The organism is Amycolatopsis sp. NPDC045836 (assembly GCF_056431745.1).
The window spans coordinates 160571-381861 of sequence record NZ_JBWKKF010000005.1 but is presented as its reverse complement, the minus strand read 5'-3'; the positions used below and the strand labels follow the sequence as shown (position 1 = coordinate 381861).

Genomic DNA, 221291 nt, shown 5'->3' with positions numbered 1-221291 from the left:
TCCGAGCCACCTTCCCGCTGGAGCCCACATGACCATCCGGGTGGTGCTGGCCGACGACCAGCCGCTGCTGCGCGCCGCCTTCGCGGCCCTGCTGAACTCCGAGGCCGACATCGAGGTGGTCGGAGAAGCCGCCGACGGCACCCGGGCCGCCGAACTGGCCGAACGGCTGCGGCCCGACGTCGTGCTGATGGACGTCCAGATGCCCGGTACCGACGGCATCGAAGCCACCCACCGCATCGCCAGCCACCCCGCCCTCACCCAGGTGCACGTGGTGATCCTGACCAACTACGCCCTCGACGCCTACGTGTTCGAGGCGCTGCGCGCCGGTGCCTGCGGTTTCCTGCTCAAGGACACCGACCCGGCCGAACTGCTGCGCTCGGTCCGCGTCGCGGTCGGCGGCCAGGCCCTGCTCTCCCCGGAGATCACCCGCCGCCTCATCGCCGAGTACGTGGCCCGCCCGCCGACACCGGCGAGCCTGCCCTCGCTGGCCGGGCTCACCCCGCGTGAACGGGAGGTGCTGGCGCTGGCGGGCACCGGCCTGTCCAACGCGGACATCGCGCGGCGGCTGGTCATCTCGCCCACCACGGCCAAGACCCACGTCAGCCGCATCATGGGCAAGCTCGGGGCCCGCGACCGGGCGCAGCTCGTGGTGTTCGCCTACGAGACCGGGCTGGTCACCCCGCGCTCCGGCTGAGCGGACAGGCCGGCCACCAGCTCGTCCCGGCCGGTGACCCCGGTCTTGCGGTAGATCGCCTTGAAGTGGTCGTGGACGGTGTACGAGGACAGGCCGAGGCGCCGGGCGATCTGCTTGGCCGGGAGCCCGCGCAACGCCTGTTCGAGCACCGACCGCTCCTCCGCGGTGATCCCGTACCAGCCGTAGAGCGCGGGCAGGGCACCGGCCGAAGCGGCTCAGCGCCCGCGCACCCGGCCGTCGCGCGATCAGGGTGATGCTGAGCAGGTCGTGGGGCAGTTGCGCGCCGGGTGGCCGGGCGAAGTCGGCGGAGGTGCTCAGCCAGGCGCGCCCGGCGGGCGTGGCGTCGACGACGTTGTGGTGCCGGTCGACGATGACGACACCCGGCGGCAGCGGGCAGTTGCCGGGGCGGAGCGGCTTCGCCGAGACGAACCCGCGCAGCGCTTCGGTGAGCGGTGCGGCGAGCCGTTCCGCGTGCCGCGCTTCGCGCTCGGAGAACGGCCTGCTCCCCGCTCCCGCAACAACGCCGGCCAGCCCAGCGGAACACCGCGATGACGCAGGGCCAGCCGCAGTTCCCCGCCGGTGAACAGCCGCCCGAGCAGGTAGGGCGGCCGGTCGCCGAACTCCTCGAGCTCCAGCCGGTGCCGGAGCCCCGCGCTGTAGGCGTTGTACCGGTCGACCAGGCACCCGGCACCGGTCACCGGGTCCAGGCCGACCAGCACGTACCCGTCGTGGGGCACGAACACGCCGATCCGGCGCGAGAGCCCGGTACCCAGCTCCCGCGCCGTGACCGCCTCCCCCGCCGCCGGAACGACGTCACCGACCACGTCCATCTCCCGAGCATGACCCCGTTTCGCCGCGGAGGAAAAGGTTCGGGCCCGGCCACCCCAACGGGTGACCAGCTGTACCGATGTGCCGGCCCCGCCTGCCCGCGGGCGTCGCGAAGGCTTCGTTGCCACCGAGGCCCACGGCGGTGATCGCGCCGAGCACGGTCAGGAAACGCTTGGTGGAATCCATCTGGCTCCCCTCGTCGGAGTTCTTCCGGTGGTTGTCAACGCGGCCGCGCGACTTGCCGTTCAGCTTCGCCGCGGGGCCGCGCCGCGCGTATCCCCAAACTCGGGGGTTCCCGATCGGTGAAGATTCGCCGAGCCGTCAGATCGTCTCGAAGTTGGCCATCATGCCCATGTCCTCGTGCTCGGCGTTGTGGCAGTGGAACAGGTACCGGCCGCGGTAGCCGTCGAAGCGCGCGATCACCTCGACCGCCTCGCCGGGCCGCAGGTCGACGGTGTCCTTGCGACCGGCGTCGAACGGACCCGGCGCGCGGCCACCGCGGGAGAGCACGTGGAAGTGCACCAGGTGCAGGTGGATCGGGTGGTGCAGATCGGCGACGAACCGCCAGACCTCCACGTCCCCGAGCCGGGGCCGGGCGTCGATCCGGATCGGGGAGAACGGCTCGCCGCCGATCGTCCAGCCGTGCCTGCCGCCGACCAGCCCGCCGCGGAACGAGAAGTCCCTGGTGACCACGGCCTGCGCCCGGTCGAGCGGTTCGAGTTCGCCGAGCCGCGCGGGGAGGTGGCTGTCCTCGGTGGCCCGCCGGGCGATCCGGAAGCGCATCACCCGCGCGGTCGGCCCGGTGCCGAGGCGGTTGACCAGGGTGACCTCGGTGCCCACCGGGTACCGGCCGAAGTCGACCACCAGGTCGTACCGCTCGGCCGGGGCGATCGGCAGGTGCTCGTGCACCAGCGGCGCGGCGAGCAGGCCCTGGTCCGAACCGATCTGCGTGAACGGGCTGCCGCCGGGTGGGGGCGGGTCGAGCGCGAGGTCGTAGCGGCGGGCGTTGGAGCCGTTGAGCACCCGCAGCCGGTGCCGGGTCGCGGACACCTCGGCCACCGGCCACGGTGCGCCGTTGACCAGGATGACGTCCCCCAGCACCCCCTCCACGTAGGCTTCCTCGACGCCGGGCACCGCGGTCAGGGTCCGGTCGGCGGACGGGTAGCGCATCGAACCGTCCTCGGCGAACGCCCGGTCGGCGATCATCAGCGGCAGTTCCCGTTCCCCGCGCGGCAACGGCAGCGCGTCCTCCTCGTCGTCCCGGACGAAGTGGAACCCGGCGAGGCCGCGGTAGACCGCCGGGCCGGTGAAGTCCATCCGGTGGTCGTGGTACCAGAGCGCGGCCGCCTTCTGCCGCAGCGGGTAGACGTAGTCGCGCTCGCCCGTGGTGATCCCGGCGTCCGGGTCGTGCATTTCCGGGTGCGCGTGCGCGGGCCGCCAGCCGGTGACGGGCAGCACCAGGTCGGTGGCGTAACCGTCGTGCTCCGGCGGGGTGCGGCCGCCGTGCAGGTGGACCACCGTCGGCACCGGGAGTTCGTTGCGGTGCCGGACGATGGTGGTCCGCCCGCTGCGGGATTCCAGCGTCGGCCCGGGAAAGGTGCCTTCGTAACCCCAGATCGGCGTGCGCAGCCCGGGAATGATTTCCACTGTGGACGGTCGCTGGACGATCTGGTACCGGTCGGCTCCCGCGTCACGGGCGACCGGCCGCAGCACGGGCGGGATCGGCAGCGGGACCTGGAACGGCGGCGGCAGCGGCACCTCACTGGTGAGGAGTTCACCGGTGGCCGCCGCCGACCGGAACAACCGCGGTCCGGCCAGCCCGGCGGCGAGCAGCCCGCCCGCCCCACCGGCCAGACCGAGGAACCGGCGCCGGGACAGCCCGTTCACCGCCGCACCCCCGTCGTCCGCCAGCTCGCCACCGCCGTGGCGAACGCGCCGGTGACCAGCGCGGCACCCAGCGGCAGGTGCAGGTCCAGCGCCCCGGCCAGCCCGGCGGCGTACTGCCCGGTCTCACCGAGCAGCAGCAGCACGCTCGCCGCGAACGGCCAGCGCACCCCGCCGCGCCACCACAGCAGCGCGGCGGGCACCAGCTGCGCCAGGCCGACGTAGAAGACCAGATCCGCGCCGAGCGCGTGCAGCGCCAGCATGTCGTAGTCACCGGCCAGATAGCTGCCGGCGAACACCGGCTGCCCGAAGATCGCCACGGCGTGCGCGGTGACGAACCCGCGCAGCACCCCCAGTACCGCCTTCATCCCCCGGCCTTCCTTCTCTCGCTTGCTTCGAAGCTAGGACGGAAGACCTATGCTGTCCAAGACCAAGATCGGCATGAACTCATGACGCTGGGGCTATCAATATGGACCTGCTGCAACTGCGTTACTTCCAGGCGGTCGCCCACCGCGAACACCTCAGCCGGGCGGCCGCCGAACTGCACGTGGCCCAGCCGTCGCTCAGCCGCGCGATCGCCCGGCTGGAAGCCGATCTCGGGGTGCCGTTGTTCGACCGGGCCGGGCGCGGGCTGCGGCTCAACCGGTTCGGCGCCGGCTTCCTCCGCCGCGTCGACCGCGTCCTGCGCGAACTGGACGACGCCCGGCGCGAACTGGCCGACGCCGCCGGTCTCGACCACGGCAGCGTCGCCATCGCCGCGGAGACCCTGCTCACCATCACCGGCATGGTCACCGACTTCCGCGCCGCCCACCCCGGCGTGGACATCCGGCTCCACCAGTCGTCCGCCACGGTCATGGCCAAGCAGTTGCGCGACGGCGAAGTCGACCTGTGCTTCGCCTCCCAGCCGCTGCCGGGGCCGGACCTGTGCACGCGGGAGCTGATGCGCGAGGAGGTCCTGCTGGCCGTACCACCGGGCCACCGGCTCGCCGGCCGGGAACGCGTCCGGCCGGCGGAGCTCGCGGGCGAATCGTTCGTCACCACGCGGCCCGGTTACTGGCCGCGTGAACTGGCCGACCGGTTGTTCGCCGAGGCGGGGCTGCGGCCCGACTACACCTGTGAAAGCGACGAACCGGGGGCCACCGGTGTGCTGATCGCGGAGGGCCTCGGCATCGGCCTGGTGCCGGGCATGTCCCGCCGGTACGTCGCCCACGCCCCGGTCGCCCACGTGCGGCTGGACGCCCCGGGGTGCCACCGCAGCCTCACCGCGGTGTGGCGCGCGGAAACCTACTTCTCCCTGGCGGCCCGGCGACTGGCCGACTTCGCCGCGGACCACTTCCGGCAGGCGGCCCGCCGGGAGTAGGCCGGAAATTCCTCCCCCACCCGGGTGGGTTCCCGGGTACGATCTCCCGTCAAGATCTCCGAGTCGCGGCGAAGGGATCACCCGATGACGAGGCAGCACAACGACGTGACCGCCCGTTTCCCGGCGAGCAGGCACCTGCCGCCGCCCGAACTCCGGCCGTTGCCGGAAGCCCCGGCCTCCACCTGGCGGATCATCGGCCCCGGCGTGATCGCCGCCGGGGTGGGGCTCGCCTCCGGCGAGTTCATCCTGTTCCCCTACATCGCCTCCCAGATCGGCCTCGGCTTCGTCTGGGCGGCGCTGATCGGCCTGGCCACCCAGTTCTTCCTCAACATGGAGATCGAGCGGTACACCCTCGCCACCGGCGAAACCGCGCTCACCGGTTTCAGCCGCTACTGGCGGCACTGGGGCCTGGTCTTCGCCGTGCTGACCATGCTGGCGAACCTGTGGCCCGGCTGGGCGACCAGCTCGGCCACCCTGATCACCTACCTCTGGGGCGGGGACGTCGGCTGGATCTCGGTCGGGCTGCTGCTCGCCATCGGCCTGATCCTCACCCTCGCGCCGGTGGTCTACGTGGCGCTGGAGAAGGCCGAGATGCTCAAGGTCGCCGCGGTGCTGGTGCTGCTGGCGGTCGGCGCGGTGGTGGCGATCTCCGCCGACGCCTGGGCGGACGTGCCGAAGATCGTCACCGAGGCGAGCGTGCCGATCGACCTCGGCCTGGCCTTCCTGATGGGCGCGCTCGCCTTCGCCGGGGCCGGTGGCGGGCAGAACCTGGTGCAGAGCAACTGGATCCGCGACAAGGGCTTCGGCATGGGCCGGTACGTGCCGCGGATCAAGAGCCCGGTCACCGGCAAGCCGGAGGCCGCGCCGAGCACCGGGTTCATCTTCGAACCGACCGAAGAGCACCTTTCGCGGTGGCGCGCGTGGTGGCGCTTCGCCAACCGCGAGCAGCTCTACACCTTCGTGCTGATCACCTTCCTGTCCATCACGTTCACCTCGCTGCTGGCCTATTCGACCGTCCACGGCCGGTCCGACCTGCCGAACAACATCGGCTTCCTGCGCATCGAGGGCCAGGTGCTCTCCGACACCGTCGGCGTCTGGTTCGGCACGCTGTTCTGGGTGGTCGGCGCGCTGGCGCTGTTCGCCGCCGCACTGGGCATCGTGGACTATTCGAGCAGGCTCACCGCGGACGTGCTCAAGACCGCGTATGCGAAGGACGCCAAGGAAAGCACGCTGTACTTCGTCGTGGTCTGGGTGCTGGTGCTGGCCGGCTGCGTGATCGTGCTGGCCGGGTTCGCCCAGCCGCTGATCCTGCTGGTGATCTCCGCCTGCGTCGGCGGGCTGATGATGTTCCTCTACTCCGGGCTGCTGATCGTGCTGAACCGCAAGGTGCTGCCGGAGCCCATCCGCATCCGCGGGGGGCGCACGGCGGTGCTCGGCTGGTCGGTCGCCCTGTTCGGGGTGCTCAGCGTGCTGACCATCATCGAACAGGCGGGCAAGCTCTTCGGCGGCTGAGCGGCGGAGTCCACCCGGCGTCCGCCATTGTCCACGTGGTTCTTCCTACGCTGCTCCCGTGCGAAAGAAACTGACAGCGCTCTTCACGGGCGCGCTCCTGACCAGCGGCCTGCTGTGGTGGCCGTCGACCGCATCGGCGGCGCCCGTGCCCGCCTGGCCGACGCCGACCGGGCAGGTCAGCGTGAACGGCACGGTTTCGGTCCCGGCGAGCGGCCTGGACGGCGGCATGAAGCGGTACTGCTGCATCGGCGACGGCGGCCAGGAGGAGGACCAGGACCCGATGTTCCTGCTCGCTCCCGGGGCCACGCTGCAGAACGTGATCATCGGCGGCCCGGCGGGGGACGGGGTGCACTGCTCCGGCCCCTGCACCCTGCGCAACGTGTGGTGGGAGGACGTCGGCGAGGACGCGGCGACCTTCCGCGGCAGCGGCGAACCCGCCTTCCTGGTCGACGGCGGCGGCGCCCGGTCGGCCGGCGACAAGGTGTTCCAGCACAACGGCGCCGGAACGCTGACCGTGCAGGGCTTCCAGGCGAGCGGGTTCGGTGCGTTCTACCGCTCGTGCGGCAACTGCTCCACCCAGTACCAGCGGGACGTGGTGCTGCGGGACGTCACGCTGACGCGGCCGGGCAACCGGGTGGCCGGGATCAACACCAACTACGGCGACACGTTCCGGGCCAGCGGCCTCACCATCGTCAACGATCCCAGCCGGAAGATGGTGATCTGCCAGAAGTACATCGGCAACGACGACGGGGACGAACCCGAGCAGAACGGCTCCGGCCCCGACAGCACCCACTGCCGCTACTCCCCGGGCGACATCAAGTACCAGTAGCCAGGCGGGCCCGCCAGTCCTCGAAAGCGGGGACCAGCTCACCCGTCAAGCGCGGCACCACGTCGTCGAGGTAGTGCCGGTAGAGCGGGACCAGCTCCGCCGCCAGCCGGGGCCCGGCTTCGGCCGGGTCCAACGGCTGCCCGGCGCGCACCCGCTCCGCCAGCCGGACCAGTTCCTTCGCCGGTGCCTGCGGCCGGGCCAGGTACCAGGCGATCGCCTCGTCGTTGCGTGCCGCCCGCCCGGTGGTTTCCGTGTTGGTGTAGAGGAATCTGACCGGGAACAACACGGCTTTGGTGAACCACACCGGATCCGCCAGCAGCCGGCGCGGCTGGTGGAACTCCGCGACCACCTCGTCGGTGGCCAGCACCCCGACGGCGAACCGCGCGCCCTCCAGCCGCGCTTCCGCCCCGGAGGGACGCGCCACCTGCCCGGCCACGTCCTCACCGAACAGCAGCTCGCCGTGCTCGGCCAGTTCGAGGCGGTCGATGGCGGGGAACCGCCCATCGTCCCGCCCCTGGCTCAACGCCGGCAGCGAAGCCCAGAACACCGAAACCTTGCGGTGCAGTTCTCCCTTGTCCCGCAAGGCTTCGCTGGTGCTCGCCACCGCGTCCGCGTCACCTTCGCGGCGATCGGTGAGCACCAGCGCGAGGTCGATATCGCTGACCGCCTGGGAAAAACCGCCGTACGCCAGGCTGCCGAGTAGGTAGGCGGCGGCCAAGCGGCCGGACAGAGCTTCTTCGCAGGCCCGGGCACTCTCCAGCGCGACGGCGCGCGCCGGTTCGAGCCCGGTTCTCACGCGGCGACCAGGCCGGTGTCCTGCCGGGCGCATTCGGCGATGCGGTCGGACACCACGTTGATCACCTGCCACGCGCGGTCGAGCACGGCGATCAGGTCTTCGGCGTTCCAGTCGCCGCGCTGCCGCAGCACGCGGTACCCCATTTCGAGGTGCTCGACGTCGGCCTCGTCGTGCAGTTCGAAGTACGGGTCGTCGGGGAAGGCACGGGTGCCCGCCTGGCTGAGCACCAGGCTGCCCGCTTCCAGCGCGAGGTGCGCGAGCACGGTGCGGCCGATGCTCGGGAGCACGGCGAACTGGTCGACGAACCAGGAGGCACCCGCTTCGATGACCGGGTCCCAGACCAGCCGGGTGTCCTCCGCGCGGGTCCTGGCCAGGATCGCGTCGTGGCCGACCTCTTCCTGCTGGTGCTCCAGGGCCAGCGCCCGCTGCTCCGGGTCGGTTTCGTACATCACCCGGGCGCTGATCATCCGCTGGAAGGCGTTCGACCAGGGCTGCAGGTAGGTCAGCACGGCACGCTTGGTGGCTTCGGGGGTGTTCTCGTCGGACAGCAGGCGGATCAGTTCCGACGAGGCGTATTCCTGTTGCCGCTGCTCGTTGTAACGGGCGATGCGCTCGACATCCTGGCTCACGGTCGGCTCCTTCTTGTGGCGGTGCGCGGAGATCATCTTTACCGGGAACTCACTCGGAATCAACAGGTGTGAGCAGATCGGCGGTCCGCCTGGGGTAGACGGGAAGGCGGAAGTAGGTGGTGACGTCGGCCTGCCTGCCCGCGGCCCGGTAGCTGACCAGTTCCAGCAGCCCCCGGCTGTGCTCCAGCGGTTCTCCGGCCAGCGCGAACGCCAGCGCCCGCAACCCGGCCGGGTCCACGCCTTCGCGCCGCAGCAACGCGGCGGTCCGCTCCACGGCTTCGGCGTCGTCGGCGGCCAGGTCGGCCAGCCGGAGGTAGGTCGAGCACTCCGCGGCCTGGTCCAAACCGGACCGGAAGGCCAGGCAGCTCAGCGCCGCTTCGCCCGCGTCGGACCGGTTTCCCGCCAGTGCGCGGAAAGCGGTCAGCGCGCTCGCGGCGTCGTGGTCGCGCGCCACCGAAGCGATCCGGTTGACCTCGTCGAGGTCCGCGTCGTGGTTGCGGTAGTAGATCTTCACCCTGGCATCGGCGTGCTCGGCCAGGTCCACCGCGAAGAACTCGATTTCCCGTTGCCCGGCAACGCTTTCGATGCTCGTGCGAGCCCGGTCCCACGCCTGCGCCATGCCCAGCTGCGACATGGCCGCCGCCACCGCGGCGTGGCGGTCGGCGAACGGCCAGGTGTACAAGCCGAAGTACGTCTTGTGCACCGGCCGCGACGGCGGCCGCCAGGCCACCGAATGCCACAGCGGCGCGTCCGACGGGCGCCCCGCGTCGGGGGTGAACAACTGGTGGATCTCCCCCCAGCGCCGGGTCAGCGCGGCCCGGCCGAACCGCGGATCGCCCGGCTCCGCAACGGAAATCGGGCCGGGTTCGTCCGAAGTGTCCCCCAGGCAGTCGAACAGCACCCGGAGTTCGGGCCGCGTTCCCGACCAGTTCACCGACATCTCCGCCGGGAACCCGTCCCCGGCGACGTAGGACGGGCGGACGGGTGTGGTCCCGATCCACTCCCCGGCCCACGACGGCAGCGCCGCCCGCAGCACCCTGCTGCTCCGGACGGCCTCGGCGGTCGGTACCCCGAGTGTCGTGCACGCGGTCATCCACAGTCCACAAAGGAACTCGTCGAAGCGCAGGTCGTGCGGGGGAAAGCTGTCGATTTTCCTTGCCCCGACTGACAACCGCGGCGAGCTGGAGATCACGCGGCCGATGCTAGCACTTAGGTGAGAGTTCAACTGTCTCCCTGAACCCGGGTGGCCTAGTCAATTGGGCCATGTGGGTTGATCAGCGCTTGCCACGGCGCACTCGGGTACCCACGGTTACCACGACCGGGCGAAGATCGCTTCGCCGCAGGTCAGACGGTCGCCGGCAGCACCGCGGTCATCGCGTGCTTGACCAGCCGGATCAGCGCGAGCTTGCTGGAATCGCGATCGCGTGCGTCGCACATCACAATCGGCACGTGGTCCGGCACGACCACCGCTTCCCTGATCTCGTCGGCGGTGTAGCGCGGTGCGCCCTCGAAGCAGTTCACCGCGACGATGAACGGGATCTTCCGCCGCTCGAAGAAGTCGATGGCGGCGAAGCTGGTCTCCAGCCGGCGGGTGTCGACGAGCACGATGGTGCCGATGGCACCACGCGCCAGGTCGTCCCACATGAACCAGAAGCGCGACTGCCCCGGCGTGCCGAACAGGTACAGCACGTGCCGCGGCGAAATGCTGATCCGGCCGAAGTCGAGCGCGACCGTGGTGGTCTTCTTGCGCTCCACCCCGGACAGGTCGTCCACCCCGGCGCTCGCCTCGGTGAGCACCTCCTCGGTGGTCAGCGGCGGGATTTCGCTGACCGAGCCGACCATGGTGGTCTTCCCCGCCCCGAAGCCGCCGGCGATGATGATCTTGACCGGCGTCGGGACGTTGTCCCCCGCGTTGTCAGTATTTGATGAGGCCATCGAGAACCGCCTGAAGAGTTTCGAGGTTCGGCGCCTGCGCCGCGTTGTGGTTGGGGGCCCGCATGATCACCAGGCCGCGTTCGATCAGGTCACCGCAGAGCACGCGGACGACCCCGAGCGGGACCTTGACGTACACCGCGATCTCGGCCAGCGACACCGGGTTGCGGCACAACCGCAGGATCGCCGCGTGCTCCGGGCCCAGCCCGGCCGGCTCCTGCTCCGTGCGCAGGGTCATCACCTGGGTGGACAGGTCGAGCTTCGCGGTTTCGTCGGGGGTCCGGCCGCTGGTGATGGTGTAGGGCCGCACCAGCGGCCCGGCGGCGTCGTCGAGCCAGTTGTAGCCCCCGCTCACGTGACTTCCCGCAGGGTGGCCGCGGCCTCCCGGGGAGCGGCGGTGAGGTAGTCGCCGACGCGCTTGACCAAGCGGTTCATCTCGTAGGCGATCATTTCCACGTCCACGTTCTCCCCGGCCAGCACGGCGAGGCAGGCGCCCTGGCCCGCCGCCGAGACGAAGAGGTAACCCAGCTCCATCTCGATCATGTTCTGCAGCACCGCGCCGCGGGCGAACTGCCTGCTCACCCCCTTGGCGAGGCTCTGCAGGCTGGACGCGATGGCGGAGAGCTGGTCCGAGTCGTCCTTGCTCATCCCGGCCGACTTGCCGAGCAACAGCCCGTCGGCGGAGAGCACGATGGCGTTCTGCGCGCCGACCACGCGGTGGACCACGTCGTCGAGCAGCCAGTTGAGATCGGGTTTGCCGTTCCCGTACTCGTTCATGCGGTTTGACCTTGACTTTCCTGTGTGGACGTTGCCGGGTGTGCGGCCGGCTATTGCTGGTCGGCCACGTCACGACCGCGGCGGGTTCCCTTGTGGAACGCCGCCAGCGAGCGCGCGGTGCTCTCCCCCGGAACCACGTCGTTCCGGCTGTCCTCGCCGGGCTCCTGCTCGAGCTGGGCGGCGAGGTGCTGCTGGGGTTCGCGCCGGGGCAGCCGCGGCCGGTCGTCGGGCCGCTCCGGCGGTGGCGGGGGTTCGGCCGGTGCCGGGGCAGCGGCGTACGGGGGTTCCACCGGTGGCGCGGTGAACAAGGAGTCAGCCGGGGTGGCGGTGCGGGCCGGGTACGGCCGCGGTTTGGTGTCTCGCTTCATGGGGATCTGACCGGTGAACGAGCTGGGTGGATCCGCGACCGGGGCGGAGTTCTCCCTGACCCGCTGCGCCGGGGCACCCGCGTGCGCGAGCACCGGGGCCTGCTCCGGCTGGGCTTCGGCCGCTTCACCGCCCGCCTCGGCGCCCTCGGTGTTCTCCGTGTTCTCCGTGCTGTTCTGGCCCTGCTTGCCCGCCACGTACTGGTTCGGGATCAGCACGGTGGCCCGGAGACCGCCGTAGCGCGACGGGTCGAAGGTGACGGTGATGCCGAGCTTGGCGGCCAGGCGCGCGACCACGAACAGGCCGAGGCTGGAGTCCGCCCGCAGGGCCATCGCGTCGAATTCGGGCGCTTCGGCCATCATCTCGTTGGCCCACTGGCGCACGCTCTCCTTCATGCCGAGACCCTGGTCCGAAACGTCGACCACCACCCCGCGGGCGACCACGCGGCCGGTCAGCTCCACCGGCGAACCCGGCGGCGAGAACGAAGCCGCGTTGTCGACCAGCTCGGCCACCAGGTGGATGACGTCGGCGACCACGGCACCGATGAGCGCCACGTCGGGCACCTGCTCGACCTGGACCCGGGAGTACTGCTCGGTTTCCGAGACCGCCGAACGCAGCACGTCCATCAGCGCGATCGGCTTGCGCCAGCGGCGGCCGGGCTGCTTGCCCCCGAGGATGATCAGGTTCTCGGTGGTGCGGCGGGCGCGGGCGGCGAGGTGGTCGAGCTGGAACAGCGACGCCAGCTGCCTCGAGTTCTCCTCGCGTGCTTCCATCTCGTCGAGGATCTGCAGCTGCTGGTGCACCAGGACCTGGTTGCGGTGCGCGATGCCGAGGAAGACGTTGTGCACACCGCTGCGGGCCTTCGCCTCGCTCGCCGCGGCGTTGACCGCGGTCAGCTGCGCGAGGTTGAACGCTTCGGCCACCTGCCCGATCTCGTCCCGGCCGTGGTCGAGCTGCGGCAGCTCTTCCTTGACGTCGACGGGTTCGCCGTTCTTCAGCCGGTTCACGATGCGGGGCAGGCGGTTGCGGGCGAGGTCGAGCGAGTCGTTGCGCAGGCGGGCCAGGCGCGTCATCAGCGCGCGGTCGACCAGCGAGCGGGACACCCGGACGGCGACGATGATCGCCGCGAGCGAAGCGAGCAGCGCCAGGATGCTGCCGATGACGGCGTTGCGCAGCTGGGCGTCACCGGAGTCGATGGCCGCCGCGGAAACCTTGTCGGCCTGTTCGATGGACAGGTCGTTGAGGCTCTGCGCGACCTGCTCGCTAGCGCTCTGCCAGTCCGCTTCGGTCACCGGCACGGTGTTCTGCCCGGAACCGGCCCACGGGCCGCGCTTGACCAGCGCGTCCTCGGCGGCCACCAGCTGCTTCCACGCCGGGCCGGCGATCAGCGCCTGGTACTTCGCCCGCACCTCGGGGTCGAGGAACGGCTCGACCTGGTGCAGCTGCGTCCGGTAGGAACCGGACAGCCGGGTGAACTCGACGAAGTCGTCCGGGGCGAAGGCACCGGCGGCGAACGCGGCCGAGACCAGCGAGGTTTCGCGGGACATCAGGTCGCCGGCGCGGAACACCGTGGTCGCGGTGACGCCGCCGTGCGCGGCTTCGGCGTCCGGCACGATGCGGGCCTGGGTGTCGAACAGGTTCGACGCCGAGTCCAGCACGCCGTTGTAGTAGTCGTTGACCTGGGCGCGGTCGATGCTGCGGAAGTTGATCTGCGAGCGCAGCACCGGCAGCTGGTCGAACTGGCCCTTGAGCGCGTTGACCTTGGCCGCGACCTCGTCGGGGGCGCTGGAGATGGTCGAGGCGAACGCGGCCTGCAGCACGCTGAGCCGCTCGTCGGTGGCCTTCTGCTGCTCCTGCAACCGGCTCTGGCCCACCGCCGGGTCGTCCAGGAACTGCAGTGCGATCTGGCGTTCCTTCTGCACCGCGGCCAGCGCGGTGGCCGCCGGGATGGACACCTCGCGCACCGAGGCCGCGACCAGCCGGACGTAGAGACCGTTGATGAAGAAGTACGAGGACACCGCGGTCCACAGGACCAGCAGGGTCACGCTCGGAATGAGAACGGTCCTGGTCAGCCTTTTGCGGATCGACTTGTCATACGGTTTGTCGGACTCTTCTTTGCTCGGCACGGGGATTCACGAACTCCTGAAATGACAGTCGACTACCGCGGATCAGATCAGGGCGTTTTTTACCACGAAACACCCCGCCGTGTTCGCGCGCCCACACCCAGTCCGGGGGTGCATCGCCGCCGGGAGACGGTGATCACCTTCCGCAGCGGGGCGGCTACCGGCGTTTGCCGAGGTACCGGCGTCGAGGAGCAGTCGACTACGCCGAACGGGTGAAGGTCAAAAACCTTCCGTAATTCACGTTTGACGGCCAGGCGTCCACCCCGTGAGACCCGAGCAACCTTCGCATGTCGACGCCGACCAGGCCAGGAACCGGGTGCGGCGAGCCCCGACGGCTCGCGCTCCCCGTCCCCGCGACTCCGGCGGCACACCTACCCGGAGTTGCCTCGAACGAGACCACCTGTCCGATGGACCAGTCCGCCGGCGGGCGGCCGGGCGCTGCCCGCGAGTAGCACGGATCCCGCTCAGCGCAAGATCATCATCGTCACACCGGCGCCCTTGCCGGGCACCGCTGTTGAACATTGCGCAAATCCGCGCTTGTCGAAGTTCCAACCGGCTGGTGAATTGCGCATTACCCCGCCGAACCTCGTAATTGCGGCCTGGATCCGCAATTTACGGTCGTACGCCGCCCCTGCCACCCGAGCTCGCGGCGGCGCCGGAACAGGCCGCTGGCCAGAAGCAGCACACGCCGAGCCCGGCCGACGGCCAGCGGCAGCCCTCGAACGCGCCATCACAAGCCGGACCGGGCGCAGTGCGGGCAGACCGAAGCACTCGCCGCGGCGCTGCTCAACTCGGATCCACAGGTCCAGCTTGTCGGTGCCGCCGGAAAACCCATTCCGCAGTTGACGCTGAGCCCAGCCAGCAGCCAGCGACAGCCATCGAACGCACCGTCACAAGCCGAGCCGGGCGCAGCACGGGCAGACCGAAACACTCGCCGCAGTGCTGCTGCTCGGCCCGGGTTAGCAAGTCCAGCTCATCGGCGCCACCGAACACCCCATGCCACAGCCGACACCGAGCACAGCCAGCAACCAACCCAGCCAGCGACAGCCCTCGAGCGCGCTGTCACCGACCTGGGCCGAGCGCAGCGCAGGCAGACCGAAGCACTCGCCACGGCGCTGATCGACTCAAGTCGATAGGCCCAGCTCATCGGCGCCACCGAAGAACCCCACCCCACCGCTGACACCGAGCCCACCGCGGCGACACCAAGCACCCCAGCAGGAGAAGCCGGATGGCCGCGAAGCCTACTCAGGAGGCGAACTCCACCTCCTTCGCCGGAACGGCCGCCGCGGTGCGCCCCGGAGCGGTGTGGTAACCCCAGTACAGGTTCGTGTGCGCGATGACCTGCTCCGGCGGCGGGGCGCCGTAGGCGCTCAGGTCCTCGGTGGTGTGGGCGTCGCTGACCAGCGTGGCGTCATAACCGCGGACGACGGCGCCGTGCAGGGTCGAGCGGATGCAGACGTCGGTCGACGCGCCGGTCACCACCAGCCGCCCGGCGCCGAGCCCGGCGAGCACCGCCTCCAGTTCGGTCTCCTCGAACGAATCGGGGTAGTTCTTGGGCACCAGCGGCTCGCCTTCCCCCGGCACCAGCTCGGGCACGATCCGCCAGCCCTCACTGCCCCGTTCGAGCTGTTCGTCGGAGTGCTGCACCCAGACCACGGGCACCCCCTCCGCCCGCGCCCGGTCGACCAGCGCGCGGATGTTCGCGACCACGGCATCACGCTGATGTGCGTTGGCCACCACGGAATTCTGCACGTCGATCACCACGAGCGCGGTGTTCGGCCGGTTGTCCAATGTGCTCATGGGGCGACTCTAACCCCCGCCACCGACAGTTTCGGGACCGAAGGCGACCGCCCGCGGCAGGACACCGGCGGCACGCGGGTCCTCCGGCACGCCGAGCACGGGCGCGAGGCGCCGCCACGCCCGCGGGTGGCGGGCCCGGTAGTCCACCAGCAACCGCCGCGTCTCGTCCGGCTCGAGGTACCGGTGCCGCGGCGCCGGCCAGCGCGTCCGCCCGCTTTCCACGAAGTAGGCCGGAGCCGCGGCCAGGTTGCGGTACCAGTCGGCCTCGGCACCCCAGCCGGCCACCACCACGATCTCCCGCGGCGAGTACCGCACCACCTCCAGCACCACCTCCCGCAACCGGCCCGACTTCCGTCCGATGTGGACCAGCCGGACCAGGCGGTGGCCGAACAGGAAACCCAGGTGCGCCCGGTAAACCAGGATCGGTGCCCGGAGCAGGGCACGCAGGGGGCCACGAGGTGGCCGGGCGGTCAGCGGCATACCGCCACCGTACCCGGTCGCCGGTTCAGTACGCGACGGTGAAATGCCGTTCCCCACCGGGTTCTTCGACCTCGTCGAGCACCGCGACGGCGAGGTCTTCGGCCGAAATCCGCGACGTCCCGTCCGGCGCGGTGAGCAGCACGGTGCCCCCTCGGCGGTACGCGCCGAGCCGCTCGCCCGGTTCCAGCACCGCCGGCGGGCTCAGGTAGACCCAGTCCGCCGGATGCGCTTCACAGGCCCGCAGTTGCGCGACGCTCGCCGTGGCGATGGTCCGCCACCGCGCCGGAACGTACCTGGGGTCGTCGAGCACCAACCGGTCCCCGTCTGTCCTCAGTGGACCAGCGCCGCCGATGAACAGGATGCGCCTGCCCGCGGCACCGGCGGCGTCGAGCAACGCGGTGGTGGTCGCGCCGACCCCGTCCTCGTCGCCCACCCGCGGCCGCGTCGCCCCGACGACCACGTCCACCCCGCGGAACAAGGCGGTGGTGCGGTCGCGATCGGTGGCGTCCGCACGCACCGCCCGAACCCCGTCCGGCAGTGGCGGGACCGCGCCCCGGTGGACGGCGGTGACTTCGTGACCGCGGCGCACGGCCTCGCCGACCACCCGCGAACCGGCCATGCCTGCCGCACCGACAACGGCGATCTTCATCGGAGAACCCTTTCCCTGCTACTGGTTTGAGGAAGTTGACCCGCCACCATCGCGGCGAGCGCCAGCGCGAAGCCGGCGAGCTGGACCGGACCGAGGTCCTGGCCGAGGACGAGCACGCCGAGCAGCGCGGCGACCATCGGGGAGAGCAGCACCAGCACAGCGACCGAGGTGACCGGCAGCAAGCCGATCCCGCGGAACCACAACGCGTACGCCAGCAGCGCGCCCACCAGGCCGAGCCAGAGGTAACCGGCCGCGGCGGGCAGGTCGATCGACGGAGGCGCGCCTTCGGCGGCGAAGGTGAGCGGCACCAGGAACAACCCGCCCGCGGTCAGCTGCCAGCCGGCGATCGCGAGCGGGCCCACCCCGGCGGGCCTGCCCCAGCGCTTGGCCAGCGTGACGCCCAGCGCCATGCCCGCCGAGCCGCCGAGCCCGGCGAGCACGCCCACCAGGTCGAACCCGGCGGCCGGGCCGAGCACCACCATGCCGATGCCGGCCACCCCGGCCAGCCCCCAGGCGAGCCGGGCCACCGACGGCCGTTCGTGCAGCACCCCGGCCGCCAGCACGGCGACCACCAGCGGCTGCCCGGCGCCGAGGGTGGCCGCCACCCCGCCGGGCAGCCGTTCCGCGGCGACGAACAGCAGCGGGAAGAACAGGCCCATGTTGAGCACGCCCAGCACCGCCGCCCGCCACCACCACCCGCCCCGGGGCAGCGTCCTGGCGATGGCCAGCGCGAGCAGCCCGGCGGGCAGCGCGCGCAGCAGGCTGGCGAACAGCGGGTGCCCGGCGGGCAGCAGTTCCGTGGTGACGACGTAGGTGGTGCCCCAGACCGCGGGCGCCACCGCCGTCAGCGCGGTGGTCGTCACTGGGGAAGAGGAGGTGTTCACCGGTTCAGTGTCGGCTGACCAGCATTGATGAGTCCAATACATGTTTGTCAACGGATCCATCGTGGTCCAAGATGGATCCGTGGAACTCCAGCACCTGCGGTACGTGCTCGCCGTGGCCGAGACGAACAGCTTCACCCGCGGCGCCGAACGCTGCTTCGTCGCCCAGTCCGCGCTCAGCCACCAGATCGCCCGGCTGGAACGGGAACTGGGGGCGAAGCTGTTCGACCGCACCAGCCGCCGGGTGCGGCTGACCGCCGCGGGCGCGGCGTTCCTGCCCGCCGCGAGGCAGTGCCTCGACGCCGCCGAGCGCGCGGTCGCGGAGGTCGCGGCGGCCGTCGGCGAGGTGCGGGGCAGCCTCACCGTCGGGGCCATCCCGACCGTCGCGGCGGTGGACCTGCCCTTGGCGCTGCACGAGTTCCACCGGCGTCACCCGCAGGTGCGGGTGGGCCTGCGGTCCGGGGCCAGCGAGGAACTGGTCGAGCGGGTCAAGGAGGGCGTGGTCGAGGTCGCCTTCCTCGGCCTGCCCACCACCGCCCGGCCGCAGGGGGTGGACTACCGCGAGCTGGGCCGCGACCACCTCGTCGCGGTGACCGCGCCGGACCACCCGCTGGCCGGTGCACCGGAGGTCGACCTGCGCCGGCTGGTCGAAGAGACCTTCGTGGACTTCCCGGCCGGGACCGCCGGGCGGCTGCAGTCGGACCAGGCGTTCGCGGCGGCGGGCCTGACGCGCGAGGTCGCCTTCGAGGTGACGGCCGCACCGGACTTCATGGCCAAGCTGATCCGGCAGGGCCTCGCGGTGGGCATGCTGCCGCCCGCCTACGCCGCGCAGCTCCCCGGGGTGGTGACCGTCCCGGTGCGCGACGCCCCCGCTCGCGTGGAATACCTGGCGTGGAGCCGATCCGGGCTCGGCCCGGCGGCGAAGGCGTTCCTCGAAGCGCTGCCCGGGTAACGGTGCTCCCGCCCCGCACGACAGTTCATTCGACGTGGGGTGGCCCCCGTCCGGAAAGGGTGGGGATGCACGACTCGACCCAGCACCTCGTCACGCAGAACCGGATCGCGAAGTGGGCGCTCTTCGTCTCCGTGCTGGCCCTGCTCGCGACGGGCGGCAACTACTACTGGAGCCAGCGGCAACTCGAGGAGGCCAAGGCGCAGTTCACGCTGGCCGGGCCGCAGTTGTCGCTGACCAGCGGGGTCAACCTGAACTCACCGGACGCCACCGAGGGCGGCAGGGCCTCGTACGACGCCAAGGACGCCCCGGCGCTCAGCAAGGCGGTTTTCGAGCAGTACGAACAGGTGTGGCTGCGGCTCACCGTGCAGAACACCGGGCGCATGGACACCACCCTCACCGGCGCGCGCCTGCGGCTGGGCCCGGAAACCTGGCTCGCCCACGACGACACCGGCACGGCGCTCACCTGGTGCACCGCCAGGAAGGGCACGATGACCAAGTGCGCGGACGCCCTGCCGACCACCCTGGTCCCCGGCCTCAGCTACGACATCTACTTCCCCCTGCACGACGTCCGCGACCGGCTGCGGGAGGTGCCGGGCCCGGAACCCAGCCTGGTGGCCGAAGTCAGCGCCACCGGCCTGCGCACCCCCACCCTCACCGAACCCACCGGCATCGTCCTCACCCGCTGACCCGCGCCGTCACGCGGCCGGACCACGCACGCGAACCTTCGCGCACGCGCAACCCGGTTCCCTGAACGCGGCCCGCCGGGAGCTCGCTATCGCGGCAACTTCACCACGGTGACGAAGAAGTCGTCGATCTGGCGGACCACTTCGACGAAGCGCTCGAAATCGACCGGTTTGGTGACGTAGGCGTTGGCGTGCAGGTCGTAGCTGCGCAGGATGTCCTCTTCGGCCTCCGACGTGGTCAGCACCACCACGGGGATGCTGCGCAGGTGCGGCTCGGCCTTGATCTCGGCGAGCACCTCCCGGCCGTCCTTCTTCGGCAGGTTGAGGTCGAGCAGGATCAGGCCGGGACGCGGGGCGTCCGGGTAGGTGCCGGTGCGGCGCAGGAAGTCCAGCGCCTCCACCCCGTCGCTGACCACGTGCAGCGAGTTGCGGATCTTGTGGTGCTCGAACGCCTCCTGCGTCATCAGCACGTCACCCGGGTCGTCCTCGACCAGCAGGATGTCGATCGGCGCCAGTGATTCGGTCACGGGTTCTCACTTTCCGCTGCTTGCGCTGGGTTGGCCGGGGATTCCCCGGAAACGGGCAGGGTGAACCGGAAACGGGTCCGCCCCTCGGGGGCCTCGGTGTCCAGCCAGATGCGGCCACCGTGGTACTCGACGATCTTGCGGCACATGGCCAGGCCGATCCCGGTGCCGGGATAGGCGCTCTTCGGGTGCAGCCGCTGGAAGATCGCGAAGATGCGGTCGGCGTACTCCGCCTCGATGCCGATGCCGTTGTCCGTGACCGAGAACACCCACTCGTCCCCGGCGCGGTCCGCCTCGACGTGGATTTCCGGTGGCTGCTCGCCGCGGAACTTCAGCGCGTTGCTGAGCAGGTTCTGGAACACCCCGGTGAGCAGGCTGGCTTCACCGTGCACGACCGGCAGTTCGCCGTAGGTGATGGTGGCACCGGCTTCCTCGGCCACCGCTTCGACGTTGCGCGCCGCCTGCCTGGCCAGCTTCCCGGTGTCCACTTCGGCGCTTTCGCCGGTTTTGCGGCCCACCCGGGAGAACGCCAGCAGGTCGTTGATCAGCGCCTGCATCCGGCGGGCACCGTCCACCGCGAACTCGATGTACTGGTCACCGCGTTCGTCCAGCTTCCCCTGGTACCGCCGTTGCAGCAGCTGGCAGAAGCTGGCCACCTTGCGCAGCGGCTCCTGCAGGTCGTGCGAGGCGACGTAGGCGAACTGCTCCAGGTCCGAATTGGACCGCTGCAGCTCGTCCTGCGCCCGCTGCAACTGGGCGACCTCGGCGACGATCCGGCGGCGCATGTCCTCCACGTCGGCGCCCAGCTCGACCAGCTCACGCGGCCCGCTGACGCTGACCTGGCGGTGCAGGTCGTCCTCGGTGACCGATCTGACCTCGGCCGCCAGGGTCAGCAGCGGCCGCGCGATGGCCCGGCGGAACCCGAGGTAGAGCGCGGCGAACAGGGCGATCAGCAGGACGGCGACCGCGACCAGCATCGACTGCAGGAAGCCGGCCGTGTCGTCCAGGTCGGCCCGCGCCTCGATGCGCGCGTTGGTGTAGTTGGTGCGCTGCACGTCGAGCACCTGGCGGACGCCGTCGAAGGCGGCCTTGCTCTGCTCGACCTGTGCCGGGCCGATCGGCGGGGCGCCGGGTGCGGTCCAGCTGTCGGCCAGCCGCTGCCACTGCCCCGCCCGCTCCAGCACGGCGTCGAGGTCCGCGCCGTGCGCCGTGCCGGGCTGGGCTCCGGCGTCACGCAGGGTGGCCACCGCCTTCGCCTGCTCGGCCAGGCCCTGCGGGTACGGCGCGAGGAAGCGGCGGTCACCGGTGAGCAGGTAACCGCGGACACCGGTCTCCTGGTTGAGCAGGGCCGCGGTGAGCGTCTGCACCCCGGTCAGCCCGGGGTCGATCTGGTCGACCAGGCGGATGCGGGCGCCGTCCAGGCTCTCCACCGCCACCACCCCGGCCACGATCACCCCGATCAGGAGCGCGGCGGTGATGCTGGCGAGCAGGGTGAGCCAGCGGCGGATCGGCCAGCTCCGCGCGGCCCGGCTGCGCTGCTGGCCGGGCGTTTCGGTGGCCTCGGCAGAAACCTCGTTCACGCGGCCTCCTGGTGGCTGAGCAGGACCACCGCGACGTCGTCGTCGAGCGGGCCGCCGTTGTGGAGCTCGACCTCGGCGATCAGGTCGTCGAGCACCTGGGCGGGGGCTTCCCGCCAGCCGGGCCGGGTACGCAGCAACCCGAGGAACAGTCCGGTCATGTCCTCCTGCCCCAGCAGTCCGGCGCCGCGCCCACCGCGGCCTTCGAAGATCCCGTCGGTGCACAGCAGCAGCGTCCAGCCCGGTTCGAGGGCGACCTCGACGGGTTCCCAGCGGGCGTCGGGCAGCACGCCCAGCGGCACGCCGAGGCGGTCGACCGGCAGCAGCCGCGAACCGGTGCCGGTGATCAGCAGCGGTGGCGGGTGCCCGGCCAGCCGCATGCGCAGCGACCGCCGGTCCGGGGCCACCGACACCACGCACGCGGTGGCGAAGTGGTTGTGGATGCGCTCGTGGGTGAGCACCTGCTGGACGGTGGCGAGCACCTGGTCCGGCGGCAGCCCGGCGAGCACCAGCGAGCGCCAGGCGATGCGCAGGGCGACCCCGAGCGCCGCCTCGTCGGGCCCGTGGCCGGAGACGTCGCCGATGATCACGTGCAGGGTGCCGTCGGCGGTCTCGACCGCGTCGTAGAAGTCGCCGCCGAGCAGCGCGCCGTCCCGGCCGGGCCGGTACCTGGCGGCCAGCGACAGCTCGGCCGAGGCCAGCAGCGGCGTGGGCAGCAGCCCGCGTTCCAGCCGGTTGTACTCGCTGGCGAGCAGCTGCTGCTCGCGCAGGGACTGCTCGACCTGCTCGGCGCGCTTGCGCTCCCAGGCGTACCGCAGCGCCTTGCTCAGCAGCGGCCCGTCGACCTGGCTCTTGACCAGGTAGTCCTGGGCTCCGGCGGCGACCGCGGCCTGGCCGGTGCGCTCGTCGGCGCGGCCGGTGAGCACCACCACCGCGGTGGCGGGCGCGGCCCGGCGCAGGCGGGCCACCGAGTCGATGCCCATCGCGTCGGGCAGGGCCAGGTCGAGCAGCACGCAGTCGGCGGTGATCGGGGCCGACAGCGCTTCGGCCAGCGTGCCCACCCGGTCCAGGGTGGTCGGCTCGAGCACGTCGGCGAGCATCTCCTCGACCAGCAGCGCGTCGCCGTCGTCGTCCTCGACCAGCAGCACGCTCATCCGGTAGCCGGCCGACAACCGCGGCAGCGGACCTGCCTGTTCAGGCGAGTGAGCCGGGCCCATCCACCCTCCGAATCCACCGAGTCCGCCATTTGCCGCCATACCCGGACGGCCGTCCCGGGAAGGCTACACACCCCCGCCGGCGGGGTTCGCGTAAGCTCGCCGCGTCGCCGGAGAGGTTTACGCTGGGGTACTCACCGATCAGCTATCCGAGGGGACAGCGTCTTCCGATCGGGGGAAAGGGCAGCGACCGTGGTGGACAGCGATCCAGGACAACACGCGCTGGATCTTTCCGGTGACCCGGCGGAACTGGGCCGGGTCCGCGCCTGGGTGCGGGCCGCGCTGGCCGGGGTGCCCGGCATCGACGCCGAGGACCTGGCCGACATCGTCGGCGCGCTGGACGAACTGGCTTCGAACGCGGTCCGGCACGGCGCGGCGCCGCGCCGGGTCGTGCTGCGGCACACGGCCGGGTCGCTGCGGGCCGAGGTGAGCGACGGGTCGCCGGTGCGGGCCGAGTACCGGGCGCCGAGCACCGACGGTGGCCGCGGGCTGCGCATGGTCGACGCCTACGTCACGGCCTGGGGGCAGACCGAGCACGAGGGCGGGAAAACGGTGTGGGCGGAGTTCGCCCTGCCCGCCGCCGAGCCGACCGCCGCCGACGTCGGCAGCAGGCAGGCGGGCGACGGCACGGCCGAGCCCGGCTGAAACCGGGCAGCGGAACGCGGCGGCGCCGCGTGGTGCGCGAAGCCGCCGCGGGGTACCCGCCGGTGCCTACTGGTTGGTGCCGGGCATGAGCACCTTGTCGACGACGAAGACGGTGGCGTTCTTGGTGGGGATGTTGCCGCACAGCACCTTCGCGCCGTTCACGGTCAGGTTCTCGCCGCTGCCCTCGATCTTGAGCGGGCCACCGGCGGTGTTCAAGCTCTCCAGCGAACCACCGGCGGCTTCGAGGCCCTTGGCGTCGTAGCGCTTGGCCACCACGTGGTACTGCAGGATCGGCGCCAGCTCGGCGGGCTTGCCCGCCAGTTCGTTGAACTTGGCGTCGCCCAGCTCGGCGAACGCCGGGTCGGCCGGGGCGAACACGGTGATCGCCTGCTGGCTGTTCAGGGTGTCCACCAGGTCGGTGGCCTTGACCGCGGCGACCAGCTTGGTCAGCAGCGGATTGGTCGAGGCCGCGCTGGCCACCGGCTGCGGGCCCATCGAGTCCAGCGAACCCGGCTCGCTGCCCTGGGGCAGCTGGGAACAGGCGGGACCGAACACGTCGGCGTTGGTGGTCACACCCTCGCCCATCGCGGCGGGAGCCGTCATCGGCGGCGCCATCTCACTCGACGGCGCCGGGGCCGGGGCGGCGTTGTTGGCGGGAGCAGCCGCATCGTCGGTGCCGCACGCGGACAGCGACAGCGCGGCCACCGCGGCGAAACCGATTCCGGCGGCACGAAGGTTCTTCACGGGAGATCACTCCAATTTCGGCGGGAACTGCGTCTTGACTGGCATTCGGAACCGCGGCGGGAGCGGATTGCCCATCCCGTCATTTCGCGGAAAAAGAAATCGTGTGCCTGCCGGTGGCGCCGTCGGGCACGGTGCCGCGGCGCTCCTCGGTCTGGGTGTACCCGGAGCTGTCGGTGGCCCGGCAGGAGAACTGGTGGGTACCGGCGGGCACCTCGAACTCGTGCCACCACATCCGCCAGGTGTCGCGGTTGACTTCCTTCAACAGCAAGGCTTCCTGCCACGGACCGCGTCGAGGCGGACCTCCACCCGGTCGATCCCGGTGTGCTGCGCCCAGGCCGTGCCGCCGACGCGCACCCTTCCCGCGGGAACCGTTTCGAACCCCTTGGGGAAATCGATGCGGGACTGCGTTTTGATCGGCGCCCGCTCGGCCCAGCCCCGTTCGAGCCAGTACGCGCGCCGGGCCGCCCAGGTGGTCAGTTCCAGGTCGGTCACCCATTTGGTGGCCGACACGTAACCGTAGAGGCCGGGGACCACCAGCCGGGCCGGGAAACCGTGTTCGACCGGCAGCGGTTCGCCGTTCATCCCGATCGCCAGCAGGCCCCGGTCCAGTGCGTCGGCCACCGGTGTCCCGGCGGTCCAACCGTCCACACTGGTCGAGAACAGCTGCTCGGCGCCCGGTCGCACCCCGGCTTCGGCGAGCAGTTCGCCCAGTTCCACGCCGACGAAGTCGGCCGTGGACACGTAGGGGCCACCGACCTCATTGGACACACAGGTCATCGTGATGGTGCGTTCCACCAGCGGCCGGTCGCGGATGTCGGCGTAGGTGCAGGTCCGTTCCCGGTCGACCAGGCCGTGGATGCGCAGGCTCCAGTCGCCGGTGCGCACCTGCGGCACCGTCAACGCGGTGTCCACCCGGTAGAAGTCCTTGTTGGGCGTGAGGAACGGCGGGGTGCCGAGTTTGGCGAAGTCGGCGTCGGCGGGGATCGCGGGCGCGGGGCGCACGGGCACCAGCGCGCCGACGTCCGCCCGTGAGGCAGCGGCGTCGCGGGTACCGGCGAGCAACTGCCCCGCGGCACCCGCCACCCCCGCACCGGCGACCACCCCGGCCCCGGCGGCCAGCACCGCCCGCCGCGACGGTCCCCCGCTGCCCGCTTCCCGGCCGCCCCGGAGGAACCGGTGCAGGACGAGGAAAACGCCGACTCCGGCGAGCAGGCCGGCCACCGGGGCGAGCAGCGCCACCCCGGTCAGGTCCGGGCGGGCGGCCACCGCGACGACGCCGACCACGCCGAACACCCCCGATCACCACCACCCCGGGCACCGCCGACCGCCGGGACGCCAGCCCCGCGGCCACCGAGCCGAGCAGCAGCACCACGGCCATGCCGAGCAGCAGCACGAGCTTGTCGTGGGTGCCGAAGGTGCGGACCGCGAAGTCCTTCAACCCGACCGGCGTGAGGTCGATCGCGCCGTTGCCCACGGCGAGGTAGGGCGAAGCCCCGTTACCGGCGAACCCGGCGACCAGGTGCCCGGTGGCCAGCGCCGCGAGCAACGCGAGCACCCCCGCCAGCGCCGAGCGGAGCACCGGCAGCCGCGATCTTTCGTCCAACCTGCTCATGCGGTCATTCGGCACCGGCGGGTCCCCGGATTGGCGGCTCATTCACCGGAGCTGGATTTCGCCCTGGTTCAGCACACGCGGGTGGAAGTAGCCCGCCTGGATCTCGGCGTTGGTGTTGTTGCCGAGCAGTTGTTCCGACCAGACCGTGAAGTAGCTCCACCGGGGCTGGCCGTCCAGCACGGCCGCGTCCGGGACCTTGCCCAGTTCGGCCACGGCCACCGGTTTCTACCCGGCTGGTAGTCGGCCTGGGTCGGGCGGCCCTTGTACCAGACGTCCAGCGAAACCACGTCGACGTAGTCGTGGCCGTGGTAGTACCGGGCCCAGCCGCCCGCCGGGTTGTCCTGCACGTTCCACACCCAGATCAGGTTGTCCAGTCCCTTGCCCGCGAGGTGGTCCCTGGTGATCCGGTACAACTTCGCGCCGCCGTCCGGACCCGGCCGGTTCCCCACCAGTTCCACGTCTCGTCCATCTCGTGCAGCGGCCGGAACAACAACGGGACCCCGGCGGCCTCCAACTGCTGCAGGTACGGCACGAACTCGTCCAGCCGCCGCTTCCACGCCTGGTTCAGCCCGGTGCCGCCGGTGACGATCTCGCGGAACTGCGGCTCGGAGATCGAGGTCTTCACGCCACGCCACCGTCGAATTCGCAGGTGCTCGGCCCGGCCGGCGTACACGCGTGCCAGGTCAGCGCCACCAGCGAACCGTTGGCCCATTCGGTTTCGCCTGGTCGACCACGCGTTGCCGGTTGGCGACGTCGGGGCGCGGAACATCAGGTCACCACCCCAGAGCCCGGGGTACTGCCCGGTGACCGCGTGCACCTGCGCGGTGTACTGCGACGGCAGCGAAGCCGGTTCCTTGTTGTGCTGCCCGGAAACCACCCCGGAACCGGCGGTCGCCCGCAGGTGGTCGGGCAGCTGCTGCTTCGCGGTGGGCGGGAACGCGTGCGCCACCGGGACGAGCAGAGCGGCGGCGAGCACGGCGGTGGTGAGCGTGCCGAACGGGCGAGAACGCATGGTGTCCACCTTTCAACGGCGAAGCACCGAAGCTGGCCAGCCGGGCTCGGAGCGGTCCACATTGTTCAGTAAAACCGAGCTTGACCAGGCACTCCCGCCTTCCCTACCGTTGGTAAGGTGACCACTGCCGAGACGATCAAGCCGGTCGTGCGCTGGGGGCTCGGCCACGCGCTCCCCCGCACCGCGTTGCGTGCCGCGGCCCGGCGCGGTGATCTGCAGGCTCGCCTGTTCGTCGAGGCGAGCGCGGCACCGACGGCCGAACTGGCCGAGGTGTTCGACGGCATCCGCGCCCGCGGGCCGCTGCTCAGGTCGCGGTTCGTCCACGCCACGGCCACCCACGCCACGGTGAAGGAAGTGCTGACCGGCAACGACTTCCGCAGCGGGGTCGGCGCGGCCGGGGACGGCGTGCTGGCGCGGCTGACCGAGTGGTCGGCCAGCGGCCTGCTGCACCCGGTGGCCCCGCCGTCCCTGCTGGCCACCGAACCGCCGGACCACACGCGTTACCGCAAGCTCGTCACCAGGGTGTTCACCGTGCGGGCGGTGGAGAACCTGCGGGCGCGCACCGAGCAGATCGCCCACGACCTGCTCGACCGGCTCGACCCGGCCGATCCGGTCGACCTGGCCGCCACCTACTGCGGTCAGCTCCCGGTCACCGTGATCGCCGAGATCCTCGGGGTACCGGCCCGCGAACGGCAGCGGGTGCTGGAACTGGGCACCGCCGCCGCGCCCAGCCTGGACATGGGCCTGCCGTGGCGGCAGTTCCGCGCGGTGGAGGCGGCGCTGGCGGCGTTCGACGACTGGCTGGGCAGGCACCTGGACCACCTGCGGGAGCACCCCGGTGACAACCTGCTGAGCAAGCTCATCGCGGCCCGCGAGGACGGGGTCGGCCTGACCGACCGCGAACTGCGGGCCACCGCCGGACTGGTGCTGGCGGCCGGGTTCGAGACCACGGTGAACCTGCTCGGCAACGGCATCGCGCTGCTGCACGAGCACCCGGGCCAGCGCGAGGCGCTGCAGGCCGATCCCGGTGGCTGGCCGAACGCGGTCGACGAGATCCTGCGCGTCGACCCGCCCGTGCTGCTCACCGGGCGGACCTGCCTGCGGGACACCGAGGTCTCGGGGGTGCGGGTGCCGGAAGGGGCCGTGGTCACCACGATCCTGGCCGGGGCGAACCGCGATCCGGCGGTGTTCACCGATCCGGCGAGGTTCGACGTCACCAGGGAGAACGCACGCGAGCACCTGTCGTTCTCGGCCGGCAGGCACTACTGCCTCGGTGCCGCGCTCGCCCGGATGGAGGGCGAGGTCGGCCTGAAGGTGTTGTTCGACCGCTTCCCGCGGCTGCGGCTCCTGCCGGGGGCGCGGCGGCGCGCCACCCGGATCCTGCGCGGTTACGAGCACCTGCCGGCGCGGCTGACCACCTGAATCACTCCCGGCCGAGCACGATCGTCGGCTCCAGGTCGGTTTCGGAGAACTCGTCGGTGCGCTCGGTCTGCACCGGGATCTCGATCGAGGTGGCCGGCTCCGGTTCCGTGGTCTCCCGCTCCCGCGTGCTCGTCATGTGTCTCACCTTCGTGCTCCGTGCTTTTGCGCTCCTTCCGAGATACCCGCCCGCGGCGGCCGAAACCCGACGAACGGGTGAAGTCAGGCGAAGGAGAGCCCGCGCGCGGCGAGTTCCTCTTCGAGGATGCGGATCGCCTTCGGGCCGACGCCGTGGATCTTCAGCAGTTCCGCCGCGGTCACCGTGGTCAGCTGTTCGAACCTGGTGTAGCCGTGGTTGGCCAGTTCGCGTGGCGCCACCTTGCCCATCCGGCGCGGGAATTCGGTCGGCGCCACCACTTCTTCGGTCGACATGCCGGAATCCTAGGCGGTTCGCCGGTGGCGAAAGCAGGATCACCGGCGCCCTCCGCGTGACTACGGTGGCAGCACACCGACCTCTGGGGGACACATGGAGAAGATCACCGGTACCGCCGCCGGGGTGCCGTTCACCGCCCTGCCACCAGCCGGCGCCGGGGACGGGCCCGCGCCGCTGCTCGTCACCTGGCACATGCTGGACGCCCCGCGCACGGACGCGGCGTTCGCCGCCGCGCTGCCGATGGCCGGGGTGCCCGCCTGGCGGGTGCACCTCGGCATGCCGATGTGCGGGGCGCGCATGGTCGACGGCCGGCTCGACGCCGCCATCGCGCTCGCCCGCGAGGACGTGCTGCTGAAGTTCCTGGCCCCGTTCGCGCACCAGGCCGCCGGGGAGTTCCCGGCCGCGCTCGCCGCGGTGCGCGAACAACTCCCGGTCGACGACGGGCCGATCGGCGTCCTCGGTGCTTCGCTCGGCGGGGCCGTGGCGCTGCGGGTGCTGAGTTCGCGGGTGCCGATCCGCGCGGCGGCGCTGGTCAACCCGGCCGTGCGGGTGGGCTCCGCGGTGGGGCTCGCCGAAGGTCTCACCGGGAAGCCGTACCACTGGACCGAGGAAGCCGAAAAGGCCGCCGCCGAACTGGATTTTGTCGCCCGTGCCGGGGAAATCACCGGTCAGCCGCCGCTGCTGCTGGTCAGCGGCGAGCGGGACCACCCCCGGTTGCGCGCGGACGCGGCCGAGCTGATCGGGGTGCTGCGCGAGCGGTACGCCCAGCCGGAGCAACTGGAACTGGTCGAGGTGCCCGGCCTGGCGCACCCGCTGGCGGAGGAACCCGGGCTGGAGCCGGCTCCGCAGCTGCCCGCGACCAAGGCGGTCGACGAGGTCCTGACGCGGTGGTTCACCCGGCAGTTCTCGGCCTAGGGTCGTTTCGTCACCCGATCGAGGGGTATTCCCCGGGTATGGCCGCTTGCCGGATCGGGTTTGTCGGAGCGGGCGGGGTCGCCCGGCGTCATGCGGAAACACTCAGCGGGTTCACGGACGTGGAACTGGTCGCGGTCACCGACGTCGACCGAGATCGGGCGGCCGAGTTCGCGGCGCTGCACGGCGCCCGCGCGGTGCCCGGCGTCGCGGAACTGATCGACTCGGGCCTGGACGCGGTCTACGTCTGCGTGCCGCCGTGGTGCCACGGCGCACCGGAGGAGGCCGTGGCCGCCGCCGGTCTGGGGCTGTTCGTGGAAAAACCGGTCGGCCTCGGCGCCGAGGACGCGGCACGCACCGCGCGCCTGATCGCCGACGCCGGGCTGGTCACCGCGGTCGGCCACCACTGGCGGTACTCCCAGGGCGTGCAGCTGGCGCAGCAGGTGCTGCGGGACCGGCCGGTGCGGCTGGCCGTTGGTGCCTGGCTGGACAAGGTGCCGCCGGTGCCGTGGTGGGCGCGGCGCGCCCAGTCCGGTGGCCAGGTCATCGAGCAGGCCATCCACGTGCTGGACCTGGCCCGGCTGCTGATCGGTGAGGTGACCGCGGTGCACGCGCTCGCCGACGCCGATCCGCCGGGGGTGCCGGGCGCCGACATCGACGGGGCCACGGTGGCGAACCTGCGCTTCGCCGGTGGCGCGGTCGGCACGCTCGCGGCGACCTGCCTGCTCGGCTGGAAGCACCGGGCCGGGCTGGAGGTCTACGCCGGCGACCTGGCGATCTCGGTCACCGAAGGCGAACTGCTGCTGCGCGACGGGGCGAACGAGCCGGAGACCCGGTTGCTCGACCCCGACGCGGCGAAGCGGGCCGCCGACCGCGCCTTCATCGACGCCGTGCTGGGCCTCGGTGACGACATCCGCACCCCGTACGAAGACGCCCTGCGCACGCACCGGCTCGCCTGCGCGATCGCCGATTCGGCCGCCAGGGGCGTGCCGGTGGAACTGGAGGCGCCCAACCATGCCTGCTGAGCGGATGCTGGTGGTGGACCAGCCGGGCCGGGTCCAGCTGTGCCCGGTGGAGCACCCGGATCGACCGGCGGAGGGCACCTTCGACCTGGAAACCGTCTACAGCGGACTTTCCGCGGGCACCGAACTGGCCTTCGTCAAGGGCACCCACCCGAACCTCCGCCACGGCTGGGACGCCGAGCTGGGCCTGTTCGGCGGCGACCCCGCGCCCGCCGCCTTCCCGGTGCGGCAATGGGGCTACATGCAGGTCGGCCGGATCACGGCGAGCCGCGTCCCGGCGTTCGAGCCGGACACGCTGGTGGCGATGACCTACGGCCACCGCTCGCACCACCGGGCCGATCCGCTGGCCGAGCGCGTGGTGCCGCTGCCGCCGGACCTGGACCCGCTGCTCGGCATCTACGTCGCGCACATGGGTCCCATCTGCGCCAACGGCCTGCTCCACGCGGCCGCCGAACTGCACGGCACCGGCGTCCGCTCCCTCGGCGACGGGGTGGCCGGGTTGCGCGTCGCGGTCACCGGCGCCGGTGTGGTCGGCTTGCTGACCGCGTTGTTCGCCCGGCACCACGGCGCCGCCGAGGTGGTGGTCGTCGATCCGACCCCGGAACGACGGCAGGCCGCGGAAGAGCTCGGCCTGGAAACCCTCGACCCCGGCACCGGGGACGTGCCGGTGCGGCTGAAGACCCGGTGGCGGCACCGGCCCGGCGACCGGGGTGCCGATCTGGTGTTCCAGTGCCGTGGTCAGGCGGACACCCTCGGCCTCGCGCTGCGCCTGCTGCGGCCGCAGGGCACCGTCATCGACCTCGCGTTCTACCAGAGCGGGGCGGAGGCGCTGCGGCTCGGCGAGGAGTTCCACCACAACGGTCTCGGCCTGCGCTGCGCCCAGATCGGGCGGATGCCGCGCGGGCTGGCGCACTCGTGGGACCGCGAACGCCTGTCCGCCGAGACGATCGCGTTGCTGCGGGCGGAAGGCACGGCGATCCGCGAGCACCTGATCACCGACCTGGTGCCGTTCGGCCAGGCCCCGGCGTTGTTCGCCGAGCTGGCCGAACGGCGACGGCACGTGCTTCAGGCGGTGTTCACGTTTTCAACGCCGGAGTGAGCCCGTTCCTGCGGTGCGCCACCGACTCCAGGCCCAGCACGGTTTCGTAGAGCGCCAGGTACCGCTCGGCCATCACCGCCGGGGTGAACCGGGTGGCGGCGGCCCGGCGGCAGGCCGCGGGGTCGAGTTCGCCCGCCCGGTTCAGCGCGTCGGCCAGCCCGTCCTCGTCACCGCGGTCGACGAGCAGTCCCGTGCTGCCTTCGTCGACGAGTTCGGGCAGGCAGCCGCGCCGGTAGCCGATCACCGGCGTGCCCAGCGCGAGTGACTCCACCACCGCGGTCCCGCCGGGTTCTTCCCAGTGCAACGGGAAAACGCAGGCACGTGCCCTGGCCACGAGCGCGTCGCGCTCGGTGGCGCGCAGCGAGCCGATCCAGCGGACCCGCCGCCCGTCCACGTGCGGGCGCACCTCGTCGCACCAGTAGCGGACGTCGGGGTTGCGGGCGGTTTCCGGATCGCCCGCCAGCGCCCGCTCCAGCGCCGCCACCGAGTGGAACGGCCCGATCGGCCCGGCCAGCACCACTTCGGCGTCGATCCGGTCCGCCAGCCGCGCGGCCACGTGCTGGCCCTTGCCCGGGGTGACGCGCCCGAGCACCACCACGTAGTTCTCCTTCGGCGGGGTTTCCCGGCGATCGGCGCGCTCGGCCAGCGGGGTGGACAGGTGGACGTGGCCGAGGCTGTGCGCCCGCAACGCCGGTGGCGCACCGGCCAGCTGGGCCGCGGACACCCCGTTGACGTGGATCCGGCCGTACCCGTTGAACTCCCCGTAGAAGCTCGGGTGCTTGGCGAGGTCCCAGTGCAGCGTGTGCAGCACCGGCGGCCCGGCCTCGCCCAGCGAACCCAGCATCGCCGGGCCGACCACCTCGACGTGGTCGTGCACCAGGTCGAGGTCGTCTCGGCCACGCAGTTCCTCGACCACCCGGCGCATGTGCGTCATGCCGGTGCCCATCGCCCGGTTGTACGGCCGGAGCAGCTGGCCGAACTGGGGCTCGTCGTAGGCGGTGACGCGTTCGTCGGTCTCCAGCGTGCTCGCGCCGATGGAGGCGAGCACCACGTGCACCCCGCGCCGCCGCAGTTCCGGTACCAGTGCGGCGACGATGTTCTCGATCCCGCCGTAGCCGTCCGGCGGCACCGGGAGCCACGGGCCGGCGTTGATCAGCACCCGGATGCTCATGCCCGGCTCCAGCTGGTTCCGGCGCGGAGCGTGGCCAGCGGTGGCCGTTCCGGCAGGGTGATCTCGGTGGCCACCACCTCGCGGACGTCGCCGTGCGGCCCGGCGCGGTGCCGGAACTGGTTGAGCCGCGCGGGCGGGGTGACCGGGGCCACCCCGCGCCCGGCGCGTTCCAGCCGGTCGAACACGGTCAGCATGATCTGCGCCGACATCCGGCCCAGCGCCTCGATGTCCTGGTGGCGGTGGCGCCGCTGGCCGAGGTCGACCTGCGCCATCGCGCCGAGCCCGAGCACCTCGAACAGGTCGATCAGCAGCGCGATGTCCACGCCGTAGTGGGAGACGAACGGCACCGCCTCGAGCGCGGACCGCCGTCCGGCGTACTCACCCGCCAGCGGTTGCACGAAGCCGGACAGCTCCGGCCAGCAGAGGTTGAGCAGCGGGCGGGCGACCAGTTCGGTGACCCGGCCGCCGCCGTCCGGTTCGCTCCGGTTGCCGTGCACCAGCGGGCGGCGGTAGAAGCCCTTGACGAAGGCGGTCGCCGGTTCGGTCAGCAGCGGGCCGAGCAGGCCGGTGACGAACTCCGGCGGGCAGCCGACGAGGTCGGCGTCGATGAACGCCACCAGCTCGCCTTCGGTGGCGTAGAGCCCCTTCCACATGGCCTCGCCCTTGCCGGTCAGCGGTGGCAGGTGGCCGAGCACCTCGGCCTGGTGCACCACCCGCGCCCCGGCCGCCGCGGCGACCTCGGCGGTGGCGTCGGCCGAACAGGAGTCCACCACCACGACCTCGTCGACCAGTTCGTGGCGGCGCACCATCGACACGATGGCACCGACCGTGGCCGCCTCGTTGCAGGCGGGCAGCACCACGCTGACCGTGGTGCTGCCCTTGGCGGCTCTCAGTTGCCGCATCGGCCAATCGCCCGCTCTCGCCGTGGTACCGACCGGCTCCGACTGTGGGATCGACAACATCGAGACCACCCTCCCGGGGCTGATGTGGGTTTATCGTCCTCTGTGGACAGCTATGGCGCAGGCGGCGGCGTCGTCGTGACCGGCCTCGTCCCGCACGCGCAGCAGTTCGGCGGCCGTGGTCGCGGCGAGCGCGGTGCGGACCGCGGCCGAGGCGCGGCACACCACCAGTTCCCCGTGCTGTTCGGCGCAGAGCAGTTCGCGGATGCCCGCCGGGTCGAGCGCGGCCGCCCCGGCCAGGTCCAGCAGCACCAGGCGCGGGACCGGGGCCGACCACGCCGCCTCGATCGACGCGCGCAGCCCGGCCGTGCTGCCTTCGGTCAGCGGCCCGGTGACCACCACCGTTTTCAGGGTGTCCTCGACCCCCGCGGTGTGCACGCGCAGGGCGACGGCGAAGTCGGGGTTCACGGGGGATTCCCTTCGAAGCGACGGGACCCTCTCGATTACCCCACCTGAACCGGTTCAACCACCGCTGGTGGACGAAAGAAATAGTCCCGCTTCGCCTCAAGGATCGGGGGGCTCCGAAGCGAAGCGGGAGTCGAAGGCCGGCCCGGGGGTCGCCTCGCGGCGAGTGGCACGACGCGGCTCCAGCCCATCCTGGTATTCCGCGAAGGCGAGGGGTGAGGCCCGGGGACTCCACTCGGACCGGCACCCAGTACAACGTTCCGCCGCTCCCGGTGTTCCGGACGGCGGGGTGACCTGCGCCTCAGCGCCGGAACAACGCGGAGAGCCGGGTCAGGCGCTTCGCCGGGCGCCGGTGACGATGGCCACCGCCAAGTCGAGGGGTACCAGTTCCGGCACCGGCACGCTGTCGATGTCCGCGCGCCACTGCGCCAGCAGCCGCTCCACCACGGTGTCTGCCTGCATCACCCACACGCCTCGCACTAGTCGTCTCGGTGCGGTAAGTCGCCGGGACGGGCGCGCGCGTTAACACCGATTCGCCGGCCGGTGAGCACGGTCACCGCCCGAACAGCCGCCCGGGGTAACCCGTTCGGGCGGGGTCCATTCGCACCACGACGGAGCCCGATCGGCGGGCTAGGCTGCAACCGCGTCGTCAGTGTCGCAAATGGACTGCCGCCGGGAGTGGATGCCTGATGACACCGCGGAACACCACGATGCTCTCGGCCTGCCTCGACCGGGAGATCCCCTATCCGGAGGCGGTGGCCATCGCCCGCCGGATGCACGGGGCCGAGCTGATCGCCATCGCCGTGCGCGGCAGCCTGCTCGGCATCGCCAACCACACCCGGCTCACCCCGTACCCCGCGCTGGAGGTGGCCGGGGAGGCCTTTGTGGATGGGCTGGCCGAGGCCGGTTACACGGTGCGCTCGTGGCACTCGATCGAATGGCTCTCCGGCCTCGAAGCCGAACTGCGCCGGACGGGTGACCAGTACCTGGACTGGCACCCGATGGCCGCCTGAGCAGCTCAGAAGCCGCCGGCGCGGAACCTGTCCAGGACGCGGCGTTCGCGTTTGGTGGGGCGCCCGGCACCGCGGTCGCGGCGGGCCACCGGGATGGCGGCTTCCGGTGGTGGGGCGGGGGTGCGGTCGATGAAGCAGGTGGCGGCGTCCGCGGCCCCGACGCGCTTCTGGATCACCCGCACCACCTCGACGATGCGCGTCCGGTCACCGACGCGGGCCCGGACCTCGTCCCCCGGTGACACCGTGGTGGCCGGCTTGGCCGGTTTGTCGTTCACGCGCACGTGCCCGCCCCGGCAGGCCGCCGCGGCGTCCGGGCGGGTCTTGGTCAGCCGGACCGCCCACAGCCAGCGGTCCACTCGGGTGGACTCCACCGCCTCATTCTGCCCTACCGTTCAGCCCGTCCAGGAACGCCTGTTCGAAGCGCACCGGGTCGGCGCCGAAGGCGGCCACCAGCCGGTCGCCCCCGGCCCGCGGCGCGGTGCGGCCGGACTGCTCGCCGTGCCGCACCACCACGACCGCGGTCTTCCGCACGTCGGTGACCACTCCCCGGTCGCCGAACCCCCACACCGCGGCCAGCGCGTCCCACCAGTAGAAGTACCCCAGCGCGATGCCGTCCCGCATGATCGGCTGGGTCATGATCGAGTGCACGATCCGCGCGCTCGGCGTCGCGGCTTCGGCCCCGAGCCGGTCCACGTACGCCTGGGTGATCGGCACGTCGTTCGTCGCGTCGAGCGGGGTGAGCCGGACCGGCAGGGTACCGAAGACCGAACTCGCCGATGGCGGGTCCAGCCAGATGTTGAGCTCCTGGCTGTTGTCGAAGCCGGGCAGCGCCTCGCCGAAGAGGTTGCCGGGCACGTGCACCGCCCCGCCCATCACGTGCGTGACCGAGACCTTCCCGGCGAGCGGGCTGCCCGGCGGCACGGCCTTCGCCAGATTGCTCAGCGGGCCGGTGACCAGCACGGACACCTTGCCGCGGGCCTCGGCAAGCGTTTGCGCGATCAGCTGCGCGGCGGTCAGCCGCGCCGGTGGCGGGGTGAGCCCGGCGTCACCGAGCGCGCCGGTGAGCACCTCCTCCATGTCGCGCACGGTGGACGCGGGCGCGGGGTGCACGCCGGTGTCCGAGCCGTCGGCCACCGGGACACCGGGCAGCCCGCACCGGCCGAGCACGCTCAGCGCGTGCTGCCGGGCCCGTCCCGGGGTGCCGAACCCGTTGTTGGTGACGGTGACCGCCCGCAGCTCGATCCGCTTCCGCTGGTGCTGCACGCACAGGTAGGCCAGCGTCGAGGCGTCGTCGACGTCGAGATCGCTGTCGTAGACGACCGGCGTCGGCCGTGGTGGCGCAGCCGCGTGGGCGGGCGGGATCAGCAGCGCGGTGGCGGCGAGGACGGAGGCGAGGGCGAGCAGGGCGTTGCGCATCGAAGTCTCCCCGGGAGAGCCGATCAGGCCACGACCACCAGCCTAGGGCTCCGGACACAGAAACGCCGACGGCCCGTGGCCGCCGGCGTTCCCTCTCCGCAGACAAGTTCCCGGTCCGCCCCAGCCGGACCTGGTGATCAATTACCCGGCTACCGCCCCGTCAAACCATCGTGTCACCAAACTGTGACCTAGGTCACATGGATGAGCGGCGCGGGCGCAGCACGTGCACCTCGGCGTTGCGCTCTTCTTCGGTGACCGGGATCCGGAGCCGGACGTTGGCCCAGAAGGTGGTGCGCTCGCCGTCGCGGCTGATGCCCCACGCGAGGGTGCAGCTGTTGAGCACCTTCCAGCTCTCCGGGCTGGGCGCGGTGCCCGGCGGGATCCCCTCCCGCCCGGTGCGCACCTCCACCCGCAGCTGCGGCTCGGCCGCGGCGAACGGGCTGATCACCGCGTGCACCTCACCGGGGAGCCGTCCGTTGCCGAGCGCGATCACCGCGAGTTCGTCGGCCACCAGCATGGTGTCGATCACCGAATCACGGCCGTAGGGGCGGACCAGTTCCCGGATCGCGCCACGCACCCCGGCCAGATCGTTGACGTCGGTCAGCAAGTGCGAGGACTGCAGCTCGTTCCCGTCGGGGACCGCCATGAACGTCACCTCCGCTAGGGGTCAACGTCGGTGACGCGGTGTTACCCCGATCAGGGGATGAGCAAACCCCCGGACCCGTCCTCGACCACCTTGACCACATCTACCCGGTCATTCTGCGGCACGCGGCCCGGTTTCTCCCCGGTCCGGCGGGGATCAACACCGGATCGAGGTGCCGACTGCGCTTAGATGGCAGCATGAGCGAAGAAATCGTGCTGGGTCCGCTGCCCAAGGGGATCACCCTGGCGGGCGAAGCCATGGGCAGCCGGGTGTGGAACGTGCTGGGCCACCGGTACGCGATGAAGTCGGCCGCCGAGTCCAGCTTCGCCTTCGAGACCTTCGACCCGCCGGGCACCGGGGTGCCGCCGCACGTGCACCCCACCCAGGACGAGCACATCTACGTCCTGGAGGGCGTGTTCACCCTCTACCTGGACGGCGAGTGGCTGACCGCGGGCCCCGGCGACACCGTGCGGATGCCGAAGAACCTGCCGCACGCCTACTACAACCGGAGCGAGGCGCCGACGCGCGGGTTGTTCTGGGTGAGCCCCGCCGGACGGCTGGCGCAGCTGTTCGAGCGGCTGCACGACCTCACCGAGCTGGCCGAGGCGGTCCGGGTCTCGGCGGAGCACGACGTGCACTTCCTGCCGCCCGGTGAAGTCGGCGATCCGCCTGCCTGAGCCGGTCCGCCTCCGGCATTCGGTCGCGCCGCCTGGTCCGTTCGGCCGCGTGTTCGACGAATTCGTTCAGTAATTCCCCGGACACAATTCGCGACGCCGAACCGAGATCATCCGATCGGGTTTATCGATGGCGGGTGCGGGTTACCCCGAACCAGCCCGCGCCACCGCAGGGCGGCGCAGATTTACCCACCTGGAGGCCAGTTAGATGATCGTTCTCGGCGTTATCCTGATTGTCATCGGTATCATCGCGAGCATTCCCGTGCTTTATTCGATCGGTATCGCGCTGGTGATCATCGGCGTGGTGCTGGCGGTACTCGGGCGCGCCGGCACCAAGGTCGGCGGCCGCAGCCACTGGTTCTAGGCAGAGCGTTGCCCGCGCCCCCGCCGCACGTTCACGTGCGGCGGGGGCGCAATGCGTAGGCGGGCACCAATTGATCCGGCAATTGCAGTTTGTCCCTGCGCCCATCGGCGTAGGCGAGGTCGAAATTGACCACGCCAAGCCAATCCCCCTTCACCGTCGGGAACCAGCCGTGCAACCGGCCGGGTACCTCCCCGCTGGTGTCCAGCCCGGTTTCCACCACGTGCTCCGGAGCGCCGGGAACGCGGACGTAGAGCGCGTCCAGGCGCACCCACACCGGGGTGAGCACCGGCACGCGGCCGTGCAGGTCATCACCCCGCCACCGGGTGTGCGGACTGACGATCACGGCAGCTCGGGGGCAGTCGGCTGTTCCATGTCCGGCAACATACTTCGCACGTACGTTCGATGTCCACTGTGGCCCCGGCGACACGCGGGCCGGGTCAGTTCCCCCCGGCCGCCCCGGTGGCGTCACCACGCGGGAACACCTGCGGCACCAGGTCGAGGGTGCGTTCCCGCTCGGCCGGGCTGCCCGCCGGGTTGACCACCAGATCGGTCACCCCGGCGTCGGCGAACCGCCGCAGTTCGGCGGCCACCGCCTCCTCGTCCCCGGCGACGACCGTGTCGGCCACGCCGGCCAGCCCGCCGCGGTCGAGCACGGCGCGGTAGGCGGGCAGTTCGTGGACGATCGCGAGTTCCTCGGCGTAGCTTTCCCGGACGCCGTCCGGATCGCTGGTGACCGAGACCGGCACCATCAGCACCACCCGCGCGCCGTCACCGAGGCGGGGCACCAGGTAGTCGGCGACCAGGCTCGGCCGCGCCCACAGCGCGATGGTGCCGTCGGCCAGCTCGCGGGTCACCTCCAGCATGCGGGGCCCGAGCGCGGCGACCAGCACCGGCGGTTCGGGCGCGGTGACCGCCAGCTGCGTGTCGACGGTGAAGAACCGCCCGCGGTGCTTGACGTGCTCACCGCGCAGCAGCGGCCGCAGCACTTCGAGGTATTCACGGGTGTGGCGCGCGGGCGCGTCGTAGGGCAGGCCCAACTGTCCGGTCATCACCAGTTCGTGGCTGGGGCCGATGCCCAGGGTGAACTTGCCGCCGGTGAGCGCCTGCGCGGTCAGCGCTTCGGTGGCCATCACCACCGGGTGGCGCGGGTAGGTCGGCACCACGGCGGTGCCCAGTTCCGGTGGCGAGTCCGCCACCGCGCCCAGCACGGCGATGGGGTCCCAGCCGCCGGGTGCCTGGTTGGTCCACCCGCTGTGGTACCCGCGTTTCCCGGCCTTCGCGGCTTCCGCGGGAACCGCCAGCGCGCCGAGGGTGGGGAGGTGTTGTCCGATCCGCATGCCCCCAGTCCAGCGCGGATCGGCCCGCGGATCGAGGGCCGGTTCACCCGTGCAGCGATAACATGGGGTGATCGATCGGAGGGTGGATGGAACTGCGGGCGTTGCGGTACTTCGTCACCGTCGCCGAGGAACTGCACTTCGGGCGCGCGGCCGAGCGGTTGAACATCGTGCAGCCCGCGGTCAGCCAGCAGATCGCCCGGCTGGAACGGGAACTGGGCACGCGGCTGCTCGACCGCACGTCGCGCTCGGTCCGGCTGACCGACGCCGGGCGCCGCGTGCTGTCCGCCGCGCGGGAGACCTTGAGCGCCGCCGACCGGGTGCGCGCGGTGGTGCACGAACCGAGCGACCTGGTGCGGATCGGGACCGCGGCCGGCCTCACCGCCCGGCTCGAACGCGGCATCGACGCGTTGCGCGAGCTGAACCCCGGTTTCGAACTGGTGCTCATCGACCTGCCGGTGACCGAGCGCGTGCGGGCCCTGCGGCGGGGTGAGCTGGACCTGGCGCTGGTGCGGGGCCCGGTTTCCGCGCCGGGGGTGCGGGCGCTGCCGGTGTGGTCGGAACCGTTGCACGCGGTGGTGTCCACCCGGCACCCGGCGGCGGAGCGGTCGAGCGTGTCCGTCGCGGAACTGGCCGAGCACGTGCTGCGGGCGCCGTCCGATCCCCCGCTGCACGCCGCGGTCACCGCGGCGCTGGGCACCGGCGTCCGGTTCGGCAGACCGGCGGGCACCGCGCAGGACACCGTCGTCGAGGTCGGCTCGGACCCGGGGAGCTGGGCGCTGATGCCGGCCACCGAAGTCGCCGCGATCGGCTCGACGCGCGTGCGCTTCCTCCCGCTCACCCCGCCGATCACCATCACCGGCCACCTCCTCACCCCGGACGACGAAGTCCCCCGGCAGTGCACGCACGCCATCATCTCCGCGTTCGAAGACGCGCGTTGAGCGCTTCGGCCTGTTCGAAGTGCTTCGCGGCGTCATCGGGGCGTCCCAATGCCTGAGCCAGTTCCCCGAGGTAACGCGCGACCGGGCCAAGGGTGAGCAGGCCGCTGCCCGCACCGGCGAGTTCCCCGGCGGCGGGCAGCAGTTCGGCGTAGAGCCGCGCCGTGACCGCCGTCTGCCCGCTTTGGCTGGCGTGCCGGGCGTGCAGGCAGGTGCGCGCCTCGAACAGCAGGTCCCGTGGTGAGTCCGGAGTGGACTGCCCGGAAACCCAGGGGTCGTACGGGCCGTAGTCGTCCACCGCTTCGCCGACGCCGAGCAGGGCCAACGCCAGGATGCCCGGTTCCAGCCCGGACATCCCGGTGCCGCCGAGCCGCGCCGCCGCCGCGCGGTAGGCCGTTCGCGCTTCGCCCGTGTGGCCGGTGATGGCCAGGCGCAGCGCGGCGTACCACTCGGTGAACACGCCGACCAGCGGGAGTTCGTAGCGCTCGGCGAGCCGGTCGGCCGCGGCGGCGTGCCGGTCGGCGGCGTCGAGGTCGGCCAGTGCCGCGCTGGCCTGGAGCTGGATGAGGTGCCCGAGCACCTCGAAGGTGACCAGGTCGTTCGCCGCGGACAGCTCGGCCAGTTCGGCACCGATGCGTGCCCGTTCCGGCGCGAGCCCGGCGCGGTGGAACGCCTGCAGGAAGCTCCCGTTGAGCGCCAAGGCCAGCAGGGCCGGGTCCCCCTGCGCACGAGCGATCCGCACGGCCTCCGCCGCGGCCTGCCCGCCCCGTCCGCCGGTGTCCGCGCGCCGTTCCATCGCGATGGTGATCAGCAGGCGGGCGCGTTCGGCGGCGAACTCCGCGGGCAGTCCGGCCAGCGCACGTTCCGCGGCTGCGACGAGCCGGGCCGAAAGCGCCTCGTCGTCGTTCGCCGTCCAGATCGCGGGGACGTCGAACGAGCCGAGCACCCGCGCGGTCAGCAGCGGGTCGCCGATCGCCTCGGCGTCGGTGACCGCCTCCGCCCGGAGTTGCCGCGCCCGCACCAGGTCCCCGGTCACGGCCAGTGCCCGGACCAGGCCCATCACCGCTTCCAGCCGGGCGCGGCCGCCGGTGCGGGCGGCCACCGCACGCCACCACCGCGCCGCCTCGTGCGGGGCCGGGCGGCGTTCGGCGAGTTCGGCCGCGGCACGGGCGTAGTGCGCGGCGCGGGCCGCGGTGGCCGCGCTGTCCGCGCGCACGAAGTGGTGGGCGATCGCGGCGACGTCGTCCGGGCGGCGTTGCTCCAGGATTTCGGCCACGGCGGCGTGCCAGCGCGAGCGACGGGCCCGCGAGGTGTCCTCGTACAGCGTTTCCCGCACCAGGGCGTGTTCGAACCGCACCCGGTCGGCGTCCGGCTCGACCAGGAATCCGGCGACCAGGGCCGCCTCGATCGACGCCAGCACCGCGTCCTCGTCCCCGGCCAGCGCGATCAGCACGTCGAGGTCGACCGTTTCGCCGAGCACCGCGGCCTGCCGGAGGTGCGTGGTGCCGGGCAGGCCGGACAGGCGGTGCCGGATGACGTCGCGGACACCGGCGGGCACGGTGTGCAGCCCGGCTTCGCCCTCGGCGTCCCAGAGCCGGACGAGTTCGCGGACGAAGAACGGGTTCCCGGCACTGCGCCGGTGGATCACCCGTGTGCTCTCCGCCGTCGGCGCACGACGGCCGACCGCCCGCACCAGCGCATCGACCTGCGGTTCGGTCAGCCCGCCGAGGTAGACGCGCACCGGCTCGGCGCGGGCCGCGCGCCCCAGCGCGTCGGTCAGCTCCGGGGCGATTTCGGTGGCGCGGTAGGTGCCGACGAGCAGTACCGGCCCGGCCTCCGGATCGGTGGCCAGCCCGGTGCACAACGCGAGCGTTTCCTCGTCGGCCCAGTGCAGGTCGTCGAAGACCAGCAGGGCCGGGGCCCGGCCCTGCTGGTTCTCGAGCTTCGCCAGGTACTCCCCGATCGCGCGCTGGCGGCGGAACCTCGCCACGGCGAGGTCGCCCGGCCCGGCCGGGAGGTCGGGGCTGGCACCCCACGCGGTGGTCCAGCCCATCGCGGCGAGCCGCCGGGTCAACGCCGTGGCCAGCGTGGTCTTGCCGGCTCCGGCGGCCCCCGAGAGCAGCACCAGCCGCGGCCGTCCCGCCGCCGCCGTGGCCACCGCGGTGCGCACCAGTTCGGCGAGTTCGCCGTCCCGGCCGACGAACGGCTCCGCCTCGACCGGCAGCACGGGTTCGTCCAGGTGCGGTGCCTGCGCGAGGACGTCGGCTTCGAGCTGCCGCAGTCCTTCACCGGGGTCCACGCCGAGTTCGGTGCGCAGGACTTCACGGGCCTGCCGCAACGCGGTCAGCGCGTCGCCCTGCCGCCCGGACCGGTAGAGCGCCAGGGCGAGCAGCCGCCAGCCGGGCTCACGCAACGGGTGCTCGGCGACGTGGGCACGCAGGTCGGGCACCGACGCGGCGGCCTGCCCGGAGGCGATCGCGGCTTCGGCACGGCGTTCGACGGCGAGCAACCGCAGTTCGGTCAGCCGGTCGGCCTCGGCTCGCGCCCAGCCCTGCTCGGCGAATTCCGCGTACGCGGGCCCGCGCCAGAGCGCGAGCGCGTCGTCGAGAACGACGCGTGCCCGCTCGGCCTGTCCGTCAGCGAGCAGCCGGGCGGATTCGCCGACCGCCGCCTCGAACCGCCACGCGTCCACCGCACCGGGCTCGGCGCGCAACGCGTAACCGGGTGACGCGGTCACCAGCAGCCGGGACGGGGTGCGTGGCGGCCGGTCCGGTTCCAGTGCCTTCCGCAGGGCGCCGACGAAGGTCTGCACCGCGCCGAGGGCCCCGTCCGGCGGTTCGTCCCACAAATCGCCGATCAGCCGGTCGACCGGCACGACCCGGCCCTTCGCGATCAGCAACCGGGCCAGCACGGCCTGGTGCCGCGGGCCCTTCAGGTCCAGCGGCCCGGCCGCGGTCTCGGCCGCCAGCGGGCCCAGCACCCGGAACCCCACCACAGCGACAACCTAACCGCCGCGCTGATCCGGCGCTGATCCGGTGCTGATCGGCCGCGCCCACGATCGGATGCATGATCCCTTCCTTCACCACCCACCGCGTCCCCGTCGCCGACGGCGTGGCGCTGCACACCGCGATCGGCGGTTCGGGCCGCCCCATCGTGCTGCTGCACGGCTTTCCCCAGACCCACCTGATGTGGCGGCACGTGGCCGCCGACCTCGCCGCCGACCACACGGTCATCTGCCCCGACCTGCGCGGGTACGGCGACAGCGACAAACCGGAGGGCGACTACGCCAAGCGCACCATGGCCGCCGACGTCGTCGCGCTGGCCGGGGCGCTGGGGCACGAGCGGTTCGCGCTGGCCGGGCACGACCGGGGTGCGCTGGTGGCCATCCGGGCCGGGCTCGACCACCCGGCGGCGATCACCCACCTGGCGTCCCTGGACGTGCTGCCCACGCTGGACACGTGGGAGGTCATGCGGGGCCGGTCGGCCGCGGTCGGCTTCCACCTGTACCTGATGGCGCAGCCGCCGGGACTGGCCGAGCAGCTGATCGGCAATTCGGCCGACGCCTTCTTCGGCCATTTCCTCGACCTGTGGGCGAACGACCCGTCGGCGATCCCGCCGGAGGTCCGCGCCGAGTACCTGCGGGCGAGCCGGGAAGCGGTGCCGTCGATCGTCGCCGACTACCGGGCCTCGGCCACCGTCGACGTCGAGCACGACGAAGCCGACCGGCAGGCCGGGCGACGGCTGACGATGCCGGTGACCGTGTTGCAGCAGGACTGGGGTGCCGCGCTCGGTTTCGACGCCGCCGCCCGCTGGCGGGCGTGGGCGCCGGACCTCGAACACCGGACGGTGTCGAGCGGGCACTTCATGGCCGAGGAGGATCCGTCGACCGTGGTCAAGGAGCTGCGGGCGCTGCTGGCGCGCTAGCGACGCTGGTCGGGCAGCGAGTATTCGGCCCCGGGCTCGCGGAAGAGGTTTTCGTGGGTGGCGCCGGGCGTGTCGGCGGCGAAGCCGTCGGTGGCCTGGTCGGCTTGCGGATGGCTGAACAGCGGATAACCCGCCGTGGTGGTGTTGACGGTGAAACTCCTTCGAATGCGCCGCGGGCTTCCGGGCCGGTCAGTTGCCGGGCGAATTCGGGAAGCGCTCTGCGAAGTGCGGCTGCCCCCACGGTAGCACGGCGTTAGGGTCGGGCCATGCCACACGACGTCACGCTGAAGCTGGTGAACCGCATCCACCGGGGTCTGCTGAAGGTCAGCGGCGGCCGGGTGGGCAGGCGGGTGGCCGGCATGCCGGTGCTGGAACTGATCACCGTCGGCCGCAGGTCCGGGCAGAAGCGGTCGGTGATGCTGACCGCTCCGGTGCACGACGGCGGCAAGTTCGTGGTGGTCGCCTCCCGCGGTGGCGACCACCGGCACCCGGCGTGGTTCCTGAACCTGCGTGACCACCCCGAGGTGGAGGTGGCCCTGCGCGGCGGACCGGCGAAACCGATGCGCGCCAGGGTCGCCACCGCCGGGGAACGCGCCGAACTCTGGCCGCGCATCACCGCCGGCTTCCGGAACTACCGCGCCTACCAGGACAAGACCTCGCGGGAGATTCCGCTGGTGCTGCTGGAGCCGCGGTAGTCCCGGCGGCGGTGCGCAGCCGCACCTCCGGCGACGTTGGTCACCGCGCTGCCGACCGCGTGCACCCAGCCGGCGTTCTCGTGCAGGGCAGCACCACACCGGCGCGTCGGCCTCAGGTCAGCACGGCCGCGACCAGGGTCCGCTTGAGCCAGTCCTCGTAGTCGTCCGCCGACCAGCCAGCCGCGCCGACCAGGCTGTCGTGCACCCCGGCGCTCATCAGGGCGACGGCGATGTCGGCGGCGCGCGGCTCGACGTGCTGCCCCGTGCCGCGGATGCGCTCGATCACCATTTCGACGCCCAGCCGGTTGCGGCGGGCGCCCTCGGCCTCGGTGGCCGCGATGTCCGGGTCGACGGCGGCCCCCGAGCTCAGGATCGCCACGATGTCGCCGCAGCGTTCACGAACCTGACGACTCGCCTTGGCCAGCAGGCCGAGCAGCTCGGCCGGCTCGGTCAGCCCTTCGACCGAAGCCACCAGATCCGGCAGCCCCGCCTCGTCGTCGAGCAAATCGACGAGCCCGCCCAGCACCCCCGCCTTCGAGCCGAAGTGCGCGTAGATCGTCTGCGGGGCGACGCCCGCCTCCTGCGCGATCAGCCGGATCGGGGTCCGGGCGTAACCGCGTTCGGCGAACAGCCGCCGTGCCGCGGTGAGGATCGTGCGCAAGGTCAGCGCTTCACGCCGATCTCGCAGCCGGACGATGCCCGGCAGGTCCGCTGCCATGTATGCTCCGAATTAGAACATCGTTCCAAGTTTTAGATCATCGATCCAAGTAAGGATACCCCGATGACCATCGACCAGCTCATCAGCGGAATGCAGGCAGCGTGGAACGCGGGCGACGGCACCGCGTGGGGCGCGCACTTCGCCGAGGACGCCGACTTCGTCGACGCCGTCGGCCGGATCCAGCGCGGCCGGGCGGTGATCGCCGCCGAGCACCAGAAGATCTTCGACACCGTCTACCGGGGCAGCGCGCTGGAGATCCGGCAGATCGGCACCCGTCCGATCGGCGACGGCCTGCTGTTGCTGCACACCGAGTCGACGCTCCGGGTCCCGGCGGGCCCGCGCGAAGGCACGGTGGGCGGCGTCCAGACGAAGCTGGTCCGCGACGGCCTGATCCACGCCTTCCACAACACCTTGCGCGGCGACCTGGCCACCTTCACCAAGCACGACCCGGAACTGGCTGCCCGGTCGCCGCTGGACTGGAAGTCGTGACCCTCACAGGTCCGGCAGGCCGAAGTCCAGGTTGGGCGCCTGCAAACCGCCGTCGACCTCCAGCACCTTGCCGGTGACGTAGGCGGCGGCAGGCGAGACCAGGTACAGCACCGCGGCCGCGATGTCCTCGGGTTCGCCGAGCCGGCGCAACGGCGTGCCCTGCTCCATCTTCTCGCGGAGTCCCGGATTGGCGGCGACCACGTCGAGCGCGGAGGTCAGCACCGAACCCACCGAGATCGCGTTCACCCGGATCTTCGGCGCCAGGTCCGCGGCGGCGAGCCGGGTGTAGTGGGCGACCGCGGCCTTCGCCGTCCCGTAGGCGAGGTACCCGCGACCGGCGACCCGGCCCAGCACCGAGGAGATGTTGACGACCGCACCACCACCGGCCGTCAGCATCGCCGGGGCGGCGGCGCGGGTCAGCGCGTGCGCCGTCGAAACGTTGAACCGGAACGCCTCCTCGAGGAAGCGCGGTGAGGTCTCCAGCAGTGGCCGCGGCATCGTGCCGCCGACGTTGTTGACCACGATGTCGAGCCTGCCGAACGCCCCGTTCGCGGCCTCGGCCAGCGCCGCGGCGGCCGGTGGATCGGCGAGGTCGGCGGGCACCACCTCGGCCCGGCGGCCCGCGGCTTCGACCTTCGCCGCGACCTCGCGCAACTGCTCCTCGGTGCGGGCGGCGAGCACCACGTCGGCACCGGCTTCGGCCAGTGCCACCGCCGTCGCGGCACCGAGCCCGCGGCCCGCGCCGGTCACCACGGCGACCCGTCCGTCCAGCCGGAAGCGGTCGAAGATCATGCGCGAAACTGTAACACGTTCTACCTGTTGATTTTGGAATCTCACGTTCCGCGGCGCCCGGACGTCTACCGGACATGGACAAGTACGCGAAGCGCGTGGCGGCCGCCGACTGGGCCGCGGTGGCCGCCGAACTGGACGCCCACGGCTGCGCCCTGCTGCCGCCGCTGCTCACCCCGGCCGAATGCCGCCGGATCGCCGGACTGTGGTCGGAGACCGGCCGGTTCCGGTCGACGATCAACCTGCGGCGGCACCGGTTCGGCGACCACGGCGACTACCGCTACTTCGCCGAACCGTTCCCCGAACCGGTGGCCGCGCTGCGTGAAGCGCTGTACCCGCGGCTGCTGCCGATCGCCCGTGACTGGTACACCAAGCTCGGCCGGGACGCCGAATGGCCGGACACCCTGAGCGACTGGCTGCGGGTCTGCCACGACGCCGGCCAGACCCGCCCGACGCCGATCCTGTTGCGCTACGAAACCGGCGGGTGGAACGCGTTGCACCGCGACCTCTACGGCGAGAAGGTGTTCCCGCTGCAGGTCGTCGTCAATCTCGACGAGCCGGGCACCGACCACACCGGCGGCGAGTTCCTGCTGGTCGAGCAGCGGCCGCGGGCGCAGTCACGCGGCCTGGCCACGCTCATCCCGCAGGGGCACGGCCTGGTGTTCACCACCCGCGACCGCCCGGTGGCCTCGGCCCGCGGCTGGTCGGCGGCCCCGGTCCGGCACGGCGTGTCACCGGTGCGCAGCGGCCGGCGCCACACCCTCGGCCTGGTCTTCCACGACGCCACCTAGGCCAGCCGCGGCGGCAGGCCGAACCGGTCGAAGCCGGCGTCGAGGAACGAGACCACCTCGGCGATCCGATCGCCGCGCACGGTGAGCACGTCCAGCCCGGAGGGCAGGTAGGCGCCGCGTTCCTCGTTCCACCGGTAGGTGCCGAAGGCGAGCTGGCCATTGGCGTGCGCGGGCAGGAAGCGCCAGCGCCGGGTGAGCGGCCCGGCGGCCAGGAAACCGCTGATGGCCTCGTGCCCGGTGTAGCACTCGGGCAGCGGCGGCATGGCGTACCTGGCGTCCTCGGTCAGCATGTCCACAATGGCCCGCAGGTCACCGCGCTGCCACGCGTCGGCGTAGGCCCCGGCCAGCTTCCGAACCCCGTCGTCCCCGAGCGCGGCCAGCTCCGCCTGCTGGCTGGTCCGGTGTGGATCGATCGCCTTCCTGGCGCGCTGCAGCGCGCTGTTGACCGAGGCGACGGTGGTCTCCAGCAGGTCGGCGACCTCGTTCGCGGAGAACTCCAGCACCTCGCGCAGCAGGAGCACCGCCCGCTGCCGGGCCCCGAGGTGCTGCAACGCGGCGACGAAGGCGAGTTCCACGCTCTCCTTGGCCGCGTACCGCGCCTCCGGGCCGAGCCGATCGTCCGGATAGGGCTCCAGCCAGGACACTCCGGTCTCCGGGGTGCCGGGACCGAGGTCGGCGGGCAGCTCGCGGCGGCCACGGCGCTCGATCGTGGTCAGGCAGCGGTTCGTGGCGATCTTGTACAACCAGGACCGCAGCGAACCGCGCTCCTGGTCGAACTTCGGCAGCGCCCGCCAGGCCCGCACCAGGGTTTCCTGCAGCGCGTCCTCGGCGTCGTGCACCGAACCGAGCATCCGGTAACAATGCGCTTGCAGCTCGTCACGAAATGGGTCGACAAGCGCACCGAAAGCGTTCGGATCTCCGGCGCGTGCCGCCGCGGTCAGCTGTGCGACGCTCTCCCCCGGCATGACCGAATCCTACGGCACGGCCGAATTACCGCCGCCATTCGCACCATTACCGGTGTTGTTCACGGCGCGGCGAGCGGGGCGGGCAGCCACTCGGCGAAATCCCCGGTCTGCTCGCGCAACCGCGCCTCGGCAGCGGAAAGCCACTCGACCGACTCCCACGACCGCACCGTGAACCCGGCTTCGGCCAGCACCTCGACGAACGCCTGACCAGCCACTTCGAGTGCCGGATAGGGGTTGTCGTCGGTCCGGGAGGCGACGCCGAAGCGGTGCTCACGCACCGCGACCGCGATCAGGTCCGCGCCGTACATGCGCTCGGCCAGCGCCACGGCTTCGGGCTCACCGAGTGGCCGATCCAGCCTGCCGAAGAGCCTTGTGACATTCCGTGAACCCATGCTCGAAAGAATACCGATGAATTCACCTTCTCTCGACGATTCACTCCGATGCCGAATTGGTGAACTGCTCCGTTCGGCTCAGCACCAGATCGGCCGCCAGCGCGTCCAGTCCCGGACAGGCCAGCGCCGCACGCGAAAAAGCTGACGCACGGTGCCGGTAAACGTTGTCTCCGAGCACCCGCGCACACGTTTCCGTGAGCACCGCCGGATCGAGGCCCGCCGGATCGAGGCGGTGGCCGAGGCCGAGCGCGGTCACGCGGTCGGCGTTGGCCGGCTGGTCCGAGAACAACGGCAGCACCACCATCGGCGTGCCGGTGCGCACGGCTTCGGCGACGCCGCCGAAACCACCGTGGGAGACGAACAACTCCGCCGACTCCAGCAGCAGCCGCTGCGGCGTGAACTCCATCAACCGGACGTTCTCCGGGCACGGCCCCGGCCACCGCGCCGGGTCGCCGCCCACCGCGACCACGGCCGTGCCGGGCAACCGGCCGAGCGCGGTGATCACCAGTTCCAGCAGCTCCCCGCTCTCCGGCACCACGGTGGCCGCGACGCTGCCGAGCCCGGCGAGCACGAGTGGACGGTCGGCCGGCAGTTCGAGCAGCGACGCATCCAGCACTTCGGACGGTTCGTCCAGCCGGTAGCACGACGGTGCCCCGTCCGGGTACCACCCGGGCGGCACGAACCCGGCGACGAAGCACCGGCTCGGATACCACGGGTCGTCGACCTGGTCGAGCCCGAGTTCGGCGCGCTGGCCGTTCAACGCGTCCCGGACCGACGGCAGCGTCGACGACGAGCCCGGCGCGATGTCCAGCACGGCCTGCCGCACCCCGAGCCACTCGGCCGCCAGGTGCCCGCCGAACTCGTTGCACTCCCGCACGATCAGGTCCGGCTGCCAGCTCTCGCACGCCCGGATCAGGTCACGGGCGAACACACCGGCCAGCGGTCCGGCGAAGGCGGCGGCCAGCGGCCCGGACTCCGCCCTGGCCGACGCCGCCCGCGCGCTGCCCGCCGGATCACCCGGCATACCGGGGCTGGTGGCGACCTCGGGTCGTTCGAGCAACTGCGCCAGGGTCCGGACGTTCGGCAGCGCCAGGTGGCCGATCCCGGCACGCGCCAATTCGGCGGCCATCGCGGGCGCGGTCGCCACCGCCACCCGGTGACCGGCCCGCCGCAGCGCGCGGGCCACCGGCAGCACCACCGGCACCAGGTGCGAGTAGAACGGCAGGCAGGTCAGCACCACGCGCACCTCAGCACCGCCGCCCGGTGAGCGTCGTCGTGCCGAGCAGGGCGAGCGGCCCGCGGGGCTCGCGCTCGGTGACCTCGAACCCGCGCCGCTTCAGCAGGGTCCGCACGGGACCGGGGTCCTCGGCTTCGACCACCAGCTGGCGGATGCGGGCCCAGTCCCCATCGGCGATCCCGGCGAGCACGTCCAGTTCGGCGCCTTCGACGTCGATCTTGACCAGGTCGATCGTCTGGGCCGGGGCGAGGCCGGGCAGGAGGTCGGACAGCCGTTCCACCGCGACGGTCAGCGAACGGCTGTCCGCGAGCAGCCGCCCGGCGGTGGGCACCAGCTCGCGCGTGCGTGCCTTCGACTCCGGGTAACGCGTCGAGTTGCCGGGCAGGTCGCGGTAGTAGGTGAACGGCACGCCCGCCTCGCGCCACGCGCCCAGCGCCACCTCCCGCGTGAGCACGTCCTCGAACCCGTGGTGCGCCAGGTTCGCGCGCAACGCCTGGTACGTGCTGGGCACGGGCTCTACCGCGAGCACGCGCGCGAGCGGGATCCGCGTTTTGAGGAAAATGCTGAACAAACCGACGTTCGCTCCCGCGTCCACCACCACCGGGGCCGCCGGCAAACGAACACCGGCACCGAGATAGCAGTTGTCGCGGAATATCTCCTGGTACATGAATCCGATCTCGGCGGTGTCGCCGGAATCGTTCACCGGGACGTAACACCCGAATTCGCCGGACAGCCGGACGTAACGAAGATCTGCTGGCACGGTTCGAGCACACTACCGCAAGCAACCAGCCGACTACTCCGTCCGAAGGTCTTCCCAGCCTGCGCAGGCCCAGGTAACAGCCGGGAAACGCCGCACAATAGCCAGCCGGGGCACCCCACGTCCAGCCAACCACGGGAATTGCTCCGTTCACCACGGAAAAACTGGCGGAACCACCAGTTTCCCGAGTGCGCCGGACAAAGCAGGACAAGCGCGGGTGAATCCTTGACAGCCGCGCCGGACGGCACGGAGCCTGTCGACGGCTGTTCGGTTGGAAATCGCACCGGGAGGGCCGGGAAAATGGTCCCGATCATTCACCAGCTGGCTTTGAACGAAAACCAGGCACCGGTGCTGCCCGGGGTCCGGGAGGCGATCGGAGAAGGCGCGAACCGGGTCAACCTGACCCAGGACGCACTCGCCACCGGACTGGCCGCGGAACTGGCGCGGCGGCTGGGCGCCGAGGCCGCCCGGGTGGTGCCCGGTGCCGGTTCGGGCGCGCTGCTCCAGCAGTTCCTCAACGCCCACGCCGGACCGGGTGCCGAAGTGGTGCACAGCTGGCCGTCGTTCGAGCTGTACCCGCTGCTCATCCGCAACGCCGGTGGCACCCCGGTCGCGGTGCCCGGCGAGCCGCAGAATCTGCGGGCGCTGGCCGCCGCGGTGACCCCGCGGACCCGCGTGGTGCTGCTGTGCAATCCGAACAACCCGACCGGCGAAGTGCTCGGGCAGGCCGCGTTGGCCGAGTTCGTGCGCTCGCTGCCACCCGGCGTGCTGGTGCTGATCGACGAGGCGTACCGCGAATTCGCCGAACCGGGCGCGCTCGCCGACGGCCTGGCGCTGGCGGCCGCCGACGACCGCGTTTCGGTGGTCCGGACCTTCTCCAAGTCCCACGGCCTGCTCGGCCTGCGGGTCGGCTACCTGGTCGCGAGCGAGCCGGTGGCCGATGCGCTGCGCCCGACGCTGCCGTTCTTCCGCGTGGGCACCCTCGCGCAAGCCGCCGCCTTCGCCGCACTCGACGCCGAGGCACGCATGCGCGAGCAGTGCGCCGAAGTGGCGTCGGAACGGGACCGCGTGCGGGCCGGCCTGCTGGACCTCGGCTGGGACGTACCGCCGAGCGGCGGCAACTTCCTGTGGCTGCGGCTGGGCGAACGGAACCAATCCTTTGTGGACCACCTGGCGGCAGGCGGGGTCGCGGTGCGCGAAATCGCCGGCGCCGGGGTGCGGGTGAGCACCGGCACCCCCGAGGCCAACGACCTGGTGCTGGCGCTGGCGAAGGAGTTCGCCGCATGACCGCCATCCACGAGGTCACCTCCTCCCCCGCTGTCGAGGACGTGCGGCGGGCACTCAACGAACGCTGGTCGGCCGGCGGGCACCGGGTGGCCGAAATCTCCGGTTACGCCCTGCTCGCCCCGGGAAAGCTGCTGCGTCCGCTGTTGCTGGTGACCGCCGCCGAAGCCGTCGGCGGAACGCGCGAGCAGGTGCTGCCCGCCGCGCTGGCGGTCGAATACCTGCACGTGGCGTCGCTGATCCACGACGACATCATCGACGGTGACGACCTGCGGCGAGGACGTCCGTCGGTGCACGCGCGCTTCGGCACCCCGGACGCCATCGTCACCGGCGACGCACTGCTCCTCGGCCTCTTCTCGGCCGTCGCCGAATGCGCCGCACTGGGCGTGCCGGAACCCGCGGTGCTCGCCGCGGTCCGCGTGCTGGCGGGCGCCGGTGAGGACCTGTGCCGCGGCCAGGTGCAGGAAGCTCTGCTGGACAAGGAACTGCTCGCCGCCGGTGCCGATCACTGCCTCGCCGCGTACCTGGAGATGGCCGCGCTCAAAACCGGCGCGTTGTTCCGCGGTGCCTGCCGGGCGGGCGCCCTGCTCGGCGGCGGCTCCCCCGCCGAGGTCGCCGCGATCACCGGTTTCGCCGAGCACGCCGGGCTGGCCTTCCAGATGTACGACGACCTGCTGCCGTTCCTCGGCGACCCGGCGGTCACCGGCAAACCCGGCACCAGTGACGCGGCCAACCTGCGGCTGACCTTCCCGGTGCTGCTCGCCGTCCGCGAAGCCGGACCGCAACCGCTCGAACGCATCCTCGGCGGCGGCCTGTCCCCGGAACGAACGCTGGCCGAACTCCGCGAACTGGTCACCACCACCGGCGCCCTCGACGCCGCTCGCGCCCGTGCCGAGGAGGAGGTCGCGGTGGCCCGAGCCGAACTCGGCACGCTGCCGTCCAGCGAAGCGATCGGCCTGCTCGGCGCGATCGCCGGGGCAGCCGTCCGGCGGGACCGGTGACCAGCTCACGCGGCCGGTGGCGGGCAGCCGCGGTGGCCCACGTGCAGACCTGGCGCCCCTACACGCTCTGCTACCCGGCGCTGCTCGGCCTCGCCGGCGCGGCGGCGGCCGGCGACGCGGTGACGCCGCTTCTCCTGGTCGCCGCGCTCGTGCCCGCGCTCGGCTGGCTCTCGGGGCACTACCTCGGCGACTATTTCGACCGCGGGCTCGATGCCATCGGCAAACCGCACCGGCCGATCCCGTCCGGGCGCCTGTCCGCCGAAGCCGCCCTGGTCGGCGGAATCGCCTGCGCCGCGTTGTCGGCGTCGCTCGCGGTGCTGGTCAACTGGCGCATCCTGCCCGCGTTCGTGCTGGCCATGCTCGGCATCGTCGGCTACAGCAAGGTGTTCAAGAAGCGCGGCGCCGCGGGCAACGTGGTGCGCGGGGCGCTGAGCGCACTCGCCGTGGTGATCGGCGCGATGCTGGTGGTGCCGTGGCCACCGGCCGTGGTGCTGCCGGTGGCCCTCGGGTTCCTGGTGCACGACACCGCGTCCAATCTGGTCGGCACCGTCCGCGATGTCGACGGCGACCGGGCGGGCGGGTACCGCTCGGTGCCCGTGCGCCACGGCGTCCGGCACGCGGTACGGCTCGCCGTCGGCCTCTACTTCATCGGCTTGCTCCTCCTCACCTCGGCTGCCCTGGGTACCCCTGATCCGGCCGCGCACCTCGCGCTCACCGCTCTCGCCGCGGTCGCGGGCGCGTTCGCGTTCACGCCACTGGTGCGAGCCGGCGCGATCGTCAGCCGCCAGACCGCGTTGCGGGCGCACGAGGTGCTCGTCGGCGAACGGCTCGTGCTCGCCACGGCCGTCGTCGCCGGAAACGCCGGGCCCGCGTTCGCGCTCGCCGTGCTGGTCCCCGTGCTCGTGCTGTCCCTGGTCACGCAGGCGGTCATGCGGGCCCGGCACGAAATCCCACCCGCCCCGGCCCTGCTCCGACGAAAGGACACCGTCGCATGACCTCACTGCGCGCCGACGAGATCTCCGAAGCCATCGCCACCGGGGCCGAGGCGTTGTTCTCGGCGCAGCGGCCGGATGGCGTGTTCGATTACGGCGAGCACGCCCTCACCTCGACGCTCGGCACGGTCGGCGCGGTGAGCGCCCTGCACTTCGCCGACCCCGTCGGTTCGGCCGACCTCATCACGCGCGGCGCGACCTGGCTCGTGCGCACCCAGGCCGACGACGGCGGCTGGAGCATGGTGCCCGGGGAGGCCTCCGAAGCGGGCCCGACCGCCGTCGCCACCGCCACCCTGCACCTGCTCGGCGAGCACGCGATCGCCGTCCACAGGGGACAGGAATGGCTGCGGGACTACGGCGGCCTGGAGGCCATCCCCCATGCCGAAGTGGTCGCCTGGTGCCGACAGTACTACGGATTCGCCGGTTGGCTGGCACCCCGGGAAATGCGGCGTTTCCCACTGGAACTGGCGTTGTTCCCCGGCCTCTACCGGAAGTTGTTCGACCTGCGCGCACCCATGGTCTCCGCGCTCGGGCTCGCCCAAACCCGGCACAAACCACTCGGCCGGATGCACCGAGCACTCGCGAAGCTGGCCGAACCCAAGGCGCTCGACGTCATCCGGCAGGTCTACGAACACGAGGGCAGCACCGGCGGCTGGTGCGAGGACGCCTGGGTGACCGGCCTGGTCGTCGCCGGGCTCGCCCGCGCCGGCCTCGGGCACGACATGGTGGCCCGCGCGGTGCACTGGTTCCGGGAGAACGCCAACGACGACGGTTCGTGGAACAGCGGCCCGCTCGACCTGACGTGGTCGATGTACGCGGCGGGCGGCCTGCTCGAAGCCGGCTACCGCGAGGACCCCCGCCTCGGCCTGACCAAGGACCTCTTCCTGCGGCTGCAGCAGGACCAGCCGTTCGTCGCGTTCGGCTGCCCACCTGGCTTCTGGGGCTGGTCGGGCACCCGCGGCTGGCCCGCCACGCTGGAGACCGGCGAGATCGTCTCGGCGTTGTGCCACCTGCCCGGCGACGACCAGGCCGAAAGCGTGCGCCGCGGCGTCACCTGGCTGACGTTGCAGCAGGACACCCGCGGTTCGTGGGGACTGTGCGTGCGCAACACCAAGGTGGCGAACAGCGGGCCGTGCCCGCACATGACCGCGCAGGCGCTCGACGGCCTGCTCGACTCCGGTGTGCCCGCCGACGACCGGCGCGTGCACCGCGGACTGCGCTGGCTGACGTCGGCGCAGCAACCGGACGGCAGCTTCGAATCGGTGTGGTACCGGATGCACACCGCGGGCACGTCGGCCGTGCTGCAGACCTTCGCCAAAGCCGGGCTGCCCGGAGAACCGGCGGCCGTGCGAGCCCGGGCGTGGCTCGAACGCACCCAGCGCGAAGACGGTTCCTGGGGCACCGGCGATCCGGCCGACACGGGCACCGTCGAAGAAACCGCCTGGGCGATCAGCGCACTGCTCGCCGCCGGCGCACCAGCCCACTCCGTGCTGCCGGGCGTGCGCTGGCTGCTGGCGTCCCGGGAACCCGGCGGCGGCTGGCCCGCGGCTCGGGTCAACGAATACGTCCGGCACGTATCGCGCTACGCGAACCCGGCGCTGGCGAACGGACTCGCCCTGCGGGCGCTGGCGCGCTACCGGAAGGCCGCCCGATGAGCACCGACGTCGTGGTGTGCGGCGCGGGGGTCGGCGGTCTCTCGGTGGCGTGCGCGCTGGGCCAACTCGGCTTGCGGGTGACGCTGGTCGAAAAACAGGACGCCCCGAAACCGGTCGCGAAGGGCGAGGTCTTACAGCCCGGTTCCCTGCGGATCCTGCGGTCCTGGGGCGTGGCGCAACGGCTGGAGTCGGCGGGCGCACTGCGGCTGGCGCGCCTGGTCGCGCGGGACGCGGCCGGAAACCCGCAGATGGCGCTGGACTACAGCACCCTGCCCGGCGACAACCGCTGGCTGCTCGCCCACGACTACCCCGCCATCCTCACCGCGCTCACCGACTCGCTGCCCGCCACCGTGGAATTCCGGCGTGGCGTGCTCGTCAAGGGTCTCCTGCGCGACTCGGCCGGGCAGGTCACCGGCGTTCGTTTGGCCGACGACACCATCGAGGCACCGCTGGTGGTCGCCGCCGACGGCATCTCCTCACGGTTGCGCAAGGAAGCCGGGATCGAGATCGAGCGCGCCGAGTACCCGCACCGCCTGGTCGCCCTGGAACTCCACGACGTGGCCGAGGTCGAAGCCGACTTCTCCGCCTACGTCACCGAACGCGGCCTGCGCCTGCGGTACCCGCTGCCCGGCAACCGGGTCCGGCTGTACGCGCAGATCGCACCCGACGAACTGCGTGGCGGCGATCTGCTGGCCTGGGGACGCCGGCTGGCCCAGGAAACGCCCGCCCTGCGGCCACTGGAAGACGCCATCCTGACGAGCCTGCCGCGACGGCAGGTGCTGCCGGTCGCCCGGTTCCTCGCGCCCCGCCTGTGGCTCCCCGGCCTGGCGCTGGCCGGCGAAGCCGGGCACGCCGTGCACCCGATGGCCGCGCAGGGCATGAACAGCGCGATCGCCGACGCCGACTGCCTGGCGGCCGTTCTCGCCGAGTCCGGCGACCTGGCCGAATACGGCAGGCGCCGGGCGGCCGACCTGACGCAGATCGGCCGCACCAGCCACAACGCCGCCCGGATGATCACCGACCTGTCGTGGGCGGGCCGCACGCTCGGCCGCCGCGCGCTGCGGCACACCGGCGCGAACCACCGGCTGCGCTACACCGTCATGCACAACATGTCCGGCCTCGGCACGCACCCGCTGACGCCGCTGGACCGGCTGCACCAGATCGGGTTGCTGCCGGACCCGAAGGCCCGGCGGCTCCCGGCCTGGGCATGAGCGGTTCAGCCCACCCCGCATTCGATCAGCACCAGGCCACCCGGTGCGGTCCGCTCGCTGCGCACGGTCAGCCCGGCGGACGCGGCCAGCGCGTGGAAGTCCGCGATGGACCGTTCACGGCCGCCGAGCAGGGTCAGCGACTGCAGGTCGAAGGAGGAGTTGTTCTTCGCGTGCTCCTCGCCGGCGAGCACTTCGACGATGAGCACCGTGCTGGCCGCCTCGGCGCAGCGGCGCAGGATACGGGTGGCGTCCTCGTCTCCCCAGTCGGTCAGCACCCGCGACACCATCAGCACGTCGTAGCCGCCGGGCAGCGGGTCGAAAAAACTGCCGCCGACGAACTCGGCTCGCCCGGCGAGCCCGGCGTCGGCCAGCGCCTGCTTCGCCTCCGGCTCGACCGGGGGCAGGTCGAGCACCGCGCCCTCGAGGTGCGGGTGCTGCCGCAGCACCTCCGACAGCAGCGCGCCGATGCCACCACCGACGTCGAGCACCCGGCGAACCGGCGCCCAGTCGTACTCGGCGGCCACCGCCGGTCCGGTCTGCCAGGCGTGGGCGGCCATGATGGCGCCGAAGAACAACCGCAGCGTTTCGTCGCGCTGGTAGTCCTCCCAGAACGGAACGCCGTGCACGGCCCCGTACGCGGATTCGCCGGTGCGCAGCGAATGCAGCATGCCGCTGTAGGCGAGGTCCATTCGCGCACCGGGACCGTCGAGGTCGAGCCAGCCACGCTGCCAGCGGTGGTCCTCCCCGAGCAGCTGCCGCGAAACCGGCGTCAGCCCGTAGGTTCCCGGCGCGGTCTCGTCGAACAAACCGACGGCGACCAGGTGCCGGAGCAGCCTGCCGAGCGAATCCTCGTGCGCCCCCGCCGCTTCGGCGAGTTCGACGAGCCCGGTGGTGCCGTCCGCGACCAGCTCCGGCAGGCGCAGCGTGACCGCCGCGCGAACGGCGAAGGGGGTCACGAGGTCGACCAGGCCGGCCAGGGCGGCGGCGGGGTCGGTGCGGTCGGTCCGGTCGGCGGGGTCGGCGGGGGCCATCCAGCTCCTCCAGTCGGCAGGGCACCGCCGGTCGCGGTGCTCGGTCGGATCCGAGAATCGCATTCACCGGCAATTCCGGTCAAGCATTTCCCCATTTCGTCAAATACGTTCCCGTCATGCCCGAAAGGTGATTCCTTCATGCCCGAATCATTCACGGTGAGCCCCATTTCCGGCGCCCTCGGCGCCGAAGTCCGCGGGGTGCCGCTCGCCGACCTCTCCGACTCGGACTTCGCGACCGTCCGGGACCTTCTGCTGGAGTACCTGGTGCTGTTCTTCCCGGACGCCGCCGGACTGGCCCCCGAGGCGCACAAGGCTTTCGGGCGCCGGTTCGGCGACTTGGAGGTCCACCCCTTCTTGTCGAAGCTCGACGGCCACGACGAACTCGTCGTACTCGATTCCGACCAGGGCGCAAAAGCCGACGTGTGGCACACCGACGTCACGTTCAGCCCGTCACCGCCGATCGCCTCGATCCTGCAACTGGTGCAATGCCCACCCGCCGGGGGCGACACGATGTGGAGCAACCAGTACCTGGCCTACGACGCCCTTTCCGCGCCACTGCGGGAACTGCTCGACGGCCTCACCGCGATCCACGCCTTCGAGCACCCCAACGGCTCGTTCCGCAGCGAAGCCGAGCACCCGGTGGTGCGCGTCCACCCGGAAACCGGCCGCCGCTCGCTGTACGTGAACCGCATGTTCACGCGGCGCATCCCGCAACTCACGCCCGGTGAGAGCGACGCACTGCTGGCCCACCTGTTCGGCGTTTCCGAAAGCCCGCAGCGGGTCTGCCGGTACCGCTGGCTGCCGGGCGCGATCGCGCTGTGGGACAACCGCGCCACCCAGCACTACGCGGTCAACGACTACACCGGCCGCCGCGTCGGGCAGCGGGTGACCGTGCTCGGCGACAAGCCGGAGGGTGAAGCGCCGCGCTGGCCGCACCACGAGGGCGCCGGTCTGAGCGCGGCCACGAGCCGCTGAGGCATTCCTCGAGTGGCCTGGGGAACCCGGCGGGCTCCGCCGGCGTCGATGGGGCATGGCAGGTGAGACCTTCGGGCCGTACCGCATCGAGGAACTGCTCGGGCGCGGCGGCATGGGCGAGGTGCATCGCGCCTACGACACCGCGCACGACCGCGTCGTCGCGCTGAAACGACTGTCCACGTCGGCCGGTGACGATTCCGCCTTCCGCGCCCGGTTCCGGCGCGAGGCGCGGATCGTCGCCCGGCTGCGCGAACCCCACGTGATCCCGATCCACGCCTACGGCGAGATCGACGGGCAGCTCTACCTGGACATGCGACTCGTCGAAGGACCGGACCTGAAGCAGCTCACCGACGCCGGGCCGCTGGCGCCGGACCGGGCGGTGCGGATCGTCGAGCAGGTGGCGAGCGCGCTGGACGCCGCCCACGCCGACGGCCTGGTGCACCGCGACGTCAAACCGTCGAACATCCTGGTCGCCTCGGGTGACTTCGTCTACCTGGCCGACTTCGGAATCGCCCGCAGCTCGTCCCCCGCGGAAACCTCCATCACCGCCTCCGGCGCCGTGCTCGGCACGCTCGACTACATGGCGCCCGAACGGTTCGGCAAGGGCGCGGTCGACGGCCGCGCCGACGTCTACGCCCTCGCGTGCGTGCTCTACACCAGCCTGACCGGGCGCCGCCCGTTCAGCGCCGACGGCACCGCGGCGCAGATCTGGGCACACCTGCAGGAGCCGCCACCCCGCCCCTCGCAGTGGAACTCCGCGGTCCCGCCGGCTTTCGACGAGGTGATCGCCCGCGGCATGGCCAAGGACCCGCAGCAGCGGTTCCCCACCGCAGGCGCCCTCGCCACCGCGGCGAAGGCGGCGCTGGCTCCACCCGTTGTCGTGCCGCCACCCCGCCGCCGCCTCCCGGCCTCGGCCTTGCCGGTCGGCCTCGTCGTTCTGGTGATCGCCGCGCTCGTGGCCACCGTCGTGCTGTTCCGGAGCAACAACGCAACGGTCTCCGGCGCACCGATCACCGGTGCGACGCCGTCCTCCGCCACCCCCAGCAGCCCGCGCCCACCCACGCCGACGGGGGAGTCCCCGCCGTCAACGCCGTCCACGGAACCAATGCCGTCCACCGACGAACTCGCCCCGCTGCTGCCCACCGTCTACCGAGGCAACGCCTCCTGCCGTGGCAACGAACCGGTCGACGGCGCGGTGTCGAGCATGTCCTGCACCAAGGCGAACGAGACGGACCCGGACTTCCCCACCCCGGCCGTCGCCGTCTTCCACCTGTTCGCCGATCGAGCGAGCCAGGACGCCTTCTTCCAGAAACTGGTCACCGGCCGGAACATCCCCCGCCGCGACGAATTCGGCGGCTGCCGCCCCAAAACGCAGGACACGCACTACGCGCTGTACTACCGGAGCACCAGCGGCCCGGTCCCCGGCGAGTTCACCACCTGCTTCACCGAGGAGGGCACCGGGCAGCTGTGGTGGGTGGACACCCGCACGCTGACCATCGGCGCCCTCATCTCCCCGGGCGCGACCAGCCCCGACGCCTTGGAGCGGCTGGACACCTGGTGGAACACCATGATCTTGGTGACACTGAACTGACCCGCCCGGCGGTGCCCGGAGCGACATCTCCACAATGGGGACATATCCCCCACCGAAGGGAGAGCTTCGTGCTCACCAGCCCCGCCGGACGCTTCCGCCTGCTCGCCTTGGCCGAGGCGGTGTCCTGGGCCGGTCTGCTGATCGGCATGTTCTTCAAGTACGTGGTGGTCGGCGACGAGATCGGCGTAAAGATCTTCGGCCCGATCCACGGCTTCGTCTTCGTCGCCTACGTCATCGCCGCCCTGCTGGTGCGCGGGCCGCTGCGCTGGGACGGGCGCACCACCGTGCTCGCGCTGATCGCCAGCATCCCGCCGTTCGGCACCGTGCTGTTCGAACGCTGGGCCACCCGCACCGGCCGCCTCAACCGGTCAACCGAGTCCGTCACGAGCCAGTAGCGCCGCCTGTACCCGGTTCGTGCAGTCCAGTTTGGCCAGGATGCGGCTGACGTAGGTCTTGATGGTCGCCTCGCTCATGTGCACCCGTGCGCCGATCTCGGCGTTCGACAGGCCTTCGGCGAGCAGCCGGAGCACGTCCGCCTCCCGCGGCGACAGCACTGCCAGCCGCGCGGCGGCGGTCTCCCGCCGATCGGTGTCAGCGGGACTGACCATGCCCATCACCAGCCGCGTCACCTGGGGTGACAGGTAGGCCTCCCCCGCGTGCGCGGCACGGACGGCGCGGATCAGCTCGTCGGGCGTGCAGTTCTTCAACACGAACCCGGCGACCTGCTGGTGGATCGCCCGCCGAACGTTCGGTTCCACGCCGAAAGCGGTCAGGATGACCACCGGCACGCCGGGCAGCTCCCGCACGGCTGCCAGCCCGTCCAACTCGGGCATGTTGAGGTCGAGCACTGCGACGTCAACCCGGTGCGCGAGCGCGAGTTCGACTGCAGTCCGCCCATCAGCGGCCTCGGCGACCACCTCGATGCCGGGGTCGGACTCGAGCACGGTCCGGATACCGGCCGTGATCAACGGTTCGTCGTCGGCGATCAGCACCCGGATCACCCCGCACCACCGAACGTGCTCGCTGGGCCCACCAACATCACCATCGACACCACGACGAGCACCAACGCGGCCACCCGCACCCGGTCAAGGGACCGCGGTTCCGACTCCGGCCGCGCAGTGGCCGGCAACATCGCCGTCAGCCGGAACTCCGACGCCGATCGGTCGTGGTGCATGAGCCCACCGGCCAGCGCAACCCGCTCAGCCAGCCCGGCGAGTCCGTGCCCGCCGTTCGCTTCCGCCGGCCCCGGCAGATCGTTGCGCACGGCCACCAACAATGTGTCATCCTCCCAGCGCAACGACACCCGCACCTCCGCGACCGGTGCGTGCTTGGCCGCGTTGGTGAGCCCTTCCTCGACCACCCGGTACGCGGCCTGCTCGACCTCCGGTTCAACCTGCCGCAGCTCGCCTTCGTTACACAGTTCGACGCTCATCCCGGCGACCCGGAACTCGTCAACGAGCGCATCGATCTCCGCGAGCCTCGGTTCACGGGCCTCGACCTCGCCCGGACGACGCAACGTGCCGACCAGCTCATGCAGCTCAGCCGTAGCCTGGCGGGCGGTCCCGGCCAGCCTCCGCACAGCCTCACGATCCGGTGCATCACCGACCTCCAGGGCAGCGGCCTGCACCGACAGCAGCCCCAGGCGATGACCCAGTGAATCGTGCATGTCCCGGGCGATCCGCAGACGCTCGGTCAGCCGTTCCCGTTCGGCCAGCAGATCCCGCTCGGCACGCAACCGGCGATTGTGCTCGTCGAGTGCGGCGACGAGCTGCCGATGCTGTGCGATGTACCGGCCGACGACCATCGGCATAGCCACCAGGACCAGCACCTTCGGCACCAGATGCGGACCTCCCACGAACTGGGCGCCCAGGTAAGACACGGCCGCGAGTCCGGCAACCAGGTAGTCACGCCGGGACTCGACTCGCTGACCAGCCCGATAGCTCGTGCACACCATGAGCGCGTACCCGCCACCCGTGACGCACGTGAGCGCTGCCGCCACCGCGAATCCCGGCACCGCCCGCCGCCACAGCAAAATCAACGCGATCACCGCGGCGAACACCGGTGCGGCCCACCATCCAACGTCGACCACCCGGTCCGGCGCCAGCCAGACGACATCCACCAGCACCGCGATCACGGCTACCAAGACTCGGCCCATGCGCCGAGGCTAGCGACTTTGGTGAACAACACGAACGACCTTCGAGAACAGCGCCGTCGGCAGCACTGTTCCTAGCCTGCAACCCGTGATCGAAGTGCGCGAACTGAGCAAACGCTACGGCCGGTCGACCGCGGTCGACCGGCTGTCCTTCACCGTGCGGCCGGGCGGAGTCACCGGCTTCCTCGGTCCAAACGGTGCCGGCAAGTCCACCACCATGCGGATCGTGCTGGGCCTGGACGCCCCCGACGCCGGTGAAGCGCTCGTAGGCGGGCGCCGGTACACCACCATCCAGCGACCGATGCACGAAGTCGGCGCCCTGCTCGACGCGAACGCGGTGCACCCGGGACGCAATGCTCATGACCACCTCCTGTCGCTCGCGTTGACGAACGGCATCGGCCGCTCGCGGGTACGGGAGGTCCTCGACCAGGTCGGCTTGGCGGATGTGGCACGCAAGCGGGTGGGCAAGTTCTCCCTCGGTATGAAGCAACGCCTGGGTCTCGCCGGAGCCCTGCTCGGGGATCCCGCCATCTTCCTGCTCGACGAGCCAGTGAACGGCCTGGACCCGGACGGAGTGCGCTGGATCCGCGAACTGCTGCGCTCCCTGGCAGCTGAAGGCCGAACGGTGCTGGTATCCAGCCACCTGATGAGCGAGATGGCCCTCACCGCGGACCGCCTCATCGTGATCGGCCGGGGACGACTGATTGCCGACACCTCCGTCCGTGAACTGGAAGAACGCTTCCAACGAGGTGTCTTCGTGCGATCGCCACGAGCCGTTGAACTGTCCGACGCCCTCCGGCGCGCCGGCGCCGAGGTTATCGGAGAAAACGACGAAGCGTTGTCGGTGCACGGAATGGGTGTCGACGGCATCGGTGAGCTAGCGGCTGCACGCGGCATTCCCGTATACGAGGTCATTCCGCGAAGCGCTTCCCTCGAAGAGGCCTACCTGGAGCTGACTGCGGGCAGCATCGACTACCGGGCGGTGCGATGACCGCCGCGCTGGCTGCCGAATGGCACAAACTTCGTTCAGTGCGATCGACCCAGTACGTGCTGGGCATGGTGTTGCTCAGCGTGGTCGTCGGCGCCGCCCTCGCATGGGCGTGGGGCCAGACGTGGGACTCGATGCCAGCCGAACGTCGCAACTCCCTCTCGGACGGCTCCATAGAGGAAGTCCTGTTGCCGGTTCTCCAGTTGTGTATGGGAATTCTTGGTGCGCTCACGATCACCGGCGAATACGCGACCGGCCTGATCCGAACCAGTCTCACCGTCCTGCCCCGGCGGCCGATTGTCCTGGTCGCGAAAGCGGCCACGGTTGGGGCACTCGCCCTCGTCGCCGGAACCGCCGCGACTTTCGCCATCCACCTGTTCAGCAAAGCTATCTTCGGCGACCGGGACTTCCCTGGGTACACCGACCTGGCCGGCGAGGCTCCGGGGCTGCTCGGCGCGGGTGTGACAGTAGCGTTGGTGGCCTTGATCGGTTTCGGAGCAGGGTCGGTACTGCGATCGACCGCGGGTGCGGTCTCCGTGCTCGCCATCCTCCTGTTCGCCCTTCCCATGATCAGTGGCTTCCTTCCGGCGGCGTGGCGGGAGCGAATAGGTTCAGTGTTGCTGACGAACCCAGTCAGCGCTCTCATTCTCGCTGCTGTAGCACTGATCGCCGCAGTCATCCTCATTCGGCGGAGGGATGTCGGATGACCGGGATTCTGCGTTCGGAGTGGGTGAAACTCCGTTCGGTACGTTCCACCTATGTCGTACTCGCGCTGGTACCGGTCATCTTTGGGCTCGTCGCACTGCTGACCAAGACGGCGGTGGACTTCTGGGACGACACACCTGCCCGTCGTGACACCGTGATCCTTTCGTCGTTCACCGGGTTCACTTCTTGGCTGTCCGGCATCGGGCTGGCGATCCTGGGCGTCATCACGGTCACCAGCGAACACTCCAGCGGCCTGATTCGCACGAGCTTCACGGTGGTACCGCAACGAACGAAGGTGCTGTTGGCGAAGGCGCTGCTACTCGCCGGCGTCGCGTTCGCAGTAGGTCAGATCGTCGAGTTCGGTTCGTACTTCCTCAGCCGCGCGATGATCGGCGACCGCGAACTCGTCGGGCACACGAGTCCCCTCGCGGAAGAAGCTCCGAACATGCTGGGGTCGGGAACAGTAGTGGTCGTCTATGCAATGCTCGGCTTGAGCCTCGGCGTGCTGCTGCGTTCAACTGCCGGTGCGGTCTCTGCACTCGTCGCTTACTGGTACGTCGCACCGCTGGTCACGCAGAAGCTGCCCGGCGAATGGGGCTCGTGGACGGCCTCGCTGGTGCTCACTCACCTGCCGGCGCAGTTGACCGGGTCGAACCCCTTCGGTGTTGGAATCGAACTGAGGCTATCGCAAGCGGGCGCAGCCGCCGTCATGGCGGCGTACGTGATCGTGGCTCTCGGCGCCGCATCGTTCCTGTTGCGACGGCGCGACGTCTGATAGGACCGGCACAGCAGGCGGGCCAGTGAGAGCACGTTCCGGCAACGGTCATTGGCCCGCACAGCGAGTTCGCCGCCACCTCCAGTCCGTCGAGTCCAGGGGTCTTCCTGCTCAGGCTGCATCAGCTTGCTTGACTGGTGGGAAGAGTGGAGTTGGCGTGGTGCTCTTGGTGCGGCCGGTCGGCGTCGTGATGGTCAGCTCACCCGTCTTACGGTCGAGGACGAACTTCCATCCGGGCGCGTCCTTGAGGCGATGGTGCGAGCGGCACAGCACGCAGAGGTTCTGGCAACTGGTGTCGCCGCCCTTCGCCCGTGCACGGTGGTGATCAAGATCGGCGCACTGGGCTGGTTGGTGGCATCCCGGCATCCGGCACACCCGATCGCGCACCCGCACGTAGTCGGACAGGTGAGCAGGTGGGCGGTACCGCGACCGTCCCACATCCAGCGGTGCGCCACTGGACGGATCCGTGATCACCTTGCGCCAGACGCTGTTCGGCTGCTTCATGATGTCGCGGGCGATCGAAGCCGGAATAGGGCCGTGTCCGACGAGTTCGGCGGCGCGGTTGGTGACACCGAGCGCCGCGTCCGCCGGCACATGGATGAACACTTCCGCACGCGGTTTTCCGACGCGTTCGCCCAGCAACATCTCGGCGAACACATCTGCCCGCAGTTGGTCCATCGTGCGTTTCTCCTTATGAGAACGCAAGGTCCGGGCGATACGGTTGACACGCCCGTAGATCGAAGACGCGACCTCGGCAGGCAACTCAGCGGCCAACTGCGCCATTGCGTCGTCCCGGTGCCGGATTTCGACCTTCCGCTCCGCTCGCCGAGCACGCGCCCTGGCCTCAGCACCTTGAGGATCGATCTTGTGCACGAGATCACGGGTGATCCGCCGGATTTGGCCAGCGTTCTTCTCGGCCGTCCTGCCGACAACAGCGACGTCCACCTTCTCGGCCAGGTCGTCCGACAATGGCGCTACCACGTCGGAGATCTTGGCGGCTGACAACCGGCTCAACGTACCCGCCTCCATCGCCGCTAAGACGTTCGGCAGGCGGCTCATCACGTCACGAGCCAATTTGACCAGGTTCTCCGCTGCCCGTCTGGACAGGCACAGCGCGAAAGCCACCTCGTCGACGACCGATCGCGTGTCACCACGTAGTTGGGTCAGCCGATGCACCACGCGCAGTTCGGTCGCTTCCAACTGGGCGCTCAACCGCCTCGCGGCGAACAGGGCATCGACTACGGAGCTGTCGTCGAAACCTGCGACAACAGCTGATGTCAGGGAAAGGAGTTCTGATTGCCTCACGCCAGCCAGAATACGCTAGCATCGAACACATGTTCCCAACACGATTGGGTGTTTTACTTCAAGACCCCGCAGGACTCACATAACCCAAGCCTCGCAGCAAAAACTCGACAAGTTCATCTTCATATCCAGGCTGCAGCGCAACTTTCCGCACGCTCAGCCGCCAATACAGTGGCCCCGCAAGGAAATCCAGCGCCAGTTCCAGGTGCAAGTCTTCGGGTAGCTCACCCCGCGTGATCGCCCTCCGGAGCATCGTCGCTCCGTGTTCGCGCCGCGGCTCGCCTATGGTCGCCTGAATGGCGGCTGCGAGAGCTTCGTTACGTCCGGCTTCAGCGGTCAGGTCGGGCAGGATCGCCGAGAAACGCGGATGCGTGAGCCAGTCGCGCAACGCCTGCACCAGGGCGAGCAGGTCGCCACGCAGCGAACCGGTATCGCCCACGTCCGCCAGCGGCACACTGAATTCGGACAACACCGCGATCACCATGTCCTGCTTCGACGGCCAACGCCGGTACAGTGCGCTCTTCCCGACACCGGCCCGCTTGGCGACCGCTTCCATCGAGAGGCGGCCATACCCGTGAGCGGCGAGTTCGCCGAAAACGGCTTCGGTGATGGCTGCCGTGATCCGCGGTTGGAGCACGGCAGCGCCGGTAGGCGTGCGACGGGAAGTCATGCCGCTCAGCATACGACTGGACGGGACGGCTCCGTCCCGCGTACCTTAGACGTCGGGACGGTCCCGTATCGTCCATTCGCCGACCCATCGGAGGAGTAGTGCCCAAAACTGCATTCGATCTGGTAGAAGAGGCGCTCGACCGGCTTCTTGCCAAGGACATGACCGGCTTCGCCGAGCTGTGGGCAATCGACGGAGTCCTGGAGTTCCCGTTCGCCTCGGCCGGCTATCCGGAGCGTATCGAGGGCCGGAACGCCGTGCGCGAGTACCTGCGCGACTACAACGACCACGTCACACCCGAGCGAATAGCGGCTCGAGAGGTACACAAAACCGCCGACACCGATCGGGTCGTGGTGGAGTTCGAAGTCGCAGGCACGGTCGTCGCCAGCGGACAGCCGTATCGCATGCGCTACATCGCGGTCGTCATCACGAAGAACGGTGAAATCGTCCACTACCGTGATTACTGGAGCCCGCTGGCCGCCGCTGAGGCCATGGGCGGGGCCGAGGCGCTCCTGTCGTTCGGGAACTCGGCGGCGAAGGCGTGAAAACCCTGGTCATCGGCGGTACCGGTACGACGGGTAGCCGGGTGGCCGCCCTGCTCGGCGAGCAGGCACGAGTCGCCACGCGGAAGCCCGCAGCGGCGGGGCAGGTCCGCTTCGACTGGGCGGATCCGGCGACCCACGGTCCGGCACTGGCCGGCGTCGATCGGATCTACCTGGTCGCACCCGTCGCGGTGGCCGATCCGGCACCCGTCGTCGAGCCCTTCTTGACCGAGGCTCGGCAGCGGGGTGTTCAGCGGGTTGTGTTGCTGAGTTCTTCCGCGGTCACCGAAGACGATCCTCGGCTGGGCCGGTTACAGCGGCTGGTGCGTGAGCAGGTACCCGAGTGGACCGTGCTGCGGCCGTCCTGGTTCATGCAGAACTTCAGCGGCGAACATCCGGTGGCGCAAGGCATTCGGTCGACGGGCGAGATCGTCACTGCCACCGGCTCGGGTCGTGTCGCTTTTGTCGACGCCGACGACATCGCCGCCGTCGCCGCCCGCGCCCTGCTCGATCCGGTTCCGCACAACACCGGCCACGTGATCACCGGCCCGCAGGCGCTCAGCTACACCGACGCGGCCGCCGTCCTCACCGACGTCATCGGCCTGCCCGTGCGCCACCGTTCGCTCAGCACCGACGAGTTCAGCAACATGCTGGTCGCGACAGGGCAGCCAGCCGAGTACGCAGCTCTCCTCGCCGGTCTCGATGAAGACATCCGGCACGGATCGGAAGACCGTGTCACGACAACGGTTGCCGACGTAACTGGTCGTCCGCCCCGCTCCTTCGCCGAATACGTCGAAGCGCATCTGGACTGTTGGCGATAACCCGGAGGAAGTTGGCGATTCAGCCGGTGTTGGCTGGTCGTCCGCCGGATTAACGTCCGGTAGGTGCTGTACATCGCCCCGATCCTGGTGGGGATCGTCTACGTCTGCCTCAACTCCTTCATCCGTGAACCGAACCGGCGCCGTTTCAACGCGGTGATGGTCGCCGGGGCCGGCGCTGCCTACCTCAGCAGCGGCGGTTTCGGCCCGTGGGAACTCGCGTTCACCGCCGTGGTCACCTACGTCGCCTATCGCGGGCTCGACTCGTGGGCCTTCATCGGCGTCGGCTGGTTGCTCCACACCGCATGGGACGCCCTGCACCACTGGAAGGGCGCTCCGATCCTGCCGTTCGCCGAGCACTCGTCGCTGGGCTGCGCCATCTGCGATCCGGTGATCGCCGTCTGGTGCCTGCTTGGTGGGCCGTCGGTGCGCGAATTCATCTCCTCTCCGCTCGGTGCCGTGCGACAGGCGCGAACCAAGTAATCCGCAGGCGGCGTTGCCCTTTCCGAGGCAACGCCGCCTGCATCGTCACGTCAGCGGAGAACTCGCTTCCTGACACCCTGCGACACCACAGCAACCACCAGCGCCATCGCCACCAGTGCCGCACTGACCCACAGTGGCGCGCGGAACCCGGCTCCGGTGCCGATGACGACGCCACCGAGCCAGGGGCCCAGCGCGGCGCCGACGTTGAACGCCGCGGTGGCTAGGCCACCGGCCAGCGTCGGCGCCTTGTCCGCCACGTAGAACACCCGCGAGATCAAGGTGGAGCCGGTGGCGAACGCCAGCGTGCCCTGGACCAGTACGAGCACGATGGTGGCGAAGGTGTTGCCCGCCGTCATCGCGAACAACGACCAGCCCGCGATCAAGGCCACCATGCCGATCCCCAGCAGCGGTATCGGGTGCGCATCCCCCACCCGGCCACCGATCGTCACGCCGAGAAAGGAACCCACGCCGAAGAGCGCCAGCAGAGCCGGTACCCAGCCTTCGCCGAGTCCGGTCTCCGTGCTGAACACCGGGGCGAGGTAGGTGAAGGCGCAGAACGTGGCCCCGTTCACCAACGCGGCGACCAGCAGGATGACCAGCAGCCGAGCGTCACGCAACGACCGCAGCTCACCGCGGACGCCCACATCGGCGTTCTCCGGCCGGCCGGACGGGATTGCTCGCAGAATCGCGATCAACGGCGGCAGCGAAATCAACGCGACCGCCCAGAAGGCCGCACGCCAGCCCCATTGCTGACCGAGCCACGCTCCCGCGGGGACCCCGGCAACACAGGCGACGGTGACCCCGCCGACCACGATGGACGTGGCGCGAGCTTTGGCATTGGGCGCGACCATGGCGTTGGCGGTGGCCAGGGCGGTAGCCCAGAAGCCGGCATTGGCGATCGCACCGGCGACGCGTGTAGCCAGCAGGATTTCATAGCTGGTGGTCAGTGCACCGAGCACGTGCACCACCACGAAGGTGGCCAGGAAGATCGTCAGCGTGCGACGGCGTGGCCAGCGCAGGCTCAGCACCGCCATCAGCGGCGCGCCGACGATCATGCCCACCGCGAAACCCGAGGTGAGCAGGCCCGCGGCGGGTACGGACACCTGCAGGTCGGCGGCGATGTCCGGTAGGAGCCCGGACAGCATGAATTCGGATGTGCCCTGGGCGAAAACGGCGAGCCCGAGCAGGTAAACGGCAAAAGGCATGGATGTACCCCATGGAAGACGTCGGGAAAACGGCAGCGTTCAGCGATGTCCGAACAGGACAAATCGCGAGTGACTACCGTCTGGACGCCTCGGGGCTGGACATGCTCGCAGGCTAGTCAGTCCCGGTGAGCGGTGTCCACGCCTTTTCCGTGGCTCGAACCACTCAGCAGCCGCAGGTGATCCCGGCCAGCGGCGAGGTGAGGGGGTCGGCGGGACGTCGCACGATGCCGTCGTCGGTCTCGACGCCGAACCCTTCTCGGATCCAGTACTCGATACCGCCGATCATCTCCTTGACCTGGTAGCCGAGCTTCGCCACGGCCAGCGCGGCCCGTGTCGCCCCGTCACAACCGGGACCCCAGCAGTAGGTGACCACGGGCTGATCAGGTTCCAGCAGTTCCCTGCCTCGCCGGGCGATGTCGGCGGTGGGCAGGTGCAGCGCACCCGGAATGCGGCCTTGCGCCCAGGCCAGGTCACCACGGGAGTCCAGCAACGTGAAGCCGGGCGCACCGGTCTCCATCGCGGTGTGCACTTCGGCGACGTCGGTCCGGAACTCCAACTGGGCGGTGAAGTAAGCAACGGCGCCCGTGAACGTGCTTGTCATGGGTAGAACGGTAGGGCGCAGGACGAAATCGGTGAACTACCGTTCCACGGGGTTCGGACAGTTACGCCGTGGTTCTCGTAGTATCTGTGGCCGATGACCGTTGAATCACTGGACGACACCGACTGGCGCATCCTGGAGGCGCTCCAGCTCGATGGTCGCGCAAGTTATGCGGAGCTCGCCAGGACCGTCTCGATGTCGCCGAGTGCGGTGACCGAACGGGTGCGGCGCCTGGAGGAGGCCGGGGTGATCACCGGCTACTCCGCGGTGATCGATCCGGAGCGGCTCGGCCTGTCCATCACCGCGCTGGTACGGCTGCGCTACCCGACCGGCAACTACCAGCCGTTCCGGAGTCTGCTCGCGAGCACGCCGGAGATTCTTGAAGCCCACCACGTGACCGGCGAGGACTGCTTCGTGCTGAAGGTCCTCGCCCGCTCGATGCGGCACCTCGAAGCAGTCACCGGGCGGATCGCCGGACTGGGCTCGGTGACCACGAGCGTCGTTTATTCGAGCCCACTGCCTCGTCGCGATCTCGGGCGCGGGCTCACGACTGATCCGCAATAGATACCGCAGTGCGGGTTTTCTTCCGCGATCGCGCAGCTACACTGCCGTTTATGCCGAACTTGCGGATCCCCACCACGCTGGTGGTGGCAGCCCTGGCCCTTGCCGCCTGCGGCAGCGAGGTGTCTTCCGGCAACCCCGATGGCATCGGCGGGACGGTGACCGTGTTCGCCGCGGCGTCGCTCACCGAGTCGTTCACCGAACTCGGCCAGGAGTTCGAGGCCGCGAACCGGGGCACGAAGGTCACCTTCAACTTCGCCGGCAGTTCCGCGCTCGCGCAGCAAATCAACCAGGGTGCGCCCGCCGACGTGTTCGCCTCCGCTGCTCCGGCCAATATGCAGCAGGTCAGCGACACCGGCGCGACCAGCGGTGAGCCGGTCACCTTCGTCCGCAACCGGCTCGAAATCGCGGTGCCCACGGGCAACCCCGCTGGGATCAAGGGACTCGGCGATTTTGCCGACGCCGGTCGCAAGATCGCGCTCTGCGACGAGAAGGTGCCTTGTGGCGCGGCGGCCAAGAAGGTCTTCCAGGCAGCCGGGCTCACGGCCGCGCCGGACACCCTCGAGCAGGACGTCAAGGCCGCGCTCACCAAGGTCCGGCTCGGCGAGGTCGATGCCGCGCTCGTTTACCGGACCGACGTCAAGGCTGCAGGCGGAGACGTCGAAGGCATCGCGTTCCCGGAGGCCGCCCAGGCGATCAACGACTACCCGATCGCCACCCTGGCGAAGGCACCCAACGCCGCCACTGCCGGAGCTTTCGTGCAGTTCGTGCTTTCGGAACGCGGGCGAGCCGTGCTCGGCGAGGCGGGTTTCGACGCTCCATGATCACACGCCGCAGGGCCCGCGGCCGTCTTCCGCTCATCCTCCTCGTTCCGGCGCTGCTCAGCCTGGCGTTCCTGGTGGTGCCGCTCGCCGGGTTGATCATCCGGGCGCCGTGGAGCACGTTACCCAATCAGCTGTTCAGCCCGGCGGTCGGTGAGGCGCTGCGGTTGTCGCTGGCGTGCGCGAGTCTCGCGACGGTCATCTGCCTGGTGCTCGGTGTGCCGCTGGCGTGGGTGCTGGCTCGCGGCGACCTACCCGGCCGAGGTGTGCTGCGTGCGCTGGTGACGGTGCCGCTCGTGCTGCCGCCAGTCGTCGGCGGGGTCGCCCTGCTGCTCGTGCTCGGGAGGCGTGGGCCGATCGGCCAGTACCTCGACTCGTGGTTCGGCATCTCCCTGCCGTTCACGACGACCGGAGTGGTGATCGCCGAAGCGTTCGTCGCGATGCCGTTCCTGGTGATCTCTGTCGAAGGAGCGCTTCGCGCCGCGGATCCCCGGTACGAGGAGGCCGCGGCGACGCTGGGGGCGTCGCGCTGGCTGACGTTCCGCCGGGTGACCCTGCCGTCGATCGCGCCCGGGATCGTGGCGGGCACGGTGTTGTGCTGGGCGCGTGCGCTGGGCGAATTCGGTGCCACCATCACCTTCGCCGGCAACTTCCCCGGTGAGACGACCACGATGCCGCTCGCGGTGTACCTGGCGCTGGAGTCCGATCCTGATGCCGCGATCGTGCTGAGCATGGTGCTGCTGATCGTGTCCGTCGTGGTACTGGCCAGCCTGCGCGACCGCTGGATCCGGGGTGTGTCGTGACGCTGCACGCCGATTTCCGGGTCGATCGGGACAATGGGTTCCGCCTCGCGCTGCGGTTGACCGTCGCACCTGGCGAGGTGGTCGCCTTGCTCGGGCCGAACGGCGCCGGTAAGACCACCGCGCTGCGTGCGTTCGCCGGTTTGCTGCCGATCAGCGAAGGCTCGTTGCGGTTGGACGAACAGACCTGGGACGCCCCGCCGCGGGAGTTCCTGCTCGCCGAGCGACGGCCGATCGGCGTCGTTTTCCAGGACTACCTGCTGTTCAACCACCTGTCCGCGCTGGAGAATGTCGCGTTCGGACTGCGCGCTCGCGGCGCCGACCGCACGTCGGCGCGGCGCCTCGCCGCGGGCTGGCTGGACAAGGTCGGTTTGAACGCCCACCACAACACCAAGCCGCGCTCGTTGTCGGGTGGGCAGGCGCAGCGGGTGGCGCTCGCCCGGGCGCTGGTCACCGACCCTGAACTGCTGTTGCTGGACGAACCGCTCGCCGCGCTCGACGCGGGAACCCGGTTGCACATTCGCGCCGAACTCGGCCGTCACCTCGCCGACTACCCGGGGCGCACGCTGCTCGTCACGCACGACCCGCTCGACGCGATGGTGCTCGCCGACCGGCTGGTGATCGTCGAAAACGGCGACGTGGTGCAGGAAGGTGCTCCTGCCGAGGTCGCGGGGCGTCCACGCACCGACTACATCGCCCAGTTGGTGGGGCTCAACCTGCACCGCGGCAAGGCCGCCGGGACCACCGTCGCACTGGACGACGGTGGCGAGCTGATCGTGGCCGAGCCCGCCACCGGCGCGGTGCACGTGGCCTTCCCGCCCTCCGCCATCAGCCTGCACCCCGACCAGCCGACCGGCAGTCCTCGGAACACGTGGCCGGTCACCGTGCTCGGGCTGGAGCAGCACGCGCACACGATCCGCGTCCATCTGGACGGCAACCCCGCGGTGCACGCCGACATCACTCCCGCGGTGGTCGCCGAACTGCGGATCGTGCCCGGTGCCCGGCTGTGGGCGGCGTTGAAAGCGACGGAAATCCAGACTTACTACGCTGAGGGCGCCGCCGGGCTTGCGTGAGCGGCACAGCAGTCACGAGGGCGCAGCCAGACTACAGCTTGGGCAGGCGCTGCTGGACACCGAGCAGCGCGGCGAACGGGTCGCCGACGTCCTTCAAGCGGTCGAACAGGTTGCGCACGGTCCAGCGGTCCGGGGCCAGCTCGGGGTCGTCCAGCTCGTCCCACTCGATCGGCACCGAGACCGGGGCACCCGGCCGGGGCCGCACGCTGTACGGCGAGACCAGTGTCTTGTTGATCACGTTCTGCGTGTAGTCGAGTCGCGCGAGCCCCTTGCGCTTGTCCTTGGTCCACTTCCAGCTGACCAGGTCGGGTACGGTTCGGCCGATCGTCTTCGACACGGTTTCGGTCCAGGCCCGCGTCTCGGCGAAGGTGTAGCGGGGCTCGATCGGCACCCAGACCTGGATGCCGCGCTGACCGGTGACCTTCGCGCGGCCTTCGAGGCCGAGGTGGTCCAGCGCGGTCCGGTGCAGGCGGGCGAGCACCAGCAGGTCGTCGAACGAAGTTTCCGGGCCGGGATCGATGTCGAACAACGCCCAGGTCGGTTTTTCGACGTCGGGCACGCGCGAGGTCCAGGCGTGCAGTTCGATCGCACCGTAGTTCGCCAGCCAGGCCATCGTGGGCAGGCTGTCCGGTACCAGGTAGCACTGCACGTCGCCGGCCTCGGCTTGCTCGTGGTGCCAGCGCTTGAGCCACTTCGGGGCGTGACCGGGGACTTCCTTGTGCCAGAAGCCGGGCTTGTCGATGCCGTCGGGGAAGCGGTGCGTGTTCAGCGGGCGGCCGGCGAGGTAGGGCAGCATTACGGGGGCGATCAGGGTGTAGTACCGGATCAGATCGCGTTTGGTCAGCGGGTCCTCGCCCTTGCGGCCGGGTACCAGCACCTTGTCCAGGTTGGTCAGGTTGACGGTGCGCCCGGCGAGTTCCCAGGTGCCCTTCGCGCCCAGTTCCTCCAGCGCGGCCATCTCGTCTTCGGTCGGCGGCTCCCACTGCTGGGTGCCCATCCGCACTTCGGCTTCGGCAGCGGGCAGGTCGCTGCGCCAAAGGGCGTCGGGATTGGCGGCCACCTCGTCGTTCGTGCGGCCGGTCTTCACCGACTTCGGGTAGTCCTCGGCGTCCCAGCCGGGCTCCGCGTACTCGTCCTGCTTGTGCAGCAGGAACCACTGGTCCTTCTGTGACTCCGCCCGACGCGGCCGGACGAGCACGAACAGCCCGTGCAGTTTTTCGCCGTAGAGGTTGAAGTGGAGGTTGCCGTTCTCGATGGCTTTCAGCGGATCGTCGGTGTCCACCGGCTCCCAGGTGCCACGGTCCCAGACGATCACGTCACCGCCGCCGTACTCCCCCGCCGGGATCACGCCCTCGAAGTCGGCGTACTCGATCGGATGGTCTTCGACGTGCACGGCCATCCGGCGCGGCTTGGGATCGAGCGTCGGGCCCTTCGGCACCGCCCAGCTGACCAGCACACCGTCGAGCTCCAGGCGGAAGTCGTAGTGCCGACGGCGCGCGCGATGCCGCTGCACGACGAATCGGTTGCCCGCCGGTTGGGCCTTGCCGTCGCCGGCGGGCTCGGCGGTACGCGTGAAGTCACGCATGGACTGGTATTTGGCCAGCCGGTCGTTCTTCTTCGCGCGTTTGTTCACATCTATCGATATACCCACCCGGCGTCCGCGGGAAAAGCCCGCGCGGTGTCGGATGTTAGCGTCATCTGCACGGTGGCTGCTGGAGGGAAGCGATGGTCCGGCTCAGCAGGGCGGAGCTGCAGGAACGGAATCGGGCGAAGGTGCTTGAAGCCGCTCGCGAGGAGTTCACCGAACGCGGCTTCCGGGACGCGAAGGTCGATGCGATCGCCGAACGCGCGGAGCTGACCCGGGGCGCGGTCTATTCGAACTTCCCCGGCAAGCGCGCTCTGTACTTCGAGGTGCTGGCGGAGTTGGCCGAGCGGACGACCGCTCCGCCCCATGCCGAACCCGGGCGTGATCTGCGGGGGGCGCTGGGAGCGTTCGCCCGTACGTGGGTGACCATGCTCGTCGATGAAACGCACGTCGGCCGGGACCTGGTGGCCGAGGTCAGCTCGGACGATCGGTTGCGCAAGGCGTTCGCGCAGTTGATGAAGCTCGACGCGTTGTTGCTCGGCTTGGCGATGGAGCGGTTGCAGCCGCCGGAGCGTCCGCCGGGCGCACCGCCGCGCCGCCTGGTGCGCACCGCCGAGTCGATCTGGACGACGTTGCAGGGTGCGAGTCGGCTGGCCGCGTCGGCGCCGGGGTTCGTCGAACCGTTCGACGTGGTGAGCGCGTGCGAGCGGCTGGCGGGGCTCGAACTCAACGACTGGTGGGCGGGGCCGTCGACGATCCCGGCGAGTCGGAAGGTCGATGAGCCGTGGACGGCGCCGCCGGTTGTCGATCTTGTGCATCGTGAGAACGTTTCGCTGGATAGCGACGGGCTCGTGGTGGTTCTCGGACTGCATCGGCTGGCCGCTGTGGAGCAGGCCGTTCGATTGGGCGGCGAGGTCACCGCTGTGCTGGTGAGCAGCTCGCCTGAGGAGCTGTTGCCGCTTGCCCGGGTCGTCGTTGCCGAGCTCGCCAACTGCTTGCGCTCCGCATTCCCGGCTTCAGCCTGGCCAGGACTGCACATCGTATGCGATACACAGGGGGCGCTGGCTGCGGCGATGGGGGTAGGTGGAGTCAGCGATGAGACCGAGTGTGCGGTTCGCATCAGGGGCGGGCGGATTGTCGCGCGAGCCGACGGCTCCGGCGCCGGTCACGCCGTTGCCGCGACACCGAGCCAGATTGCGAATTGAAACACGTTCTAATAACGTGCGACGGGTGAGACACGGGATCGTGCTGTTCACCAGCGACCGGGGCATCACGCCCGCCGCCGCAGCCCAAGCCGCCGAAGCAGCCGGTTTCGACACGTTCTACGTGCCGGAGCACACGCACATCCCGGTCAAGCGCGAAGCGCCGCATCCGCGCACCGGCGGTGCCGCGTTGCCGGACGACCGCTATCTGCGCACGCTCGACCCGTGGGTGGCGCTGGCGACCGCCGCTTCGGTGACCACGCGCATCCGGCTGGCGACCGCGGTGGCGCTGCCGGTGGAGAGCGATCCGATCACGCTGGCGAAGACCATCGCCAGCCTGGATCACCTGTCCGGCGGGCGGGTCACCATCGGGGCCGGGTTCGGCTGGAACGTCGACGAACTCGCCGACCACGGGGTGCCAGGGGCGAAACGGCGGGCGGTGCTGCGTGAGTACCTCGAAGCGATGCGTGCACTGTGGACCGACGACGAGGCCAGCTACGCCGGGGAATACGTCTCGTTCGGGGCGAGTTGGGCCTGGCCGAAGCCGGTTCAGCCGCGCATTCCGGTGCTGATCGGCGCCGGGGGCACCGAGAAGACGTTCCGGTGGATCGCGAAGTCGGCCGACGGCTGGCTCACCACGCCGTCCGATGCGAGCACCGCGGACATCGACGACCAGGTCGTGCTGCTGCACCGGATCTGGCGGGAGTCCGGGCGAGCCGGTGTGCCGGAGGTCGCCGCGTTGAGCGGCAAGCCCCATCCGGACCGGATCGCGCACCTCGCGTCGATCGGGGTGACCGAATTGATCTTCGGCCTGCCCGATCGCGAACCCGCCGAGGTCACCGCGTGGATCGGCAGGCTCGCCGGGAAGCTGGGTCTCGGCTGACGGGGCGCGTTCGAATAGACCCCGGGCGGGTGGGTACTCGATCATCGCCGAAAGCGACGAACGGAGGCGAGTATGCCGTCCCTCGACGATGAATTGTGGAACGAGTTCCACCGGGTGGTGAACATGACCTCCCGCGAGCTGGACGAATGGCTGCGCACCGACGACTCCGGGCCCGAAGGCGAGGCGTTGCCGGATCAGGCGGGCCGTGACCTGGGCAGGAAGGTGCTCGCCGTGTTGCGCAAGCGGCGGGTGGACGTCGACAACGAGGACGAACGCGTCATGCGCAAGGTGGTCGACCGGGTGCACGCCGAGCGGCGCGACGACCTGGAGCCGACCCAGGGTCAGGCCGCCTGGCGGCACAAGCTGATGTCGATCGGGCACGACCCGCTCAAGCCCGCCCGTACTTAGTCTCGGCAGCTGAACCGCAGGTCGCCCCAGTCGGCGTGGTCGGCGAAGTTGCCGTCGCCGCCGCTGTGGTTGACCAGCTTCAGTTCCCGCACGCCACGGGTGTCGAGCGTCGCTTGCTTCGCCGGTTCACCGGCCTTGAGCAGACCGGTTTCGAAGACCGGCCGGCCGTCGGCATAAACGACGAACTCGGCGGTGCCCTTGACGTTGTGCGCGCCCGGCCAATCCATGGTCAGCACCTCGCGGTCGATGCCGGCGGCGAGTGCGACGCTGTCGCACGATTCGCCGAGGTAGTAGCTGACCTGCGCGGAGGCGTAGGTGCCGAGGCCGGTTTCGAAGGTCTGGTCGCCGATGGTCAGCGGGCCGCCGGGGCAGTCACCGCAGAAGTCGTCGGGACCGAACGACCGGTTGATCTTCATCGGCAGGTACCAGCCGTTGTCGGTCTCGAGGCGGGGGTGGTTCGACAAGGCGCCGACGCCCTTCGGCGGTGCGGGCGGCACGATCACGGTGTGTTCGATTTGCTGACGACCGGCACGCAACCGCAGGCCGGCTGGGCCGGTTGGCGCGTCGGCCGGGGCGGTGACTTCGAACCGGGTGCCCGACAAGCGGTGCACCTGCCAGCCTTCCGGTGCGTCGAGCGTGGCGCCGGGTGACACCCGGACCGTGGTGGGGCGGCCGGGTTCGAGGTAGTCGGCGTCGGCGGAGGGGGTCGACCAAGCGGGCCCGTGCGCGTTCGGCTTCACCCGGAACATCGCGGCGCCGTGGGGTGGTACGTCGGCTGAGATGCCGCCGGTCGTGGCGCCTTCCCGGCCGGTCCAGAGGTCGCGCAGCTGGTAACCCCAGGCCGGGCGTAGGCCGACCTCGCGGGCGGTGGTCCGGATTTCCGCCGAGTGCGGGCCTCGGTTGAACAGCACGACGGCGACGTCGCCGCCCGCGAGCGGGCGTGCCCAGACCTCTTCGCCGCCGTTGGTCCGCAACCGCTCCCCCGGCACGCCGAGCGGGTCCTGGTCGACGGCGATGACCTCGCGATTGGCGAGGGTGCTCAGCGTCTCGGGATCCATCTGCCGCAGGTCGTTGCCCATCAGCAGCGGCGCGGCGAGCACGGCCCACAGGCTGAAGTGCGCGCGGTACTCGGTCGCGCTCATCTTCCCGTTGCCGATCTGCAGCATGTCCGGGTCGTTCCAGCCCTTGCCCGCGCCGGCGGCGCCGGACAGGCCGGCTTCCTCTTCGGCGTTGCGGAGCATGCTGTGCCACTCGTCGTCGATGTCGGCCGAGGTGCGCCACAGGTCAGCCGGGCGGTCCGGCCACAACCACGGGGAGCCGTGACGCGAGATGCCGAGCGCCATGGACCGCCCCGTCGCGTCCAGCGCGGCACGGAACTCGCTGGTCAGCGCGTGGGGGTCACCGGTCGCGCCGCACCAGTCGAGCTTCACGTAGTCGACGCCCCATGCGGCGAAGGTGGCCGCGTCCCCGGTGTAGTGGCCACCGCTGGCCGGGCGGCCTTCGCACGATTTTTCGCCGACAGCGGTGTAGATGCCGAACTTGAGGCCGCGGGCATGGACGTAGTCGGCGAGGGCGGCCATGCCGCTGGGGAAGGTGACCGGGTCCGAGGTCAGCCGGCCGCCGGCGTCACGGGCGGTGGCCTGCCAGCAGTCGTCCACGTTGACGTACTGGTAACCGGCGTCGCGCAAGCCGGTCGACACCATGGCGTCGGCGATTTCACGGACGATGCGCTCGTCGATCTGACAACGGAACTTGTTCCAGTGGTTCCAGCCCATCGGCGGGGTGGCGAGCCGCAACGACGCCGGGGCGGCCGGTCCCGGTTCCTGGGCCTGGGCCGCCGGGGTGACGAGGCCGGTCGCGGTGAGCAGTGCGGCGGTCAGCAGCGAGGTGATCCGATACCTGAGCACCGCGACATGGTTCACCATCCACGCACGCGACGCCACCGTTCGCCGTGGTCCAAGTGGTACTCGTCGTGCTGGGCGGCGGTCGCGCAGGCGTGGTTCGGCAGGATGCGGACCCGGGTGCCGATCGGCAGGTCCGGCAGGGTTTCGGTGCTGCCCGGCCGGAGGGCGAGGATGCCGTGTTCCTGGCTGGCGTCGGTCATCAGGAGATCCGGGTAGAGGCCGCCGTCGATTTCCGCGACGAGGCCGTAGCGCTGGTCGACGCGCTGGCGGGCGGTGCCGCGGTCGCGTGAGGTCGCCATCCAGCCGCCGTCGGTGAGGATCCAGCCCTTGTCGCGGCGGTGGCCGATCACCGTGGTGACCACGCTCAACGCGAGGTCGTCGATTTCGCAGACGCCGATGCCGGCCATCACCAGGTCGAAGAAGACGAAGTTGCCCGCGCGGACTTCGGTGACGCCGGTGAGGTCCTCGGCGAAGTGCGCGGTCGGGGTGGAGCCGACGCTGACCACCGGAACCTCGTGCCCGGCGCGCCGGAGTTCGTCGGCGACGGTCACCGCGGCCAGTCGCTCCTGTTCCGCGGCGGCGGCGAGGGCAGCCGGGCTGTCGGCGAAGTAGGACTCGCCGGCGTGGGTCAGCACACCGCGCAGTTCGGCACCGAGGGCCTGCGCGATCTCCAGGGCGACGGGGTCGCCGGGCAGGATGCCGCCGCGGTGGCCGTCGCAGTCGACCTCGATCAGGGCGGGGATGCCGGGCACGACCTGGTCCACGCTGTCGAGCAGGACGACGAGGTCCACGCCGCGGTTGCGCAACGCCCGCACGCGGTCGAGCTTGTCGGGTGAGAAGCCGACCGCGTAGACGATGTCGGTGAAGCCGGCGTCGGCGAACGCTTCTGCTTCGGCGAGGGTGGAGACGGTGATCGGGCCCGGACCGCCGTCGAACAGCAGGCGCGCGACCTCGATCGACTTCGCGGTTTTCACGTGTGGCCGCAGCGTGGTGCTGCCGAGCCGGGTGCGCAGGCGGTGGATGTTCGCTTCGAGCTTGGCCCGGTCGAGCGCGAGGTACGGAGTGCCCATGGGTCTCACTATAGACAAAGTGTCCAGGGCGTGGACGTTGAGTCCAGGCGCTGGCGGCATTCGGGTCAAATCCGCGCGGCCGATGATGACAAGCGAGCGGAGGTCATCGACGGTAGAAGAATGACGTCGCATCCGCTCTCCGCGCTCACTGCTGACGAAATCAACGTCGTCCGGCGCGTGCTCACCGATGGCGGGCACGTCGGCACGGGCACGCGCTTCGCCTACGTCGGCTTGGAGGAACCCGACAAACGCGACCGCGCACCGGACCGGCGTGCTCGGGTGCTGCTGCTCGACCTCGGAACCGGCGCCGCGAGCGACGCGCGCGTTTCGTTGACGAGCGAGACCGCCGAGGTGACGCCGGTGGACGCCGCGCTCGGTCAACTGCCGATCCTCGACGAGGAATTCGGCATCATCGGGCCGATCCTCAACGAGTCGCCGGAATGGCTGGACGCACTGGAGAAGCGTGGCGTCGACCCGGGCTCGGTGATTTTCGCGCCGTTGTCGGCGGGCAACTACGGTTATCCGGACGAGGAGGGCAAGCGCCTGCTGCGTGTGCTCGTTTTTCGGCAGGACCACCCGAAGGACCACTGCTGGGCGCATCCGGTCGACGGGCTCTGCGCCTATGTCGACCTGATCGAGCGCAAACTGCACAAGCTGATCGACCACCGCGTTTTCGACGTGCCCGCCGAATCCGGCAACTACCAGGAACCCGAACTCGCCGGGCCGCCGCTCGAAGGGCTCAAGCCGATCGAGATCCGGCAGCCGGAGGGGCCGTCGTTCCGGTTCGACGGCGACGAACTGCACTGGGCGAACTGGTCGTTGCGCGTCGGGTTCGACACCCGTGAAGGGCTAATCCTGCGGCAGCTCGCGTTCGCCGGGCGGCCGATCGCGCACCGGGCGTCGATCGCGGAAATGGTCGTGCCGTACGCCGATCCGTCGCCGGTGCGCTTCTGGCAGAACTACTTCGACACCGGCGAGTACCTGTTCGGCCGTTACGCGAACTCGCTGAAGCTGGGGTGCGACTGCCTCGGCGAGATCACCTATCTCGACGTCACCGTGGCCGACGAACTGGGCGGTCCCCGGACCATCGAGAACGCGATCTGCGTGCACGAGGAGGATTTCGGCACGCTGTGGAAGCACACCGACCTGTTCACCGAGATCGCCGACACCCGCAGGCAGCGCCGCCTGGTGATCAGCTTCTTCACCACCGTCGGAAATTACGACTACGGCTTCTACTGGTACCTCTACCTCGACGGCACCATCGAATGCGAGGTCAAGCTCACCGGGATCCTGTTCACCTCGGCCTATCCCGAAGAAGGTTCGGAATTCGCCACCCAGGTCGCGCCGGGACTCGGCGCGCCCTACCACCAGCACCTGTTCTGCGCGCGCCTCGACCTGACGATCGACGGTGACGCGAACGCCGTCGACGAAATCGACGTGGTGGCGCGGCCGATGGACGAGGCCAATCCGCACGGCAACGCGTTCAGCACCCGCACGACGCGGCTGACCAGCGAGACGGCCCGCGAGGCCGCGCCGAACCGGGTCTGGCGCATCGTCAACCCCGGCAAGCTGAACCGGATGGGTGAGCCCGTCGGGTACACGCTCAAGGTGCAGCAGTCACCGGCGCTGCTCGCGCACCCCGATTCGATGATCGCCTCGCGGGCGGCGTTCGCCACCAAGCACCTGTGGGTCACCAGGTACGACCCCGGCGAGCGGTACGCGGCAGGCGATTTCGTGAACCAGAGCCCGGGCGGTGCAGGGTTGCCCGCGTACACCGCCGCCGGTCGCGACATCGACGGCCAGGACATCGTGCTGTGGCACACCTTCGGCCCGACGCACGTGCCGCGGCTGGAGGACTGGCCGATCATGCCGGTCGACCACGCGAAGTTCACCCTGAAGCCGACCGGTTTCTTCGACCGGAACCCGGCGCTGAACGTGCCCTAGCCGAAGTAGCCGTCGAACAGGATCTGGTTGATGCGGGTGGTGGTTTCGACGCCGGTTTCGAAGCCGCCCTCGACGACCTGGGTGTTGTTCATGACGGCCACCGTGTAGCGCTCGCCGGGGCCGACGAAGCCGACGGTGTTCACCAGCCACGAGCCGTCGTCGTTGTCGTCGGACCAGCCGTTCTTGTTGCCAGGTTCCGCGGCCGGGCCGGCGCCCCACACACCCCACTGCTGGTTGGCGTCCACCGCGCGCAGTTCACCGACGAGGTATTCGCGGTGCCGCTCGGGCAGCTCCTCCAGCACGAAGTTCATCAGGCGGTCGAGGTCGTTGGCGGTGGTCAGGATCCAGCCCCAGTGGTGCGGGTGCTCGTCGGTGAACCGCATGTCGGTCATGCCGTAGAACGGGAAGCGCGTGGCGAAGTCTTCGCCGCCGTAGCGGTTCCACAGGGTGTGGGCGGCGTCGTTGTCGCTGGTGTTCAGCATCGCGTGCATCAGCGCGCGGTCCTCGTCGGTCAGTTCGACGGCCCCCGAGTCGTCCCGCAGCAGCAGGTCGACCGCCATCGCCAGCTTCGGCGTGGAGCAGGCCCAGATCAGCGTGTCCGAGTGGGCGTTGCGCCAGGCGGCGCCGGTCTTCCGGTCGTGCACCACCAGCCCGGCGAAGCCCGGGCGGCCGCGGGCGTACAGCTCGGCGCGGGCGATGCGCTGGCTCAGGCCGCGGTCGAAGCCGGTGGCCTCCGCCGCGACCGGCACCGGCCGCGCCTGGGCGACCGGGCTGGTCACCAGTGCGCCCAGCAGCAACGTGGACAGCAAACTGGAAACAACACGGCGGTGGGCGGCTTTCACAACCGCGACCTTAGCGTTCCGCTCCCGTCATGCGAGCCGCCCACTGGCCGAGGTCGTCCCGCCGGATGGCGGCGGCCATCAGCTCCGGGAACAGGTCGGGCGTGCAGGCGAACGCGGGCACCCCGAGCTCGGCCAGCGCGGCGGCGTTCTCCCGGTCGTAGGCGGGGGCGCCGGAATCCGACAGCGCGAGCAACGTCACCATCTGCACACCCGCGGCGGTCAGTTCGGCCGCCCGGCGCAGCAGGTCCTCCCGGACACCGCCTTCGTACAGGTCGCTGATCAGCACCAGCAGCGTGTTCGCCGGACTGGTGATCAGGCCCTGGCAGTAGGTCAGCGCGCGGTTGATGTCGGTGCCGCCGCCGAGCTGGGTGCCGAACAGCACGTCCACCGGATCGGCGAGGTGCTCGGTCAGGTCGGCGACCGCGGTGTCGAAGGCGACGAACCGCGTGCTCAGCGAATGCATCGAAGCCAGCACCGCGCCGAACACGCCCGAGTACACCACCGACTCGGCCATCGAACCGGACTGGTCGACGCACAGGATCACCTCGCGCCGCACCTGGCGCGCCCGGCGGCCGTACCCGATCAGCCGCTCCGGGATGACCGTGCCCAGTTCGGGCGAGTAGTGCCGGAGATTGGTGCGGATGGTGCGCGACCAGTCGACGTCGGACAGGCGCGGCCGGTGCGTGCGGGCGGCGCGGTCGAGCGCGCCGCGCACGGCGGCCCTGGTCGGCTCGGCCAGCCGGTCCTCCAGTTCGGCGACCACCTCGCGGACCACCCCGCGTGCGGTCTCCTTGGTTTCCTGCGGCAGCACGCTGTTCAGCGAGAGCAACGTGCCGACGAGGTGGATGTCCGGCTCGACGGCGGCGAGCAGCTCCGGTTCGAGCAGCATCCGGGTCAGCCCGAGGCGGTCCACGGCGTCGCGTTGCATCACCTGGACCACGGTGCCGGGGAAGTACCGGCGGATGTCGCCGAGCCAGCGCGCCACCCGCGGGGACGAACCGCCGAGGCCGCCGGTGCGGCGGCCACCACGGGCCTCGTCCGGCGGCGGGTCGTACAACGCGGCCAGCGCGCCGTCCACCCCACTGTCCTCATCGGACAATCCGGCGCCGGTGCCGTCGTCCTCACCGCCGAGCACCAGCCGCCACTTCCGCAGGCGTTCCTCGGTCACGCACCCACCCCCAGCAGCGTCGCGAGCACCGGCAGCACGGCCTCGGCCCGGCGCTCGTCGAGTTCCTCGGCCACGGCCGCCTTCCGCAGGCCACCGCCGCGAGCCAGGCCGGCCGCGCGTTCGCCGATGGCCCGCTTCTCCGGCCCGGCGAACGCCCCGAACGTACGGCGCAGCAATGGCAGCACCTCGGTGAACTGCTCGGCGGGAATGGCGTCGAGCCAGCCGTCGATCACCCGGAGCAGCCGGTCGTCGTGCACCAGCAGCAGGGCGCCGCCGGCGAAGAAGCCCTCCACGTACGCCGCGCCCTTGACCGGCTCGACGCCCGCGGTGAGCACGCGCGCGAGCCGGACCTCCACCCCCGCGGCGTCCAGGCGGTCCGCGTCGAGCAGCAGGCGCGCCAGTTTCCCGGCGAGCAACGCGGGCAGGCCGGGGGCGTCGACCAGCCCGGCGAGCGCGTCGAGCCAGCGTTCCTTCGCGGAGTCGTCGAGCAGGGTGGTCGCCTCGTGCACACCGTCGACGAGTTCGCCGAGGCGCGCGGCCGCGTCGTCGTCGAGGCCGTGGGCGGCGGGCGGCAATCCGGCGCACACGCGCGCCAGCATGCGGTCGGCCACCACGCGCAACGCGCCGACGTCGGTGCCGCGGACATCGCCGTAGCGGGTGACCCTGGCGAGCGCGGGCAGCGCGGCCATCAGGTGCGCCACGTCGGCGTCGGCGGCGGCGCGTTCGTCCAGCGCGGCCAGTACCTCGGGCAGCGCGCCGGTGAGGTCGGCGAGCAGGCAGTCCTCCACCGCGGTGGTGATCTCCGGCAGCGGCGGCCGCCCGGCGACCACCTTCCGGACCACGTCGGTGGCCGCGGCGGGCACGGTGGTGCCGTGGACCGCGGCGGCGATCAGGTCCACCTCGAACGAGGGTTCCCAGGCCAGTTCCCAGGTCTCGCGGAAGGTGCCCTTGCTGCGGATCGCGGAGACCTCACGGACGCCCCAGTGGATGCCGAGGATGCGCAGCCGGTGCAGCAGGCGCGACTTGCCCAGCCCGGACTCGGTGCGCAGGTCCAGGTCCAGTTCGCGGACCACCGGATCGCGGCGCAGCCGCAACCGCCTGGCGGTGGCGGTCAGGTCGGCGGCCAGCGGCGCCTGCGGCACCTGCTCGGACACCGCGCCGAGCCGCTCCCCCACCATCAGCTTTTCGACGACCAGCTTCCCGCGCAGTTCGTCACCGTCGCAGAGCACCGCCTGGATCGCCTCGGACACCTCCGCCAGCCCGGCCGAGGACCGGTCGCGCAGGGTGGCGAGCGTGTCGGCGAGGCGGACCGCCTCGATCACGTGCGCGGTGGACACCGGCAGGTCCTGCTCGCGCAGCACCGCGGCGGCGTCGGTCATCCACCGGGCGGTGACGTCGTCGTCGACGGTGAACAGGTGGTGGTACCAGCCGGGTGAAACGATGCCCGCGCCGTAACCGCTCGACCCGGCCAGGCGGCCGTGCGTCCACGGCACCCAGGTGCAGGCCACCTTGCGCTTCGGCAGGCCCTTGAGCACGGCCTGGTCGCGGTTGGCCGGTGGCAGCGGGCTCGCCAGCGCCGGCACGTGCCAGGCACCGCAGACGACGGCGATCCGCTGGTAGCCCTGCTTGATCGTGCGGCGCAGGACCGTGCGCATGTGGGCCTCGCGCCGCTGCTCGTGGGCGCTCGGCTCACCCGGCTCGCCTTCGCGCAGGGCGGTCATCGCGTCGGCGATCACCTCGAACGGCGAGACGCCGGTGCGCCAGTGCTCGATCTTGTCGTCCCACCAGCGTTCCGGGTCGTCGTACCCGGCCACCGCGGCCAGGCGGGCCAGCGGGTCGCCCGAGCGGCCCACGCCCCGTTCGCCCTCCGGCTCGGCGAACTGGAAGGCGGCGGGCAGGTCGCAGAAGTGGACCGGCACCTCGTGGTCGACCGCGTACCGCAGCGCCTGCCACTCCGGGCTGAACAGGGCGAACGGCCAGAACGCCGCCCGCGAGACGTCGTCGGTCGCGTAGGCGAGCAGCGCCACCGGCGGCCGCAGGTCACGGACCAGCGGCACCAGCGCGTCGGCCTCCGGCGGGCCTTCGATCAGCACCACGTCCGGCTTCAACTCGGCCAGTTCGGTGCGCACGGCTCTGGCCGACCCCGGACCGTGGTGCCGGATGCCGAGCAGGTGCACGCTCACCCGGCCATCTCCTGCCCGGCGCGGTAGAAGTCGTCCCAGCCTTCGCGCTCGCGGACCACGGTTTCCAGGTACTCCACCCAGATCGCGCGGTCGGCGACCGGGTCCTTCACCACCGCGCCCAGGATGCCCGCGGCCACGTCGTGCGCGCGGAGCACACCGTCGCCGAAGTGCGCGGCCAGCGCCAGGCCACCGGTGAGCACGCTGATCGCCTCGGCGGTGGACAGCGTGCCCGACGGTGACTTCACCGCGGTGCGGCCGTCTTCGGTGCGCCCGGCCCGCAGTTCGCGGAACACCGTGACCACGCGCCGGATCTCGGCCAGGTCGGCGACCTCGGCCGGCAGTTCCAGCGACGCGCCCAGCTGCGCCACGCGCCTGCTGACGATCTCCACCTCGGCGTCGGCGGAATCCGGCAGCGGCAGGACCACGGTGTTGAACCGGCGGCGCAGCGCGCTGGACAGCTCGTTGACGCCCTTGTCGCGGTTGTTCGCGGTGGCGATCAGGTTGAACCCGGGCCGGGCCTGCACCTCGGTGTTCAGCTCCGGCACCGGCAGCGTCTTCTCCGAGAGCAGGGTGATCAGCGAGTCCTGCACGTCGGCCGGGATGCGGGTCAGCTCCTCCAGCCGCGCGATCCGGCCGTCGCGCATGGCCCGCAGCACCGGGCTCTCCACCAGCGCCTGCTCGCTCGGCCCCTCGGCGATCAGCCGCGCGTAGTTCCAGCCGTAGCGGATGGCTTCCTCGGCGGTGCCCGCGGTGCCCTGCACCAGCAGCGTGGAGTCACCGCTGATGGCGGCCGCCAGGTGCTCGGACACCCAGGTCTTCGCCGTGCCGGGCACACCGAGCAGCAGCAGCGCGCGGTCGGTGGCCAGGGTGGCCACCGCGACCTCGATCAGCCGCCGCTGACCGACGTACTTGGGGGTGATCTCGGTGCCGTCCGCCAGCGTGCCGCCGAGCAGGTACTTCACCACCGCCCACGGGGAGAGCCGCCACGACGGCGGGCGCGGCCGGTCGTCGGCGGTGGCCAGCGCCGCCAGTTCGTCGGCGTGGTCCTGCTCGGCGTGCGGCCGCAGCACAGTGGAAGTCATGCCAGCTCCTCGTACATCTCACGACGGAAGTTCAGGGTTTCGGCCAGCGCCCGCCGCCAGGGCGCCGAGCCGGGTTCGGGGGCGGTGGTGGCCAGCGGGTGCCCGAGGCACTCCGGCGGCACCGTGCGGGCGATGGTGACCGCGGCGTGCGCGACGGCGCGGGTGTCCTCCCGGCCGGACAGCCAGTCGAGCAGCACCGTGCCCACCTCGGGTGGCCAGGGTGCGGGCAGGTCGACCACCAGCCGGGCGACCGCCTCCGGCCGGGCCTGGCGGATCAGCGACGCGAGCACCTCGGCGCGTTCGGCCGGCGGGAGCACCTGGATCAGCGTGCCCGCGTCGGCCCGGCCGGGATCGGCGTCGAACAGCGCCTTCGCCCAGTCCGCGTCCCGGTGCCGCACCGCGACCACGGTCCAGCCTTCGCGCAGCACCGAAGCCGGTGCACCGCGGACGGTCATCCGCACCAGTTCCGCGGGCGAGCCGAATTCGGCCCAGAACTCCGGCGGGGTCGCCGCGACCACCTGGCGCAGCCAGCGCGTGTCGCCTTCGGGGACCTCGACGTCCAGCACGTCGCCGTGCACCTTGAGCAGCGGGCGCAGCCGCTCGGCCAGGCGGCGGCCGAGGGCGGACCCGGGCACCCTGGCCAGCAGGGCCGACGCCTGCTGGCGCACCGAAGCCGCCCGATCGCCGAGCGCGGCTTCGAGGAAGGGTTCGTCCTGCGCCCGCAGGTGCTCGCCGAGCAGTTCGAGCACGGTGGCCCTGACCTCGGCGGGTTCGCTGTCCCAGCTGGCGGTGAACGCGGCGCGGGCGCCGTCGGGATCGGCGACCAGCGCGACGGCCAGCCACGAGCGCCGCTGGGCCGGGGAGCCGAAGCGCCAGGCGTCGGTGCCGGGTTCGGGGGCGGCGGCGGTGAGGAAGCGCCACTCCGGGTTGAGCCCGGCCAGCCAGCGCCCGGCGGGACCGGCGACCAGCGCCACCGGCCCGCGCAACGCCGGTTTGGCCCTGGCTGCTTCGGCCAGCGCGGGCAGGCGTTCCGGTGGCACGCGCAGCCCGCGCTCGGCGACCACGCCCAGCCACTCGCCGAGCAACTCGGGACGGCTGGCGGTGAGCAGGCGGGCGAGGCGCTCCCTGGCCGCGTCCGGCAGGTACGGCCGGTCGTCGGCTTCGGCCACCGGCAACGGTTCCGCGGCGCCTTGCGGTACCCAGCCCGCGCGCCGGTAGACGGTGAGCAGGGCACCCGCGGTGAGCAGGGCGTCGGCCGGATCGTTCCGGGCGCCGGTCAGCCGCCGCACGGCGGGCGGCAGGGCGTCGAACTCCGGGGCGCGCCGCCGGGTGCCGAGCAGGGCCACGCCGACCAGGTCGGCCCACGCCGTCACGATCGCACCGCCGCTTCGAGCGGATCCACTGTCACTCCCGGGGAAGGGGGCCGAGTCACGTCGGCGGGGGCCGCCGAGCCGGTTGCCGAGGTGGCGAGGTGCCGCGGTGCCTCGGCCGGACGGCTTTCGTCGAGCAACTCGAAAGCCTGGCCCGCGAGCTCGACCGCAGTGGCGGGTTCGATGGATTGGCGGTGCTCGAAACCCGGCCGGGAGCCCGGAACGTGCCCGCCGAAGAAGGCGAAGAAGGCGAGGAAGGCGAGGACGGCAAGGCCGACCGGACCCACCGGGCCGTGCTGCGCAGCCCCGGACAACGGCATCACAGGCGCACCGCCCGGTCGCCGTCCCAGCTGAGCAGGGGGCGCAGACCGGCCGGGCTCCATTCGCCGGACACGGTGATCATCGCGCCGGCGGAGACCGCGAGCAGGCGCCACGGGTCGAACCCCGGCACCAGCGGCAGCACCTGGCCGTCCACATCGGACAGAACTAGTTCGCCGCCGTGCTGGGCGGGCCGCAGGCCGGAGAGCAGGACCGGCCAGCGGTCCAGCCACGGATCGGCGGACAGGGCCCGCGCGTGCGCGGCGAGCATGGCAGGCACGGTGTCGCCGTCCGGCCGGGTGGCGGGCACGGGTGCACCGTGCTCGGCGACCAGTGCGCGCAACGGCAGCGCGCTCGGGTGGAAGGCCAGTTCCGCCGGGATCCGGTGCCCGGCGGGCAGCACCGAACTGAGCGGCTGCCCCGGCGGGGCGAACGAGAGCACCAGCGCCACCCGGCCGGTCCGCTCGCCGAACAACCACGTCCGGCGGGTGACCAGCTGCTCGCGTTCTTCGTCGAGCACACCGCCGACCAGCCAGGTGTCCGAGACCCGCTCCCCGGACGCGAGCACCCTGGCGGTTTCGGTGTTGAACCCCAGCCGGGTGCGGACCGTCTCGGCCAGCGCGTTCGGCAGCTCGCCCAATCGGGCGCCCGCCTCGGCCAGCAGGTAGAGCAGGGACAACTCGGCGAGCACCCGGCTGGGCCAATCCCGGCCCCGGCCGACCAGCCCGGCCGCGCGCCGCAGGCCACCGGCCAGGCCGGGCGCCTGCGCGTCCACCATGCGCGCGGCCACCCGCCGCAGTTCTTCGGCACCACCGCGATCCAGCCCGGCCAGCCCGGCACGGACCTGGTCGAGCAGCCATTCCCGCAGTTCGGTGGCACCGGCGCCGACCCGGTCGGCCCGGCGCTCGGCGCGCTTGGCGGCGGCTTCCGGATCCCGCGGCCCGGCGCCTTCCCGGCGCTGCTCCGTGCGTTCGGCCCGCTCGGCGCGTTCGGCCAGCCAGGTGGTGACCCAGTCCGGCTCGGCTTCCTCGGGCAACTCCCCGCCCGCCCAGCGCAGCAGCAGGCCCAGCGCGTGCTTGCACGGGAACTTCCGGCTCGGGCACGAACACCGGAACGCCGGACCGGCGAGCTCCACGCACGTCTGGTACGGCTTCTTGCCGCTGCCCTGGCAATACCCCCACACCGCCACCGCGGACGCACCCGCGCCGGACCACCGCACCGGCGCCGCCTGCGCCCGCCCGGCCCGCGCCGAAGCCGCGTCCGGCGCCAGGCCGATCACCCGCTCGGTGCTCCACCGTGCCGGTGTCGCTTCGGACACCACGCCTCCCAACCCCATCACCAGCCCCTCCTCGGCCAACCCGGATGGATCATGCCAGCGGGCACCGACAGTTTCGGCCGCCACCACCCGGGTAATCGATCTACGACTCGAAAGCGCCACGAGGGAGGACCACACGATGCCACGCCCCAGCGCGGATGACCACGGCCTGGCCACCCTGTCCACGGCCGAAGCGCTGCGCGTGCTCTCGGGGGTGGCGCTGCCGATGATCGCCGGTGGGGTGATCAAACGCGTGCCGCCGGTGGTGAACCTCGCCGAGAAGCTGCGCGTGGACGAGACCGCCGACCGGGTCCTGCGGCGCCTGCGCGACCGGCACGGCGACGGGCCGCTGCTGGTGAAGGCGCCGGGACGCACGTTCGCCATCCCCCTCTCCTCGGCGGACGCCGGGCGCGTGCTCGACGAAACGCCGTCACCGTTCACCCCGGCGAACGTGGAGAAGAACGCGGCGCTGTCGCACTTCCAGCCTCACGGCGTGCTGATTTCGCGTGGCGCGGAACGCGACGTCCGGCGTCAGTTCAACGAGAACGTGCTGGAGACCGGCGAACCGCTGCACCACCTGGCACCCGCGGTGGCGGAGAAGGTGCGCGACGAGGCGGGCCGGATGCTGGAGCTGGCCGAGGTCGGTGGCAGGCTGGACTGGGACGCCTTCAACACGGCGTGGTGGCGGATGGTCCGCCGGGTGACGCTCGGCGACGCGGCCCGCGACGACCACCGCACCACCGACCTGCTCGCGCGCCTGCGGCTGCGCGCGAACCTCGCCTACGGCATGAAGAAGAACAGGGCGATGCGCGAGGAACTGCACCAGCGGTTGCGCGCGCACCTGGCCCGCGCCGAGAAGGACAGCCTCGCCGGGGTGGTGGCGCAGGCCCCCGCGCACCCGGAAACCGATCCGATCGGGCAGCTCCCGCACTGGTTGTTCGCCTTCGACGCCGCCGGGATCACCTCGTTCCGGACGCTGGCGCTGCTGGCGGCGCACCCCGAGGCACGGGAGCGGGCCGGCCGTGACCGGGCTCCGCTGCTGCCCTACCTGCGGGCCTGCGAACTGGAGTCGGTGCGGTTGTGGCCGACCACGCCGATGATCCTGCGTGATTCCACCGAGGACACCGAGTGGCGGGGCGGCACGCTGCCCGCCGGGAGCACGGTGCTCGTCTTCGCGCCGTTCTTCCACCGGAACGAGGAGGAACTGCCGTTCGCGCACCGGTTCACACCGGAGGTCTGGCTGGACGGGCGCGCTGCTCGGCACCCGGCGCTGGTGCCGTTCAGCGCGGGGCCGGCGGAGTGCCCCGGCCGGAACCTGGTGCTGCTGGTGACCAGCACGTTGTTGTCGGCTCTGCTGGAGAGGGCGGAATTCGGCCAGGTGTCGCGGCCGCGGTTGGATCCCGGGCAGGCGCTGCCGTCCACTTTCGACAACTTCAGCCTGGAATTCGACGTCGCCCTGCGATGAGGCCGGGACCTGGGGCTCACATCGCGGCAGCGGCGGCCTTGAGGTCCTTGACGAAGGCGGCATAGGCTTCATCTCGTTCCCGCGAGCGCAGGATCGACGAAGGGTGAACCGTGGCCACGGCCTTGGTCCCGTTCAGGTCGAGCAGTTCACCCCGCCGCTCGGTGATCCGGAAGTCCGGGCCGAACACCGACTGGGCCGCCGTGGCGCCCAGCAGGATGACCAGGTCCGGGTCGACCGCTTCGAGTTCGGCGTCCAGCCAAGGGCGGCACGCCACGATCTCGGTGCGCCCCGGCTTCTTGTGGATCCGCCGCGAACCCCGCTCGTCGAGCCGGAACTTGAAGTGCTTCACGGCGTTCGTGACGTACACGCCTTCACGGTCGATACCGCTGTCCGCCAGTGCCCGGTCCAGCAGGCGCCCCGCCGGGCCGACGAACGGCTCCCCGCGCCGGTCCTCCTGGTCACCGGGTTGCTCCCCGATCAGCATCGTGCGGGCTTCGCGGGTGCCTTCCCCGAAGACCGTCTGGGTGGCGTCGCGGTAGAGATCGCAACCCCGGCAGCCGGAAGCCGCCGCTCGCAGGCGGGTCAGGTCCTTCGTCTCGGGCACGAATTCGGCCGCTGATTTCGCCGTGGTAGCCACGACAGCGGATTACCCGCCCGAGTGCCCGGGAAACGAGGTGGCTCCCAGCGCGGGAATCGCGCTGGGAGCCACGAGCACCGGTCAGAACGAAAGAGCCTGCACCAGTTCCCCGGTCGCCGGGTTCGACAGGGCGCGGGCCACGTCGGCCTGGCTCACCATGCCGACGAGGTCGTGACCGTCGATCACCGGCAGGCGGCGCACCTGGTTCTCGGACATGGTCCGCAGGATCTCCTCGGCGTCGTCGTCCGCGCCGATGGTGATGGCCTCGCCCTGCGCCAGCTCGCCCGCCTTGATCGCCCCCGGGTCCTTGCCCTCGGCCAGCACCTTCACCACGATGTCCCGGTCGGTCAGCATGCCCTTGAGCTTGTTGTCCTCACCGCAGATCGGCACCGCGCCGACGTCGAGGTCGGCCATCTTGCGCGCGGCGTCCAGCGCGGTCTCCGAGGTGCGCACGCACTCGGCACCGGCGGTCATGATCTCTCGTGCCTTGGTCACAAGTCACCTCCTGGGTCGTTGCCCCTCACCGAGGGGCATACCCGGCAGGAGCCGGGCTACACACCCGCGTCAGCCGTGCTCGGTCTCGGTGGCGTCGGCGAGCGGCTCGGACGGGGCGGCCGGTTCCGCCTTCCGGCCGAACGGCGAGACTTCGCCGTAGTGGTAGCTGCGCACCACGTTCCACAGGAACGGCAGCACCGACCGTAGAGGTCAGGTTCGGCACCACGAAGTCGCCGGTGACCAGGTGGTCGGCGTAGCGCCGCGGCAGACCCTGATCGCCGAGCCGGTGCTGCACCAGGAAAGTCACGTGGAAGCCGAGGAACGTGGTCCAGAAGTAGATGCCGGCGAAGGTGGCGAACACGATGGTGCCGAACAGCACGTAGTGAGAAGTGCGCCACGACGGAGTACGAGTCGGTGATGTGGAAGTTCAGCGGCGGTGCGGCCAGCAGCACCGCGCCGATGGCGCGCATGTGGTGCGCCCAAACCGCGAACGACAACGCGGTGGTGCTCACCGCCGCCCACAACATCTGCTTGTAGCCGAACAGCGGTTTCCGGCTGAACACCGGCACGATCCCGGTGATGATGCCGAAGTACGGCAGCGCCACGATGCAGACCTCGGGGTGCCCGAAGAACCAGAACAGGTGCTGCCACCGGATCACCCCGCCGCCGGCCGGGTCGAACGCGTGCGCGCCGAGGTGGCGGTCGGCCAGCAGGCCGAACAGCGCCGCGGTGCGGATCGGGAACGCGGCCGGCACCACGATCGAGGTGAAGATCGGCATCCGCCACGTGGTCATGCCGGGCGCCCGCAGGCAGACCACCGTGTTGGTCAGGTTGACCGCGCCGAGAATGGTGCCGAGCCCGGACACGATCAGCCCGGACAGCCACAGGTCGGCGCCGATGCCCGGCGAGTGGATGGCGCTGGACAGCGGGGGGTAGGCGGTCCGGCCGAAGCCGGGTCCGCCACCGGGGGTGAAATACGAGGACACCACGATCAGCCCGCCGAACGGGTTCGGGGTAGAGCAGCAGCATGATCGTGCCGTGCATGGTGAACAGCTGGTTGTACTGCTCGGCGGAGAGGAACTGCAGGCCGGGGTACCCGAGTTCGCCGCGCACCAGCAGCGCCATCGCCCCGCCGGCCAGGAAGAAGCCGAACGAGGTGGACAGGTAGAGGATGCCGGTCTGCTTGTGGTCGGTGGTGTCGCCTCCACGACGGAAAACCCACGCGGACACCCGTGCCGGCCCGGTTGACCCACCGGTGGGGTGGGTACTCGCCGGCCATGACGGCAACTCCCGAAACCGAAGGCCCGCCGATCGTCACCGCCGGTGATCCCGGGCGCTCCACGATACTCGTGTTCGATCCCGACGGACTGGCCAAACACGGTGAACTCCCGGCCACCTGGCGGCCGCTGACCAAGCGCTACCACGTCGTCTGGTGCCGGGTCCCCGCCGACGGCGCGCTGACCGAAGCGAGCGAACTGCTCACCGACGACGGTGGCACCAACGGGCCGGTTTTCGTGGTGGCCGGCGGGCAGGCGACGCACCCGGTGCAGCGCCTGCTCGGCGAGCACCCGGACCGGGCCGAAGCCCTGCTGCTGGTGGACCCGCCGGAGGACGCGGCGGACCGGGGGCGGGTGATCGCCCGCAGCGAAGGCGGTCCCCGCGACCGGGTGCCGCCACCGCTGCCGCTGGGCCACCCGGACGTCGTCGCCGCGGTCGAACGCGAGATCGGCAACGCCCGTGGTGCGGAGGCCGAACCGCCGAAGGGCTAGGCGAACTGCTCGAACGCCTTCTTCGCGGGCAGCAGCACCCCGGCCAGGCCGATGGTCAGGTTCAGCGCTTCCCCGGAGACGAGGTCGTTCTCGAGTTCGCTCATCGCCTTCCGGCCCGCTTCGGCGGCCGCGGTGTGCCCGCCGCTGTCCCCTTCGGCCCTGGCCCGGCACAGCCGGGCGGTGGCGTCGAGCAGGGTGGCCAGTTGCGACCGGAGCCGCTCGTTCGGGTAGCGGTAGGCGTCGTCGGCCCGCAACGCGTGGTCGAGCGCCTCGGTGGGTTCACGGATGTGCGGCCACGCCGCGCGCAGCAGCACCATCAGGTCCTGCCAGCGCGCGGCGGCCGCGGCCCGGCCACCGGACTGCGACCGCGGGTTGAAGCGCACGCTCTCGCTGCCCCAGCCGCTGGCCTCCTCGGCCCGGCGGAGCAACTGCCCGGTGTTGCGGGCCCTGGCCAGCCACGGCGATGAGGAGCCGGGCACGCCGGGCTCCCGCAGGGAGGCGCTGATGTCGTCCAGCACCTCCGCCAGCTCCACGGCCAGCGCCCTGGTCGCCGCGGCCACCCCGCGGGTGTACACCGGCGGGAAGACCAGCGCGTTGACCGCGACGCCGATGACCGCGCCCAGCACGGTCTCCGCGATGCGGTCCAGGCTCAGCACCAGATCACCCGTGCTGCCGTAGGTGACCAGCAGCAACGCGGTCACCCCGACCCACACGCCGCTGGAGCCGAAGCCCCGCCAGCGGCCGATGAGCAGGCCGGTGACCACCACCAGGCCCAGCGCCACCACCTGCCACGGCACCAGCCGGCCGGCCAGCACGGCCAGCACCACGCCGAGCACCACGGCACCGATCTGCTGCACCGCCGTGCGGACCGAGCGGTAGACGGTGGCCTCAACCAGGAACACCGCGGCGTAGGGGGCGAGGAACGGCTGCGGCAGGCCCCACCACTCGGCCGCGACCAGCCAGGCCAGCACGGCCGCGACGGCGGCTTTGCCCGCCTGCAGCACCGCCGTGCGGCGGAGGTGCTCAGCCACCCTCAGCCAAACTCAGCCACCCTCAGCCGCTCGGTACCCGCTGGGCGGCACCTTCCACGCAGTAGACGGCGAACGCCGAGCGGATGATCGGCTGGGCCACGTTGCGCACGCGGACACCACCGGGCGTCACCCCCTGCTCGCACCCGAAGTGGGCGTGCCCGTGCACCGCCAGGTCCACGCCGGTCGCGTCGATCGCCTCACCGAGCTGGTAGGCCCCGAGGAACGGGTGGATCTCCGGCGGTTCGCCACGCAGCGTGCCCGGAATGGGCGCGTAGTGCGTCAGCGCCACCTTCACGTCGGTGTGCAGCGCCGCCAGCGAATCGTGCAGCCGCTCGGCCAGCGCCTCCGTGTGCCGGACGAAGTTCTTCATCTCCGGCTCGCCGAACGCGCTCGCGCACTTGCCGGCGAACCCGCCGCCGAAGCCCTTGATCCCGGCCACGCCGAGGGTCTGCCCGTCGACCTCCAGGGTGGCGCTGTCCCCTTCGAGCACGGTGATGCCGTGGCCGGTCAGCAGTTCGGTGATCTCCTGCTCGGCATCGCTGTGGTAGTCGTGGTTGCCCAGCACGGACAGCACCGGCACCGGCAGGTCCGCGAACTCCTCGGCGACCACCTTCGCTTCGTCCACCGTGCCGTGCCGGGTGAGGTCACCGGCCAGCAGCAGCACGTCGGCGTGCTCGCCGACGTGCTCGAGCGCCGGGCGCAGCAGCCCGCGCGCGTCCTCCCCCAGGTGCACGTCACCGATGGCCGCGAGCCGGATCACCGGAGTTCCTCCCTCGTCGCCGGTTCGCCGACCGCGGCCACCCGCAGGTCGTTGTGCACCCGCAGGTCCGGGGCGAGTTCGTGGACCACCTGCTCGAGTTCGGCACGCCGCTGCTCGCAGGCGACCTCGCCGCTCAGGTGCACGTGATCGGCACGGATGTCCACCCGCACGCCCATTTCGGTGGTCCGCTCGTCCTCGGCGATGGCCCGGCGCAACCGGGCCGCCGAGTACTGCGGCACGTCTTCGGTGTTCATGGCGCCTCCACTACATCGAGTTCCCGCAGCAGCATGAGAAAGGCACGCGCGTACGGGGATTCCGTGGTTTCGGCGGCCACCTGCGCCCAGTCCACCTGCTCCCGCAGCTCCCTGGCGATCGGCAGCAGGCCGGTGAAGTCGCACCGGTGCGGGCCGAGCACGAGCAGCTTGTCGGTCATCAGGTCGGTGCCGGTCACCACCGGCGCCTGGGTCGAGCCGATGCGCATCGACTCGGCGCGGTCGAGCGTCTCGTCGGTGACCTCCCGGTGGTTGGGCCGGAAGATCAGGTCGACCAGGATGTCGCCGTCGTAGACCTTGGTCAGCCAGTCCTCCGGCGGGTCGACCGGGACCATCCCGGTCTCCACCAGCGCGCGGCTGGCCTTCTCCGCGTCAGCCTCCTTGATCAGCACGTCGACGTCGTGGTCCGAGGGTGGGCCGCCCCGCGCGTACACCGCGAAGCCACCGGTCACCGCGAACCGGATCCCTTGATGCGTCAGCGTGTTCGCCACCCGGGTCAGGGTGTCGAGCAGGTCCTTCTCCGCCACGGTCACCCCCCGGGATTACCCGTTCGGCGCGTGGTCAATCCCCCGCCCGCGTTTGCCCAGCTCCCCCGCGGGTAACCGGCGGGGGCACCCGAGGAAAGGCCGAAACCGTTGCCCGACGCCACGCCGCCGGCCCGGTACCGCCGTGCCTGCGACTACCTGGCCGCCGCGATGATCTACCTGCGGGACAACGTGCTGCTGCGCGAACCCCTGCGCGCCGAGCACCTGAAACCGCGCCCGCTGGGCCACTGGGGCACCTGCCCGGGGCTCACCCTGGTCTACAGTGGACTGAACCGCCTGGTGCGCGCGACCGGCAGGCGCACCCTGCTGGTCACCGGACCGGGGCACGGCGCCCCCGCCGTCCACGCCAACCTCTGGCTCGAAGGCACCCACGCGGAGCACGACCCGGCGCTGAGCCTGGACGAACGCGGGCTGACCGAGCTGGTGCGCCGGTTCTCCTGGCCGGGCGGCTTCCCCAGCCACCTCTCCCCCGACGTGCCCGGGGTGATCCACGAGGGCGGTGAGCTGGGCTACGCGCTGGCGACGGCGTTCGGGGCCGCGCTGGACGACCCCGGCCTGCTGGTCGCCTGCGTGGTCGGGGACGGCGAGGCCGAGACCGGCCCGACCGCCGGTTCCTGGCACGGCGTCAAGTTCCGCACCCCGGGGGTGGACGGCGCGGTATTGCCGATCCTGCACCTCAACGGGTACAAGATCGCCTCGCCGACGATCTACAGCACGATGTCCGACGAGGAGCTGACCGGTTACTTCCACGGCTGCGGCTGGTCCCCGCTGATCGTCGACGTCACCACCGCGGCGGACCCCGACCAGGTGCTGGCCGACGCGCTGGACCGGGCGTACGCCGGACTGGACGACGAACGGCCCCCGATGATCGTGCTGCGCAACGCCAAGGGCGCCGGTGCCCCCGAGAAGGACGCGGAGGGCAAGCCGCTGGCCGGGACGTTCCGCGCGCACCAGGTGCCGCTGACCGGGGCCGCCGACGACCCGGAGGAACTGGCCCTGCTGGAGCGGTGGCTGCGGTCCTACCGCCCGGAGGAGTTGTTCGACGAGCACGGGCGGCCCGCCGAGGACCTGCTCGCCGTGCCACCGGACGGCGACCTGCGCCTCGGCCGGGTGCCCCAGGCCAACGGCGGTGCCCTGCGGAAACCACTCCCGCTGCCGGAACTGGACCGGTTCGCCGAGCCGGTGGACGAACCCGGTGGCGGCCAGGCCGGCGCGACCGAGGTGCTCGGTGAGTGGCTGGCCGAGTTGATGCGTGCCACCGAGCAGCGCCGCGACTTCCGCATCATGTGCCCGGACGAACTGGAGTCCAACAAGCTCGGGGCGGTGCTGGAGGCGACGCCGAGGGCGTTCGCCCGCAAGGCGCCCGGTTACGCCGAACACCTCGGGCGCGGTGGCCGGGTGATGGAGGTGCTTTCGGAGCACCTGTGCCAGGGCTGGCTGCAGGGTTACCTGCTGACCGGGCGGCACGGCCTGTTCCCCACCTACGAGGCGTTCGCCTCGGTGGTGGACGGCATGGTGAACCAGTACGCCAAGTTCCTCAAGCTCTCCGCCGAGGTCGGCTGGCGCACCCCGGTACCGAGCCTGAACTACCTGCTCAGCAGCGACGGCTGGCGCCAGGAGCACAACGGCTACAGCCACCAGGGCCCCGGGTTCATCAACTCGATGCTGAACAAGAAGTCCTCGGTGGCCCGGATCTACCTGCCGCCGGACGCGAACACGCTGCTGGTCACCATGCGGCGGTGCCTGGACACCACCGGGCTGATCAACGTGGTGGTGGCCGGGAAGCAGCAGGGACCGGTGTGGCTGGGGCTGGACGAAGCCCGGGCGCACTGCCGGGCGGGTGCCGGGGTGTGGCACTGGGCGGGCACCGAGGGCGGCGGGCCGCCGGACGTGGTGCTGGCCTGCGCGGGCACCACACCGACGACCGAGGTGCTGGCCGCCGCCTGGCTGCTCCGCCGGGTGGCCCCGGAGCTGCGGGTGCGGGTGGTCAACGTGGTCGACCTGCTCGCGCTCGCGCCACGGGACCGGCACTCCCACGGCATGGCGGACGAGGAGTTCGCCGCCTGCTTCGCCGAGGACGTGCCCGTGGTGTTCGGCTTCCACGGTTACCCCTCCGCCGTGCACGAGGTGCTGCACGGGCGGGTCCGCCCCAACCGCTTCCACGTGCACGGCTACCTCGAAGAGGGCACCACCACCACGCCGTTCGACCTGCTGGTGGTCAACCGGATGAGCCGGTACGACCTGGCCGCCGCGGCGCTGTCGCACGCCACGGGCTGGGGTTCGCGGGGCGGCGACCTCGCCGACGCCCTGCTGCGGGAACGCGACGCGCTGCGGCACCGCGCCTACACCGACGGCGAAGACCCCGACGAGTTCACGAAGTGGAAGTGGTCGTGATGCTGATCCTCACCGTCAACCCCGGTTCGTCGAGCCTGCGGGCCCACCTGGTCGACACCACCGGCGACCGGGTGGTGGACGCCGCGGAGATCGGGCACCCCGCCGATTCCGACGAGGCCCGCAAGGAGTTGCGCGAACTGCTCGACCGGGTGCCCACCGGTGCGCTCACCGCCGTCGGGCACCGGCTGGTGCACGGCGGTCCGGAGCTGACCGAACCGGTGGTGGTCGACAACGACATCCGCGAGAAGGTGCACGGGCTGACCTCGCTGGCGCCGCTGCACGTGCCCAACACGGTGGCCCTGCTGGACTTCCTGCGGTCGGAGATCCCGGACCGCACGCACGTGCTGTGCCCGGACACCGCGTTCCACAGTGGACTCCCCGAGGTGGCGCGCACGTACGCGCTGCCGAGGCGGTGGCGGGAGGACTGGGGGCTGCGCCGGTACGGCTTCCACGGCATCTCCTTCGCCTGGGCGCTGCGGCGGGCGGCGGAACTGCTCGGCAAGCCTGCCGAGCAGCTGAACCTGCTGATCGCGCACCTCAGCGGCGGCTCCTCGGTGTGCGCCGTGCGCGGTGGCCGCAGCGTCGACACGTCGATGGGCTTCACGCCGCTGGAAGGGCTGGCGATGGCCAAGCGCTCCGGCACGGTCGACCCCGGCATGCTGTTGTGGTTGCTGCGTGAGGAGAAGCTGACCGTGGACGAGCTGGAGCACGGGCTGCAGCACGACTCCGGGTTGCTCGGGCTGTCCGGCGGGCTGTCGGAGGACACCCGCGAACTGGTGTCCGCGGCCCGCGGCGGGGACGACCGCGCCCGGCTCGCGCTGGACGTGTTCGCCCACCGGGCGCGCCGGGAACTGGCCGGGGTGGCCGCCGGCCTGGACCGGGTCGACGGGCTGGTGCTGACCGGGGACATCGGCTGGGACCAGCCGGAACTCGCCGAGGACATCGCCGCCGGACTCGGGGTGCTGGGCTTCCGGGGCAACCTGGATCCGGCTCGGGACGAGGACGCGGTGATCAGCCGGGGCGGGGTCCCCGTGTTGGCCGTCGAATCCCGCGAAGAACTGCAGCTGGCCATGGAAACGGCGCGTGCCGCACAGCCAAGCTGAGCGTGTGCGGCACGCGCCGTGCTCTTGGCGAGGTCGCTGTTGAGCCGGTCACCGGCGCGACCTCGCGGTCCGTGGGTTACGCGGGCTGCAACAGGATCTTGATCGCCCCGTTGGTCTTCTCCTGGAACATCTTGTACGCCTGCGGCGCGTCCTGAAGCGGCAGCCGGTGGGTGGCCAGGTCCTCCACGCCGAGCGGGTCGCCGTCGCCGGTGACCAGGGGCAGGATGTCGTCGATCCAGCGCCGCACGTTGGCCTGGCCCATGCGCAGCTGGATCTGCTTGTCGAACAGCTCCATCATCGGCAGCGGGTCCATCATGCCGCCGTAGACCCCGCTGAGCGAGATCGTGCCACCGCGCCGGACCGCGTCGATCGCCGCGTACAGCACGCTCAGCCGGTCGATCCCGGCCTTCTCGGTCACCTTCGCCGCGATCGGCTTCGGCAGCAGGTTCACCAGCTGGTGCGCCAGCTTGCCGGCCGGGGCGCCGTGGGCCTCCATGCCGACCGCGTCGATCACCGCGTCGGCGCCGCGCCCGGCGGTCAGGTCGCGGATCACCCCGCCCGCGTCGGACTGGGTGCGCAGGTCCACCGTGGTCACCCCGTACCGCTCGGCCATGGTGAGCCGCTCGTCGACCAGGTCCACCCCGATCACCTTGCCCACGCCCTGGTGCAGCGCGATCCGGCAGCACATCTGCCCGATCGGGCCGAGGCCGAAGACCACCAGGCTGCCGCCCTTGGGCGCGTCCGCGTAGGCGACCGCCTGCCAGGCCGTCGGCACCACGTCGGACAGGTAGACGAACCGCTCGTCCGGCGGCCCCTCCGGCACCTTGATCGGGCCGTACTGCGCCTGCGGCACCCGCAGGAACTCGGCCTGGCCACCGGGGACCTGGCCGTAGAGCTTGGTGTAGCCGAACAACGCGCCACCCTTGCCCTGGTCGCGGACCTGGGTGGTCTCGCACTGCGACTGCAGGCCCATGTCGCACATGAAGCAGTGGCCGCAGGAGATGTTGAACGGTACCACCACCCGGTCCCCCGGCTTCAGGTTCTTCGCCTCCGGCCCGACCTCCTCGACGATGCCCATCGGCTCGTGCCCGAGGATGTCCCCCTCCGCCATGAACGGCCCGAGCACCTCGTACAGGTGCAGATCGGAGCCGCAGATCCCGGTCGAGGTGACCCGGATGATCGCGTCCGTCGGTTCGACCAGCTTCGGGTCGTCGACCGTGTCGACCCGCACGTCACGCTTGCCGTGCCAGGTGACCGCCTTCATGTTGTCCTCCGTCCACGTGAAGCTCCTGCCCGGTCGGGTGCCCGGAGCCACGCACCGCAAACCCCTCGTTTAACCACCGATCGGGCGCGGTACCCGGGCCGGTATGGCTGAAACGGTCGCTGACTTCGTGCTGGAACGGTTGCGGCAGTGGGGGGTGGACCAGGTTTTCGCCTATCCCGGTGACGGCATCAACGGACTGGTCGCCGCCTTCGGCAGAGCGGACAACCAGCCGCGGTTCGTGCAGGCGCGGCACGAGGAGATGGCCGCCTTCCAGGCCGTGGGCTACGCGAAGTTCAAGGGCCACATCGGCGTCTGCATGGCGACCTCCGGTCCCGGTGCCATCCACCTGCTCAACGGCCTGTACGACGCGAAGCTGGACCACGTGCCGGTGGTCGCCATCGTCGGGCAGACCGCCCGCAGCGCGATGGGCGGCAGCTACCAGCAGGAGGTGGACCTCCAGGCGCTGTACAAGGACGTGGCCAGCGAGTACCTGGTCGAGGTCAACGTGCCGGAGCAGCTGCCGAACGCGCTCGACCGCGCCATCCGGACGGCGCTGACCCAGCGCGCGCCGACGGCCCTGATCATCCCGGCCGACGTGCAGGACGAGAAGTACACCCCGCCGCAGCACGAGTTCAAGCACGTGCCGTCGAGCCCGCCGGACCTGCCGCGCACCACCATGGTGCCGCCGCCGGAGCAGGTCGAAGCCGCGGCCGAGGTGATCAACGCCGGGGAGCGGGTCGCCGTGCTGGCCGGGCAGGGGGCCCGGGCCGCGGTGGCCGAACTCACCGAGTTCGCCGAGCTGACCGGCGCCGGGGTGGCGAAGGCGTTGCTGGGCAAGGATGTCCTTTCCGATGAATTGTCCTTTGTGACCGGTTCGATCGGGCTGCTCGGCACCCGGCCGAGCTGGGAGCTGATGCAGGGCTGCGACACGCTGCTGATCGTCGGCTCCAGCCTGCCGTACTCGCAGTTCCTGCCGGAGTTCGGGCAGGCCAGGGCGGTGCAGATCGACCTGGACGGCCGGTTCCTCGGCCTCCGCTACCCCACCGAGGTGAACCTGCTCGGCGACGCCAGGAACACCCTGCGGGCGCTGCTCCCGCTGCTGCGGCGGAAGGACGCTTCGAGCTGGCGGTCGAAGATCGAGAAGAACACCGCGGACTGGTGGGACACCGTCGGCAAGCAGGCGATGGTCGACGCCAAGCCGGTCAACCCGATGCGCGTGGTGCACGAGCTGTCCCCGCGGGCCCCGGAGAACGCGATCATCACCGCGGACTCCGGCTCCGCCGCCAACTGGTACGCCCGCAACCTGCGGATGCGCGGGGAGATGCGCGGTTCGCTCTCCGGCACGCTGGCCACCATGGGGTGCGCGGTGCCGTACGCGATCGGCGCGAAGTTCGCCCACCCGGACCGGCCGGTGATCGCGCTCGCCGGGGACGGGGCCATGCAGATGAACGGGCTGGCCGAGCTGCTGACCATCGCGCGGTACCGGACGCTGTGGGCCGACCAGCGGCTGGTCGTCTGCGTGCTGCACAACGGCGACCTGAACCAGGTCACCTGGGAGCTGCGGGCGATGGGTGGCGCGCCGAAGTTCGAGGAGTCGCAGACGCTGCCCGAAGTGTCCTATGCGGACTTCGCCCGCGGGCTCGGGCTCGGCGGCATCACCGTCGACCAGCCGGACCAGCTGGGCCCGGCCTGGGAACAGGCGCTGGCTTCGGACGGCCCCACCGTGCTGGACGTGCACTGCGACCCGGACGTGCCGCCGATCCCGCCCCACGCCACCTTCGACCAGATCAAGGCGACCACCCAGGCGGTGCTGCGTGGTGACCCGAACGCCTGGCACCTGGCCAAGGAAGGGCTGAAGACCAAGGCGCAGGAACTCCTCCCCTAGCGGGAGGGGGTTCCGTCCCGCGGGGGAAGCGCCCGCGCCCGTTCCTGTTCGACACTGCCTTCGGCGGGGTCGAGGAGGGGAACGCATGACGACGCTTCCACGCCCGGGGGGCAGGCACCTGCCCGGCCGGGTCACGCTCCGGCTGGTCGACTGGTCGCGGCCCGATCCGTGGCTGACGGCGCAGCCGTACCGCGAGCTGATGGTGAGCCTGTGGTACCCGTCGGCCGGTGGGGGCGGGCCCGCCGGATACCTGGGTCCCGCCGCGGCCGCGGCGGCGAGCACGGGCGGTGTCGACTTCTCGGCGGTCACCCCGCACAGCCACGAGGGGGCGGCGGTGCTCCGCGGTGAGCGGCGGCCGGTGCTGGTGTTCTCCCCGGACTTCGCCCGCCCGCGCGACCTCTGCACCAGTCTGGTGGAGGACCTCGCCAGCCACGGTTACGTCGTGGTGACCATCGACCACACCCACGAGACGGCGGTCGACTTCCCCGGCGGCCGGATCGTGACCCCGGTGACCCCGGTGGCCCCGCTGACGCCGGGGCCGGCCTGCATCGAGGCCAGGGTCGCGGACGTGGACACCGTGCTCGCCAAGCTGTGCTCCCTCGCCGACGGCCGGCTGCCCGGTGACGGGGTGCTGCCAGCCGGCCTCGGCTCGATCCTGGACCTGGACCGCCTGGCCGTGTTCGGCCACGGTGCGGGCGGGGCCACCGCGGCCGAGGCGCTGTACCGCGACAACCGGTTGCGGGCGGGTGCCCTGCTCGACGGTGAGCCGCTGCCGCCCGGCAGCCCGGCAGCCGCGCACGACCGCCCGGTGCTGCTGTTCGGCAGCGGGCAGGCACCCGGCACCGAGGCGTTCTCCGCGCGGCACCGGGGCTGGCGGCGTGAACTGCGCCTGGTCGGCACCACCCGCCTGTCGTTCACCGACTGCGAGCCGCTGCTGCCGCACGAACCGGCGCGGCTGGGGTCGACGGCACCGGGCCGGGTGGTCACCGCGGCCCGCACGCACCTGCGGGCCTTCTTCGACCTCCACCTGCGCGGGCGGCCGACCCGGCTGTTCGACGGCCCGCTCAGCCGGTGCCCGGAGGTGGCGTTCAGCCGCTGACCGGCCGCCGCGCGTCGATCACCGTCCGGCGCAGGCGGTCGGTGTGCTCGGTGACGGCGGCGACCTCGGCGGCGAGCTGCTGGTGTTCGGCGTCGAGCTGCTGGTTCGCCTGGGCCAGCGGGGAGAGCAGCGCCGCCGCGTCGTCGTCGCCGAGCGCCTCCCGGACGGCGCTCGCGGAGTCGAGCCCGTCGACGGCACTGACCTGGCCGGCCAGCCGCCGCAGCGAGCCGGAGTTCTCCCGCGCCCAGGTGGCCACCGCGCGATCGCCCGCCCGCCGGTCGCGTTGCGCCCGGACCCGGCCCTCCCCGGTGGCCTCACCGGAGGCCGACGGACTGAGCCGGAGGTACCGCCGCTCGGCGGCCTGGCGGCTGGCGACACCGAGCGCGGGGGCCAGGGCCGCCCAGCTCACGCCCTGCGCGCGGGCCGCCGAGATCAGCTCGGGCTCCCACTCGGCGATCTGTTCACGGAGGCCGCGCAACGCCGTCAGCGCCGCCAGCAACGCCTCACCGTCGGCGCCGGAGTCGGCGCGCACCGCGCTGACCTGCCGCAATAGGTCCACTGGGTCCATGTGTCATCCTTTCGACGACATTTCACTTGTCATCGTTGTGACGACATGGTAGAACATCCAGTGCGTATTGACACCCCTTGCACTCGACTCCAGGAGGTGGAACCCGATGTTGATGCGCACCGACCCGTTCCGCGACCTCGACCGGCTCACCCAGCAGATGCTCGGTACGGCGGCCGGGACCTGGTCGAAGCCGGCGGCGATGCCGATGGACGCCTACCGCGCCGGCGACGAGTTCGTGGTCGTGTTCGACCTGCCGGGGGTGGACCCGGACGGCATCGAACTCGGCATCGAGCGCAACGTGCTCACGGTGAAGGCGGAACGGCGGCCGAAGACCGGCGAAGCCGTCGAGATGCAGGTCTCGGAGCGACCCCTCGGCGTGTTCTCCCGCCAGCTGTTCCTCGGTGACTCGCTGGACACCGAGCACATCGGCGCCGACTACGAGGCCGGCGTGCTGACCCTGCGCATCCCGATCGCCGAACAGGCGAAGCCCCGCAAGATCGCCATCTCCAGCCGCGGTTCCGACCGCAAGGAGATCCAAGCCTGACCCCCGGCCGCGCCGCCGCCCCGGGCCGGGGCGGCGGCCGAAGACTGCGAAAGGCTCGCGAGACCGTGGTCCCCCTGCTGGAAACCGATTTCGAGTTCACCCGCGCCCTGCGCGCGTACACCGCCGCCGTCGGTTCGGCGTGCGGTGCCGGACCGGAGTCCTGCACCGTCGACACCGGCACCCCCGCCTCGGCCTACATCGCCCTGGACGGGCGGCTCCGCCACTACCCCGACCGCGACCTCGCGCTGATCTGGGACGAGCGCTACGGCTGGGCGGTGGCGGTGGAAACCCACTCCGCCGAAGACCTGCTGGTGGTCGGCTACCTCGGGCACGACCTGCTGGCCCGGCCGGCCAAGGTGGCCCGGTTCGTCGCGAACGTGCTCGCCGGGCGGCCGGGGCTGTCGCAGCCGCCCCAGCTGCGTGAAGCCGGTGCGCACCACTGGCTCACCGACCGGCTGCAGTCCTACGTGACCGGACTGCTCAAGGCGAGCTGAACCACCCGGCCGCAGCCCTGGCTCCCGCGGGTCAGGGCTGCGGTTGCTCGGGCGCGCGGCCCTTGAGCTCGTGGAACCCGGGCACGGCGGCGACCAGCAGCACGCCGTCCCACAGGCGACCGGCGTCCTCCCCCCGCGGCACCCGTGAGATCACCGGGCCGAAGAACGACACGCCGTCCGAGGAGATCACGGGGGTACCGACGTGGTCGCCCACCTTCGCCACGCCTTCCGCGTGCGACGCCCGGACCGCTTCGTCGTACTCCGTCGATTCGGCCGCCTGGGCCAGTTCCACCGGCAGGCCCGCTTCGGCGAGCGGTGCCTCGAAGCCCCACTGCCCGTTCTTGTGCACGTGGGTGCCGAACGCGGTGTAGAACCTGGCCAGCGCCTCCGGCCCGTGGCGCTGCTCCACCGCGGTGAACAACCGGACCGGTTTCCAGAGGTACCCCTCGGTGTCGCCTTCCGGGTCCTCTTCGGCGTGTTCGTTGAGCACGGCCAGGCTCATCACGTGCCACCGGACCCGCACCGGGCGCACCTGCTCCACCTCGGTCATCCAGCGCGAGGTGAGCCAGGTGTAGGGGCAGGACGGGTCGAACCAGAAGTCGGCGGTCTGGGTGGTCTCGGTGGTCTGGGTGGTCTGGGTGGTCTGGGTGGTCACAGCGGGTTCCCTTCGAAGTCGTGGCGGTAGGCGGCGCGGTCCGGCGGCCGCCAGCCGCCGAGCAGCCCGGCGTCCGGGCGGTGCACCTCGACGCCGATCGGGTGGCAGGTGTCGATCGGGTCGCGGGCGCCCGGCCCCCACAACGGTACGGACAGATCACCGCCGGGGCAGGTGGACAACGCGCAGAGCAGGTCGATTTCGGCGAAGAACTCGAAGTGGTCACCCGGCCGGGCCGGGCAGGACTTCATGAAATAGCGGTCTTCTTCGTTCAGCCCGGTGCACTGGAAAACGTTCAGCACGTCGTGCACGTCGAATTCGGTGAGCCCGTGCGGCAATACCGCGCGCACCAGGTTCGAATGGCAGTGCAAATCGAAGTCCTCGCCGGTGAGGAGCCGGTTCACGTACGGGTCGCAGCGGGTGCCGAGCAGGTCGTGCACCCGGCCGCCGTGCTCGTCCGGCCCGTACCCGGCCAGCGTGTCGGCGGTGATCGTGGCCAGCGGGCGCAGGAACGGCAGGTTCGACCACAGCCGGTCGAAGGTGCTCACGTGCGCGCGCTGCAGCTGCCGGGTGCGCGCGGCCCACAGCCGTTCCCGCGGATCCTTGGCGTGCCACAGGTTCAGGTCGCCGACCTGGGGCCCGTCGACGGTCACCAGCCGGCACAGGTGACCACGCGGCACCGTCCACGCGCGACCGGAGCGGATCGGCACCTCGAACCGCTCCACCAGCTCACGCGGGCCTTCGGCCAGTGCGGTGTAGAACGCCCGGTCCACGGCGAGCGCCCGGCCCTGGTAGGCCGCCGGGAAATCCGCCATCGCGACTCCTTCCGGTGGGGCGAATAGGGGGTGCGTGCGCGGGTGAGGGGTATTTTGCGGGCGGCTGAACAGGGGGTTGCCCGGCTTCGCGCCGGGTGTTCGGATTGGCGCGTTCGAACCGTCCGGCCGGATTCATGGTAAGCGATTTTCGCGCTCCCCGCCGAGTCCGGCCCGGTTTTTCCGCCGAACCGCCGAGGAGAACCCGTGTCAGGAGAACGAAGAAGACCGGCGGGCCGCTGGAGCCAGGCAGCGGCCGCGTCGTTCCTGCTGTGCACCACCCTGCTCGTGCCGCAACCCGCCACCGCCGAGCCCGCACCGCCGCCGGGCGACGGCCTGGCGCTCACCCCGCCGATGGGGTTCAACAACTGGAACACCACCCACTGCGAAGCCGACTTCAACGAGACGCTGATCCGCGACATCGCCGACATCTTCGTCTCGCACGGGCTGAAGGACGCCGGGTACACCTACGTCAACCTCGACGACTGCTGGGCGCTGCCGGACCGCGCGGCCAACGGTGACCTGGTGCCGGATCCGGTGCGCTTCCCCCACGGCATCAAGGCGCTCGCCGACCACGTGCACTCGAAGGGGCTCAAGTTCGGCATCTACTCCAGCGCGGGCACCAAAACCTGCAACGAGGCCGGTTTCCCCGGCGCGCTCGGCCACGAGCAGCAGGACGCGAACCTGTTCGCCTCGTGGGGGGTCGACTACCTCAAGTACGACAACTGCAACAACCAGGGCATCAACGCGGTCGAGCGGTACACGAAGATGCGGGACGCCTTGCGCGCCACCGGCCGTCCCATCGTGTTCTCGATCTGCGAATGGGGCATGAACAAGCCGTGGGAGTGGGGCAAGGGCGTCGGGCACCTGTGGCGCACCACCATCGACATCAACGACAGCTGGGCCAGCGTGCTCGGCATCCTCAAGCAGAACATGGTGCGCGCCGACCACGCCGGACCGGGGCACTGGAACGACCCCGACATGCTGGAGGTCGGCAACGGCGGCATGACCGGCACCGAGTACCGCACGCACTTCTCGCTGTGGTCGATGATGGCCGCGCCGCTGCTGATCGGCGCCGACCTGCGCGAGGTTTCCCCGGAGACCTTCGAAATCCTCGGCAACAAGGACGTCATCGCGGTGGACCAGGACCCGCTGGGGGTGCAGGGCAGGCCGATCCGGTCGGCGAACGGCACGCACGTGTTCGTCAAACCGCTGGCGAACGGGGACAAGGCGGTCGCGTTGTTCAACGAGAACGAGACCCCGGCCCGGATCGAGACCACCGCGGCCGAACTCGGCCTGCCGCCGGCCGGTGGGTACAGGGTGCGTGACCTCTGGGCGCACACGGACGCGCACACCGCGGGCGGGATCAGCGCGCTGGTGCCCGCGCACGGCACGGCGATGTACCGGATCGGCGCGGACCGGCACTGGTTCCAGCACCCGCCCGCGCTCGACGGGGCCGCGGAGGTCGAACTGTCCTACGCCGGCGCGCTGCCGGTGGTCGCGGCGGGCACCCCGGCCGGCTACACCACCACGCTCGGCAATTCCGGTGGGGCACCGGTCAGCGGGGTGCGGGCGGCGCTGCTCGCCCCGGCGGACTGGTCGGTCCGCGCCACCTCGGCCACGGAAACGCCGGTGCTGCGCGGGGCCGGGCAGTTCCGCACCACGTGGGAGGTTTCCGCGCCGCCGGGCACACCGCCGGGGCGTTATCCGGTGACCGCGGAGTTCAGCTACACCACCCCCCAGCACGGTGCCCCGGCGACGCTGCGGTACCAGGCCGAGGCCGTGGTGCCGGAACCACCGCCGATCGGCACGAAGCACCTCAGCGACCTGGCGTGGCTGCGCTCGTCGAACGGCTGGGGGCCGGTCGAGAAGGACAGCACCAACGGCGAGCGCGCCCCCGGTGACGGCGGGCCGATCACCCTGCGCGGGGTCGGCTACGCCAAGGGCCTCGGCACGCACGCGCCCTCGTCGGTGGAGTACTTCGCCGGTGGTTCCTGCACCGAGGTGCGGGCGCTGGTCGGTGTCGCCGACGGCAGCCACGGCTCGGTCACCTTCGAGGTGTGGGCCGACGGTGAACGGGTCCACGACAGCGGGGTGCTGACCCTCGCCGACCCGGCCGCACCGCTGGTCGCCGACGTCTCCGGGGCGAAGACCGTCCGGCTGGTGGTCACCGACGGCGGCGACGGCATCCACGACGACCACGCGGACTGGGCCGAGCTGGTCATCACCTGCTGAGCAGCGGATTGACGCGCGATCCGCGGCGGTGGGCGAATGCCGTCGCGGATCGCGTGCACGCGGCAGGAGGACGTCGCCGGCGTGGAGGCCCGCACCGCCGAGGAATTCCACCTCCGCGCTCAACTCACCGGGGCCGGTGCCGGGCAGCTACTGACCCGGTGAACCAACGCCGGGTGCGGACCGTATCCCCTGTCGCCCCCGCACCAGGAGGATCGATGCGCACCAAGCCGTTTGCCGTGATCGCCGGTCTGCTCGCCGCCGTGCTCTTCGCCGGATGCTCGGCGTCGGGCGAAGAGCCGGGCCCGGCCGCCAGCCCCGGGAACGAGTCGGACATCCGCTTCTCCCAGCAGATGATCCCGCACCACCAGCAGACCCTGGAAATAGCCGGACTGGCCCGGCAACGCGGCACGACGCCGCTGGTCAAGGAGACCGCCGACGAGGTCATGACCACCGAGAAGGCCGAGATCGAGCAGATGGCCGGGTGGCTGCGTGACTGGAACGCCGAGGTGCCGGCGGCGGACGCGCACGCCGGGCACGCCATGCCGGGCATGCTGACCCTGCAGGACATCGCCGCGCTGGAGAACGCGAGCGGCGCCGAGTTCGACCGGATGTGGCTGACCACGCTGGCCAAGCACCTGCGTGAAGGCGTGGCGATGGCGAAGAACGTCCAGCTCACCGGCGCCCACGAGGACACGAAGGCGCTGGCGAGGAAGATCGTCGAAGGCCAGGAGGCGAAGATCGCCGAGATCACCGCCGCCCAATAGGAGTTCAGCCGGTCACTGCGTCTTGAAGTCGAGCACCGCGCCTTCGGCGTTGAGGCCGGTCACGGTCATCTCGAGGCGCTTGTCGCTGCCCGTGGTGCCCCAGCTCGCCGATCCGCCCGGACCGGTGCTCATCACGCTCGACCCGCCCTTGGCGTGGTTTTCCTTGAGGGTCACCGAACGCTCGGTCAGCGAGATGGTGAACCTGTGCCCGCCGACCGTCACCTTCGCCTGCCCGGTGAGCAGGATCTGGCAGTTCCCGTCGGCGCAGGCGGCGGTGTCGGTGCCGTCGGCGGCGGGCGGCAGCGGCCCGGTGGGCGGCGCGGACGGCGGCTCGGTTGGTGGCTCGGTGGGTGGCGCGGTGGGTGGCACGGACGGCGGCGCGCTGGGTGCATCCGGACGGCAGCCCGGCGCCTGCTGGTGCGCGGCGGCCAGCTGCGGTTCGGCGGCCAGCAACGCCGGCAGGTCCGGTCCGGCCGGTTTCACCGAGTCGAGCAGCTCGTTGAGCTTCTTCGCCCGTTCGTACAGCACTCCGAAGTCTTCGCCGAAGGTGGCACCGAACGATCCGCCGAGGCTCTCCGCCTCCGGCAGGATGCGCTCCATTCCGGCGCCGAGGCTCCTGGCGAGTTCGTCGGCGGCGGGCACGCCCGACGGGGGCAGTCCGGTGAACTGCCCGGCCAGTTGGCGCAGGCTGTGGTCGGCCGAGCTGAGGTAGCGGGACACCGTCATCGCGGCGAAGGTGTCCGCTTCGGCGGCGTCCCCGGCGAACCCCTCGAACTCGGCCTGGCTGCGGGCCAAGGAGGAAGTGGCCTGGCACACGGCGTCCGCCCAGCTCACCAGCTCCTTGGCCGGCGGCGGCGGTGGCGCGGCGGCGGGCGGTGCTTCCGCCCCGGCGCAACCGCCCGCCACCAGCGCCAGTCCCAGTACCGCCCACACCCGCTCGCGCATCCGCCCGTCCCTTCCACTCCCCGAAAAACCTAGCCACGCCACCCGGGAGCGGTCCCCGGTTGGCACCTACCGGCCAGACTGGGCGCATGGGACTCCTCGACGGCAAGGCCGTGGTCATCACCGGTGCCGGACGCGGCCTCGGCCGGGCGTACGCGGTGCACGCCGCCGCGGCGGGCGCCGCCGTGCTCGTCAACGACATCGACCCCGCCCCCGCCGAGGAGGTGGCCGCGCTGATCACCGGCGAAGGCGGGCGGGCCGAGGTCAGCACGCATTCGGTGGCCGACGCCGACCAGGCCGCAGCGATGATCGACCGGTGCGTGCACGCCTTCGGCGCGGTCGACGGCCTGGTCAACAACGCCGGGCTCAACTACCGGGTGCCGCCGTGGGACGACGAGCCCGCACGCATCCGGGAACTGGTCGAGGTCAACGTGCTCGGCTCGATGTTCGCCGGCCTGGCCGCGATGCGGGTGCTGCGCGAGCGCGGTTCCGGCGTGATCGTCAACGTGGCCTCCGGCGCGCTGCTCGGCAAGCCGGGTGGTGCCGCGTACTCGGCGTCCAAGGGCGCCATCGCGTCGCTGACCTGCTCGTGGGCGGTGGACCTGGCCGCCGCGGGTGTCCGGGTGAACGCGATCAGCCCGCTGGCCTGGACCCGCATGGTGGAGGCCGACCCGGTCGAGCGGGCGCGGATGAGCCGCGAGCTCACCCCCGAGCTGGCGGCCCCGCTGGTCACCTACCTGCTCAGCGACCTGTCCGCGGGGATCACCGGCCAGCTCCTCCGCCTGCGCGGCAACCAGCTGCACGTCGTGCGGCAGCACGCGGTCAAGGAACCCGTGCTGACCAGGCCGCGGTGGACGGTGGAGGAGATCGCCGCCGCCTTCGCCACCGAACTGGTGCCGGAACCGCCCCCGGCCGAGCGCTGGAAGCTCTGACCGGGCTAATCCACTGGACGGTCACGACCGCGCTCACCTAGCGTCGGCAGGCGTGTCACCCGTGGATCTGGAGGAGTTCGAACGCCTGCTCGCCGAAGGGGAGGCCGAGCCCGTCGAGGGCTGGGACTTCTCGTGGTTCGACGGGCGGGCCACCGAGGAACGGCCGCCGTGGGGGTATTCGCGGTTGCTGGCCGATCGCCTCCGCGGTGCCGGACTCGCCCTGGACCTGCAGACCGGCGGGGGTGAGGTGCTCGCCGGCGCGGCCGGTGGCGGCACGCGGCTGGTCGCCACCGAGGGCTGGCCGCCCAACGCCGCGATCGCCGCGCAACGCCTGCGGCGGCTCGGCGGCTCGGTGGTGCTGACCGCCGAGAACGGGGCGCTCCCCTTCCGCGAGAACAGCTTCGACCTGGTCAGCGGCAGGCACCTGATCGAGGTGCCCTGGGCCGAGGTCAACCGGGTGCTCCGGCCCGGCGGCACCTTCCTCACCCAGGGCGTCGGCGCCGGGTCCAACCGCGAGCTGTACGAGTACTTCCTCGGCCCGCAACCCGGTGACGACGCCTCGGACGGCGGCGCCGCCGACCGGGCCGCCGGGAAGGCCCGTGCCGCCGGGCTCGAAGTGCTCGACGTGCGCCACGCGAAGCTGCGCGTGGTGTTCTACGACGTGGGCGCGGTCGTCTACTTCCTGCGCAAGGTGCTCTGGACGGTGCCGGACTTCACCGTGGCCAAGTACCGGCCGCGACTGGCCGAACTGCACCGGCGCATCCTGGTGGAGGGCTCGTTCGTCGCGCATTCACGGCGGTACCTGGTCGAAGCCCGCAAGGTCAGCGCCTGATTTCGACCGTTCTGGTCGCACCGAGCGCCCCGGCGACGTCGACCTCCACCGACTTGCGCAGGATCGTCACGCGGATCGACTGCTGCAGCTGCGTGGGATCGGCGACGGCGACCCGCCAGCCGTCGCGCACCCGCGCCACGGCGATCGACGCGGGTCCCGAGACGGTCAGGTCGTCGAGCGTGCCGCCGGTGAAGAAGTTCGCCACCAGGGTGCCTTCCCGCAACCGGATCGCCTGCACGCCGGCGGTGTTCGACCGCACCCGCCACGACCCGGCCGAAGTCGCCGTCGCCGCCGCGGACGCACCCGGCAGCACCACGTAACCGTAGCTCGCACCGGACGGCCGAGCGCCGTGCTCGACCACCACCTTCTGGTACCGCCGCGTGTACGGCGTGGTCGTGCCGCCGGTGTTGGCACCCTTGTCGACGTCGGCCCAGGCGCCGGTCCGGTCCTCGCGCACCACGGACACGTCCACATCGGACAGCAGTACGTAACCGCCGACGCCGTCGAGGTGCACCCAGCGCGGTTTGCGCAGCACCGTCGTCTTGCCGGGTTCGACCGGCAGCAGGCGCCCGTCGGCCCGCAGCGCGTTGCGTGGGTTGCTGCCCAGGCCGCGGTTTTCGATGGTGGTGCGGACGTTCGCCCCGGTGCCGTCGGTGATGCCCGCACCCAGGCACACCACTCCGTCCGGGGTGAAGAACCACGACTTCTTCGCGGTGAGCGTGCCGTCCTGCGAAATGAAGTCGAACCCGTAGGCGCCGTGCTGGGCGTCGAACCGCACGCCACCCGAGAACGGCTTGCCGGACATCGGAATCGGCTCCAGCTTCGGCGGCTCACCGTCCTTCGCCGTGGTGCCGGGCAGCAGTTTCGCGTCGACCGTGGGCCAGTACGCGTCGCTGTAGTGGCCTTCGGCGTCGGGCTGGAACACGTACAGCACCCCGTCGCCGGTGTACCAGCCACGCAGGTTCATCGAGTTGATCGCCTCGTAGCGGCAGATCCGCGTCGAGCTGACCCCGAGCGAAGCCGACCACGACGGGGTCACGTGCAGCATCCGGTCCTGCTGCCCGAAAACCCGGTGCTGCGGGACCACCGGCGCCGGTGCCGGGTTCGCGGCCAGCAGTTCCTGCGCGTACTCGATCTCCGGCACGCCGACCGGCTGCAGGCCACCCGAGAACCGCCCGACGTCGGTCACCTCCAGGTACGGCGCCCACCTGCCGCGCTGGATCCAGGAGGCGACCAGTCCGGTCAGCTGCGTGCGTTCCGGTTCGGGGGCGTTGCGGGCGAGCAACGCGGTGGCCGCGGTCAGCTGGTGCCCGGCGTCGTGCCCGGTTTCGCCCTGCCGCGACAGGAACCGGCCGCGCACCGGTTCCATCACGTAGCCGTGGAACACGAACGGCGCCAGCGAATCCGGCACGGTGGCGCAGATGGCCCGCCGCACCGGTTCCGGCAGTTCCCACGCCGTGCCCCGGGTGAGCTCCATCAGCCCGGCCACCGCCTGCACCAGCACCAGCGCGTAGTGCCCGGAGTACGGCACCACTTCGTGCTGGAGGAACGAGCCGTCGGTGTGGAAGCCGTCGCCCGCGGTCACCTTCGCGATCAGGCTGGCCGCGCCGCCACCGGCCACGTCGGTCACCGCGTCCACGCCCAGCCGGATGCGGTCGGCGTCTCCCGTCATGGCCCCGGACACCACGGTCAGCGTCGCCTTGTCGGCCCGGTTCGCGCCCGTCTCCACCACGCCGGGATTGTTGGTGCGGCGGTTGGGGTCGGCGATGAACCGCAGCACCGGCCGCAGGTACCGCTCGCGGTCGGCCGCCGGGATGAGGTCCGTGGTGCACGCCAGCGTTTGCAGCAACCACAACGGGGTGCCGATCTCGTAGCTGTACCAGTTCCCGATTTCCTCGGTGTGCTCGTTGTACTGCACCCGGTACAGCGTTTCCAGCGCGGTGTGGATGCGCTGCGGCACCGCCGGATCCGCCGACAACGCCGATCCGGGGGTCGCCCAGTTCACCGCGATGGTGCGCAGCCGGTAGTACATCTTCTGGAAGTAGGTGCTGCCGGGACCCACCGGCAGATCCGGCCACAGCTGGTCGATCGAGGTGTTCATCGCGGTGTTGCAGGCCACCGCGACCTCGTCGAGCGCCCGGACCGCCCGCGTCCGTTCGGGCGAAGTGCGCCCGGCGCCGACCTGCAGGTACCGGTAGGCGCCGATGATCTTCGCCGGGTCGTCCGCCGTCGCGGCGGTCCCGGCGGCCGCCGGGACCAGGGTGGTGGCCGCGGCGACCGCCGCCCCGCCGAGCAACGCTGATCTGCGGGTGAGTTCGGGCATGCGTTTCTCCCAGTCAGAGGATCTGCGGTGAACCGTCCGTCCGCCGCGGCAGCCGCCACGGGTTGTCCTCGCGCAGGGCGGGCGGCAGCAGCGCGTCCGGGAAGCCCTGCCAGGCGACCGGCCGCAGGAAGCGGTCGATCGCCGCGGTGCCGACCGAGGTGGTGGTCGGCGCGGTGGTGGCCGGGTACGGGCCGCCGTGCTGCTGCGCCCAGGTGACCGTGACCCCGGTGGGCCAGTCGTTGAACAGCACCCGGCCGGCGATGCGGGCGAGCGGGGCCAGCAGCGGCCGCACGTCGTCCACTTCGGACTCTTCGGCGTGCAGGGTGGCGGTCAGGCCCGGTTCGAGGCCGTTGAGCAGGCCGATCAGCTCCTCCCGGCTGGAATAGGTGATCACCAGCGAGGCCGGGCCGAAGCACTCGTGCCGCAGCACCTCCGCCCCCTTGGCGAAGTTCTCCGCGGTGGTGCTGAGCAGGGTCGGCACAAAACCGGTACCGGCGCCCTCCGGGGCGGCCACCACCTCGACCCCGTCGGCGGCCCGCAGCGCGGCCACGCCCTCGGCATACCCCGCCGAGATGCGGTCGTTGAGCATTTCCTGCGCGGCGACACCGTCCACAGCGGACTTGAGCGCGGTGTCCAGCCCGTGCTCGCCGGGCAGGAACACCAGGCCGGGCTTGGTGCAGAACTGCCCGGCGCCCAGGGTGAACGAGGCGGCGTAACCCTTCGCGATCTCCTCGCCGCGGGCCTTCACCGCTCCCGGCGTGACCACCACCGGGTTGACGCTGCCCAGTTCGCCGTAGAACGGGATGGGCACCGGCCGGGAGTTGGCGATGTCGAACAGCGCCCGCCCGCCGGGCACCGAACCGGTGAACGACGCCGCCGAGATCCGCGGGTCCGTCAACGCCTTCACCCCGGTCTCCCGGCCGTGGACCACGGCGAAAACGCCCTCCGGGGCACCGGCCGACCGCAGTGCGGCCCCCAGCACCGCACCGGTCCGGCCGGACAGGCGGTGGTGGCCGGGGTGCGCCTTGAGCACCACCGGGCAGCCCGCGGCCAGTGCCGAAGCGGTGTCCCCACCGGCCACGCTGAACGCGAACGGGAAGTTGCCGGCGGCGAACACCAGCACCGGGCCGATCGGGGTGAGCACCCGGCGGATGTCCGGGCGCGGGCCCATCGGCCAGTCCGGGTCGGCGTGGTCCACGGTGGCGCGCAGGAACGCGCCGTCGGTCAGCACCTGGCCGAACAACCGCAGCTGGAAGGTGGTGCGCTTGAGCTCGCCACGCAGGCGCGGCGACTCGGGCAGGTGGGTCTCCTCGGCGGCCAGCACGACCAGTTCGTCGGCTGCCGCGTCCAGCGCGTCGGCGGCGGCGCTCAGCCAGCCCGCCCGCTCCCCCGGTGTGCTCTCGGCGAGCGCGGGCGCGGCCAGCGCGGCGGCGGCCAGCACCCGCTCCAGCTCGGCTTCTTCGGTTTCTTCGATGAATTCGGCAGACAAAGCACAGACTCCTAGGAGACGGATCGGGCACCGCGCACGGCTGCCCGGAGGTCGGCCCAGCGACCGGCTCCGGCCAGGCCGAGGTGGTACAGGTGCAGTTCACCGGCGCCGGCCTCGGCCAGCCCGGCGGTGTAGCGATCGATCTCGGGCACCGGGTTCGCGGCCACCGCGGTGATGTACGCGCCGACGTCCACCGCGGGCGGCAACGCGGCACGGGCGGCGGCGACCGCGTCCACGCTGACCCGGCCCGGCGTCCAGCACTGGAGCACCACGGAGTGCACGTCCCCGGGCGCGCTCGGGGTCAGCCCCGGCAGCGCCCCGGTCACCCACGGGTCCAGCGCCCCGTGCAGCACCAGTCTAGGCCCGGAACCGATTGCGGCGAGCACACCGGCCCGCAGCGCGTCGGTGGCGCGCTGCCGTCCGGCGAGCACGGTGGCCTGGAAACCCGGGTCCAGTTCGTCCTCGATGGCTCCGAGGTCCCCGCTGGTGATCAGCCGGCGGGCCGCCGCGGCGAGCGCGGCCCGGACTTCGCCGGGTTCGGCTTCCCAGTTCGCCGCGCAGGCGTCGCAGCAGCAGATCGAGAGCACGCGGGCCGCGGCGGGCGACCACACGCCGTCGGTCTTCTCGTGCTGGTGCTGGTGCACCGCGCCGAGCGGGCCGCAGGCTTCCAGGACCACCGACCGGAAGTCCAGTCCCCGCAGGCTTTCCGCGGCGACACGGGCGGCGTACTCCCGGACCTGCTCGTTCGCCGGGCACAACGCCCACGGATACACCTCGCCGAAGCAGTTCCGCACCGCGACGTCCGGGTTTTCCGTGCCCAGCAGCGAATTGTGCGTGAACACCAGCCACGCGGCGGCGGGGATCCCGGCCTCGTCCAGCACCCGCACCGCGTCACCGGCGCTGTCCTCGGCAGCCACCCAGTCCGGCGTCGCCGGGCGCAACCGGCCCCACGCGCCCTCCCGGACCGGGCGGTAGAACGCGGCGTGCCGGGCGATGACCGACGAAGTCGTGGCCGACCAGGGCGTCGCCGCCCGCGCGCTGTGGTAGGAGACCGCCACCGCGACCTCGTCCACCGCCAGTTCGGCGGCGCGCTCGACAAAACCCGGGGCGTCCAGCACGTCCCATGGGTAGGCGTAACCCGTGACCCTCATCGGCGGCCGCCGATCCGGTCCAGCACCGCGAATCCCTCGGCGACGATGGCTTCCAGCCGGTCGAGCTGGTCCGGACCGGGTTCGCGCAACGGCGGGCGCACCGTGCCGACCTTCTCCCCGCGCAACCGGGCGGCGGCCTTGACCAGCGACACGGCGAAACCGGGCGTCTCGTCCCGCAGGGCCACCAGCGGCAGGTAGAACCCGGCCAGCAGCGCGTCCATCGTGGCACCGTCCCCGGTGGACAGTGCGCGGTGGAAGGCGTGCGCGATTTCCGGCGCGAAGCAGTGCACCGCCGACGAATAGCGCGCGACGCCGATGGCCGAGTAGGCCCGTGCCGAGACCTCGGCGGTCGGCAAGCCGTTGAAGAACAGGAACTCCTGGCCACGGGGGTCGTCCGCGCCGCGGATGCCGGTGACGATCCGGGTCATCAGGTCCACGTCGCCGTACCCGTCCTTCAACCCGGCCACCGACGGCAGTTCGAGCAGCCGCACGGCGGCGCCGGCGGTGAACACCCCCGGCGAGCGGTGGTAGACGATCACCGGCACCCCGCTGTCGCCGAGGCTGTGGCGAACGTGGTCGACGAGCCCTTCCGGCGGCCCGGTGACCAGGTACGGCGGCAACAGCAGCACCCCGTCCGCTCCCCCGGCTTCGGCCGCCGCCACCCCGGCGCGTGCGGTCGCGGCGCCGCCACCGGCGCCCACCCAGATCGGCACGCGGCCGCCGGCGACCTCCTTGGCCCGGCGCAGCAGCGCCTGCACCTCGTCGGGTCCCAGCGAACTGAACTCCCCCGTGCCGCACGCGACGAACAACGCCCCCGCCCCGGCTTCGAGGTGCCGTTCCACGTGATCCGCGAAGGCATCGAGGTCCACCTCGAGGTCGTCGGTGAACGGGGTGAGCGGGAACGCGAGCAGGCCGTCCAGTTCGGTGCTGGGCATCGGAATCCTTCTGTTCACATCTATGAATCAAGTCTGCTATTGTGACGCACGTTCACCTACAAGAACACTGTCGCAGGACGTTAATATGGGTGCGGACACAAGTCAACCTGCAGGTGGAGGAGGGGTCGATGGCTCAGCCGACGGCTGTTTCAGCCGGTGAGAGCAACACAGAGCCGGCAGGCGTCAAATCCGCGCGACGTGCCATCGATCTGCTGGAGACCTTCGCCGAGAACGACGTGTGGATGTCGCTTTCGGAGCTGCACACCCGCACCGGGTTCCCGCGGTCCAGCCTGCACGGGCTGCTGCGGACGCTGCACGAGGCGGGCTGGCTGGAGACCGACTCCAGCGGCACCCGCTACCGGCTGGGGGTGCGGGCGCTGATCTGCGGCACCGCCTACCTCGACCGGGACCCGGTGGTGCCGTTCGCCACCGAGGCGCTGGAGAAGGTGCGGGAGCGCACCGGGTTCACCGCGCACTACGCGCGGCGCAACGGCACCGAGGTGGTGTACCTGGAGACGCGGGAGTCCGCGAAGTCCATCCACCTGGTGTCGCGGGTCGGGCGCACGCTGCCCGCGCACGCGACCGCGCTGGGCAAGGTGCTGCTCGCCGAACTCACCCACGACGAGATCGACGCGCTGCTGCCGAACCCGCTGACCCCGCTCACGCCGAACACGGTGACCTCGCTCGACGAGCTGCACCGGCAGTTCGCCGAGACCCGCGAACGCGGTTACGCCTCGGAGGTCGAAGAAGGCACGCCGGGCATCCGGTGCGTGGCCGCGGTGGTGCCCTACCGCATCCCCGGCACCGACGCGCTCAGCTGCTCGATGCCGGTCGACCAGGTCACCGAGGCCGAGGCGCGGCGGGCGGGCGAGCTGATCGCCGAGATCACCAGCGAACTCGGGCAAACCCTGCGACGCGCCGGTATCCGCTGAAGTTCTCCTGGTTGAAGAAAGAGGCGTCATGGCAGACGAGCGCGTCCTGATCACGGGTGCGTCCGGGGTGGTCGGCACCCTGATGCGGCCCCGGCTGGCCAAACCGGGCCGGATCCTGCGGTTGCTCGACGTGCGCGAGCCCGCTCCGGCGGAGCCGGGTGAAGCGGTCGAGGTGCTGACCGGATCGGTGACCGACCCCGAGGTGATGGCCCGGGCCTGCGAAGGTGCCGACGCGCTGATCCACCTCGGCGGGCACAGCCGCGAGAACACCTGGGAAGAGATCCTCGAGGTCAACATCAACGGCACGCAGATCGCCCTGGCCGCGGCGCAGGCGGCGGGCGTCAAGCGGGTCATCCTGGCGTCGAGCAACCACTCGGTCGGCTTCCGCCGCAACGACGAAGCCGGCCCCGACGGCCTGCCCGCCGATTCCAGCCCGCGCCCGGACACCTACTACGGCGTCGGCAAGGCGGCGATGGAGGCGCTGGGCAGCCTGTACGCGTCGCGGTTCGGCATGGACGTGCTGTGCGTCCGGATCGGCTCGTGCTTCGAAACCCCGGTCGTGCTGGGCCCGCGGGGCCTGACCACCTGGCTCTCCCCCGACGACGGTGCCCGGTTGTTCGAAGCCTGCCTGACCACCCCGTCGCCCGGCTACCGGCTCGTCTGGGGCGTCTCGGACAACAAGCGCCGGCTGTTCTCCCTGGCCGAAGCCGCCGCCCTCGGCTACCACCCCCTCGACGACGCCGAGTCCTACGCCGGGGAACTGGCGGACGCCCCCGGCCCCACCGGCATCGCCGCCGACCACATCGGCGGTCCCTTCTGCACCGCTCCGCTGGGGGAACCCAACCCCCTCTAGTCCCGCACACCACTGCGAAGTAGCTGTGCGCGACAGCTGCTTCGCAGTGGCGCGGTGAGCTGCGCCAGCCCGGTACCGCCGGTCCCTCAGCCCGAGCGCTTCCGCCGCCGCGCCGTCTCGGCGAGCACCAGCACCGCGCCGAGCAGGGCCATGCCCGCGCTCACCGGCAGGTGCGCCCAGTCCGGCAGCAGGTGCAGTTGCACGAACCAGCTCTTCGACGAGCTCTCCGCCACCCGGTTGATGAATCCCCCGACCCCCTGCACCACCAGGATGATGCCCAGCACCTCGATCACCGTCGTACCCCTTCCCTGGTTCCCGTGGAGAACAGCTGCCACACCGGACCGGTGACCAGCCAGATCCCGGCGATCCACCCCAGCCGCGGCAGCCAGGCGCCGCCGCCGGACCACAGCGCGGTCGTCTGCTCCGGCGTGCCGACCACGAAGACCAGCACCAGCAGCACCACCGCGGCGATGGCGCAGGCGAGCAGGCACTTGCCCCACTCACGCCACTCGTGCCGCAGCCGGTCGGCGCCCCCGCGCTCGACCGGCGGCGGGCCACCGGCGAACCGGTGTGCGAACCGCACGTCGGCCCAGCGGATCAGGCTGGGCCCGAACACCACGCTGAAGCCGAGGTAGAGCGCGGCCAGCCCGTGCGTCCACGACGCCCGGCCGCCGCCCGCCAGGTCGACCGTGGTGGCGATCAGCACCACCACGTCGATCACCGGCGTCATCGCCAGCAGCACCAGGCTGGTCCGCCGCAGCTTGAGCAGGTAGCGCGCGGCCAGCCCGGCCCCGATGCACACCCAGAACCCGATCTCCCCCGCCGCGACCACCGCCGCCATCGGGTTGTCCCGGAGGAAGCCGATCACCTCGTCCATGGCACCCAGCCTGCGGGCCGGCCCCGCGCCCGCGCGTCCCCGGACCGCAGGAGCGGGTGGTCATCACTTCGGAGGACGAGCCGGGGCGGGCGGTGTGCTCTGATGGTCCACGTGCGACTGGACTACCGCCGGCTGCCGCCGTTCACCCAGGACGTCGGCATCGCCCTGGTCTACTTCGCCGGTGGATCACTGCTCTACGCCTCGGGCATCTACCCGCTCTTCGGCGGGCCGACGGCGTTGGTCTGGACCCGCTTCCTGTTGCTGGCGGCGGTGTGCGCGCTGCAACTGCTGCGGCGCCGCAGACCCGGGCTGGCACTGGCGCTGGCCGCGGTGCCGTTCGGCGCCGACATCGCGCTCGGCATGTCCGCGCCCCTGCTGGTCGCCTTCTCCGACCACCTCTACGCCGCCACCCTCTACGGCTCACGGCGGCTCAGCCGCGCGATGATCGCGCTCGCCGCGATCAGCACGCTCGGCGCCGTCGTGCTCGCGCTGATCCTCGCCGCCGACTGGCGCACCGCGGTGCTCGCCGCGGTCGCGGCGGTGCCGTTCATCATCACGCCGGTGTGGTGGGCCTCCAACGTCCGCACGCACCGGGAGATCGCGCTGCGGGAACGCGCCAACGCCGAGCAGCTGGCCAGGATCGCCGAACTGGACCGGGAGGCCGCGGTCACCGCCGAACGCGCCAGGATGGCCCGCGACCTGCACGACGTGATCGCCGGGCACCTGTCCGCCATCGCCATCCAGTCCGAGGCCGCGTTGTCCGTGGCAGACGGTGCGCGCCCGGAAACCGTGCGGGAGGTGCTGCGTTCGGTGCGCGGCAACAGCGTCGACGCGCTCGAAGAAATGCGCGCGATGATCGGCCTGCTGCGCTCGGGCGGCGTCGGGGAGGACGAGACCACCGCGCCTGCCCGCCTCGGTGAGCTGCGCAAGCTGGTCGAATCGGCGCGGGCGAGCGGGGTGGTGGTGACCGTGACCAACGAGGTCGGCCCGGAGGTCGCGCTGCCGGCCGCGGTCGACCTGACCGCCTACCGGATCGCCCAGGAGGCGCTGACGAACGCGGTCAAGCACGCGCCGGGCACCTCGGCCTCGGTGTGCGTCCGGCTCGACGGCAGGATGCTCACCGTGGAAGTCACCAACGAGCTGACCACCGCCGGTCGCGCCGCGGACCCCGGGCACGGCCTGCTGAACATGCGTGAGCGGGCCCAGGCCCTCGGCGGCTCGTTCAGCGCGGGCCCGGCCGCACCGGGCTGGCGGGTCTTCGCCGCGCTGCCGATCGGGGGGCAGGCGTGAGCATCCGCGTCCTCGTCGCCGACGACCACGGCGCCATCCGCGCCGGGCTGGTGATGATCCTGAACCACGCCGAGGGCATCGAGGTGGTCGGCGAGGCGGCCGACGGCGCCACCGCCGTGCGCCAGGCACGGGCGCTGCGGCCGGACGTCACGCTGATGGACGTCCGGATGCCGGGCGTGGACGGCATCGCGGCCACCCGCGAGCTGGTCGCCGCGGAACTCGGGCAGGTGCTCGTGCTGACCACCTTCGACCTCGACGAGTACGTCTTCGCCGCGTTGCGCGCCGGGGCGGCGGGCTTCCTGCTCAAGTCGGTCGAAGCGGCGCGCCTGGTGGAAGCGGTGCGGCTGGTGCACGCCGGGGAGGGCGTGCTGGCGCCGCAGATCACCCGCAAGCTGATCAGCGCGTTCGCCACCGCCGCACCACCGCGGCCGGCCGCACCGGCCGGGCTGGGCGAGCTGACCGAACGGGAACGCGAGGTGCTCGGCTGCCTCGGCGAGGGCCTGTCGAACGCGCAGATCGCGAGCAGGCTGTTCATCGGGGAGACCACGGTCAAAACGCACGTGTCGCGGGTGCTGACCAAGCTGGACCTGCGCTCGCGCGTGCAGGCGGCGATCCTGGCCCAGGAAGCGGGGCTGGCCGGGCCGCGGGCCGATCGCTAGGTTCGGCCGGGTGGCCCTCTTCGACACGCACCACCACCTGTGGAGCCGGGCGGGCGTCGACCGCGGCGACTACCCGTGGATGCCGCCGGACGGCCCGTTGCCCGAGGAGCACCTGCCGGACCGCCTCGCCCCCGAACTGGCCGCCGCGGGCGTCACCGGCACCATCGCCGTGCAGGCCGCGCCGAGCGTGGCCGAGACCCGGTTCCTGCTGGACCTGGCCGCCCGCACCGAGTTCATCCTCGGCGTGACCGGCTGGCTGCCGCTCGACCAGCCGGACGCGCTGCCCGAGCTGGCCGCCGACCCGTACTTCCTCGCCGTGCGGCCGATGCTGCAGGACCTGCCGGACGACGACTGGATCGGCAGGCCGGAGGTCCGGCCGGGACTGCGGGCGCTGGCCGGGGCCGGGGTCCGGTTCGAGGCGCTGACCTTCCCCCGGCACCTGCCCGTGCTGCACGCGGTGCTCAGCGAGCTGCCGGAGCTGACCGTCGTGCTGGACCACCTGTCGAAGCCCTCCTACGTCTGGGCGGCGGACGAGGACTGGCGCACCTGGATGCGGCGGCTGGCCGAGCTGCCGAACACCTGGTGCAAGCTCTCCGGCCTGCGCACCGAGGTCGAGGCCGAGGCCCCGATCGACCGGTTCGTCCCGTACGCGGCCTTCGCCTTCGAGCACTTCGGCGAGGACCGGGTGCTCTTCGGCAGCGACTGGCCCGTCTGCCGCCTCCGGGCCGAGTACGGCGACGTGGTCCGGTTCACCGAGCAGCTGGTGTCGGCCGCGGGGCTCGGCGACCCCACCGGCTTCTGGCGGGCCAACGGCGAGCGCTGCTACGGCGTCCGGCTCCGGTGACGGTCCGCGATCCCTTCTTTTTTCTTGCCGAACCCGGGGGCGGGCACGCAGCGTGACGAAGGCCACGGCAGCCCACCGGCCAGTGGCAGCCGGTGCCCGGCGCCACCCGCGCCCCGGTCCCGCGCTTAGCCTATTTTTTGGTTCCCCACCAGGGAATTCGAGGACAAACCGAGTAAACCTCGAGCCCGGCCGGATGTCCGATTTTCGTCACGCAACGCCTTCCAGCCGATAACGATGCAAAATTCAGCTCTGAACGAACACGGTTTCGTGACCCCGTTTCAGCCACCGGAAGCGGCCGCCGGAGCAAACCTGGCAAAGCCGTTCTGACCTGCGGAAACCCCATACACCATCACCGGCTGTTCCCACCGGCGGGGCCCACTTGCGACATCCGGGGTAAATCGGCGTGACACACCTCCCACGGACACGGGAACACTTGCGGCTCGCGAAACGTCTGCAAGAGTAGAAGCAGCGAACACCGAGGAGCCGGAGACGCCCCCGTCCCCGGATAAGTACCGGAGTGGTCGCGGCTGGATCGATGGCATCGGCCCCGCCGGTGCCGGGACGGAGGGAGACTCCCATGACTTCGCCTACGCTCACCCGCCCCGAACTGACCGCTGCGGACCGTTGCGACCGGTGCGGCGCGGCGGCCCAGGTTCGCGCCGTGCTCCGCAACGGTGGCGAGTTGCTCTTCTGCGGCCACCACGCCAGGGCCCACGAGGGCAAGCTCAAGGAACTCGAAGCGAACATCGAGCGGGGCTGACCCCGAGCAGCCACCCGGCTGGTTCACCCATCCGTCTCGGGCGGAGATCTCCGGCAGGAGGTCTCCGCCCTCTGCATTCTCGGCCGCGCCTCCGGCGCGGCGGCGAGATCGCTGCGGACCCGGTCAACCGGGGGAGGCACGCCGTGCCGCGGGCGGTCCGTCGCGCCTCCCCCGGTTGACCGGCGCGACCTCGCCGGGTTCACACCGTGTCCAGGACGCTTTCGAAGGCCACTTCGGCGGCGCCCAGCAGCTTGACGTCCACGCCGAGCGCGGAGGGCACGATCCGGGTGCCGCCGACCGCGCGGCTGACCATGCTGCGCCGCTGCACCTCGGCGGTGACCTGGCGCACGACCTCCTCCGGCAGCATGGCGAACAGCTCTCCGAGCACCACCAGCTGCGGGCCCAGCAGGTTCACCACGTTGACCAGGCCCAGCGTCAGCCACTCGGCGAACTCGCCGAGCTTCTCGGCCGCCTTCGCCGGGTCCTTCTCCAGCTCGCGCAGCTCGACCAGCAGCACCCCGCGCGGGGTTTCCTCGGAGACGTCCAGCGCGCGCCGCAGCGCCGCCTCCCCCACCTCGGTCTCCCAGCAGCCGCTGCTGCCGCAGTAGCAGTCGCGCCCGCCGGGCCGGATGACCATGTGCCCCAGTTCGCCGATGTACCCGGCGGCCCCGCGCAACGAGGAGCCGTCGGCGATCACCCCGCCGCCGACCCCGACGTCCGCCGAGATGTACACCGCGTCCGAGGAGCCCTTGGCGACCCCGCGCAGGTGCTCGGCGACCGCGCCCAGCTCGGCGTCGTTGCCGACGACCACCGGCATCCGCAGCACCGAGCCGAGCCGCTCGCCGAGCGCCACGTCGGTCCAGCGGAGGTTGGGTGCCTGGTGCACGTGCCCGTCGGAGCGCCGGACCACACCGGGCACCGAGATACCGGTGCCGATCGGCTGCACGCCGAGGTCGGCGGCGAGCATGCCGGCCGACTCGATGACGTGCGTGATCACCTCGTCCGGTTCCCGCGAGCGGCCACGCAGGTTCCAGCTGTTGCGGCCGAGGATCTGCCCGCCGAGGCCGACCAGCGCGAGGGCGACGTGCTCGACCTGGATGTCCACCGCGAGCACCACCGCGGCCTGCGGCTGCGGCAGCACGAGCAGCGAGGGGCGCCCGGCACCCCGCCCCGGTCGCGGCACCCGCTCCTCGACCACCCCGGCCTCGGCGAGGCTGTCCACCAGCGTCTTGATGGTGCTGCGGTTGAGCCCCAGCTCGGTGGCCAGGGCGGCCCGGGTGACCGGGCCGCCCACGTGCAGCAAGCGCAGCAGGGTCGTGCGATTGTGCCTGCGCACCTCGTCGGGTCGTGCAACGGGCGTGCTGGTCACGATGGTTATCGTCCCACGTGCAAGGTCAACGCGGCGAAGCCGCCGCGCGACGCCGCGAAAGCGCGTCCACGGTGGCCGCCAGCAGCAGCACCAGCCCGGTCACGATGGAGACCACCGCGGCGGGCTGCTTGAGCAGGCCGAGGCCGTTCGCCACCACGGCCAGCACGGTACCGCCGATCACCGCGTCGAAGACCCGGCCCTTGCCGCCGAACAGCGAGGTGCCGCCGATCACCGCCGCGCCGACCGCGAACAGCAGCGTGTTCAGGCCACCGGCCTGCGGGTCCACCGAACCGACCTTCGACGAGTAGACGATCGCGCCGACCGCGGCCACCGCCGAGGACACCACGAAGACGCTGGCCCGGATCTTGGTCACGTTGATGCCCGCCCGGCGCGCCGCCTCGGCGTTGCCGCCGACGGCGTAGATGTGGCGGCCGTAGCGGGTGCGGTTGAGCACGTAGGTGCCGATGGTCAGCAGCACCAGCACGATCGGCACCACGTACGGCACGCCCGAGATGACGATGGTCGGGCTGGGCGCGCGGTTCAGCGTGAGCAGGTAGGTGGCCACCGCGGCGAGCACGGCGATGCCGCCGACCTTGAACAGCACCAGCGGGGTGGGCTGGGTGACCAGCCCGCGCTTGAGCCGGGTGAAGTGCCTGCCGAGGGTCACCGCGGCGAACCCGCCCGCGCCGAGGACGAACAGCAGCCAGCTGCCGAAGGTGGACAGGTTGCCGTTGGCCACCTTGTCCAGCACGCTCGACGAGCTGATGCCGAGCACCCCGCCGTCGCCGATGAACTGCAGGATGACGCCCTGCCAGGCGAGGAACAGCGCCAGCGTGACCACGAACGAGGGCATGCCGATCTTGGACACCAGGAAGCCGGTGATCGAGCCGATCGCCGCGCCGACGCACAGCGCCAGCAGCATCTCCACCCACGGGTTGGCGGCGATGCCGAGCAGCGCGATCGCGATGGCCACCACCGAGAGCACGGCGCCGACCCAGATCCGCAGGAAGATCGCCAGCGCGGCACCGACGCCGAGCACGATCACGAAGATGTAGAACACCGTGGAGCCCATGCCGCCGAGCAGGTTGCCGTTCTCCACGTAGTGCATCGCCATCACCGCGGCGGTCACCCCGGACGCGGTGCCCGCGGCCAGGTCGATCTCGCCGATCAGCAGCACGAACACGATGCCCATCGCGATGATCGTCTGCCCGGCGCCCTGCGCCAGCAGGTTCGCGATGTTGTTCAGCGAGAGGAACACGTCCGACATCCCGGCGAACACCGCGACCAGGACGACCAGCCCGAGCAGCGCGGGCAGCGAGCCGAGCTGCCCGGCGCGCAACCGGGAGAAGTAGTCGCGGACGGCTTCCGCGGTGGACATCGAGGTGGTGTCGATCCCGAAGTCGGAGATCGCGGCCTTGGCGGACCCGGAGCCGGTCACCTCCGGCTCGGCCGGCTTGGCGGGGGTCTCTGTCATGGTTCTTCTTTTCTCCAGCGGATGGCGGCTGTTACAGCACTGCGGCTTCGGGACGGGCCAGGCCGAGGTCGCCGGAACGACCGGCGGTGATCAGCTCGACCACCTGCCCGTGGGTGACGTTCTTGGTGTGCACGTCGGCGACGAGGCGGCCGAGGTAGAGCACCGCGATGCGGTCGGCGACCTCGAACACGTCCGCCATGTTGTGGCTGATCAGCACCACCCCGAGGCCCTGCTCGGCGAGGCGGCGGACCAGGTCGAGCACCTGGCGGGTCTGCGCGACGCCCAGCGCGGCGGTCGGCTCGTCGAGCAGCACCACCTTGCTGTCCCACAGCACCGACTTGGCGATGGCCACGGTCTGCCGCTGGCCACCGGAGAGCGCCGAGACCGGCGTGCGCACCGACTTCACCGTGCGCACCGACAGCGACGCCAGCGTCTCGCGGGCGGCCTGCTCCATGCTGGCCTCGTCGAGCAGCCAGCCGCTGCCGCGCTCCCGGCCGAGGAACATGTTCTGCACGATGTCGAGGTTGTCGGCCAGCGCCAGGTCCTGGTAGACGACCTCGATGCCGAGCGCGGCGGCGTCCTTCGGGCCCTTGATGCTGACCGGTTCCCCCTGGAACAGCACTTCCCCGGAGTCGGTCGGGTGGATCCCGGCGATGCTCTTGACCAGCGTCGACTTACCGGCACCGTTGTCACCGACCAGCGCGGTGACTTCGCCCGCCCGCACCGAGAAGTCCACGTCGTGCAGGACGTGGACCGGGCCGAAGCTCTTGTTCACCGCTTTGAGTTCGAGAATCGGAACTGTCATCTGAGTTTTCTCCGGGCTGCTGGATAAGGGGGGTGGGCCCGGGATGGGGTGCGCCTTCGGGGTACGCACCCCATCCCGGAGCGTGGGCTCGGCTACTGGATGCCGAGTTCGGCGCAGGCCGGCTGCAGGTCGCCGGCGCAGATCTCCGACGCCTTGACGTAACCCTGGTCGACGACCTTCTTGATGTCGGCCTTGAGCACGGTCTGCGGGGTCAGCAGCACCGACTTGACGTCGCGGCCGCCCTTGTCGTCGCGGGAGGAGCCGGTGGCCAGCGCGTCGGCGGCGGCCTTGTCGCCCTTGGCCAGCGCGGCGGCCAGCTTGGCGGCGGCCTCGGCCTCTTCCTTGATCGGCTTGAACACGGTCATGTACTGGTCACCGCGGAGGATGTTCTTCAGGCCGTCGGCGGTGGCGTCCTGGCCGGTGACCGGGACGGTGCCGTTGAGGCCGTTCTTCTTCAGCACGGTGATGATCGCGCCCGCCAGGCCGTCGTTCGCGGCGACCACGCCGTCGACCTTGCCGCCGTTGCCGGTCAGGATCTGCTCGAAGGTCGAGCCACCCTTCTGGTTGTCCCAGTTGTCGATGGCCTGCTTCTGGACCAGCTTCAGCGCGCCCGAGGTGTACAGCGGGCCCAGCACGCGCTGCTGGCCGTTGTAGAACAGGGTCGCGTTGTTGTCCGTCGGCGCGCCCTCGATCTCGATGACCTGGGCGGCGGGCTTGTCCTTGAGCGCGTCGGCCAGCGCCTGGCCCTGCAGCTCGCCGACCTTCTCGTTGTCGAACGAGACGTAGTAGTCGGAGGTGCCGCCGAGGTTGAGGCGGTCGTAGTCGATGGTGGGGATGCCGGCGTTGCGCGCCTTGGTCGCCACCGCGTTGCCGACCTCGCTGTTGATCGAGGCGATGATCAGCACCTTGACGCCCTGGGCGATCATGCCGTCGGCGAGGGTGGCGAACTTCTGCACGTCACCCTGGGCGTTCTGCACGTCGGGGTCGAGGCCGGCGGCACGCAGCGCCTGCTCGATGTACGGCTTGTCGAAGCCTTCCCAGCGGGCCGAGGTGGCCGTCTCCGGCAGCACCACGCCGACCTTCGCGCCGCCGGTGGCCGGCTGGTTGCCGGCCGCGGCGGTCTCGCTCGAGCCGCCGGACGGCGCCTCGGAGTTCGCCCCGCAGCCCGCCAGTGCGATCGTGACGCTCGCCGCCGCGGCGAAGAGGGCAAGAGTCTTTGTCCTGCGCATCCGTTGTCCTTCCCGGATTCCGCGCCCGGGCACCACGATCCTGCCCGGATCGGCGCACCGTCGCGCAAATGTTGTGGGCGACAACATATGTCCCGGCGGGCAGCGAACGGAAGAAGTCTGAATCGATGCAGTAGAGTCGGCTGGATACGTTTTGGCAACAAGCCGTTCAAACGCTCCGTGACGAAACTTTCCGTGATCGCCCAGGGTGGGTGCCTGCCCACTATCCGCAGCGTAACCAGAACGCCCTTGGTCACCCGTCTTCCCGTCACCCCGCTTCCGGCTCCCGGGAGTGGACTCAGCTGGGCGTGCCCAGGAGCGCGTGAGCGGACTTCAGCCGCCGGAACACCGGTCTCCAGGCTGCGGAACTCGCGACCCGCTGAACCGGGCCACCGGCGGGTCAGCCCCGGAGTCACCAGGAACGCAGGGTCACCACGCGTTCTTCCAGTTGTTCCAGGGTGGCCATGGCCGTGGGCGGTCCCCCGCAGGCCTTGCGGAGTTCGTTGTGGATCTGGCCGTGGGACTTGCCGGTGCGGTGGTGGTACATGCCGACCAGGGCGTTCAGTTCCTTGCGCAGCGAACCGAGGCGCTCGGCGACCGTGCGTGGCTTCGGCGCCGGCGGAGCGGCTTCGGCCTTCGGCTTGCGGCGCCTTTCGTCGGCCAGCTGCTCTTCCTGGCGCTTGCGCAGCAGCGCGCGCACCTGGTCCGGCTCCAGCAGGCCCGGCAGCCCCAGGAACTCCTGCTCCTCGTCGGAACCGGAGAACACCGCGGTGCCGAACGAGTTGCCGTCGTAGATCACCTGGTCCAGTTCGGCGGAGGCGCCCAGCGAGGTGAACGCCTTCTCCTCCTCACCGGGCTCGTCCTCGGTGCGGTTGGCGGCGACCAGCAGCTCGTCGTCCCAGCCGTCCTTCTCCCGGTGCGGTTTGCCGAGCACGTGGTCCCGCTGGACCTCCAGCTCGCTCGCCAGCTCCAGCAGCACCGGCACGCTCGGCACGAAGACGCTCGCCGTCTCCCCCGGCTTCCGCGCGCGCACGAACCGGCCGATCGCCTGCGCGAAGAACAGCGGGGTCGACGCGCTGGTGGCGTACACCCCGACCGCCAGCCGCGGCACGTCCACGCCTTCGGACACCATGCGCACCGCGACCAGCCAGCGGTCGGTGGACTCGGAGAACTCGCCGATGCGCGCGGACGCCTTCGGATCGTCCGAGAGCACCACCGCGGGCGCCTCACCGGAGATCCGCTCCAGGATCTTCGCGTACGCGCGGGCGGAGTCCTGGTCGGTGGCGATCACCAGGCCACCGGCGTCGGGCATGGTCGTGCGGACCTGGCTCAGCCGGGTGTCGGCGGCCTGGAGCACCGCGGGCACCCACTCGCCGCTCGGGTCGAGCGCGGTCCGCCAGGCACGGGCGTTCTGCTCGGCGGTCAGCGGCTCGCCGAGGCGCGCGGTGAACTCGTCACCGGCGCTGGTGCGCCACGACGCCTCCCCCGAATACGCCAGGAAGACCACCGGCCGCACGACGCCGTCGGCGAGCGCGTCGGAGTAGCCGTAGGCGTGGTCGGCGCGGCTGCGCATGGCACCTTCGCCGTCGGGCTCGTAGGTGATGAACGGGATGGGCGAGTCGTCGCTGCGGAACGGCGTCCCGGTCAGCGAGAGCCGGCGCACGGCGGGCGTGAACGCCTCGCGGACCGCGTCACCCCACGACTTGGCGTCGCCGCCGTGGTGGATCTCGTCCAGGATGACCAGCGTCTTGCGGTTCTCCGTGCGCACCCGGTGCATCGTCGGGTGGGCGGCGACCTGGGCGTAGGTGACCGCGACCCCGCGGTAGTCCGAGGAGGTCACGCCGGTGGTGTTGCGGAAGTTCGAGTCGATCGCGATGCCCGCCGCGGCGGCCGAGGCCGCCCACTGGTGCTTGAGGTGCTCGGTCGGCGTGACGATGGTGATCGCCTCGACCGTGCGGTCGGACAGCAGCTCGGCTGCGATGCGCAGGCCGAAGACGGTCTTGCCCGCGCCGGGCGTCGCCACGGCGAGGAAGTCCTTGGGCTTGGCCGTGAGGTACTTGGTCAGCGCCCGGCGCTGCCAGGCGCGCAGCGGCCGGACGGTGGTGTCCTGGCCGGGGGGCGGAGCGCTGAATCCGGCGGCCGCCCGATCGTGCTGGGCCGTCTCCGACAAAGAGGTCCAACTCCCCTCTAGCTGGCGGCTACATGCGAACGCCCCCGCTGGCACCGCTGCGGAGGCTCCGACGAGCTTACCCGCCACCCCCGACAAGTTCGTGGCGCGGCACGGCCGCGGGCGAAGAGACGGCGGACACAACCGGGCAACTCGCGCCCCCACGAGCCAAAACCGGCCGAATGCACCATGCTTGAGGGTGAAGATGGACACAGCCGACCCCGACCCCAGCGCACCACCGGCCGCCGAGCGGGCGCCGGGGGGCGAGCGCGCCCGCAAACCGGTGCAGCTGATCGGCCGCACGCTGAACAAGGCCTGGGACGGCAACATCTTCTCCGAGTCCGCCGAAGCCGCGTTCTGGCAGACGCTCTCGCTGCCCCCGCTGCTGCTCGGCCTGCTCGGCAGCCTCGGCTTCATCGGCGACTGGTTCGGCCAGGGCGTGGTCACCGCCGTGCACGACCGGATCATCGCCTTCTGCGCCCAGATCTTCAGCTCCGACGTGGTCACCAGGATCATCGAGCCGACGGTCAACGACATCCTCACCATCGGCAAGGGCGAGATCGTCTCGATCGGCTTCCTGATCTCGCTGTGGGCCGGTTCCTCGGCGATGTCCTCGTTCGTCGACGCGATCACCGTGGCGCACGGCCAGTACGGCGTGCGCAACGAGGTCTGGCAGCGGATCTTCGCGCTGCTGCTGTACCTGGTGATGCTGGTGTTCCTGGTGGTCGGGCTGCCGGTGATCGCGATCGGCCCCGACCTGCTGCCGGGGTTCCTGCCCGACGCCTGGCAGCCCACCGTGCACGAGTGGATCGGCACGCTGTACTTCCCGGTGCTCGGCGCGCTGCTGGTGCTGGCGCTGGCCACGCTGTACAAGCTGGCGCTGCCGCGCAAGCTGCCGTGGCACCGCGGCCTGCCCGGCGCGGTGCTGGCCATGGCCATCTTCCTGCTCTCCAGCGTCGGCCTGCGGATCTACATCTCGTGGATCACCACCACCGGCTACACCTACGGCGCGCTGGCCACGCCGATCGCCTTCCTGCTGTTCACCTTCTTCATCGGCCTCGCCGTGGTCGGCGGCGCCTACTTCAACAGCGCCATCCAGGAGCTGTGGCCGGCCAAGATGACCCGGCGGCAGCGGCGCCGGTGGCGGCGGCTGGAGATGGAGCGGGCCAGCGAGCGGCTGCGCAACGAGGACGGCCGCAAGCGCTGGGAGCGCACCACGACGCCGTTGCGGCGGCCGCGCACGGAGGACGGGTCCCGCGGTGACCCGGAAGACCCGGAACACCCGGAAGACCCGGAAGACCCGGGCGAGCACAGTGAGCAACCAGCGGAAACCCCGCCCTCCTCCCAAAGTAGGACGTGAATCCACTCCTCGGTTGAGCCGCTGGTACACCGGGTGCTGAAAGGCTCTGCCTGCCGCGCACCGGCGTGGTGATCTGCTCCGCACCCGAGGGGGTTCCCGTCATGTCCGCGCTGGCAAAGCTCAGCCTCCGGAACAGAAGCCTGGTCGGCCTGCTGGCCATCCTGGTGCTCGGCTTCGGCGTCATCGCGCTGCCGCAGCTCAAGCAACAGCTCTTCCCGTCACTCCAGCTGCCGAGCGCGGTCGTGGTGACCCCGTACCCCGGTGCCTCCCCGGACGCGGTGGACCGCCAGCTCACCCAGCCGATCGAGGGCGGGGTCCAGGGTGTCACCGGTGTCGAGGAGGTCACCTCCACCTCCGCCGAGGGCGTCTCCACCGTGGTCGTCCAGTTCGCCTACGGCACCGACATCGACGCGTCGGTGAACCAGCTGCAGCAGGTGGTCAACCGGCTGCGCCCGCAGCTGCCGGAAAACAGCGAGTCCACGGTCACCGCGGGCGGCACCGACGACATCCCGGTGGTCATCCTGGCCGCCTCCGCCCCCGGTGACCAGCAGCAGTTCGCCGACCGGCTGACCAAGGAGGTGCTGCCGGAGCTGCGCGAGATCCCCGACGTGCGGGACGCGACGGTGACCGGCACGCGGGAGAAGACGGTCACCATCGACGTCGACTACGCCCGGCTCGGCGCGGCGAAGGTCGACCCGGCGGCACTGGTCACCTCGCTGAAGACGGCGGGCGCGGCCATTCCGGCGGGCACGGTGTCCGACGGCGACCGGACGCTCACCGTCGAGGTCGGCGGCGGGGACGTCACCGTCGAGAGCTTGCGCGACCTCCAGCTGTCCCCCACCGCGAAGCTCGGTGACGTGGCGAGCGTGGAACCCACGCTGGCACCCGCCGGTTCGATCACCCGCACCAACGGCAAGCCGAGCCTGGGCATCAACGTGACGATGGTCAGCGACGGCAGCGCGGTCGCGGTGTCCGGCGCGGTGGCGGAGAAGCTGCCCGAACTGGGCCGCAAGCTGGGTGCCGAGCTGACGCCCACCTTCGACCAGGGCCCGCAGGTGGCCGAGGCGGTCAGCGGGCTGACCACCGAGGGGCTGCTCGGCCTGGCCTTCGCCGTGGTGGTCATCCTGCTGTTCCTGCTCTCGGTGCGGTCCACCCTGGTCACCGCGGTGTCCATCCCGCTGTCGGTGGTGGTGGCGCTGCTCGCGCTGTGGGCCGGTGACCTCTCGCTCAACCTGCTCACCCTCGGCGCGCTCACCATCGCCGTCGGCCGGGTGGTGGACGACTCGATCGTGGTGCTGGAGAACATCAAGCGGCACCTCGGTTACGGCGAGGGCAAGCAACGCGCGGTGCTCAACGGCGTGCGGGAGGTGGCGGGTGCGGTCACCGCGTCCACGCTGACCACGGTCGCGGTGTTCCTGCCGATCGCCTTCGTCGGCGGCATGGCGGGTGAGCTGTTCTCCCCGTTCTCGCTGACGGTGACCGTGGCGCTGCTGGCTTCCCTGCTGGTCTCGCTGACCGTGGTGCCGGTGCTGGCGTACTGGTTCCTCAAGCCGCCTAAGGCCGCGGCGAGCGCCGAGGAAGCCGAGGCGAACCTCCAGCGCGCCCTGGCGAAGGAGCGCCGTGGCCTGCTGCAGCGGATCTACGTGCCGGTGATCCGGTTCGCCACCCGGCGGCGGCTGACCGTGGTGCTGCTGTCGCTGCTGGTCTTCGCGGGCACCATCGGGCTGTCGGCGAAGCTCGAAACGAACTTCCTCGACGACGGCGCCACGACGACCACCAGCCTGCGCCAGGAGTTCGAGCCGGGTACCGGCCTCGACGCCCGCGAGCAGGCCGCGATCCGCGTCGAGCAGGCGCTGGCGGCCAGCGGTGAGGTGGAGAAGTACCAGGTCACGGTGGGCAACGACCCGGCGGCGGCGTTGTTCGGCGGTGGTGGCTCGACCACCACGAACATCAGCATCACGGTCAAGGAGGGCACCGATCTCGACGCCTTCGAAAACCGCCTGCGTGACACGCTGACCGCGCAACCCGGCCTCGGCGAACTCGAGTTCGGCGGCGCGGCCGCCGCACCCGCCTCCGACGAGGTCGCGGTGACCGTCACCGCCCCGGACGAAGCGGCCCTGCGCCCGGCCGCCGACGCGGTCCAGCGGGCCTTCGGTGCGGTGTCCGGGCTGACCGGGGTGACCAACGACCTGGCCGCGGGCATGCCGCGGGTGCAGATCGAGGTCGACGGGGCCAAGGCGGCCCAGCGCGGGCTGAGCGCGACCACCATCGGGCAGCTGGCGAGCCAGGCCATCGCCGGGCAGACGGTCACCCAGCTGCCGGTCGACGGCACCCGCACCGACATCGTGCTGCGCACCGGCGACCGGCCGGACAGCGCGGCGGCGGTCGCGGCGCTGCCGGTGCCCTCGGCCACCGGCGTGGTCCGGCTGGACGAGGTGGCCACCGTGCGCACGGTGGACGGACCGACCCAGGTCAAGCGCACCGACGGTGAGCTGAGCACCACGGTGTCGGCGAAGACCACCGGCTCGGACCTGTCCGCGGTGACCAGGGAGCTGACCACCGAGCTGGACGGGCTGGCGCTGACCGGCGGCGCGGCCTACTCGCTCGGCGGGGTGAGCCAGGAGCAGAACGAGGCCTTCGCCGACCTCGGGCTGGCCATGCTGGCCGCCATCGCGATCGTCTTCCTGATCATGGTGGCCACCTTCCGCAGCCTGGTGCAGCCGCTGATCCTGCTGGTGTCCATCCCGTTCGCCGCGACCGGCGCGATCGGGCTGCTGCTGCTCACCGGCACCGCGCTCGGCCTGCCCGCGTTGATCGGCATGCTGATGCTGATCGGCATCGTGGTGACCAACGCGATCGTGCTGATCGACCTGGTCAACCAGTACCGGGACGAGGGCATGAGCGTGGCGGACGCGGTGGTCGAGGGCGGCAGGCGGCGGCTGCGGCCGATCCTGATGACCGCGGCGGCGACCATCTTCGCGCTGGTGCCGATGGCGCTCGGGCTGACCGGGCAGGGCGGGTTCATCGGGCAGCCGCTGGCCATCGTGGTGATCGGCGGGCTGGTCAGCTCGACGGTGCTGACGCTGGTGCTGGTGCCGGCGCTCTACACGGTGGTCGAAGGCCGCAAGGAGCGGCGGCGCGCGAAGAAGGCACCGCGCACCGAGGCGCCGGAACTGGCCGGCGCCCGCTGAGGGGGACGGGGGTGGCCTTCCGGGAAGCCCGGGAAGGCCACCCCCGGCTCAGTCGCCGCCGGGGCGCAGGCCCTCGTAGATCTTCTTGCAGTCGGGGCACACCGGCGAACCCGGCTTCGGCGACTTCGTCACCGGGAACACCTCTCCGCACAACGCCACCACGTGAGTGCCCATGACCGCGCTTTCGGCGATCTTGTTCTTCTTCACGTAGTGGAACATCTTCGGGGCGTCGTCGTCCGTGGTGTCGGTGCCCTCGGGACGGGTGTCGACTTCCGGCAAGGTCTGCGTACTCACCCCTCCATAATGGCAGTATCGGCGCCATGTTCCAGAAGGTGCTTGCCAGCTTCGGCTCCGGCGGGGCGCGGCTCGACGCGCGGCTGACCGACCGCGCGGTCCAGCCGGGGCGCCCGCTCCGCGGTGAGGTCCTGCTGCTCGGCGGCGAGGTCGACCAGGAGATCAACGCACTGGGCATCCGGCTGATCGCCAGGGTGGAGCTGCCGTCGGACCGGGGTGCGCCGGAGGTCGGCGACCTCGGCTTCGGCGACCAGCACCTGGCGGGCAACGAGGTCATCCGGCCCGGTCAGCGGGTCCGGCTGCCGTTCGAGATCGCGCTGCCGTGGGAGACGCCGATCAGCAGCGTGTTCGGCAAGCCGCTGACCGGGATCGCGGTCGGCGTGCAGACCAGCCTCGACCTGGCGGGCAGCGTGTCCGACCCGCAGGACGTCGACGCCGCCTCGGTCGAACCGCTGCCCGCGCAGAAGCGCGTCCTGGACGCGATGAGCCGGATCGGCTTCACCTTCACCGGCGCGGCGCTGGAGAAGGGCCGGATCAACGGCGTCACCCAGCAGCTGCCGTTCTTCCAGGAGATCCGGTTCAGCCCGTCGCCGCGGTTCGCGCCGGTGTTCGACTCGGTGGCGGTCACCTTCCTGTCGAACCCCGCCGAGACCACCGTGGTGCTGGAGGTGGTCAAACGCGTCCGGGTGCGCAAGACCGGCGGTTTCGGCGAGCGCGGCCAGGAGTTCCTCGGCTCGTTCAAGGTCGACCACGCCCAGTGGGAGCGGGTGCCGTGGGAGAAGCAACTGGAGGGGTGGCTGCACGAGGTGGCCAAGGCACGCGGGATCTTCGACTGAACGCGCGGGAAGCCTGGTTGCAGGCGCTGGTCACGCTCGGCGGTGACCTGGCGGCCGGGGCTCGCGCGGCGGCCGAGCTCACCGGCCGGTACGCCCAGCCGCACCGGCGTTACCACACCACCGCGCACCTGGAAGCCGTCGTCCGGCTCAGCGGTGAACTCGGTGCCGAGCTGGGGTTGAGCGCCCGTGACCGGGCGCTGGTCGCGCTGGCCGCCTGTGCGCACGACGTGGTCTACGACGCGAAACCCGGCGACGACGAGCGGCACAGCGCGGACTGGGCGGTGAACTGGCTGGAAGCCGCCGGGCTCGCCCCACCGGACGTGCTCCGGGTGGAGGAACTGGTGCTCACCACGCTCGGGCACGACGCACCCGCCGAGGACCTGGCGGCGTCCGCCCTGCTCGACGCCGACCTCGCCACCCTCGGCGCGCCGTCCGGCGAGTACGACGAGTACGCGCGGAACGTGCGTGCCGAGTACTCGGCGGTCTCCGATGCGGACTGGACCACGGGCCGGGCGAAGGTGCTCGCCCGGCTGCTGGCGCGGGACCCGCTGTACCGGACGGCCCCCGCCCGCGCCCGCTGGGAGGCCGCGGCCAGGCGGAACCTGGCCCGGGAGCTGGCCCGGCTGGTACCGCCGTCACCCGATCGGTGAAGATGTCCCGTTGTGACCGAGTACCTGACCGTGGCCCCCGAAGTGGCCGACGCCCTCGCCGACGGCCGTCCCGTGGTGGCGCTGGAAAGCACGCTCCTCTCGCACGGCCTGCCACCCGGCCGGAACCTGGAGGTGGCCGCCGAACTGGAACGGGCCGTCCGCGACGCGGGTGCGGTGCCCGCCACGATCGCGGTGCTCGACGGCCGGGCGGTGATCGGCCTGTCCCCCGCCGAACTCGAGCGCATCTGCGCGGAGGACGCCGGGCTGGACAAGCTCTCCTGGCGTGACCTCGGCCCGGCGCTGGGCCTGGGCGGGTCCGGCGCGACCACGGTCGCCAGCACCTCGGCGCTGGCGCACGCGGCGGGCATCGGCGTGTTCGGCACCGGCGGGCTCGGCGGGGTGCACCTGCCGCTGCCCGGTGCCGCGGTGACCTGGGACGTCTCCGCCGACCTCGGTGCGCTGTCCCGGTTGCCGGTGCTGGTGGTCTGCTCCGGGGTGAAGTCCATTCTGGACATCGCGGCCACGCTGGAGGTGCTGGAGACCAATTCGGTGCCGGTGCTGGGTTACCGCACCCGCGACTTCCCCGCGTTCTACCGCCGCTCGTCGGGGTTCGAGGTGAACTGGCGGGTGGAGGACCCGGCGCAGGCCGCCGCGGCGTTCGCCGCGCACCGGCGGCTCACCGGTTCGGCCGCGCTGCTGGTGAACCCGATCCCGGAAGAGTTCGAAATGGACGCCGGACTGCACGACCGGCTGCTCGCCGAAGGGCTGGAACTGCTGCGGGACCGCGGGGTGCTCGGCTCGGACGTGACGCCGGTGCTGCTGGAGCACTTCCACACCGCCAGCGGCGGGGTCAGCCTGGACGCCAACGAGGCGCTGGTGGTGTCGAACGTGCGGCTCGCCGCCGAGGTGGCCGTGGAGCTGGGCGCATGATCGTGGTGGTCGGGGACGCCGGGCTGGACGTGGTCGCCCAGCACGACGGGCCCATCCTGCACGGCGGTGACGTGCGGACGAAGGTGCGGTTCGCCGGTGGTGGCGCGGGGGCGAACACCGCGATGTGGCTGCGGGCCGCGGGCGCCGAGCCGACGCTCGTCGCCCGGATCGGGGACGACGCGGGCGGGCGGCTGATCCGCGCCGAACTGGAGGCGGCCGGGGTGCGGTGCGCGCTGGCGGTCGACCCCGAGGCGACCACCTGCTGCGTGGTGGTGCTGGTGGACAACGAGGGGCAGCGCAGCATGCTCCCGGACCGGGGCGCGAACGCGCGGTTCAGCCCCGAGGACGTCACCGGCGAGGCGCTGGCGGGTGCGCGGCACCTGCACCTTTCGGGCTACGTGCTGCTGGACGCGACCTCGCGGCCCGCCGGGCTCGCCGCGCTGGCCGCCGCCAAGCGGGCCGGGCTGACCACCTCGGTGGACCCGCAGTCGGCGCCCCTGCTGACCGACGGCGCGCAGTTCCTCGACGACGTGCGGGGCGTCGACCTGCTCCTGCCGAACGCCGCCGAACTGGCCGCGCTGACCGGCTCCGGCGACCCGGTGGCGGCCAAGGCGCTGCTGGGCACGGTGGGCGAGGTGGTGGTCACCTCGGGCATGGACGGGGCGAGCTGGGTCACCGGGGAGGGCGTGGTCTCGGTGCCCGCCGAACCGGCGGAATGCGTGGATTCGACGGGTGCCGGGGATGCGTTCGACGCGGGGGTGCTCGCCGCCTGGCTGTCTGGTGCGTCCCGAATGGACGCTTTGCGCGCGGGGGTGCGACTGGGGGCGCGGGCGGTCCGGAAGGTGGGGGCGCAGCCGTAGGGTGGGCCTCGCCTCGCCGGGGCCTGGCTCAGTGGCGCTGGTCTCGCCAGGCTTCTTTCTGGCGGACCTGTCTCGCAGGAGTTTTCTGGCAGCCTCTGCTTCGCCAGGCCCGGCCCGCCGGGCGGGGTCTCGCCGGAGTCCGCGCATCGGCTGCGGGCGAGTGAGGCCGAGCCACGCACTCCAGCAGCGGCCTCAGCCGTCGATCACGCGGTGTTCCCGTTGTTCGATCGCCCGTGCCTCGCGCTGGTAGCGGCTGACCTGTTCCGCCTTGCGCGGGGGACGGTCGTTCGCGATCAGCACGGCCACCCACGGCAGCGGGATCGACAGCACGATCAGCCCCAGCGCCAGCCACCAGGTGTGGTAGAAGAGCCCGGCCAGGACCAGGCAGGGGATGCGCAGTCCCATCATCAGCATGTACTTGCGCTTGCGCGCGGCGAGCTGCTCCTCGTAGGACAGCTCCGCCTCGGTGATCAGGACCGGCTCGGAAGTGCTCCGCGGTTCACTCACCACACCACCTCCAACCCCCATCATGCTCCCACTCCGCCCGCTCATCCGACACCCGGGGCCGCCAGCCGGTGCAACGCGCCGACCACCAGCGTCTCCACCCCCGCCGACAGCGTCGGGTGCAGCACCGGCGCGAAGTGCGGCGAGTGGTTGGACGGGATGTCGCTTTCGAAGCGGCCCGCGGTCATCGCGGCCATCACCTGCTCGGCGTCCAGGCCGCCGACCAGCCAGAACACCGAGGGTACGCCGGCCGCCGCGCCGAACTCGCCGAAGTCCTCGCTGCCGGTCACCAGCGGCGCCTCGTGCACCCGTTCCGCGCCGAAGTGCGCCCGGAAGGCCTCGGTGAGGCCGTTGGCGGCGGCCTCGTCGTTCCTGGTCACCGGGAAACTGCCGATTTCGGTGATCTCCGGGGGTTCCGGCGACCCGGCGGCCACCGCCTCACCGTGCACGATGCGCTCGATCGCGGCGAGCACCTTCTGCCGGACGGCCTCGTCGAAGGTGCGCACGTTGACCTCGATGGTGGCGTGGTCGGCGATCACGTTGTGCGTGGTCCCGACGTGCATCGAACCGACGGTCACCACCGCCGCCTCGTTGGCGGAGACCTCCCGCGAGACGATCGTCTGCAGCTTCAGCACCACGGAGGCGGCCAGCACCGCCGGGTCGACCGTGGTCTCCGGCCGCGACCCGTGCCCGCCACGCCCGTGCAGCACGATCCGGCGGGCGTCGGTGGCGGCCATGAGCACCCCCGGCCGGGTCAGCACCCAGCCGGCCGGCCCCGGCACCAGGTGCTGCCCGAGCACCACGTCCGGCCGCCCGGCCAGGTCGAACAGGCCGTCCTCGAGCATGCCCGACGCGCCTCCCCCGACCTCCTCGGCGGGCTGGAACACCACCAGCAGCGTGCCCGACCAGTTCGCCCGCCCGGCGGCCAGCAGCGCCGACGCGCCGGTCAGCCAGGTGGCGTGCATGTCGTGCCCGCAGGCGTGCATCACCGGCACCTCCTGCCCGTCCGCCCCGGTGACCCGCACGGTGCTCGCGTACTCCAGTCCGGTCTTCTCCTCGACGGGCAGGGCGTCGATGTCCGCGCGCAGCAGCACCACCGGCCCCGGGCCGTTGCGCAGCACGCCGAGCACGCCGGTCCGGCCGATCCCGCGGTGCACCTCGTACCCGGCTGCTTCGAGCCGGTCCGCCAGGAGGCCCGCGGTCCGGTGCTCGGCGAAGGCCAGTTCGGGGTGGCGGTGCAGGTCGACGTAGAGCGCCTCCAGCTCCGGCAGCAGTTCGGCCAGCCCGGCCAGTACCTCGCTCATGCGGTGCCTTCCTCCCACTGGCTCAGGTCCTCGGCGTCCAGGCCGAGGTCACGGCGCATCTCCGCCCGCAGCAGCCGGTATTCCCGCTGCCCCTTGGCCCACTTGTCCGGGTCGTCGTCCTCGTTGCGCAGCAACTTGGCCGACAGGGACAGCCGGGGCAGGATCGCCTCCTGCAGTTTCGCGCGGATCCGTTCCGGGGCGTGCAGGTTCACCGGTCCGAGGGCGCGCTGCGCCTCCGAGGTGACGGCCCGCAGTTCCTCGGCCAGCTTCTCGTCCGAGGCCAGCTTGTTCTCGTTGTACTTGACCACCTGGCGGGCCCGGAAGGTGATCACGTCCAGCGCCTCGATCACGCCGATCAGTTCGGCGTAAGCCGCCGCCCGGGCTTCGTGGGTGCGCTCCTCCTTCTGCCGCTCCCAGCGCAGGTCCTCCCGCTGCTGTTCGCGCCGCCACCGCCGCTCCTCGCGCACGGTGGTGATCACCTGCGCGGTCACCACACCGGCGACCCCGAGCACGCCGACCAGGATCGGCACCCAAAGGGGTACCTGTGCCGAAGACATGGCGCCCAACATAGTCACCCGGCCCGTGGGATCATGCCGACCCGTGAGCGATCTTCCCGAGTTCTCCCCAGATTTCCGCGCCCGCCTGCGGGACGCCCTGCGCGAAGCCCGGTACGACGCGGACGGCGTGGTGGACGTGCTCGGCGGTGCCGCGCACGCCGCGCTCGGCCGCGGTGAGCCGGAACCGGCCTTCCGCGCCAGCCGGGACGCGGGTGCCCTGGGGGTGCTGATCCGGCTGTTCCTGCTGGGCTCCACCGAAGCCGAGTCCGCCGTCGCGGCGGCGCTGCCGCTGGACGGCTCGCTCGAAGCCGGGCTGGTCCGGCGCACCGACGACGGCGTGCGCGCGGCGCTGGACCTCCGGCCGCACGGCGACGACGACACCTCGTGGTGGGTGCTCTCCGACCTCGACTCCGACGTGCTGGGCGGCCCGGTGCCCGAGGACCACGTGCTCGGCGTCGGCCACGCCTCGCTGAGCCTGATCCGGGCGACCAGCCGCCGCCCGGTGGGCAGCCTGCTCGACCTCGGCACCGGCAACGGCGTGCAGGCGCTGCACGCGAGCAGGCACGCGGACCGGATCACCGCCACGGACATCTCCGAGCGCGCACTGGCGCTGGCCAGGGCCACCCTCGAACTGAACGAGGTGGAGGTGGAGCTGGCGCGCGGTGAGTGGTTCGCGCCGGTGGCCCGCCGCCGGTTCGACCAGATCGTCTGCAATCCCCCGTTCGTGGTCGGCCCGCCGCGGGTGGACTACGTCTACCGCGATTCCGGGCTCGCCGGCGACGACGCCAGCGCGCTCGTGGTGCGCCAGCTGCCGTCGTTCCTGAACGAGGGCGGCGTGGGGCAGCTGCTCGCGTCGTGGCTGCACGTCGAAGGCGAGGACTGGGCCGATCGGGTGCACCGCTGGCTGCCCGCCGGGACCGACGCGTGGTTCGTGCAGCGTGACGTGGCCGACCCCGGCCTGTACGTCGGCACCTGGCTGCGGGACGCCGGACTGGACCCGAAGTCGCCGGAGGGCCGCGCCAAGGCCGGGGCCTGGCTCGACTGGTTCGCCGAGCACCGGGTCGAAGGCATCGGCTTCGGCTTCGTCACGCTGCGCCGGACCGGCGGCAGCCCCACGGTGGTCTGCGAGGACCTGCGGCAGGCGTTCGACGACCCGCTCGGCGCGGAGGCGGCGAACTGGCTCGACCGGGTGGACTGGCTGCGCGACCACGGCGCCGAACTGCTGGAGACCCGGTTCACCGTGCCGGACACGGTGGTGCTCGAACGGGTGGACAACGCCACGGACGAGGGCTGGGAAACGGCGATCCGCCGCCTGCACCGCACCGACGGGCCGGGCTGGCAGCACGAACTGGACGAACTGGCCACCGCGTTGCTGGCCGGTTGCCGGGGTGCGCTGCCGCTGGCCGACCTGCTGGAACTGCTGGCCTTCGCACACGACCAGCCGGCCGGACAGCTGACCGAGACCGCGTTGCCGGTGGTCCGCGAACTCGTGCGGCACGGCATGCTCCTGCCGGTGACCGAGCGATGAGGGCCGTGGTCGCCAGGGTCACCGAGGCGAGTGTCACAGTCGACGGTGAGGTGGTCGGCGCGATCGCCGAACCGGGACTGCTGGTCCTGCTCGGCATCCACACCGACGACACCGAGGACCAGGCCAGGACGATGGCCAGGAAACTGCACGAACTCCGGGTGCTGCGCGAGGAGAAGTCCTGTGCGGACACCGGCGCGCCGCTGCTCGTGGTCAGCCAGTTCACCCTGTACGGCGAAACCCGCAAGGGCAGGCGGCCGTCGTGGCTGCACGCCGCGCGCGGGGAAACCGCGGAAAAACTGGTGGATTCGGTGGTTTCCGAGCTGCGCGGGCGCGGCGCGGCGGTGGCCACCGGCCGGTTCGGCGCGATGATGTCGGTGCACAGCGTGAACGACGGCCCGTTCACCGTGCTGGTCGAGGTGTGAGCAGCGGCGTGCGCAATGGTCTGGACCACTAGGTGGCGCTGACTCCCCGCTGTCACACGGAAGCTACTCACCCGTTCTCAGGAAAAGCTCAGGCTTGCTGGAGCAACTTCGGGTACCCGGGGACCGTCTTTCTCTTCGACGGCTCGGGAACGTTTCGCGGCACCGGGGCGTTGAACCGAATGTCCGGCCAGCCAGCCGGACTCACGAGACGGGTTCCACAGGCCCGTCCCGTGACGCACAGCGTTGGCGTGTGACGCCAGCCACACACGTCAGCCCGTGACCGGGGAGGCAGAAATGTCAGTCCAGACTCTTGAGCGCGAGGCGAGGGGCATTCGCCAGCGCAAGATTCCCGCGCCCGTTTCCGACGATACGGGCACTTCCTCCTCGAGCGCCACCTCGCCGGACAGCCAATCCGGCCGCCCGGTCGCGGACGGCGCCGACCTCGACGCGCAGAGCCCGGCCGCCGACCTGGTGCGGGTCTACCTGAACGGGATCGGCAAGACCGCGCTGCTCACCGCGGCCGACGAGGTCGAGATCGCCAAGCGCATCGAGGCCGGGGTGTTCGCCCAGCACATGCTGGACACCGCCGAGAACCTCTCCCCCAAGCGCCGCGCCGAGCTGCGGGCGCTGGTCCGCGACGGCGGCGTGGCCAAGAACCACCTGCTGGAGGCCAACCTCCGCCTGGTGGTTTCGCTGGCCAAGCGCTACACCGGCCGGGGGATGCCGCTGCTGGACCTGATCCAGGAGGGCAACCTGGGCCTGATCCGCGCGGTGGAGAAGTTCGACTACTCCAAGGGCTTCAAGTTCTCCACCTACGCCACCTGGTGGATCCGCCAGGCCATCACCAGGGGGATGGCCGACCAGGGCCGCACCATCCGGCTGCCGGTCCACCTGGTCGAGCAGGTGAACAAGCTGGCCAGGATCAAGCGCGACCTGCACCAGCAGCTCGGCCGCGAGGCCACCAACGAGGAGCTGGCCGCGGAGTCGGGCATCGCCGAGCACAAGATCGCCGATCTGCTCGACCACGCCCGCGACCCGGTGAGCCTGGACATGCCGGTGGGCACCGAGGAGGACGCCCCGCTGGGTGACTTCATCGAGGACTCCGAGGCCACCGACGCCGAGAGCGCGGTGATCTCCGGGCTGCTGCAGGACGACCTGCGCCGGGTGCTGGCCACCCTGGACGACCGCGAGCAGCACGTGATCCGCCTGCGCTACGGCCTCGACGACGGCCAGCCGCGCACGCTCGACCAGATCGGCAAGCACTTCGGGCTCTCCCGCGAGCGCGTGCGCCAGATCGAGCGCGAGGTCATGTCGAAGCTGCGCCAGGGCGAGCGGGCCGACCGCCTGCGGGCCTACGCCAGCTGACCCGGTCCACCTGGCAGAACACGGAGGGTGACCCCGGAGCACCCGTTCGGCCGCGTTGACTTATGGCGTGGCACACGAGACGGTCGGGAGCACGGCTCTCGACCGTCTCCGGTTCGAGCCACCGCATGAGCTTCGCGGTCGGTGCTCCTGGCACCGCACCGCTTTCCCCGGGAGGTCGGGTCCGTCGGGGTGGGCCCGGCCTTCCGTTTATCCCGGTCCCGCGCGCCTGTTGTACGGTTCCAGCACCGAAAAACCGCGTGCAAGGGAGCCGCGCAGTGCCCGAACTGCCTGCCACCACCACTTTCCAGCACACCGAGGTGCTGCCGCTCGGTCCGGACACCGAGACCGAATACCGCCTGGTCACCGAAGAGGGCGTGCGCGTCGTCGAGGTCGCCGGCCGCCGGTTCCTCGAGGTCGACCCGGCCGCGCTGACCCAGCTCGCGCGCACCGCGATCACCGACATCCAGCACCTGTTGCGCTCCTCACACCTGGCGCAGCTGCGGGCCATCGTGGACGACCCCGAGGCCAGCGGCAACGACCGGTTCGTCGCGATGGACCTGCTGCGCAACGCGGCCATCTCGGCGGGCGGGGTGCTCCCGATGTGCCAGGACACCGGCACCGCCATCGTGATCGGCAAGCGCACCGAACGGGTGCTCACCGGCGGGACCGACGAGGAGGCCCTGTCCAGGGGCGTGTTCGACGCCTACCAGCAGCTGAACCTGCGGTACTCGCAGATGGCGCCGGTGAACTTCTGGGAGGAGCGGAACACCGGGACGAACCTGCCCGCGCAGGTGGAGCTGTACCACAAGGACAACACCGCCGGGGACGCCGAGCCGAAGTACGAGTTCCTCTTCATGGCCAAGGGCGGCGGCAGCGCCAACAAGACCTTCCTGTACCAGGAGACCAAGGCGGTGCTGAACCCCAAGCGCCTGGCCCGGTTCCTGGACGAGAAGCTGCGCAGCCTGGGCACCGCGGCCTGCCCGCCGTACCACCTGGCGATCGTGGTCGGCGGCACCTCGGCCGAGTTCAACCTGAAGGTGGCCAAGCTCGCCTCCGCCCGCTACCTGGACGACCTGCCGACCGAGGGTTCCCCGCTCGGCCACGGGTTCCGCGATGTGGACCTCGAGCAGCAGGTGCTGGCGATGACCCGCGAGTTCGGCATCGGCGCGCAGTTCGGCGGCAAGTACTTCTGCCACGACGTGCGGGTGATCCGGCTGCCGCGGCACGGCGCCTCCTGCCCGGTCGGCGTGGCGGTGTCCTGCTCGGCCGACCGGCAGGCCAAGGCCAAGATCACCGCCGACGGGGTGTTCATCGAGCAGCTCGAACGCGACCCGGCCCGGTTCCTGCCCGAGGTCACCGAGGACGAGCTGTCCGGTGAGCTGGTCCAGGTCGACCTCAACCGCCCGATGGCCGAGATCCGCGAGCAGCTCTCGGCGCTGCCGGTGAAGACCCGGCTGTCGCTGACCGGGCCCCTGGTGGTGGCGCGGGACATCGCGCACGCCAAGATCGCCGAACGCCTCGACGCGGGTGAGGAGATGCCGCAGTACCTGCGGGACCACCCGGTGTACTACGCCGGCCCGGCGAAGACCCCGGACGGTTACGCCTCGGGTTCCTTCGGCCCGACCACGGCCGGGCGCATGGACTCCTACGTCGAGCAGTTCCAGGCCGCCGGCGGTTCGCTGGTGATGCTGGCCAAGGGCAACCGGTCGAAGAAGGTGACCGCCGCCTGCCAGGCACACGGCGGTTTCTACCTCGGTTCGATCGGCGGCCCGGCGGCGCGGCTGGCGCAGGACTGCATCAAGAAGGTCGAAGTGCTCGAATACCCCGAACTGGGCATGGAAGCCGTGTGGAAGATCGAGGTGGAGGACTTCCCCGCGTTCATCGTGATCGACGACAAGGGGAACGACTTCTTCGCCGAGACCTCGGAACCGGTGCTCCAGATCTCGTTCCGCAGCTGAGGGCCCGCTCAGCCCGGGAACAGGCCGGCGAGGCGGGCCAGCGACTTCTCGATGGCCGCCTTGTTCTTCTTCGGGAACGGGCTGAGCGAGATCAGCAGCGGTACCCGCGCGGTCGACCAGTCGAAGGTCTCGGTGACCTGCGTGTGGCCGTCGCCGAGCGGGGAGAGCTGCCAGCGCCAGCGGTGCCCGTTGAAGTGGCGCCAGGCGAGCAGGCGGCCCTCCTCGAACTCGACCACGGTGTTGAGGATCTTGTACGAGGCGCCCATCTTCATGTCCATGCCGAACTCGGCGCCGAGGGAAAGCCGCTCCGGGCCGCCGTTCCGGGCGGCGAGCACCGTGCCGGAACCGTCGAGCAGCGGGTGCTTCGCCGGGTTCGCGAGCAGTTCGAAGATCTTCTCCGGAGTGGTGGCGATCGTCCGGGTGGACGAGACCTGTCGTTGTCCCATGCCGTCACCGTAGAGCCAAATCGGACGCAGAACGGAGTTGTGGCCGGGAACACGCCCCGACATGTTCCCGGCCACGCGCAACAGGTGGTCTCCGAGTACTACTTCTTGCGCTGCTCGTGCTCCAGCACCACGGTCCGCTCGCCGAGCGGCTGGTCCAGCTCCACGGTCAGCGTCGGGTAGCGGATGTCCATGGTGCACGCGACGTTGCCGCCGGGCTCGGTCTCGACCACGTTGACCACGACCCGCTCGGCGCTCTGCTCCTTCACCTCCAGGCTGGCCTTGCCGCAGCCGCCCTCCTGCGCCCCGATGGAGAGCACCTTGCCGTCCGCCACCAGGGCGACCTCCTTCGGGAAGCCCTCCGGCAGCTTGGCCGCGTCGATCTTCTGCTCGGGGAGCTTGGTCCCCGCCTCGGGCACGCCCGGTTCGGCCGGTTCGGGCCCGCCGGGGTTCTGCACCGGCGGCGCCGGTTGCGGCTCGCCGGGCGCGAGCTGGTCGGCGGGCGCGCTCGCCACGGGCGGCGGAGCGACGGCGGGCTGAGTGGCGTTCTGTGGGCTGGCGCAAGCCGTACCGGCGAACAGCAGGACACCTACGCCAACCATCTTCGCTGAGTACCTCATGCCCCCGAAGACGGAACGGGGGCGCGATCGGGTTGCACGGCTCACCTTTCCGCGCCCCGACCCCGGCGGATTCCCGTCGCGGCCACCCCGGCGAGGGTGATCGCCAGCAGCACCACGGTGCTCGCCGAGGCCAGGAACACCTGCCCGCGGTCGGTCAGCGCGAACACGCTCACCGGCAGCGTCCGCCAGTCCGGCGGGTACAGCATGATCGTCGCGCCGACCTCCCCCATCGACATGGCCAGCGCCAGGCTCGCCGACGCCGACATCGACGGCAGCAGCAGTGGCAGCCGCACGCGCAGCAGCACCCGCACCGGACCGGCGCCGAGGCCGGCCGCGGCGGGCCCGAGCTGCGGGTCGGCCCGGGTGACCGCGGCCGAGACCGTGCTGTAGGTGAACGGCAGCACGATCACCAGGTGCGCGAGCAGCACGATCCAGCGCGTTCCGTTGAGCAGCACCGGCGGGGTGCTGAACGCGACCAGCAGCGACAGGCCGGTCACCACGGACGGCACCGCGATCGGCAGGTGGAACAGCAGGTCCAGCGCCCGCTTCAGCCTCGGCGGCACCGGCTGCACGGCCAGCGCGGCCCAGGTGCCCAGCACCACCGAGGCCAGCGAGGCGATGAGCCCGGTCTGCACGCTGACCGACGCACTGGCCAGCGTCTCCGCGGACAACGCGGCGCCGAAGTGCTCGGTGGTCGGGTCACCGGGCAGCACCCCCGTCCAGCTCCCGGCCACCGAGGCCAGCGCGATCACCACCAGCGGGGCCAGCACGACGGCGGCGAACAACAGCAGGAACACCGCCTGCACCAGCCGCCGGCTACGGCGCGTCCAGAGCAGCACGGCGCCCTCCCCTCCCGATCCTCGCCGCGATCCAGCGGTAACTCCCGTACAGCGTCAGCGAAAGCACCACGTCGACCACCGCCACCACGCAGGCCGCCGGGTAGTCGAAGGTGACGATTCCCTTGGTGTAGACCAGCATCGGCAGGGTGAGCACGTCCTTCGCGCCGATGAACAACACGATGCCGAACTCGTTCATCGCCAGCAGCAGGGTCAGGCAGGCCCCCGACGCCAGCGACGGCAGCGCCTCGGGCAGGACCACCCGCCACAGCACCCGCCCCGGCCGCGCGCCCAGGCTCGCCGCCACCCCCAGCTGCGCGGGCGGCACCTGGCGGAACGCGGCGAGCACCGGCCGCAGCACGAACGGCGTGTAGAAGGTGATCTCGGCGAGCAGCACCCCCCACGGCGAGTACAGGAAGCCGCCGGTGCCGAACACCCCGGCCGCGCCGTAGAGGAAGGTGAACGCCAGCGCGATCAGGAACGACGGGAAGGCGAGCACCGTGTCCACCACGCGCGCCAGCGCCCGCGCGCCGGGGAACGGCACGAACGCCAGCACCAGGGCGAAGAAGGTGCCGAGCAGCACGCACCCGGCGGTGGTGCCCGCGGCGATGGTGATCGTGCGACCGGCCGCCCCGAGGAACTCCGGCGACGCCAGCACCTCGCCCCACACCGCGAAACCGGCCGAACCGTCTTCGGCCACGAAGGACTGCCGGACCACCAGCGCCAGCGGGTAACCGAAGAACCCGAGCACCACGACCAGCGGGGGCAGCACCCAGAGCGCTCTCACCGCACCGGCTCCGCCGGCACCAGCGGGCAACCGTCCGGAATGGACACCCCGATCGGCGAGCCGATGGCCGGGAGGTCCGCCACCGCGGGCACTTCGGCCCGCACCCCGATGCCGTCCAGGTCCAGGTCGACCCGGAAACCGCTGCCCCGCCACTGCACCGCCCGCAGCGTGGCGGGCAGGGTGCCGTCGGCGGGCTGGGCGTGCACGCGCACCCGGTGCGGCCGCACGCCGAGCACCACCGGCTCGCCCTCGCGCACGGTTCCCGTGGGCGCCGCGCTCAGCTCGCGCGAGCCGAGCCGGACGGTCGCCGCGGTCGCGTCCGCGTGGATGACTTCGACCGGGATCAGGTTGGCCGCGCCGAGGAAACCGGCGGTGAAGCCGGTGGCCGGGCGGTGGTAGAGCTGTTCGCTGGGGCCGATCTCGACCAGCCGCGCGTCCCGCAGCACCGCGATCCGGTCGGCCAGCGCCAGCGCCTCGCCCTGGTCGTGGGTGACGTAGACCATTGTGGTGTCCGGCAGTTCCGCCCGCAGCCGCAGCAGTTCGGCGACCATGTCCTCGCGCAACGCGGCGTCCAGTGCGGACAGCGGCTCGTCGAGCAGCAGCACACCGGGGCGGATCGCCAGCGCCCGCGCGATCGCCACCCGCTGCTGCTGGCCGCCGGACAGCTCCCGCGGGAACCGGCGCCCGAACCCGGTCATGCCCACCAGGTCCAGCACGTCCCCGACCCGGCGGCGCACCTGCGCCCTCGGCGTCCGGCGGGCCCGCAGCCGGAATCCCGTTCCCCTTGGGGAGCCGCCTGGCGGGCCGCAGGTGTGCGGTTCAGGTGTGCGAACGCGGGACGATTACGGGGTCAGGCGGGTTTCGAAGCTGAGGCGGTCGCCTCGGAACAGGGAGCGGACCCGTTCGAACGGCCGGTGGTCCGGCCCCCACGACACCCGGTGCATGAGCAGCATCGGCAGCGCCGGGTTCGTGCCGATCAGCAGCGCCTCCCGCGGCGTCGCCAGCACCGTTTCCACCCGTTCGTCCGCACCGCCGAACTGGACGCCGAAGCGTTCCCGCAGGCACGCGTACAACGACTCCGCCGGGTCGAAGACGGCCAGCAGGTCCGGGAAGCGGTCCGCGACCAGGTAGGTCGATTCCAGGCCGACCCGTTCCCCGTCGGCGAGCAGGACGCGCTCGAGGTGGATGATCCGGTCGGCGGCGGCCACCCGCAGTTCGGCACCGAGTTCCCGGCCCGCCGGCACGGTTTCCAGGGTGATCAGCGTGCGGCCCGGCTCGATGCCCTGCTGCCGCAGCCCCTCGGTGTAGCTCACCAGCGCCAGCGGCTGCACCAGCTTCGGCCCGGCGACGAACGTGCCGCTGCCCTGCCGCCGGCTCAGCCTGCCCTCCAGCACCAGCTCCCCGACCGCCTGCCGGATGGTCGCCCGCGAGACGTCGAACCGCTCCCCCAGCTCCCGTTCGGTGGGCAGCGCCGCCCCCTCGCCCAGTTCGGCGATCAGCCCGAGCAGTTCCACCTTGACCGCGTAGTACCGCGGGATGCGGCCGTGCTCGGGGATGCCGTCCCGCACCGGACCGCCCGCACGCGGCGGCTGCGGGTTCGAAGGCTCCAGCACGAGCAGTCACACTATCCGCGTGAACGAACAGCTGACGCGGCGGCTCGGCACCGGCGACGCGGTGTTCATCGGGCTCGGCGCGATGATCGGCGCCGGGGTGTTCGCAGCCTTCGCGCCCGCCGCCGCGGCCGCCGGGTCCGGGCTGCTGCTCGGGCTCGCGCTGGCCGCGGTGGTCGCCTACTGCAACGCGACCTCCTCCGCCCGGCTCGCCATCCGCTACCCCGCCTCCGGCGGCACCTACGTCTACGGCCGCGAGCGGCTCGGCGAGTTCTGGGGTTACCTCGCCGGCTGGGGCTTTGTCATCGGCAAGACGGCGAGCTGCGCGGCGATGGCGATCGCGGTGGCCGGCTACGCCGCGCCCGGCCTCGGCCGGCCGTGGCGCGGGGTGGTCGCGGCGGCGGTCGTGCTGGCGGTGACCGCGCTGAACTACCGCGGTGTGCAGCGGTCCACGCTGGCCATGCGGGTGATCGTGTCGATCACCCTGACCGTGCTCGCCGTTTCCGTGGTCGCCATCTTCACCGCCGGTGACCCCCAGCCGGCGAACCTGGAGTTGAGCACCGGCGGCGTGCTCGAATCGGCCGGGTTGCTGTTCTTCGCCTTCGCCGGGTACGCCCGGATCGCCACGCTCGGTGAGGAGGTCCGCGACCCGGCACGCACCCTGCCGCGCGCCGTGCCGCTGGCGCTGGGCATCACGCTGGTCGTCTACGCGGTGCTGGCCGTGGCCCTGCTGGTACAGCTCGGGCCCGCGGCGCTCGCCGCGTCGGCCGACCCGGTGGCCCAGGCCGTGCCCGGCTGGCTCTCCCCGGTGGTGCGGGCCAGTGCCGCGCTCGCCGCCCTCGGCGCGCTGCTCGCGCTCATCCTCGGCGTCTCGCGGACCACGCTCGCGATGGCGCGCGACGGTCACCTGCCGCGGGGGCTCGCCGCCGTGCACCCCCGGTACGGCGTGCCGCACCGGGCCGAGGTCACCGTCGGCGTGGTGGTGGCCGCGCTCGCCGCGGTGGCGGACCTGCGCTCGGCGATCGGGTTCTCCTCGTTCGCCGTGCTCGTCTACTACGCCATCGCGAACGCGAGCGCGTTCACCTTCGGCCGGGTGGTCGGCGGCCTCGGCTTCGCCGGTTGCGTGGTGCTGGCGTTCAGCCTGCCGCTGAACTCGGTGCTCGCCGGGTCCGGGGTGCTGGCCCTCGGCGCGCTCGCCTACCTCGTTTTGTCCAAACGCGACAGTGCGGCGGCGTAGTCCCGCACCAGTTCTCCGATGATCTCGGCCACCGGCCGCACCCGGTTCATCCGGCCGACGATCTGGCCGACCGGCATGGACACCACGCTCGGATCACCCGCGGCGTGGATCCGGTTGTGGGCGTGGGAAACCAGCAGGTTCTGCAACGGCATCGGCAGCGGGTCGGGTGCCTCCGGCGACGACCACGCCTCGGTCCAGCGCGTCTTCAGCAGGCGCGCGGGCTTGCCGGTGTAGATGCGGGTGCGCACGGTGTCCGAGGACTTCGCCGCGACCAGGGCCCGTTGCACGGCTTCGGATTCCGCCATGGTCTGCAGGTATTCCTCGGTGGTGAGCCAGATCGAGCCGGTCCACACCCCGGACGCGCCCAGCGCCAGCGCCGCCGCGACCTGCCTGCCCGAACCGATGCCCCCGGCGGCCAGCACCGGCACCCGGTCCCCGACCGCGTCCGCGATCTCCGGCAGCAGCACCATCGAGGCGATCTCCCCGGTGTGCCCACCGGCTTCGTAACCCTGCGCCACCACCAGGTCGACCCCGTTGTCGACGTGCCGCACCGCGTGCTCGGCCTTGCCCGCCAGCGCCGCCACCGGCACCCCGTGCCGGTGCACCTGCTCGATCACGTCCACCGGCGGTGACCCGAGCGCGTTGGCGATCAGCTTGATCGGGTGCCGCAGCGCCACCTCCACGTGCGAGCGCGCCACCGAGTGCAGCCAGCCCAGCACGCCCTCGCGTTCGTCCGCACCACCGGGCAGCTCGGGCACCCCGAGCCGCGCCAGCGTGCGGTCGACGAACTCGCGGTGCTCCGGCGGGATCAGCCTGCCGAGGTCGACCGGGCTGCCCTCGTCCGGGATCTTCGCCGGCATCACGATGTCCACCCCGTACGGGCGGCCACCGGTGTTGGCGTCCATCCAGTCCAGCACGCCGTCGAGCTCGTCGGCGTCGTTGAACCGGACGCAGCCCAGCACGCCGAGCCCGCCCGCGTTGGTCACCGCGGCGGCCACGTGCTCCGACGGGGTGAACGCGACGATCGGGTACTCGATGCCGAAGGTGCCGCAGAGTTCCGTGTGCATCAGCCCGCCTGTCCCGCGACCAGCCCACCGGCCGGTTCGTGTTCCGCCGCGTACGCGTGGGCCCACCGGTAGTCGGGCTTGCCGGTCGGGGTGCGCCCGATCTCCTCCGCCAGCCAGACCGTGCGCGGCACCTTGTAGCCGGCGACCTCCCGCCGGACGTGTGCCTCCAGCGCGGCCAGGTCCAGTTCGCACCCGGTGCGCGGCTGCACCACCGCGGCCACCCGCTGGCCGAGGCGGTCGTCCGGCACGCCGATGACCAGTGCGTCGAAGACGCCGGGGTGCGACTTCAGCGCGCCCTCGACCTCCTCCGGGAAGACCTTCTCACCACCGCTGTTGACGCACTGCGAACCGCGGCCGAGCAGCGTCACCGTGCCGTCGCCCTCGTAGCGGGCGTAGTCGCCGGGGATGACGTACCGGGTGCCGTCGATCTCGGTGAAGATCGTGCGGCTCTTCTCGGGATCGTTGTAGTAACCCAGCGGCACGTGCGCGCGCCGGGCGATCCGGCCGACCGCACCCGGCTGCGGGTCGACCACCCGGTCCTCGTCGTCGAGCAGCACGGCCTGGCTGCCGAAGTTCACCCGCGGGCCGGCGCTGTGGTCGCTGCCCTTGGCCACCATGCCGATGCCGGTGAACCCGCTCTCCGACGAGCCGATCGCGTCGGTGATCACCAGGTTCGGGAAGGTGGCCAGGAACTCCTGCTTGACGCTCTGGGAGAACAGCGCCGCGTGGCTGGACAGCGCCACCAGCGAGGACGCGTCGTAGCCGCCTTCGCGGTGGGCCTCGATCAGCGGCCGGGCCATCGCGTCACCGACGATGGTGAGCACCTGGACGCGGTGCGCCTGCACGGCCCGCCACACGTCGTGCGCGTCGAACTGCGGGACGAACACGACCGGGCTGCCGGTGAACAACGCGCCGAAGGCGGCCCACTGCGCGGCGCCGTGGATCAGCGGCGCCGCCGGGAGGCGCACCAGGCTGCTCTCCTTGCCCTGCTCGGCGAGCGTCCACTCGTCCGGGATGTACTCCCCGGTGACGAAGTTGATGCCGCCGCCGAGCGCGCGCCAGATGTCCTCGTGGCGCCACAGCACGCCCTTGGGGTAGCCGGTGGTGCCGCCGGTGTAGAGGATGTAGAGGTCGTCGTCGCTGCGCTCGCCGAAGTCGCGTTCCGGTGAGTTGCCCGCCAGCGCGGTTTCGTACGGAACGCCGCCGTAGCCGGAGAAATCGGCGTCGGAACCGTCTTCGATCACGACAACGTGTTGCAGTTTTGGGCATTCGGGCAGGACGGCCGCCACCCTGTCCGCATACCGCCGTTCGTGTAGGAGCGCCACCAGATCGGCGTTCTCGAACAGGTACTTCAGTTCGCTGTGGACGTAGCGGTAGTTGACGTTGATCGCGATGGCGCGCAGCTTGTAGGCGGCGATCATCGCCTCGAGGGCTTCGATGGAGTTACGGGAATAGACGCCGACGTGGGAATCCTTTGCCACACCGCGCCCCGCTAGGTGGTGCGCCAGCCGGTTGGCGCGCTCCTCCAGTTCGGCGAAGGTGACCTGCCGATCGCCGCAGACGACCGCGAGGCGGTCCGGCACGGCGTCGACGGCGTGCTCGAGCAGATCTGCGATGTTGAGTGCCACCAGGCCAAACTAGAACATGTTATCGTTTTGAGCAATGGCACTGATGGCACCGGCGCCCGTCACGGAGGAACGTCGCATGACCGAGACCCCCCACGCACTGGTCGAGCAATTCGGCCACACCCTGGTCGTCACGATGAACCGCCCGGCGGCGCGCAACGCCATCACCGGCGAGATGATGGCGATCATGACCGGGGCGTGGGACCGGGTCGACGAGGACGACGGCATCCGCTGCTGCGTGCTCACCGGTGCGGGCGGGGCGTTCTGCGCGGGGGCGGACCTCAAGTCGATGGCCCGCAACTCGCCGGGGGACGCCTTCGAGCGCGGCAGCTGGGACCCGAGCCGCATCCCGGGCCTGCTGAAGGGGCGGCGGCTGAGCAAGCCGCTGATCGCCGCGGTGGAGGGCCCGGCCATCGCCGGCGGGACGGAGATCCTGCAGGCCACCGACATCCGGATCGCCGGGGAGAGCGCGAAGTTCGGCGTGTCGGAGGCGCGCTGGGGCCTGTTCCCGATGGGCGGCTCGGCGGTCCGGCTGCCGCGGCAGATCCCGTACACCGCGGCCGCGGAACTGCTGCTCACCGGCCGTCACGTGACGGCGGCGGAGGCCAAGGAGATCGGCCTGATCGGGCGCGTGGTGCCGGACGGGACCGCACTGGAGGCAGCGCTGGCAACCGCCGCCACCATCGCGGCCAACGGTCCGCTCGCGGTGCAGGCCATCCTGCGCACCATCCGCGACACCGAAGGTGTGGCCGAAGAAGAGGCTTTCAAACTCGAAGCCCAGCTCGGCGCGGCGGTCTTCACCAGCGAAGACGCCAAGGAGGGGCCACGCGCCTTCGCGGAGAAGCGGCGCCCGGAGTTCAAGGGTCGTTGAGCCACAGCCTGTCCCCAGCACTAATCCCATTGCCCGCCCGGCCGGTGCTGTGCCACGGTTCGGGGCATGAACATGGGCATGGTCCTCGGCGACACCCGGCTCCCACTTCGGCGCCGGGGCGCCTGATCGCCGGGTAGCTCCTCGCGTCGGGGTGATCTGCGTGCGTAGCCGACCGCGTTCGATCACGAGGAGCCGAAGTGCTTTCCGAACTCCCCGCGCGGGTCGTCCGCGCGGACGACACCCTGCGTGCCGACCTCGCCCTGCGCCACTTCCGCCGCGGGGTGCCCGTGCTGTGGCAGGGCGACTTCCACGGCGCCCGCCAGCTCCTGCACGCCCTCGGCCGCCGCACCAGGGACGTGCCGTTGCTCAGGATGCTGCTCATCCCGCTCGAAGCCGACTACACCGTGCCGCTGCGCCGCGCCCCGGACGTGCGCGCGGCTTGCACCGAGGCGTTCGGCCCGCCGACCGCGCCCGGCGTGCTGCCCCTGCGTGAACTGCTCGGTGTCATCGGCGCCCACGAATGGCGGGTCAAGGGCATCGACGTGCCCGTGCTGGGCGCGAAGATCCACCCCCACTACGGTGTGTTCGCGCCGATCCGCCAGGAGTACCTGGACCTCGTCGCCCGCGCCCCCGTGCCGGACGGGTTCACCGCCTTCGACATCGGCACCGGGACCGGGGTGCTCGCCGCGATCCTCGCCCGGCGGGGTGCCAAAAGGATCGTGGCCACGGACGTGAACCCGCGTGCCTGCGCCTGCGCCCGCGAGAACCTCGACCGCCTCGGTCACCGCGTCGAAGTGCTGGAACAGGATCTTTTCCCGCCCGGGCAGGCGGATCTGGTGGTCTGCAACCCGCCGTGGGTACCCGGCCGCGCGCATTCCGCACTGGAACTCGGCATCTTCGACAGCGACGTGCTGGACCGCTTCCTCGCCCGGCTGACCGAGCACCTGACCCCGGCCGGAGAAGGCTGGCTCATCCTCTCCGACCTGGCCGAACTCCTTGGCCTGCGCACCCGCGAAGAGTTGCACGGGAAAATGAGGAGCGGTGGCCTCGAAGTCGTGGACCGGCTGGACACCCGGCCCCGGCACCGGCGCGCCCGTGCCGGCGAGACCACCTCGCTGTGGCGGCTTCAGATGGCCCGTTCGCGACCGGCCCAGTAGGGGTCGCGCAGCTTCCGCTTGTACAGCTTGCCGTTCGGGTCACGCGGCAGCTCCGGCAGGTAGTCCACGCTCTTCGGCAGCTTGAACTTCGCCAGCCGGGCCGCGGCGAACTCCAGCAGTTCGGCGGTCAGCGCCGGATCACCGGAGACGCCGTCGGCGGGCTGCACGACGGCCTTGATTTCCTCACCCCAGTCGTCGTGCGGCACGCCGAACACCGCCACGTCCGCCACCTTCGGGTGCATCACCAGCTCACCCTCGATCTCGGCCGGGTAGATGTTCACCCCGCCGGAGATGATCATGTCGTTGCGGCGGTCGTGCAGGTACAGGTAGCCGTCCTCGTCCAGGTGCCCCACGTCGCCGAGGGTGAACAGGTCGCCGACCCGCGCGCGCTCGGTCTTCTCGCGGTCCCCGTGGTACTCGAACTTCGAGTCGCCCATGCGCAGGTAGACGGTGCCGATCCCACCCGTGGGCAGCTCCTCACCGTTCTCGCCGAGCACCTTGATCGTCGAACCCGGCCACGGTTTGCCCACCGAACCCGGTTTGCGCAGCCACTCCTCACCGCTGATCGCGGTGCCGCCGCCCTCGGTGGCCGCGTAGTACTCGGTGACCACCGGCCCCCACCAGTCCAGCATCCGCCGCTTGACCTCCGGCGGGCACGGCGCGGCGCCGTGGATCATGCACCGCAGCGAGGAGACGTCGTACTCCTCGTGGCCGGGCAGCGCCAGCAGGCGCCGGAACTGCGTCGGCACCATGTGGCTGTGCGTGACCCGGTACCGCTCGACCAGCCGCAGCATCTCGGCCGGGTCCCAGCGGTCCATCAGCACCGCGGAATGGCCCAGCTGCAAGGAGATCGCCACGAAGTTGAGCACCGCGGTGTGGTAGAGCGGCGAACCGCACAGGTGCACGTGCCCGTCCCCCGGCTTCAGCCCGAAGATGCCGAAGAACCAGGTGGACGCCGCCGGCACCTCGTCGGGGTCGGCGCCGGTCAGCGGGCGCCGAACGCCCTTGGGCCGTCCCGTGGTGCCGGAGGTGTAGAGCATCGGCGAGCCGGCCGTGCGCACCGCGGGCCGTTCGGCCGAGGCGGCGAGGTCGCCGATCGGGCGGAACCCGGCGACCGGACCGACCGCGAACCGCGCCTCCGCCGGGATGCCCGCTTCGTCGGCCGCCGCGACGGCCACCTCGCCGAACCGCTCGTGCGCGAGGAACGCCTTGGCCCCGCTGTCGGACAGGATGTAGGCGACCTCGGGACCGACCAGGTGCCAGTTGACCACCACGACGTAGAGGCCGGTCTGGATGGCGGCGAAGTAGGCGGCCACCAGCTCGGCGCCGTTGGGTTGCAGCACCACGACCGCGTCACCGGTGCCGAGCCCCAGCTCGCGCAGGCCGTTGGCGTAGGCGTTCGCCTTCGCGGCCAGCTCGCCGTAGGTGATCTCGGTGCCGTCCGGCTCGACCACCGCCGTGCGCTCGCCCTCGGCACCGGCGATGTTCCACAGACCCAGGCTCATATCCCGAATCTAGAACCTGTTCCACTTGCGGGCAAGTGCCCCGTTGCCGAGTTTTCGAGAACGTGTTTCACTTCTGCTCGTGAGCCTGAGCGAAGCCCCGCTGTCGGCCCCGATGAACATCGGGTTCGACTACACCCGTTCGGTCGGCCCGGTGCTCGGCCGGTTCGTCAACGGCCTCGCGGCGCACCGGATCGAAGGCGTCCGGGGCAGCGACGGCCGGGTCCACGTGCCGCCGGTCGAGTACGACCCGCACACGGCCGAAGCGCTGTCCGAGTTCGTCGAAGTCGGCGACGAGGGCACGGTGAGGTCGTGGACCTGGATGGCCGAACCGCTGGACGGCCAGCCGCTGACCCGCCCGTTCGCCTGGGCGCTGGTCCAGCTCGACGGTGCCGGCACCGCGATGCTGCACGCCGTGGACGTGCCCGGCCCGGAGCACATGCGCACCGGGATGCGGGTGAAGGTCCGCTGGGCGGACGAGACGGTCGGGCACATCCGCGACATCGCCTACTTCCGGCCCGTCGGAGCCGGGGAACCCGACGCCGGGCCGACTTCGCCGCCGCCGCCGGTCGCCGAGCGCGAGGAAGGCGACCCGGTCGCCGTGGTGATCACCCCCGTGCACCTGGAGTACCGGCACTCGGCCTCCCCCGAGGAAAGCCGCTACCTGCGCGGGCTCGCCGAGGGCAGGCTGCTCGGCCAGCGCTGCCCGGTGTGCCGCAAGGTCTACCTGCCCCCGCGTGGTGCCTGCCCGACCGACGGCGTGCCGACCACCGACGAGGTGGAACTGCCCGACACCGGCATCATCACCACCTTCTGCGTGGTGAACGTGCCGTTCCTCGGCCAGCGCATCAAACCGCCGTACGTCACCGCCTACGTGCTGATCGACGGCGCCGACATCGCCTTCCTGCACCTGATCCTCGGCTGCGACGCCGCCGACGTGCGGATGGGCATGCGGGTGCGGGCGTCCTGGCGGCCGCGCGAGGAGTGGACCACCTCGCTGGAGAACATCGCGCACTTCGAGCCGACCGGGGAACCGGACGCGCCGTACGAATCCTTCGCCCACCACCTGTAGGGACGCGCACATGCCAGATGTCGCCGTGATCGGCTTCGCCCAGGCGCCGAACGTGGCCGAAACGCCGGGCACCACCAACGGGGTGGAGATGCTGGTGCCGCTGCTCGCCGAGGCCTACCAGCAAACCGGTTTGTCCAAACAGGACATCGGGTTCTGGTGCTCCGGTTCCTCGGACTACCTGGCGGGCCGCGCCTTCTCGTTCATCGCCGCGGTGGACGCGATCGGCGCCTTCCCACCGATCCACGAATCGCACGTGGAGATGGACGCGGCGTGGGCGTTCTACGAGGCCTGGGTGAAGGTCAGAATGGGCGAGGTGGACACCGCGCTGGTCTACGGCTTCGGCAAGTCCTCGGCCGGGCAGCTGCGCCGGGTGCTCGCCCTCCAGCTCGACCCGTACTTCACCGCGCCGCTGTGGCCGGACTCGATCAGCATCGCCGCCTTGCAGGCCAGAGCCGGGATCGAGGCCGGGCTGTGGTCCGAGGCGGACCTGGCCGAGGTCGCCGTGCGCAGCCGGGCCGACGCGGCGGGCAACCCGTTCGCCCAGTTCTCCGGCTCGGCGGGGGTGGCCGAACTGCTGGACGGGCCGATGGTGGCCGACCCGCTGCGGCGCCACGACATCGCGCCGGTCACCGACGGGGCCGCGGTGGTGGTGCTGGCCGCCGAGGACCGCGCCCGTGACCTGGTCGAACGACCGGCCGTGATCAGCGGGATCGAGCACCGGGTGGATTCGCCGGTGCTCGGCGCCCGCGACCTGACCCGCTCCCCCAGCACCGCGGCGGCCGGGGCGGCGGCGGGCACCGACGGGGTGGAGGTGGCCGAACTGCACGCGCCGTTCACCCACCAGGAACTGATCCTCCGCACCGAACTCGGCCTGGGCGCCGGCGTCCGGATCAATCCCTCCGGCGGGGTGCTCACCGGGAACCCGATGTTCGCCGCCGGGCTGGCCCGGATCGGCGAAGCGGCCAAGCGCATCCTCTCCGGCACCGCCCGGCGGGCGCTCGCGCACGCCACCAGCGGGCCCGCGTTGCAGCAGAACCTGGTCGCCGTGCTGGAAAGGCGGGACTGATGGGCAAGAGGCCGGCCGCGGTGCTCGGCACCGGGCAGACGCACCACCGCGCCAAGCGCACCGACGTGTCCATGCCGGGCCTGCTGCGTGAGGCGATCGACCGCGCGATGGCCGACGCCGGCGTCGGCTGGGACGACATCGACGCGGTGGTGCTCGGCAAGGCCCCCGACCTGTTCGAGGGCGTGATGATGCCCGAGCTGTTCCTGGCCGATGCGCTGGGGGCGAATGGGAAGCCGCTGCTGCGCGTGCACACCGCCGGTTCGGTCGGCGGGTCCACCGCACTGGTGGCGGCCAGCCTGGTGCAGGCCGGGGTGCACCGGCGGGTGCTCACCGTGGCCTTCGAGAAGCAGTCCGAATCCAACGCCATGTGGGGGCTGTCGATCGTGCCGCCGTTCCAGATGCCGGTGGGGGCCGGGGCGGGCGGGTACTTCGCGCCGCACGTGCGCTCCTACATCCGGCGTTCGGGCGCCCCCGAGGAGGTCGGCGCCATCGTGGCGGTGAAGGACCGCCGCAACGGCGCGCTGAACCCGCACGCGCACCTGCGGCAGCCGGACATCACCGTGGAGTCGGTGCGGGCGTCGAAGGTGCTCTGGGACCCGATCCGCTACGACGAGACCTGCCCGTCCTCCGACGGGGCCTGCGCGATGGTCATCGGCGACGAGGCCGCCGGTGACGCGGTGCCCGGCGGGGCCGCCTGGATCCACGCCACCGCCATGCGCACCGAGCCGACCACCTTCGCCGGCCGCGACCAGGTCAGCCCCCGGGCCGGGCGGGACGCGGCGGCGGCGTTGTGGCGCGACGCCGGGATCACCGATCCGCTGTCCGAAGTGGACGCCGCGGAGATCTACGTGCCGTTCTCCTGGTTCGAGCCGATGTGGCTGGAGAACCTGGGCTTCGCCGAGGCGGGCGAGGGCTGGAAGCTGACCGAGGCCGGGGAGACCGCGATCGGCGGGCGGTTGCCGGTGAACCCGTCCGGTGGGGTGCTTTCGTCCAATCCCATCGGGGCGTCGGGCATGCTGCGCTTCGCCGAGGCCGCCAGGCAGGTGCTGGGCCGGGCCGGGGACCACCAGGTCGACGGCGCGCGGATCGCCCTCGGCCACGCCTACGGCGGCGGCTCGCAATATTTCTCCATGTGGGTGGTGGGTTCGGCCAAGCCGGGTGACTAATCTGCGAGCGTGAGCGAGCAGCGCGACAGGATCGGCCGGGTGCCGCAGTACGAGGAGTTCGCGGACGAGTTCGCCGAGCACGCCGAGCACGGCGCGTTCAACGCGCTCTACGACCGGCCCGCCATGCTGGGCCTGCTGGGGGAGGTCAGCGGGGCCAAGGTGCTGGACGCGGCGTGCGGGCCCGGCCTCTACGCCAGGGAACTCGTCGCCCGCGGGGCCGAGGTGGTCGGCATGGACCAGAGCCCGCGCATGGTGGAGCTGGCCGCGGCCAGGGTGCCGGAGGCGGAGTTCCGCGTGCACGACCTGCACGACCCGTTCGACTGGCTGCCCAGCGGCACCTTCGACGTGGCGCTGCTCGCGCTGGCCATCCACCACCTGGACGACCGGGTGCCCGCGTTGCGCGAACTGCACCGCGTGCTCGCCCCGCACGGCAGGCTGCTGGTCTCCACCGGCCACCCCAGCGCGGACTGGCTGCGCAACGGCGGCGACTACTTCGAGACCGAGCTGGTCACCGAGACCTGGACGAAGGGCTGGCGCGTGAGCTTCTGGCGCCAGCCCCTGTCCGCGGTCTGCGCGGAGTTCTCCGCGGCCGGTTTTGTCATCGACGAACTGGTGGAACCGCGGCCGGCCGAGCAGATGGCGCAGCACTACCCCGACGCCTACGCCCAGCTGAGCAAGATCCCCGCGTTCCTCGCCTTCCGGCTGACCAAGCGCGGTCAGCCGTAGGCGACCTCGTAGTGCTTGATCGCGTTCAGCCAGCCCGAGCGCAACCGCGCCGGCGGTGAGAGCTCGCGGATGCCCGGCATCTCGTCGGCGATCGCCTTGAAGATCAGGTCGATCTCCAGCCGGGCCAGGTTCGCCCCGATGCAGTAGTGGGCGCCGGTGCCGCCGAAGCCGACGTGCGGGTTGTCCTGGCGCAGGATGTCGAAGCGCTCCGGGTGCTCGAACGCGTCCGGGTCGAAGTTCGCCGAGCCGTAGAACAGCCCGACGCGGTCGCCCTTGCGGATCTGCTGGCCGCCGAGTTCGGTGTCCTCCATCGCGGTCCGCTGGAACGCGGTCACCGGCGTCGCCCAGCGCACGATCTCGTCCGGGGCGGTGTCCGGCCGCTGCTCGCGGAAGATCTCCCACTGGCCGGGGTGGTCGATGAACGCCTTCATCCCGTGCGTGATGGCGTTGCGCGTGGTTTCGTTGCCCGCCACGGCCAGCAGCAGCACGAAGAAGCCGAACTCGTCCGACGCCAGCGCCTCACCGTCGACGTCGGCGTCGATCAGTTTGGTGACGATGTCGTCCATCGGGCACCTGCGGCGCTCCTCGGCCATGTTCCAGGCGTAGCCGATCAGCTCGGCGGAGGCGGCCACCGGCTCGATCTCGTACTCGGGGTCGTCGTAGGCGATCATCTGGTTGGACCAGTCGAAGATCTTCAGCCGGTCCTGCTGCGGGATGCCGATCAGCTCGGCGATGGCCTGCAGCGGCAGTTCGCAGGCCACGTCGGTGACGAAGTCGCCGGAGCCCTTCTTCTTCGCCTCGGCCACGATCCGCTGGGCGCGGTCGCGCAGCGCGTCCTCCAGCTTCGCGATCGACCGCGGGGTGAAGCCCTTCTGCACGATGCGCCGGAGCTTGGTGTGCTGCGGGGCGTCCATGTTCAGCAGCACCAGGCGGTTCGCCTCGATGGTCTCCTGGGTCATCGACTCGTCGAAGCGGATGATCGCGGTCTTCTCCCGTGACGAGAAGACCTTGTCGTTGCGGGAGACCGTTTTCACGTCCTCCAGCCGGCTCACCACCCAGTAGCCGTCGTCGGAGAAGCCCGCCAGGTTGTGCGGCTGCGCGTTCCACCAGACCGGCGCGGTCCGGCGCAGCGCGGCGAACTCCTCCAACGGCACTCTCTCGGCGTAGAGATCCGGATCCGTGAAGTCGAAACCAGCGGGGATCCCGGGAGCGGCCACGGTAGCCTCCAGCGCGAACTCGGCGGTGAAACGCGTTCTATTTCGCGATTGAAGCACAGCTGCTCCGCCGAGTGAAGGGCTACTGGTGAAACCCGTTAACTTGCGGACTGAACTCCCCGAACGGCCGACGGCCGAGCCGCGGTTCCGCGGGCTTCAGCTTGCCTTGAATGAGAACGCGTTCTAGTTTGACGGTATCGAGCGAAGGAGCGGCCCATGCCGGAACCGGTGATCGTGGCGGCCGCGCGCACCCCGATCGGCAGGCGGCGCGGCCGGCTGTCCGGGCTGCACGCGGCCGAACTGCTCGGCGTGGCGCAGCAGGCCGTGCTCGACCGCGCCGGGCTGGACCCGGACCTGGTCGAGCAGGTGATCGGCGGTGCGGTCACCCAGGCGGGTGAGCAAGCCGGGAACGTCACGCGCACGGCCTGGCTGCACGCCGGGCTGCCGCGGGGTTGCGGGGCCACCACGATCGACGCGCAGTGCGGTTCGGCGCAGCAGGCGGCGCACCTGGTCGCCGGGCTGGTCGCGGCCGGAGCGATCTCGGCCGGGGTCGCCTGCGGGGTGGAGTCGATGTCCCGGGTGCCGCTCGGCGCGAACGCCGGCACCGGCGTGGGCAGGCCGAAACCCGATTCGTGGGCGATCGACCTGCCCAACCAGTTCGGTGCGGCCGAGCGCATCGCCGTCCGCCGGGGCATCACCCGCCGGGACGTCGACCGGTTCGGCGCCGACTCCCAGCGCAAGGCCGCCGCCGCGTGGGCGGAGGGCCGGTTCGAGCGGGAAGTGGTGCCGGTCGAGGCCGGCGAACTGGTCACCAGGGACGAGGGCCTGCGGGACACCACCGCCGAGGCGCTCGCCGGGCTGAAGCCGGTGCTCGACGGCGGTGTGCACACCGCGGGCAACTCGTCCCAGATCTCCGACGGCGCCGCCGCCCTGCTGATCGTGGACGCCGCCGTGGCCAGGGCGCTGGGCCTGGCGCCGCGGGCGCGCATCCGGGCGCAGGCACTGGTCGGCGCGGAACCGTACTACCACCTCGACGGCCCGGTCCAGGCCACCACGCGGGTGCTGGAACGGGCCGGGATGTCCATCGGCGACCCGGACATCTTCGAGGTCAACGAGGCTTTCGCGGCGGTGGTGCTGTCCTGGCAGCAGGTGCACCAGCCGGACCCGGACCGCGTCAACGTCAACGGTGGCGCGATCGCCCTCGGCCACCCCGTCGGCAGCACCGGCGCCCGCCTGCTGACCAGCGCCCTGCACGAACTGGAACGCCGGGACGCCGCCACCGCCCTGATCACCATGTGCGCCGGCGGCGCCATGTCCACCGCGACCATCCTGGAACGGATCTAGAGCTCGTACCGGATGGCGGGGCCGTTCTCCGGGCGTTCGAAGCGGACGCGCGGGCGGCCCGGCCACCACGTCTCCACCTTCAGCGTGTTGCCCTCCACCCAGGTCATCGACGCGTCGGTCAGGGACAGGCGGAACAGGTGCGTGTTCTCCCCGGCCGGCACCTCCTCCGCCACGCCCGAGACCTTCGCGTCCCCGCCCGCTTCCGGGTCGCCGGGGTGGGCGTGGATGGCGCACCGGCCGTCCCGCCGCAGGTCGCGGGCCTTCACCGCGTCCAGCATCGAACCGAGCATCAGCTCGCCGTCACGGAAATCGACCTCGGTGCCGTTCACCCGCGGTGAGCCGTCCCGCCGGAGCGTGGCCAGGACGTGCGACTTCTCCGCGGTGAACCGCGCGTGCACCCGCTTCGCGAGTTCGGGTGCCTCCGCTTCGAACTGCTTCCAGGAACTCCTCATGCGCCCAGCATCGGCCCGAACCCCGACAGAACCTGTCATGGTTTCTCAGGCGCCGTAGACCGGCTCCGGTTCGGGGGCCTCGGCCAGCAGTTCGGCCACCACCGGGCCCAGCTCGGCCGGCTCCCAGCGGGCGCCCTTGTCGCGTTGCGGGCCGTGCCGCCAGCCGGTGGCCACCGACACCCGCCCACCGTCCACTTCGAACACCCGGCCGGTCACCCCGGCCGACTCCGCGCTGCCCAGCCAGACCACCAGCGGGGAGACGTTCTCCGGCGCCATCGCGTCGAACCCGTCGCCCGCCGCCATCATCTCGGCGAACACCTCCTCGGTCATCCGCGTCCGCGCGGCCGGGGCGATCGCGTTCACCGTGACGCCGTACCGGGCCAGTTCGGCCGCCGCCACCACGGTCAGCCCGGCGATGCCCGCCTTGGCGGCGGAGTAGTTGCCCTGCCCGACGCTGCCGAGCAGGCCCGCACCGGAACTGGTGTTGATCACCCGCGCCGACGGCGTCCGGCCGGCCTTGGCCTCGGCCCGCCAGTGCACCGCGGCGTGGTGCAGCGGCGCGAAGTGGCCCTTGAGGTGCACCCGGACGACCGCGTCCCACTCCTGTTCGCCGAGCGTGACCAGCATCCGGTCCCGCACGAAGCCGGCGTTGTTGACCAGCACGTCCAACCGGCCGAACCGCTCCAGCGCGGTGCCGATGAGCCGTTTCGCACCCGCCCAGTCGGCCACGTCGCCGGTGTTCGCGACGGCCTGCCCGCCCAGCGCCTCGATCTCGGCGACCACCTGCGCGGCGGGCCCGTCCGAGGGGCCGCTGCCGTCGGCGGCCACCCCGGCGTCGTTCACCACGACCGAAGCGCCCTCCGCCGCGAACGCCAGCGCGTGCGCGCGGCCGATGCCCCGGCCCGCTCCGGTCACCACGACCACCCGGCCGTCCACGATCATGCCCGCTCCTCGGATTGTGCGTTGCTCGCCGCCAGGAACGCCGGTACCTCGCCCCCGCCGTGCACGGTCAGCGTGGTCCCGCTGATGTAGGCGGCCTTCGACGAGGCGAGGAAAACCGCGCACGAACCGATTTCCGCCGGTTCCGCGAGCCGTCCCAGCGGCACCGTGCGGCCCGCCGCCGCGACCCCAGCCTCGTCGCCGTAGTGCAGGTGGGCCTGTTCGGTGCGCACCAGGCCCGCCGCGATCGCCACCACCCGGACCTTCGGCGCCCATTCCACCGCGAGGCTGGCGGTGAGGTTCGCCAGCCCGGCCTTGGCGGCGCCGTAGGAAGCCGTGCCGGGGGACGCCCGGCCACCGCTCACGCTGCCGACGTTGACGATCACCCCGCCGGAGTCCTGCTGCCGCATCACCGAATTCGCGCACCGCGCGACGGTCAGCGGCGCCAGCAGGTTCAGCGCGACCACCTTCTCGTGGAACCGCGGCGACGCCCGCGCGGCCTCGGCGTACGGTGCCCCACCGGCGTTGTTGACCACCACGTCGAGCCGCCCGTACCGCTCGGTGATCCGCTCGACGAGCCGTTCGACCTGCTCCGGTTCACACACGTCGCACGGCAGGAAATCCGCGCCCGGCAAGGCATCCGGTGCCTTCCGCCCGCAGACCACCACGCGGGCGCCGACCTCGGTGAAGGCCGCGGTGATCCCGGCGCCGACCCCTCGCGCACCACCGGTGACCAGCACGACGGCACCGCCGAGGCCGAGTTCCCAGGTGGTCATGGCCTGCCCTTCCGACGGCTGCCCTGCTAACGTACCAAGCAAGTGCTAGGTTTGGCGAGAGGCCCACATGCCCATCACCACCGAACGTCCAGAGCCGGGCATCGCCGTGGTCACGGTGAACGCACCCCCGGTCAACGCCCTGCCCGTGCGGGGCTGGTTCGACCTCGCGGGCGCCGTCCGCGCCGCCGGGGCCGACGGCAGCTGCCACGTCGTGGTGCTCCGCGCCGAAGGCCGGGGCTTCAACGCCGGGGTCGACATCAAGGAGATCCAGGCCGATTCCGGGTACACCGCGCTGATCGGCGCCAACCAGGGCTGCGCGGCGGCGTTCGCCGCGGTCTACGACTGCGCGGTGCCGGTGATCGCCGCCGTGCAGGGCTTCTGCCTCGGCGGCGGCATCGGCCTCGTCGGCAACGCCGATGTGGTGATCGCCAGTGAGGACGCCAGTTTCGGCCTGCCCGAAGTGGACCGCGGCGCGCTCGGCGCGGCCACGCACCTGGCCAGGCTGGTGCCCCAGCACCTGATGCGCACGCTGTACTTCACCGCGAGCACCATCGACGCGCACCAGCTCCACCACCACGGGTCGGTCTACTCCGTGGTGCCGCGGCAGGAACTGGACGAGTCCGCGCTGGCGCTGGCCCGCACGATCGCGGCCAAGGACACGCGGGTGATCCGCGCGGCGAAGCAGGCGCTCAACGGGATCGACCCGCAGCACGTGCACCGCAGCTACCGCTTCGAACAGGGCTTCACCTTCGAACTGAACCTCGCGGGCGTTTCGGACGAAGCCCGGCAGCAGTTCCTGGACAGGGGGAAGAATGCCGGATAAGCGAACGACCCCGGACGAGATCGTCGCCGAACTGCGGGACGGGATGACCGTCGGCATCGGCGGCTGGGGGTCCCGGCGCAAGCCGATGGCGCTGGTCCGCGCGCTGCTGCGGTCGCCGGTCAAGGACCTGACCGTGGTTTCCTACGGCGGTCCGGACGTGGGCCTGCTGGCGTCGGCGGGCAAGATCCGGCGGCTGGTGTTCGGTTTTGTCACGCTCGACTCGATCCCGTTCGACCCCTGGTTCGGCCGGGTGCGCGAACGGGGCGCGATCGAGGTCACCGAGTACGACGAGGGTGCGCTCGGCACCGCGCTTTCCGCTGCCGCACAACGACTTCCGTTCCTGCCGACGCGGGCCGGACTGGGCTCGGCGGTGCTGGACGTCAATCCGCACCTGCACACCATCCGCTCGCCGTACGAGGACGGTGAGGAACTGCTCGCCGTGCCGGCGTTGGAGCTGGACGCGGCGCTGATCCACCTGAACCGCGCCGACGCCCGCGGCAACGCCCAGTACCTCGGCCCGGATCCGTACTTCGACGAGCTGTTCGCCTTGGCCGCCGCACGCACCTTCGTCAGCGTCGAGAAGATCGTCGGCACCGCCGAACTGCTGGCGGGCGGACCGGTGCAAAGCCTGCTGCTGAACCGGAGTGCGGTCGACGGCGTGGCGGAAACCCCGCGTGGCGCGCACTTCACCACGGCCGCGCCCGACTACGGCCGGGACGAACGGTTCCAGCGCCACTACGCCGAATCCGCCAGGGACCCGGACCGGTGGCCCGCGTTCGCCGACCGCTTCCTCAGCGGCGACGAGCAGCGGTACCAGGACGAGGTCGCGAAGTTCACCGAGGAGACCGCATGAGCGCCACCCGAGCCGAGGTGGCCGCGGTCGCCTGCGCGGAGTTGTTCCGCGGTGACGGCGAAATCCTGGTCAGCCCGATGGGCCTGCTGCCGTCGATCGGCGCGCGGCTGGCCCGGCTCACCTTCGAACCCGACCTGCTGCTGAGCAACGGCGAGGCGTACCTGGTCGACGCCGAGGGCGTGGTCGAGGGCTGGCAGCCGTTCCGCAGGGTGCTCGACACCGTGGTGCCGCACGGGAAACGCCACGTGGTGATGGGCGCGAACCAGGTCAGCCGCTACGGCGACCAGAACATCTCAGCGATCGGCGAGCACGCCCGCCCGGTCAAGCAGCTGCTCGGCGTGCGCGGCGGGCCGGGGAACACGGTCAACCACCGCACCAGCTACTGGGTGCCCCGGCACGGCAAGCGGGTGTTCGTGGCCGAAGTGGACGTGGTGTCCGGCGTCGGTTACCAGCGGGCCAGGGGTTTCCCGTTCCACGACGTGCACCGCGTGGTCACCAACCTGGCCGTGCTCGACTTCGGCGGGCCGGGCCGCAGCATGCGGCTGGTGTCCACGCACCCCGGTGTCTCGGTCGACGAGGTCTGCGCGAACACCTCGTTCGAGCTGCACACCGAGGGCGTCACCGAGACCAGGGAACCGACCGGCGAGGAGCTGCGGCTGCTCCGGGAGGTCGTGGACCCGAAGGGCCGCCGGGACCGCGAGGTGCCGTCGTGAGGACCGCGCTGACCGAGCTGACCGGGGTCCGGCACCCGGTGGTCCAGACCGGGATGGGCTGGGTGGCCGGGCCGCGGCTGGTGTCCGCCACCGCCGAGGGCGGCGGGCTCGGCATCCTCGCGTCGGCGACGATGACCTACGAGGAACTCGCCACCGCGCTCAAGGAAACCAAGCTGCGCACGGCGGCGCCGTTCGGCGTCAACTTGCGGGCCGACACCGGGGACGCGGGGGCCCGGGTCGACCTGCTCATCGCCGAAGGCGTCAAGGTCGCCTCGTTCGCGCTGGCCCCCGAGCCGGACATGATCGCCAAGCTCAAGGACCACGGCGTGGTGGTCATCCCGTCCGTCGGGGCCGCGCGGCACGCCGAGAAGGTGGCGAACTGGGGTGCCGACGCGGTCATCGTGCAGGGCGGCGAGGGCGGCGGGCACACCGGCGGGGTGGCCACCACGCTGCTGCTGCCGTCGGTGCTGGACGCGGTGGACATCCCGGTGGTGGCGGCGGGCGGCTTCTTCGACGGGCGGGGCCTGGCCGCCGCGCTGGCCTACGGCGCGGCCGGGGTGGCGATGGGCACCCGGTTCCTGCTCACCCGCGAGAGCACCGTGCCGGACGCGGTCAAGCACGCGTACCTGGCGCGCGGCCTCGGGGACACCGTGGTGACCCGCAAGGTCGACGGCCTGCCGCACCGCGTGCTGCGCACCGGGCTGGTCGACGCGCTGGAGCGGTCCGGGCGGCTCACCGGCTTCGCCAGGGCCGTGGCCAACGCCGCGCGGTTCCGCCGGATCACCGGGCTGAGCTGGCGGTCCATGCTGCGTGAGGGCGTCGCGATGAAGCGCGGCGGCGATCGTGACTGGGCGCAGGTGCTGATGGCGGCGAACACCCCGATGCTGCTGCGCGCCGGGCTGGTCGGCGGCGACCCCGAGGCGGGTGTGCTGGCGTCCGGGCAGGTGGTTGGCCTGCTCGAGGACCTGCCGCCGGTGGCCGCGCTGATCGAGCAGATCGTGGGCGACGCGGAGCGGATCCTTCGGCGTCTCGGCCGGGGTTGGTGTGCTTGACTTCGGGGCATGATCTCCCAGCGTTGCCCGGTCGTCGACGGTGAGCTGCAGGTCGAGTCCACCGGCGAGGGCCCGCCGCTGCTGATGATCGCCGGCGGGCTGGGTTCCGGGGAGAGCTACCGGGCCCTGGCCAAGCGGCTGAGCAGCGACTACACCGTGCTGACCTACGACCGGCGCGGGCACTTCCGCAGCACCGACCGCACCACCGGCCCGATCCCGGTGAGCCTGCAGGCCGACGACGCGCGGGCGGTGGCCGAGCACGCCGGGCTCGGCCGGGTGACCGTGTTCGGCACCAGCGCGGGGGCGTTGATCGGGCTGGACCTGGCCGCGCGGCACCCGGAGGTGCTGACCGGGCTGATCGCCCACGAACCACCGCTGATCAGCCTGCTGCCGGACGCCTGCGAGTGGATGGAGTTCGCCGAGGCGCAGGTCACCGCGTGCGAGAAGGGGGACCTGATCGGCGCGTTCACCCAGTTCGTCGGCTCGCTCGCCGGGGCGGGGCTGCCGGAGCTGAAGATGGTCCGCCTGCCGAACGAGGACGAGTGGAACTTCCTGTTCACCAGGGAGATCCGGCAGTTCTACGGCTACGAACCCGATCTGGTGGCGCTGCGGCGGTCGCGGGTGGAGATCACCCCGATCGCGGGCCGCGAGAGCCGGGGCTACTACCACTACCGGCCGGCGAAAACGCTCGCGCTGGAACTGGGCCAGCCGTTCGCCGAGGTCCCCGGCGCGCACCTGGCCCCGCAACGCAACCCGAGGGCCTTCGAAGCCGCCCTGCGGGAGCTGCTCGCCGAGCTCACAGCGACCGGATGACCCTCGCCGGGTTGCCCGCGGCGAACACCTTGCCCGGCAGGTCCCTGGTCACCACACTGCCCGCCCCCACCACGGTGTCGTCCCCCACGGTCACCCCGGCGCAGACGGTCACCCCGCCGCCGAACCAGACGTTGTCGCCGATGGTGATGGGCGCCGCGCTCTCCCACCGCTGACGGCGGGCCTCGTGGTCCTCCATCGGGTGCAGGGCGGTCAGCAGTTGCGCCCTGGGCCCGATCGACACGTCGTCCCCGATGCGGATGGGAGCGCAGTCCAGGAGGATCGCGTCGTAGTTGAGGAACGAGTTGGCGCCGATTTCGATCAGGTAGCCGTAGTCGCACTGGAAGCGGGGCATGATCCAGGAGCCCTCGCCGAACTCGCCGAGCAGTTCGCGGAGCAACTCTTCCCTGCGTTGCCCGGCCTCCGGCTCGGTCGCGTTGAACTCGGTGCACAAGCGCTGCGCCCGATACCGCTCGGCGACCAGCTCGGGATCGTTGTCACGGTACAACTCGCCGCGCAACATGCGCTCCTTGTGCTCACCCATGAGATGAGGCTAGATCAACTCGCCGCGTCGGAGCCATGGCTCCAATCGATCAGCCGCGACCCACCACTCGAGCCAGGAGGAGGCTCGGCAAGAGCCGCCGGGTCACAGGCGTTCGATGATGGTCACGTTCGCCGTTCCGCCGCCTTCGCACATGGTTTGCAGGCCGTACCGGGCTTCCCGCCGGTCCAGTTCGTGGAGCAGGGTGGCGAACAGCTTCGTGCCGGTGGCGCCGATCGGGTGACCCAGGGCGATGCCGCCGCCGTTGACGTTGACCCGGGCCGGGTCGGCGCCCGTTTCGTCCAGCCACGCCAGGACGACGCTGGCGAAAGCCTCGTTCACCTCGAACAGGTCGATGTCGCCGATGGACAGCCCCGTGCGGCGCAGGGCGTGCGCGGTCGCCGGGATGGGACCCGTCAGCATCCACACCGGGTCCGCGGCGCGCACGGACAGGTGGTGGATGCGTGCCCGCGGCCGGAGACCGTGCTCCTGCACAAAAGCCGCGGAAGCGATCAGCGTCGCGGAAGCGCCGTCCGAGATCTGGCTCGCCACGGCGGCGGTCAGCTCCGAACCCGGGCTCAGCGGCTTCAGCGAGGCCATCCGCTCCAGCGAGGTGTCCCGCCGCGGTCCCTCGTCCCGGCGGAAGTCGCCGAACGGCACGAGTTCGGCGTCGAACCGGCCCGAGTCGATGGCGGCGAGCGCCCGCTGGTGGCTGGTGAACGCGTACTCCTCCAGCTGCGCGCGCGGGAAACCCCAGTGCGAAGCGATCATCTCCGCCGCGTGGAACTGCGAGACCGCCGCGGCGCCGTAGCGTTCCTGCCAGCCCTTCGACCCGGAGAACGGGTCCTCGAACCCGTGCTCCCGCCCGGCCAGCACGGCCGCGCTGATCGGGATCTGGCTCATGTTCTGCACCCCGCCCGCCAGCACCAGGTCCATCGTGCCGCTGAGCACCGCCTGCGCGGCGAAGTGCACCGCCTGCTGGCTGGACCCGCACTGCCGGTCCACGGTGACCCCCGGCACGTGGTGCGGGAACCCCGCCGCCAGCCACGCCGTCCTGGCGATGTTGCCCGCCTGCGGCCCGAGCGTGTCCGTGCAGCCGAGGATCACGTCGTCGACCAGCGACGGCTCCACCCCGGCGCGCCCGACCACCGCCTCGATCACGTGAGCGGCGAGATCGGCGGGGTGCACGGTGCTCAGCGCACCACCCCGCCTGCCCACCGGGGTGCGCACGGCGTCGAGCACGTAGGCCTCGGCCATCACGTCTCCTTCTTCACGCGGCGCCGCTTCGTCGCGATGCCGTCGAGCAGGATGCCGAGGTACTGCGCGGCCACGTCGGCCGCGGACAGCGTGCCCTCGGGGTTGTACCACCGCACGGCCACCCAGACGGTGTCGCGGACGAACCGGTAGACCAGTTCGATGTCCAGGTCGGCGCGGAACTCACCGGTGCTGATGCCCTCGGCGAGCAGGTCGTGCCACAGCTCGCGGAACTCGGCGTTGCGCGTGCCGAGGTAGGCGAAGCGCGGGAACTTGGCCAGGTGCTTGGCCTCGTTCTGGTAGATCTCCACCTCCGCCGGGTGCCGGTGGATGGCGTCGAACGACGCCGCCACCACCGCTTCCAGCGTCTTGCGCGGCCCCAGCCGGGATTCGACGATCTCGGTGTAGGTGCCGAACAGCTCGTCGAGGAAGCCGGTGAGGATCTCGTCGGCGATCTGCTCCTTGGAGTCGAAGTGGTGGTACAGGCTGCCGGAGAGGATGCCCGCGGCGTCGGCGATGTCGCGCACGGTGGTGGAGACGAACCCGCGCTCGGCGAACAACCCGGCGGCGATGCCCAGCAGTTCGGCCCGGCGGCCGGAGTTCGGTCCTGGCTTGCTCATCGGCTTCCCTCACGCGTGCTGGCTGGAAACGGAGACCACCTCGCCGGTCAGGTACGAGGCGTAGTCACTGGCGAGGAACACCATCACATTCGCCACCTCCCACGGTTCGGCCGCCCTGCCGGAAACCTCCCGCGCGGTCAGCTCGGCCAGCGTCTCCTCGCTGGTCACCTTGGCCAGGAACGGGTGCATGGCCAGGCTCGGCGCCACCGCGTTGACCCGGATGCCGTGCGCGGCGACGTCGACCGCGGCGCACCGGGTCAGCGCCATCACCCCGGCCTTCGCCGCGGCGTAGTGCGCCTGCCCCGCCTGGGCCCGCCAGCCGAGCACCGAGGCGTTGTTCACCACCGCTCCCCCGCCGCCCTGCTCGACGAACCGCCGCAGCGCGGCCCTGGTCACCCGGAAGGTGCTGTGCAGCGTCACCTCCAGCACCGCCGACCACTCGTCGTCCGTCATGTCCAGAATGGACTTGCTGCCGCCGAGCCCGGCGTTGTTGATCAGCACGTCGATCCGGCCGTGGTGCGCGACCGCCCCGTCGATCAGGGCCTGGACCTGCGAGCCGTCGGTGACGTCGCACGGGATCGCCGGCACCCCGAGTTCCGCCGCCTTCTCGGCCAGCCTGCGTTCGTGCCGGTCGCTGAGCACCACCCTGGCGCCCTCCGCCAGGCAGCGCTTCGCCACCGCGGACCCGATCCCGGTGCCCGCCGCGGCGGTGATCACCACCACCTTGTCCCGCAGCAGGTCACGGCCTTCCGGGTAGTTCGGCACGGGGATCAAGGACGGGCCTCCCTGGGCAGGCCGAGCACCCGCTCGGCGATCACGTTGCGCTGGACCTCGTTGGAGCCGCCGTAGATGGTGTCGGCGCGGGTGAACAGGTAGAGCCGCTGCCACTCGTCCAGTTCGCCGGCGAGCACGGATTCCCGGCCGCGCACCAGCATCGCCAGCTCCCCGAGCGAGCGGTGCCAGTTCGCCCAGACCAGTTTGGCCACTTCGGGCACCCCCGGCGAGCTGTCGCCGAGCGTGCGCCGGGCGTGCGCGTTCATCACTTCGAGGCCGACCCTGGCACGCGCCAGCCGTTCGGCGACGTACGGGTCCTCCGCCGAACCGTTGCGCTCGGCCAGCTCCGTCAGCGCCCGCAGCTCACGCCGGAAGCCGACCTGCTGCCCGAGTGTGGCGACCCCGCGTTCGAAGCCGAGCGTGGCCATCGCGACCCGCCAGCCGTCACCCGGCTCGCCGACCACCAGGTCACGGGCGGTGCGGGCACCGTCGAAGAACACCTCGTTGAACTCCGAGGTGCCGGTCAGCTGCACGATCGGCCGGACCTCGACACCCGGCTGCCGCATCGGCACCAGCAGGTAGGACAGTCCCCTGTGGCGCTTCGAACCCGGTTCGGTGCGGGCCAGCACGAAGCACCAGCCGGCCTGCTGCGCCAGCGAGGTCCACACCTTCTGCCCGTGCAGCACCCATTCGTCCCCGTCGAGCACGGCGGTGGTCGACACCGCGGCCAGGTCCGACCCGGCTCCCGGCTCGGAGTAACCCTGGCACCAGAGTTCCTCGACGGCGGCGATCCCGGGCAGGAACCTCCGCTGCTGCGCCGGGGTGCCGAACTCGATCAGCGTCGGCCCGAGCAGCTGCTCGCCGAGGTGCCCGACCTTCGCCGGCGCGTTCGCCCTGGCGTACTCCTCGTGGAAGATCACCTGCTCGTCCAGGGTGGCGCCGCGGCCGCCGTGCTCCCGCGGCCAGCCGAGGCAGGTCCAGCCGCCGGCGGCGAGCCGCCGTTCCCAGGCCAGCCGCTGCTCGAACGCCTCGTGCTCGCGGCCGGGACCGCCGAGCCCGCGCACCGCGGCGAACTCACCGGCCAGGTTCTCGGCCAGCCAGTCGCGCACCCGTTCCCGGAACTCGGTCACGCTGCTACCCTACCAAGCACTTGCTAGGGAGCGAAGACCTTGAACCGTCCGGACACGATTCCCGCCGCACTGGCCGCCACGGCCGCCCGGCTGCCCCGTGGTGAAGCGCTCGTGGACGGCGAGGTGCGACTCGACTGGACGCGGTTGCACGAGCAGGTGCTCGGCCGGGCGGCGTGGTTCGCCGAGCGCGGGGTCCGCCCCGGTGACCGGGTGGCGTTGTGCGCGCCCAACACGCACCACTGGGTGATCGCGGCGCTGGGCGCGCTGACCGCCGGGGCGGTGCTCATCCCGATCAACACCCGGTTCACCGGCCCGGAGATGCGTGACGTGATCACCCGCGGGGCGGCGAAGGCGCTGGTGGTCACCGACGACTTCCTCGACCGCGACCGGCTGGCCGAGATCGGTGACGCCCGGCCGGAGGTGGTCCTGCGGGTGCCGGCCGACTGGACCGAAACCACCTCCACGGCGTTCGACCGGCCGGTCGGGCCGGACGACCTCGCCGACATCCTGTTCACCTCGGGCACCACCGGCCGCAGCAAGGGCGCGATGACCAGCCACCGCCGGTCGCTCGGTGTGGCCGCGGCCTGGGCCGAGCGCGCCGGGCTCACCCCGGACGACCGCTACCTGGTGCTCAACCCGTTCTTCCACACCTTCGGCTACAAGGCCGGTCTGCTCGCGGCGGTGCTGCGGGGCAGCACGATCGTGCCGCAGGCCACCTTCGACCCCGTCCGCACGATGCGGTTGGTCGAAACCGAGCGGATCACCGTGCTGCCCGGCGCGCCGACGGTCTTCCAGGTGCTGCTGGACCACCCGGACCGGCCGTCGCACGACCTGTCGTCCCTGCGGCTCGCGGTGACCGGCGCGGCCACCGTGCCGGTGCCGCTGATCGAGCGCATGCGCACCGACCTGGGCTTCGGCACCGTGCTCACCGCCTACGGGCTGACCGAAGCCGTGGTGGCCACGATGTGCCGCCCCGGCGACGACCCGGTCACCGTGGCCACCACCTGCGGCACCGCGGCGGCCGGGTTCGAGGTGCGGATCGCCGGTTCCGGCGAAGTGCTGCTGCGCGGCCCGAACACCATGCTCGGCTACCTCGACGACCCGGCGGCCACCGCCGAGGCCATCGACGCCGACGGCTGGCTGCACACCGGGGACGCCGGTGCGCTCGACGAACGCGGCTACCTGCGGATCACCGACCGCATCAAGGACGTGTACATCTGCGGCGGCTTCAACGTCTACCCCGCCGAGGTGGAACAGGCGCTCGCGCGCTTGCCCGGGGTGACCGAATCGGCGGTGATCGGCGTGCCGGACGAGCGCCTCGGTGAGGTCGGCGCGGCGTACGTCGTCGGCCATGGACTGTCCGAAGAGGACGTTATACAGCACTGCGAGGCGAACCTGGCCAACTACAAGCGGCCGCGGCGGGTGGTCTTCGTCGGAGCACTGCCGCGCAACGCATCCGGGAAAGTACTCAAACGCGAACTCCGGGAGACCCCATGACGGTGCGGTACGAGCAACACGACGCGGTCGCCGTGGTGACGATGGACCGCCCCGGCTACCGGAACGCGCAGAACTCGGCGATGACCTACGCGCTGGACGACGCCTTCTCCCGGGCGGTGGACGACGATTCGGTCAAGGTGGTCGTGCTCGCCGGGGCGGGCGAGCACTTCTCGGCCGGGCACGACATCGGCTCACCGGGCCGCGACGCGGACACCTCCTTCGACCGCCGTTCGGTGCTGTGGTGGGACCACACCACCCGGTCCGGCGGCGACCGGCGGTTCGCCCGCGAATCAGAGGTCTACCTGGGCATGTGCCGCCGCTGGCGGGAGATCCCGAAGCCGATGATCGCCAGCGTGCAGGGGGCCTGCATCGCCGGTGGGCTGATGCTGGCCTGGTCGTGCGACCTGATCGTGGCCTCGGAGGACGCGTTCTTCGCCGATCCCGTGGTGCGCATGGGCATCCCGGGGGTCGAGTACTTCGCCCACCCGTGGGTGCTCGGACCGCGTGCGGCCAAGGAGGTGCTGTTCACCGGCGAACGGTTCACCGCCGTGCAGGCGAAGGAATGGGGCATGCTGAACCGGGTCGTGCCCCGCGAGGACCTGGAAGCGGAGACGCTGGCGCTCGCCGGGAAGATCGCCGCCATGCCCGCGTTCGGCCTGGCGCTGGCCAAGAAGGCGGTGAACCAGGCGGAGGACCTGATGGGCCTGCGCGCGGGCATGGACTCCGTGTTCGGCCTGCACCACTTCGCGCACGCGCACAACGCCGAGGTCGCCGGGGGTGACTCGCTCGGCGGTCAGGACGCCCGCTCGATGCGGGACGCGGGGCAGTCCTGATGGACCTGGACCTGCCCGAATCGACGCTGGCGTTCCGCACCGAGGTGCGTGACTGGCTGGCCGAGCACGTCGTGACGCTGCCGTCCTTCGACACGGCCGAAGGTTTCGCGCTGCACCGGGAATGGGAAGCCGAACTCGCTGACGCGCGGCTGTCCGCGGTCTCCTGGCCGGTGGAGTTCGGCGGCCGTGACGTGTCCCTCCTGGACTGGCTGGTCTTCGAGGAGGAGTACTACGCGGCGGGCGCTCCCGGCCGGGTCAACCAGAACGGCCTGTTCATGCTCGCGCCCACGTTGTTCTCCCACGGCACCCCCGGGCAGCGCGCCCGCGTCCTGCCGAAGATGGCGCGTGCCGAGGAGGTCTGGGCGCAGGCGTGGTCGGAACCCGAGGCCGGCAGCGACATCGCGGCCCTGCGCAGCACCGCCACGCGCACCACCGGCGGCTGGCTGCTGTCCGGGCAGAAGACGTGGAGCTCCCGCGCCGCCTTCGCGGACAAGGCGTTCGGGTTGTTCCGCAGCGACCCGTCGGCCGTCCGGCACCGCGGGCTCACCTACTTCATGGTCGACCTGCGGGCCGATGGTGTGCGGGTGCGGCCGATCGCCCAGCTCGACGGTGAGCCGGGCTTCGCGGAGCTGTTCTTCGACGAGGTCTTCGTGCCGGAGGAGGACGTGATCGGTGAACCCGGCGAGGGCTGGCGCGTGGCGATGACCACGGCGAACAACGAACGCGGGCTGTCGCTGCGCAGCCCCGGCCGGTTCCTGGCCACGGCCGAGCGCCTGGTCCGGTTGTGGTCCGAAACGCGTGACCCGGCAATGGCCGATCGGGTCGCCGACGCCTGGATCGGCGCCCGTGCCTACCAGCTCCACACGTTCGGCACCGCCACCCGGCTCGCCGAGGGCGCCGCGCTGGGGCCGGAATCCAGTGTGAACAAGCTCTTCTGGTCGCAGTTGGACGTGTCGATGCACGAGACCGCGCTGGACCTGCTGGGGCCGTCGGCCGAGGTGGCCGGGGACTGGCCGGATGGCTGGCTGTTCTCCCTGGCCGGGCCCATCTACGGCGGAACCGACCAGATCCAGCGCAACATCGTCGCCGAGCGGCTGCTCGGCCTGCCGCGAGGTGATCGATGAAGTTCGCGTTGTCCGCCGAGCAGGCCGATTTCGCCGCCGCCGTCGACGGCTACCTGTCCAGATCGGACTGCGCTGCCGCTGCCCGCGCCTGGGCGGCGGACGACCTCGGGCCGGGCATGAAGCTGTGGCACGGCCTCGGCTCACTGGGGCTGACCGGCCTGCTGGACTCCGGCGGCTCGCTGGTCGATCTCGTGGTCGCGGTCGAACGGCTCGGGTACCACGCGGTGCCGGGGCCGTGGGTCGAGACGGCGGCCGTGCTGCCCGCGCTGGCGATCGAAGCCGGCGGGCGGCTGGCATCGGTGGTGCTGCCACCACACGTGCCGCATGGGCTGGACGCCGATGTCGCCGACGTCCGCCTCCTGCTCACGCCCGACGGCGTGCACGGGTTCGAGCCCGGGGAACGACTGCGTTCGGTCGACCGGGCGCGCCGGTTGTTCAAGCCGGAGCCCGGCGCACGCCTCGGTGACGCCGTGCCGCTCGCCTTCGAGCACGGTGCGCTGGCCACGGCGGCGCAGCTGCTCGGCGCCGGGCAGTGGCTGCTGGACACGTCGGTGGCGTATGCGAAGCAGCGCAAGCAGTACGGCCGGGAGATCGGGAGCTACCAGGCGATCAAGCACCTGCTGGCGGACACCGCCACCGCGCTGGAACTGGCGCGGCCGCTGCTGCACGCCGCCGCGCTGACCACCGCGGCCCGAGATGTCTCGGCGGCCAAGGTCGCCGCTGGTCAGGCCGCCTCGCTGGCCGCGCGGACCGGGCTCCAGGTGCACGGCGCGATCGGCTACACCGCCGAACACGACCTCGGCCTGCGGCTGACGAAGGTGCGGGCGCTGGCCGGGGTGTGGGGCACGCCCGCCTTCCACCGCGGCCGGGTGCTGGCGTGAGCACGGCGGAGGAACTCGGCGCCCTGCGTGATTCGGTGCGCACCGCGTTGTCCCGCGGGGCGTCCTGGGAAGTGCTGTGCGAGCAGATCGGGGTCGCCGCGCTGGCCGTGCCGGAGGAGCACGGCGGCCTGGGTGCCGGTCTGCCCGAGCTGGCCGTGGTCGCGTCGGAGTTCGGCCGGGTGCTCTCGCCGCTGCCGTTCCTCTCGACGTCCATCGCCGCACTGGCACTGGCGCGTCCGCTGACCACCGGCACCATTGCTTGGTCGGGCTTCACCGCGTCGGGGTCCGTGGTGGACGGTTGTGACCGGTACGTGCTCGACGGCGACTCGGCCGAGCTGCTGCTCGTGGTGGCCGACGCGTTGTACGCGGTGCCGACCGACCAGCCGGGCGTCCGGCGCGTGCCCTCCCCCACCATGGACGAGACCCGCCGGCTGGCGACCGTGGAACTCCACCAGGCGCACGCCGACCGCCTCGGTGAGCTCGATCCGGCGTTGTTCGACCAGGCGTGCGTGCTGCTGGCGGCCGAGCAGACCGGGGCGATGGCGCGGGCGTTCGAGATCACGCTCGAGTACACGAAGCAGCGGCGGCAGTTCGGCCGGGCGATCGGGAGCTTCCAGGCGATCAAGCACCGGCTCGCCGACCTGTACGTGCTGGTGGAAACCTCGCGGTCGTGCGTGGAGGCAGCCGCCGCCGACCTCTCGCTGGCGCCGGTGGCGAAGGTGCACTGCTCGGAGGCGTTCAGCGCGGTCGCCGCGGAGATGATCCAGTTGCACGGTGGTATCGGCATCACCTGGGAGCACCCGGCGCACCGGTACTTCAAGCGCGCGCACGGCAGCGGCGAGCTCTTCGGGCCGCCGCGGGAACACCTGCGGCGGGTGGGGCCAGCCCTACCCCCGGCCGGGGTGCGGACCGGCTACCGGCCCGGGGCGGCGATCAGCAGACTCGACGCGTGACCACACAGCCCCTCACCCGAGCCACGGAGACCGGCAGCGATTTCGCCCGGCTGTCGCGGCGGATCAACCAGGCCGGCCTGCTGGACCGGCGCCCCGGCTACTACGCGCTGCGGATCGGCGTGGTGACCGCGTTGTCCGCCGCGACCTGGACCCTGTTCGCCCTGCTCGGCGATTCGTGGGCGACGCTGCTCGCCGCCGTGCTGCTGGCCGTGTTGTTCGGCCAGATCGCGTTGCTCTCGCACGACCTCGCGCACCGCCAGGTCTTCCGCACGCGGCGGCCGAGCGAGGTCGCCGGGCGGCTGGCGGGCAACCTCGGCATCGGCATGAGCTACGGGTGGTGGATGGACAAGCACACCCGGCACCACGCGAACCCGAACCACGAGGAACTCGACCCGGACGTGGACCCGGACGTGCTGGTCTGGTCGAAGGACCAGGCGCGGGCGGCCAAGGGCATCCCGCGGTTCATCGGGCGGTACCAGGCCCACCTGTTCTTCCCGCTGCTCACGCTGGAGGGGCTGAACCTGCACTGGTCGGGCATCCGGGCGGTGCTGAAGCCGGGGCTCAGGCGGCGTGGCCTGGAGGCGGGCCTGCTCTTCGCCCACTTCGCCCTGTACCTCGGCGCGGTGTTCCTGGTGCTCTCCCCGGTCAAGGCCCTCGTGTTCATCGCCGTGCACCAGGGGCTCTGGGGTGTCTACATGGGATCGATCTTCGCGCCGAACCACAAGGGCATGCCCACCCTGACCGGGAACGACCGCCCCGACTTCCTGCGGCGGCAGGTGCTCACCTCACGCAACGTGCGTGGTGGCTGGTTCGTCGACACCGCCATGGGCGGGTTGAACTACCAGATCGAGCACCACCTGTTCCCGAGCATGCCGACCCCGCACCTGCGGCGCGCGCAGCCGATCGTGCGCGACTACTGCGCCGAAATCGGGGTCCCGTACCACGAAACCGGCCTGATCGACTCCTACGCCCAAGCCCTGCGCCACCTCCACGAAGCCGGTTCCCCCATCCGCGCCTGACGTCGAACCCCGGGGTCAGGCGCGGGCGAGGAGCCGGATGGCGGCGGAGCGGTCCGGTGCTCCCAGATCTCCCGCAGCAGTGGGCTACAGCCAATCGTCCGGGCGGGGCCAGTCGAACAGTTTGTCGATTTCCGTCCGCGCCCGCTTCGCCGCATACTGGCCACGGTAGAAAAGCAGGGGCGCACCGGAATCCTCGGCTTCGGCACCCAAAGCGCGCACCCGGCCGATGACGACGTAGTGGTCTCCGGCCTGGTGCACGGTTTCCACCGAGCAGTCGAGCCAGGTGAGCGCCCCGTCCAGCAAGGGCGAACCGGACGGGGCCGGGTGCCACGCCACCGAGGCGAACTTGTCGGCCCCCCGCGCCCCGAAAACCGCGGAAAGCTCCTGCTGTTCCTCCGAAAGCACGTTCACCGCGAAGGAACCGCTGCGCGCGATGACCGGCCAAGAACCCGAATTGACGGAAACGCAGAAGAGGACCAGCGGCGGATCGAGGGAAAGAGCCGCGAAGGACTGGCAGGCGAAACCCACCGGCGAAGCACCGTCGTGCCCCGTCACCACCGCGACACCGGTGCAGAAGTGCCCCAGCACCGCGCGGAACCGCGCCGCCTCGATCGCCGCCGCGGCCGTCACCGCTCTTGCGCCCCGATCGAGAAGTCGTGCCCCCACAACGACACGGCGGTGCTCTCGCGCGCCATCCAGTTGTCGTCGTCGACCTGACGGCCCTCGCAGCCGAATTCGATGTCGAACCCGCCGGGCGTCTTCATGTAGAACGACAGCATCAGGTCGTTGACGTGCCTGCCCAGCGTCGCCGACATCGGCACCTTCCGCCGCAGCGCGCGGTCCAGGCACAGGCCCACGTCGTCGGTGTTCTCCACCTCGACCATCAGGTGCACGATGCCGCTCGGCACCGGCATCGGCAGGAACGCCAGGCTGTGGTGCCGCGGGTTGCAGCCGAAGAACCGCAGCCAGGCAGGCTCGCCGCCGGCGGGCCTGCCGACGAACTGCGGGGGCAACCGCATCGAATCCCGCAGCCGGAAGCCCAGCACGTCCCGGTAGAACCGCAGGGCCGCGCCGTCGTCGTGGGTGGACAGCACCACGTGCCCGAGGCCCTGTTCCTCGGTGACGAACCGGTGCCCGTACGGGCTGACCACCCGCCGGTGCTGCAGCGCGATGCCGTGGAACACCTCCTGGGTGTTGCCGGACGGGTCCTCGAAGGTGATCATCTCGACCACGTGCCGGTCGGCCAGCTGCTCCGCGGTGCCCTCCTTGAACGGCACCTCGTGCGCGGCCAGGCTCTGGCGCACCTCCTCCAGCTCGGCGGCGTTCGCCACCTCCCACCCGGCCTGCGCCAGGCGGTCCGCCGAGCCGGGCACGATCACCAGCCGCGCCGGGAAGTCGTCCATCCGCAGGTACAGCGCCTCCGGATCGGTGCCCTCGCCCTCGACCATGCCGAGCACCTTGAGCCCGTATTCGCGCCACGCGGGCACGTCCGTGGCCTCGATGCGCAGATAACCCAGCGATCGGATGCCCATCAGTTCACCCCTCCGCCGAGGAATTCGATGGCGAGCCGGTTGAACTCGTCGAACTTCTCCACCTGCGCCCAGTGCCCGCAGCGCCCGAACACGTGCAGCTCGGCCCGCGGAATGGTCTTCAACGCCACCAGCGCGCCGTCGAGCGGGTTCACCCGGTCTTCCCGGCCCCAGACCAGCAGCACGCGCTGGCGCAGCCGGTGCACCTCACGCCACAGCATGCCCTGCTCGAAGCTGTCGGGACGCATGAACGACGCGCCCATCGCCCGCATCGCGGCCAGCGACTCCGGCGTGCTCGCCAGCGCGAACCGCTCGTCGATCAGCTCGTCGGTGATCAGCGACTGGTCGTGCACCATCACCCGGAGGAAGGCTTCCATGCGCTCCCGGGTCGGCTTCGCCCCGAACGCGCCGAGCTTGCCCACCCCCTCGGTCGGGTCCGGCGCGAACACGTTCACGCTCACCCCGCCGGGCCCCATCAGCACCAGCCGCCCCGCGCGGCCACCGTGGTCCAGCGCGAGCCGGACCGCCGCGCCCCCGCCGAGGGAGTTGCCGACCAGGTGCGCGCGCTCGATCCCGAGGTGGTCCATCAGCGCCACCACGGCGTTCGCGCTGTGCGTGAAGTACTGCGGGTGCTCGGTGGGCTTGCCGGAGCGGCCGAAGCCCGGCTGGTCCACCGCGATGGTGCGGAAGGACTTGCCGAACACCGGCAGGTTGCGGCCGAAGTTGCTCCACGCCGAGGCGCCGGGCCCGCCGCCGTGCAGCAGGATCACCGCCTCCTCGTGCTCGGCCCCGGTTTCGTGGTAGTGCAGCCGGAGGTCCGGCGTCACCTGGGCGTACTGGCCTTCGGTCACGGTCACACCATCCCGTTCTCCACCGGCAGCCCGAACTCGCCGGTGCCGTACATGACGTAGGCGCGTTCCGGGTCGTTGGCCGCGTGCACCCGGCCGGCGTGCGCGTCCCGCCAGAAGCGCTGGATCGGCGTGCCGGAGCGCAGCGCGCGGCCGCCGGAGTTCTCGAAGAGGCGGTCGATCGCGGCGATCGCGCGTTCGGTGCCGCGCACCTGGTCGCGCCGGACCCGCAGCCGGGTGGCGAACGGCAGCTTCTCCCCCGCGCACGCCAGCCGGTACAGCTCGTCGATGTTGTGCGTCAGCTGGAGCCAGGCGGCGTCGATCTCGCTGGCCGCCTCGGCGATCCGCACCTTGGCGAACGGGTCCTCTTTGGACTGCTCACCGGCGTAGGCGGCCCGCACGCGACCGCGCTGGAACTCCACGTGCGCGTCGTAGGCGCCCTGCGCCATGCCGATGATCGGCGCGGTGATGGTCGACGGGTGCACCGAGCCGTAGGGCAGCCGGTAGAGCGGGCCGGGATTGACGGCCTGGCCGGGGGTCTTGCACTTCGAGGTGGCGACGAAGCTGAGCGCCCGGTGCGACGGCACGAACACGTCTTCGACGATGACGTCGTTGCTGCCGGTGCCCCGCAGCCCCACGGTGTCCCAGACGTCTTCGATGGTGTAGTCGGCGATCGGCAGCAGGTAGGTGCAGAAGTCGACCGGCTTGCCCCCGGCGTCGAACGCGGGCGCCCCCAGCAGCACCCAGGTGGCGTGGTCACACCCGGAGGAGAAGCTCCAGCGCCCGCTGAGCCGGTAACCGCCGTCGACCGCGGTGGCCTTGCCCATCGGCGCGTACGAGGAGGACAGCCGGACCTCGTGGTCGGCGCTCCAGACGTCTTCCTGTGCCTGCGCGTCGAACAACGCCAGGTGCCAGGGGTGCACCCCGAGGATGGAGGCCACCCAGCCGGTGGACCCGCAGGCGCTCGCGATGTGCTTCACCGCGGTGTAGAAGGAAACCGGGTCGGCTTCGTAGCCGCCGTACGGCTTGGGTTGCAGCAGCTTGAAGAACCCGGTCTCCTGCAACGCCTTGATCGACTCTTCGGGAATGCGGCGGGCGTCCTCGGCCTCCTGCGCCCGCTCCCGCAACACGGGGAGCAGCTCGGAGACCCCGGCGAGCACACCGCCGACACTCGGCTCTGTCATGCGCCCAAGACTAGAACACGTTCTCGTTTTTGTCGAGTTCCCGCAGCGTCCGCCCACTGTGCTTCCCGGCGCGACGACCGGAAAACACGCAGTCGGCCAGCGACAGGCCGCTCACGTAGGAACGAGAACAGATTCCCACCGCGGTGCGCCCGGCCGCGTACAGACCGGGGATCGGCCGCCGCCGCTCGTCGAGCACCTGACCGCTGTCCTCGGCCACCACCAGGCCGCCGAGGGTGAGCATCGGGCACGGGAAGGCCAGGCTCGGCCGGATCGACACGTCGACCAGTGAATACGGCGAGTTGCCGAACCGGTGGGTGAAAGCGGCGGGCTTGCCCATCGGATCGGGTTCGGCGGCCGCGGCCGCCACGGTCGCGGCCAGCCCGTCCGGATCGATCCCGGCCCGCCGCGCCACCTCGGCGAGCGTGCCACCGCTCACCCGCCCGCGCTTGAGCAGGTACCGCGTCTGCAACCACTGGAACCACTGCACGTCGCGCTGGGCCCGGGCCCGCCGGATCAGCTCGTCGTCGAGCAGGAGCCAGCCCTTGCCGCCGTGCCGCCGGATCAGCTCCTCCCCGACGGCGGCGCCGTACCGGGATTCGTCGATCACCCGCTGCCCCTGCTCGTCGACCAGCAGGCCGCCGAGGAACGCGCTCGGCGGGGTCAGGAAGCGCCACGCGGACACGCGCCCGAGTTCCGCCGTGGCACCACCGGCCGAGGTGCCCAGCTCGATGCCCGAACCGTCGTCGCCGGCGGTGCCGAGTTGCAGGCCGCGGCGGTAGGCGGGGGCGTGCGCGCGCACCCACTCGCGGTTGGCGATGAACCCACCGGCCGCGAGGATCACGCTGCGTGCCGAGATCTCCACCTCCCGCCCGAACCGCCGCTCGATCGCCACCACCCGCCGGTGCAGCGGTTTCCGCAGCGCGGGCACGTAGATGCCGGGTTTCGCTGACCACCGGCCGAGTCGCCGGTGCAGCAGCCGCGCCCACGCCGGTGCGTCACGCAGCGTTGTCGCGAGCACCCCGGTCACCGTGCCGTCGCTCGCCTGGACCAGGCGCCGGACCCGGGTCTGCGGCCACACCGCGGCCCGGCGGCGGACCTGGGCGGCGAGCGGCTCGAACAGGGCTTTCCCCGAGGTCCCCCGGCCCTTCGCGCGATGTCCGCGTGGTGCGGGCGCGGCGACGTCGCGGAAGCCGCCGGACGATTCGCTGCCGGAGTAGTACAGGTAGTGGCGGTTGCCCGGGTACGACGTCTTGTCCGGGCACAGGCTGCCCTCGAACGGCACCCCGTGGCGTTCGAGCCAGCGCACCATCTCGGCGCTGCCCTCGCAGAACGCCCGCAGGGTCCGCTCGCTCACCACGTCCCCGGCCTCCAGCCGGAGGTAGGCGTGCATGGCGTCGACCGAATCGGTGACACCCGCGTCCCGCTGTTGCGCGGTGCCCCCGCCCGCGTAGACGATGCCGCCGCTGAGCGCGGTCGCCCCGCCGCCGTGGAAGCGGTCGAGCACCAGCACGTCCGCCCCGGCTTCGGCGGCTTCCAGCGCGGCACACGCCCCCGCCGCCCCGAACCCGACCACCAGCACCCCGGTTTGCACAGCTCGGCTCACGTCCGCCAGCCTAGAACTGAAACACGTTCTCGTCTATGGTGGCCGATAGCGCAAGCACCAGCAGCTCATTTTCTATAACGCGTTCCAGTAACACGGGAGGCACGGATGCCCGACGAGTTCGACGTCGTCGTGGTCGGCAGCGGGGCCGCCGGCATGACCGCCGCACTCGCCGCCGCCCGGCACGGGCTGAGCGTCGTGGTGCTGGAGAAGGCGGCCAAGTACGGCGGCTCCACCGCGCGCTCCGGTGGCGGGGTGTGGATCCCCGGCAACGAGGCCCTGCGCGCGGCCGGGATCGACGAACCACCCGACCGGGCGCGTGAGTACCTCGAAGCCATCGTCGGCGACGTGGTGCCGGCGGAGCGCCGGAACACCTACCTCGACCGCGGTCCCGAGGTGGTCGAGTTCCTCCACCGCGAAACGCCGCTGCGGCTGCGCTGGGTGCCGGGCTACTCCGACTACCACCCCGAAGCACCCGGCGGCCGGTCCGGCGGGCGGTCCGCCGAGCCGGAGCCACTGGACGCCCGGGTGCTCGGCGCCGAGTTGGGCAACCTCGAACCGCCGTACAGCGCCCCGCCCGCCGGGGTGCCGCTGATGCAGGCCGACTACCGCTGGCTGAGTCTGCTCGCCCGGCACCCGCGTGGTCTCCTGCGGGTGCTCCGCCTCGGCGGGCGCTGGCTGGCAGGCCGGGTCACCGGCAAACGCCTGCTGGCCATGGGCCAGGCGCTCTCCGCCGGGCTGCGGGCCGGGCTGCTGCGGGCCGAAGTGCCGGTCCGGCTGAACACCCCGCTGACCGAGCTGCGCACCGAAGGCGATCGGGTCACCGGTGTGCTGGTGGGCGACGGCACCGAGATCCGGGCCCGGCTCGGCGTGGTGCTGGCCTGCGGCGGGTTCGAGCGCAACGCCGAGCTGCGCGCCAAGTACCAGCGCCCGCCGATCGGTACGGAGTGGACGGTCGGGGCGGAGGCCAACACCGGCGACGGCATCCTCGCCGGGCTGAAGCTGGGCGCGGCCACCGACCTGATGGACGACGCGTGGTGGGGGCCGTCCATTCCGCTGACCGGCGGCCCGTGGTTCGCGCTGGCCGAGCGCTCGCGCCCCGGCTGCCTGCTGGTCAACGAACGCGGCGAGCGGTTCGTCAACGAGTCCGCGCCCTACGTCGAAGCCGTGCACGCGATGTACGGCGGCCAGTACGGGCAGGGCGACGGCCCCGGCGAGAACGTGCCCGCCTGGCTCGTCTTCGACCAGCGCAACCGCAACCGGTACATGTTCACCGGGCTCGGCCCGCGCCAGCCGCTGCCCGGCCGCTGGTTCCAGGCCGGCATCGCGGCCAAGGCCGCCACCCTCGGCGAACTGGCCGAAGCGATCGGCCTGCCCGCCGGTCGCCTCGAAGCCACGGTGACCCGCTTCAACGGCTTCGCGCGCGACGGTGTGGACCGGGACTTCGGCCGGGGCGCGAGCGCCTACGACCACTACTACGGCGACCCGCGGAACAAGCCCAACCCGAGCCTCGGCCCGGTGGCGCAGGCGCCGTTCTACGCGGTCCGCGTGGTGCCCGGGGACCTGGGCACCAAGGGCGGCCTGCTGACCGACACCCGCGCCAGGGTGCTGCGCGCGGACGGCTCGGTGATCGACGGGCTGTACGCGGCGGGCAACACCAGCGCCGCGGTGATGGGCCACACCTACGCGGGACCGGGCGCGACCATCGGGCCGGCGATGGTCTTCGGCTACCTTGCGGCCGAGGACCTCGCGGCCAAGAATCGAACCGGAGGTACGCGATGACCGAGAGCTACCGCACGATCGACGCAGGCCAGCCACCGACCCGCTTCGCGCGCGGCTGGCACTGCCTCGGCCTCGCCGATTCGTTCCGCGACGGGAAACCGCACGCCATCAACGCCTTCGGCACCAAGCTGGTGGTCTTCCAGTCCGGCGACGGCAAGCTCAACGTGCTCGACGGCTACTGCCGCCACATGGGCGGTGACCTGACCCGGGGCACGGTCAAGGGTGCGGAGATCGCCTGCCCGTTCCACGACTGGCGCTGGGGCGGGGACGGCAGGTGCAAGTCGATCCCCTACGCCAAGCGGGTGCCGCTGCGGGCCCGCACCCGGGCGTGGACCACGCTGGAGGAGAACAAGCAGCTGTTCGTCTGGCACGACCCGGAGGGCAACCCGCCACCGGCGGAGCTGGCGATCCCGCGCATCGACGGCATCTTCAGCGGCCAGTGGAGCAACTGGACCTGGGACTCGGTGCTGATCGAGAACTCCAACTGCCGCGAGATCATCGACAACATGGTCGACATGGCCCACTTCTTCTACATCCACTACGCGTTCCCGACCTACTTCAAGAACGTGTTCGAGGGCCACATCGCCACCCAGTACCTGAACACCAAGGGCCGCCCGGACGTGGGCATGGCTTCGAACTACGGCGGCGAGGAGAACCTGCTGCGCTCCGCAGCCTCCTACTACGGCCCGTCCTACATGATCAACACCCTGCTCAACACCTACCAGGGCTTCGAGGTCGAGAACGTGCTGATCAACTGCCACTACCCGGTCACGGAGAACTCGTTCGTGCTGCAGTGGGGCGTCAGCGTGAAGAAGCTGCCCGGGGTGGACGACGAGCAGGCGGACAAGATCGCCGGCAAGTTCGCCAAGAGCATCGGCGTGGGTTTCCTGCAGGACGTGGAGATCTGGCGGAACAAGTCGCGGATCGACAACCCGCTGCTGTGCGAAGAGGACGGTCCGGTCTACCAGCTGCGGCGCTGGTACGAGCAGTTCTACGTCGACGTCGCCGACGTCACCCCGGAGATGACCCGGCGGTTCGAGTTCGAAGTGGACACCACGCGGGCGAACGAGGTGTGGGCGGTGGAGGTCCAGGAGAACCTGGCCAGGCAGGCCGCCGAGGCGGAGGTCTGAGGTGGCCGCTCCCCACACCGCGTTCGGCACCCCGGTCACCTCGGCCGAGGAAACCCGCGATTTCCTCAGCGGCGGCCTGGTCCCGGTCAGGTGCCGCACCTGCGCGGTCCGCGTGCTGGTGAAGAAGAACAGCCCCAAGCACACCAGCATCCAGTGGACCTCGGACAGCGTGGCGTGCCCGGTGCACGCGGCTTCGGACCGCCCGCCCGCGTTGCAGGACACCTGCCCGGAGTTGCAGCGCAGCATCGACGAAGACGTGCGGGCCGGGGTGCTGGGAGTGGCCGGTGGGTGACGTCCGGCGCCTGCGGGTGGCGGACGTGATCACCGAAACCGCCGACGCGCACTCGCTGGTGTTCGAACCGGCACCCGGCATGGACTACCGGCCCGGCCAGTTCCTGACCCTGCGCGTGCCCAGCGATCGCTGCGGTTCGGTGGCGCGCTGCTACTCGCTGTCCAGTTCCCCGCACACCGGCGATCCGCTGACGGTGACGGTGAAGCGGACCGGGTACGCGTCCAACTGGCTCTGCGACAACATCCGGCCGGGCGCGGAGCTCGACGTGCTGCCGCCGTCCGGGGTGTTCTGCCCGCCCGACCTCGACGCCGACCTGCTGCTGTTCGCCGCGGGCAGCGGCATCACCCCGGTGCTGTCCATCGTGAAGTCGGTGCTGGCCAAGGGCACCGGCCGGCTGGTGCTGGTGTACGCCAACCGGGACGAGCAGTCGGTCATCTTCGCGCGGGAGCTGCGTGAGCTGTCCGCGGCGTCCCCCGACCGGCTCACCGTGGTGCACTGGCTGGAATCGGTGCAGGGACTGCCCTCGGTCGAGCAGTTGCAGGCGCTGGCGGCGGCCTTCCCCGGCCGCCCCGCCTTCCTGTGCGGCCCCAAGCCGTTCATGGAGGTCGCGCAGACCGGGCTGAAAGCGCTCGGCTGGGACCGCAAGCTGATCCACCTCGAAAAGTTCCTTTCCCTGGACGGGAACCCGTTCGAGGAAGCGGCCGAGGTGGTGGCGGAGTCGGCCGAACCACCCGCCACGGTGCACGTCGACCTCGACGGTGAGCAGCGTTCGCTGCCGTGGCCCCGGGAACGCAAGCTGCTCGACCTGCTGCTGGACGCCGGGTTCGACGCGCCCTACTCCTGTCGTGCCGGGCAGTGCAGTGCCTGCGCCTGCCGGCTGGTCTCCGGTGAGGTCAGGATGCTCAACAACGAAGTACTCGATTCCGACGACCTCGGCGAGGGCATCGTGCTGGCGTGCCAGTCGGTTCCGCTCACCGACGAGGTCTCGGTCACCTACGAATGAGTGGTGCGCATGCCCATCGACCCGGCTGTCGCGATCGGCGCGGAAATCGCGGAGGAGCAGTTCTCCTGGACCTCTTCGGACGTGCAGCTCTACCACCTCGCGCTCGGTGCGGGGGCCGATCCGGGTGATCCGCGCGAACTGCGTTACGTGCTGGAAAACGATTTGCGCGTGCTGCCCACCTTCGCCACCGTCGCGGCCTCGTTCCACTGGACCGAGCCGCCCACGGTGTCCTTTCCCGGGGTGTCGATCGACCTGACCCGCGTGGTGCACGGTACCCAGGAGGTCGTCGCGCACCGGCCGCTGCCGGTGGCGGGCAAGGCCACCGCGCGCACGAAGGTGGTCGACGTGCTGGACAAGGGCAAGGCCGCGGTGATCATCCGCGAGACGGCCGCCTCCGACGAGCACGGTAGTCCATTGTGGACTGCCCGGTCGAGCATCTTCGCCAGGGGCGAGGGCGGCTTCGGCGGGCACCGCGGCAGCACGGCGAAGGTCGAGCCGCCGGACCGGGAGCCGGACGTGGTGCTCGACACGCCGACCCTGCCGCAGCAGGCGTTGCTGTACCGGCTGTGCGGTGACCGGAACCCGCTGCACGCCGATCCGGCGTTCGCCGCGCGGGCCGGGTACGACCGGCCGATCCTGCACGGCCTGTGCACCTACGGCATCGTGGCCAAGGCCGTGACCGACGCCGTGCTCGACGGGGACGCCGCCGCGGTCGGTTCGTGGTCGGCCAAGTTCGCCGGGGTGGTTTTCCCCGGCGAAACCCTGCGCAGTTCGATCTGGCGTGAGAACGGCCGGTGCCTCGTGGTCGCCACGGTGCCCGAGCGGGGCAGCACCGTGGTGCTTTCCGAAGGTGTGTTCATGCCACTGTGAATACCCGGTGGGTCCCTTTCCGCGTGTGGAATTCTCGACTTCGTCCACACGACGAAAACTGGGGTGAGCATGTTCGGAAAGATCGCCAGGACCATCGCGCTCGGTGCCGGTGCCGCGGCCGTTTCCCTCGGCGCGCTGGCCGCGCCCGCGCTGGCCACCGAGGCAGCCGAACCGGCGCTGGTCGGCCTGTACGACCTGCCCGGCTACGGCGGCGAGGGGCAGACGCAGTTGATCCACGGCAGCGGCGAGTTCTGCCTGCAGTTGGGCGCGCTGGACGACCGCGTGTCGTCGATCCGGCTGTCGGGCCCGGTGAAGGTGCAGGTGTTCAAGGGCTGGGGCTGCTTCGGCGAAGCGCGCGAACTGACCCAGAGCGTGCCCGACCTGGGCCTGATCGGCTGGGACAACCAGATCTCGTCGGTCCGGATCACCGCCTGATCACGAGGTGAGCACGAGGGCACTGGTCGGCACCCCGGTGCCCGCCGTGACCAGCACGCGGCCGGCGCCGTCGACCTGGTTGACCGCCGTGCCGCGGAGCTGGCGCACGCCTTCGGCGATGCCGTTCATGCCGTGGATGTAGGCCTCGCCCAGCTGCCCGCCGTGCGGGTTCAGCGGCAGCGAGCCGTCCAGTTCCAGGTGCCCGTCGGCGATGAAGTCCTTCGCCTCGCCCCGGCCGCAGAAACCCAGTTGCTCCAGCTGCATGAGCACGTACGGGGTGAAGTGGTCGTAGAGCACACCGACGTCCATCTCGGCCGGTGAGAGCCCGGACTGCGCCCACAACTGCCTGGCCACCACGCCCATTTCCGGCAGGGCGGCCAGGTCGTCGCGGTAGTAGCTGGTCATCACGTACTGGTCGGTGCCGCTGCCCTGGGCCGCCGCGGCGATCACCGCGGGCGGGTGCGGCAGGTCGCGGGCGCGGTCCACGCCGGTGATCACCAGCGCCACCCCGCCGTCGCTCTCCTGGCAGCAGTCGAGCAGCCGCAGCGGTTCGGCGATCCAGCGGGACGCCTGGTGCTGCTCCAGCGTGATCGGCTTGCCGTGGAACCAGGCGTGCGGGTTCGTCGCCGCGTGCTTGCGGTCGAGCACCGCCACCCGGCCGAAGTCCGCGCTGGTGGCGCCGTATTCGTGCTGGTAGCGCCTGGCCAGCACGGCCACCGTCGCGGCCGGGGTGGCGATGCCCATCGGGTGGTGGAAGCTGTTGTCCACGCCCGAGGAGTTCACCTGCTGCGCCGCCGCCGCGGACACCCGGCCGAAGCGGTGTCCCGAGCGCTCGTTGAACGCCCGGTAGGCCACCACCACGTCGGCCACCCCGGTGCTCACCGCCATCGCCGCCTGCTGCACGGTGGCCGCCGCCGCGCCCCCGCCGTAGTGGATGCGGCTGAAGAAGGTCAGTTCACCGATGCCCAGTTCCCTGGCCACCGAGATCTCGCTGCTGGCGTCCATGGTGAAGCTGACCAGTCCGTCCACATCGGACAATTCCAGCCCGGCGTCCAGCACGGCCGCCCGCACGCATTCCGCGGCCAGCCGGAGTTCGCTGCGGCCGGAGTCCTTGGAGAACTCGGTGGCGCCGATGCCGGCGATGGCGGCGCCGCCCTTCACGCGGCACCTCCGGGCAGGGCGACCCGCACGGTGCCGGTCAGGTGGTCACCCAGCGCACCGCGGGCGCTCACTTCGACGGTGATCTCGTCACCCTCCTGTTCGGACACCCGCCCGGCGAGAACGAGCGTGTCGTGGGCGTAGCACGGCACGCCGAGCCGGATCTTGATCGAGCGGATCAGCGCTTCGGGACCCGCCCAGCCGGAGACGAACCGCTGCACCAAGCCGTTGTCGGTGAGGATGTTGACGAAGATGTCCTTCGAACCGCGGGCGATCGCAGCGTCCCGGTCGTGGTGCACGTCCTGGAAGTCGCGGGTGGCGATCGCCGAGCTGATCACGAACGTCGGCGTCACCTCGACCTTCAGCTCGGGCAGTTCGGTGCCCACCAGCGCGGTCACGACACCACCCGCCAGGCCGGCAGGGTCAGCTCGTCGTCGATCCGGAGGAAGGCCACTTCCACTGCCTGTCCTATGTGGACGCTATTGGGAGCGGCGTCCAGCAGTTCCCCGAGCACCCGCACGCCCTCCTCCAGTTCGACCAGCGCGACCACGAACGGCAGTTCCTTGCCCGGCACCGGCGGGTGGTGGTGCACCACGTAGCTGTAGACCGTGCCGCGGCCGGAGGCGACCACGTGGTCCGGCACCGCGCCGGGATCGCCGTCCGGTGGCATCGGGCCCGGCGGGTGCCGCAGCACCCCACCCCAGCGCTGGATGCGCAGTTCACCGACCCGGGTGCCCTCCCAGAAGAACGCCGTGTCCGGGCTGATCACCGGACGCAGCACGGCGGTCCCCGGTGGCGCCTCGACGATCTTCGCCGGTTCGCGCGGGCGGAACTTGAGCAACCGGAACACCATGTCCGCCACCAGTTCGTCACCCACGTACCAGTTCGTCCTGGTGGTGACGAACCAGCCCTCGCCGAGGGCGGTCTTCTTGGGCCCGGCAACGCCTTCGAGCAGCGTGGTGGCCGAGACGTGCTCCCCCGGCCGCAGGTAGCGGTGGTAGTTCTGGTCCGAGTCGGTCGCCACCACCGAGGTGTAACCCGCCTCGTCCAGCACGGACATCATCGCCCCCAGCGGGTCGTCCTCGGCCCGGGTGCCGTGCAGGCCGGTCATCGTCCACACCTGCGCCATCGCCGGTGGGGCCACCAGCCCGCCGTGCACCGACCGCCCGGCGAACTCCTCGTCCACGTACACCGGGTTCGCGTCGCCGATCGCCTCGACCCAGTTGTGCACCATCGCCCGGTTCACCGGGTCGCGGGCGAACCGCCTGCCGGACTCACCCCGCGCGGCGATGCGCTCGGCCGCCGCCTCGATCCCCACCCCCGTCATCGCGGCACCCTCGGCAGGTTCAGCCCGGCGGTGGCGATCAGTTCGCGCTGGACCTCGTTCACCCCACCGCCGAAGGTCAGCACCAGGTTCCGCTTGGCCAGCCGGTCGAGCAGCTCGGCCAGCTCGGCGGTCTCCGGATCGGCCGGGTCCCCGTGCCGCCCGAGCACCTCCTCGGCGAGCCTGCCGATCCGCTGCACCCGCTCCGAGCCGAGCACCTTGGTCGCGGAGGCGTCCGCGATGTCCACCCCGGACGGTTTGGCCACGCTCGCCACCTGCCAGTTGAGCAGTTCGTTCACCCTGGTCACCGCCCGGGTCTCGGCCAGCACCGCCCGCACGTCGGGCAGGTCCAGCAACGGGGTGCCGTCCGGGGTGGAGCGCTTCCCCGCCCACGCCCGGACCCGGTCGTGCAGGCCGCCGAGGCGCCCGGCCGGGCCGAGCATCACGCGCTCGTGGTTGAGCTGCGTGGTGATCAGCCGCCACCCGGCGTTCTCCTCGCCGACCAGCCGGTTGGCCGGGACCCGGACGCCGGTGTAGTAGGTGGCGTTGGTGTGGTGCGCGCCGTCGCAGGTGATGATCGGCGTCCAGCGGTAGCCGGGATCGGTGGTGTCGACGATCAGGATCGAGATGCCCTTGTGCTTGGGCGCGCCGGGATCGGTGCGCACGGCGAGCCAGACGTAGTCGGCGTCGTGGCCGCCGGTGGTGAACACCTTCTGGCCGTTGACCACGTATTCGTCGCCCCGGCGCACGGCGGTGGTGCGCAGCGAGGCGAGGTCGGTGCCCGCTTCCGGTTCGGTGTAGCCGATCGCGAAGTGCAGCTCGCCGTCGAGGATCCTGGGCAGGAAGAAGGTCTTCTGCTCCTCGGTGCCGAACGCCTGCAGCGTGGGGCCGACGGTCTGCAGGGTCACCGAGGGCAGCTGCACCTCGGCGCGTGCCGCTTCGTCGGCGAAGATGTGCTGCTCCAGTTCGCCGAACCCGCGGCCGCCGTACTCCTCCGGCCAGCCGACGCCGAGCCAGCGGTCACGGCCCATGCGCCGGACGATCTCCCGGTACACCTCGCCGTGGCGGTCGCGCACCATGGCCCGGCGTTCCTCCGCGGACACCAGCCCGGCGAAGTAGGCCCGCAGTTCGTCGCGGAGCTGCTGCTGCTCGGCGGTCAGTTCGAGGTGCATCAGGCCCTCCCCGCCAGTTCGCCGAGCCGGTGCGCGTGGCCGCCGAGGAACCGCACGAGGTCCTTGGCGGCGGCCGAGTAGCGGTGCAGCGGGTAGCTGGTGTCGACGCCGAGCCCGCCGTGCAGGTGGTGGCAGGTGCCCATGGCGAGCGGCACCTGTTCGGCTGCCCAGTAGGCGGCGATGCCGAGTTCCTCGTCGGCGTCGCGATCGGTGGCCAGGCGCCAGATCGCCGAGGTGGTGGACAGGTGCACGGTCCGCGAGGCGATGTAGACGTCGGCGATCTGCTGCGCGACGGCCTGGAAGGCGGCCAGCGGCCTGCCGAACTGGACGCGCGTCCCCACGTGCTCGGTGGTCAGCTCGAGCGCCCCGGCGAGCAGGCCGTCGAGCACCGCCAGCGCACCGGCCAGCGCGAACCGGTGCACGCCGTCGATCGCGCCGCCGAGCAGATCGCCTTCGCCGACCGGAGTTTCCGAAAGGGTCACCCGGTGCTCGGGGGTGGTGCCGGACCGGTACGACTCCTCGACGGTCACGCCGGGCGCGTCCGGGCTGACCAGGAACACCCCGGTGCCGACCGGCAGGGACGCCGGAACCAGGATGCGGGTGGCCCCGGCCGCCCGGGGCACCGCGGTCTTCACCCCGTCGAGCAGCCAGCCGCCGCTGACCGGCCGCGCGCTGGTGGACGGCCGGCGCGGGAACGGCGCCGACGGTTCGTGCAGCGCGGCGGTGACCACCTCGGTGCCGTCACCGAGGCCCGGCAGGAACGCCGCCCGCTGCTCGGGGCTGCCGAACGCCTCCACGGGCAACGCGCCCAGCGCGAGCGACGGCCACGCCGGGACGTCGGCGGCGACGCGGCCGACCTCGGTGAGCAGCGCGGCCACTTCCGCGACACCGAGCCCGTCCCCGCCCAGCTCGGCGGGCAGCGGCAACGCGAGCAGGCCCGCCTTGGCCAGCTCGGGCCAGGAATCGGTTTCACCGCGCAGGATCTGCGCCGCCAACTCGGTGACCGCGGCCTGCTGCGCACCGGGGGTGAAGTCCACTCGGGCCTCCTGTCGCCTCGCGGCTAGAACCTGTTCTAGTTCTAGCCCGGATCGGCGATCACGGCAAGCCCCCGCGGAAGGTCGCCCGGTAACTGCTCGGCGAGACCCCCAGCGCGGCCTGGAGGTGCTGGCGCAGCGAGGAGGCCGTGCCGAAGCCCGCCTTCTCGGCGACGCGGTCCACCGGGAGATCGGTCTCCTCCAGCAGCTGGCGGGCCCGTTCCACGCGTTGCTGGGTGAGCCAGCGCGCGGGCGACGTACCGACCTCCTCGTGGAACCGCCGGGTGAAGGTGCGCACGCTCATCGCGGCCCGTTCGGCCAGGTCGTGGCGGGTGAGCGGGCGGTCGAGGTGCGCCAGCGCCCACGCCCTGGCCTCCCCGGTCGACGAGGCGCGGTGCTCGGGCACGGGCCGCGGGATGTACTGGGCCTGGCCGCCCTCGCGGTGCGGGGGCACCACGGTGGTCCTGGCCACTTCGTTGGCCACCGCGACGCCGTGGTCGCAGCGGATCATGTGCAGGCACAGGTCGATGCTGGCGGCCTCCCCGGCGGAGGTCAGCACGTCGCCGTTGTCGGTGTAGAGCACGTCCGGATCGAGGTCGACGCGCGGGTAGAGGCGGCGGAACTCGGCGGCGGACTTCCAGTGGGTGGTCGCGCGCCTGCCGTCGAGCAGCCCGGCGGCGGCGAGCGCGAAGGCACCGGTGCAGATGGAGGCGATGCGGGTGCCGGGCCGGATGCGGGCGAACGCGTCGGCGAGGCCGGCGGGCAGGCGGCCCTCGGTTTCGGTCTCGTCGAGTTCGTGGGAGGCGAGCACGAGCACCGTGTCGGCCTCGGCCAGCACCTCCGGCCCGGCGCCGACGTGGATCGGGAAGTCGGCGTCGGTGCGGACCTCGCCGGGGGTGAGCGCGCAGGTGACGATGTCGTACAGGCGTTCCCCGCCGGGGGCGGTGGCGCGCCCGAAGAGCTGGTGCACGATGCCCAGCTCCAACGGCATCACCCCGTGACGAACGAAGGCGGCGACGAGTGACATGGCCCAATTCTGGCACATGTTGTCCTTTGGGCCACTGGTGTGCGTCGGCCGGCGGGCGCAGCATCGGGGTCATGAAGGTGCTTTGGGTATTCGCGCATCCGGAACAGGCTTCGCTCAGCGGTCTCCTGCGGGACGAGGGTGTGGCCGCGCTCACCGAACACGGGCACGAGGTGCAGGTTTCGGACCTCTACGCGATGAAGTGGAAGGCCGTCGTCGACCGGGACGACTTCCCGGAGGAGGAACCGGGCAGGCTGGCCGTCGCTCCGGCGTCGAAGCGGGCTTACGAGGCGGGGACGCTGAGCGCGGACATCCGGGCCGAGCAGTCGAAGCTGCGGTGGGCGGACACCGTGGTGCTGCAGTTCCCGCTGTGGTGGTACAGCGTGCCGGCGATCCTGAAGGGGTGGGTGGACCGGGTTTTCGTGAAGGGCTTCGCCTACGGGGTGCAGGCGCCGGATGGGCGGACGCTGCGGTACGGGGAGGGCACGCTCGCCGGGAAGCGGGCGCTGGTGGTGCTGACCGCGGGGAGCCGGGGCCCGGCGTTCGGCCCGCGGGGCATCAACGGGGAGCTGGAGCAGGTGCTGTTCCCCCTGCTGCACGGCACCTTGTGGTACACCGGCATGTCGGTGTTGCCACCGGTCGCCGTCTACGGTGCGGACCGGGTTTCCGCCGAGGAGCGGGCCGCTGCTGTCGCCTTGATCCGGGAAAAGGCCCTGTCCGCCGAACACGACGCCCCCTTGCCCTACCGCCTCCAGAACAGCGGCGATTACGACTCGGATCTGGTGTTGCGCCCGTCCCACCACCCTGGGCAGACCGGACTCGCCGTCCACTACACCTAGGTCGGCCGTACCACACGCCGACACCTCCTGCGCCGCAGTTCGGCCTCTGTCTGGCAAGGTTCTCACCAGAGGAGAGGAGACTGCCGTGGCGATGACTCTGAGTTCGCCCCTCAACACGACGACCATCGATGTTGAGTCGCTGGTGGACATGGCCTGGAGCGGTCAGATCCGAGTACCGAGTTTCCAGCGGGACTTCCGCTGGCACTGGGAAGACGTACGCAGGCTCTTCGACAGCATCGTCCGAGGTTACCCGGTCGGGAGCTTGCTGCTCTGGGTCAGGCAAGCAGACCAGCAACACCTTCACCTGGGAAAGCTCCACATCGAAGCCCCGGCCAGCACCGAGGCACTATGGGTGGTCGACGGCCAGCAACGCATCACCAGTCTCGCGAACTCACTGCACGCTGAAGGAGCAAAAGAACCGACCTTCGCATTGGCGTACGATCTCCGGAGCGACGATTTCGTCCGCCCACCGAAGATCGAAGACCCGATGGTCATACCATTGCCAGTTCTGTTCGATCTTCAGAAAATCCTCCTGTGGTTCAACGCACATCCGGAAATTTCCGAGTATTTGGACAAGGCCAGTCGAATAACTCGGACATTGCGACAGTTCGGAATCCCCGCCTATCAGGTCCGCCAAGAGGACCCCAAAGTACTGCAAGACATCTTCGACCGAATGAACAACTACGGCAAGCGACTCACCCGAGCCGAGATCTTCTCAGCCCTGAACGACCAAGAGGTCGAAGGGCAACTGACCATCGACCTCGTCGCCGAACACATCGCCGCCGATCAGAATTTCGGCTCCATCGACGGCAACACCGTACTGCAAAGTGTACTCGCTCCACGCGGAAGCGATGTCAAGCGAGACATCCGAGATGAGTTCACAACCGACGAGGAGAGTCGCGACGAGGCATTCCGAAAAGGAGAGGAAGCAATACGGCGAGCAGTCGAATTCCTGCAAAACGAAGCACAAGTTCCGCATTTTTCCATGCTTGCCTACCATTACCTGCTGCCACCCCTGGTTCGCCTTTTCGCCCACCACCCCGACCCGGACCAGCGAAACAGGAGGCTACTCCGCCGCTGGTACTGGCGAGCAGCCATTGCCGGGCCGCAGCAGTTCAAGGCCGGCACGGGGGACGCGGCCAGGATGTTGTGCTCACGGGTGTACGAGAACAGTCTCAACAACTCCGTCCGCGACCTCCTCGAACTGGTTGAGCGGACCGACAGGACCACACTCGACCTGGGCAGCTTTGCCACCAATCAAGCAGCAACGAAGATAGTTCTCTGCTCCTGGTGGGCGAACAAGCCGCGCCATCCAGACACCCTGGAACCCTATGAGGTGTCCGACCTGTCGAACTGCCTGACGGATCGCCGTACCGCAAGAGAGGCAGTGCGCTACCTCGCTCCGAAAAGGTCCGTCCCCAGGAGCTACCGGCAATGGGCAGCGAACCGGGTTCTCATGCCAACGCTCGACGTGGACTCCGAAGAGGTCGGCATACAGCTCGCCGGCAAGCCCAACCCGGACGACGAGACCTCATGGAATGAATTCCTTCGATCCCACATACTCTCCGAAGAGATAGTTTTCATGATCGGCAACGGCCAGCCAGCGAAAGCGCTGGAGTTGCGCCACGAGTTACTCAAAGAAAACTTGGAAAATTTCCTTCAAATGATGTGCGAGTGGGGATTCGAAGACACGCCACCATTATCCTACCTCATTGTCGACGACGAGAGCTAGCGATGCCCACAGCCGAGAAAAACCACGGTGTATGGCTCAGCAGGAAACGCGTCGGCACGCTACATCAACGCGGCGACTACACATGGTTTTCATTCTCCGAGGAATACTTGTCCGAACCGGGAAGACCGGTACTCGGCCTAATCTTCGAGCAGGATCTCACCGCTCGACACGCGAGTGCCCTGCGCTTGCCTCCCTGGTTCTCGAACCTTCTCCCCGAAGGACCATTACGCAAGTGGATAGCTGCAGATCGAAAAGTTTCGACCGATCGCGAAATGGAGCTGCTGGCCCAGGTCGGACACGACCTTCCCGGCGCCGTGCGCGTCTTCCCCGAGGAAGTCACGTCAAGTGACGGCTGGATCCCCGCCGACCCAGCGGTGACCGGAACAGTGACCGAGGAAGCCCCCGAGGGGTGGAGATTCTCCCTAGCTGGGGTCGGCTTGAAGTTTTCGATGATCCGACACGATGACCGCCTGACATTACCAGCCCACGGGGAAGGTGGCGACTGGATCGTCAAACTTCCGGACCGCGTCTACTCGGATGTGCCACTCAACGAGTACACGATGATGTCATTGGCAGCCGCTTCAGGCATCGAGGTACCCGAAGTACTGCTCGTGCATCGGGACAACCTGGACAACCTACCGGCCAACATCTGGCCAGAAAATGAGGACTGGGCATACGCCGTTCGGCGGTTCGACCGCGACACGCACCGGCAACCGGTACACATTGAAGACCTTGCCCAAGTTCGCAACGTATACCCTGATCACAAATACCAAGGAAACTTCGAAACTGTCGCGTCTCTGATCTACCGACGCCGGGACGTGCGGTCATTGCGCGAATTCGTCCGACGACTGACCTTCAACACCCTCATATCCAACGGCGACGCGCACCTCAAGAACTGGTCACTGATCTATCTCAACGAACGCATTCCCGCCCTCTCCCCCGCTTACGACCTGGTGAGCACCGCGCCGTATCGCGCCGACGAACCCGAGGACCTCGGCCTCAAGCTACGCGGTAGCCGAGATTTCGCCCGAGTCAACCTTCAGTCCTTCTCTTATCTGGAGAAGCGCCTTGAAGCCACCGGAGCCGATCTTGCCGAAGTTGCCGCCGAAACGATCGAGAGAGCCGTCGAGTCATGGCCCGAGCATGCCGACTTGCTTGAATCAAACAAAACACTCCAGGCCAGCGTGGACACCAGCATCCGGATGCATCGGCAAAGCCTGTTGCGGAATCAGCACCACTGATATCCTTGATTCCAACTCGACCTCCTGTCGTTGCTTTGTCTCGCTGATCGGGCCGTTGTTGCCCAGGGTCGAGCGTCGGTTCCGCATCCCGGCGGCTGGACGACCGTCAGGCGTTGTGCGGACTCTGGACCGAGGCTGGAGGGTGGCAGCAACTACACGAGTTGCTGCCGGCCAGGCTGAATAGCGCCACGCTGACCGGCGGGAATCGCAGCAACATCACCCAGCTCGTGCCGTTGCTCGAGGCCATCCTACCCGTGCACGGGCGACGTGGACGGCCACGACTGCGCCCGGGCACGCTCTACGCCGACCGCGCCTACGACTTCGACAAGCACCGCGTCGCCTACGCGCCAAGGGCATCGCCCCCGAAGTTCGCTCCTACGGCTCCGCGAACACGGGTCGGCCTCGGGAACTACCGCTGGGTCGTCGAGCGCACCATCTCCCTGCAGGAGTTCCACCGCCTGCGCGCTCGCTGGGCATTCCGCGACGACCTCCACGAAGTCTCCCTCAGCATCATTTGCTGGAGGCAGGAGGTCAAAATCAGCGAGTCAAGTTCACCAGGGCGGTCAGCTCGGCGTCGTCGAGGCTGGTCAGCCAGTCTTCGCCGGTGCCGATGATGGTGTTGGCGAGGGTGCGCTTGCGGGCCAGCATGGTGCCGACGCGTTCTTCGACGGTGCCTTCGGTGATCAGGCGGTGCACCTGCACCGGGCGGTCCTGGCCGATGCGGTGTGCCCGGTCGGTGGCCTGGTCCTCCACGGCCGGGTTCCACCAGCGGTCGTAGTGGATGACCTGCGTGGCTCGCGTCAGGTTGAGGCCGACACCACCGGCTTTCAGCGACAGCAGGAACACCGGCACCTCCCCGGCCTGGAACCGCCGCACCATTCGCTCCCGCTCCCCCACCGGCACCGAGCCCGACAGCAGTTGCACCGGCAGCCCCCGCGTGGTCAGCCAGCCCTCCAGCAATCGGCACATGCTCACGTACTGGCTGAACACCAGCACGTTCTCCCCCGCCTCCAGCATCACCTCCAGCAACTCCTCGAACGCCGCGAGCTTTCCCGACCGCCCGTCCAGCGGCCCCGGCTCCTTCAGGTACTGCGCCGGGTGGTTGCAGATCTGCTTCAGCTCGGTCAGCAGCTTCAGCACCTGCGCCCGCCGCTGGATGCCCTCGGTGCCCCTGATCTCGGCCAGGTTCTCCCGCACCACCGCCTCGTACAGTGTCACCTGCTCGCGGGTCAGCGGCACATGCAGGTCGGTCTCGGTCTTGGCGGGCAGTTCGGGGGCGACGTCCGGATCGGACTTCCGCCGTCGCAGCAGGAACGGGCGCACGACGGCGGCCAGCCGGTTGGTCACCGCCTCGTCGGCGTGGCGTTCGATCGGGCGGGCGAACCGGCGGCGGAATCCCTCGCTGGTGCCGAGCAGCCCGGGCGTGGTCCAGTCCAGAATGGACCACAGTTCGGCGAGCCGGTTCTCCATCGGCGTGCCGGTGAGCGCGATCCGCGCGGCCGCCGGGATCTTCCGCAGCTCCCTGGCCGTCTTCGACAACGCGTTCTTCACCTGCTGCGCCTCGTCGGCGGCGATCAACCCCCAGTCCACGGTGGCCAGCACCGGACGGTCCCGCAGCAGCACCCCGTACGTGGCCAGCACCACCTCGTCCGCGGCGAGCCGGTCGAGGCTGCGCTTCCCGCCGTGGAACCGGCGCACCGGCACCGACGGCGCGAACCGGGCGATCTCCCGTTCCCAGTTGCCGAGCAGCGACGCCGGGCACAGCACCAGCGTGGGACCGGCCCGCCGGGACCGGCGGTGCAGGTGCAGGGCGATCAGCTGGATCGTCTTGCCGAGGCCCATGTCGTCGGCCAGGCAGCCGCCGAGGCCCAGATCGGTCATCATCACGAGCCACGCGAGCCCGGTGCGCTGGTACGGGCGGAGCGTGGCGTGCAACCCGTCCGGCGGCGGCACCACCTCGCGCGGGGCGTCGCGGATCCGGGTGACCAAGCCGTCGAGCACGGACGGCGCCACGAACTCCTCGGTCTCCCCACCCAGCTCGATTTTCCCGGTGAGCGCGGCGGCCAGCGCTTCGGCCTCGGTCACCGGCCCCGGGGCCGCACGCAGTTTCGCCAGCAGCAGCGAATCCGCGCGCACCCAGCGCCCGCGCAACCGCACCAGTGGCCGCTTCGCCTCGGCCAGCGCGGCGACCTCGGCGTCGGTCAGTTCCTCCTCCCCCACGCTCACCTGCCACCGGAAGTCGAGCAGACCGCTCAGCGTCAACTGCGGCGGCGACTCCGACGGCACCTCGACCGACGCCCGGACCTTCGGCACCCCGTCGAACAGGTCCGCCGGCCACAGCACCTCGACACCCGCCGCACCCAGCCGGGCCGCGCCATCCCGCAGCAGCTCGGCGACCTCGTGATCGGCCAGCTCGACCACCCCGCCCGCCACCCGGCCCAGCGGCGGCCACACCACGGCCGCGCGCCGCAGGGCGAGCGCCAGCCGCACCTGGACGTGCTCGCCGAACAGCGACCGCACCACCTCGGGCGCGTCCCCGAACGCGGCCACGTCCAGCAGCACCCCCGGATCGCTCGCCCCGCGCACCGCGACCACCCCGGCGAAGCGCTCCCCGAGTTCGACGCGCACCACCAGCCGCACGGCGGACCCCCCGGCCAGCAGATCCGCGATCGCGTCCCACAACGCCCGCACGAGCGACTCCGGCGAATGCAGCCGAACCCGTTTCAACCCGGACAGCGGCAACGCCAGCGCCTCCGGCGGCAGCGCGCCGGCCAGTTCGGTGAGGCACACCGCATCGTCCACTTCGAGCGGCCCGGCCCGCCAGCCGGTGCCGTCCGGCTCGACGCGGCCGCGGGCGACCAGGCTCAGCCCGGCCGCCACCACCTCCGCCCAGGCCGCGATGGTGGCGCTGGTGTGCTCACCGGCGGCGAGCAGCACGCGGACCGCCTCGGCGACGGGCAGCACCGAGGCGGCCACCCGGGTGCGCCGGAACGCCTGCTCCCTGGGCAGGACCAGGTCGATCGGCGTGTCTCCGCCGCCGTGCCCCCACAGGGCGAGCACACCGTCGCGAGGTGGGTCGGACGGGACGAAGAGGGCTTGGGTTCCTGGGGCCAGCTCCATGGCGGTCACCGTAGGACGCACCCCCGACAATCACGCGCGAGGGAGCCCCAGCAACCGTTCGGCGGCCACGTTCAGCAGTACCTGGGTGGTGCCGCCGGCGATGCTCAGGCACCGCGACAGCAGGAACTCGTGTGCCGCTTCTCCCTGCGGGCCAACGACTTCCACGGCGAACTCGGCGACGGCCTGCCGGTGCCGGACACCGATCAGCTTGCGCACACTGGATTCCGGCCCGGGGTCCTGCCCGGCCAGCCGCCGCAGCGTGCCGCGCAACCCCAGCAGCGAACCGGCGGAACCCTCGGCGACCAACGCGCCGAGCCGGTCCAGCAGCAGCGGATCCGCCGTGCCGCCCAGTTCCCCGACGAGTCGTTCCACACCTTCCCCGACCAGCGTGCCCGAGCCCATCGCGACGCGTTCGCTGGCCAGTGTGGTGCGCGCGAGCCGCCAGCCCCCGTTGACCTCGCCGACGACCTGTTCGTCCGGCACGAACACCTCTTCGAGGAACACCTCGTTGAACCGCGCTTCGCCGGTGATCTCCCGCAACGGCCGGATTTCGATGCCCTCGGCACGCATGTCCACCAGGAAGTAGGTGATGCCGCGGTGCTGCGGGGCGGCCGGATCGGTGCGGGCCAGGCAGATCGCCCAGTCCGCTTCGCCGGCGAGCGAGGTCCACACCTTCTGCCCCGAGATGCGCCAGCCGCCGTCGACCCGGATCGCCTTGGTGCGCAACGAAGCCAGGTCCGATCCGGCGCCCGGTTCGCTGAACAGCTGGCACCAGGTGATCTCCCCGCGCAGGGTCGGCCCGACGTACTTCTCGCGCTGGGCGCCGGTGCCGTGCGCCAGGATGGTCGGGGCCGCCCACGCCCCGATGACCAGTTCCGGCCGGGTGATCCCGGCGCGGTCGAGTTCGGCGTCGATGACCAGTTGCCGGGCGGCGGACGCCCCGAGGCCGTACGGCTCCGGCCAGTGCGGGGTGAGCAGCCCGGTCTCGGCCAGCCTCGGCCGCTGTTCGTCAGCGGGCAGCGCGGCGATCTCCTCGGCCAGCGCCCGGATCTCCGGATCCGACCCGGTGGTGGTGTCCCCTCGGCGGCGGACACCGGCGAGCGCGAGTTCCGCCGCCCGGCGCCGCCAGTGCGCCCCGCCGCCGAGCAACTGCCGCAGGGTCACCGCGCGCCGCAGGTACAGGTGGGCGTCGTGGTCCCAGGTGAACCCGATGCCGCCGAGCACCTGGATGCAGTCCTTCGCGTTTTCCACCGCGGCGTCGAGCGCGAAGCCCGCGGCGGTCGCGGCGGTGAACTCCGGCTGGTCACCGCCGGGTTCGCCGGCCGCACGCGCCGCGTCCCACGCCAGCGCCGCGACGGCTTCGGCCCGGCAGAGCATCTCCGCGCACAGGTGCTTGATCGCCTGGAAGGCGCCGATGGGCCTGCCGAACTGCTCGCGGACCTTGGCGTGGTCGACGGCGGTGCGCAGGCACCACTGCGCGATCCCGGCGGCTTCGGCGGTGGCCAGCGTGGCCGCGAGCGCGTGCACGTCACCCGCCACGGGTACCAGGGCGTCGGCGGGCACGGCGACGCCGGTCAGCCGGATCGTGCCGAGCGTGCGGGACAGGTCCATCGATTCGACGGCGGTGACCACCACACCGGGGAAGCCGGGCGGCAGCAGGAACCACCGGTCCCCGGCGCGGAGCAGCAGGTGCGCGGCCTCATCGGCGTCCAGCACCGGCCCGGTCTCGCCGGTGACCAGCAGGCCGCCGCCGGCACCGGGCCGCGCGCCGAGGGCGGTCCAGGAGACGGCCGCGGTGGCCGAACCGTCGGCGAGCGCGGGCACGAGTTCCTTGGCCGCCGGGGTGCCGGGAGCGCGCCCGAGCACCAGCGCGGCGAGCAGGCCGCTGAACACCGGCCCCGGCACCATGGCCTCGGCGGTGGCCTCCAGCCCGGAGACCGCGTCGGCCACCGTGGCCCCCGCGCCGCCCAGCGCCTCCGGCACGGCCACCGCGAACAGGCCGATGCGGGCGAGCGGGGCCAGGCAGCTCCGGCGGTCGCGACCGGCGCGGAGGGCGTCCACCGGCCGGTCCTTCGCCGCCCACGCCCGGACGGAGTCCGCCAGCGCCCGCTGCTCCTCGGTGATCGCGATCGGCACGGTCCACCTCCAGCTCCATTAGTAGAACGTGTTTCACTTTAGGTGGTCCGGGCCCCTGGTTTGAACCCCCGGTCAGGTTAGGTATTCTCCAGGGAAGAACTGGAACAAGTTTCGACCTGACCGGGGGACCGTCCGATGAGCAAGCAGAAGGCCCCCATGGGCACGCTGAACGGGGACGAACTGGGCTCGGCGGCCCAGCGCGACCGCCGCAAGCGGATCGTCGACGCCACGCTGGCACTGGCCTCCAAGGGCGGTTACGACGCCGTGCAGATGCGGGCCGTCGCCGAACGCGCCGACGTGGCGCTCGGCACCCTGTACCGGTACTTCCCGTCGAAGATCCACCTGCTGGTGTCCGGGCTGGCCAGGGAGTTCGAGCGCGCGCAGGAGAAGCTGCAGCGCGGCGCCATCCCCGGCGACACCCCGACCGAGCGGCTGCTGTTCGTGCTCGGCCGCAACACCCGGCTGATGCAGCGCGACCCGCACCTGACCGAGGCGATGGTGCGCGCGTTCATGTTCGCCGACACCACCGCGGCCACCGAGGTCGAGCACGTCGGGCGGCTGATGGAGAACATGTTCGCCACCGCGATGGGCATCGACGAGCCGACCGAGGCCGACCGGGACATCTTCCACGTGATCGCCGACGTCTGGATGGCGAACCTGGTCGCCTGGGTGACCCGGCGCGCCTCCGCCGCGGACGTGGCGAACCGGCTGGAACTGTCGGTCCACCTGCTCCTGGACAAGTGAGACCGGTTCAGCTCAGCCCGACAGTTCGCCGAATAGAACGCTCGTTCCAGAGCCGTGCCGGCCTCCGTTCTGAGCGGAACGTTCGTTTCAAGGAGGTGGCCTGCGCAAGGCGGTGACGGTGCTCGGTCTCGGCCCGATGGGCCAGGCGATGGCCACCGTGTTCCTGACCAATAGGTACGAGGTCCACGTCCGGAACCGGACCTCGGAGAAGGCCGACGCCCTCGTGGCGGGAGGTGCCGTCCCGACGCCACGGTCGCCGATGCGGTGAAGGCGGGTGAGCTGACCATCCTCAGCCTGACCGACTACGACGCCGTGTACGCGGTCCCCGAGCAGGCGAAGGACGATCTGGCCGGCCGGACTTCGTCAACCTGGGTTCAGCCACCCCCGCCGAGGCCCGCCGGGCGACGGAGTGGCTGGCGGACCGGGGAGCCGGGGCCGGTGACCTTGTACAGCGGTTCGCGCGAGGTGCTCGGAGCCCATCGGGCGAACGGCATCTCCGCGAAGAGCTCTTGGACACCGCGTCGAAGACGTTCGCGGACATGGGGCAGTTCTTCGAGTTCTACGCTCCAGCGGTGAGGAACGGGTAAGGGGCGTCCCCGCGGGGACGCCCCTTACCGTCGCACTCAGGCGTGCAGCTTCGGCAGCACCTCGCGGCCGAAGACCTCGATCCACTCCTTCTGGTTCCGGCCCACGTTGTGCACGTAGATCCGGTTGAACCCGGCGTCGACGAACTTCTGCAGCGAAGCCCGGTGCACGTCCGGGTCGGACGAGATGACCATGCGGCCCTCGAAGTCCTCCGGGCGGACCAGCTTCGCCATCTGCTCGAAGTCGAACGGCGAGCGCACGTCGGCCTTCGGGAACTTCATGCCGCCGTTGGGCCACTGCTCCATCGCGTTGCTCAGCGCCTCCTCCTCGGTCGGCGCCCAGGACAGGTGGACCTGCAGCAGCTTCGGCATCGCGTCCGGGTCCTTGCCCGCCTTCTTCGCGCCCTTGCCGAAGTTGTCCAGGATGCCCGCCAGCTTCTCCAGCGAAGCACCCGGCGTGATCAGGCCGTCGGCCAGCTCACCGGTCTTGCGCGAGGTGTACGGCCCGGCCGAAGCGATGTAGATCGGCGGCGGCGCCTCCGGCAGGGTCCACAGCCGCGTGGTGTGCAGCTTGAAGAACTCCCCGCTGTGCTTGACGTCCTGCCCGCTGAACAGCTTCTTGATGATCTCCAGCGCCTCGAACATCCGGCGCACCCGCTCCGGTGCCTCCGGCCAGTACCCGGCGATGATGTGCTCGTTGAGCGACTCGCCGGAGCCGATGCCCAGCCAGGTCCGGCCCGGGTAGGTGGCCTCCAGCGTCGCCGCGGCCTGCGCCACGATCGCCGGGTGCAGCCGGAACGACGGGCAGGTCACGCCGGGGCCGAGGTCGCCGGTGGTGTTCTCGGCCAGCGAGGCCAGCACGCTCCACACGAACGAGGCCTCGCCCTGCGCCGGCACCCACGGCTGGAAATGGTCGGCGGCCATCTGCCCGGAGAACCCGTGCTGCTCGGCCAGTGCGGCCAGCTCGATGGACTCCCGCGGCGAGAACTGCTCCAGCGCCGCCGCGATTCCGATCTGGACTTCACTCACGAACTCTTACCCCTTCTCACCCGTGGTCCTCGCTCCGCCAACCTACTCCGCTCACCGGAAATCGCCCGCGAAGGCGGCGAACTCGTCGAGTTTGCGCAAGGTCTCCGCCTCGGGCAGCGTCGGCAGCATGAAGGTCAGCCGGTCGACCCCGGCTTCGGCCAGCGCGGCCACCTCGTCCGGCTCGGCCGGGGCACCGAAGATGGTCGCCGGCACGTTGTCGCGGCCCTGCTCGGCGAGCCAGCGCTTCACCCGGCGGATCTCCTCCGGCGGGGTGCCGGGGCGCGGCAGCCAGGCGTCGCCGTACTTCGCCAGCCGGTTCAGCGCGTGCTCGCTCTCCCCGCCGATGTAGATCGGCGGGTGCGGCCGCTGCACCGGCTTCGGCCACGAGAACACCGGGTCGAAGTCGACGTGCTTGCCGTGGAATTCGGCCTGTTCCTCGGTCCAGAGCAGCTTGAGCGCCTGCAGCTGCTCGTCCATCAGCGCACCGCGGGTGCGCGGGTCGGTGCCGTGGTTGCGCATCTCCTCGCGGTTCCAGCCGACGCCCACCCCGAACAGCACGCGGCCGCCGGAGATCAGGTCGAGGCTGGCCACCTCCTTGGCGGTGTGGAACACGTCGCGCTGGATGAGCAGGGTGATGCCGGTGCCGAGCAGCAGGTTCGAGGTCGTCTCGGCGATCGCGGCCAGTGCGACGAACGGGTCGAGCGTGCGGTAGTAGATCCGCGGCAGGTCTCCGCCCGGCGGGTAGGGCGTTTCACGGCTCGCCGGGATGTGGGAGTGCTCGGCGAGGAAGAGCGAGTCGAACCCGCGTTCTTCCAGTGCCCGGCCGAGCGCGCCGGGGCGGATGCCCTCGTCGGTCACGAACGTGGAGATACCGAAGTCCATGTTCGTGGCGAACCAGGACCGCCCCGGCGGTTATTCCCGTCAGCGGGTCCGCAGGTCCCAGCGGCGGTGCTTCGGGGTGCTGATCGGCGCGGTCACCGGTTCGTGGCGAGCGGTGTCGTCGGTCACCGGTGCGCGGGTCTCACCGGTGGTCTCGGCCGGGGTCTCCGCCGGGACCTCGGTGTGCACCACCTTGCGGGCGGGCAGCACGGCCATCACCAGGCCGAGCAGGGCCAGCCCACCGTGCAGCCAGTTGTCGGCGGCGTTGATGTGCAGCGGGTCGCCCATGCCCGAGACCGGGTTGGTGGCGATCACGCCGGTGATCATCAGGCCCCAGACGAACACGGCGCCGTAGGCGATCAGCAGGATCCAGCCGTACATCCTGGCCAGCCCGGAGGCGGTGGCCATCAGCACGCCGAGCAGACCGCTGAGGATGTGCAGCACGTTGTGGAACGGGTTGATGGCGAAGCCGAGCAGCGTACCGTGGGAGTGACCGGCGAAGTCGCCGAACCCGGTGCGGACCAGGCCGACCACACCGAACACCAGGAACGCCAACCCGACCAGCCCGGCGAGGAGCTGCACCGGCTGGAGACCGGCGCGGTGCGGGCGCAGGGTTTTCGCGGTCGTCGCGCGAGTCATTGTCGTTCTCCCATCTCGGAGTCGATGGGCCCGATTACCCCCGGCACCCGGCGAGCAAACCAGTAGGGTGAGACCATGCCCGCCGATCTGGAACTGCTCCGCCGGCTCGCGCTCGACGAGCACGGTCTGGCCACCGTTTCCACCGTTCGTGCCAACGGCACCGTTCACTCTTCGGTGGTGAACGCGGGCTTGATCGACGACCCCGTCAGCGGGGTGCCGTCGGTCGGGTTCGTCGCCCGCGGGGACGCGCTGAAGCTGCGGCTGCTGCGTTCGGCCGGGCACGCCACCATCGTCTTCCGCCGGGGCTGGAACTGGGCGGGCGCCGCCGGTCCGGTGCGGATCATCGGCCCGGACGACACCGACTCCGGCTTCGCCCCGGACGGCCTCCCCGCACTGCTGCGGGACGTCTTCCGCGCGGCCACCGGCACGCACGACGACTGGGCCGAATACGACCGCGTCATGGCGGAGGAACGGCGAGCCGCGGTGTTCATCGCCGCGGAAAAGCTCACGGGGAACGGCTGAACCGGGCCTCCACCAGGTCGGCGACCTGCTCGGCGTCACGCGTACCGTCCACTTCGATCACCACGGCGCACCACGTCCTCGCGACCACGCGCGAGCCGGTTGGGGATCGCTGACCGCCACGCCGGGCGAGCCCGCCCGCGGCAGCTCGCGGACCTGGCGTCCCCGGACCGCTTCGGTGGGCACCACGCCGACCAAGCGCTCGCTCCTGCCGAAAACCCCGGTCGCCAGTTCCGGCCGCAGCACCCAGCCCTCCACCGGTACCGGCCCCGGCGAGGCCAGCGAGCGCAGTCGTCGAGCGTCCACTCGAAACGGCGGTCAGGCCGTGCCGATCCACAGCGCGCTGCCCAGCGCGCCGCACGGGTCCGGGATCACACGTTCCGCCGGTACTGGCCACCCACCTCGAAGAACGCCTCGGTGATCTGGCCGAGCGAGCACACCCGCGCCGCGTCCATCAGCACGCCGAACAGGTTCTCGTCGCCCCGGGTGGCCGCCTCGCGCAGGGTGCGCAGCGCCTGCTCGGCGTCGGTGGCGTGCCGCTGCTGGAAGTCGGCCAGGCGGGTCAGCTGCGACTGCTTCTCGTCCTCGGTCGCCCGCGCGAGTTCGACCTCGGCCTCGTCCTCCTCCGGGCGCGGGTTCCGGAAGGTGTTCACCCCGATGATCGGCAGCGTGCCCTCGTGCTTGAGCCGCTCGTACAGGATCGACTCGTCCTGGATGCGGCCCCGCTGGTAGCCGGTCTCCATCGCGCCGAGCACCCCGCCGCGCTCCGAGATGCGGTCGAACTCGGCCAGCACGGCCTCCTCGACCAGGTCGGTCAGCTCGTCGATGATGAACGCGCCCTGCAGCGGGTTCTCGTTCTTCGACAGCCCCCACTCCTTGTTGATGATCATCTGGATGGCCATCGCCCGGCGCACCGAACTCTCCGACGGCGTGGTGATCGCCTCGTCGAAGGCGTTGGTGTGCAACGAGTTCGCGTTGTCGTAAAGCGCGCACAGCGCCTGCAGGGTGGTGCGGATGTCGTTGAAGCTCATCTCCTGCGCGTGCAGCGACCGGCCCGAGGTCTGCACGTGGTACTTGAGCTTCTGCGACCGCTCGTTCGCGCCGTAGCGCTCCCGCATGGCCACCGCCCAGATCCGCCGCGCCACCCGGCCGAGCACCGAGTACTCCGCGTCCATGCCGTTGGAGAAGAAGAACGACAGGTTCGGCGCGAAGTCGTCGATGTCCATGCCGCGCGCCAGGTACGACTCGACGTAGGTGAAGCCGTTGGACAGGGTGAAGGCCAGCTGCGAGATCGGGTTCGCCCCGGCCTCGGCGATGTGGTAGCCGGAGATCGACACCGAGTAGAAGTTCCGCACCCCGTGCTCGATGAACCACTCCTGGATGTCGGCCATCATCCGCAGGCTGAACTCGGTGGAGAAGATGCAGGTGTTCTGCCCCTGGTCCTCCTTGAGGATGTCGGCCTGCACGGTGCCGCGGACGTTGCGCAGCGCCCACTCCCGCAGCTGCGCGGCCTCCTCCTCGGACGGCTTGCGCCCGTGCTCGGCCTCGAACGCGTCCATCCGCTGGTCGATCGCGGTGTTCAGGAAGAACGCCAGGATGGTCGGCGCCGGGCCGTTGATCGTCATCGACACCGAGGTGCTCGGCGCGGTGAGGTCGAACCCGTCGTAGAGCGCCTTCATGTCCTCGAGCGTGGCGATGGAGACACCGGAGGTGCCGACCTTGCCGTAGATGTCCGGGCGGGTGTCGGGGTCGTGCCCGTACAGCGTCACCGAGTCGAAGGCGGTGGACAGCCGCTTGGCCTCGGAGTCCGCGGACAGGTACTTGAACCGGCGGTTGGTGCGGAACGCGTCGCCCTCGCCGGCGAACATGCGCGCCGGGTCCTCGCCCTCCCGCTTGAACGGGAAAACGCCCGCGGTGTAGGGGAAGTAGCCGGGCAGGTGCTCGCGGCGCAGGAACGAGAGCAGCTCACCGGTCTCGGTGTAGCGCGGCAGCGCCACACGCGGGATCTTGCTGCCGGACAGGGTTTCCCGCCACAGCTGGGTGCGCAGCTCCTTGTCGCGGATCTTCACCACCAGCTCTTCGGCGCGGTAGGACTCGGCCAGCTCGGCCCAGTGCTCCAGCAGGCGGCGGACGTCGGGGTCCACCGCGTCGGCCGCCCGCTCGGCCAGCTCCTCGATGGCCGCCACCTCGTCACCCGCCTCGGCCAGCTCCTCGATGGCCGCCACCTCGTCACCCGCCTCGGCCAGCGCCTCGCGCGCCGCCTCCAGGTGCTCACGCCGGCGCACCGCGGCGACCTGGTCGATGGTGCGCTGGTGGTAGCCGCGCACCGCGTCGGCGATGTCGGACAGGTAGCGGGCGCGGGAGGGCGGGATGATCGTGCTGGCGTCGGTGGACACCTTGCCGTCGACCTTCGGCAGCACCCCGGCCGAGACCGACAGGCCCTTCTCCGCCAGTTCGTCCCGCAGGTGCTGGTACAACGCGGTGACGCCGTCGTCGTTGAACTTCGCCGCCGACGTGCCGAACACCGGCATGTCCTCGGGCGCGGCCCCGAACGCCTCGCGGTTGCGCACCAGCTGGCGCGCCACGTCGCGGCGGGCGTCCTCGGCGCCGCGGCGCTCGAACTTGTTGATCGCCACCACGTCGGCGAAGTCGAGCATGTCGATCTTCTCCAGCTGCGACGCGGCGCCGAACTCCGGCGTCATCACGTACAGCGAGTGGTCCACGTGGTCGACGATGCCCGCGTCGCCCTGGCCGATGCCCGGGGTCTCCACGATCACCAGGTCGTACCCGGCCGCCTTGCAGGCCAGGATCGACTCGTCCAGCCCGGCCGGGATCTCCCCGCTGGTGGTGCGGGTGGCCAGCGAGCGGAAGAACACCGGTGAGCCGTCCAGGCAGTTCATCCGGATCCGATCACCGAGCAGCGCCCCGCCACCGCGCCGCCGCGACGGGTCCACCGCGAGCACCGCGATGCGCAGCTTGTCCTCCTGGTCGAGCCGGAACCGGCGGATCAGCTCGTCGGTCAGCGAGGACTTGCCGGAACCACCCGTTCCGGTGATACCGAGCACGGGGACCTGACGCGCCTTCGCGGCTTCGGTGATCGCGGTCAGGTGGTCCTCGGGCAGCGTGCCGAGCTGCAACCGGGTGATGGCGCGGGCCAGCGCGGGCACGTCGCCGGAGAGCAGCTTCTCCACCGAGGCCGCCGCGCCTTCGGACAGGTCCGTGTCGCACTCGCGGATCATCAGGTTGATCATGCCGGGCAGGCCGAGCTGCTGGCCGTCCTCCGGCGAGAAGATCCTGGCCACCCCGCGCGAGTGGAGCAGGTCGATCTCCTCGCGCACGATGACCCCGCCACCACCGCCGTAGACCCGGATGTGCCCGGCACCGCGCTCGTTCAGCAGCTCCACCAGGTAGCTGAAGTACTCGACGTGCCCGCCCTGGTAGGCGCTGATGGCCACGCCCTGCACGTCCTCGGAGATGGCCGCGGTGACCACCTCGTCCACCGAGCGGTTGTGCCCGAGGTGCACCACCTCGGCGCCCTGCGACTGCAGGATCCGCCGCATGATGTTGATCGACGCGTCGTGGCCGTCGAACAGGCTGGACGCGGTCACGAACCGGACGGGGTGCGCGGGCTGGTGCAGCTCGGTGCTCATCCCTCCAAAATACTTGGACTTCCTACTATTTTGAAGACCGCCACCACCGTGTGAGGGGAGTCACCAGTTTTTCGCTACCGCGCGCCGGCCGTCACGCCGCCGCGGCGGGCCAGCCACTGGCGCATGGCGTACTCCACCATGGTGATCAGCGTCTGCTTGGTGGACTCGCGGTCCCGGGCGTCGCACTTGACGATGGGGATGCTGGGGTCGATCGAGAGCGCTTCGCGCACGTCCTCGACGTCGTGCAGCAGCTCACCGTCGAAGCAGTTCAGCCCGATGATGTAGGGCAGGCCGCGGTCCTCGAAGAAGTCGACCGGCGCGAACGAGTCGGCCAGGCGGCGGGTGTCGGCCAGCACCACCGCGCCGATCGCGCCGCGGACCAGGTCGTCCCACATGAACCAGAAGCGCTGCTGCCCCGGCGTGCCGAACAGGTAGAGGATCAGGTCCGAATCCAGCGAGACGCGGCCGAAGTCCATCGCCACCGTGGTGGTGGCCTTGTTCGGCGTCGCACGCAGGTCGTCGACGCCGGTGCTGGCCTCGGTCATCATCGCTTCGGTGGTGAGCGGCACGATCTCCGACACCGACCCGACGAAGGTCGTCTTGCCGGCGGCGAAACCACCGGCGACCACGATCTTCGCCGAGGTCATGGTGCCCGGTGCGCTCTCCCGCGGAGCCTCAAAGCCGACGGAGTCCACTCAAAACCCTTTCCATCAAGATCAGATGTGCCTCGTCGTTCTCGCTGCCGGAGGCGGTCTTGTGCACGATGACCAGGCCGGCGTCCGCGGCATCACTGATCAGGACCCTGGCCACACCCAGCGGCACCCGCAACGCCGAGGCGATCTCCGCGACGGAACGGGGGGTCCGGCATTCTTCCACGATCGAGGTCTGCTCGATCTGCTCGGGGACGAAGGAGGCGGCCTCGTCGGTGTTCGCGGAGATCAGCGTCTCCAGTTCGAGCACGTGGTTGGCCCTGGTGCGCCCGCCGGTCAGCGCGTACGGCCGGACGATGGCGGTCTCCTCCAGCGCCGACGGCGGCTCGGGCACCGGCGGCGGCTGGTAGGCGGGCGCGGGGCGGTGGCCGGAGCGCGGCGGCCCGGTGTCGAACAGCGGGTTCGGCGGGGCGAGGATCTCGGCGACCGGCGCCGGTGGGGGCGTCATCGCGTCCCCCCGCGTTTCAGCCGCTGGTTCGTCAGGTGAAGCAACATGAGCGTGACCGTCCTTGTCCTTCTTGCGCTTGCGGCGTCCACGACCGGAGTCCAGGGTGAAACCGTTCAGGACGTCGGCGAAGGTGCCGTCGTCCCGATCCCCGTGCACCGGTCCCGTGCTCATCGGGTCATCATCCCACCGGCTCGCCGATCAGCGAACCGCCCGCTCCCTGCAACTGGGCGCGGAGCTCGGGGGTGAGGATCTGCCCGACCCGGTCGACCAGCATGGTCATCTCGTAGGCGACCTGGCCGATGTCGCAGTTCGGCGCGGCCAGCACGGCCAGGCACGAACCGTCGCTGATGGACATCAGCACCATGATGCCGAGTTCCATCTCCACCACCGTTTCGTTGACCGCGCCCGCCTCGAAGCAGCGCGCCGCGCCCTGGGTGAGGCTGACCAGGCCGGAGGCCACGGCGGCGAGCTGGTCGGCCCGGTCCAGCGGCAACCGGTTCGAGGCGGTCAGCAGCAGTCCGTCGGCCGAGACCACCACCGCGTGCGCGACGCCGGGGACCCGCTCGGCGAAGTCGTTGACCAGCCAGCCGAACTGGCTCTGGGGCTGGGCCGAACTAGGGGAAGTCATTCACCCTCCACTTTCTCTGTTTTCCCGTCCGCGGCGGCCTGCGCGTTGTGGTGCCGCCCGCGGCGGACGCCCTGCTGGAAACTGCTCAACCGGCCGCGCACATCATGCGGGTCACGACCCGGCCGCGGAACGGCGGCCGGGTTGGCGGGCGCGGCGCTGCCGGGCACCAGGTGCTCGCCCCTCCTCCGGCGGGGCAGCCCCGCCGCGGTGAAACTCGACGGCTCCAGCCCGGACACCGCTTCGGCCACCGCCCGCGCCGCCTGCCACCCCTCGTCGGAGCCGAACCCCTTGGGCGGGGTTGGCGGGGTGGCGGGTTGCGCGGTTGGTTCGGGTTGCGTGGTGGGCGCGGGTTGCGTGGTTGGGCTGGTCTCTGCTGTTGGCTCGGGTTGCGCGGTCGGCGCGGCTTTCGCGGTTCGGCTCGGCTCGGCGGTGGCCTCGGGTTTCGCGGTTCGGCCCGGCTCGGCGGCGGGTTTCGCGGCTCGGTCCGGCTCGGCGGCGGGTTTCACGGCTCGGTCCGGCTCTGCCGTTGGCCCGGGTTTCGCGGTTCGGCCCGGCTCGGCGGCGGGTTTCACGGCTCGGTCCGGCTCTGCCGTTGGCCCGGGTTTCGCGGTTCGGCCCGGCTCGGCGGCGGGTTTCACGGCTCGGTCC

224 protein-coding genes and 3 pseudogenes (1 of these 227 cut by a window edge) are annotated in these 221291 nt (G+C 71.3%); 102 read left to right on the top strand and 125 right to left on the bottom strand.

Annotated features, from left to right (window positions below; genetic code table 11):
* Positions 1 to 32, top strand: partial view of a sensor histidine kinase gene (locus AC07EG_RS11605; RefSeq protein WP_478252982.1) — the 3' end only. 1030 nt of this gene lie to the left of the window's left edge; 32 of the gene's 1062 nt are visible here — the last part of the coding sequence; its start codon lies off the left edge, out of view; the stop codon is at positions 30 to 32.
* Positions 29 to 694, top strand: coding sequence for a response regulator (locus tag AC07EG_RS11600; RefSeq protein ID WP_478252981.1), 666 nt, complete (start codon positions 29 to 31; stop codon positions 692 to 694). Before AC07EG_RS11605 ends, AC07EG_RS11600 begins: the two co-directional genes overlap by 4 nt.
* Here the strand turns inward: AC07EG_RS11600 and AC07EG_RS11595 are convergent.
* The 4 genes from AC07EG_RS11595 to AC07EG_RS11580 form a co-directional block, all read right to left on the bottom strand.
* Complete coding sequence (locus AC07EG_RS11595) at positions 658 to 864, bottom strand: response regulator transcription factor (RefSeq protein WP_478253090.1); 207 nt, start codon at positions 862 to 864, stop codon at positions 658 to 660. The two genes, AC07EG_RS11600 and AC07EG_RS11595, sit on opposite strands and share 37 nt — an antisense overlap.
* Before the next feature lie 144 nt (positions 865 to 1008).
* Positions 1009 to 1524, bottom strand: a complete 516-nt coding sequence (locus AC07EG_RS11590; RefSeq protein ID WP_478252980.1) for a hypothetical protein — start codon at positions 1522 to 1524, stop codon at positions 1009 to 1011.
* 319 nt (positions 1525 to 1843) lie between these two features.
* Positions 1844 to 3409 carry a multicopper oxidase family protein gene (locus AC07EG_RS11585; RefSeq protein ID WP_478252979.1) on the bottom strand — a complete coding sequence of 522 codons (1566 nt, stop codon included), beginning with the start codon at positions 3407 to 3409 and terminating at the stop codon, positions 1844 to 1846.
* The gene (locus tag AC07EG_RS11580; protein WP_478252978.1) at positions 3406 to 3774 is read right to left on the bottom strand and encodes a hypothetical protein; all 369 of its coding nucleotides are present in this window, start codon (positions 3772 to 3774) and stop codon (positions 3406 to 3408) included. Before AC07EG_RS11580 ends, AC07EG_RS11585 begins: the two co-directional genes overlap by 4 nt.
* 101 nt (positions 3775 to 3875) lie before the next feature.
* Between AC07EG_RS11580 and AC07EG_RS11575 the strand changes: the two genes are divergently transcribed.
* From AC07EG_RS11575 to AC07EG_RS11565, 3 genes are all read left to right on the top strand, one after another.
* Positions 3876 to 4766 (top strand): LysR family transcriptional regulator, encoded by an 891-nt coding sequence (locus AC07EG_RS11575; RefSeq protein ID WP_478252977.1) that lies wholly within the window; start codon positions 3876 to 3878, stop codon positions 4764 to 4766.
* An 84-nt stretch (positions 4767 to 4850) separates the two neighbouring features.
* Entirely contained in the window at positions 4851 to 6278 is a 1428-nt protein-coding gene (locus AC07EG_RS11570; RefSeq protein ID WP_478252976.1) for an Nramp family divalent metal transporter, read from the top strand.
* A 58-nt stretch (positions 6279 to 6336) separates the two neighbouring features.
* A complete protein-coding gene (locus AC07EG_RS11565; protein ID WP_478252975.1) occupies positions 6337 to 7107 on the top strand; it encodes a pectate lyase in 771 nt (256 codons plus the stop codon).
* Here AC07EG_RS11565 and AC07EG_RS11560 read toward each other — a convergent pair.
* From AC07EG_RS11560 to AC07EG_RS11510, 11 genes are all read right to left on the bottom strand, one after another.
* Complete coding sequence (locus AC07EG_RS11560) at positions 7094 to 7903, bottom strand: hypothetical protein (protein ID WP_478252974.1); 810 nt, start codon at positions 7901 to 7903, stop codon at positions 7094 to 7096. The two genes, AC07EG_RS11565 and AC07EG_RS11560, sit on opposite strands and share 14 nt — an antisense overlap.
* Complete coding sequence (locus AC07EG_RS11555; RefSeq protein ID WP_478252973.1) at positions 7900 to 8532, bottom strand: hypothetical protein; 633 nt, start codon at positions 8530 to 8532, stop codon at positions 7900 to 7902. The genes AC07EG_RS11560 and AC07EG_RS11555 overlap by 4 nt, the downstream gene beginning before the upstream one ends.
* Before the next feature lie 49 nt (positions 8533 to 8581).
* Positions 8582 to 9724: a hypothetical protein gene (locus AC07EG_RS11550; protein WP_478252972.1), complete on the bottom strand. Its 1143-nt coding sequence runs from the start codon at positions 9722 to 9724 to the stop codon at positions 8582 to 8584.
* A gap of 152 nt (positions 9725 to 9876) precedes the next feature.
* On the bottom strand, positions 9877 to 10467 hold the full coding sequence (locus tag AC07EG_RS11545) for a GTP-binding protein (RefSeq protein WP_478252971.1): 591 nt from the start codon (positions 10465 to 10467) through the stop codon (positions 9877 to 9879).
* A complete protein-coding gene (locus tag AC07EG_RS11540; protein ID WP_478252970.1) occupies positions 10448 to 10819 on the bottom strand; it encodes a DUF742 domain-containing protein in 372 nt (123 codons plus the stop codon). The genes AC07EG_RS11545 and AC07EG_RS11540 overlap by 20 nt, the downstream gene beginning before the upstream one ends.
* The gene (locus tag AC07EG_RS11535; RefSeq protein ID WP_478252969.1) at positions 10816 to 11241 is read right to left on the bottom strand and encodes a roadblock/LC7 domain-containing protein; all 426 of its coding nucleotides are present in this window, start codon (positions 11239 to 11241) and stop codon (positions 10816 to 10818) included. Before AC07EG_RS11535 ends, AC07EG_RS11540 begins: the two co-directional genes overlap by 4 nt.
* 50 nt (positions 11242 to 11291) lie before the next feature.
* A complete protein-coding gene (locus AC07EG_RS11530; RefSeq protein ID WP_478252968.1) occupies positions 11292 to 13733 on the bottom strand; it encodes a sensor histidine kinase in 2442 nt (813 codons plus the stop codon).
* 1242 nt (positions 13734 to 14975) lie between these two features.
* Positions 14976 to 15530 carry a cysteine hydrolase family protein gene (locus AC07EG_RS11525; protein ID WP_478252967.1) on the bottom strand — a complete coding sequence of 185 codons (555 nt, stop codon included), beginning with the start codon at positions 15528 to 15530 and terminating at the stop codon, positions 14976 to 14978.
* Positions 15531 to 15539: 9 nt separating this feature from the next.
* On the bottom strand, positions 15540 to 16010 hold the full coding sequence (locus tag AC07EG_RS11520; protein WP_478252966.1) for a nitroreductase family deazaflavin-dependent oxidoreductase: 471 nt from the start codon (positions 16008 to 16010) through the stop codon (positions 15540 to 15542).
* Between the two features lie 25 nt (positions 16011 to 16035).
* Complete coding sequence (locus AC07EG_RS11515; protein ID WP_478252965.1) at positions 16036 to 16659, bottom strand: NAD(P)-dependent oxidoreductase; 624 nt, start codon at positions 16657 to 16659, stop codon at positions 16036 to 16038.
* On the bottom strand, positions 16656 to 17522 hold the full coding sequence (locus AC07EG_RS11510) for an EamA family transporter (RefSeq protein ID WP_478252964.1): 867 nt from the start codon (positions 17520 to 17522) through the stop codon (positions 16656 to 16658). The genes AC07EG_RS11515 and AC07EG_RS11510 overlap by 4 nt, the downstream gene beginning before the upstream one ends.
* Positions 17523 to 17622: 100 nt before the next feature.
* On the opposite strand from AC07EG_RS11510, the gene AC07EG_RS11505 reads away from it, so the two are divergent.
* Positions 17623 to 18492 carry a LysR family transcriptional regulator gene (locus AC07EG_RS11505; protein WP_478252963.1) on the top strand — a complete coding sequence of 290 codons (870 nt, stop codon included), beginning with the start codon at positions 17623 to 17625 and terminating at the stop codon, positions 18490 to 18492.
* 65 nt (positions 18493 to 18557) lie between these two features.
* Positions 18558 to 19178, top strand: a complete 621-nt coding sequence (locus AC07EG_RS11500) for a hypothetical protein (RefSeq protein ID WP_478252962.1) — start codon at positions 18558 to 18560, stop codon at positions 19176 to 19178.
* Between the two features lie 86 nt (positions 19179 to 19264).
* Here the strand turns inward: AC07EG_RS11500 and AC07EG_RS11495 are convergent, their stop codons facing one another.
* The 3 genes from AC07EG_RS11495 to AC07EG_RS11485 are packed head-to-tail and all read right to left on the bottom strand — an operon-like array spanning position 19265 to position 22493.
* Positions 19265 to 19702, bottom strand: a complete 438-nt coding sequence (locus tag AC07EG_RS11495) for a response regulator (RefSeq protein ID WP_478252961.1) — start codon at positions 19700 to 19702, stop codon at positions 19265 to 19267.
* A complete protein-coding gene (locus AC07EG_RS11490; protein WP_478252960.1) occupies positions 19699 to 21279 on the bottom strand; it encodes a sensor histidine kinase in 1581 nt (526 codons plus the stop codon). The genes AC07EG_RS11495 and AC07EG_RS11490 overlap by 4 nt, the downstream gene beginning before the upstream one ends.
* Complete coding sequence (locus AC07EG_RS11485; RefSeq protein ID WP_478252959.1) at positions 21276 to 22493, bottom strand: PP2C family protein-serine/threonine phosphatase; 1218 nt, start codon at positions 22491 to 22493, stop codon at positions 21276 to 21278. Before AC07EG_RS11485 ends, AC07EG_RS11490 begins: the two co-directional genes overlap by 4 nt.
* Positions 22494 to 22685: 192 nt before the next feature.
* Here AC07EG_RS11485 and AC07EG_RS11480 point away from each other — a divergent pair, with 192 nt between their 5' ends.
* On the top strand, positions 22686 to 23135 hold the full coding sequence (locus AC07EG_RS11480; protein WP_478252958.1) for an ATP-binding protein: 450 nt from the start codon (positions 22686 to 22688) through the stop codon (positions 23133 to 23135).
* A gap of 66 nt (positions 23136 to 23201) precedes the next feature.
* Here the strand turns inward: AC07EG_RS11480 and AC07EG_RS11475 are convergent, their stop codons facing one another.
* The 5 genes and pseudogenes from AC07EG_RS11475 to AC07EG_RS11455 form a co-directional block, all read right to left on the bottom strand.
* On the bottom strand, positions 23202 to 23879 hold the full coding sequence (locus tag AC07EG_RS11475; RefSeq protein WP_478252957.1) for a fasciclin domain-containing protein: 678 nt from the start codon (positions 23877 to 23879) through the stop codon (positions 23202 to 23204).
* Between the two features lie 79 nt (positions 23880 to 23958).
* Positions 23959 to 25491: pseudogene (locus AC07EG_RS11470) on the bottom strand (molybdopterin-dependent oxidoreductase).
* 42 nt (positions 25492 to 25533) lie between these two features.
* Positions 25534 to 25710: a hypothetical protein gene (locus tag AC07EG_RS11465; protein WP_478253095.1), complete on the bottom strand. Its 177-nt coding sequence runs from the start codon at positions 25708 to 25710 to the stop codon at positions 25534 to 25536.
* An 83-nt stretch (positions 25711 to 25793) separates the two neighbouring features.
* Positions 25794 to 25904 (bottom strand): annotated as a pseudogene (locus tag AC07EG_RS11460) (hypothetical protein); the annotation flags it as partial.
* On the bottom strand, positions 25853 to 26503 hold the full coding sequence (locus AC07EG_RS11455) for a glycosyl hydrolase (protein WP_478252956.1): 651 nt from the start codon (positions 26501 to 26503) through the stop codon (positions 25853 to 25855). The pseudogene AC07EG_RS11460 and the gene AC07EG_RS11455, both read right to left, overlap by 52 nt.
* A gap of 117 nt (positions 26504 to 26620) precedes the next feature.
* On the opposite strand from AC07EG_RS11455, the gene AC07EG_RS11450 reads away from it, so the two are divergent.
* A complete protein-coding gene (locus AC07EG_RS11450) occupies positions 26621 to 27925 on the top strand; it encodes a cytochrome P450 (protein ID WP_478252955.1) in 1305 nt (434 codons plus the stop codon).
* 1 nt (position 27926) lies between these two features.
* Here AC07EG_RS11450 and AC07EG_RS11445 read toward each other — a convergent pair whose 3' ends face one another.
* Both AC07EG_RS11445 and AC07EG_RS11440 read right to left on the bottom strand, forming a co-directional pair.
* A complete protein-coding gene (locus AC07EG_RS11445; protein ID WP_478252954.1) occupies positions 27927 to 28061 on the bottom strand; it encodes a hypothetical protein in 135 nt (44 codons plus the stop codon).
* Between the two features lie 83 nt (positions 28062 to 28144).
* Complete coding sequence (locus AC07EG_RS11440; protein ID WP_478252953.1) at positions 28145 to 28354, bottom strand: helix-hairpin-helix domain-containing protein; 210 nt, start codon at positions 28352 to 28354, stop codon at positions 28145 to 28147.
* Positions 28355 to 28448: 94 nt separating this feature from the next.
* Here AC07EG_RS11440 and AC07EG_RS11435 point away from each other — a divergent pair, with 94 nt between their 5' ends.
* From AC07EG_RS11435 to AC07EG_RS11425, 3 genes are read left to right on the top strand one after another with little or no spacing between them, the layout of a single operon-like run.
* On the top strand, positions 28449 to 29270 hold the full coding sequence (locus AC07EG_RS11435) for an alpha/beta hydrolase family protein (protein WP_478252952.1): 822 nt from the start codon (positions 28449 to 28451) through the stop codon (positions 29268 to 29270).
* A 38-nt stretch (positions 29271 to 29308) separates the two neighbouring features.
* On the top strand, positions 29309 to 30292 hold the full coding sequence (locus AC07EG_RS11430) for a Gfo/Idh/MocA family protein (protein ID WP_478252951.1): 984 nt from the start codon (positions 29309 to 29311) through the stop codon (positions 30290 to 30292).
* Positions 30282 to 31388: a zinc-dependent alcohol dehydrogenase gene (locus AC07EG_RS11425; RefSeq protein ID WP_478252950.1), complete on the top strand. Its 1107-nt coding sequence runs from the start codon at positions 30282 to 30284 to the stop codon at positions 31386 to 31388. Before AC07EG_RS11430 ends, AC07EG_RS11425 begins: the two co-directional genes overlap by 11 nt.
* On the opposite strand, the gene AC07EG_RS11420 is transcribed toward AC07EG_RS11425, so the two are convergent.
* The 4 genes from AC07EG_RS11420 to AC07EG_RS11405 all read right to left on the bottom strand — a co-directional run bounded on the left by AC07EG_RS11420 (position 31366) and on the right by AC07EG_RS11405 (position 34388).
* Positions 31366 to 32559: a glycosyltransferase gene (locus AC07EG_RS11420; RefSeq protein ID WP_478252949.1), complete on the bottom strand. Its 1194-nt coding sequence runs from the start codon at positions 32557 to 32559 to the stop codon at positions 31366 to 31368. The genes AC07EG_RS11425 and AC07EG_RS11420 overlap by 23 nt on opposite strands.
* Positions 32556 to 33521 (bottom strand): glucosyl-3-phosphoglycerate synthase, encoded by a 966-nt coding sequence (locus AC07EG_RS11415; protein ID WP_478252948.1) that lies wholly within the window; start codon positions 33519 to 33521, stop codon positions 32556 to 32558. The genes AC07EG_RS11420 and AC07EG_RS11415 overlap by 4 nt, the downstream gene beginning before the upstream one ends.
* 30 nt (positions 33522 to 33551) lie before the next feature.
* Positions 33552 to 33926 (bottom strand): hypothetical protein, encoded by a 375-nt coding sequence (locus AC07EG_RS11410; RefSeq protein ID WP_478252947.1) that lies wholly within the window; start codon positions 33924 to 33926, stop codon positions 33552 to 33554.
* Positions 33927 to 34253: 327 nt separating this feature from the next.
* On the bottom strand, positions 34254 to 34388 hold the full coding sequence (locus AC07EG_RS11405; protein ID WP_478252946.1) for a hypothetical protein: 135 nt from the start codon (positions 34386 to 34388) through the stop codon (positions 34254 to 34256).
* A 224-nt stretch (positions 34389 to 34612) separates the two neighbouring features.
* Here AC07EG_RS11405 and AC07EG_RS11400 point away from each other — a divergent pair, with 224 nt between their 5' ends.
* Positions 34613 to 34936, top strand: a complete 324-nt coding sequence (locus tag AC07EG_RS11400) for a hypothetical protein (RefSeq protein WP_478252945.1) — start codon at positions 34613 to 34615, stop codon at positions 34934 to 34936.
* Positions 34937 to 34941: 5 nt separating this feature from the next.
* Here the strand turns inward: AC07EG_RS11400 and AC07EG_RS11395 are convergent, their stop codons facing one another.
* The 3 genes from AC07EG_RS11395 to AC07EG_RS11385 form a co-directional block, all read right to left on the bottom strand.
* Positions 34942 to 35307 carry an RNA-binding S4 domain-containing protein gene (locus tag AC07EG_RS11395; RefSeq protein WP_478252944.1) on the bottom strand — a complete coding sequence of 122 codons (366 nt, stop codon included), beginning with the start codon at positions 35305 to 35307 and terminating at the stop codon, positions 34942 to 34944.
* Positions 35308 to 35311: 4 nt separating this feature from the next.
* Entirely contained in the window at positions 35312 to 36352 is a 1041-nt protein-coding gene (locus AC07EG_RS11390; RefSeq protein ID WP_478252943.1) for a nucleoside hydrolase, read from the bottom strand.
* A gap of 193 nt (positions 36353 to 36545) precedes the next feature.
* Positions 36546 to 36998 carry a hypothetical protein gene (locus tag AC07EG_RS11385; protein WP_478252942.1) on the bottom strand — a complete coding sequence of 151 codons (453 nt, stop codon included), beginning with the start codon at positions 36996 to 36998 and terminating at the stop codon, positions 36546 to 36548.
* 194 nt (positions 36999 to 37192) lie between these two features.
* On the opposite strand from AC07EG_RS11385, the gene AC07EG_RS11380 reads away from it, so the two are divergent.
* Together AC07EG_RS11380 and AC07EG_RS11375 are read left to right on the top strand one after the other, a co-directional pair.
* Positions 37193 to 37672 (top strand): cupin domain-containing protein, encoded by a 480-nt coding sequence (locus tag AC07EG_RS11380; protein WP_478252941.1) that lies wholly within the window; start codon positions 37193 to 37195, stop codon positions 37670 to 37672.
* 205 nt (positions 37673 to 37877) lie between these two features.
* Entirely contained in the window at positions 37878 to 38033 is a 156-nt protein-coding gene (locus AC07EG_RS11375) for a DUF6131 family protein (RefSeq protein ID WP_194240158.1), read from the top strand.
* 31 nt (positions 38034 to 38064) lie between these two features.
* Here AC07EG_RS11375 and AC07EG_RS11370 read toward each other — a convergent pair whose 3' ends face one another.
* Positions 38065 to 38376: a hypothetical protein gene (locus AC07EG_RS11370; RefSeq protein ID WP_478252940.1), complete on the bottom strand. Its 312-nt coding sequence runs from the start codon at positions 38374 to 38376 to the stop codon at positions 38065 to 38067.
* 94 nt (positions 38377 to 38470) lie between these two features.
* Positions 38471 to 39370: a TIGR03564 family F420-dependent LLM class oxidoreductase gene (locus tag AC07EG_RS11365; RefSeq protein ID WP_478252939.1), complete on the bottom strand. Its 900-nt coding sequence runs from the start codon at positions 39368 to 39370 to the stop codon at positions 38471 to 38473.
* A gap of 86 nt (positions 39371 to 39456) precedes the next feature.
* Here AC07EG_RS11365 and AC07EG_RS11360 point away from each other — a divergent pair, with 86 nt between their 5' ends.
* A complete protein-coding gene (locus AC07EG_RS11360; RefSeq protein ID WP_478252938.1) occupies positions 39457 to 40308 on the top strand; it encodes a LysR family transcriptional regulator in 852 nt (283 codons plus the stop codon).
* On the opposite strand, the gene AC07EG_RS11355 is transcribed toward AC07EG_RS11360, so the two are convergent.
* Positions 40280 to 43300 carry a BTAD domain-containing putative transcriptional regulator gene (locus tag AC07EG_RS11355; protein WP_478252937.1) on the bottom strand — a complete coding sequence of 1007 codons (3021 nt, stop codon included), beginning with the start codon at positions 43298 to 43300 and terminating at the stop codon, positions 40280 to 40282. The two genes, AC07EG_RS11360 and AC07EG_RS11355, sit on opposite strands and share 29 nt — an antisense overlap.
* Before the next feature lie 71 nt (positions 43301 to 43371).
* Between AC07EG_RS11355 and AC07EG_RS11350 the strand changes: the two genes are divergently transcribed.
* Entirely contained in the window at positions 43372 to 44229 is an 858-nt protein-coding gene (locus tag AC07EG_RS11350) for an alpha/beta fold hydrolase (protein WP_478252936.1), read from the top strand.
* 266 nt (positions 44230 to 44495) lie between these two features.
* Positions 44496 to 44924, top strand: a complete 429-nt coding sequence (locus AC07EG_RS11345; RefSeq protein WP_478252935.1) for a nitroreductase/quinone reductase family protein — start codon at positions 44496 to 44498, stop codon at positions 44922 to 44924.
* A gap of 112 nt (positions 44925 to 45036) precedes the next feature.
* Here AC07EG_RS11345 and AC07EG_RS11340 read toward each other — a convergent pair whose 3' ends face one another.
* Entirely contained in the window at positions 45037 to 45642 is a 606-nt protein-coding gene (locus AC07EG_RS11340) for a TetR/AcrR family transcriptional regulator (protein ID WP_478252934.1), read from the bottom strand.
* 63 nt (positions 45643 to 45705) lie between these two features.
* On the opposite strand from AC07EG_RS11340, the gene AC07EG_RS11335 reads away from it, so the two are divergent.
* Positions 45706 to 46131: an SgcJ/EcaC family oxidoreductase gene (locus tag AC07EG_RS11335; protein WP_478252933.1), complete on the top strand. Its 426-nt coding sequence runs from the start codon at positions 45706 to 45708 to the stop codon at positions 46129 to 46131.
* Between the two features lie 3 nt (positions 46132 to 46134).
* Here AC07EG_RS11335 and AC07EG_RS11330 read toward each other — a convergent pair whose 3' ends face one another.
* Positions 46135 to 46923, bottom strand: coding sequence for an SDR family oxidoreductase (locus AC07EG_RS11330; protein WP_478252932.1), 789 nt, complete (start codon positions 46921 to 46923; stop codon positions 46135 to 46137).
* 74 nt (positions 46924 to 46997) lie between these two features.
* Between AC07EG_RS11330 and AC07EG_RS11325 the strand changes: the two genes are divergently transcribed.
* Positions 46998 to 47711: a 2OG-Fe(II) oxygenase gene (locus AC07EG_RS11325; RefSeq protein ID WP_478252931.1), complete on the top strand. Its 714-nt coding sequence runs from the start codon at positions 46998 to 47000 to the stop codon at positions 47709 to 47711.
* On the opposite strand, the gene AC07EG_RS11320 is transcribed toward AC07EG_RS11325, so the two are convergent.
* Genes AC07EG_RS11320 through AC07EG_RS11305 form a run of 4 tightly spaced genes read right to left on the bottom strand, consistent with a single transcriptional unit; the run spans position 47708 to position 51065 of the window.
* Positions 47708 to 48676, bottom strand: coding sequence for a sigma-70 family RNA polymerase sigma factor (locus AC07EG_RS11320; protein ID WP_478252930.1), 969 nt, complete (start codon positions 48674 to 48676; stop codon positions 47708 to 47710). The two genes, AC07EG_RS11325 and AC07EG_RS11320, sit on opposite strands and share 4 nt — an antisense overlap.
* A 59-nt stretch (positions 48677 to 48735) precedes the next feature.
* A complete protein-coding gene (locus tag AC07EG_RS11315) occupies positions 48736 to 49068 on the bottom strand; it encodes a hypothetical protein (protein ID WP_478252929.1) in 333 nt (110 codons plus the stop codon).
* 40 nt (positions 49069 to 49108) lie between these two features.
* Entirely contained in the window at positions 49109 to 50314 is a 1206-nt protein-coding gene (locus AC07EG_RS11310) for a glycosyltransferase (RefSeq protein ID WP_478252928.1), read from the bottom strand.
* 1 nt (position 50315) lies between these two features.
* Entirely contained in the window at positions 50316 to 51065 is a 750-nt protein-coding gene (locus AC07EG_RS11305; protein ID WP_478252927.1) for an FkbM family methyltransferase, read from the bottom strand.
* A gap of 324 nt (positions 51066 to 51389) precedes the next feature.
* Here AC07EG_RS11305 and AC07EG_RS11300 point away from each other — a divergent pair, with 324 nt between their 5' ends.
* Genes AC07EG_RS11300 through AC07EG_RS11280 form a run of 5 tightly spaced genes read left to right on the top strand, consistent with a single transcriptional unit; the run spans position 51390 to position 57205 of the window.
* Positions 51390 to 52349, top strand: a complete 960-nt coding sequence (locus tag AC07EG_RS11300; RefSeq protein WP_478252926.1) for an aminotransferase class I/II-fold pyridoxal phosphate-dependent enzyme — start codon at positions 51390 to 51392, stop codon at positions 52347 to 52349.
* The gene (locus AC07EG_RS11295) at positions 52346 to 53347 is read left to right on the top strand and encodes a polyprenyl synthetase family protein (RefSeq protein ID WP_478252925.1); all 1002 of its coding nucleotides are present in this window, start codon (positions 52346 to 52348) and stop codon (positions 53345 to 53347) included. Before AC07EG_RS11300 ends, AC07EG_RS11295 begins: the two co-directional genes overlap by 4 nt.
* Positions 53344 to 54342, top strand: a complete 999-nt coding sequence (locus AC07EG_RS11290) for a UbiA family prenyltransferase (RefSeq protein WP_478252924.1) — start codon at positions 53344 to 53346, stop codon at positions 54340 to 54342. Before AC07EG_RS11295 ends, AC07EG_RS11290 begins: the two co-directional genes overlap by 4 nt.
* Positions 54339 to 55994, top strand: coding sequence for a prenyltransferase/squalene oxidase repeat-containing protein (locus tag AC07EG_RS11285; RefSeq protein ID WP_478252923.1), 1656 nt, complete (start codon positions 54339 to 54341; stop codon positions 55992 to 55994). Before AC07EG_RS11290 ends, AC07EG_RS11285 begins: the two co-directional genes overlap by 4 nt.
* Positions 55991 to 57205, top strand: a complete 1215-nt coding sequence (locus AC07EG_RS11280) for an FAD-dependent oxidoreductase (RefSeq protein ID WP_478252922.1) — start codon at positions 55991 to 55993, stop codon at positions 57203 to 57205. Before AC07EG_RS11285 ends, AC07EG_RS11280 begins: the two co-directional genes overlap by 4 nt.
* Before the next feature lie 5 nt (positions 57206 to 57210).
* Here the strand turns inward: AC07EG_RS11280 and AC07EG_RS11275 are convergent, their stop codons facing one another.
* Positions 57211 to 58236 carry a methyltransferase gene (locus tag AC07EG_RS11275; RefSeq protein WP_478252921.1) on the bottom strand — a complete coding sequence of 342 codons (1026 nt, stop codon included), beginning with the start codon at positions 58234 to 58236 and terminating at the stop codon, positions 57211 to 57213.
* 138 nt (positions 58237 to 58374) lie between these two features.
* Here AC07EG_RS11275 and AC07EG_RS11270 point away from each other — a divergent pair, with 138 nt between their 5' ends.
* The 3 genes from AC07EG_RS11270 (at position 58375) to AC07EG_RS11260 (ending at position 61197) form a co-directional block, all read left to right on the top strand.
* Positions 58375 to 59211: a TauD/TfdA dioxygenase family protein gene (locus AC07EG_RS11270; RefSeq protein WP_478252920.1), complete on the top strand. Its 837-nt coding sequence runs from the start codon at positions 58375 to 58377 to the stop codon at positions 59209 to 59211.
* 55 nt (positions 59212 to 59266) lie between these two features.
* Positions 59267 to 60802, top strand: a complete 1536-nt coding sequence (locus AC07EG_RS11265) for a serine/threonine-protein kinase (RefSeq protein ID WP_478252919.1) — start codon at positions 59267 to 59269, stop codon at positions 60800 to 60802.
* 68 nt (positions 60803 to 60870) lie between these two features.
* Positions 60871 to 61197: a DUF3817 domain-containing protein gene (locus AC07EG_RS11260; RefSeq protein ID WP_478252918.1), complete on the top strand. Its 327-nt coding sequence runs from the start codon at positions 60871 to 60873 to the stop codon at positions 61195 to 61197.
* Here the strand turns inward: AC07EG_RS11260 and AC07EG_RS11255 are convergent.
* Both AC07EG_RS11255 and AC07EG_RS11250 read right to left on the bottom strand, forming a co-directional pair.
* The gene (locus tag AC07EG_RS11255) at positions 61171 to 61794 is read right to left on the bottom strand and encodes a response regulator transcription factor (RefSeq protein WP_478252917.1); all 624 of its coding nucleotides are present in this window, start codon (positions 61792 to 61794) and stop codon (positions 61171 to 61173) included. The two genes, AC07EG_RS11260 and AC07EG_RS11255, sit on opposite strands and share 27 nt — an antisense overlap.
* A gap of 5 nt (positions 61795 to 61799) precedes the next feature.
* Positions 61800 to 62936 carry a sensor histidine kinase gene (locus tag AC07EG_RS11250; RefSeq protein ID WP_478252916.1) on the bottom strand — a complete coding sequence of 379 codons (1137 nt, stop codon included), beginning with the start codon at positions 62934 to 62936 and terminating at the stop codon, positions 61800 to 61802.
* A 106-nt stretch (positions 62937 to 63042) separates the two neighbouring features.
* On the opposite strand from AC07EG_RS11250, the gene AC07EG_RS11245 reads away from it, so the two are divergent.
* Genes AC07EG_RS11245 through AC07EG_RS11235 form a run of 3 tightly spaced genes read left to right on the top strand, consistent with a single transcriptional unit; the run spans position 63043 to position 65422 of the window.
* Positions 63043 to 63945 (top strand): ABC transporter ATP-binding protein, encoded by a 903-nt coding sequence (locus tag AC07EG_RS11245; RefSeq protein WP_478252915.1) that lies wholly within the window; start codon positions 63043 to 63045, stop codon positions 63943 to 63945.
* Positions 63942 to 64649: a hypothetical protein gene (locus AC07EG_RS11240; RefSeq protein WP_478252914.1), complete on the top strand. Its 708-nt coding sequence runs from the start codon at positions 63942 to 63944 to the stop codon at positions 64647 to 64649. The genes AC07EG_RS11245 and AC07EG_RS11240 overlap by 4 nt, the downstream gene beginning before the upstream one ends.
* Positions 64646 to 65422 carry a hypothetical protein gene (locus AC07EG_RS11235; RefSeq protein WP_478252913.1) on the top strand — a complete coding sequence of 259 codons (777 nt, stop codon included), beginning with the start codon at positions 64646 to 64648 and terminating at the stop codon, positions 65420 to 65422. Before AC07EG_RS11240 ends, AC07EG_RS11235 begins: the two co-directional genes overlap by 4 nt.
* Positions 65423 to 65533: 111 nt before the next feature.
* Here the strand turns inward: AC07EG_RS11235 and AC07EG_RS11230 are convergent, their stop codons facing one another.
* Positions 65534 to 66727, bottom strand: a complete 1194-nt coding sequence (locus AC07EG_RS11230) for an HNH endonuclease signature motif containing protein (protein WP_478252912.1) — start codon at positions 66725 to 66727, stop codon at positions 65534 to 65536.
* A gap of 58 nt (positions 66728 to 66785) precedes the next feature.
* Positions 66786 to 67394, bottom strand: a complete 609-nt coding sequence (locus tag AC07EG_RS11225) for a TetR/AcrR family transcriptional regulator (protein WP_478252911.1) — start codon at positions 67392 to 67394, stop codon at positions 66786 to 66788.
* Positions 67395 to 67492: 98 nt separating this feature from the next.
* Between AC07EG_RS11225 and AC07EG_RS11220 the strand changes: the two genes are divergently transcribed.
* The 3 genes from AC07EG_RS11220 (at position 67493) to AC07EG_RS11210 (ending at position 69234) form a co-directional block, all read left to right on the top strand.
* Complete coding sequence (locus tag AC07EG_RS11220) at positions 67493 to 67936, top strand: nuclear transport factor 2 family protein (protein ID WP_478252910.1); 444 nt, start codon at positions 67493 to 67495, stop codon at positions 67934 to 67936.
* A complete protein-coding gene (locus AC07EG_RS11215) occupies positions 67933 to 68754 on the top strand; it encodes an NAD(P)H-binding protein (RefSeq protein WP_478252909.1) in 822 nt (273 codons plus the stop codon). The genes AC07EG_RS11220 and AC07EG_RS11215 overlap by 4 nt, the downstream gene beginning before the upstream one ends.
* A 63-nt stretch (positions 68755 to 68817) precedes the next feature.
* Entirely contained in the window at positions 68818 to 69234 is a 417-nt protein-coding gene (locus AC07EG_RS11210; protein ID WP_478252908.1) for a DUF6010 family protein, read from the top strand.
* Positions 69235 to 69284: 50 nt separating this feature from the next.
* Here the strand turns inward: AC07EG_RS11210 and AC07EG_RS11205 are convergent, their stop codons facing one another.
* Positions 69285 to 70439 carry a Cmx/CmrA family chloramphenicol efflux MFS transporter gene (locus tag AC07EG_RS11205; RefSeq protein ID WP_478252907.1) on the bottom strand — a complete coding sequence of 385 codons (1155 nt, stop codon included), beginning with the start codon at positions 70437 to 70439 and terminating at the stop codon, positions 69285 to 69287.
* 163 nt (positions 70440 to 70602) lie between these two features.
* Positions 70603 to 71040: a rhodanese-like domain-containing protein gene (locus AC07EG_RS11200; protein ID WP_478252906.1), complete on the bottom strand. Its 438-nt coding sequence runs from the start codon at positions 71038 to 71040 to the stop codon at positions 70603 to 70605.
* A 93-nt stretch (positions 71041 to 71133) separates the two neighbouring features.
* Here AC07EG_RS11200 and AC07EG_RS11195 point away from each other — a divergent pair, with 93 nt between their 5' ends.
* From AC07EG_RS11195 to AC07EG_RS11180, 4 genes are read left to right on the top strand one after another with little or no spacing between them, the layout of a single operon-like run.
* On the top strand, positions 71134 to 71601 hold the full coding sequence (locus AC07EG_RS11195) for an Lrp/AsnC family transcriptional regulator (protein WP_478252905.1): 468 nt from the start codon (positions 71134 to 71136) through the stop codon (positions 71599 to 71601).
* Between the two features lie 50 nt (positions 71602 to 71651).
* The gene (gene modA, locus AC07EG_RS11190) at positions 71652 to 72422 is read left to right on the top strand and encodes a molybdate ABC transporter substrate-binding protein (protein WP_478253089.1); all 771 of its coding nucleotides are present in this window, start codon (positions 71652 to 71654) and stop codon (positions 72420 to 72422) included.
* Positions 72419 to 73222, top strand: coding sequence for a molybdate ABC transporter permease subunit (gene modB, locus AC07EG_RS11185; protein WP_478252904.1), 804 nt, complete (start codon positions 72419 to 72421; stop codon positions 73220 to 73222). The genes modA and modB overlap by 4 nt, the downstream gene beginning before the upstream one ends.
* Entirely contained in the window at positions 73219 to 74292 is a 1074-nt protein-coding gene (locus AC07EG_RS11180) for an ABC transporter ATP-binding protein (protein ID WP_478252903.1), read from the top strand. The genes modB and AC07EG_RS11180 overlap by 4 nt, the downstream gene beginning before the upstream one ends.
* Positions 74293 to 74323: 31 nt before the next feature.
* Here AC07EG_RS11180 and ligD read toward each other — a convergent pair whose 3' ends face one another.
* A complete protein-coding gene (ligD, locus tag AC07EG_RS11175; RefSeq protein ID WP_478252902.1) occupies positions 74324 to 75925 on the bottom strand; it encodes a non-homologous end-joining DNA ligase in 1602 nt (533 codons plus the stop codon).
* Between the two features lie 92 nt (positions 75926 to 76017).
* On the opposite strand from ligD, the gene AC07EG_RS11170 reads away from it, so the two are divergent.
* From AC07EG_RS11170 to AC07EG_RS11160, 3 genes are all read left to right on the top strand, one after another.
* On the top strand, positions 76018 to 77082 hold the full coding sequence (locus tag AC07EG_RS11170) for a TetR/AcrR family transcriptional regulator (RefSeq protein ID WP_478252901.1): 1065 nt from the start codon (positions 76018 to 76020) through the stop codon (positions 77080 to 77082).
* 25 nt (positions 77083 to 77107) lie between these two features.
* On the top strand, positions 77108 to 77962 hold the full coding sequence (locus AC07EG_RS11165; RefSeq protein WP_478252900.1) for an LLM class F420-dependent oxidoreductase: 855 nt from the start codon (positions 77108 to 77110) through the stop codon (positions 77960 to 77962).
* Positions 77963 to 78034: 72 nt separating this feature from the next.
* Positions 78035 to 78370, top strand: coding sequence for a DUF3140 domain-containing protein (locus AC07EG_RS11160; RefSeq protein WP_478252899.1), 336 nt, complete (start codon positions 78035 to 78037; stop codon positions 78368 to 78370).
* Here AC07EG_RS11160 and AC07EG_RS11155 read toward each other — a convergent pair.
* Positions 78367 to 80295 (bottom strand): NPCBM/NEW2 domain-containing protein, encoded by a 1929-nt coding sequence (locus AC07EG_RS11155; protein WP_478252898.1) that lies wholly within the window; start codon positions 80293 to 80295, stop codon positions 78367 to 78369. The two genes, AC07EG_RS11160 and AC07EG_RS11155, sit on opposite strands and share 4 nt — an antisense overlap.
* Entirely contained in the window at positions 80289 to 81344 is a 1056-nt protein-coding gene (locus AC07EG_RS11150) for an alanine racemase (RefSeq protein ID WP_478252897.1), read from the bottom strand. The genes AC07EG_RS11155 and AC07EG_RS11150 overlap by 7 nt, the downstream gene beginning before the upstream one ends.
* Positions 81345 to 81464: 120 nt before the next feature.
* Here AC07EG_RS11150 and AC07EG_RS11145 point away from each other — a divergent pair, with 120 nt between their 5' ends.
* Complete coding sequence (locus AC07EG_RS11145) at positions 81465 to 83288, top strand: primary-amine oxidase (protein WP_478252896.1); 1824 nt, start codon at positions 81465 to 81467, stop codon at positions 83286 to 83288.
* Here the strand turns inward: AC07EG_RS11145 and AC07EG_RS11140 are convergent.
* Genes AC07EG_RS11140 through AC07EG_RS11110 form a run of 7 tightly spaced genes read right to left on the bottom strand, consistent with a single transcriptional unit; the run spans position 83285 to position 91587 of the window.
* Complete coding sequence (locus tag AC07EG_RS11140) at positions 83285 to 84097, bottom strand: serine hydrolase (RefSeq protein ID WP_478252895.1); 813 nt, start codon at positions 84095 to 84097, stop codon at positions 83285 to 83287. The two genes, AC07EG_RS11145 and AC07EG_RS11140, sit on opposite strands and share 4 nt — an antisense overlap.
* Before the next feature lie 43 nt (positions 84098 to 84140).
* The gene (locus tag AC07EG_RS11135; protein WP_478252894.1) at positions 84141 to 85298 is read right to left on the bottom strand and encodes a VWA domain-containing protein; all 1158 of its coding nucleotides are present in this window, start codon (positions 85296 to 85298) and stop codon (positions 84141 to 84143) included.
* On the bottom strand, positions 85295 to 87481 hold the full coding sequence (locus AC07EG_RS11130; RefSeq protein ID WP_478252893.1) for a DUF5682 family protein: 2187 nt from the start codon (positions 87479 to 87481) through the stop codon (positions 85295 to 85297). Before AC07EG_RS11130 ends, AC07EG_RS11135 begins: the two co-directional genes overlap by 4 nt.
* Entirely contained in the window at positions 87478 to 88563 is a 1086-nt protein-coding gene (locus AC07EG_RS11125; protein WP_478252892.1) for an ATP-binding protein, read from the bottom strand. Before AC07EG_RS11125 ends, AC07EG_RS11130 begins: the two co-directional genes overlap by 4 nt.
* The gene (locus tag AC07EG_RS11120) at positions 88560 to 89936 is read right to left on the bottom strand and encodes a DUF5691 domain-containing protein (RefSeq protein ID WP_478252891.1); all 1377 of its coding nucleotides are present in this window, start codon (positions 89934 to 89936) and stop codon (positions 88560 to 88562) included. The genes AC07EG_RS11125 and AC07EG_RS11120 overlap by 4 nt, the downstream gene beginning before the upstream one ends.
* The gene (locus AC07EG_RS11115; RefSeq protein WP_478252890.1) at positions 89933 to 90253 is read right to left on the bottom strand and encodes a hypothetical protein; all 321 of its coding nucleotides are present in this window, start codon (positions 90251 to 90253) and stop codon (positions 89933 to 89935) included. Before AC07EG_RS11115 ends, AC07EG_RS11120 begins: the two co-directional genes overlap by 4 nt.
* Positions 90253 to 91587, bottom strand: coding sequence for an SWIM zinc finger family protein (locus AC07EG_RS11110; RefSeq protein WP_478253088.1), 1335 nt, complete (start codon positions 91585 to 91587; stop codon positions 90253 to 90255). The genes AC07EG_RS11115 and AC07EG_RS11110 overlap by 1 nt, the downstream gene beginning before the upstream one ends.
* Before the next feature lie 118 nt (positions 91588 to 91705).
* Here AC07EG_RS11110 and AC07EG_RS11105 point away from each other — a divergent pair, with 118 nt between their 5' ends.
* Complete coding sequence (locus AC07EG_RS11105) at positions 91706 to 93031, top strand: cytochrome P450 (RefSeq protein WP_478252889.1); 1326 nt, start codon at positions 91706 to 91708, stop codon at positions 93029 to 93031.
* Positions 93032 to 93047: 16 nt separating this feature from the next.
* Here AC07EG_RS11105 and AC07EG_RS11100 read toward each other — a convergent pair whose 3' ends face one another.
* The 3 genes and pseudogenes from AC07EG_RS11100 to AC07EG_RS11090 all read right to left on the bottom strand — a co-directional run bounded on the left by AC07EG_RS11100 (position 93048) and on the right by AC07EG_RS11090 (position 95393).
* A complete protein-coding gene (locus AC07EG_RS11100) occupies positions 93048 to 93668 on the bottom strand; it encodes a UdgX family uracil-DNA binding protein (protein WP_478252888.1) in 621 nt (206 codons plus the stop codon).
* Between the two features lie 81 nt (positions 93669 to 93749).
* Positions 93750 to 94163, bottom strand: coding sequence for a CBS domain-containing protein (locus AC07EG_RS11095; protein ID WP_478252887.1), 414 nt, complete (start codon positions 94161 to 94163; stop codon positions 93750 to 93752).
* 69 nt (positions 94164 to 94232) lie between these two features.
* Positions 94233 to 95393, bottom strand: a pseudogene (locus AC07EG_RS11090) (cbb3-type cytochrome c oxidase subunit I).
* A 47-nt stretch (positions 95394 to 95440) separates the two neighbouring features.
* Between AC07EG_RS11090 and AC07EG_RS11085 the strand changes: the two are divergent.
* Positions 95441 to 95932, top strand: coding sequence for a hypothetical protein (locus AC07EG_RS11085; RefSeq protein WP_478252886.1), 492 nt, complete (start codon positions 95441 to 95443; stop codon positions 95930 to 95932).
* Here the strand turns inward: AC07EG_RS11085 and AC07EG_RS11080 are convergent.
* Genes AC07EG_RS11080 through AC07EG_RS11065 form a run of 4 tightly spaced genes read right to left on the bottom strand, consistent with a single transcriptional unit; the run spans position 95929 to position 98528 of the window.
* On the bottom strand, positions 95929 to 96963 hold the full coding sequence (locus AC07EG_RS11080) for an FUSC family protein (RefSeq protein WP_478252885.1): 1035 nt from the start codon (positions 96961 to 96963) through the stop codon (positions 95929 to 95931). The two genes, AC07EG_RS11085 and AC07EG_RS11080, sit on opposite strands and share 4 nt — an antisense overlap.
* Positions 96964 to 96985: 22 nt before the next feature.
* Positions 96986 to 97723, bottom strand: a complete 738-nt coding sequence (locus AC07EG_RS11075) for a metallophosphoesterase family protein (protein WP_478252884.1) — start codon at positions 97721 to 97723, stop codon at positions 96986 to 96988.
* The gene (locus AC07EG_RS11070; RefSeq protein WP_478252883.1) at positions 97720 to 97977 is read right to left on the bottom strand and encodes a BON domain-containing protein; all 258 of its coding nucleotides are present in this window, start codon (positions 97975 to 97977) and stop codon (positions 97720 to 97722) included. Before AC07EG_RS11070 ends, AC07EG_RS11075 begins: the two co-directional genes overlap by 4 nt.
* Positions 97974 to 98528: a nucleotidyltransferase family protein gene (locus tag AC07EG_RS11065; RefSeq protein WP_478252882.1), complete on the bottom strand. Its 555-nt coding sequence runs from the start codon at positions 98526 to 98528 to the stop codon at positions 97974 to 97976. The genes AC07EG_RS11070 and AC07EG_RS11065 overlap by 4 nt, the downstream gene beginning before the upstream one ends.
* A gap of 102 nt (positions 98529 to 98630) precedes the next feature.
* Between AC07EG_RS11065 and AC07EG_RS11060 the strand changes: the two genes are divergently transcribed.
* Together AC07EG_RS11060 and AC07EG_RS11055 are read left to right on the top strand one after the other, a co-directional pair.
* Positions 98631 to 100934, top strand: a complete 2304-nt coding sequence (locus tag AC07EG_RS11060) for a phosphoketolase family protein (protein ID WP_478252881.1) — start codon at positions 98631 to 98633, stop codon at positions 100932 to 100934.
* Positions 100934 to 102037, top strand: coding sequence for an acetate/propionate family kinase (locus tag AC07EG_RS11055; RefSeq protein WP_478252880.1), 1104 nt, complete (start codon positions 100934 to 100936; stop codon positions 102035 to 102037). Before AC07EG_RS11060 ends, AC07EG_RS11055 begins: the two co-directional genes overlap by 1 nt.
* Positions 102038 to 102113: 76 nt before the next feature.
* Here AC07EG_RS11055 and AC07EG_RS11050 read toward each other — a convergent pair whose 3' ends face one another.
* Entirely contained in the window at positions 102114 to 103301 is a 1188-nt protein-coding gene (locus AC07EG_RS11050; protein ID WP_478252879.1) for a zinc-dependent alcohol dehydrogenase, read from the bottom strand.
* A gap of 103 nt (positions 103302 to 103404) precedes the next feature.
* Here AC07EG_RS11050 and AC07EG_RS11045 point away from each other — a divergent pair, with 103 nt between their 5' ends.
* Positions 103405 to 105186 carry a thiamine pyrophosphate-requiring protein gene (locus tag AC07EG_RS11045; protein WP_478252878.1) on the top strand — a complete coding sequence of 594 codons (1782 nt, stop codon included), beginning with the start codon at positions 103405 to 103407 and terminating at the stop codon, positions 105184 to 105186.
* A gap of 85 nt (positions 105187 to 105271) precedes the next feature.
* A complete protein-coding gene (locus AC07EG_RS11040; protein WP_478252877.1) occupies positions 105272 to 106285 on the top strand; it encodes an alpha/beta hydrolase in 1014 nt (337 codons plus the stop codon).
* On the opposite strand, the gene AC07EG_RS11035 is transcribed toward AC07EG_RS11040, so the two are convergent.
* Complete coding sequence (locus AC07EG_RS11035) at positions 106275 to 106853, bottom strand: HSP18 transcriptional regulator (protein WP_478252876.1); 579 nt, start codon at positions 106851 to 106853, stop codon at positions 106275 to 106277. The two genes, AC07EG_RS11040 and AC07EG_RS11035, sit on opposite strands and share 11 nt — an antisense overlap.
* Positions 106854 to 106959: 106 nt before the next feature.
* Here AC07EG_RS11035 and AC07EG_RS11030 point away from each other — a divergent pair, with 106 nt between their 5' ends.
* Both AC07EG_RS11030 and AC07EG_RS11025 read left to right on the top strand, forming a co-directional pair.
* Positions 106960 to 107397 carry an Hsp20/alpha crystallin family protein gene (locus AC07EG_RS11030; RefSeq protein ID WP_478252875.1) on the top strand — a complete coding sequence of 146 codons (438 nt, stop codon included), beginning with the start codon at positions 106960 to 106962 and terminating at the stop codon, positions 107395 to 107397.
* Between the two features lie 65 nt (positions 107398 to 107462).
* Complete coding sequence (locus AC07EG_RS11025) at positions 107463 to 107891, top strand: DUF6292 family protein (RefSeq protein WP_478252874.1); 429 nt, start codon at positions 107463 to 107465, stop codon at positions 107889 to 107891.
* A gap of 31 nt (positions 107892 to 107922) precedes the next feature.
* Here AC07EG_RS11025 and AC07EG_RS11020 read toward each other — a convergent pair whose 3' ends face one another.
* The gene (locus AC07EG_RS11020) at positions 107923 to 108546 is read right to left on the bottom strand and encodes a mycothiol-dependent nitroreductase Rv2466c family protein (protein ID WP_478252873.1); all 624 of its coding nucleotides are present in this window, start codon (positions 108544 to 108546) and stop codon (positions 107923 to 107925) included.
* Positions 108543 to 109358 (bottom strand): urea carboxylase-associated family protein, encoded by an 816-nt coding sequence (locus tag AC07EG_RS11015; RefSeq protein ID WP_478252872.1) that lies wholly within the window; start codon positions 109356 to 109358, stop codon positions 108543 to 108545. Before AC07EG_RS11015 ends, AC07EG_RS11020 begins: the two co-directional genes overlap by 4 nt.
* A gap of 204 nt (positions 109359 to 109562) precedes the next feature.
* On the opposite strand from AC07EG_RS11015, the gene AC07EG_RS11010 reads away from it, so the two are divergent.
* Genes AC07EG_RS11010 through AC07EG_RS11000 form a run of 3 tightly spaced genes read left to right on the top strand, consistent with a single transcriptional unit; the run spans position 109563 to position 112354 of the window.
* Positions 109563 to 111590, top strand: a complete 2028-nt coding sequence (locus AC07EG_RS11010; protein WP_478252871.1) for an NPCBM/NEW2 domain-containing protein — start codon at positions 109563 to 109565, stop codon at positions 111588 to 111590.
* Positions 111591 to 111626: 36 nt separating this feature from the next.
* Positions 111627 to 111752 carry a hypothetical protein gene (locus AC07EG_RS11005; protein WP_478252870.1) on the top strand — a complete coding sequence of 42 codons (126 nt, stop codon included), beginning with the start codon at positions 111627 to 111629 and terminating at the stop codon, positions 111750 to 111752.
* Positions 111753 to 111805: 53 nt separating this feature from the next.
* On the top strand, positions 111806 to 112354 hold the full coding sequence (locus AC07EG_RS11000) for a DUF305 domain-containing protein (protein ID WP_478252869.1): 549 nt from the start codon (positions 111806 to 111808) through the stop codon (positions 112352 to 112354).
* A 12-nt stretch (positions 112355 to 112366) separates the two neighbouring features.
* On the opposite strand, the gene AC07EG_RS10995 is transcribed toward AC07EG_RS11000, so the two are convergent.
* Entirely contained in the window at positions 112367 to 113299 is a 933-nt protein-coding gene (locus tag AC07EG_RS10995) for a hypothetical protein (protein WP_478252868.1), read from the bottom strand.
* 86 nt (positions 113300 to 113385) lie between these two features.
* Between AC07EG_RS10995 and AC07EG_RS10990 the strand changes: the two genes are divergently transcribed.
* Together AC07EG_RS10990 and AC07EG_RS10985 are read left to right on the top strand one after the other, a co-directional pair.
* A complete protein-coding gene (locus AC07EG_RS10990; RefSeq protein ID WP_478252867.1) occupies positions 113386 to 114228 on the top strand; it encodes an SDR family NAD(P)-dependent oxidoreductase in 843 nt (280 codons plus the stop codon).
* Between the two features lie 52 nt (positions 114229 to 114280).
* Complete coding sequence (locus AC07EG_RS10985; protein ID WP_478252866.1) at positions 114281 to 115060, top strand: class I SAM-dependent methyltransferase; 780 nt, start codon at positions 114281 to 114283, stop codon at positions 115058 to 115060.
* Here AC07EG_RS10985 and AC07EG_RS10980 read toward each other — a convergent pair.
* The 4 genes from AC07EG_RS10980 to AC07EG_RS10965 are packed head-to-tail and all read right to left on the bottom strand — an operon-like array spanning position 115050 to position 120958.
* A complete protein-coding gene (locus AC07EG_RS10980) occupies positions 115050 to 117383 on the bottom strand; it encodes a polysaccharide lyase 8 family protein (RefSeq protein ID WP_478252865.1) in 2334 nt (777 codons plus the stop codon). The two genes, AC07EG_RS10985 and AC07EG_RS10980, sit on opposite strands and share 11 nt — an antisense overlap.
* 13 nt (positions 117384 to 117396) lie before the next feature.
* On the bottom strand, positions 117397 to 118872 hold the full coding sequence (locus AC07EG_RS10975; protein WP_478252864.1) for an aldehyde dehydrogenase (NADP(+)): 1476 nt from the start codon (positions 118870 to 118872) through the stop codon (positions 117397 to 117399).
* Between the two features lie 11 nt (positions 118873 to 118883).
* A complete protein-coding gene (locus tag AC07EG_RS10970) occupies positions 118884 to 120023 on the bottom strand; it encodes a hypothetical protein (protein ID WP_478252863.1) in 1140 nt (379 codons plus the stop codon).
* Positions 120020 to 120958, bottom strand: a complete 939-nt coding sequence (locus tag AC07EG_RS10965) for a 5-dehydro-4-deoxyglucarate dehydratase (RefSeq protein ID WP_478252862.1) — start codon at positions 120956 to 120958, stop codon at positions 120020 to 120022. The genes AC07EG_RS10970 and AC07EG_RS10965 overlap by 4 nt, the downstream gene beginning before the upstream one ends.
* Before the next feature lie 128 nt (positions 120959 to 121086).
* Here AC07EG_RS10965 and AC07EG_RS10960 point away from each other — a divergent pair, with 128 nt between their 5' ends.
* Together AC07EG_RS10960 and AC07EG_RS10955 are read left to right on the top strand one after the other, a co-directional pair.
* Entirely contained in the window at positions 121087 to 121890 is an 804-nt protein-coding gene (locus AC07EG_RS10960) for an IclR family transcriptional regulator (RefSeq protein ID WP_478252861.1), read from the top strand.
* Positions 121891 to 121918: 28 nt separating this feature from the next.
* On the top strand, positions 121919 to 122743 hold the full coding sequence (locus AC07EG_RS10955) for an NAD-dependent epimerase/dehydratase family protein (protein ID WP_478252860.1): 825 nt from the start codon (positions 121919 to 121921) through the stop codon (positions 122741 to 122743).
* Positions 122744 to 122829: 86 nt separating this feature from the next.
* Here AC07EG_RS10955 and AC07EG_RS10950 read toward each other — a convergent pair whose 3' ends face one another.
* Positions 122830 to 123036 carry a hypothetical protein gene (locus AC07EG_RS10950; RefSeq protein WP_478252859.1) on the bottom strand — a complete coding sequence of 69 codons (207 nt, stop codon included), beginning with the start codon at positions 123034 to 123036 and terminating at the stop codon, positions 122830 to 122832.
* Positions 123033 to 123620, bottom strand: coding sequence for a hypothetical protein (locus AC07EG_RS10945; RefSeq protein ID WP_478252858.1), 588 nt, complete (start codon positions 123618 to 123620; stop codon positions 123033 to 123035). Before AC07EG_RS10945 ends, AC07EG_RS10950 begins: the two co-directional genes overlap by 4 nt.
* A gap of 102 nt (positions 123621 to 123722) precedes the next feature.
* On the opposite strand from AC07EG_RS10945, the gene AC07EG_RS10940 reads away from it, so the two are divergent.
* From AC07EG_RS10940 to AC07EG_RS10925, 4 genes are all read left to right on the top strand, one after another.
* Entirely contained in the window at positions 123723 to 124910 is a 1188-nt protein-coding gene (locus AC07EG_RS10940; RefSeq protein ID WP_478252857.1) for a sensor histidine kinase, read from the top strand.
* On the top strand, positions 124907 to 125569 hold the full coding sequence (locus AC07EG_RS10935) for a response regulator (protein ID WP_478252856.1): 663 nt from the start codon (positions 124907 to 124909) through the stop codon (positions 125567 to 125569). Before AC07EG_RS10940 ends, AC07EG_RS10935 begins: the two co-directional genes overlap by 4 nt.
* 10 nt (positions 125570 to 125579) lie before the next feature.
* Positions 125580 to 126413, top strand: coding sequence for an amidohydrolase family protein (locus tag AC07EG_RS10930; protein ID WP_478252855.1), 834 nt, complete (start codon positions 125580 to 125582; stop codon positions 126411 to 126413).
* A 577-nt stretch (positions 126414 to 126990) separates the two neighbouring features.
* Entirely contained in the window at positions 126991 to 127173 is a 183-nt protein-coding gene (locus AC07EG_RS10925; protein WP_478252854.1) for a DUF7455 domain-containing protein, read from the top strand.
* 199 nt (positions 127174 to 127372) lie between these two features.
* Here the strand turns inward: AC07EG_RS10925 and AC07EG_RS10920 are convergent, their stop codons facing one another.
* The 5 genes from AC07EG_RS10920 to AC07EG_RS10900 all read right to left on the bottom strand — a co-directional run bounded on the left by AC07EG_RS10920 (position 127373) and on the right by AC07EG_RS10900 (position 134217).
* Positions 127373 to 128542, bottom strand: a complete 1170-nt coding sequence (locus AC07EG_RS10920) for an ROK family protein (RefSeq protein ID WP_478252853.1) — start codon at positions 128540 to 128542, stop codon at positions 127373 to 127375.
* Positions 128543 to 128567: 25 nt separating this feature from the next.
* Entirely contained in the window at positions 128568 to 130016 is a 1449-nt protein-coding gene (locus tag AC07EG_RS10915) for a sugar ABC transporter permease (protein WP_478252852.1), read from the bottom strand.
* Positions 130017 to 130047: 31 nt separating this feature from the next.
* The gene (locus AC07EG_RS10910) at positions 130048 to 130821 is read right to left on the bottom strand and encodes an ATP-binding cassette domain-containing protein (protein ID WP_478252851.1); all 774 of its coding nucleotides are present in this window, start codon (positions 130819 to 130821) and stop codon (positions 130048 to 130050) included.
* A gap of 92 nt (positions 130822 to 130913) precedes the next feature.
* Positions 130914 to 132050 carry a sugar ABC transporter substrate-binding protein gene (locus AC07EG_RS10905; protein WP_478252850.1) on the bottom strand — a complete coding sequence of 379 codons (1137 nt, stop codon included), beginning with the start codon at positions 132048 to 132050 and terminating at the stop codon, positions 130914 to 130916.
* Between the two features lie 409 nt (positions 132051 to 132459).
* A complete protein-coding gene (locus AC07EG_RS10900) occupies positions 132460 to 134217 on the bottom strand; it encodes a DEAD/DEAH box helicase (protein WP_478252849.1) in 1758 nt (585 codons plus the stop codon).
* 202 nt (positions 134218 to 134419) lie between these two features.
* On the opposite strand from AC07EG_RS10900, the gene AC07EG_RS10895 reads away from it, so the two are divergent.
* Positions 134420 to 135574: a YihY/virulence factor BrkB family protein gene (locus AC07EG_RS10895; RefSeq protein WP_478253087.1), complete on the top strand. Its 1155-nt coding sequence runs from the start codon at positions 134420 to 134422 to the stop codon at positions 135572 to 135574.
* Between the two features lie 101 nt (positions 135575 to 135675).
* Complete coding sequence (locus AC07EG_RS10890) at positions 135676 to 138765, top strand: efflux RND transporter permease subunit (protein WP_478252848.1); 3090 nt, start codon at positions 135676 to 135678, stop codon at positions 138763 to 138765.
* Positions 138766 to 138813: 48 nt separating this feature from the next.
* Here the strand turns inward: AC07EG_RS10890 and AC07EG_RS10885 are convergent, their stop codons facing one another.
* Complete coding sequence (locus AC07EG_RS10885; protein ID WP_478252847.1) at positions 138814 to 139059, bottom strand: DUF3039 domain-containing protein; 246 nt, start codon at positions 139057 to 139059, stop codon at positions 138814 to 138816.
* Between the two features lie 26 nt (positions 139060 to 139085).
* Between AC07EG_RS10885 and AC07EG_RS10880 the strand changes: the two genes are divergently transcribed.
* The 4 genes from AC07EG_RS10880 to AC07EG_RS10865 are packed head-to-tail and all read left to right on the top strand — an operon-like array spanning position 139086 to position 142335.
* Positions 139086 to 139895 carry a sporulation protein gene (locus AC07EG_RS10880; protein ID WP_478252846.1) on the top strand — a complete coding sequence of 270 codons (810 nt, stop codon included), beginning with the start codon at positions 139086 to 139088 and terminating at the stop codon, positions 139893 to 139895.
* A gap of 17 nt (positions 139896 to 139912) precedes the next feature.
* On the top strand, positions 139913 to 140545 hold the full coding sequence (locus AC07EG_RS10875; RefSeq protein ID WP_478252845.1) for an HD domain-containing protein: 633 nt from the start codon (positions 139913 to 139915) through the stop codon (positions 140543 to 140545).
* A 12-nt stretch (positions 140546 to 140557) separates the two neighbouring features.
* Positions 140558 to 141475 (top strand): pseudouridine-5'-phosphate glycosidase, encoded by a 918-nt coding sequence (locus tag AC07EG_RS10870; protein ID WP_478252844.1) that lies wholly within the window; start codon positions 140558 to 140560, stop codon positions 141473 to 141475.
* Positions 141472 to 142335 carry a carbohydrate kinase family protein gene (locus AC07EG_RS10865; RefSeq protein ID WP_478252843.1) on the top strand — a complete coding sequence of 288 codons (864 nt, stop codon included), beginning with the start codon at positions 141472 to 141474 and terminating at the stop codon, positions 142333 to 142335. Before AC07EG_RS10870 ends, AC07EG_RS10865 begins: the two co-directional genes overlap by 4 nt.
* 192 nt (positions 142336 to 142527) lie before the next feature.
* Here the strand turns inward: AC07EG_RS10865 and AC07EG_RS10860 are convergent, their stop codons facing one another.
* From AC07EG_RS10860 to AC07EG_RS10850, 3 genes are read right to left on the bottom strand one after another with little or no spacing between them, the layout of a single operon-like run.
* A complete protein-coding gene (locus AC07EG_RS10860) occupies positions 142528 to 142863 on the bottom strand; it encodes a DUF3099 domain-containing protein (RefSeq protein WP_478253086.1) in 336 nt (111 codons plus the stop codon).
* 20 nt (positions 142864 to 142883) lie between these two features.
* A complete protein-coding gene (locus AC07EG_RS10855) occupies positions 142884 to 144143 on the bottom strand; it encodes an amidohydrolase (protein ID WP_478252842.1) in 1260 nt (419 codons plus the stop codon).
* A complete protein-coding gene (locus AC07EG_RS10850; RefSeq protein ID WP_478252841.1) occupies positions 144140 to 144700 on the bottom strand; it encodes a hypothetical protein in 561 nt (186 codons plus the stop codon). Before AC07EG_RS10850 ends, AC07EG_RS10855 begins: the two co-directional genes overlap by 4 nt.
* Positions 144701 to 144743: 43 nt before the next feature.
* Between AC07EG_RS10850 and AC07EG_RS10845 the strand changes: the two genes are divergently transcribed.
* The 4 genes from AC07EG_RS10845 to AC07EG_RS10830 all read left to right on the top strand — a co-directional run bounded on the left by AC07EG_RS10845 (position 144744) and on the right by AC07EG_RS10830 (position 149973).
* The gene (locus AC07EG_RS10845) at positions 144744 to 146228 is read left to right on the top strand and encodes a DUF7782 domain-containing protein (protein ID WP_478252840.1); all 1485 of its coding nucleotides are present in this window, start codon (positions 144744 to 144746) and stop codon (positions 146226 to 146228) included.
* Entirely contained in the window at positions 146225 to 146650 is a 426-nt protein-coding gene (dtd, locus tag AC07EG_RS10840) for a D-aminoacyl-tRNA deacylase (protein ID WP_478252839.1), read from the top strand. Before AC07EG_RS10845 ends, dtd begins: the two co-directional genes overlap by 4 nt.
* Before the next feature lie 294 nt (positions 146651 to 146944).
* A complete protein-coding gene (locus AC07EG_RS10835; RefSeq protein ID WP_478252838.1) occupies positions 146945 to 148015 on the top strand; it encodes a sigma-70 family RNA polymerase sigma factor in 1071 nt (356 codons plus the stop codon).
* Positions 148016 to 148290: 275 nt separating this feature from the next.
* Positions 148291 to 149973 carry a fumarate hydratase gene (locus tag AC07EG_RS10830; RefSeq protein ID WP_478252837.1) on the top strand — a complete coding sequence of 561 codons (1683 nt, stop codon included), beginning with the start codon at positions 148291 to 148293 and terminating at the stop codon, positions 149971 to 149973.
* An 8-nt stretch (positions 149974 to 149981) separates the two neighbouring features.
* On the opposite strand, the gene AC07EG_RS10825 is transcribed toward AC07EG_RS10830, so the two are convergent.
* From AC07EG_RS10825 to AC07EG_RS10800, 6 genes are all read right to left on the bottom strand, one after another.
* Positions 149982 to 150419, bottom strand: coding sequence for an SRPBCC family protein (locus AC07EG_RS10825; RefSeq protein WP_478252836.1), 438 nt, complete (start codon positions 150417 to 150419; stop codon positions 149982 to 149984).
* Between the two features lie 98 nt (positions 150420 to 150517).
* Positions 150518 to 150931 (bottom strand): hypothetical protein, encoded by a 414-nt coding sequence (locus AC07EG_RS10820; protein WP_478252835.1) that lies wholly within the window; start codon positions 150929 to 150931, stop codon positions 150518 to 150520.
* Positions 150932 to 151077: 146 nt separating this feature from the next.
* The gene (locus AC07EG_RS10815; RefSeq protein WP_478252834.1) at positions 151078 to 151875 is read right to left on the bottom strand and encodes an ABC transporter permease; all 798 of its coding nucleotides are present in this window, start codon (positions 151873 to 151875) and stop codon (positions 151078 to 151080) included.
* Complete coding sequence (locus AC07EG_RS10810) at positions 151853 to 152659, bottom strand: 2-aminoethylphosphonate ABC transporter permease subunit (protein ID WP_478252833.1); 807 nt, start codon at positions 152657 to 152659, stop codon at positions 151853 to 151855. The genes AC07EG_RS10815 and AC07EG_RS10810 overlap by 23 nt, the downstream gene beginning before the upstream one ends.
* Positions 152656 to 153396, bottom strand: coding sequence for an ABC transporter ATP-binding protein (locus AC07EG_RS10805; protein ID WP_478252832.1), 741 nt, complete (start codon positions 153394 to 153396; stop codon positions 152656 to 152658). Before AC07EG_RS10805 ends, AC07EG_RS10810 begins: the two co-directional genes overlap by 4 nt.
* 105 nt (positions 153397 to 153501) lie before the next feature.
* Positions 153502 to 154272, bottom strand: a complete 771-nt coding sequence (locus AC07EG_RS10800) for a GntR family transcriptional regulator (protein ID WP_478252831.1) — start codon at positions 154270 to 154272, stop codon at positions 153502 to 153504.
* 82 nt (positions 154273 to 154354) lie between these two features.
* On the opposite strand from AC07EG_RS10800, the gene AC07EG_RS10795 reads away from it, so the two are divergent.
* Entirely contained in the window at positions 154355 to 155506 is a 1152-nt protein-coding gene (locus tag AC07EG_RS10795) for an APC family permease (RefSeq protein WP_478253085.1), read from the top strand.
* On the opposite strand, the gene AC07EG_RS10790 is transcribed toward AC07EG_RS10795, so the two are convergent.
* Complete coding sequence (locus tag AC07EG_RS10790) at positions 155467 to 156573, bottom strand: NAD(P)H-dependent flavin oxidoreductase (RefSeq protein WP_478252830.1); 1107 nt, start codon at positions 156571 to 156573, stop codon at positions 155467 to 155469. The genes AC07EG_RS10795 and AC07EG_RS10790 overlap by 40 nt on opposite strands.
* Positions 156573 to 158201 carry an acyl-CoA synthetase gene (locus AC07EG_RS10785; protein WP_478252829.1) on the bottom strand — a complete coding sequence of 543 codons (1629 nt, stop codon included), beginning with the start codon at positions 158199 to 158201 and terminating at the stop codon, positions 156573 to 156575. The genes AC07EG_RS10790 and AC07EG_RS10785 overlap by 1 nt, the downstream gene beginning before the upstream one ends.
* A gap of 76 nt (positions 158202 to 158277) precedes the next feature.
* On the opposite strand from AC07EG_RS10785, the gene AC07EG_RS10780 reads away from it, so the two are divergent.
* Positions 158278 to 159069: a crotonase/enoyl-CoA hydratase family protein gene (locus AC07EG_RS10780; RefSeq protein ID WP_478252828.1), complete on the top strand. Its 792-nt coding sequence runs from the start codon at positions 158278 to 158280 to the stop codon at positions 159067 to 159069.
* Between the two features lie 197 nt (positions 159070 to 159266).
* Complete coding sequence (locus AC07EG_RS10775) at positions 159267 to 160226, top strand: methyltransferase (RefSeq protein ID WP_478252827.1); 960 nt, start codon at positions 159267 to 159269, stop codon at positions 160224 to 160226.
* On the opposite strand, the gene AC07EG_RS10770 is transcribed toward AC07EG_RS10775, so the two are convergent.
* A complete protein-coding gene (locus AC07EG_RS10770; RefSeq protein WP_478252826.1) occupies positions 160196 to 161731 on the bottom strand; it encodes an acyl-CoA synthetase in 1536 nt (511 codons plus the stop codon). The two genes, AC07EG_RS10775 and AC07EG_RS10770, sit on opposite strands and share 31 nt — an antisense overlap.
* Positions 161732 to 161843: 112 nt before the next feature.
* On the opposite strand from AC07EG_RS10770, the gene AC07EG_RS10765 reads away from it, so the two are divergent.
* The 4 genes from AC07EG_RS10765 to AC07EG_RS10750 are packed head-to-tail and all read left to right on the top strand — an operon-like array spanning position 161844 to position 165758.
* Positions 161844 to 162800, top strand: coding sequence for a Zn-ribbon domain-containing OB-fold protein (locus AC07EG_RS10765; RefSeq protein WP_478253084.1), 957 nt, complete (start codon positions 161844 to 161846; stop codon positions 162798 to 162800).
* 10 nt (positions 162801 to 162810) lie between these two features.
* Entirely contained in the window at positions 162811 to 163866 is a 1056-nt protein-coding gene (locus tag AC07EG_RS10760; RefSeq protein ID WP_478252825.1) for a thiolase domain-containing protein, read from the top strand.
* Positions 163866 to 165032 (top strand): thiolase domain-containing protein, encoded by a 1167-nt coding sequence (locus AC07EG_RS10755; RefSeq protein ID WP_478252824.1) that lies wholly within the window; start codon positions 163866 to 163868, stop codon positions 165030 to 165032. Before AC07EG_RS10760 ends, AC07EG_RS10755 begins: the two co-directional genes overlap by 1 nt.
* A gap of 9 nt (positions 165033 to 165041) precedes the next feature.
* Positions 165042 to 165758 (top strand): class I SAM-dependent methyltransferase, encoded by a 717-nt coding sequence (locus AC07EG_RS10750; protein WP_478252823.1) that lies wholly within the window; start codon positions 165042 to 165044, stop codon positions 165756 to 165758.
* On the opposite strand, the gene AC07EG_RS10745 is transcribed toward AC07EG_RS10750, so the two are convergent.
* Positions 165749 to 166975 (bottom strand): cytochrome P450, encoded by a 1227-nt coding sequence (locus AC07EG_RS10745; RefSeq protein ID WP_478252822.1) that lies wholly within the window; start codon positions 166973 to 166975, stop codon positions 165749 to 165751. The genes AC07EG_RS10750 and AC07EG_RS10745 overlap by 10 nt on opposite strands.
* 213 nt (positions 166976 to 167188) lie before the next feature.
* On the opposite strand from AC07EG_RS10745, the gene AC07EG_RS10740 reads away from it, so the two are divergent.
* Positions 167189 to 168316: a steroid 3-ketoacyl-CoA thiolase gene (locus AC07EG_RS10740; protein ID WP_478252821.1), complete on the top strand. Its 1128-nt coding sequence runs from the start codon at positions 167189 to 167191 to the stop codon at positions 168314 to 168316.
* Here AC07EG_RS10740 and AC07EG_RS10735 read toward each other — a convergent pair.
* From AC07EG_RS10735 to AC07EG_RS10725, 3 genes are read right to left on the bottom strand one after another with little or no spacing between them, the layout of a single operon-like run.
* The gene (locus AC07EG_RS10735) at positions 168313 to 168768 is read right to left on the bottom strand and encodes a pyridoxamine 5'-phosphate oxidase family protein (RefSeq protein ID WP_478252820.1); all 456 of its coding nucleotides are present in this window, start codon (positions 168766 to 168768) and stop codon (positions 168313 to 168315) included. The two genes, AC07EG_RS10740 and AC07EG_RS10735, sit on opposite strands and share 4 nt — an antisense overlap.
* A 45-nt stretch (positions 168769 to 168813) precedes the next feature.
* On the bottom strand, positions 168814 to 169710 hold the full coding sequence (locus AC07EG_RS10730; RefSeq protein ID WP_478252819.1) for an SDR family oxidoreductase: 897 nt from the start codon (positions 169708 to 169710) through the stop codon (positions 168814 to 168816).
* Positions 169707 to 170483, bottom strand: a complete 777-nt coding sequence (locus tag AC07EG_RS10725) for an SDR family oxidoreductase (protein WP_478252818.1) — start codon at positions 170481 to 170483, stop codon at positions 169707 to 169709. Before AC07EG_RS10725 ends, AC07EG_RS10730 begins: the two co-directional genes overlap by 4 nt.
* Positions 170484 to 170550: 67 nt before the next feature.
* On the opposite strand from AC07EG_RS10725, the gene AC07EG_RS10720 reads away from it, so the two are divergent.
* The 5 genes from AC07EG_RS10720 to AC07EG_RS10700 are packed head-to-tail and all read left to right on the top strand — an operon-like array spanning position 170551 to position 174737.
* Positions 170551 to 171306: an enoyl-CoA hydratase family protein gene (locus tag AC07EG_RS10720; protein ID WP_478252817.1), complete on the top strand. Its 756-nt coding sequence runs from the start codon at positions 170551 to 170553 to the stop codon at positions 171304 to 171306.
* Complete coding sequence (locus AC07EG_RS10715; RefSeq protein WP_478252816.1) at positions 171296 to 172159, top strand: CoA transferase subunit A; 864 nt, start codon at positions 171296 to 171298, stop codon at positions 172157 to 172159. Before AC07EG_RS10720 ends, AC07EG_RS10715 begins: the two co-directional genes overlap by 11 nt.
* Positions 172156 to 172872 (top strand): CoA-transferase subunit beta, encoded by a 717-nt coding sequence (locus tag AC07EG_RS10710; RefSeq protein ID WP_478252815.1) that lies wholly within the window; start codon positions 172156 to 172158, stop codon positions 172870 to 172872. The genes AC07EG_RS10715 and AC07EG_RS10710 overlap by 4 nt, the downstream gene beginning before the upstream one ends.
* Entirely contained in the window at positions 172869 to 173924 is a 1056-nt protein-coding gene (locus tag AC07EG_RS10705; RefSeq protein WP_478252814.1) for an NAD(P)H-dependent flavin oxidoreductase, read from the top strand. The genes AC07EG_RS10710 and AC07EG_RS10705 overlap by 4 nt, the downstream gene beginning before the upstream one ends.
* A gap of 9 nt (positions 173925 to 173933) precedes the next feature.
* The gene (locus AC07EG_RS10700; RefSeq protein ID WP_478252813.1) at positions 173934 to 174737 is read left to right on the top strand and encodes an alpha/beta fold hydrolase; all 804 of its coding nucleotides are present in this window, start codon (positions 173934 to 173936) and stop codon (positions 174735 to 174737) included.
* On the opposite strand, the gene AC07EG_RS10695 is transcribed toward AC07EG_RS10700, so the two are convergent.
* The 5 genes from AC07EG_RS10695 to AC07EG_RS10675 form a co-directional block, all read right to left on the bottom strand.
* Entirely contained in the window at positions 174721 to 175278 is a 558-nt protein-coding gene (locus AC07EG_RS10695) for a sugar O-acetyltransferase (protein ID WP_478252812.1), read from the bottom strand. The genes AC07EG_RS10700 and AC07EG_RS10695 overlap by 17 nt on opposite strands.
* Positions 175279 to 175380: 102 nt before the next feature.
* Positions 175381 to 176532, bottom strand: coding sequence for an acetyl-CoA C-acetyltransferase (locus AC07EG_RS10690; protein WP_478252811.1), 1152 nt, complete (start codon positions 176530 to 176532; stop codon positions 175381 to 175383).
* Positions 176532 to 177149: a TetR/AcrR family transcriptional regulator gene (locus AC07EG_RS10685; protein ID WP_478252810.1), complete on the bottom strand. Its 618-nt coding sequence runs from the start codon at positions 177147 to 177149 to the stop codon at positions 176532 to 176534. The genes AC07EG_RS10690 and AC07EG_RS10685 overlap by 1 nt, the downstream gene beginning before the upstream one ends.
* A 9-nt stretch (positions 177150 to 177158) precedes the next feature.
* Positions 177159 to 177923 carry an SDR family oxidoreductase gene (locus AC07EG_RS10680; RefSeq protein WP_478252809.1) on the bottom strand — a complete coding sequence of 255 codons (765 nt, stop codon included), beginning with the start codon at positions 177921 to 177923 and terminating at the stop codon, positions 177159 to 177161.
* Entirely contained in the window at positions 177920 to 179053 is a 1134-nt protein-coding gene (locus AC07EG_RS10675; RefSeq protein WP_478252808.1) for an acyl-CoA dehydrogenase family protein, read from the bottom strand. The genes AC07EG_RS10680 and AC07EG_RS10675 overlap by 4 nt, the downstream gene beginning before the upstream one ends.
* 39 nt (positions 179054 to 179092) lie before the next feature.
* Between AC07EG_RS10675 and AC07EG_RS10670 the strand changes: the two genes are divergently transcribed.
* From AC07EG_RS10670 to AC07EG_RS10645, 6 genes are read left to right on the top strand one after another with little or no spacing between them, the layout of a single operon-like run.
* Entirely contained in the window at positions 179093 to 180550 is a 1458-nt protein-coding gene (locus tag AC07EG_RS10670; RefSeq protein WP_478252807.1) for a FadD3 family acyl-CoA ligase, read from the top strand.
* Positions 180547 to 181383 carry an enoyl-CoA hydratase gene (locus AC07EG_RS10665; protein WP_478252806.1) on the top strand — a complete coding sequence of 279 codons (837 nt, stop codon included), beginning with the start codon at positions 180547 to 180549 and terminating at the stop codon, positions 181381 to 181383. Before AC07EG_RS10670 ends, AC07EG_RS10665 begins: the two co-directional genes overlap by 4 nt.
* Positions 181383 to 182507, top strand: coding sequence for an acyl-CoA dehydrogenase family protein (locus tag AC07EG_RS10660; RefSeq protein ID WP_478252805.1), 1125 nt, complete (start codon positions 181383 to 181385; stop codon positions 182505 to 182507). The genes AC07EG_RS10665 and AC07EG_RS10660 overlap by 1 nt, the downstream gene beginning before the upstream one ends.
* Positions 182504 to 183388: an acyl-CoA dehydrogenase family protein gene (locus tag AC07EG_RS10655; protein WP_478252804.1), complete on the top strand. Its 885-nt coding sequence runs from the start codon at positions 182504 to 182506 to the stop codon at positions 183386 to 183388. Before AC07EG_RS10660 ends, AC07EG_RS10655 begins: the two co-directional genes overlap by 4 nt.
* Positions 183385 to 184341, top strand: coding sequence for an acyl-CoA dehydrogenase family protein (locus tag AC07EG_RS10650; RefSeq protein ID WP_478252803.1), 957 nt, complete (start codon positions 183385 to 183387; stop codon positions 184339 to 184341). Before AC07EG_RS10655 ends, AC07EG_RS10650 begins: the two co-directional genes overlap by 4 nt.
* The gene (locus AC07EG_RS10645) at positions 184338 to 185360 is read left to right on the top strand and encodes a fatty acid desaturase family protein (RefSeq protein ID WP_478252802.1); all 1023 of its coding nucleotides are present in this window, start codon (positions 184338 to 184340) and stop codon (positions 185358 to 185360) included. The genes AC07EG_RS10650 and AC07EG_RS10645 overlap by 4 nt, the downstream gene beginning before the upstream one ends.
* 84 nt (positions 185361 to 185444) lie before the next feature.
* On the opposite strand, the gene hsaB is transcribed toward AC07EG_RS10645, so the two are convergent.
* From hsaB to AC07EG_RS10620, 5 genes are read right to left on the bottom strand one after another with little or no spacing between them, the layout of a single operon-like run.
* On the bottom strand, positions 185445 to 185990 hold the full coding sequence (hsaB, locus tag AC07EG_RS10640) for a 3-hydroxy-9,10-secoandrosta-1,3,5(10)-triene-9,17-dione monooxygenase reductase subunit (protein ID WP_478252801.1): 546 nt from the start codon (positions 185988 to 185990) through the stop codon (positions 185445 to 185447).
* Positions 185987 to 186892, bottom strand: coding sequence for an iron-dependent extradiol dioxygenase HsaC (hsaC, locus tag AC07EG_RS10635; RefSeq protein ID WP_478252800.1), 906 nt, complete (start codon positions 186890 to 186892; stop codon positions 185987 to 185989). The genes hsaB and hsaC overlap by 4 nt, the downstream gene beginning before the upstream one ends.
* On the bottom strand, positions 186892 to 187740 hold the full coding sequence (gene hsaD / locus AC07EG_RS10630; protein WP_478252799.1) for a 4,5:9,10-diseco-3-hydroxy-5,9,17-trioxoandrosta-1(10),2-diene-4-oate hydrolase: 849 nt from the start codon (positions 187738 to 187740) through the stop codon (positions 186892 to 186894). The genes hsaC and hsaD overlap by 1 nt, the downstream gene beginning before the upstream one ends.
* A gap of 2 nt (positions 187741 to 187742) precedes the next feature.
* Positions 187743 to 188921, bottom strand: coding sequence for a 3-hydroxy-9,10-secoandrosta-1,3,5(10)-triene-9,17-dione monooxygenase oxygenase subunit (gene hsaA, locus AC07EG_RS10625; RefSeq protein WP_478252798.1), 1179 nt, complete (start codon positions 188919 to 188921; stop codon positions 187743 to 187745).
* 10 nt (positions 188922 to 188931) lie between these two features.
* Complete coding sequence (locus AC07EG_RS10620; RefSeq protein ID WP_478252797.1) at positions 188932 to 190524, bottom strand: FAD-binding protein; 1593 nt, start codon at positions 190522 to 190524, stop codon at positions 188932 to 188934.
* Positions 190525 to 190629: 105 nt separating this feature from the next.
* On the opposite strand from AC07EG_RS10620, the gene kstD reads away from it, so the two are divergent.
* From kstD to AC07EG_RS10590, 6 genes are all read left to right on the top strand, one after another.
* Complete coding sequence (gene kstD / locus AC07EG_RS10615) at positions 190630 to 192303, top strand: 3-oxosteroid 1-dehydrogenase (RefSeq protein ID WP_478252796.1); 1674 nt, start codon at positions 190630 to 190632, stop codon at positions 192301 to 192303.
* Positions 192300 to 193433, top strand: coding sequence for a 3-ketosteroid-9-alpha-monooxygenase, oxygenase component (locus AC07EG_RS10610; protein WP_478252795.1), 1134 nt, complete (start codon positions 192300 to 192302; stop codon positions 193431 to 193433). Before kstD ends, AC07EG_RS10610 begins: the two co-directional genes overlap by 4 nt.
* Position 193434: 1 nt before the next feature.
* Positions 193435 to 193725, top strand: a complete 291-nt coding sequence (locus AC07EG_RS10605) for a hypothetical protein (RefSeq protein WP_478252794.1) — start codon at positions 193435 to 193437, stop codon at positions 193723 to 193725.
* On the top strand, positions 193718 to 194728 hold the full coding sequence (locus AC07EG_RS10600; RefSeq protein ID WP_478252793.1) for a 2Fe-2S iron-sulfur cluster-binding protein: 1011 nt from the start codon (positions 193718 to 193720) through the stop codon (positions 194726 to 194728). The genes AC07EG_RS10605 and AC07EG_RS10600 overlap by 8 nt, the downstream gene beginning before the upstream one ends.
* 9 nt (positions 194729 to 194737) lie before the next feature.
* Positions 194738 to 195598, top strand: a complete 861-nt coding sequence (locus AC07EG_RS10595; protein ID WP_478252792.1) for a MaoC/PaaZ C-terminal domain-containing protein — start codon at positions 194738 to 194740, stop codon at positions 195596 to 195598.
* A 63-nt stretch (positions 195599 to 195661) separates the two neighbouring features.
* Positions 195662 to 196033, top strand: coding sequence for a hypothetical protein (locus AC07EG_RS10590; protein ID WP_478252791.1), 372 nt, complete (start codon positions 195662 to 195664; stop codon positions 196031 to 196033).
* Here the strand turns inward: AC07EG_RS10590 and AC07EG_RS10585 are convergent, their stop codons facing one another.
* The 6 genes from AC07EG_RS10585 to AC07EG_RS10560 are packed head-to-tail and all read right to left on the bottom strand — an operon-like array spanning position 196034 to position 201748.
* Positions 196034 to 197194 carry a lipid-transfer protein gene (locus AC07EG_RS10585; protein ID WP_478252790.1) on the bottom strand — a complete coding sequence of 387 codons (1161 nt, stop codon included), beginning with the start codon at positions 197192 to 197194 and terminating at the stop codon, positions 196034 to 196036.
* The gene (locus AC07EG_RS10580) at positions 197191 to 197589 is read right to left on the bottom strand and encodes a MaoC family dehydratase (RefSeq protein ID WP_478252789.1); all 399 of its coding nucleotides are present in this window, start codon (positions 197587 to 197589) and stop codon (positions 197191 to 197193) included. Before AC07EG_RS10580 ends, AC07EG_RS10585 begins: the two co-directional genes overlap by 4 nt.
* A complete protein-coding gene (locus tag AC07EG_RS10575; RefSeq protein ID WP_478253083.1) occupies positions 197586 to 198509 on the bottom strand; it encodes a bifunctional MaoC family dehydratase N-terminal/OB-fold nucleic acid binding domain-containing protein in 924 nt (307 codons plus the stop codon). Before AC07EG_RS10575 ends, AC07EG_RS10580 begins: the two co-directional genes overlap by 4 nt.
* Before the next feature lie 5 nt (positions 198510 to 198514).
* Positions 198515 to 199687, bottom strand: coding sequence for an acyl-CoA dehydrogenase family protein (locus AC07EG_RS10570; protein WP_478252788.1), 1173 nt, complete (start codon positions 199685 to 199687; stop codon positions 198515 to 198517).
* A complete protein-coding gene (locus AC07EG_RS10565; protein ID WP_478252787.1) occupies positions 199687 to 200724 on the bottom strand; it encodes an acyl-CoA dehydrogenase family protein in 1038 nt (345 codons plus the stop codon). Before AC07EG_RS10565 ends, AC07EG_RS10570 begins: the two co-directional genes overlap by 1 nt.
* Positions 200725 to 200782: 58 nt before the next feature.
* Entirely contained in the window at positions 200783 to 201748 is a 966-nt protein-coding gene (locus AC07EG_RS10560) for a GlxA family transcriptional regulator (protein WP_478252786.1), read from the bottom strand.
* Positions 201749 to 201819: 71 nt separating this feature from the next.
* Between AC07EG_RS10560 and AC07EG_RS10555 the strand changes: the two genes are divergently transcribed.
* The 3 genes from AC07EG_RS10555 (at position 201820) to AC07EG_RS10545 (ending at position 205557) form a co-directional block, all read left to right on the top strand.
* Positions 201820 to 202584, top strand: a complete 765-nt coding sequence (locus tag AC07EG_RS10555) for an NAD(P)H-dependent oxidoreductase (RefSeq protein ID WP_478252785.1) — start codon at positions 201820 to 201822, stop codon at positions 202582 to 202584.
* Between the two features lie 91 nt (positions 202585 to 202675).
* On the top strand, positions 202676 to 204316 hold the full coding sequence (locus AC07EG_RS10550; RefSeq protein ID WP_478253082.1) for a DUF262 domain-containing protein: 1641 nt from the start codon (positions 202676 to 202678) through the stop codon (positions 204314 to 204316).
* A gap of 2 nt (positions 204317 to 204318) precedes the next feature.
* Positions 204319 to 205557 (top strand): type II toxin-antitoxin system HipA family toxin, encoded by a 1239-nt coding sequence (locus AC07EG_RS10545; protein WP_478252784.1) that lies wholly within the window; start codon positions 204319 to 204321, stop codon positions 205555 to 205557.
* A 537-nt stretch (positions 205558 to 206094) separates the two neighbouring features.
* Here the strand turns inward: AC07EG_RS10545 and AC07EG_RS10540 are convergent.
* Positions 206095 to 208677: a DEAD/DEAH box helicase gene (locus AC07EG_RS10540; protein WP_478252783.1), complete on the bottom strand. Its 2583-nt coding sequence runs from the start codon at positions 208675 to 208677 to the stop codon at positions 206095 to 206097.
* Between the two features lie 30 nt (positions 208678 to 208707).
* A complete protein-coding gene (locus AC07EG_RS10535) occupies positions 208708 to 210813 on the bottom strand; it encodes an acyl-CoA dehydrogenase (RefSeq protein WP_478252782.1) in 2106 nt (701 codons plus the stop codon).
* A 135-nt stretch (positions 210814 to 210948) separates the two neighbouring features.
* Between AC07EG_RS10535 and kstR the strand changes: the two genes are divergently transcribed.
* Both kstR and AC07EG_RS10525 read left to right on the top strand, forming a co-directional pair.
* Positions 210949 to 211557, top strand: coding sequence for a cholesterol catabolism transcriptional regulator KstR (kstR, locus tag AC07EG_RS10530; protein ID WP_478252781.1), 609 nt, complete (start codon positions 210949 to 210951; stop codon positions 211555 to 211557).
* A 112-nt stretch (positions 211558 to 211669) separates the two neighbouring features.
* Positions 211670 to 211825, top strand: a complete 156-nt coding sequence (locus AC07EG_RS10525) for an NAD(P)-binding domain-containing protein (RefSeq protein ID WP_478252780.1) — start codon at positions 211670 to 211672, stop codon at positions 211823 to 211825.
* Positions 211826 to 212180: 355 nt separating this feature from the next.
* Here the strand turns inward: AC07EG_RS10525 and AC07EG_RS10520 are convergent, their stop codons facing one another.
* Genes AC07EG_RS10520 through AC07EG_RS10510 form a run of 3 tightly spaced genes read right to left on the bottom strand, consistent with a single transcriptional unit; the run spans position 212181 to position 214688 of the window.
* Complete coding sequence (locus AC07EG_RS10520) at positions 212181 to 213170, bottom strand: TIGR03557 family F420-dependent LLM class oxidoreductase (protein WP_478252779.1); 990 nt, start codon at positions 213168 to 213170, stop codon at positions 212181 to 212183.
* A gap of 51 nt (positions 213171 to 213221) precedes the next feature.
* Positions 213222 to 214052, bottom strand: coding sequence for an LLM class F420-dependent oxidoreductase (locus AC07EG_RS10515; protein ID WP_478252778.1), 831 nt, complete (start codon positions 214050 to 214052; stop codon positions 213222 to 213224).
* 39 nt (positions 214053 to 214091) lie between these two features.
* Positions 214092 to 214688, bottom strand: coding sequence for a DUF4383 domain-containing protein (locus tag AC07EG_RS10510; protein ID WP_478252777.1), 597 nt, complete (start codon positions 214686 to 214688; stop codon positions 214092 to 214094).
* Between the two features lie 75 nt (positions 214689 to 214763).
* Here AC07EG_RS10510 and AC07EG_RS10505 point away from each other — a divergent pair, with 75 nt between their 5' ends.
* Positions 214764 to 215210, top strand: coding sequence for a pyridoxamine 5'-phosphate oxidase family protein (locus AC07EG_RS10505; protein ID WP_478252776.1), 447 nt, complete (start codon positions 214764 to 214766; stop codon positions 215208 to 215210).
* Positions 215211 to 215267: 57 nt separating this feature from the next.
* On the opposite strand, the gene AC07EG_RS10500 is transcribed toward AC07EG_RS10505, so the two are convergent.
* From AC07EG_RS10500 to AC07EG_RS10475, 6 genes are all read right to left on the bottom strand, one after another.
* Entirely contained in the window at positions 215268 to 215513 is a 246-nt protein-coding gene (locus AC07EG_RS10500) for a hypothetical protein (protein ID WP_478252775.1), read from the bottom strand.
* Positions 215514 to 215578: 65 nt separating this feature from the next.
* Positions 215579 to 218857 carry a fused isobutyryl-CoA mutase/GTPase IcmF gene (icmF, locus tag AC07EG_RS10495; protein WP_478252774.1) on the bottom strand — a complete coding sequence of 1093 codons (3279 nt, stop codon included), beginning with the start codon at positions 218855 to 218857 and terminating at the stop codon, positions 215579 to 215581.
* Between the two features lie 74 nt (positions 218858 to 218931).
* A complete protein-coding gene (locus tag AC07EG_RS10490; RefSeq protein ID WP_478252773.1) occupies positions 218932 to 219504 on the bottom strand; it encodes a GTP-binding protein in 573 nt (190 codons plus the stop codon).
* A gap of 28 nt (positions 219505 to 219532) precedes the next feature.
* The gene (locus tag AC07EG_RS10485; RefSeq protein WP_478252772.1) at positions 219533 to 220186 is read right to left on the bottom strand and encodes a DUF742 domain-containing protein; all 654 of its coding nucleotides are present in this window, start codon (positions 220184 to 220186) and stop codon (positions 219533 to 219535) included.
* Positions 220187 to 220193: 7 nt separating this feature from the next.
* Positions 220194 to 220643, bottom strand: coding sequence for a roadblock/LC7 domain-containing protein (locus AC07EG_RS10480; protein WP_478252771.1), 450 nt, complete (start codon positions 220641 to 220643; stop codon positions 220194 to 220196).
* Positions 220640 to 220891, bottom strand: a complete 252-nt coding sequence (locus AC07EG_RS10475; RefSeq protein ID WP_478252770.1) for a hypothetical protein — start codon at positions 220889 to 220891, stop codon at positions 220640 to 220642. The genes AC07EG_RS10480 and AC07EG_RS10475 overlap by 4 nt, the downstream gene beginning before the upstream one ends.
* Positions 220892 to 221291: the final 400 nt, after the last annotated feature.

What these genes read in the sequence shown, in the direction of transcription:
- AC07EG_RS11575 (WP_478252977.1), top strand. Translation starts at nt 3,876, where the DNA reads ATGGACCTGCTGCAACTGCGTTACTTCCAGGCGGTCGCCCACCGCGAA.
- AC07EG_RS11330 (WP_478252932.1), bottom strand. Translation starts at nt 46,923, where the DNA reads ATGATCTTCGACCGCTTCCGGCTGGACGGACGGGTCGCCGTGGTGACC.
- AC07EG_RS11380 (WP_478252941.1), top strand. Translation starts at nt 37,193, where the DNA reads ATGAGCGAAGAAATCGTGCTGGGTCCGCTGCCCAAGGGGATCACCCTG.
- AC07EG_RS10770 (WP_478252826.1), bottom strand. Translation starts at nt 161,731, where the DNA reads ATGAGCCTGGGTCTGTGGAACATCGCCGGTGCCGAGGGCGAGCGCACG.
- AC07EG_RS11315 (WP_478252929.1), bottom strand. Translation starts at nt 49,068, where the DNA reads ATGGGTTCACGGAATGTCACAAGGCTCTTCGGCAGGCTGGATCGGCCA.
- AC07EG_RS11285 (WP_478252923.1), top strand. Translation starts at nt 54,339, where the DNA reads ATGACCTCACTGCGCGCCGACGAGATCTCCGAAGCCATCGCCACCGGG.
- AC07EG_RS10850 (WP_478252841.1), bottom strand. Translation starts at nt 144,700, where the DNA reads ATGTCTTCGGCACAGGTACCCCTTTGGGTGCCGATCCTGGTCGGCGTG.
- AC07EG_RS11365 (WP_478252939.1), bottom strand. Translation starts at nt 39,370, where the DNA reads ATGCGGATCGGACAACACCTCCCCACCCTCGGCGCGCTGGCGGTTCCC.
- AC07EG_RS11445 (WP_478252954.1), bottom strand. Translation starts at nt 28,061, where the DNA reads ATGACGAGCACGCGGGAGCGGGAGACCACGGAACCGGAGCCGGCCACC.
- AC07EG_RS11295 (WP_478252925.1), top strand. Translation starts at nt 52,346, where the DNA reads ATGACCGCCATCCACGAGGTCACCTCCTCCCCCGCTGTCGAGGACGTG.
- AC07EG_RS10945 (WP_478252858.1), bottom strand. Translation starts at nt 123,620, where the DNA reads ATGGACGAGGTGATCGGCTTCCTCCGGGACAACCCGATGGCGGCGGTG.
- AC07EG_RS11035 (WP_478252876.1), bottom strand. Translation starts at nt 106,853, where the DNA reads ATGGACCCAGTGGACCTATTGCGGCAGGTCAGCGCGGTGCGCGCCGAC.
- AC07EG_RS11055 (WP_478252880.1), top strand. Translation starts at nt 100,934, where the DNA reads ATGCTGATCCTCACCGTCAACCCCGGTTCGTCGAGCCTGCGGGCCCAC.
- icmF (WP_478252774.1), bottom strand. Translation starts at nt 218,857, where the DNA reads ATGAGCACCGAGCTGCACCAGCCCGCGCACCCCGTCCGGTTCGTGACC.
- AC07EG_RS11600 (WP_478252981.1), top strand. Translation starts at nt 29, where the DNA reads ATGACCATCCGGGTGGTGCTGGCCGACGACCAGCCGCTGCTGCGCGCC.
- AC07EG_RS10555 (WP_478252785.1), top strand. Translation starts at nt 201,820, where the DNA reads ATGAAGGTGCTTTGGGTATTCGCGCATCCGGAACAGGCTTCGCTCAGC.
- kstD (WP_478252796.1), top strand. Translation starts at nt 190,630, where the DNA reads ATGCCCGACGAGTTCGACGTCGTCGTGGTCGGCAGCGGGGCCGCCGGC.
- AC07EG_RS10980 (WP_478252865.1), bottom strand. Translation starts at nt 117,383, where the DNA reads ATGCCCGAACTCACCCGCAGATCAGCGTTGCTCGGCGGGGCGGCGGTC.
- AC07EG_RS10710 (WP_478252815.1), top strand. Translation starts at nt 172,156, where the DNA reads ATGAGCGCCACCCGAGCCGAGGTGGCCGCGGTCGCCTGCGCGGAGTTG.
- modB (WP_478252904.1), top strand. Translation starts at nt 72,419, where the DNA reads ATGATCACACGCCGCAGGGCCCGCGGCCGTCTTCCGCTCATCCTCCTC.
- AC07EG_RS10540 (WP_478252783.1), bottom strand. Translation starts at nt 208,677, where the DNA reads ATGGAGCTGGCCCCAGGAACCCAAGCCCTCTTCGTCCCGTCCGACCCA.
- AC07EG_RS10765 (WP_478253084.1), top strand. Translation starts at nt 161,844, where the DNA reads ATGAACATCGGGTTCGACTACACCCGTTCGGTCGGCCCGGTGCTCGGC.
- AC07EG_RS11275 (WP_478252921.1), bottom strand. Translation starts at nt 58,236, where the DNA reads ATGGCCCCCGCCGACCCCGCCGACCGGACCGACCGCACCGACCCCGCC.
- AC07EG_RS11570 (WP_478252976.1), top strand. Translation starts at nt 4,851, where the DNA reads ATGACGAGGCAGCACAACGACGTGACCGCCCGTTTCCCGGCGAGCAGG.
- AC07EG_RS10780 (WP_478252828.1), top strand. Translation starts at nt 158,278, where the DNA reads ATGACCGAGACCCCCCACGCACTGGTCGAGCAATTCGGCCACACCCTG.
- AC07EG_RS10825 (WP_478252836.1), bottom strand. Translation starts at nt 150,419, where the DNA reads ATGGGACAACGACAGGTCTCGTCCACCCGGACGATCGCCACCACTCCG.
- AC07EG_RS10715 (WP_478252816.1), top strand. Translation starts at nt 171,296, where the DNA reads ATGCCGGATAAGCGAACGACCCCGGACGAGATCGTCGCCGAACTGCGG.
- AC07EG_RS11430 (WP_478252951.1), top strand. Translation starts at nt 29,309, where the DNA reads ATGGCCGCTTGCCGGATCGGGTTTGTCGGAGCGGGCGGGGTCGCCCGG.
- AC07EG_RS11525 (WP_478252967.1), bottom strand. Translation starts at nt 15,530, where the DNA reads ATGAGCACATTGGACAACCGGCCGAACACCGCGCTCGTGGTGATCGAC.
- AC07EG_RS10925 (WP_478252854.1), top strand. Translation starts at nt 126,991, where the DNA reads ATGACTTCGCCTACGCTCACCCGCCCCGAACTGACCGCTGCGGACCGT.
- AC07EG_RS11455 (WP_478252956.1), bottom strand. Translation starts at nt 26,503, where the DNA reads ATGCGTTCTCGCCCGTTCGGCACGCTCACCACCGCCGTGCTCGCCGCC.
- AC07EG_RS10755 (WP_478252824.1), top strand. Translation starts at nt 163,866, where the DNA reads ATGGGCAAGAGGCCGGCCGCGGTGCTCGGCACCGGGCAGACGCACCAC.
- hsaA (WP_478252798.1), bottom strand. Translation starts at nt 188,921, where the DNA reads ATGACAGAGCCGAGTGTCGGCGGTGTGCTCGCCGGGGTCTCCGAGCTG.
- AC07EG_RS11030 (WP_478252875.1), top strand. Translation starts at nt 106,960, where the DNA reads ATGTTGATGCGCACCGACCCGTTCCGCGACCTCGACCGGCTCACCCAG.
- AC07EG_RS11435 (WP_478252952.1), top strand. Translation starts at nt 28,449, where the DNA reads ATGGAGAAGATCACCGGTACCGCCGCCGGGGTGCCGTTCACCGCCCTG.
- AC07EG_RS10720 (WP_478252817.1), top strand. Translation starts at nt 170,551, where the DNA reads ATGCCCATCACCACCGAACGTCCAGAGCCGGGCATCGCCGTGGTCACG.
- AC07EG_RS11420 (WP_478252949.1), bottom strand. Translation starts at nt 32,559, where the DNA reads ATGAGCATCCGGGTGCTGATCAACGCCGGCCCGTGGCTCCCGGTGCCG.
- AC07EG_RS10970 (WP_478252863.1), bottom strand. Translation starts at nt 120,023, where the DNA reads ATGAGGGTCACGGGTTACGCCTACCCATGGGACGTGCTGGACGCCCCG.
- AC07EG_RS11005 (WP_478252870.1), top strand. Translation starts at nt 111,627, where the DNA reads ATGCCGTCGCGGATCGCGTGCACGCGGCAGGAGGACGTCGCCGGCGTG.
- AC07EG_RS11325 (WP_478252931.1), top strand. Translation starts at nt 46,998, where the DNA reads ATGGACAAGTACGCGAAGCGCGTGGCGGCCGCCGACTGGGCCGCGGTG.
- AC07EG_RS11040 (WP_478252877.1), top strand. Translation starts at nt 105,272, where the DNA reads ATGACGACGCTTCCACGCCCGGGGGGCAGGCACCTGCCCGGCCGGGTC.
- AC07EG_RS11200 (WP_478252906.1), bottom strand. Translation starts at nt 71,040, where the DNA reads ATGACAAGCACGTTCACGGGCGCCGTTGCTTACTTCACCGCCCAGTTG.
- AC07EG_RS11240 (WP_478252914.1), top strand. Translation starts at nt 63,942, where the DNA reads ATGACCGCCGCGCTGGCTGCCGAATGGCACAAACTTCGTTCAGTGCGA.
- AC07EG_RS10610 (WP_478252795.1), top strand. Translation starts at nt 192,300, where the DNA reads ATGACCGAGAGCTACCGCACGATCGACGCAGGCCAGCCACCGACCCGC.
- AC07EG_RS10995 (WP_478252868.1), bottom strand. Translation starts at nt 113,299, where the DNA reads ATGCGCGAGCGGGTGTGGGCGGTACTGGGACTGGCGCTGGTGGCGGGC.
- AC07EG_RS10545 (WP_478252784.1), top strand. Translation starts at nt 204,319, where the DNA reads ATGCCCACAGCCGAGAAAAACCACGGTGTATGGCTCAGCAGGAAACGC.
- AC07EG_RS11545 (WP_478252971.1), bottom strand. Translation starts at nt 10,467, where the DNA reads ATGGCCTCATCAAATACTGACAACGCGGGGGACAACGTCCCGACGCCG.
- AC07EG_RS11400 (WP_478252945.1), top strand. Translation starts at nt 34,613, where the DNA reads ATGACACCGCGGAACACCACGATGCTCTCGGCCTGCCTCGACCGGGAG.
- AC07EG_RS11590 (WP_478252980.1), bottom strand. Translation starts at nt 1,524, where the DNA reads ATGGACGTGGTCGGTGACGTCGTTCCGGCGGCGGGGGAGGCGGTCACG.
- AC07EG_RS10570 (WP_478252788.1), bottom strand. Translation starts at nt 199,687, where the DNA reads ATGCACCTCGAACTGACCGCCGAGCAGCAGCAGCTCCGCGACGAACTG.
- AC07EG_RS11375 (WP_194240158.1), top strand. Translation starts at nt 37,878, where the DNA reads ATGATCGTTCTCGGCGTTATCCTGATTGTCATCGGTATCATCGCGAGC.
- AC07EG_RS11360 (WP_478252938.1), top strand. Translation starts at nt 39,457, where the DNA reads ATGGAACTGCGGGCGTTGCGGTACTTCGTCACCGTCGCCGAGGAACTG.
- AC07EG_RS10795 (WP_478253085.1), top strand. Translation starts at nt 154,355, where the DNA reads ATGATCGGCGCCGGGGTGTTCGCAGCCTTCGCGCCCGCCGCCGCGGCC.
- AC07EG_RS11535 (WP_478252969.1), bottom strand. Translation starts at nt 11,241, where the DNA reads ATGAACGAGTACGGGAACGGCAAACCCGATCTCAACTGGCTGCTCGAC.
- AC07EG_RS10895 (WP_478253087.1), top strand. Translation starts at nt 134,420, where the DNA reads ATGGACACAGCCGACCCCGACCCCAGCGCACCACCGGCCGCCGAGCGG.
- AC07EG_RS10695 (WP_478252812.1), bottom strand. Translation starts at nt 175,278, where the DNA reads ATGGGTGAGCACAAGGAGCGCATGTTGCGCGGCGAGTTGTACCGTGAC.
- AC07EG_RS11500 (WP_478252962.1), top strand. Translation starts at nt 18,558, where the DNA reads ATGCACGACTCGACCCAGCACCTCGTCACGCAGAACCGGATCGCGAAG.
- AC07EG_RS10655 (WP_478252804.1), top strand. Translation starts at nt 182,504, where the DNA reads ATGAAGTTCGCGTTGTCCGCCGAGCAGGCCGATTTCGCCGCCGCCGTC.
- AC07EG_RS10965 (WP_478252862.1), bottom strand. Translation starts at nt 120,958, where the DNA reads ATGCCCAGCACCGAACTGGACGGCCTGCTCGCGTTCCCGCTCACCCCG.
- AC07EG_RS10880 (WP_478252846.1), top strand. Translation starts at nt 139,086, where the DNA reads ATGTTCCAGAAGGTGCTTGCCAGCTTCGGCTCCGGCGGGGCGCGGCTC.
- AC07EG_RS11160 (WP_478252899.1), top strand. Translation starts at nt 78,035, where the DNA reads ATGCCGTCCCTCGACGATGAATTGTGGAACGAGTTCCACCGGGTGGTG.
- AC07EG_RS10860 (WP_478253086.1), bottom strand. Translation starts at nt 142,863, where the DNA reads ATGGGGGTTGGAGGTGGTGTGGTGAGTGAACCGCGGAGCACTTCCGAG.
- AC07EG_RS11280 (WP_478252922.1), top strand. Translation starts at nt 55,991, where the DNA reads ATGAGCACCGACGTCGTGGTGTGCGGCGCGGGGGTCGGCGGTCTCTCG.
- AC07EG_RS11000 (WP_478252869.1), top strand. Translation starts at nt 111,806, where the DNA reads ATGCGCACCAAGCCGTTTGCCGTGATCGCCGGTCTGCTCGCCGCCGTG.
- AC07EG_RS11580 (WP_478252978.1), bottom strand. Translation starts at nt 3,774, where the DNA reads ATGAAGGCGGTACTGGGGGTGCTGCGCGGGTTCGTCACCGCGCACGCC.
- AC07EG_RS10510 (WP_478252777.1), bottom strand. Translation starts at nt 214,688, where the DNA reads ATGACTCGCGCGACGACCGCGAAAACCCTGCGCCCGCACCGCGCCGGT.
- AC07EG_RS11515 (WP_478252965.1), bottom strand. Translation starts at nt 16,659, where the DNA reads ATGAAGATCGCCGTTGTCGGTGCGGCAGGCATGGCCGGTTCGCGGGTG.
- AC07EG_RS10910 (WP_478252851.1), bottom strand. Translation starts at nt 130,821, where the DNA reads ATGACAGTTCCGATTCTCGAACTCAAAGCGGTGAACAAGAGCTTCGGC.
- AC07EG_RS10690 (WP_478252811.1), bottom strand. Translation starts at nt 176,532, where the DNA reads ATGGCCGAGGCCTACGTGCTCGACGCCGTGCGCACCCCGGTGGGCAGG.
- AC07EG_RS11320 (WP_478252930.1), bottom strand. Translation starts at nt 48,676, where the DNA reads ATGCCGGGGGAGAGCGTCGCACAGCTGACCGCGGCGGCACGCGCCGGA.
- AC07EG_RS11265 (WP_478252919.1), top strand. Translation starts at nt 59,267, where the DNA reads ATGGCAGGTGAGACCTTCGGGCCGTACCGCATCGAGGAACTGCTCGGG.
- AC07EG_RS10700 (WP_478252813.1), top strand. Translation starts at nt 173,934, where the DNA reads ATGATCTCCCAGCGTTGCCCGGTCGTCGACGGTGAGCTGCAGGTCGAG.
- AC07EG_RS10505 (WP_478252776.1), top strand. Translation starts at nt 214,764, where the DNA reads ATGCCCGCCGATCTGGAACTGCTCCGCCGGCTCGCGCTCGACGAGCAC.
- AC07EG_RS10490 (WP_478252773.1), bottom strand. Translation starts at nt 219,504, where the DNA reads ATGACCTCGGCGAAGATCGTGGTCGCCGGTGGTTTCGCCGCCGGCAAG.
- AC07EG_RS10835 (WP_478252838.1), top strand. Translation starts at nt 146,945, where the DNA reads ATGTCAGTCCAGACTCTTGAGCGCGAGGCGAGGGGCATTCGCCAGCGC.
- AC07EG_RS10685 (WP_478252810.1), bottom strand. Translation starts at nt 177,149, where the DNA reads ATGAGCAAGCCAGGACCGAACTCCGGCCGCCGGGCCGAACTGCTGGGC.
- AC07EG_RS10760 (WP_478252825.1), top strand. Translation starts at nt 162,811, where the DNA reads ATGCCAGATGTCGCCGTGATCGGCTTCGCCCAGGCGCCGAACGTGGCC.
- AC07EG_RS11350 (WP_478252936.1), top strand. Translation starts at nt 43,372, where the DNA reads ATGATCCCTTCCTTCACCACCCACCGCGTCCCCGTCGCCGACGGCGTG.
- AC07EG_RS10915 (WP_478252852.1), bottom strand. Translation starts at nt 130,016, where the DNA reads ATGACAGAGACCCCCGCCAAGCCGGCCGAGCCGGAGGTGACCGGCTCC.
- AC07EG_RS11425 (WP_478252950.1), top strand. Translation starts at nt 30,282, where the DNA reads ATGCCTGCTGAGCGGATGCTGGTGGTGGACCAGCCGGGCCGGGTCCAG.
- AC07EG_RS11225 (WP_478252911.1), bottom strand. Translation starts at nt 67,394, where the DNA reads ATGACTTCCCGTCGCACGCCTACCGGCGCTGCCGTGCTCCAACCGCGG.
- AC07EG_RS10730 (WP_478252819.1), bottom strand. Translation starts at nt 169,710, where the DNA reads ATGATCGTGGACGGCCGGGTGGTCGTGGTGACCGGAGCGGGCCGGGGC.
- AC07EG_RS11485 (WP_478252959.1), bottom strand. Translation starts at nt 22,493, where the DNA reads ATGGGCCCGGCTCACTCGCCTGAACAGGCAGGTCCGCTGCCGCGGTTG.
- AC07EG_RS11205 (WP_478252907.1), bottom strand. Translation starts at nt 70,439, where the DNA reads ATGCCTTTTGCCGTTTACCTGCTCGGGCTCGCCGTTTTCGCCCAGGGC.
- AC07EG_RS10660 (WP_478252805.1), top strand. Translation starts at nt 181,383, where the DNA reads ATGGACCTGGACCTGCCCGAATCGACGCTGGCGTTCCGCACCGAGGTG.
- AC07EG_RS11015 (WP_478252872.1), bottom strand. Translation starts at nt 109,358, where the DNA reads ATGGCGGATTTCCCGGCGGCCTACCAGGGCCGGGCGCTCGCCGTGGAC.
- AC07EG_RS11235 (WP_478252913.1), top strand. Translation starts at nt 64,646, where the DNA reads ATGACCGGGATTCTGCGTTCGGAGTGGGTGAAACTCCGTTCGGTACGT.
- AC07EG_RS11390 (WP_478252943.1), bottom strand. Translation starts at nt 36,352, where the DNA reads ATGCGCAACGCCCTGCTCGCCCTCGCCTCCGTCCTCGCCGCCACCGCG.
- AC07EG_RS11085 (WP_478252886.1), top strand. Translation starts at nt 95,441, where the DNA reads ATGACGGCAACTCCCGAAACCGAAGGCCCGCCGATCGTCACCGCCGGT.
- AC07EG_RS10890 (WP_478252848.1), top strand. Translation starts at nt 135,676, where the DNA reads ATGTCCGCGCTGGCAAAGCTCAGCCTCCGGAACAGAAGCCTGGTCGGC.
- AC07EG_RS10960 (WP_478252861.1), top strand. Translation starts at nt 121,087, where the DNA reads ATGGCTCAGCCGACGGCTGTTTCAGCCGGTGAGAGCAACACAGAGCCG.
- AC07EG_RS10865 (WP_478252843.1), top strand. Translation starts at nt 141,472, where the DNA reads ATGATCGTGGTGGTCGGGGACGCCGGGCTGGACGTGGTCGCCCAGCAC.
- AC07EG_RS10905 (WP_478252850.1), bottom strand. Translation starts at nt 132,050, where the DNA reads ATGCGCAGGACAAAGACTCTTGCCCTCTTCGCCGCGGCGGCGAGCGTC.
- AC07EG_RS11270 (WP_478252920.1), top strand. Translation starts at nt 58,375, where the DNA reads ATGCCCGAATCATTCACGGTGAGCCCCATTTCCGGCGCCCTCGGCGCC.
- AC07EG_RS11125 (WP_478252892.1), bottom strand. Translation starts at nt 88,563, where the DNA reads ATGACTTCCACTGTGCTGCGGCCGCACGCCGAGCAGGACCACGCCGAC.
- AC07EG_RS11345 (WP_478252935.1), top strand. Translation starts at nt 44,496, where the DNA reads ATGCCACACGACGTCACGCTGAAGCTGGTGAACCGCATCCACCGGGGT.
- modA (WP_478253089.1), top strand. Translation starts at nt 71,652, where the DNA reads ATGCCGAACTTGCGGATCCCCACCACGCTGGTGGTGGCAGCCCTGGCC.
- AC07EG_RS10990 (WP_478252867.1), top strand. Translation starts at nt 113,386, where the DNA reads ATGGGACTCCTCGACGGCAAGGCCGTGGTCATCACCGGTGCCGGACGC.
- AC07EG_RS11335 (WP_478252933.1), top strand. Translation starts at nt 45,706, where the DNA reads ATGACCATCGACCAGCTCATCAGCGGAATGCAGGCAGCGTGGAACGCG.
- AC07EG_RS11415 (WP_478252948.1), bottom strand. Translation starts at nt 33,521, where the DNA reads ATGTTGTCGATCCCACAGTCGGAGCCGGTCGGTACCACGGCGAGAGCG.
- kstR (WP_478252781.1), top strand. Translation starts at nt 210,949, where the DNA reads ATGAGCAAGCAGAAGGCCCCCATGGGCACGCTGAACGGGGACGAACTG.
- hsaC (WP_478252800.1), bottom strand. Translation starts at nt 186,892, where the DNA reads ATGGGCATCCGATCGCTGGGTTATCTGCGCATCGAGGCCACGGACGTG.
- AC07EG_RS10560 (WP_478252786.1), bottom strand. Translation starts at nt 201,748, where the DNA reads ATGTCACTCGTCGCCGCCTTCGTTCGTCACGGGGTGATGCCGTTGGAG.
- AC07EG_RS10485 (WP_478252772.1), bottom strand. Translation starts at nt 220,186, where the DNA reads ATGAGCACGGGACCGGTGCACGGGGATCGGGACGACGGCACCTTCGCC.
- AC07EG_RS11110 (WP_478253088.1), bottom strand. Translation starts at nt 91,587, where the DNA reads ATGGGGTTGGGAGGCGTGGTGTCCGAAGCGACACCGGCACGGTGGAGC.
- AC07EG_RS10955 (WP_478252860.1), top strand. Translation starts at nt 121,919, where the DNA reads ATGGCAGACGAGCGCGTCCTGATCACGGGTGCGTCCGGGGTGGTCGGC.
- AC07EG_RS11150 (WP_478252897.1), bottom strand. Translation starts at nt 81,344, where the DNA reads ATGGGCACTCCGTACCTCGCGCTCGACCGGGCCAAGCTCGAAGCGAAC.
- AC07EG_RS10740 (WP_478252821.1), top strand. Translation starts at nt 167,189, where the DNA reads ATGCCGGAACCGGTGATCGTGGCGGCCGCGCGCACCCCGATCGGCAGG.
- AC07EG_RS11105 (WP_478252889.1), top strand. Translation starts at nt 91,706, where the DNA reads ATGCCACGCCCCAGCGCGGATGACCACGGCCTGGCCACCCTGTCCACG.
- AC07EG_RS10595 (WP_478252792.1), top strand. Translation starts at nt 194,738, where the DNA reads ATGCCCATCGACCCGGCTGTCGCGATCGGCGCGGAAATCGCGGAGGAG.
- AC07EG_RS11440 (WP_478252953.1), bottom strand. Translation starts at nt 28,354, where the DNA reads ATGTCGACCGAAGAAGTGGTGGCGCCGACCGAATTCCCGCGCCGGATG.
- AC07EG_RS10665 (WP_478252806.1), top strand. Translation starts at nt 180,547, where the DNA reads ATGACGGTGCGGTACGAGCAACACGACGCGGTCGCCGTGGTGACGATG.
- AC07EG_RS11385 (WP_478252942.1), bottom strand. Translation starts at nt 36,998, where the DNA reads ATGGCGGTCCCCGACGGGAACGAGCTGCAGTCCTCGCACTTGCTGACC.
- AC07EG_RS10550 (WP_478253082.1), top strand. Translation starts at nt 202,676, where the DNA reads ATGACTCTGAGTTCGCCCCTCAACACGACGACCATCGATGTTGAGTCG.
- AC07EG_RS11050 (WP_478252879.1), bottom strand. Translation starts at nt 103,301, where the DNA reads ATGAAGGCGGTCACCTGGCACGGCAAGCGTGACGTGCGGGTCGACACG.
- dtd (WP_478252839.1), top strand. Translation starts at nt 146,225, where the DNA reads ATGAGGGCCGTGGTCGCCAGGGTCACCGAGGCGAGTGTCACAGTCGAC.
- AC07EG_RS11520 (WP_478252966.1), bottom strand. Translation starts at nt 16,010, where the DNA reads ATGCCGCTGACCGCCCGGCCACCTCGTGGCCCCCTGCGTGCCCTGCTC.
- AC07EG_RS11045 (WP_478252878.1), top strand. Translation starts at nt 103,405, where the DNA reads ATGGCTGAAACGGTCGCTGACTTCGTGCTGGAACGGTTGCGGCAGTGG.
- AC07EG_RS11155 (WP_478252898.1), bottom strand. Translation starts at nt 80,295, where the DNA reads ATGGTGAACCATGTCGCGGTGCTCAGGTATCGGATCACCTCGCTGCTG.
- AC07EG_RS11340 (WP_478252934.1), bottom strand. Translation starts at nt 45,642, where the DNA reads ATGGCAGCGGACCTGCCGGGCATCGTCCGGCTGCGAGATCGGCGTGAA.
- AC07EG_RS10515 (WP_478252778.1), bottom strand. Translation starts at nt 214,052, where the DNA reads ATGGACTTCGGTATCTCCACGTTCGTGACCGACGAGGGCATCCGCCCC.
- AC07EG_RS10855 (WP_478252842.1), bottom strand. Translation starts at nt 144,143, where the DNA reads ATGAGCGAGGTACTGGCCGGGCTGGCCGAACTGCTGCCGGAGCTGGAG.
- AC07EG_RS10480 (WP_478252771.1), bottom strand. Translation starts at nt 220,643, where the DNA reads ATGACTTCCCCTAGTTCGGCCCAGCCCCAGAGCCAGTTCGGCTGGCTG.
- AC07EG_RS11195 (WP_478252905.1), top strand. Translation starts at nt 71,134, where the DNA reads ATGACCGTTGAATCACTGGACGACACCGACTGGCGCATCCTGGAGGCG.
- AC07EG_RS11115 (WP_478252890.1), bottom strand. Translation starts at nt 90,253, where the DNA reads ATGCCGTTGTCCGGGGCTGCGCAGCACGGCCCGGTGGGTCCGGTCGGC.
- AC07EG_RS10940 (WP_478252857.1), top strand. Translation starts at nt 123,723, where the DNA reads ATGGTCCACGTGCGACTGGACTACCGCCGGCTGCCGCCGTTCACCCAG.
- AC07EG_RS10735 (WP_478252820.1), bottom strand. Translation starts at nt 168,768, where the DNA reads ATGAGGAGTTCCTGGAAGCAGTTCGAAGCGGAGGCACCCGAACTCGCG.
- AC07EG_RS10725 (WP_478252818.1), bottom strand. Translation starts at nt 170,483, where the DNA reads ATGACCACCTGGGAACTCGGCCTCGGCGGTGCCGTCGTGCTGGTCACC.
- AC07EG_RS11170 (WP_478252901.1), top strand. Translation starts at nt 76,018, where the DNA reads ATGGTCCGGCTCAGCAGGGCGGAGCTGCAGGAACGGAATCGGGCGAAG.
- AC07EG_RS11070 (WP_478252883.1), bottom strand. Translation starts at nt 97,977, where the DNA reads ATGAACACCGAAGACGTGCCGCAGTACTCGGCGGCCCGGTTGCGCCGG.
- AC07EG_RS11145 (WP_478252896.1), top strand. Translation starts at nt 81,465, where the DNA reads ATGACGTCGCATCCGCTCTCCGCGCTCACTGCTGACGAAATCAACGTC.
- AC07EG_RS10790 (WP_478252830.1), bottom strand. Translation starts at nt 156,573, where the DNA reads ATGCACACGGAACTCTGCGGCACCTTCGGCATCGAGTACCCGATCGTC.